Consider the following 224564-nt stretch of genomic DNA (forward strand, 5'->3'; position numbering starts at 1 on the left):
GCTCGAAATCCTCCAAACTGACCCGCCCGCGCGTGGCCAGCTTGATGCCCAGAAACACCGTAACGCCAAAGCCCAAAGCCTCGGCATTCAAGCGCAACCGCCGCCCGGCAATCGCGCCGCCCTCCTCCAGCCGTTTGATCCGCCGCCATGTCGCAGGCTGCGACAGGCCCAAACGGCGCCCCAAGGCACTGGCACTTTGATTGGCGTCCCGCGCCAGCGCCCGCAGCAAGGCACGGTCAATGTCATCAAGCTCGATCACAGCGGCAGCCCCTCCTGCGTCTTGATCCGCGCCACATGCATCAGCGCCTCGATCTCAGCGATATGCGGCAGGGTCAGGATGCGACTGCGGTAAATCTGCTGATAATGTCCCATGTCCCGCGCAATGATCGACAGCCGCAGATCGACCCGCCCCAAAAAGGTCTGCAACTCGATCACCTCAGGCACCTGTCGCGCCTCTGCCATGAAAACATCAAAAGCATTCGCCTGCGTCTTGTCCAAGGTCACCCGCAAGGACACCTCCAAAGCATAGCCAAGCGCCGCCCAATCAATCACCACCCCGCTGCCCTGCACGATCCCCTGATCTTGCAGCCGCGCAATCCGCCGCGCCGCCTTGCCGGAGGTGATATTGCACCGCTCCGCCAATTCCCCGGGGCTGAGACTCGGCTCCGCCTGCCAATAGCGCAGAATACGACGATCCAGATCATCAAGCATGATTTTTCCGTTTTAGAGCGATACCACGAATAACTATCTTCATCCTTTCACAAATACCTCTGCGATGACAATGGCTACTGGGCGCGACTTCGCTATGGTGAGACCCAGAACGAGACAAACCAAAGGACAAGATCATGCGCGTTTACTACGACCGCGACTGCGACGTGAACCTCATCAAGGACAAGAAGGTGGCGATCCTCGGCTACGGCTCCCAAGGCCACGCTCACGCGCTGAACCTGCGCGACTCGGGTGCCAAGAACCTCGTCGTCGCCCTGCGCGAAGGCTCCGCGTCCGCCGCCAAGGCAGAGGGCGAAGGCCTCAAGGTCATGGGCATCGCCGAAGCCGCCGCTTGGGCCGACCTGATCATGTTCACCATGCCCGATGAACTTCAGGCCGAAACTTACAAGAAATACGTGCATGACAACATTCGCGAGGGTGCTGCCATCGCCTTCGCCCACGGTCTGAACGTGCACTTCGGCCTGATCGAGCCGAAAGAAGGCGTCGACGTGATCATGATGGCCCCCAAGGGCCCCGGCCACACCGTGCGCGGCGAATACACCAAAGGCGGCGGCGTGCCCTGCCTCGTGGCCGTCGACAAAGACGCCTCCGGCAAGGCGCTTGAAATTGGCCTTAGCTATTGCTCCGCCATCGGTGGCGGCCGGTCGGGCATCATCGAGACCAACTTCCGCGAGGAATGCGAGACCGACCTCTTCGGCGAACAGGCCGTGCTCTGCGGTGGTCTGGTCGAACTGATCCGCATGGGCTTCGAGACACTGGTCGAGGCGGGCTACGCCCCCGAGATGGCCTATTTCGAATGCCTGCACGAGGTGAAGCTGATCGTGGACCTGATCTACGAAGGCGGCATCGCCAACATGAACTACTCGATCTCGAACACCGCGGAATACGGCGAATATGTCTCCGGCCCCCGCATTCTGCCCTACGACGAGACCAAGAAGCGCATGAAAGACGTGCTGACCGACATCCAGAACGGCAAATTCGTGCGTGACTTCATGCAGGAAAACGCTGTGGGCCAGCCTTCGTTCAAAGCGACCCGTCGCATCAACGACGAGCACCGCATCGAACAGGTCGGCGAGAAGCTGCGTGAGATGATGCCGTGGATTTCCGCAGGCAAGATGGTGGACAAGGCCAAGAACTGAGCCAAATCTCCCCAAAGATAAGACGACATCGACCCCGGCCTCGCGCCGGGGTCTTTGCCTTTACGCCGGAGCCCCGATGAACACCACGCCTCAAATCACGCTGACAAGCTGGCTGCTGATCGCCCTTTTGGGGTTTGTTTGGGGGGGCACCTTTCTTTTTACCGAAGTGGCGCTCACCGGGATCACGCCCTTCTGGCTCGCCGCCTCGCGGATCGGGTTGGCGGCGGTGGTGATGCTGGCGCTCTGGGCCCTGCGGGGGTTCGCGCTTTTCACCGCGCGCCCCTCGGCCTCCGACATCCTCGTGCTGGTGACGATCGGCATCATCAGCTCGGCCCTGCCCTTTTCGCTGCTGGCATGGGGGCAGCAATATGTGACCTCGGGCTTTGCCGGGGTGACCATGGCTTCTGTCGCACTGATCGTCCTACCCATGGCCCATTTCCTGCTGCCGGGAGAGCGCATGACCCCGTGCAAAGTCGGCGGCTTCGTCATCGGTTTTGTCGGTGTCGTCGTGTTGATCGGCGGGCAAGCCTTTGAAAGCACTGGCGCTGCGATGGAAACGGCGGGGCGGATGGCCTGCGTCGCCGCGGCCTCTTGCTATGCGGTCAGCTCGATCCTCATGCGCCGGCTGCCTTCTGTGGATCCGATTGGGCTGGGGACGGTGCTGATGCTGATCGGCGCCGCGGTGATGCTGCCCGCAGCCTTCCTCAGCGAGGGTCCGCCGCCCCTGCCCACGCCCAAGATACTGGCCGTGCTGGCCTTTCTCGGCCTCATCCCCACCGCAGGCGCGGCGTTTTTGCGGGTCTATGTGGTGCGCACCGCGGGGCCGGTCTTCATGTCACTGGTGAACTACCAAGTGCCGGTCTGGTCGGTCCTTCTGGGTGCGCTGGTCCTGTCAGAGCCGCTGCCAATGTCGCTGCTTTACGCGATGGCGCTGATCCTTGCGGGGGTCGGGCTCAGCCAATACGGCGCGCTGAAACGGTTGTTCCAGCGCGGGTAGAACAGCTTAGCTGCCCACCGCCGTATTCACCGCTTCGACCACGCTATCGACCGCACGCTCCATCAGTGCCGCGTCCTCATGTTCGGCCATGACGCGCACCAAGGGTTCCGTGCCCGATTTGCGGATCAACAGCCGCCCACCCTGCGCCAGATCGGCTTCGGCCTGCGCGATGGCGGCTTTGACCTGCGCGTCTTCCAGCGGGGTCTGCCCGGCGGAGAAGCGCACATTTTTCAGCAGCTGCGGCACCGGGTCGAATTGGTAAAGCAACTCCGAGGCAGGCTTGCCCGAGCGTACCATCTCGGCCAGAAACTGCATCCCAGCCATCAGCCCGTCGCCCGTGGTCGCATAGTCGGTCATCACGATATGGCCCGACTGCTCCCCCCCGAGGTTAAAGCCCCCTTCGCGCATCCGCTCCACCACATAGCGGTCGCCGACTCCGGTCCGCTCCAGCCGCACACCACGGTCGTTCAGGAAACGCTCCAGCCCCAGATTGCTCATCACCGTGGCGACAAGCGCCTTGCCCGCAAGACGCTCCTCCTCGGCCCAACGCGCGGCCATCAGCGCCATGAACTGATCGCCGTCGCCGATGCGGCCATTCTGATCAATTAGGATCACCCGGTCAGCGTCGCCGTCAAGGCAGATGCCCACGTCGGCGCCATTGGCCACCACAGCCTCAGCCGCCGATTGCGGCTGGGTGGAACCGCAGCCATCGTTGATGTTGAACCCGTTCGGGTCCACGCCCACGGGGATCACATTCGCGCCCAATTCCCACAGCGCCATCGGCGCCACATGGTAGGCCGCGCCATGGGCGCAGTCGATCACCACCTTGAGCCCATCGAGACGCATCTGCCGCGGGAAGGAGGATTTGACCCGTTCGATATAGCGAAATCGGCTGTCGTCGATCCGCTTGGCCCGGCCAATCTGATCCGGTGCCGATGGCTCGACCCCTTCGGCAACCAGCGCTTCGATTTCCTGCTCGACCTGATCGGAGAGTTTGAACCCATCCGGGCCGAAGAACTTGATGCCATTGTCGCTGGCCGGGTTGTGACTGGCCGAGATCATCACCCCCAGATCGGCCCGCATGGAGCGCGTCAAAAGCCCCACCGCCGGTGTCGGCACCGGCCCCAGCAGCAACACGTTCATGCCGGTGCTGGTGAGGCCCGCAGTCAGCGCGTTCTCGAACATATAGCCCGACAGCCGCGTGTCTTTGCCGATAACCACACGGTGCACGCCGCGTTTCTCACGCCGGAAATAGCGCCCGACGGCGGCACCGATGCGCAGCGCCATGTCGGCGGACATGGGGTGAATATTGGCGGTGCCGCGCACGCCGTCTGTACCAAAGAGCTTTGTCATATCTCTTTTCCTGCCAATGCCGAACGATAAAGTAAAATGGATTGAATGGTTTGCGCCACATCGTGGACGCGCAAGACTTGGACCCCGTGGTTCAGTGCCGCCAGGGCCACCGCGATAGAGCCGGGCGCGCGATCTTCCCCCGCCGCGCCGCCGCCGATCGTGCCGATGAAACGTTTACGCGACGCGCCGAGCAAGATCGGCACCCCGAGGCTGTGGAACAGGCTCAGCCGCGCAAGCAGCGCGAGGTTGTGTTCCAGCGTCTTGCCAAAGCCGATGCCCGGATCGGCGATGATATTTGCGCGCGGGATGCCCTGTGCCTCAAGCGCCGCGATGCGTTCGGCCAGATAGTCATAGACGTCGAGCAGCACGTCCTCATAGCGCGGGTCGCGCTGCATCGTGGCCGGGTCGCCTTGGGCGTGCATCACACAGACCGGCAGCCCCTGCGCCGCGCAGAAGGGCGCAAGCGCCGGGTCGAAGGTCAGCCCCGCCACGTCATTGACCAGATCCGCCCCCGCCGCCACGGCGGCATCGGCCACAGCAGCTTTGCGGGTGTCGATGCTGATCGCCCCCTCCCCGGCCGCCCGCAGCCCTTCGATCACCGGTCGAACACGCGCAATTTCTTCCTCCTCTGGCACCGTCTCCGCGCCCGGGCGGGTGGATTCCCCGCCGATGTCGAGCATATCGACCCCTGCCGCCCGCATCGCCACCCCCGCGGCGACCGCGACCTGCGGGTCGGCATGGCGGCCCCCGTCTGAGAAACTGTCAGGCGTGGCATTGAGGATGCCCATCACGCGGGGGCGGTCGAAACTCAACCCCGCGATGGCTGGGCGCGGCGCGGTGAGGGCATCGCGCGCGGCGGAGGGGAGCGCATCTGCCGGGATCACGCGCGGCGTCTGCCCCCGCGACAGGACTTCAACATGGGTGAACCAGCCCCAACCGCTCGCGAGGGTTAGCGCGCCTTCGGGCCGTGCGGGGCCGATCTGAACCAAGGGGCGATGGTACTCGGTCATCAAACGATCTCCGCGCTGTCGACGTCAATCAGGCGCATAGGCAGCGCCGTGCCCTCGGGCCGCTCCGCGCCAATCAGCACCAATTCGCAGGCCGATGAACTCTCGGCGAACCAAGCGGCCAAGGCGGGTGCCGCGCCTGGCGGGGCGGCGGGGCCGTCCACTGCGTCGAGCACGATCCGCGCAGGCGCCCAGATGCTGATCTGGCCGTTCTTCATCGCCCAATCCAACTCCGTCCGGCTGCCGACCACCGCGCCGCGCGGATCGCGGGTTGAAAGCATCCAAGCGTTCTGTTCGATCGACAAGAGGTCAATGTGGCGCTGCGCTTTCTCATCCACGGCCTGTGGCACGGCAATGTCCGGGGGGCCAACGCAGAGGATCACCGGCTCCGCCGCCGCTTCCAATTGATCCAGCCATTTTGGCAAACGCGTCGAGGTAATCGCCGCATTGGAGAGATAGACCACCCGCGGCTGCGGGGCCTCTTGGGCCGCATCCTGCGCTGCCGCCTCCTCCCGCGCGCGCACGATCTCGACCCCAAGCGCACCGGGGCCGCGGTCGAGCTTTTCGATCCGCACGAAAACCCGCATCGCTTGCGGCTCGATCAGGATACGGTCGGCCACCCGTTCGGCCAGCGTTTCCAAAAGGTTGAGCCGTTCGGCGGCAAGCTCGGCGGCGATGGCTTCGGTCACGCGGTCGTAAGACAGGATACGGTCGACATCGTCGTCCACCATACCCGTCAGGGGGGCCACCTCGACCACCACGTTGAAACAGACCCGCTGGGTCACGTCCCGCTCGGCCTGAAAGGCACCGATCTCAACCTCGACGATATGATCGCGCAGGGAGATACGATCACGCGGCTCGGGGCCGGCCATCGTCTCTGCCCGCTTGGAAGGGTGGGCAAAAGCAAGTCGAATTTCGTCGTCGGACATCGGCAGCGCCTATCGGATCAGGGTAATGGCCCCACCGGGGGCGCTTCGATGCACATTTAGCAGGCCCACCGGCGGCAGACCAGCACCCGAAGGCACATCCCGCCCCTCAGTTCGAGGCAGTCTTCCAAGTGTGGCGATAGAAGAGGTGCTGCCCGATCCGCGCGGTCTTGGTATAGACCCGCGCCCAATTGGGGTTCACGGCAGTGGTGTGATAGTGGGTCGCACCATTGGTGAGCTTCGGCGCGCTGCCGTCGATGATCGCACGCGCGACTTTCGAGACACGGGCAAAGGCACGCGGCTCATTGATGACCTCTTTGTGGCCGTCGCAGGTGTAGGTGAACTGGCACTGATACTTGCGCCCCGTCCCTTGATTGATCACGCCACAGAGCGTGCCGGGGAAACGGGCGGATTTCACCCGGTTCATGATCACTTCGGCCACGGCGAACTGGCCTTTGACCGTCTCACCGCGCGCCTCGAAGTAGAGCGCTTCGGCAAGGCACTGCAACTCAGCGTTGCCTTCGGCCTTGGGCTGGCTGTCGATCCAAGCCGTGGAGAATTTCACATCTGTCTCGCTGGCCGACACGGGCTGTGCGACCATCTCCTGAAGCCGCGCCGCACCGGCGGACTTCAGACCTTGAATTTCAATCTGCGCAAGATCGCTTGCGCTTTCAGAGCTGGCTTGAACCGCCAGAGGGCTGCTGCACAGCGCCACGGAAAGAGCAAAAGAGATCGACCGGATAAAACGCATTATGCGCCTCGCATCATTGTTAGGGCTGCGGGGCGGATAGCCAAAAGGTTCCCGGCGGTAAACCCAACCAGACGTTATGTGCAGAAACTCGCCGAATTATGGTATAAATTGGGCTGGAGCCCGCCGCCCCTACCCGATCTTGTGGGCAATGGCGAGCTGGGCTGCGGCCAAACGTGCAACTGGCACGCGAAATGGCGAACAGGAAACATAATCGAACCCCGATTCGCGGCAAAAGGCGATGGATTCGGGGTTGCCGCCATGCTCCCCACAAATGGAAAGGGTGATTCCGGGCTGCGCCTTGCGCCCTCTTTCCGCCCCGAGTTGCAACAATTCGCCGACCCCATCGGTGTCGAGCACATGGAAGGGATCCTCTGGATAGACCCCCTGTTGGACGTAGTTCGACATGAAGCGGCCCGCATCATCGCGCGAGAGTCCGTAGGTCATCTGCGTCAGGTCGTTGGTCCCGAAGCTGAGGAAGGCGCAATGCGGCGCGATATCATCGGCGCGCAGACAGGCGCGCGGGGTCTCCACCATGACCCCAAGGCGGTAGGTAAAGCTCGCGTCACGCTCACTGCGCACGGCGGCGGCCACGGCATCAACGCTGGCTTTGACCAGTTCCACCTCGCGCCGGGCGCTGACCAGCGGGATCATAATCTCGGGCACCACCGGCTCGCCATCGCGGCTGGCCTCGATCGTGGCCTCGAAAATGGCGCGGGCCTGCATCTCATAGATCTCGGGCACCGTGACCCCGAGCCGCACGCCGCGCAGGCCCAGCATCGGGTTATACTCCGTCATCGCCGCAACACGCCGCGTCACGTCGGACATCTGAAGGCCAAGCGCCTCGGCCAATTCGCGCTGCCCGGCTTTGTCGGAAGGCAGGAACTCATGCAGCGGCGGGTCGAACAGACGGATGCAGACCGGCTGGCCCTGCATGATACGGAAAAGCTGGGTAAAATCCTCGCGCTGCATGGGCAGCAGGCGTTCCAGCACCGCGCGGCGGTCCTCCCCGCTTTCGGCAAAGATCATCTCGCGCATCACGGTCAGGCGGCCCGGCTCGAAGAACATATGCTCGGTCCGGCACAGGCCGATGCCGTGGGCGTTGAAGTTGCGCGCGGTCTGCGCATCGGTCGGCGTGTCGGCATTGGCGCGAATGCCGATATCGGCCACATCCTCGGCCCAGCCCATCAGGCGGTTGAAGGTATCGTCAAGCGCGGCCTCCTGCATCTTGGCCGCCCCCGCCAGCACCTGCCCGGTTGAGCCATCGACGGTAACTTGATCGCCTTCGACAAAGACCCGCCCGTCGGGTGCGATGATCTGCCGTTGGGTCACCACAAAGCGCATGTTCGAGGCACCAACCACGCAAGGCAGCCCCATGCCGCGCCCGATCACCGCCGCGTGGCTGGTGATGCCGCCGCGTTCGGTCAGCACGGCGGCGGCGGCATGCATGCCCCGAATATCCTCGGGCGACGTCTCACGCCGGACGAGGATGCAAGGCTCCCCGCGCGCGGCGCTGGCCTGCGCGTCGCTGGCGGAAAAGACGATCCGCCCCGTGGCCGCGCCGGGGCTGGCGGCGATGCCGCGGCCGATCACATCGCGCTTGGCGCTTGGGTCGACTTGACGGTGGAGCAGTTCCGACAGCGTGCGCGGTTGCACCCGCATGAGTGCTTCCTCGCGGCTGATGATCCCCTCATCGGCCAGCGCCACGACGATCCGCACCGCCGCACGGGAGGACCGCGCGACCTTCACACCGTCCAAGATATGCAGCTTGCCCTGATCGATCACGAACTCGACCTGCATCTCGGCGCGCAGCCTCTTGCGCATCAGCGCCGCGTGGTCCTTCAATTCGGCAAAGGCTTCGGGCACCAATTCTTCAAGCGATGGCCCGCGCGGATCGCGGGTGAGATACATCGCCGCCGCATCGCCTTCGAGCGCATCGCGCCCTTGGCTCTGGCTCAGATAGCGCCCGGTGATCTGCGGCAGGCCGGTGTCGCTGTCGACCAGTTGCAACACGCCCGAGCCGCATTGCCCCTGCCCCACGCCAAAGGCCATCTCTTGCACCACCAGCCCCAGCCCCGCATCCGCAGGCGCGCCCTTGGCCTGCCGCAGCAGCCGCGCCGAGGTGCCGTTCCACGCCCGCGCCATGGAGCGCAGCACGGCGGCCAGTTGCGTTGCCGGGTCTTGGGGGAAACGCTCTTCGGTCTCGGCCTCATAGGCGCGGAGGGACTCCATCAGCGCCGCGCGGCCATCGCCGTTCACATCGTCGAACATATCCGGATCAAGACGCGCGACATTGACCGCGTAGGACTGCACGAAACGCGAATAAAGCGCCGCCGCTGGCCCTTCGCCAATGGTGCCCGCGTAGCTTTCGAAGAGTGCGTCGTTAATCCCGATGTTCAACACCGCCCCCGGCCCGCCCCAATCGGGGTCTTGGCTGGAGGGCCGCACGCAAAGCAGCGCACCCTTCGGGAACTGATCGACCACCGCCTGCACGTCGGGCATCTGCCCCCGCGCGATCTGCTGCACCGCGTCAAAGGACAGCGCGATGGTGCGCGGCACCGGCAGGTCGAGGCGCACGAGACGTTGCAAACATTTGGCCCGCCCGCCGTGGGTGGTATTGGCAATCGGCGCGGTGGGGGTCACCAGCGTGGTATGGGGATCGTTCTGCACTGCGGCACCTTAATCGTTCCGGTGCAGCATAGGGGTTGAGGCAGAAGGGGCAAGTAATCTCGCCCCCTCAGCGGTCAGCCGTCCAGTTTGGTCAAATCCGCCACGGCGCTACAGATCGTGCGGATGCGGCTCAGCAGATTAAGACGGTTCCGCCGCACCGTGGGGTTCTCGGCGTTGACCTGCACCGCCTCAAAGAAGGCATCGATCGGCCCGCGCAATTCGGACATGGCCGCCATCGCAGTCGAGAAATCATGCGCCGCCATTGCCGGGGTGATCTTGGCCTCGGCCTTGTCGAGTGCGGCGAAGAGGTCTTTCTCGGCCTCCGTCTCGGCAAACTTCGGATCGGCGCCAAAGGAGTATTCCACGCCGTCGGCCTCTTCGGCTTGGCTAAGGATGTTGTTGGCGCGTTTGAAGCCTTGGATCAGGTTTTCGCCATCGTCGGTTTTCAGCGTCTCTGACAGGGCGCGGGCGCGTTTGACCAAAAGGGTGAGGTCGTCGCTGCCGTCCATGGCGATGCAGGCGTCGATGACGTCGTGACGGATGCCTTGGTCGCGCAGGTAGACTTTCAGGCGGTCGTGGATGAAGCCCAGAATGTCGGCAGTGTCAGCCCGGCCCGCGTCACGGTCGCCGACGATCTCGGCGCTTTGGCCCAGTACGTCGTTCAGTGTCAGCGACACATCATTCTCAACCAAAATCCGAATAACGCCCAAGGCCGCACGGCGCAGCGCAAAGGGGTCCTTGCTGCCGGTCGGCTTCTCGTCGATGGCCCAGAAGCCGGTGAGCTTATCGATCTTCTCGGCCAGTGCCACGGCGATGGAGACAGGCGCCGTCGGCACGTCATCGGACGGCCCCAGCGGCGCATAGTGATCCTTCGCGGCGTCCGCGACGGCATCCGACATCCCCGCCTTGCGTGCGTAATAGCTGCCCATCAGGCCCTGCAACTCGGGGAATTCATAGACCATCTCGGAGCTGAGGTCGGCCTTAGCGACGCGGGCGGCCTTCTCGGCCTCATCGGCATCTGCTCCGACCAGCGGCGCCAATTCGCGCGAGAGGGTCGCCATGCGGTCGATCAACTCGGCCTGCGTGCCGAGCTTGTTGTGGAAGGTCACGTTTTCCAACGCCTTGACCCAAGTCTCCATGCCCGCGCCGGTGGTGACGCTGCGCAAGTCGTTGTCCCAGAAGAACTTGGCATCCGACAGCCGCGCGCCCAGCACCTTTTCGTTGCCCGCAAGGATCGTCGCGCCCTCGTCGGCGGTGGTGCGGTTGGCGACGGTGACGAACCGCTCGATCTGCCCCGACTTCGGATTGCGGACCGAGAAGAACTTCTGATGCTCTTTCATAGAGGTTTGCAGCACCTCCGGCGGCAGGCCGAGGAAATCCTCGCCGATGCGGCCCATCAGCACGACGGGGTATTCCACGAGGCCCGCGACTTCGGCCAGAAGCCCTGCGTCCTCAACCACTTCCAGCCCGGCGGCGAAGGCGAGATTGGTGGCGTCATGCCAGATCGTGTCGGCCCGCGCGGCGGGGTCGAGCACGACGAAGGCGCGGCTGAGCTTGTCCTGATAATCCTCGAAGCCCGCGACCTCGATCTCGTCGGGGGCGAGGAAACGGTGCCCGCGCGTGGTGTTCCCAGCGGTGATGCCGTCGATGGTCAGCGGCACCACCTCGGCCCCTGCCTCATCACTGATGACGCAGAGGATGGAATGGAGCGGGCGAACCCATTTCAGGCTTCCACTGCCCCACCGCATCGACTTGGGCCAAGGGAAGTTGCGGATGGTCTGCTCCAGCACCTCGGCCACGATCTCGGCGGCGGGGCGGCCCGGTTTCTCGATCTTGGCGAAGAACACCTTGCCCTTGGGCGTGTCGCGCTCCTCAAGCCGGTCGCGCGTCAGACCCGCGCCGCGCAAAAAGCCTTCGATGGCTTTCTCGGGCGCGTCCGCCTTGGGGCCCTTGCGCTCTTCAACCTGCCGGGGGCTGGCGGCAAGCATGTCGCCAAGTGCCAGCGTGAGGCGGCGCGGGGTGGTGAAGACGGCAGCGGAGCCATAGGTCAAACCGGCCTCGACCAGACCGTTGGTCACCAGCTTTTGCAGGTCTTCGCCCGCGCGTTTCTGCATCCGCGCGGGAATTTCTTCGGAAAAAAGTTCAATCAGCAGATCTGGCACGGGCGGCCCCCAATTCTTGCCGCGACGGCGGCGTCTCATCGGGGGCTTGGATAACGAGTGCTAGGCGGAGGGTCTAGCCCCCCGCCCCGCGTTTAATCCAACAAGGTGCGGATATCCGGGTCGGAGAATTTCGGCACCACGCGGTAGCCCGCTTCGACAAAGTTATAGACCGCGAAACCGATCAGCCCCAGCCCGGCCCCGCCCAGAAGGAAGCGCCCAAAGGCCATGCCGCGCAGGTCTTGCAACGCCTCGCCCAGACCGCCCGCCTGTTCGGGATTGGCCGTAAGCGCCGCATAGCCCAGCGAAAAGGCGACGAGCGCGAGAATGCCGCCATAGATGACAAGGCCGATTTTCACGATGGGGTCGATGCTTTCGGTGAAATGGGTGCGCGCCAGATGGCCCTTATACTTACCACTCAGCCCTTTGTAGGCGTAGTAAATCCCCGCGCCCAGCAGGATCAGCGCCCCCGCGGCCACAATATAGCGCCCGGCGGGCATGGCCATCAGCTTTTGCGTCCAGTCCTGCGCGGAACTGCCGCCGGAGTTCTTGCCGCTCAGCGCCAGAGCGAGAACCGAGACGCCGATACCGCCGTGGATCAGCCCGGTCGTGATCTGCCCCAGCCGCGCGATCAGCCCTTTGGCGTCGGTCCCGTGGTTTTCGACATCTTTCACGCCCGCGGCCACACGCCAGACCAGATAGGCAAGCAGCCCGATGCCGATGGCAAATAGCGCGGGGATGCCATAGGGCTCATCCCGCAGCGCCGCGAGGGCGTCTTTCGTACCCGAGGCTTGGGTGCGTTTCAGGGCGGCCAAAAGCGCCAGCCCCCCGATGATCGTATAGATCACCCCGCGCGCGCCGTAGCCTGCGCGCATCACCCATTTCAGCCCCTCATGTGTTTTCTCTGACATTTTCGCCCCCGTTCTATGTGGGGACAAGCGTTCGGCAGCGTCAAAAGGTTCCGCCGAAAGGGGCCGCGCGGGGCGATAAGATCAGTCGGCGGGGCGTTCCGGGCAGGCCTCGCCCACCACGGTGCCGTCATAGGACTTCTCACCACAGTCGTTCAGCTCATGCCAGATATAGCCACGGCCATCATCGGTCAGCGCCACGATCCGGTCGACGCCGTAGTGCACGTTTTTGCCGCCGAGGAAGGTCAGCGCGCTGCCCGCCTCGATCTCAGCCGCGATGGCGGGGGCGTCGAAACAATCGAACCAGCCCGGCGCGTTGCGCGGATCGGTATGGTCGGTCATCTCATAGGTCTCGGTCGCCATGGCGAGACTGATGTCATGCTCGAAACAGGCGCGAAACCGGATCGGGGAACTGTCGGCGTCGATGGCCTGTAGGTTCTTCGCCGCGATCTCCTCCGGCTCCTCCGTCGTCAGAGAGACGAGTTCAACCTTGGCCTCGGGCACATCGTGGTAAAAGCCGTAGATCTGAAGGTAATAGAGCGCCGCACCGGCGATCACTGCGGAGACGAGGATCACGATGCCAACAATCTTGCCGCTCATGCCGCGCTGTCCGCCTCGGGCGTCCAGCCGCCCGCACGGGTTTGCACGAAGGCATCCGCGCATTGCTTGGCCAGCGCCCGCACCCGCCCGATATAGGCCTGCCGCTCGGTGACCGAGATCACGCCGCGCGCATCCAGCAGGTTGAAGATATGGCTCGCCTTGATGCATTGGTCATAGGCCGGATGCGCCATGACGATGCGCTTGCCGGTCTTGGGGTCTTCGGCGGGCTGTTCGAGGATGAATTTGCAATGCGCCTCAGCCTCATTGAACTGATCGAGCAGCACCTCGGTGTTGGCCGTATCGAAGTTCCAGCGCGCGAACTCCTCTTCGGTCTGTTTGAACACATCGCCGTAGGTCAGCGGGATCGGCGCGTCGGGGCTGTTGAAGGGCATGTCCATGACGTGGTCGACACCCAGCACATACATCGCCAGACGCTCCAGCCCGTAGGTCAGCTCGCCCGAGACGGGGTGGCAGTCATGGCCGCCGACCTGCTGGAAATAGGTGAACTGCGAGACTTCCATGCCGTCGCACCAAACCTCCCAACCCAGCCCCCAAGCGCCGAGCGTCGGGCTTTCCCAATCGTCCTCAACAAAGCGGATGTCGTGCAGCGCCATGTCGATGCCGATGGCTTCGAGCGAGCCGAGGTACAGCTCCTGCAGATTGGGGGGGCTGGGTTTGATCAGCACCTGATACTGGTAGTAATGCTGCAAACGGTTCGGGTTCTCACCATAGCGCCCATCGGTCGGGCGGCGCGAGGGCTGAACATAGGCCGCGGCCCATGGTTGCGTGCCAAGGCTGCGCAGCGTGGTGGCCGGGTGAAAGGTGCCCGCGCCCACTTCCATGTCATAGGGTTGCAGCACCGCGCAGCCCTGCCGCGCCCAATAGCTCTGCAAAGCAAGGATGATCTCTTGGAAAGAGCGTGGTTTCTGCGCTGCGTCAGACATGGTGATTGCCCCTTAATGATGCGCGCCTTTCCTACGTCTGCAAACCATGGGGGTCAATCACAGCTTTATCAGAATTTCGCCCCCTTTGGCATGGCATTCGCGCTGCTTTCCGGCGTAATCTGGCTCGGATTTGGTTTTGCGAGAGTTGAGTGACGATGAAGCGAATTCTACGTGCCCCCGTGGCGATCTTCTTGGCCCTGAGCCTGACCTGGGCTGGCCTTGCGCGGGCGCAATCGGCAGAGGATGTCGTTTGGGTTCAGATCGAGGCGCAGCCGTCCTTGGCCGAAGCCACGGACCGGGCGCGCGCCTATGAGACCCTGTTGGATGACGTGAATGGCTTTGCCTTGGGCGGCGGTTGGTACGGTATCGCCGTGGGCCCCTACCGGCGCGAGGATGCGGAACTGGTGCTGCGCAGCTATGTGCGCGACGGTCTGGTGCCGCGCGACAGCTTCATCCAGCAATCCAGCCGGTTCCAGCAGCAGTTCTGGCCCGTGGGTGACAACGTTCTGGAAACCGGCGTGATCGACGCCCCCGTGGGCGTGGATGGCATTGCGCCAGAGGAAGCCGCCGCAGGCAGCACCACCCCCGATGTCACGACAACCCCGCTTGATCCCGCAGGGACGGAGGGTGAAACCGAAGCCGCAGAGGCCGAGACCGCCCCGGCCCCCACGCCGCCGGAACCGGATGAAACCCCAGCAGAGGCGCGCCGCTCGGAACGCGCCCTTTCGGCGCAGGAGCGCAAAGACCTGCAAATCGCCCTGCAATGGGCGGGTTTTTACGATGCCGCGATTGACGGTGCCTTTGGCCGTGGCACCCGTGCCTCCATGCGCGCGTGGCAAGGCGCCAACAGCTATGAGCAGACCGGTGTGCTGACCACGCGCCAGCGCGCCGCGCTGATGGCGCAGTATAACGCCGTGCTCGACGGGCTGGGGCTGCAACTGGTGCGCGACGAAAAGGCCGGGATCGAGATCATGATGCCCACCGCCGAGGTCGACTTCGCCCGCTACGAGCCGCCCTTTGCCCATTACGACAGCAGTGGCAACATCGGCGCGCGGGTCTTGTTGATCAGCCAGCCGGGCAATCAAGATACGCTCTATGGCCTTTATGACATCATGCAAACGCTTGAGATCGTCCCCTTGGATGGCCCGCGCGAGCGCAAGCGCAATTCCTTTGAACTGATCGGCGAGAACGGCAGCATCATCAGCCAGACGCAGGTCTCGCTGGAGAACGGTCAGATCAAGGGCTTCACGCTAATCTGGCCCGCCGGGGACGAAGACCGCCGCCGCCGCGTGGTGGCCGAGATGTCGAAAAGCCTCACGCGCCTGCCCGGCGTGCTCGACGCCGGCGCAGGCAACAGCGACGCGCAGGCGATTGATCTGGTCGCCGGTCTGCAAATCCGCCAGCCCAAGATCGCCCGCAGCGGCTTTTTCATCGATGGCAATGGCGCAGTGGTCACCACCAGCGAAGTCGTGGCCTCTTGCGGGCGGGTGACGCTGGACGCCGATACCGATGCCACGGTGGTCGCCACCGATGAGGCGCGCGGCCTTGCCCTGCTCAAGCCCGAAAGCCGCCTCGCCCCGCTGGCGGTGGCCGAGTTCAGCAACGCGGCCCCGCGCCTGCAATCGGAAATCTCCGTCGCGGGCTACTCCTACGAGGGCGTGCTGAGTGCCGCGACACTGACCTTTGGCGCGCTGTCGGACCTCAAGGGGCTGAACGGGGATGAGACCCTCAAGCGCCTCTCGGTCAAAGCCCAGCCCGGCGATGCCGGGGGTCCGGTATTCGACGAGAATGGCCATGTTGTGGGCATGTTGCTGCCCCAGACGGAAGCGGACCGCAAACTGCCCGAAGACGTTAGCTTTGCCCTTGATGGCGATGTGATCCTAAAGGCAGCGCAGGATGCCGGGTTGGGCAGCAAACAGGCGCAGGGGGCCACAGGCCCGATCGCGCCGCGCGACCTGACGCTGCGCGCGCAGGGCATGACCGTCTTGGTCAGCTGCTGGGAATAACGCGGGGGGCTCAGCCCCTAGCGACAAAGACAAAGGGCGGTGCCATCAGCGCCGCCCTTTTACGTTTCAAGCGCGCCAGAACTTGGCGGTGAACATGACGTAGACCGCCATCAGCTCCAGCCGCCCGATCCACATGGCGATGATCAAAATCCACTTCGCCGTGTCGTTGAGGCTGCTGAAGTTCCCCGCCGGGCCGATGATCTCTCCCAAGCCCGGGCCGATGTTCGCCAGCGCCGCCGCCGCCCCCGAAACCGAGGTGACGAAATCCAACCCCGTCAGGCTCAGCGCGACCGAGATCAGGCCAAGCGATACGACGAAGAACATAAAAAAGGACATCACCGAGCTTAGCACGTCCGCCCCCACCGGGCGGCCATCGTAGCGCGGGGTAAAGACACCGTGGGGTGAACGGATCCGCCGCAGCTGCGCGCGGATCGACGCAAAGAGCAGTTGATAGCGGAAGATTTTGATCGAACAGGTGGTCGAGCCCGCGCAGCCGCCGATCAGACCGATGAAAAAGAACAGCGCCACGGCAAAGCTGCCCCATTGCATATAGTCCGCCGAGGCATAGCCGGTGCCCGAAATGATCGAGGTGATGTTGAACAGCGCTTCGCGCAAGACCCGCTCGGATTCATAGGTCGTGCCGCTGCGCAGAACGAAAAAGACGATCACCACCAGAAAGGTCATCGTCATGAAAAAGCCGCGCACCTGCGGGTCGCGGTGCAGGGCCACGGGGTTGCCGTTGATCAGCTGCACATAGCGTACGAAGGGCAGCGCGGAGAGGATCATGAAAATCACGGCGACATATTCGGCGGGGCCGGAAAAGGTGCTGAAGGAGGCGTCGTAGTTAGAAAACCCACCTGTTGAGACCGTGGTCAGCGCATGCACGGTCGCGTCAAAGGTAGACATCCCAAGGGCCAGATAGCTCAGCATGCAGGCCAGCGTGAGCCAGAGGTAGATCACCGAAATCTGCGTCGCGATCTGCCCCGCGCGGGGTAGGATTTTCCCGAAAGTGTCGAAGGATTCGGATTTGAAGATCTGCATACCACCGACCCGCAGCTCGGGCAGAAAGACCATGGCGACAACGACGATACCGATGCCGCCCAGCCATTGCAGGATCCCACGCCAGATCAGCAGACCTTTGGGCAGGTCTTCCAACCCGGTCAGCACCGTGGCCCCGGTGGTCGTCAGCCCCGACATCGCCTCGAACATCGCGTCGGTCACGCTGGCCTCGGTCGCGCCCAGCACGAAAGGCAAAGCCCCGAAGAGCGGCAGCATCAGCCAGACGCCGGTGGTCAGCATGAATGTCTGTTGAATGGTGAGCCCTTCACGGACTCCATTGGCGCTGGCGAGGGCGATCATACCGCCACCCAGCGTCGTGATCAGCGCGCTTTCGACGAAGACCCACCACTGGCCCCGGCCTTCGGCCAAATCGACCAGGATCGGGATGATCATGGCAAGGCCAAGCACGGCCACCAAAAGGCCCACGACATATCCGACAGGTCGTATATCCAACATGCGCGCAGCGTTGGCTTGGCCGCTCGTCGCTGTCAAGCCGAGACGGGACCGGGGCGCGATTTGGCCCCGGTCCGTGTCGTCTTAGATGTAGTAGAGGTCTTTGAAAACGTGGTGAACGATGTCGTCACGTTTGATGCCCATGGCGGCCAGTTCTTCGTCGCTTTTCGCTTGCAGGCCTTGGACCTGCTCAAAACGGCGTTGGGCGGTGGAGCCCATCATGATGCCATGGCCGATCCCCGCGAAAAAGCGGCGCAGACCGGCGCCGGCGCGCCGCAGCCCTTCGAGGGGAGAGACGGAGTGGGCGGGGTGAGCAGTGCTCTGGTAGGTCATCTGATTGCCTTTGCAATTTCCAGTATTTCGATGACCGTTAGATAGGCAATGCTGCGCCGCAGCAGAACCGACGTTTTCGCATAGCCGATGGTCGGGACTTGCAGGGCTGACAGGGCGACATTCGCCTTTTCCGCGCTAAGACGGGCGGAATGCCCCGCAAAGGGGCGCGGCGCGGGCTGCGAACAACCAATGCGCGATTGCCGCGCCGTGCGGGGTCAGCCGACGTGGAAGAGGGTGTTGAAAAGCTTAGGGTCGATGCTCTGCGCGGCAAAGGTCTCACCTTGGGTCAGCACGCTGATCGCATCGTGGCTGTGCAGGCTTTCTTGATGGCTGGCGACGATGCGGAAATCGCCCACCCGGCCATCGGCCAAAAGCTGTTCACAAAACAGCCGCGCGGCATCTTCGACAAAGATCGGATTGGCGGCGTTAAGTTCGGCAAAAGCCTGTTCGTCTTCGCGTTTGACCATGACTTGCGTCTCGGTCGGCACGGCGCGGCGGCAAATCTCGATCAGGTCTTCGAACCACAGGCAATCGCCCTCGTCCCGCGTCTCGACCGATATCCGCGCGACGGAGCGTTGCGAATGCGGCGTCGCCAATTGCCCGCGGGTCTGGCGCGCGTGTTCGCTCAATTCCAGCGAACAGGGGCAGGTGCTGGAATAGACATAGTCGAGATGCACGATCTTCTTGCGCTCGCCGTTCTGTTCAACCAACTCCAGCGCGATGTCGTAATACTGATAGCCGGTGAGGCCCGAGCGCAGGCTGCCGATCTTCATTGGGAAGGAAAAGCGCATCTGAATTCGCGCATCCAAGCTCTCCAGATCGGCCTTGTAATCGTCCAGCGCCGCTTCGATCACCTCGAAGCTAAAGGTCGCCTCGGCATGGCGGTAGAAACTGCGCATGATGCGGGACATGTTGATGCCCTTCTTCTCCGCATCGAGCGAGACCGTGCCGGTGACCGAGGTCTCAAGCCGCAGATCCCCGCCCTCGCGGCTGCGATAGCGGATCGGCAGGCGAAAGTTCGAGATACCGACATGCTGGATCAACTGCTGTGCGCCGCGGATCAGGCTGGAGGGGCCGTTTTGCAGATCCGGCAGGCTGGCGCGGTAATTGTCGCCCGCGGTGAAATCTTCGGGATAGGCGCGGCTAAGGGCGGGATATTCGGCGGGGGCCAGCATCCGGGCCATGGCCGGGTCCAGCGCCGCAATCTCGGCCGGGGTGGCCGTTTCGGCCCAAGCGCGCAGCGTGGCGAGCGCGGATTGCGCCGCCTCCCGGTCCGGTGTCTCGGACATTTCAGTCACGATGTTCATTGCGCGGCCCTCCAGTCTGTCGCTCTCAATGTATGATGCGCGGGGCCAAAATGCCACCGCGCCCGCGACACATCAGGTCAGGCTTGCGCCGCCGTATCCAAGGCTTGCAGCAGATCGGCCTTGAGATCGCCGCTATATTCCAGCCCCACGCTGATCCGCACCAGCCCCGGCGTGATGCCCAAGAGGTCTTTGGTGTCCTGCGGCAGACGCTGGTGAGTGGTGGTGGCCGGATGGGTGACGATGGTCTTGGCGTCGCCAAGGTTGTTTGAGATCACCCCCACCTGCAACGCATTCAGGAAAGCGAAAGCCGCCGCCTTGCCGCCCTTGAGGTCAATGGACAGCACCGTGCCCCCTGCCCCCATCTGGCGCATCGCCAGTGCGTTCTGCGCATGGCCCCCAAGGCCCGGGTAAAGCACCCGCGCCAATGCCGCGTGACCGTCCAACGCCTCGGCCAATTCCAGTGCGCTGGCCGCCTGCGCCCGCACCCGCAGGTCGATGGTTTCCAACCCTTTGAGCATGATCCATGCGGTGAAGGGGCTCATCGAGCCGCCGGTATGTTTCATGTAAGGCTCAAGCGTGCCGCGGATGAACTCGCGGCTGCCCAGCACCACACCGCCAAGCGCACGGCCCTGCCCATCGATATGTTTGGTCGCGGAATAGACGACCACATCCGCGCCCTGCGAGATCGCGCGCGAAAAGACCGGCGTGGCAAAGACATTGTCGACCACCACCAGCGCGCCCTTGGCATGGGCCAGCCGGGCGACGGATTCGATGTCGATCACCTCAAGCGTGGGGTTGGCGACGGATTCGAAGAAGACCGCGCGGGTGTCCTCGCGGATCGCGGCCTCCCAAGCAGAGAGGTCGCTGCCGTCGACGAAAGTGACCTCTACCCCGTAGCGGCCAAGGATCTCTTCCAGCACATAGATACAAGACCCAAATAGCGCCCGGGCCGAGACGACATGATCGCCCGCCTTCAGCATCGAGATCAGCGCGCCCGAGACCGCCGCCATGCCGCTGGCGGTGGCAAAGGCATCTTCGGCCCCTTCCAAAGTGGCGATGCGGTCCTCGAACATGGCGACCGTGGGGTTGCCATAGCGGGCATAGATGAACTCATCCGGGCCGATCTCTTCGAAACGCGCCTCGGCCTGTTCGGCGCTGTCATAGACGAAACCTTGGGTCAGGTAGATCGCTTCGCTCACCTCGCCATATTGGCTGCGGCGGGTGCCTGCGTGGATCGCTTGGGTGCGCGCGTGACGGTCGTTGCTCATCTATCTCATCCTTCCGGCCCGACCTCGCGGGCATAAAAAAACCCCAGACGCGGCCAAGCGAAAGGGGTCTTTCATCCTGACCTTTTAGCGGCATGTTTAACGTGGCCCACAATCCGGTAACAAATCGCCACGCGGGGTGGATTACGCCGCGCGACGCTACAGGTCAACAGTTTCGCGCGGGACCTTCGTTAAATTTGGCCGGATCAGCCTTGGTCTTTCTTTTCGCCGTAGGCTTCGAACAGCTTGCCCTGCGCCATGAAGAAAACGAAAATCGCCGCCGTCAGGCCGAAGGTTTTAAAGTAAACCCAAGTGTCAGTCGAAAAGAACCGCCAGATCACCTCATTCGCCAGCGCCAGCCCAAAGAAGAAATACATCAGCCGTTTGGTCAGCAGCATCCAGCCCTCATCGCGCAGGGGCATCATCTCTTCCATGACGTATTTCAGATAGGACTGCCCGCGCAGCAGGCCGACGGCCAAAAGGCCGCCGAAGAGCACATAGATCAACGTCGGCTTCATCTTGAAGAAGCGGTCATCGTTCAGCCAGACCGACAACCCGCCAAAGATCACCACCAGCACCACGGTGGCGACCTGCATCCGGCTAAGCTTGCCCGTCAGCGCCCAAAGCGCGCCGGTCGAGAGTACCAGCAGCGGCACGAACATCGCGGTGACGACGATAAAGCCGTCATACTCCGTCCCGCCGAAAGTGTAGGTGTTATCCTTGAGCCATAGATAGGCCACGAGGAAGGCCAAGACCGGCCCGTATTCCAAGCCTGCCCGCAGCATTGGGTTGATCTCTCTTGGTTCTGACATGCCTGTTCCTTCAGCCGCCCATTTCAACAATCACCGCCCCGGCTGCGATCAGCGCCATCAGCGCGATGCGGCGCGGGCCGACGGTTTCTTTCAGCACCAGCACCCCGATCAGCGCGGCAAAGACGGTCGAGGTCTCGCGCAGCACTGCCGCCTCGCCCACCTTGTCGAGCCGCGTGGCCAGCATGACCGACCCAAAGCTCGCAAAAGCGATGATCCCGCCGATAAAGCCGCGCAGCATCAGCGGCGCCACCTCGGGTGGGTTCTCCATCGCGTGCCAGCGCCGCCATGCGATCACCGGCATCACCAACCCGTCGATCATGAAAAACCATGCGAGGAAGGTGAAAGGATCCGCCGTGGCGCGGATGCCGTATGCGTCATATGTGGTGTAAAGCGCCACGAACAAGCCCGTCAGCACCGCCAGCCCGAGCGCCGCGTGCAGCGTATCGCGCGCGGCGACCAAATTGCGCAGGTTATAAAGGGCAAGGCCGAAGATACCGCTGAGCAGCACCGCCACGCCAAGCCATTGCACCGCGTTAAACCGCTCCCCAAAGATCAGATAGGCGCCGACCACGGCAAAGAGCGGCCCCGTGCCGCGCACCACCGGGTAGACCACCGTATAGGCGCCCTTGGTATAGGCCCATGCCTGCAACAGCTTGTAGATCACATGGATCACGAAAGCGCCGAGGAAGATCACCCACATATGCGGTTCGGGCCAAGGCACGACGAACAGCGCAAAGGGCGCGGCCATCACGCCATAGGAGACATCAATCGCCCCGCGCGTGAGCCAAGGATCATGTCGCCCCTTTTGCAGGGCGCCGAAAACCGCGTGCAGGAAGGCTGCGGAAAGCGCCAGCCACAGGGCCGCGGTATGGCCCGCGGGGGTGCCTTCGATCGACAGGATCCAATCGGTCATCCCGGAACCACCACCGCGGCGAGAGGTTTATACCTCAAAGCCTTTATCACCAACGGAATTTCCATGTTTGAAAGCCTGATCGCGGATCTCACCAACAGTTTTTCGAAAGTGCCGGTTACCGTGGCCGCGGCGCGGCTGCTCATGGCGGCCTTTCTCGCGGGTATCGTCGGGTATGAACGCGAGCGGCGCGACAAGCCTGCGGGGCTGCGAACCCATATCATGGTGGCCATCGCCGCCTGTCTCTTCATTATCATCGGGCAAGAGCTTGGCAGTCTGGAGTTTGGCGATGGCGACCAAATGCGTTTCGATCCGTTGCGCCTCATCGAGGCGGTGACCGCAGGTGTCGCCTTCCTCGCGGCGGGGATCATTTTCACCTCGAACGGCGAGGTGCGCAATATTACCACCGGCGCGTCGATGTGGCTGGCCGGGGCCATCGGCCTGTCCTGCGGCGCGGGGCAAATCCTGCTGGCCTGTCTGACCGCAGGGGTCGTGGTGCTGGTTCTGACCGTTCTGCGCTGGATCGAGCGGAAGCTTGGCACCCATGACTGAACAGGGCCGCCACTTTCGGCGGCCAGTGTACCCTCAGCCATCCGTGCCCACCAAAGCGGCGGCGAATTCATCCGGGTCAAAGGGCGACAGATCGTCAATCTGCTCACCCACGCCCACGGCATGAATGGGCAGGCCAAAGCGATCCGCCAGCGCCACCAGCACGCCACCCTTGGCGGTGCCGTCAAGCTTGGTCATCACCAGACCGCTGACGTCGGAGATCTCTTGAAAGACTTTCACCTGATTGACCGCGTTCTGCCCTGTCGTCGCATCCAGCACCAATAGGGTGTTATGCGGCGCGGTCTCGTCCTTCTTGCGGATGACGCGGACGATCTTGGCCAATTCCTCCATCAGGTCGCCACGGTTTTGCAAACGGCCTGCGGTGTCGATCAACAGCAGGTCGGCCCCCTCTTCCTGCGCACGGCTCATGGCGTCAAAGGCAAGGCTCGCCGGGTCGCTGCCCTCGGGCGCGGTCAGCACGGGCACGTCGGCGCGTTCGCCCCAGACCTGCAATTGCTCGACCGCGGCGGCGCGGAACGTGTCACCGGCGGCGATCACGACCTTCTTGCCCGCCGCACGGAATTGCGAAGCCAATTTGCCAATGGTCGTCGTCTTGCCCGAGCCGTTCACGCCGACCACCAGCACCACTTGCGGGGTCTTGGCATAGAGCGGCAGGGGCCGAGCCACGGGCTCCATGATCCGGCTGACTTCGCTGGCGAGCAGTTGTTTGATCTCTGCCACCGAGAGTTTTTTGCCAAAGCGCCCTTCGGCCATGTTGGCGGTGACCCGCAGCGCCGTGTCGACGCCCATGTCGGCGCTGATCAGCAGCTCTTCGAGCTGTTCGAGCATCTCGTCATCCAGCGTCCGGCGCACCACGGGCTGTGCGGCGCCGCGCCCCATGAGACGGCCCAAAAGGCCCGGTTTGGCGGGGGCGGCCTCGGCTGGGGTTTCGTCCAGCGCCGGGGCGACGGGTGTCATCGCTTGGCGCAGGTCGGTCGCCGCGGGAACTTCCTCCGTGGCCGGGGCGGGCTCAGGATCAGCGACGGGTGGTTCCTGCGCGGGTGTGGGGTCCGGCTGGGGCTCAGTCGGTTCGGGCTGCGGTTCAGGCGCAGGCTGCGGCTCGGGCTCTGGGAGCGTCTCGGGTTCCGGGGCGGGTTCAGGCGCGGGGGTCGGCTCTTCCGCCTCCCGCTCTGCCGCCAACATTGGGCCGCTGTCCTCCTGCCTATCGGGCATCACATCAGAGGCCGCGCCGGGCTGGTCCATCACCGCATCCACGGGGCCCGCTTCGGCCTCCGCCTCCCCGCCATCGCTGACGATTGCCTCCAACCCCTCGTCGAGTTTGGACGAGGATTTGAACAAGCGGTCCTTGAGCTTCGTGAAGAAGGCCATCGGCGTCTCCCATGCAGTTTCGTCTTGATCTATAGGCTTGCCCGCGCAGATGGAAGGGCGCCCGGGCAGATCAAGCCCGCCGGGAGGGGGCGGGGTCAGATTTCATCGGGGAAATGCTGCATCACCAGCCGGATCGGGTTCGGCGCCGCCTGCCCCAGCCCGCAAATCGAAGCATCGACCATGGCGGTCGACAACTCTTCCAGCAGAGCTTGGTCCCATCGGTCCTCCTGCATCAGCTTCACCGCCTTTTCACAGCCAACCCGGCAGGGCGTGCATTGGCCACAGCTTTCATCCTCAAAAAACCGCAGCATGTTGATGGCGGCGGCCCGCGCGCTGTCGTGTTCCGACAGGACAACCACCGCCGCCGAGCCGATGAAAGACCCATGTGGTTGCAACGTGTCAAAGTCCAACGGCAGTTCCGCCATCGACGCGGGCAACAGGCCCGAGGACGGGCCACCCGGCTGATAGGCTTTGAACAGATGGCCCTCTGCCATGCCCCCCGCCGCGACGATGATATCGGTGATGGTCGAGCCTGCGGGCAGCAGATACATCCCCGGGCGCGCCACACGGCCCGAAACGGAATAGCTCCGCAGCCCCTTGCGGCCATTCTTTTCGACCCCGTTCAACACCTGCGGCCCCTCGCGGCAAATGCGGGCGATCCAATGCAGGGTCTCGACATTATGCACCAAGGTCGGGCGGCCAAGGACACCCACTTGCGCCACATAGGGCGGGCGGTGGCGCGGCAAGCCACGCTTGCCTTCGATGCTTTCGATCATGGCGCTTTCCTCGCCGCAGATATAGGCGCCCGCCCCACGCCGCAGATCGACATAGCCGGGCGCGATGAGGCCCGCGCCTTCCAGAGCGGCGATCTCACGGCGCAGGATCTCCAGCACCGCCGGGTATTCGTCGCGCATGTAGAGAAAGACCTTCTCCGCCTCCACCGCCCAAGCGGCGATCAACATGCCTTCGAGGAAGAGATGCGGCCTGCGTTCGAGATACCAGCGGTCCTTGAAGGTGCCCGGCTCGCCCTCATCGCCATTCACCGCCAGATAGCGCGGGCCGGGGTTGCCGCGCACGAAGCCCCATTTCTTGCCCGAGGGGAAACCCGCCCCGCCAAGACCGCGCAGCCCAGCCTGCAACAATTTCTCCTGCACCGCTTCCCAATCGCCCCCCTGACGCAGGTTCAACAGCGCGTCGTAACCCCCTGATGCCGCGTAGGTTTCGTAAGCCTCATAGTCAGGCAGCTGGGCATGGGTATCTCCGGCGCCAATTGCCGCGAGCACTTTCTCGGGCGTCGCGTGGTCGATATGGTTATGCCCCAGTTCCAGCACCGGCGCCGTGTCGCAGCGCCCCATGCAGGGCGCGCGCAGGACGCGCACTTCGGTCGGGTCCAGCCCCTCCTCCAACGCGGTTTTCAAGGCCTGCGCCCCGGCCAGCTCGCAAGACAGAGAATCGCAAACACGAATGGTCAGTGCGGGCGGCGGGGTCTCGCCTTCTTTCACCACGTCGAAATGGGCGTAGAAACTGGCGACCTCATAGACCTCGGCCATCGACAGGCGCATCTCTTCGGCCAAGGCGCGCAGATGCGCGGCCGACAGGTGGCCAAAGCGGTCTTGGATCAGATGCAGAAACTCGATCAGCAGATCGCGGGCGCGCGGGCGGTCGCCCAACAGCGCGCGGACCTCCTCCCACGCCGTATCCTGCAACTGCCGCCCCTTGGGGTGATGCCGCCCCTTGCCCTTGCCGGATTTCCAAACGCCCTTTCGCGGCTCCCCCGCCGCTGCCTTGCCGTGATCGTCCAGCGCCATGTCTCTCCCCCGCCTTGCTTTCCGCCTTGGTAACAAATCCAAAGCCCTAGGCGCGATCAAAAAGCGACAATCGCGCGGGTGTTTGCGTTGTGCGCGGCCCCTGCGGCGGGCAGAATACGGGGGCCGAGCCGGTTGGCCCGTGGTCGCAGGGGAAAACGCATGCTGTGGTATGTGATCGCAAGTCTGACACCGGCGGTGCTGATCGCCGCCGCCGCCGTCTGGGGCGGGGTCTGGGCCGTGCTGGCGCTGTTGTCGATCACAGTGCATGTGGCCTTTATGGACCGGTTGGGCCGCGCGCTGCACCTTTCCGATAGCTCAGGCCGCGCCCTGACGCTGACCTTGGCCGCCGCGCATTTCCTGCTGCTGCCGCTCGGGGTCTGGGCTATTGGCGCAGCCCCGCATCTTGAGGCGTTGGACCGCGCCCTGATCTTTGCCGCCCTTGGCCTGTTTCTGGGCCAGATCAGCAATTCCAACGCCCATGAGTTGATCCACGCCAGCCGCCGCCTGCCCCGGCGGATCGGCACGGCGATCTATATCTCGCTGCTGCACGGGCATCACGTCTCGGCCCATCTGCGGGTGCATCATCCCGCCGCCGCCACCCCGGCTGACCCCAACTCCGCACCCAGGGGCATGGGGTTCTGGCGGTTTCTGCTGAGCGCAAGCTGGGGGGAGTTTCGCGCCGGGTGGCAAGCCGACAGCGCGCAGCGGGCGCGCAAGAGGGGGGCGCAGGGGCTGCACCCTTACACGCTCTACCTCGGGGGTGCGGCGCTGGCGCTGCTCACGGCGCTGCTGCTGGGCGGCGTCGCCGGGTTGCTCGCCTATATCGAACTGGCGGCCTATGCGCAGATGCAACTGCTGCTGTCGGACTATGTGCAGCACTATGGGCTCCGGCGAGAGCAGCGCCCCGATGGCCGGTTTGAGCCGATGGGCCCGCAGCACAGTTGGAACGCGCCCAAATGGTACTCCGCCGCGATGATGCTGAACGCCCCGCGCCATTCGGACCACCACATGCGCCCCGCCCGCGCCTTCCCGGCGCTGGAAGTGACGCCAGAGATGCCGAAACTGCCCTATTCCCTGCCTGTGATGGCGGTGATCGCCCTTGTCCCCCCGCTTTGGCGGCGCGTGATGGACCGCCGCGTGGCCCGGTGGGGTCGCGGCTGATCCCACTGGCGCGGGGCGCGGGCTTCTGGCAGGCTCGTGGCATGAGACATGCCCTCGCCCTAATCTGCGCCTTCCTTCCGCTGCCTGCCTTGGCCGAGATGTCGGCGGCGGAGTTCGAAGCCTATACGGAAGGAAAAACGCTCTATTTCGGCCAGTCCGGCGCGCCCTATGGGGCGGAAATCTATCACGAGGACCGGCGCGTGCAGTGGTCCTTTCTCGACGGCCATTGCAAAGAGGGGCGCTGGTATGAGGCCGATGGGCTGATCTGCTTTGTCTATGAAGACGACCCCGCCCCGCAATGCTGGAGCTTTACCGAAAGCCCAACCGGGCTAGTCGCGCGGTTCGAGAATGACCCGACCGAAACCGCGCTTTATGAGGCGCTGGAAATGACCGAGCCGCTGCTGTGCCTTGGGCCGGAGGTCGGGGTCTAGGCCAGTTCAGCCCTCGCCTTTGACCGGCAGCCGACCATCGGCGAATTCGATCTCCAGATGCGCCGACTTCTTGGCGGCCTCCGCACTGGTCACCACGTCACCGTCGCCCCGCACCACGGCGAAACCACGGGCCAGCGTTTCGCGGTAGCCGAGCGTGCCGAGCGTGCGGCCCATCGCGTCGATCTGGCGGCGGCGGCGGTCCTGATCGGCGCGGCCTGCGCGCGCCAGCCGGGCCAGCACCTCTTTCAACCGTTGGTCTTGGCGCGACAGGTCACGGCGCAAAACCTCGGGGCGGAAGGTTTGCGTGCGGTCCATAAGCCGCTCCCGGCGGCGGAGGATCTGACGGTGCAGCACCTCGGGGTGGAACCGGTCAATCCGCGCGGCCAGCCGCTCGCGCTGTCCGGCCAGATTGCGTTGCCACGCCGGGTCGAGCCGCGCCGAGAGCCGCGCCAGACGTTGCCGATCCGCCTCCAACTGGCGGCGCAGGGTGCCGGGGCGCAGAGCGCCAGACATATCAGCCAGCTTGACGCGGCGGCCTTGGACGCCCGCAATCAGCGCGGGCCCTAGTTTTTCGCTTGCGCGGTCGAACCGCTGCCACGCACCTTCAGTCAAAGTCTCTGCCCGGGGCAAGGCCCGCGCCAGATCCCGCATCCGCTGGCTGCGACGGGTCAACCCTTGGCTCAGCGCCTGACGCATCCTTGCGCCCTGCCCCTCCAGCCATGCCGCCAGCTCATGCCGCACAGGCACGGCAAGCTCCGCCGCCGCCGTAGGCGTGGGCGCGCGCTTGTCCGAGACGAAGTCGATCAGCGTCGTGTCCGTCTCATGCCCCACGGCAGAGATCAGCGGAATGTCCGAAGCCGCCGCCGCGCGCGCGACGCTTTCCTCGTTAAAGCCCCAGAGGTCTTCGACCGAGCCACCGCCACGGGCCACGATGATCAACTCGGGCCGGGGCAACGCGCCACCGGGGGTGAGCCGGTTGAACCCTTGGATGGCGCGCACCACCTCGGGCGCGCATTTCGCGCCCTGAACGGCGACCGGCCAGACCAACACCTTGCGCGGGAAACGATCCCGCAGCCGGTGCAGAATGTCACGGATCACCGCCCCCGAGGGCGAGGTCACAACGCCGATGATCTCAGGCAGATAGGGCAGCGGGCGTTTGCGTTCGGGGGCGAACAGCCCCTCCGCCGCCAGCGCCGCCTTTCGTTTCTCCAACAGCGCCATCAGCGCGCCCATGCCCGCCGGTTTAATGTCCTCAATGACGATCTGATATTTCGACTGACCGCCAAATGTTGTGATGCGCCCGGTGGCGATGACCTCCATCCCCTCTTCGGGCTGAGTCTCAAGCCGCGCGGTCACGCCTTTCCAGATCACGCCCGAGATGACCGAGCGGTCATCCTTGAGGTCGAGATAGACATGCCCCGAGCGCGGGCGGCTGACGCGGCCCACTTCACCGCGAATCCGCACATGGCCGAACTCCCCCTCGATCACCCGTTTAATCGCGCCCGAAAGCTCGGTCACCGTGAATTCGGGGCTGTTGCCACCGGGGGCGGGGTCGTCGAACAGATCCATCTGGGCACCTTGTGTCTGTGGGCCCCCCAGCTTAGAACGCGGAGCAACGAAGTCCAAGGGAGTGCGCGGCATGAATATCCTGATCCTCGGCAGCGGTGGCCGCGAACATTCACTTGCTTGGGCGGTCATGCAGAACCCCAAATGCGACAAGCTGATCGTGGCACCGGGCAATGCGGGGATCGCGGCCATCGCGCAATGCGCCAAGCTCGACATCATGGATGGCGCGGCGGTTGTGGCCTTTTGCGAGGGCAATAACATCGATTTCGTCATCATCGGCCCCGAAGCGCCCCTTGCCGCGGGTGTGGGCGACGATCTGCGCGCGGCGGGTTTCGATGTCTTTGGCCCCTCCAAAGCAGCGGCGGCACTGGAGGCTTCCAAAGCCTTCACCAAGGAAATCTGCGACGCCTGCAATGCACCCACGGCGGGCTATGGCCATTTCACCGATGCCGCCAGCGCCCGCGCCTATGTCGAAAAGCAAGGCGCGCCGATTGTGATCAAGGCCGACGGTCTGGCGGCGGGCAAGGGTGTCATCATCGCCATGAGTGACGCCGAAGCGCTGGCCGCCGTGGATGAGATGTTCGACGGTGCCTTTGGCGAGGCAGGCGCGGAAGTGGTGATCGAAGAGTTCATGGAGGGCGAAGAGGCGTCCTTCTTCGTGCTCTGCGACGGGGAGACGGTGCTGCCTATCGGCACGGCCCAAGACCATAAGCGCGTCGGCGACGGCGACAGCGGCCCCAACACCGGCGGCATGGGCGCCTACTCCCCCGCCCCAGTGCTGAGCGACAAGATCGCCAAACGCGCGCTAGATCAGATCATCCGCCCCTGTATGGCCGAGATGGCCAAGCGCGGAATGCCCTATCAGGGCGTGCTCTATGCCGGTTTGATGATCAAAGACGGCCAGCCGCGTCTGGTGGAATACAATGTCCGTTTCGGTGATCCGGAATGCCAAGTGCTGATGATGCGCCTCGGCGCGCAAGCGTTCGACCTGATGCAGGCCACGGCCAAGGGGGCGCTTGCCGATATGCAGGTGAACTGGGCCGAAGATCACGCGCTGACCGTGGTGATGGCCGCCAAAGGCTACCCCGGTGACTATGAAAAGGGCAGTGAGATCAAGGGCCTCTCCGCCCTCCCGGAGGACAGCGCGAATATGGTGTTCCACGCAGGCACCAAGGCGCAGGACGGGGCGATCTTGGCCAATGGCGGGCGCGTGCTGAACGTCACCGCGCGCGGGGCCACGCTGGCCGAGGCGCAGGAACGTGCCTATGCGATGGTCGATGGGATCGATTGGCCCGAAGGGTTCTGCCGCCGCGACATCGGCTGGCGCGCGCTGAGCTGACGGGTGGCGGCTCTACCAGAGCCGCAGCCGCCCCTCATTCACAGGCCAGCGCCTTGGCAAAGCTCTCGGCCCACGCGAAGGGGCCGATATCGCGCCTCGTCAGCTGTCCGCCTGTCAGGCGCACCCCCACCACACGTTCCCAATCGGCATCCGCCAGCACCATCTCCGGCCCTGCCCCACAATCGCGCAGACCGCCTGAGATATGCCGCTCTCCGATGCGATGATTGGTCAGCCCCGTCATTTGCGCGACTTCGCTGAGATGCCCATCGGCAAAGCGCCAGACCCGCAGCACCCGCGCCAGATGCGGCCGGTCGACATAGGCGATCTCAATCGCGCCATCGCCATCCAGATCAGCGGCACCTATGGGGGCGAGCCACCGGTTGCTTTGGCCGATATGCGGGGTCTCGGTGATCTTGCCCTCGGGGCCGTAGATCGCCAGCGCCGCGCCACGATTCACGTCCGTCTCGACCACCAGAACCTCGGGCGCGCCATCGCCGGTCACATCTACAAGCCGGGGGGCGATATCCTCGAAAACATGGTCGCGCGGCAGATGGAAGCGCCGCGCACCGCCATTTGCCAGAGAGACCTGCAAGCCGCCCCATTCCAGCGCGTCGCCAAGAATGCCGTGGGCGTAGCGCCCCGTGGGCGCGATGTAATGCGCGGCGGTGATCGTCTCCGCCGCCGCGCCCGTTGCGATCAGCGCCAGCAGTGCCGCGCCGACCGCTCGCATCAGATTTGCTTTTCCGGCATCTGCACGCGCAGACCGTCCAGCGCATCGGTGACCTTGATCTGGCAGGTCAGACGCGAGCGCGCGGGATCGGGCTCAAAGGCGAAGTCGAGCATGTCTTCTTCCATGTCGTCCATCGGCGGCAGTTTTTCGGCCCAAGCCGGATCGACATAGACATGGCAGGTGGAGCAGGCGCAGGCCCCGCCACAGTCGGCTTCGATGCCGGGAATGTTATTGTCCCGCGCGCCTTCCATGACGGTGAGACCATTGGCCACCTCGACCACATGTTCGGTGCCGGAGTGTTCGACATAGGTGATTTTGGCCATGATGATGCCCTTTCGTCCTAAAAGTTCGGCCTTGTTTAACGGGCTATTGCAGCCGGTTCCAGCCCCCTTTTCGCAAGGTCACGGCGCGCCCGACATTGCGGTGGGCAAGGCCTGCGCATCCGGCTAGTCTGCCCGCGAACAACAGGCGAGCCCGAGAGACCGGCATGACACAGCCCCTCCCCCCCAGAACCGCGCGGCGCTGCGCCGCTTTGCTGCTGACCGTCGCGGCCTTGACGGGTTGCGAGACAGCGGCACCGGCTACGCCCCGCCCCGAGCCGGGGGTGCTAGAGGCCACCCGCAACGGCCCCGCAGGCGCGCCGGAGGGAAGCTGCTGGGGCCGCACGGTCAGCCCTGCAGTGATCGAGACGTTGACCGAACAGGTCGAAGTGACCCCGGCCAAGATGAACCCCGATGGCAGCATCGCCAAACCGCCCGTCTATAAGACAGAAACCCGGCAAGAGATTGTGCGCGCGCGGGTCGACAATTGGTTCGAAACCCCCTGCCCCGATGTGCTGACGCCCGAGTTCAACAGCAGCCTGCAACGGGCGCTAGAGGCGCGCGGGTTCTACGCGGGGCCGATCACGGGTGAAATGGACGCGGCCACGCGGCAAGCGGTGCGGCGCTATCAGGCGCGGCAAGGGCCGAACAGCGAGGTGCTGTCGCTCAACACCGCCCGCGCGCTTGGGCTTGTGACGGTGCCGCGACAGGGCGGCTGACCTCAGAAACGAAAAAGGGCGCCCCGCAGGCGCCCTTCCCCAAACCTTGATGCTAGGTCACTCTGCCAGTGAGAGTGCCACAAAACGCGGATCGCCTCCGCGGCGGACCAACAGCAGCAGAGACCGGCGGCCCGCCTCTTTTGCCGCCTCGATCCGGGCTTCGAGGTCGGCGATGCTCGACACCTGCTCCTGCCCCGCTTCGGTGATGATGTCGCCCATGCGCAGGCCCTTCTCGAAGGCCTCCGATGTTTGATCCACATCCGTCACGGCAAGGCCGGTCATATCGTCATCGGCCCCAAGCTCCGCGCGCAGCTCGTCTGTCAGCGGCATCAGGGTCAGGCCCATCAGCATGGTCGACTGCGGCTCGGCCTCGGCCCCCTCATCGGCGTTGTCATCCATACCGGCAGGGACCGCGCCATCGGCCTCTTCGCGGCGGCCAAGTACGACCTTGATGGTCTGGGTCTTGCCGTCACGCAGCACGGTCACGCGGACCGTCGCGCCGACGGGGCTGTTGCCCACCTGACGCACGAGGCCACGGGTATCGACCACTTCGACACCGTCGAAGGATTTGATCACGTCACCGGTCTTGAGCCCCGCCTCACGCGCAGGCCCCTCGGGCACATCGGTGATCAGGGCGCCGACGGCTTTCTTGAGGCCCATGGCATCGGCCACGTCATCGGTCACGTCCTGAATGCGCACGCCCAGCCAGCCGCGGCGGGTCTCGCCGTATTCCTGCAGTTGGTCAATCACGCGGGTGACGACATTCGACGCCATCGAAAAACCGATGCCGATGGAGCCGCCGTTGGGCGACAGGATCGCGGTGTTCACGCCGATCACCTCGCCATCCATGTTGAACAGCGGCCCGCCGGAGTTGCCGCGGTTGATCGCGGCGTCGGTCTGAATGTAATCATCATAGGTCCCCGACAGCGCCCGGTTGCGGGCCGACACGATGCCAGCTGAGACCGAGAAGCCCTGTCCGAGCGGGTTGCCCATGGCAATCACCCAGTCACCCACCCGCGCGGCGTTGCTGTCGCCGAAAGAGACGAAGGGCAGCGGCGCCTCCGCTTCGACCTTCAAAAGCGCGATGTCAGTCTTGGGGTCGGTGCCGATGACCTCGGCGACCAATTCCTCGCCTGAGAAGAATTCGATGGTGATCTCATCTGCGCTTTCGATGACGTGGTTATTGGTCACCACATAGCCGTCTTCGGAAATCACGAAACCCGAGCCAAGGGCCGAGGAACGGCGGGGCCGGTTGCCCTCACCATTGTTGCGGTCCTGAAATTCGCGAAAGAAGTCTTCGAAGGGCGAGCCTTCGGGCACGATGCCCTGCGGCCCGGTGCGGCCCTCAACCGTGGTGGAGGTGGTGATATTGACCACCGAAGGGCTAATTTTCTCGGCCAGCGGGGCGAGGCTTTCGGGTTTGGCCAGCGCCATGCTGGCTTGCAGGATCAGGAGGGTCAGCGCCATCACCCCCATTGCCATCGCTCGCATCCATTGGGTGTGTTGTGCTGTTGTGGACAGGGAAACCGCCTTGGCCTGCATTCATCGTCTCCTGATTGTTCCTGTTGTTGCCAACGTGGGCAGAGTGCATTCCGAAAGGACGCGCTGCAACAGCAAAGATGGGGCCGATCACGGGCATTTCAACGGGTGGGCGTGTGACGATTTGCGACCCCGCCCTGCGAGGTCGTGGGCAAAACGGACGCCGTTTCACCCCGCCCGCGCGGCGTCAAAACCCCAGTTGAAAGGCGAGCCAAACCAAGATCAACCCGGCCACCACCGCCAGCGCGCCAAGCTGGCGCAGCGCGGCCTCTGGGATGCGGCGGAGCATTTCGAGCATCTGTTCCAAAAACGAAGGGGCCAGTGCGTACACCAGCCCCTCGAAAATCAGAACCGACCCTAGAGCCAGTAGAACCAGCGTCATTCTTCCAGCGCCGCTGGCAGATCTGTGTCAGCCTCCGGTGCGGCGGGGGCTGGCGTGGCGGGGGCCGCGGGGGCGGCCTCCTCCTGCGTATCCTCTGCCGCGGCGGCGTTATCTGCCTCCGGCGCTGGCTCAGCCGCGGGCGCATCGGCGGCAGGGCTCTGCGGCGGTGCAATCGCATCGACCGAGGTCGTGGCGCTGCGGTCCGACCGCAGGTAGTTAAAGAACTCACTATCCGGCGACATCACCATGGTGGAGTTCTGCCCCTGCAAAGCCTGCTCATAGGCACTGAGCGAGCGGTAGAATTCAAAGAATTCCTGATCCTTGCCATAGGCCTGCGCGAAGATGTTGTTCCGCTGAGCGTCCGCCTCACCTTCGATGATCCGCGCGTCACGACGGGCCTCCGAGAGGATCTCTTCGTAGGTACGATCGGCAAGGGCGATGACACGCTGCGCGGCTTCGCGGCCACGGGCGCGTTCGTCGGTCGCTTCACGCTCACGCTCGGCGATCATCCGTTGCAGGGTCGCGTCAAAGTTCTGCTCGGGCAGGTTTGTCTGACGCAGACGCACGTCCACCACCTTGAGGCCAAGCGCCTGCGCGCGGGCATCGGCACGGACACGGATCTGCTCCATCAGGTCGGCCCGTTCGGGCGACAGGATGGTGTTGGATGTCACGCCCTGCGAGCCGAGCACGGCACGGATTTGGCTTTCCATGATGCCGCCCATCTCGCTTTCGGCCTGACGTTCGCCGCCCGCACCCAAAGCTTGCCGGTACTGCACCATATCGTCGATGCGGTAGAGCACGAAGGCGTCGATCTCAAGGCGCCGGTCATCGGCGGGGGTGACTTCGATCACCGGGGTTTCCAGCGACAGGATGCGGTCTTCGTAGCGCACGACCTCATCCAAAAGCGGAACTTTGAACCCGATGCCCGGCTCGTTGCGGACCTGTTTGATCTGGCCGAAACGCAGCACCAGCGCCTTCTCGCGCTCGTCCACCACAAAGACAGCCGACAGGATGCCCACGATGGCGATCACCACGATGGGGATGATAAGACTTGTTTTCCGCATCAGTTCGACCCTCCGCCGCGCCGCAATTCATTAAGTGGCAGATAGGGAACGACGCCCTGCCCACCTTGGCCGCTGCCGTTTTCGAGGATGACCTTATCCACGTCGCCCAGCACCTTTTCCATGGTCTCAAGATACAGACGTTTGCGCGTCACATCGGGGGCGTTGCGGTATTCTTCCAACACGGCTTCAAAGCGGCTGGCCTCACCCACCGCGTCGTTCACGACGCGGGCGCGGTAACCTTCGGCGGCTTCCAGAAGCTGCGCGGATTCACCGCGCGCCTCGGCAGTGCGCCGGTTGGCATAGGCGTCGGCCTGACGCTCCACCCGGTCACGCTCCTGCTCGGCGGCTTGCACGTCGCGAAAAGCATCGACGACCGACTGCGTGGTGGTGTTGCCATTGGCATCGGTGACCTGCACGGTCTGACTGGGCGGGTCGACCTTGTTCACGTTGACACGCAGCACGTTGATGCCGGTGTTGCGGTTGTCGAGGGTGTTTTGGATCAACTCCTTCACCCGATCCGCCACCGCGCCACGATCCCGGTTGAGGATCGGCGCCAGTTCGGATTGCGCGATGACTTCACGCATGGCGGATTCCGAGATCGCCCGGACCGAGGCTTCGGGATCGCGTAGCGAGAATTTGAAGTCGCGCGCGTTCTTGATGTTCCAGACCACTTGGAAGTCGATGTCGACGATGTTCTCGTCCGTGGTCAGCATCAAGCCTTCGTTGCCGCCGCCGCCGCGCCGCACGCCCAACTCCTCGGTGCGGTTGGTGGTGACGTCGAAAACCTCTGCCGTGACCAGCGGCCATGGGGCAAAGTTCAGACCCTCGGTGCCGATGCCGGAAAATTCACCCAAGAACAGTTCGATCGACTGCTGTTCAGGCCGCACGGTGTAGAAGCTGGCAAAGCCCCAAAGCGCCACACCGGCCAAAAGCGCGATGCCAAGGGTCGAACGTGTCACGCCCGGCCCGCCAGAGCCGCGACCGCCGCCGCCGGTGCCGTTGCCCCGGTCGCCGCCACGGCCCCCCATCAGAACGCGCAGCTGCTCTTGGCCCTTGCGCACCAGATCGTCGATCTCGGGCATCTGGGGGCGGTCACCGCCCTGCCCGCGTGGACCCTGCGGCCCGTCGTTGCGCCCCCCGTTGCCCCGGTCTCCGCCGTTGCCCCGGTTGCCGCCTCCGCCGCCCCCCCAGGGGCCTTGCGAATTTCCTGCCATTGATATGTTCCCCTCTGGGCCGCCCATGCGGCCTATCGTTCCAAAAATTGTACGCTTTCGCGTGATATTCAAGCCGTGCGGGTCGGATTACGCATGGTCACCAGTTCTTCGGACATGGTCGGGTGCACCGCGCAGGTGGCGTCGAACTGCTCTTTCGTGGCGCCCATCTTGACCGCGATGCCGACCATCTGGATCAATTCGCCCGCGTTGGGTGCGACGATATGACAGCCCAGCACCACCCGCGTGTCGGCGCAGACAATGAGTTTCATCAGCACCCGGTCGGCCTTGCCCGCAAAAGCGCCCTGCATCGGTTTGAAAGAGGTCGCATAGACCTCAATCGGCCCCGCCTCCCGCGCGGCCTCCTCGCTCAGCCCCACGGTGCCCATCTCGGGTTGGGTGAAGATCGCCGAAGGCACCAGATCATGATCCACCGGCGTCGGGTTGCCGCCAAAGACGGTCTCGACAAAGGCCATGCCCTCGCGGATCGCCACCGGGGTGAGGTTGATGCGGTTGGTCACGTCGCCGATGGCATAGACGGAAGGCACCGCCGTCTGGCTGTATTCATCCACTTCGATCTCACCGCTGCGGCCCAGCTTCACCCCCAGTTCTTCCAGCCCCATGTCATCGCTGTTGGGGCGGCGGCCTGTGGCAAAGAGCACCTGGTCGAACATCTTCTCGGTGCCGTTAGTGGGTTTAACCTTCATCGGGCCGCTGCCGTCTTCGTGGCTCGGCGTCATCTCCAGAATGTTGGTGCCCAGATGCAGGTCGATCCCTTTTTCCTGCATCATCTCGGCCACCATGCCGCGGGCTTCGTCGTCAAAGCCGCGCAGGATCTGCGCGCCGCGGTAGTATTGCGTCACCTCGACGCCCAAACCGTTGAGAATACAGGCGAATTCACAGGCGATATAGCCGCCGCCGATGATCAGGATAGACTTGGGCAGTTTTTCTAGATGGAACAGATCGTCAGAGACCAGCCCCAGTTCCGCATTCTCGATCTCGGGGCGCACGGGGCGGCCGCCGCTGGCAATGAGGATGTGCTTGGCGGTCTTCTCGGTCCCGTCGGAGAGGGCCACGGTATGGGCGTCCTTGATCCGCGCGCGGGCGTCGAATGTGTCAACGCCGGAGTTCTTCAGAAGCTTGCGATAGACACCTTCGAGGCGGTCCAACTCAGTGTTCAGACGGCCTTTGAAGTCATTCCAGTCAAACGGCCCGGCCTTGAGATCCCAGCCAAAGCATTTCGCCTCATCCACCACATCGGCATAGCCCGAGGCGAAGACCATCAGCTTTTTCGGCACGCAGCCCCGGATCACGCAGGTGCCGCCATAGCGGTCTTCCTCGGCCAGACCGACCTTGGCGTCATGTTCGCCCGCCGCCACACGCGCCGCGCGCACACCGCCCGAGCCGCCACCGATGACAAACAGGTCGTAGTCGAATTCATTCTTGGCCATTTGGCGCCTCTCTTAGTCGTTTTGGGTCTTGCGCGGGATCGCGCATATTTCGGTCTTGCGCGGGGTCGCGCGTGTCTCGCCTTGTCGGCATTAATCGCTCAGGTCGGAAAACAGGTTGTCGGTCTCGACGAATTCCAAACGGTCGGTCGCCACGGTGCCTTCATTTATGTCGCGCACCTCTACCCTGCCATCCCCGTAGCCGATCACAACCGCGTCACAGATATCTATGAACAGGCCGTTTTCCACCACGCCGGGCATCTGGTTCAGCACCAGCGCCAATTGCCGTGCGTTGCCGATGCGCCCCAGCCGCAGGTCTAGGATATAGTTCCCCTCGTCGGTGATAAAAGGCACCTCGCCATTCATCCGCAGGGTCGAGCTTTGGCCAAGCACATCCATCGAGATCAGCGTCTCTTCGACCAGCGCCTGCGTGGTCTGCCAGCCAAAGGGAATCACCTCAATCGGCAGGGGGAATGCACCCAGATGATGCACCTCTTTGCCGATATCGGCGATCACCACCATCTGGTCGCTGGCCGTCGCCACGATCTTTTCTTGCAGCAAGGCCCCGCCGCCGCCCTTGATGAGGTTCAGGTCGCCGTCAAATTCATCTGCCCCGTCAATCGTCAGATCGAGCCATTTCGCCTCATCGAGAGAGATCACCTCGATCCCCACATCCCGCGCCAGTTGCGCGGTGCGCGAGGAGGTCGGCACGCCTTTGATCCGCAGCCCATCGTCGCGCACCATCTCGCCCAGACAGCGCACCAGCCACGCCGCCGTCGATCCGGTGCCAAGCCCCACGCGCATCCCGTCTTCCACGAATTCGCACGCCCGTTTCGCGGCCACGAATTTGGCCTTGTCGATCGGTGATAGGTCTCCGGACATCGGGTGCTCCCTTGCAGGCGTTTGCCGCGTTATAGGGCGAATTGGCATAGGGTGCGAGGGGCAAGTCGGCGGTTTTTGGCGGTGCCGCACGCCGACAGGACGGGCAGAGCGCACGGCCTGTCGCTTTCGGCGCGCCGCGGGGCGGCGGGAAATGGTTGGATCGGGCCCAGGCCGCTTGCAATGCGCCAAAGGTCTGGGCGATACCCGTCCCACCGCGCCCGCCACCCGCAACCATAAAAGGGTCCGCCACCTGATGTTTCTTTCGGTTTTCGACATGTTCAAAGTGGGCATCGGCCCTTCGTCTTCGCATACCATGGGGCCGATGGTGGCGGCGGGGCGTTTCCTTGACCAGATGCGCGCATCGCCCTTCCAATTCGCCGGGCTGCGCGCCTCGCTGCACGGCAGCCTCGCCTTTACCGGCGTCGGCCATGCGACCGACCGCGCCACGATCCTCGGCCTCGCCGGGTTCACGCCCGAGGACTATGACGCCGATGCCGCCGAAAAGGTGTTGGAAGAGATCAAACAGACCCGCCGCATCAGCGTCGACGGCCTGCCCGAACTGCGCTTTGACCCTCAGCGCGACATGATCTTTGACTACGACACCAAGCTTGCGGGCCATGCCAACGGCATGATGCTGATGGCCACCGATGCCCAAGGCGACGTGACACTGCGCGAGACCTATTATTCCATCGGCGGCGGCTTCGTGATGACCGAAAAGGAACTCGCCGCAGGCAAGGACACGGATGAGGGCGCGCCGGTGCCCTTCCCCTTCAAGTCCGCCGCGGAAATGCTTGAGATGTCGGCCAAATCCGGCAAAACCATCGCGGGCATGAAACGCGCCAATGAAGAGGCGCGTGGCGGGGCCGAGAACCTGCGCGCCGGGTCGAAACGGCTGTGGCAGGTCATGCGCGACTGCATCGACCGGGGCCTAACCTCCGAGGGCACTCTGCCCGGCGGGTTGCAGGTGAAACGCCGCGCCAAGGGCATCTACGACGCGCTGATGGCGGAGCGCGGACAGAACCAATCCGCCCCGCATACGATCAACGATTGGATGAGCGTCTATGCCATGGCCGTCAACGAGGAGAACGCCGCGGGCGGGCAGGTCGTCACCGCGCCGACCAACGGCGCCGCAGGTGTGATGCCGGCGACCTTGCGCTATTACCTCGACCATGTCCCCGGCGCGTCTGAGGCGCATATCGAAGACTTCCTGCTCACCGCCGCCGCGATTGGCGGGCTGGTGAAATACAACGCCTCAATCTCGGGGGCCGAGGCGGGCTGTCAGGCCGAAGTCGGCAGCGCCGCCGCCATGTCCGCCGCCGGGCTATGCGCCGTAATGGGCGGCACCCCGCAGCAGATCGAAAACGCCGCCGAGATCGCGCTGGAGCATCACCTCGGCATGACCTGCGACCCCGTCAAAGGGCTGGTGCAGGTGCCTTGTATCGAGCGCAACGGCCTGGGCGCGATCAAGGCGGTCTCGGCGGCATCTCTGGCGCTGCGCGGCGACGGCACGCATCTTGTGCCGCTCGATGCCTGTATTGAGACCATGCGCCAGACCGGCGCGGACATGAGCGAGAAATACAAGGAAACCTCCCTCGGCGGGTTGGCGGTGAATGTGCCGAACTGCTGAAGCTGCGCAAATTTGCACAGGCCCCGTTCGCCGGGGCCAATTGCTGAGGTGACCGCCGCCCCCTATCTTCTGAGCAACTGCAAAGGAGAGCATCATGTCCCTCAGACCCACATTGGAAACCCGCCGCGCCACGCCTACGATGGAAGGCGCCGGGGTGAAACTGCATCGCGCTTTCGGCTTCCACGACCCGTCGGAGCTTGACCCCTTTCTGCTGTTCGACGACTTCCGCAACGAGCATCCGCGCGACTTCGAGAAAGGCTTCCCTTGGCACCCGCACCGCGGGATCGAGACGATTACCTATGTGCTCGAAGGCACCGTGGCCCATGCGGATTCGCTCGGCAATACCGGCGATCTGAACGCGGGCGACGTGCAGTGGATGACCGCCGGATCGGGCATCCTGCACCAAGAAATGCCGCGCGGGAACGACAAGGGGCAGATGCACGGCTTCCAGCTTTGGGGCAACCTGCCCTCGGCCCAGAAGATGACCGCGCCACGCTATCAGGATATGAAATCCGCCGAGATCCCGGTGGTGACCGATGATGACGGTACAAGGGTCAAGATCATCACGGGCGAGTTCTGGGGCAAACGCGGCCCCGTCGATGGCATCGCCGCCGATCCGCAGTATCTGGACATCTTCGTGCCTGCGGGCGTGAAAAAGACCTTTCGGATCGACACCTACCGCCGGGCCTTTGCCTATGTCTTTCAAGGTGCGGGCGCTTTCGCCGATGCCTCCGCCCCTTCGGGCGTGCTGCTGGAGAAAGAAGTCGGCGGCGAGGAGGTGAACATCCGCGATATGTCGGGCGACCGCACGCTCATCCGCTTTGGCACCGGCGATGAGGTGACGGTTCAGGCCGGGCCGGAAGGTGTGCGCTTCCTGCTGATCTCGGGCGCGCCGATTGAAGAGCCGGTGGCGTGGCACGGGCCGATCGTGATGAACACCCGCGCCGAGATACAGCAGGCGATGCGGGATCTGAACAACGGGACCTTCATCCGCCCCGCCCATTGACCCAAAGGCCCGTGGCCGCTCAGGCGGTCACGGCCTTGCGCACCATATCCCAATATTGCGCCACGACCTCGTCCAGCGACAGCCGTCCGCCCGCGCGGTACCAAGTGTTCACCCCGGTCAGCATGGCGATGATCGCCAGCGTCACGATCTTGGTGTCGGCGACGGCGAAATCGCCGCTCGCCACCCCGGCGCGCAGGATCGTCTCCAACCGGTCCTCATAGTCGCGGCGCAGCCGCTCGATCACGGCGAAATTCTCCTCCGTCAGATTGCGCAACTCCATATAGGCGATGAAAACCTCATCGGGCCGATCCGCGTGAAAACGGATATGGAAGGCCACGAAATCCTGCAACTGCTGCATTGCGGGGCGGCTCGGATTATGGGGTGTTTCGGCCAGCAGGTCGGTCATATGCGCCTGCATCAGGTCGAACAGCAGGCTCTGCTTGTCGGGCGTGTAGTTATAGAGCGCCCCGGCCTGCACACCGACTTCGGCGGCGATGGCGCGCATGGACACGGCGGCATAGCCGCCCCGCGCGAAAAGCCGCAGCGCGGCTGCGCGGACACGCGGGCCGGTGATATCGGAGTGGGAGCCTGTGGTTCTTGCCATGGCGGCAATTTAATGAACAAGCGTTCAAAAGCAAACCCCGCTTGCGCGAAGATCACGGCTGAGGCAGAACGAGGCATGACCCAAGCGCGCCCGCCCCGCCCCCTCTCGACCATCGCCCTGTTTCTGGGCGTCTCGCTGCTGGCGGGCTGCACGCAGTTTCCCGAACTCGACCGCACAATCACGCCTGAACTGGAGGCCGCCCCCTACCCCGATCTGGTCCCGATCGACCCGCTCTTGGCCAAGGCCACCGCCGGGCGGATCGACCCGGCGCGGACCGAAGCGGCGCTCACGGGGCGTGCGGCCAATCTTGAAGCCCGCGCGGCGCGCGTCAGCCGCACAAGCGCCCAAGCCGCCACTGCTGCCCGGGTGGCGCGGCTCAGGGCGCGCGCTGCCGAACTCCGGCGCGCCCGCCAAGCCGCCGAGGACAGCGAAAGCGCTGAATAAACGGGCATCCCCGTAATGCGTATGCGCGTTGCACGCAGGCGCCGAACCCGCTACATCGCGGCTATGCCCGGCCCCGTCTGCCGGGCCTTTCGGATCAGACCAGAAGGACCACCGCCATGTCTAAGCCGCTTCGCCTCGGGATTGCCGGATTGGGAACCGTGGGCGTGGGTGTGCTGCGCATTCTGCGCCAGCAGGCCGCCCTGTTAGAGGCCCGCACCGGCTGCGCGATGACGGTCTCGGCGGTTTCTGCCCGCACCCGGAACAAGGACCGCGGGCTGTCGCTCTCTTCCTATGATTGGGAGGATGACCCCGTCAAATTGGCCACCCGCGATGACGTGGATGTTTTCGTCGAACTCATGGGCGGCGCGGACGGCCCCGCCAAAGCCGCGACCGAAGCCGCGCTGGCGGCGGGCAAACATGTGGTTACCGCCAACAAGGCGATGCTGGCGATACATGGCCAAGCGCTGGCCGAACAGGCCGAGGGCGCGGGCGTGGCCCTGCGCTATGAGGCGGCTGTGGCGGGCGGCATCCCGGTCATCAAGACGCTGATGGAGGGGCTTGCCGGGAATGAGATCACCCGGATCATGGGGGTGATGAACGGCTCGTGCAATTACATCCTCACGCGGATGGAGGACTCGGGCAAAACCTATCAAGAGATCTTTGCCGAGGCCGATGGGCTGGGCTATCTCGAAGCCGATCCGCAATTGGATGTGGGCGGCATCGACGCGGCGCATAAGCTGGCGATCCTGTCCTCCATCGCCTTTGGCACCAAGATCGACTTTGATGGCATCCAGCTTGAGGGGATCGAGCGGGTCGCCATCGAAGACATCCGCGCTGCCGCCGACATGGGTTATAAGATCAAACTGCTGGGCGTGACCCAGAAAACCGGCCGCGGGCTGGAGCAGCGGATGATGCCCTGCCTCGTGCCGCAGACCTCGCCTTTGGGCCAGCTTGACGGCGGCACCAATATGGTGGTCATCGAAGGCGATGCCGTGGGCCAGATCGTGCTGCGCGGTGCCGGTGCGGGCGAAGGGCCAACGGCAAGCGCCGTGATGGCCGATGTCTGCGACATCGCGCGCGGGTTGCGCGGGCCGGTCTTTGGCCAGCCTGCCGGAACGCTTGAGCAAACCACCCCCGCCAGCAGTCAGCGCCCTGCCCCCTACTACCTGCGCATGGCGCTGGTCGACAAACCCGGCGCTTTGGCGAAAATCGCCACGGTGCTGGGCGAAGCGGGTGTGAGCATCTACCGGATGCGCCAGTATGAGCATTCCGACACTTCTGCCCCGGTTTTGATCGTGACGCATAAGACCAGCCGCAATGCGCTGCTGGAGGCACTGGCGAATATGGACAAGACGGGCGTGCTGGCCGGTGAACCGGTGGCGCTGCGGATCGAAGAGGTCTGAGGCTGAGGGCCATCTCCTGCCCGCGGGTCGGCGATGAGACGGTGCTTCGTGCCACGTTATGGCTTAACCATGGTGTGCGCCCGCGGGGGCGCACCCAGCCCCACCAAATCGCCTACCCGGTCGCACCAAAGGTGCACCTAGATAGACCGGCACGCCTTCGGCGTGACGAGGCGGGCAGCCGATGGCCCGGCGCCTACGGCTTGATTCCGGGCCGGGGTGGCAGTTTCGGCCGAAGGGGCAGCCGCTCCCCCAACCCAAAACTTGCCCCGAGGCCCGCGCGAGGGTACAGGACAGGAAACACATTGCACCCAAGGATACTCCATGACCGCTTCCGCCGAATTCCAAGACCGCATGCTCTCTCTGGGCCTCGCCCGCGTATCCGAAGCCGCCGCGCTGGCCTCGGCCAAGCTGATCGGCAAGGGTGACGAGAAAGCCGCCGACCAAGCCGCCGTGAACGCCATGCGCGAGCAGCTTAACATGCTCGATATCGCGGGCGTCGTGGTCATCGGCGAAGGTGAGCGGGACGAGGCCCCGATGCTCTATATCGGCGAAGAGGTCGGCACCGGCAACGGCCCCGGCGTGGACATCGCGCTCGACCCGCTGGAAGGCACCACGCTGACCGCCAAGGACATGCCCAACGCGCTGACCGTGATCGCCATGGGCCCGCGCGGCTCCATGCTGCACGCGCCCGACACCTATATGGACAAGCTGGCCATCGGCCCAGGCTTCGAGACCGATGTCGTCACCCTCGACATGAGCCCCGGTGAGCGTGTCGAAGCGCTGGCCCGCGCCAAGGGCTGCGCGGCGTCCGACATCACCGTTTGCATCCTCGAACGCCCCCGCCATGCCGACATGATCGCCGAGGTCCGCGCCACCGGTGCGGCTATCCGTCTGATCACCGATGGAGACGTGGCGGGCGTGATGCATTGCGCCGATCCCGAAACCGGCATCGACATGTATATGGGCCAAGGCGGCGCGCCCGAAGGCGTGCTGGCTGCTGCCGCGCTGAAATGCATGGGCGGGCAGATGTATGGCCGTCTGTTGTTCCGCAACGAAGATGAAAAGGGCCGTGCCGCCAAAGCCGGGATTACCGAATTCGACCGCGTCTATTCGCGCGACGAGATGGTCACCCAAGACGTGATCTTTGCCGCGACAGGCGTCACCGGGGGCAACATCCTGCCGGGCGTGAAACGCGAGCCGGGCTGGCTGACCACCGAGACGCTGATCATGCGCTCGCGCACCGGCTCGGTCCGTCGCATCAACTACCGCACCCCGGCGGAGTGAGGGCCAGACTGGCCCTCCCCACCCCCTTCCATAACGGCCAAATGAGGTCCGCATGAGCTTTCTCGGTGTCGAAACATCTCTGACCGGGCGGCGCTGGATCGGTCCTGACGTGGAACTGACCCGCGCGGCAGAACTGCTGGTGCAGCGCGCGGGCCTGCCCGATCCGGTGTGCCAAGTGCTGGCGCGCCGCGGCGTGGTCGACACCCAAGCGGCGGGCTTTCTGGCCCCCGCCCTGCGCGACCTGCTGCCCGATCCCCGATCCCTGCGCGATATGGAGGCGGCAGCGACGCGGTTTCTTTCGGCCCTGCAAAACCGCGAACGCATCGCGGTTTTCGCGGACTATGACGTCGACGGCGGCTCTTCCGCCGCGCTGCTGCTGGTCTGGCTGCGCGACATGGGCCACCGCGCGACCCTCTATATCCCCGACCGTATCGACGAGGGCTATGGCCCGAATGACGAGGCGATGTCGGCCCTCGCCGCCGATCACGACCTGATCGTCTGCGTCGATTGCGGCACGCTCTCCCACGGACCGATCGCCGCCGCCAAGGATGCGGATGTCATCGTGCTCGACCACCACTTGGGCGGCGAAACGCTGCCCGACGCGCTGGCCGTGGTGAACCCCAACAGGCAGGACGAAGACGGCACGCTGGCGCATCTCTGCGCCGCTGCGGTCGTGTTCCTGATGCTGGTCGAAGTGGGCCGTCAGCTGCGTGAGGCGGGCCGCAAAGGACCGGACCTGATGGCGATGCTGGACCTCGTAGCGCTGGCCACCGTCGCCGATGTGGCCCCGCTCACCGGCGTCAACCGCGCCTTCGTGCGTCAGGGGCTCAAAGTCATGGCCCGGCGCGCGCGGCCCGGTCTTGCCGCCCTGTCGGATGTAGCGCGGATGGACACCGCCCCCACGGCCTATCACTTGGGCTTTCTGCTTGGCCCCCGCATCAACGCGGGCGGGCGCATTGGCCAAGCCGACCTTGGCGCCCGGCTTTTGGCCACCGCCGACCCGCATGAGGCCGCGGCCCTCGCCGAACGGCTGGACCAGCTCAATACCGACCGCCGCGAGGTTGAGGCCGCCGTGCGCGCCAGCGCCATGGCACAGGCCGAAGAACGCGGCTTTGACGGGCCGCTGGCATGGGCCGCTGGCCCCGGCTGGCATCCCGGCGTGGTGGGCATCGTCGCCTCCCGCCTGAAGGAAGCCGCCAACCGCCCCTCTATCGTGATCGGCGTCGAAGACGGCATCGGCAAAGGCTCGGGCCGCTCAATCAGCGGCATCGACCTCGGCGCCCCGATCCAGCGTCTGGCCGCCGAAGGGCTGCTGATCAAGGGCGGCGGGCACAAGATGGCCGCGGGCCTGACCGTGGCGGAAGACAAGATCGACGCGGCGATGGCGCGCTTGGGCGAATTGCTCACCAAACAGGGCGCGCATTTGGCAGGACCTGCCGACCTCAACCTCTGCGGCATGATGATGCCCGGCGCGGCGACCGTGGAACTGGCCGAGATGGTCGACCAAGCCGGCCCCTTTGGCGCCGGCGCCCCCGCCCCGCGCTATGCCTTTGCTGACATGCAAATCCGCTTTGCCAAACGCGTGGGCGAGAACCATCTGAAAGTGAGCTTTGGCGACGGCCTCGGCGCGAATCTCGAGGCGATTTCCTTTGGCGCTTACGACGGCCCCCTCGGCCCCGCGCTGGAAAACCACGGCGGCGCGCGTTTCCACCTCGCAGGCCGTCTCGACATTAACAATTTTCGCGGTCGGCGCACCGTTCAACTGCGCTTGGAGGACGCCGCGCGGGCCTGAAAACTTTTTCTGAAGAAACTTCATTTTTCCGCTTGCAGCCCCCCGCAGTATTACTTAAACGTCCGCTCACAGACAGAGCAGCACACACTAAACGCTGCACTGACCTGACAAAGAGTGGCCCGTTCGTCTATCGGTTAGGACGCCAGGTTTTCAACCTGGAAAGAGGGGTTCGATTCCCCTACGGGCTGCCACTTTTCTTCTCCAGAATTCAAAGACAAGCATCCAGAGGCACTAAAGAATCCCCCCGGAATCGCGCAGCCGATCCGCGGTTTTTGGCGTTCGCCCACCTGCGCCCTGCGCCCAACTGTCGCCCATTTATCGCCCTGACATTATTGTGAGAACTGCGCGATGGCTGGTGCCCTGCGCCTCGGCACGCTCGCTATCCGAAGGCGTACAGGCTTGGCGGCCGACACCTAAGTCAGATGATCATCCGGAACCCCAGAACCCCACAAGACTGTTATTTATCAACAGCTTGATACCAAATCTACGCCTGCGCATGCCCTCCCCTCCACCATCGAACGCCACACATCTGCCCCCCCGGCCACCCATAACGTCCTCAACTCACTCCTAAATCTCCACCTGCCCGCCGCCCCGCGAAACAGTCTGTTTCTAAGAAAAAGGATCGAATAAGGCGAAAAGGTGGTAACAAATGATACATATCCTACCTGAACGTATAGGCCGGATAGGTCGTTGAGACGGAGCGGTGCGAAGGCGCCGTGGGCCGAAACGGTCCGAATGAATGCGATTGAACCCTTGGGGGGTTTGGAATGAAGTACTTTGACGCACACAGCCATGCCTATGGCTCGATGGAAGTGATCGCCGGTCCGGTGCTGGGCCGTGCGCAGCCTGCCATGGCGGGGACTGCGGTGCTGCCCGCGCCGCGCGCGCTGGCGGCCCTTCGTCTGCGTCCGACCGGCCTTTATGGCCGCTACGCGAAACCGCTTCTCGACCGGCTGCTGATCCTCGCGTCCCTGCCCATCGCCCTGCCGATCATCGCGCTTTGCGCGCTGGCGCTGTGGATCGAAAGCGGTCAGCCCTTCTATACGCAAAAGCGCCTTGGCCGGGGCGGCAAAGGATTCTCCATCCTGAAGCTGCGCACCATGGTGCGCGATGCCGACGCGGTGCTGGAGAGCTACCTTGCTGCGAACCCCGCGATGCGGGCCGAATGGGACGAAATGCAAAAGCTGAAGGACGATCCGCGCATCACGCGGGTGGGCGCCTTCCTGCGCGCCACCTCGCTGGATGAGCTGCCGCAGCTTTGGAACGTGTTCAAAGGTGACATGAGCCTGATCGGCCCGCGCCCCATGATGCCAGACCAGCTTGAGATGTATGGCGATGCGAAAGCCTATTTCGCGCTGCGCCCCGGCATCACCGGGCTGTGGCAGGTCTCGGCCCGCAACAACAGCCGTTTCACCTACCGCAATGAGGTCGACGCCGCCTATCGCCGCAACCTGTCGCTGCCGATGGACCTGACCATTCTGCTGAAAACCGTCGGCGTCGTCTTGCGCCGGACCGGGTGCTGAGCAATGCTTGCCGCGCCCGGCAATAACGAGAAATCCAGCGCCTCATGTTCAAGAAATCGAAAGGGAAGACGATGAGAGACCTCTACGCATCCGATGCCCTCGGCGCGGATAACAGCGATGTGACGGCGCAGTTCGGCGGCCCGGGGATGCGCCACAGCATCCGCCCGCGCCGCACCGTGATCGACCATGAGGATGAGTTCGACGGCGATTTCTCCGAAGGCGACCTGACCTTTGAAGACAGCCTGCCCGCCGCCCCTGCCGTTTCCCGCTACATCGGTGACGACCGCGCGCCGCGCTGGCAAGATCTGCCCATCGCCACCCCCGGCCCCGGCGGCGACATGCCGCTGGTTGACGATCATCGCAACAGCGCCGCCGCGCGGGCCTTTGACCTGCTGCGTACGCGCCTGCGTCAAACCACGTTAGAGCATCGCTGGGTCAATATCGCCGTCACCGCCCCCACTTCGGGCTGCGGCAACAGCTTTTCGGCCACCAATCTGGCGCTGAGCCTGTCGCGTGTGCCGGGATCGCGCACCGTGCTAATGGACATGAACATGCGCAGCCCCGGTCTGGCCCGTGCGTTCGACATGCAGGCCCCCGGCGCGATGAGCGATTTGCTGAGCGGTCGTGCCGACCTCGGCAAGGGGATGCTGCGGGTAAGCGATACGCTTGCCCTTGGGCTGAACGACCGGGCCGAAGTGAACGCCGCCGAAATCCTGCAAGACAGCACTACGGCCGAAACCCTGCTGCGTCTGCGGGCCTCGCTCCAGCCTGAAATCGTCCTTTACGACATGCCGCCGATGCTGGAGCATGACGATCTCTCGGCCTTCTTGCCGCAATTGGACGGGGTCTTGCTCATCTCAGACGGCAGCCAAACCATGGCGCGTCACCTGCGCGAATGCGAACGGATGCTCGAAGGTCAGGTGCCGCTCTTGGGCATCGTGCTGAACCGGGCGCGGGCCTCTAGCCTGCCGAAATATGCCTGACACCCCCTGTCGCCGTCCTTGCTTGCGCCCTATTATCGCCCAAGTCATCTGATCTAGGCAGGGAAACTCCGCCGGGCAACGGTCGGGGGCTTTGGGCAGGTTGGAAAGAGGCACATGGGACCGATCTATACATTCGATGACTTCATCGACATGATCCGCCGCCGGGCGGGTGTGATCATTTTGATCACGCTTCTGGGCTGTATCGCCTCGGTCTATTGGGCGCTTGCGACGCCGCATGTCTACCAATCCTCCGAAGTCATCCAGATTGAGCAGCCCAAGATCGCCAATGATCTGGCCCCCTCTACGGTCGAAGGGTCTTCGGCGCGGCGTTTGCAATTGATCGAACAGCAGTTGATGGCGCGCGGCACCTTGGTCGATATCATTCAACGTTTTGATCTTTATAACGATCTGACCGCGTTGCGCATGTCGGAAAAGGTTGATCTGCTGCGCCGTTCGGTCACCATCACCGGCGTCGCCGCCCCGCGCGAAGGCTATGCGGATGACGGCACCATCTCGGTCATGACCTTTACCGCCGAGATGGACAACCCCGCCGATGCGCAGGCCGTGGCCCGCGAATTCGCCGACCGCACGCGCCAGATGTCTGCCGCCCGACGCCAGAGCCAGACCCAAGAAACCTTGGAGTTTTTCCAGCGCCAAGAGCAGAACCTGATCCGCGACATTTCGGAGCTTGAGGCCGAACTGGCCGATTACCGGGCCGAAAACGACCTGTCGCTCGAAGGCAGTCTTGAGTTTCGCCGCGGCGAGATCAGCAGCCTCAATGACGCCATTCTTGAACTTGACCGTGAAATCATCGCCACGCGGCTGGCGCGCGATCGGGTCAACCCCGATGCCCGCGCCGCCACCATCGCCCGCGAACAGGCCGAGTTGGATGCCACGCTCGAAAGCCTGACCACGCAGCGCGACCTGCTGCAAGAACAGCGCGAAACCCTGACCGCCAGCCTGCAAACCTCGCCCGAGGTTGAGCGGGAGCTGGCCCGGTTCGAACGCCGTCTGACCCAGTTGCAAGACCAGTTGGAGGTGATCACCGCCCGCCGGAATGAGGCGGAGGTGGGCTTTTCGCTCGAATCCGATCAGCGGGGCGAAAAGCTGATCACGTTGGAGCAGGCCGAACTGCCCGAATACCCCGTATCGCTCAGCCGCAAGAAACGCGCGGCGGTGGGCGGGATGGCCAGCTTAGCGCTGGCGCTGATCGTGGCCTTTCTGCTGGAACTGCGCCGCCCGGTGATCCGCTCAGCCCGGCAGATGACGCGCGAGACGGGGTTGATCCCTGTCGTCTCGATCCCCGACCTCAGCCCGCGCGAAAAGCGCCGGACCTTGGGCAAGGTATGGCAGGAACGCTTGAAGGCCGGCAAAGAGGGCCGCGCCGCGCGCATGGCCCGTAAACAAAAGGGCTGAACCGCTTAGACTGTGGCGCTGAGCCCCAGCACCCGGTCCCAATGCAGCCAAAGCGCCAGCGCGCCAAGCGCCAGCCCCAAGAGGGCGAAGGTCAGATCATGCCGCGCGTCCCAGACGCCATGCGCCCTTGCGAGCCAGATCAGCACCAGATGCGACAGCACCATCGCGGCCCCCAACCCGATCAGCGCCCCCGGCAAACCGGCAGTGATCACCCCCGCCAGCAGTAGCCCCACTTGCAGGCTGGCCCTTGAGGCCGAAGAGATGAAGAACCGCCGCGAATCCCCCGCCGCAAGGGCCGCCTGATCATAGGTCATCCCGATCACCTGCGGCATCAGCGCCAGCGCCAGCATCACCAGAATCGCGCCGCTTTGCAGATAGCGCGGGTCATAGAGGACCGAGACCAACCACGGCCCCGCCAGTGCCATGACCACCAAGAGCGCCAGCAGCCCGCCGCTCAACCCATAGCGCATCCGCTTGAGCTTGGGATGATCGCCGCCCCCCGCCTCTCGGTAGATCGGGATCATCACTCGCCCGGTGACATTCTGCCCCAGCAACAGCGGAAAGCTCGCCAGAAAATAACCGATATTGTAGATGCCCAACCCTTCGAGCGAGAGGAACTTGCCCAAAATCGCCTTGTCACCCTGACTGGCAAAGAACCAGAACATGGTCGACAGGAAGATCCATTTGCCGAAATGCACCAATTCGCGCACCGCCGGGCGCTCCCAACGAAAGCGGTTGCCCGGCCCCGGCAGGAAGGCATGGGTCAGCGCCAGTTTCGCCAAGGCGCCCACGACGCCGCCGACCACCAGCGCCGCCACCGATTGATACAGAGCCGCGCCCAGAACCATCACCACGATGCCGATCACCTGCGATGTCAGGTCCAGCAGTGTCAGCCGCCCCATTTGCAGATGCCGATGCGCCGTTTCGATCCGCGTCGGGTTGAACCCGGCGACCACGAGGCTCAGCGCAGCGATGGGCAGGTAGCTCATCAACGATGGCTCGTCGTAAAACACCGCCACCGGCCAAGCCAGCGCGGAGGCCACAAGCCACAGGCACGCCCCCCGGATCGCTTGGATTGTCCAAGCGGTGTTCAGGAAGTCCGGATCATCGCCACGCTTGCTCTGCGCGATGGAGGGGGCGATGCCCACGTCCGAGAATAGCGTCAGCCCGACGATCACCACCTGTATCAGCGCCATCAGGCCAAAGGCTTCGGGGAACAGCAGCCGCGTCAGGATCAGGTTCGACGCCAGCCGGATCGCCTGCGACCCGCCGTAGCCCAAGATGATCCACGAGGTCGAGCGCAGCGCCCGTGCCATCAGGCGATTGCCCGTTACCGCTTGGGAAAGCTTGGAAAACACCCGTTGCTGCGCCTCTGCCAGTTCTTTGCGAAAGCCTAAAGCCTTGCCCGCCCTTGTGCCAGTGGCAAGCGGGCGGGTAACAAGGTTTATCAGCCCCAAGCCAAGGCCGCACCGCCCGTGAAGATCGCCTATATCCTCAACACCTATCCGCAGCCCTCGCATTCCTTCATCCGGCGCGAGATCGCGGCGCTAGAGGCGGCGGGCCATGAGGTGGACCGTTTCGCCATGCGCGGCCCCGATGTGCCGCTGGTCGATCCACAAGACAAGGCCGAGGCGGCAGCGACCCAGTATGTGCTGGCCACCGGTGGCAGCGCCCTCGCCCGTGCCAGTCTGCGCATGATACTGCGCGCGCCGCGGCGGTTCGGCCAAGCGCTGCGCGACGTCTGGCAGGCCGCCCGCCGGGCCGAGACGGGGCTGGCCCGCCATCTGATCTATCTGGCCGAGGCCTGTTATCTGCGCGCCCGGCTTGAGGGCAGCGACATCCAACATCTGCACGCCCATTTCGGCACCAACGCCGCGATGGTCGCGATGCTTTGCCACAGGTTGGGCGGGCCGCGCTATAGTTTCACCACCCACGGGCCCGAAGAATTTGACAGCCCGCGTGCCCTCTCGCTCGGCGCGAAAATCCACCACGCGGCCTTTGCCGTGGCGATCAGCCAGTTCGGGCGCAGCCAGCTGTGCCGTTGGGCCGACCCGGCGGATTGGCCGCGCATCAAGGTCGTGCATTGCGGCATTGAGCCCGCCAAATTTGCCGCCCCCGCCCCCCTCTCCGATGGCCCGCGCCGCCTTGTCTCCATCGGGCGTTTCGTTGAGCAGAAGGGCCAGCTCGCCCTGATCGACGCCATGGCCCGGCTGCGCGGCAGCCACCCGGATTTGCACCTCACCCTGATCGGCGACGGCCCCCTGCGCGGCGTGATCGAAGCCGAGATCGCCCGCAACGGCCTGCAAGAACGCGTCACCCTGACCGGCTGGGTTGATGAGGCCCGCGTGACAGCAGAACTCGGCGCCGCCCATGCGCTGGTGATGCCCAGTTTCGCCGAAGGCCTGCCCATGGTGGTGATGGAGGCGATGGCCGCCGCCCGCCCCGTGATCGCCACCTATATCGCAGGCACGCCGGAATTGGTGCAGCCGGGCGAGACCGGATGGCTGGTGCCCGCAGGCGATGTGGCGGCCTTGGCCGAGGCGATGGCCGCCCTGCACGACGCCCCCCTCACCGCGTTAGAGGAAATGGGCACGAAAGCCCGCACGCGGGTCTTTGCACGCCATGATGTCGCCCGTGAGGCGGCGAAACTCGCCCAGCACATGCAAGAGGCCGCCCGCTAGCGCCCCCGCACCCAACGGTTGGCGCTACGCAAAACCGGCGCATGGATCGTCAGCCGCACGGCCACAAAGACCAGCGCGCCCAAGGGATCGGCCAGCGCCCGCCGCCAAAAGGGGTGCAGTCGGTCATGGGGATCGTCATTGCGCATCAATTCGGGGAACAGCTGCGCCACCTCGGCCACGCCTGCATCCTGCCGCCGGCGCACCCGCACCAACGGCGCGAAACCTTCGATCATCGGCCAGTCATAGCGGGCGGGCACGGCGATACGCTCCTCGGGGCGAAAGTTCAGCCGCGCGAAAGTGTCGTCCGAGATGATATCGGGCCACGCCCCCCACCGCGCCCGCCCGGCGCGATTCATCGCAAAGACGCCAAAGCCCGGCACGCCATGGGTCATGAAACCGGTCGTCCGCCAGAACCGTGTGTAATGGCGCGTCACCCAATCGCCAGAGGTCGTCACCCGCGGCACCCCGCTGCCATAGCGCGGTGCGTCCCCCGCCAGCGCCTCTTGCAACTGGCTCAGCAAGGGCGGTGAGACCAGCACATCGGCGTCGAGATAGACCAACACGCCCCCCCGCGCCGCCGCCTCGCCTGCGTTCCACGCGCCCAGCTTGCTGCCTTGGGCCAGTTCCAGCACCCGCAAGACCCAGCCCCGCGCCTCGAATGAGGGGATCGCTGCACGGGCGCGTTCGGCGGTGTTGTCCGAGCAGCCATTGGCCACGACGATCACCTCAACCGGCCCCGCCAGCGGCGCGGAGGCGCAGAGCGCGTCGAGGCAGGCGGGCAGCCAGCCGGCTTCATCATGGGCGGGGATCAACACGCTCACCCCTTGGAACGCGCCGTTGTTCATTTCCATGCGGTCAAAGCATCCCACCGCGGATTGTCATCCGCCAGATAGCGCAGTGCCCCCCAAGAGCCCCATTTCGTCGGCGCATAGACATCGGAGTAATGGGTGAAAAGCTGCCCGCCCACGGCCAACCAGCCCGCCATCAGATCGGTATAGAGCGCGCCCATCTCGGGGGCGTAGTTCAGATGGTGAAAGAACGCGGTCAGTCCTTCGTCATTCACCTGCGCCCCAAGGCCAACCACATGGCTGCCGCCTTCGTACATCACCAGATCGAGGTCATGCGCCCGCGCCACGGCGGCGTGATGGGGCCAAACCCGGCCAATGAGATCGGCCAGCGTGTCGGTCTCCAAGCCGCTGGTGCCCCCGTTGCGCAGGTCCTGCGCCGCAAGGGCCGCGGCCGCATCAAAGCGGTGGGCCGCGATATAATCGGCCAAAGCCGCGCCGCTCAGCCCCTGCGCCTCCCCCTCGGCGCGGGCCTTGGCAAGGCTATCGGCCAGCCAGCCGCTGACCAATTCGGCATTCTCCTCCAACCCCAGCACGCCGCCGAAATACCCGGTGATCGCATAGGCATCGAAGGCCGTGGCGGGGGCGCTGTTGCCCGCCTGCTCGGCCACGTAAAGCGGCGCGTCCAAGGCTTCACGCTCAAGCCCTAACCACCCGGTTTGGCTCGCGATCACATTGCGCAACCGCGCCTCGGCCTCACCGCCGAAAACATCCGCCCAGATGCGTGCCACTTCGGCGGCCCGTAGACCGTAGAACTGCATCCCCTTCTCGGCCTCATCCCAGCGGGCCTGCGCCATCTCATCGGCCCATTGGGTCTGGGCGAATTGCCAGTTCCACACCTCGTTCGAGAATTCCACATAGGCTTTGCGCTCGCCCGCCAACGCCTCTTCAACATAGGTCGCAAAGGCGGTCACATAGCCATCGTCCGCCAGATGCGGCATGTTGAACCACGGGTCGATCCCCAGCTCATTGGCCAATGCGACCATCACCTCTACCGGGACGCCGCGCAGGGCATAGGTCACATCCTCGGGGCGCGGACGGTCCTCCCAAGTGGCGATGGGGCTGTCGTTGGTGGCCATCCAATCCATGAAGCGCAGCACCTTCATCCCCGTCAGATGCCGCGTCCAATCAGGGTTGAAACGCGCCCCGGCGTCGTAATCGGCGACGCGGTCTTCGCGGACCACGGTGATCTCACGCGGCGGGTCGCCGCGGTGCATGCGTTGAATGCGAATGTCGACACTGCCCGGCCCCGGCGCATAGTCGAACCGCACCTCGTTCTTGCCATAGCGCACATTCTCGGCCCGGCCCGTGACCTCGATCACGCCCTGCCCTTTGAAGCGGAGCAGATAGCGGCCTTTCAGCGTCGTCGCCTGCGCCGGCATGTCGGTTAGGATCAGCGTGCCAATGCTGCCAAGTTCGCGCGGCATCTTCACCGGCCAGCCCTCGGCATCGAGATAGCCGCCTTCGACCAACTGCGCATATTCCATCCCGCCAAAACGCCCGGCCACATGGCCAAGCCACGGGCGGGCCGTTTTCATCAGGTCAAGAAAGGGGGTCTGCACGCTCCAATCCGCGATGGCGGCAAGGCCGATGCCCATGTCACGGGTGCCGGCGACGGCCTCCTCGGGGGCGGTATTCTTAAATGGGGCTGGCGGATCGAGAGGTTTCGCCGCCTCGGGCGCATCGCTGTCCGGGCTGGGCGCAGGCGGGCCGGTCGGGGCTATCGGCGCGGTCTGGGCGTTGTCCTCGGCCACGGGCCGCGTCGCGGGGGGCGCCGGTGTCACTGCACCGCCCTGATAGTCCTGCACCGCCTCCCAGGCCACCCGCTGCAGGGCGCGGGCAAGATCAGGCTGGGGCGTGTCGAAAGCCTTGCCCCAGCGATCGTTAAAATCCGTCGGCAGTCCCAGCGGGTCTTTGCCCGTCAGCGTGGCATATTGCACCATGGCGACGAAATAGTGGCCGAGGTCGTTCAGATGGATGTCATCCGCGAAGAGCGCGTCGATCCCGGTCAGCCCGGAAAGGTTTTCGGCGGCGATTTCGTCATAAAGATGGGCCATCGCTTGCCCGGCTGGGATCACCTTGATCGTCGCGTTCTCCGAACTGCGCCCCGCGCCCACCGCCGATGCGATCCCCTCCCACGCGGGCAGATCGCTGTCCAACCTTTCGCGCCACGGGATATGGGCGTGATCGTCATAGGCCACCGCCTCCCCGCTGCCGCTTTTCAGCGAATGCCATGTCTCTTGCAGATAGACTTTCACTTCCGGATTGGCCGCCGCCGCAAGATCAAAGAAGGCCTGCGCATAGACTTCGGTGTCCGACCAGCGGGTGTGATTGGCCAGCGGGATCGCCTCGGTCAGGATGAGATGGGTGATGTCCCCCTCGGGCAGCAGCGCACGGGCATCGACCCCCTCGGCCCGATCCGATTCATCCCAATTGTAGCGAAGAGGCGCGCCGTTGATGATCTGCGCGCGCACCTCGCCCTGCCCCACCCCGGCCCGCAGCGCCTCTTGCAGCATATCCGGCCCGTCCGCACCGAAAAGACTGTGGCCCACCATCAAGACCGAAAAGAGCCCGCCCAGACCGCTCATGCCGCGACCCCGCTGTCGGGATGGGCGCGGACCACGTCCCAGACCACCCGCTGCATCAACCGCGCGGCCTCCGCACTTGGGGCCTGCGCCGGGGTGCCGTCGGCGCGCAGCAGTTCGTGCGGCAGCCCTGCCGGGTCGCGGTGATAGAGGGTCGCGTAATGGGTCAGCGCCACGAGGTAAGCCCCCTGATCGTTAAAGTGGATCGTATCGGGGTGGCCATTCTCACCGCGCGAAAAGAGGTCATGCAGGCTGATGATACCGCCCACCCCACCGGCGGCATCGACCGCGCGGACAAAGGCCGCCATGACCTGCCCTGCGGGGATCAGATGAATGGGCACCTCCGATTGCTGCAAGGCGGGGTAGATCACCTGCCGCCGCCAGTATTTCTCCAAGTCCCGGTCGATGCGGTTCAGCCAGCCGTGGCCGTCATCCGTATGGTGCCACGTCTCATAGAGGTAGACGCGGGTGTCGGGCCGGGCAGCATGGGCCAGCCGCGCCCAATGGGCAAGGTAATCGGGGCTGTCGTGATAGCGGATGGCATCGGCAATCTCGACCATTTCGGTCAGCACCACCGCGTCGTAATCGCCCGAGCCGATGGCCGCCCGGGCGGGCCGGTGCTGCGCGTGATCGTTGGACCGCTCGAACCCGTTCACAGGCACATCCGGCTCCCAATGGTCGCGCAGCGAACTGCCCCAGCCGGTCTGGCTGTGATAGCTATGCCCCGTCCCCGACAACTGCGCCAACATCGCGGGCATGTCGCGGCCCACCAGTGAATGCCCCAGATGATAGACCTGCATCGGCCCCGAAGGCGCGCTCAGCGGCGTGGCATAGAGTTCCTCCGCCCGGTCCTGCAACTGCGCCCGGCGAAAGACCCAAGACCCGCCGCCGAGGCTGGCAAGCGCGGCGCCCCCCAGAAAGAGACGGCGTGAGAGTGCGACCATGAGATCAAGCTCCTTTGCGATCAATCTGCCCAATCGCCACCCCGCTGACAAGATGGCCCGCCACCGACGCGATCCGCCCCGGCAGCTTATCGCCGCGGCTAAAGCGCTCAGTATCTTGGGTAAATCGCGCGTCGAAGGTGATATTGTCGCCAGATAGGGTGACCTCAAGCCGATCAAAGCCAAAAAGCGCCTTGGTCGCTGGGTACTGCGCCTTATAGGCCGCCTCCTTGGCGCAAAAGATGCGTTTCGCAGCCGCTAGGTCCGCGCCGCCGAGGCGGGTGATTTCCGCCGGAAGGCAGATTTCGGTGAGCAGGTCTGCGGGCAGTGGGCTGTCGTCTTCGATGTCGACGCCGAGGGTCTCCACCTCTGCCCTGCGCGCCAGAACCGCGATGCACCAGTCGTCACAGTGGCTGATGGACCCGGTCAGCCCGGGTGGCCAAATCGGCGCGCGGTCGGCACTGGCCAGCACCGGCGCGGGCGGATGGCCAAGCGCCTGCATCGCCTCCCGCGCCGCGTGGCGTCCGGCGGTGAATTCGGCGACCCGTTTGGGCTGTGCCCGTGCGATGAAGGCGGCTTCGCCCGCCAGCAAGGGCGGGTATGCTCTGCCGGGGCGGGTCACGGCGACGGCGACCGGCAGATCGAACAGAGCCTGAACGGCATCTTTGATCTCACCCTCCGCCGTCACCTCAACCCCGCCCGCGGCCACGCGCGGCCCGCATGAGGCGACGTTTCGACATGGTCTCGGACCGCGCGGGGGGCTCGGCGGCAGAAGGCGTCTTGGCCGGTGCGGCGGTCTTGCCCCCCAGCCCGTCGATATGTGCCGCCAGTCCGGCAAGACTCGGGAAACGGAAGATATCGGTGATTGACAAAGCGCTGACGCCCAAGGCCGCCTTGATGTCGCGATGCGCCTGTACCGCCAGCAGCGAGTGGCCGCCGAGGGCAAAGAAATTATCCTCGCCGCGAATGTCCCCTATCCCCAAGAGCGCGCTCCAGACCTGCGCGATCGCCGTTTGGCTGCCGACCGCGGGCGTTTCGGCCTGCGGCGCAGCATGGGTCGGCGCGCTTTGTCGGGTCGGGGCGGGCAGCGCCTTGCGGTCGATTTTCTTATTCGGCGTCAGTGGCATGGCAGTGAGGGTGACGATGGCCTGCGGCACCATGATATCAGGGAGATGCGCGGCCAATTGCCGCCGCGCGGCGTCGCTATCCACCGTCTTTTCCGCGACCACATAGCCGATCAACTGCGCGCCACCCTGCCCGGCATCCTCGCGCAGCACCGCCACGGCTTGGCGCACCCCCGGCAATTCGGCAAGACGCGCCTCAACCTCACCCAGCTCAATCCGATGGCCACGTATCTTAACCTGCGCATCCGCGCGCCCCTCGAAATGCAGCACGCCCTCGGCATCCATCCGCACCAGATCGCCCGTGCCGTAAAGGTGGCCCCTGCCGGTGAAAGGATCGTCGATGAAACGCGCCGCTGTCATCTCGGCCCGTTGCCAATAGCCCTGCGTGACGCCATCGCCCCCGATCCAAAGCTCCCCCGAAGCACCGATGGGCAGCGGCTGCCGCGCGGGGTCGAGGATATGGACCTGCGTATTGGCGATTGGCCTGCCGATGGGCGCGGTGGTGGCCTCGGCACTGTCGAGCATATGGGTCGTGGACCAGATCGTCGTCTCAGTCGGGCCATACATGTTCTGGATCTGCGCCGGGGTCGCCGCGCGCAGCCCGCGCAGCAGGGTGCCGGGCAGCGCTTCTCCCCCGATCATCAGCGACTTGATCCGCGCCAAAGCGCCGCGCGCCTCGTCGTTCATCACCATCATCTGCGCCATCGAAGGCGTGCATTGCAGATGGGTCACCCCGTGGCGGATGATCTGCGCGACGATGGAGTGGTCATCCGCCGCCGGTTGCCCGCCCGCATTGGCGCGGTGCAACACCTCGGCCAAGGGGGCAAGCCCCGCCATTACCTTGTCGGTCGGAATGCCATAGTCGATCAGACAGGCAATCTCATCCACGCCGATCCGCTTGAGCTGCTCGGCCCGCGCCAGACCATCGGCCACGGTGCCGAACATGCCGCTGTCGTTGAAATAGCGTTGAAAGGCGAACTCAAGGATCGCGTCCATTTCCTCAGGCGAGAGACCTTCGAGGTCGATCTCAAACGGATTCGTCGTGCCCGCCGGTTTTTTGAAGGCCGGGAAGGCCCAAGCGTATTGTTTGATCAGCCCCGCTGCCGAGCGCAGGTAGTCCTTCATCGGCCCGCGCGCAGTCTCTTCGGCCTCGGCGCGGGTCTCGGCGAGATAGCTGTGCAGCATGACGGTGATCTTGTGGTCCGCCGGATCATGGCCTGCAGCGCGCAGGGCGTCGTGGTAAATCTTGATCTTATCGGCAACCTCTTCCACGGTCTGGCCCAGCAAGTGGGTCAGCACATTGGCCCCGATCTCCCCTGCTTCTTTCCAAGTCTGCGGATTGCCCGCCGTGGTCACCCAGATCGGCAACCTGCCCGAGACGGGGCGCGGCTGGGTCACCACCGCATGGGGCGTGCCATCGGCGCGGGGGAACTCTACCGGCTCCCCGGCCCAGAGCCTGCGCAGCTGGTCGATGGCGTCATACATCGCGGGCTTGTTTTCAGGCGGCGTGTTCTCGGGGCGCAGCACGAAATCGTCGGGCTGCCAGCCGCTGGCGATGGCCAGGCCGACGCGCCCATTGGTCAGATTGTCGATCACCGCCCATTCCTCGGCAATTCGTGCGGGATGGTGCAGCGGCGCCACGCAAGACCCTGCCCGCACATCAAGGTTCTGCGTCACCGCCGCCACCGCCGCGCCGGTGACGGAGGGGTTGGGGTAAGGGCCGCCAAAGGCATGGAAGTGCCGCTCGGGCGTCCAGACCGCGTTGAACCCGTGGGCGTCGGCGAATTTCGCCCCTTCAAGAAGCAACTCGTATTTCTTGGGGCCGACGCCATCGTCATTGCCCCAATAGAACAGGTTAAAGTCGATCCTGCGGTCGCTCGTGGCAATTGGGCCGTTCGACATGAGCGCCCGGCTGTCATCGCCCGCCAGCACCAGTTTGAACCCCCGCGCGAGGGTCCAAAACAGTTCCAACACCGAAATGTCGAAGCTGAGGCTTGTCACGGCAAGCCAGACCGCCCCCGCCTCATGGTCGATCCGGTCGTCCATCCCGGCAAAGAAATTCGCCACATTGCCATGGCTGACCATCACCCCCTTGGGCGTCCCGGTCGAGCCGGAGGTGTAGATCAGATAGGCGAGGTCATCCGGCCCGGCGCTGGCGGCGGGGTTCGCCCTCGGTGCCGTGGCAAGGCGCGGGTCGCGGTCGATCTCAACCACCTGCGCGCCATGCGCGGGCAGGCTGGCGGTGAGGGCCGATTGCGTGACCACAATAGATGCGCCGCTGTCTGAGAGGTAGTGCGCCAGACGGTCTGCCGGATAGGCCGGATCAAGCGGCACATAGGCGGCCCCGGCTTTCAAAATGCCAAGCGTGCCGACCAGCAGGTCCACCCCCCGTGCGACGCAAAGCGCGACCGGCATCCCCGGCCCCGCCCCCTTACCGCGCAGCAGATGCGCCAATTGGTTGGCGCGGGTGTTCAATGCGGCGTAGCTCAGCGTCTCACCTTCAAAGACCAGCGCGGGCGCGTCGGGGGTGCGCTCCACCTGCGCCTCGAAAGCGGCGTGGATGGTGTGGGGGTCATAGGCGCGCGTCGTCGCGTTGACGCGGGCCAAGGTCTGCGCCTCAGTCTCTGGGAGCGCCCAGACGGTGCCGCAGTCCGAGGCCTCGATGATCTTGGCAAAGGCCGCCTCAAGGCGTGCGGCGAGGAGGTCGACCGCGGCGTCGGACAGCCGCGCACCGTCGGCAAGAAGCCGCGCGCCCTGTAGTGTGAGGCAGAGTGTCAGCGCCGACCCCGCAAGCGGTTCATCGCTAAAGGAGATCGCGAACTCCGGGGTGGCAGCCACATCAATCGCCGGGTCGCGCAGGGGCAGGTCGCGGGCGAAACCCGCGGCCCCCTTCCCGCGGGTGAGTTGCGGGTCTAGCTGAGCCAGCAGTTCCGCCGCCGGTGTCTCCGCCTCTGCCGTGATGGTGATCGGCAGCCAATCGGCGATGAGCGGCGCGGGCGCGCCTTCACGCCGCAAAGCGATGCCGCCTTCGGTGGCCCCGGCGCTGCGCAGCGCGACGAGGGCTGCGGCGGCGACTTGGTACAACGGGTCGCTTCCCTGCGGCAAGGTGATCTCCCGCGCCCCCCATGCCTCCGGCGTTTCGGTTGCGGTAACCAAGGGGACCGGCAGCGCGTCGAAGCTGGTGAGAGCGCGCCGCCAATATGCCTCATCAGCCGGAGCCGGAACCGGGCCTGCCGTCTGGGGCAACATATCCCCGGGGGCGAAAAACTGCGCAGGTGCAACGCTTTCGCCCGCCATATCGCGCAGATCATGGAGGGCGATATGCCCGTCCTGCGCCGCCACGATTACCCGCGCCTCGTCGACCTCGACAACCTCGCCGGGCGTGCCGCCCTGCCCCGCCGCGCGTTCCACGCGGGGCACGGAGAGCACCGCGCCACCCGTGCCCAGAATTTTCGCCGTGGTCAGCGGGTTCCAATAGCTGCCGAAATCAAGGCCACGGACCAGCGCGCCGATCTCCTCCGCCGTTTTGGTAAAATCGATCAGCCCGCCGTTCTCGGGACGTTTGTCCTTCGCGAAATAGCTGCGCTGACTCAGGTCTTGGGCGGTGCCTTGCAGGCTGCCGCTTTCCAACTGGGCCAGAACCTCGCCAAAGCTTTCCATCCCGGCGGCGTAGCATTTGGAATTGAGGCTGAAGGCCGTCTCATCGGCTGCGATATCAACCTTGCGCTGCGCCAGTAGGTCGCCGGTATCGACGCCGGTCTCGATCAGATGCCAACTGACCCCATGCCGCGCCTCGCCATTGATGATCGCCCAAGCGGGTGTGTTGAGCCCGGCATAGCGCGGCAGCGGACCATCGTGAAAGTTGACCGCCCCGCGTTTGGGCAGCGCCAGAACCGTGTCGGGGATCAGCCGCAGGTTGGCGATGCTTAACAGCCAGTCGGCGGACAGCCCCATCGGCAAGAGTTCCTCGGTATCGCGGCAGAGCGCCAGCCCCTGCCCCTCGGCCCAAGCGCGCACCGCGTCGTCGCGGGTGATCACGGCAGTGATTCGGTGCCCGCCCACCAGCAGCATGTCGCCGCAGGCGATGGTGAGGGATTCGTCGCCCATCAGGAAGGCGGTGAACGGGTCTGTCTTGAAGCTGACGGTCATCAACGGTCCTCCGTGGCGGGGCTACGGCTTGGGTCTTGAACGGCGGGGGCCGCGCGCCGCGCGGTGAGCGCATGGGCCGCAAGGTCGCGGTAGAAACCCGGCGCATCTTCCGGGCGGCGCCCGGTGAGCAGGCAGCGCAGATGGTGCAACCCGCCCCCGGCAAGCCGCGCGAGCGTGGCCAGTGCGGCATAGGCGCGGCCATGGTTCTTGGCGAAATAGCGGTGGCGGCTGTCGAACCAATAGCGCGGCATGCGCCGCCATTCCTTCATCCCGGTGGAGACCGAGCCGACATGCACGCAGCGCGCCTGCGGGACATACCAGCAGTCCCAACCCGCCCGCGCGGCCCGAAGGCAAAGGTCGGTTTCTTCGTAATAGAGGAAATAGGCTTCGTCGAAGAGGCCGATCTCGGCCAGCATGTCCCACCGCATCATGACGCTGGCACCGGCCACCCAATCGACCTGCGCCGCCTTTTCAGGCAGGGGCGGCGCCACGACCGAGGCAGAGAGCAGCCGCGTCAGCGGGCCAAAGCGCGCAGCGGCCTCCAACTCTCCGGCGGCTGAGGGGAAACGAAAGGCAGTCGCATGAGGCACATCATCCTCCCCGCGCACATGGCTTCCGGCCAATCCGGCGCGGGGGTGGTTTTGCAGGTGGTCCAAGAGCGCCCCGATACAGCCGCGATCGAGGAAGGCATCCGAGTTCACCACATGCACGAAATCCGGCGCGGACCCGTCCGACATTCCCGCCCGCATGGCCAAGTTGTTGCCCGCGCCAAAGCCGCCGTTGCGGGGCGATGCGATCAGCCGCACCCGGTTGCCCGCGCCCCAGCCCCGCGCGGCGATCTCCTGCGCCAATAGCGCGGCAGAGCCATCGCCGCTGTCATTGTCGACGATCACCAATTCGGCACCCGCATCGGGCATATCGGCCAAAGCGGCCTCAGCTGCGCGCAGGGTCATCTCTGCGGTGCGGTAATTGAGGATGACGACCAGCAGGCGGGGCGGTTGCTGCATCATTCCGCCGCCGTGGCTTGGGTGTGGTCTTGGCCTGCGCCTTCGGGCAGGGCTGCCGCGATCACCTCGGCCAGTTCTTGCGCCAGCACGGTCACATTCGGGGCCAGCACCATGCTGACGTGATCGCCCGGCACTTCGATCACCTGCAAGCGCGGCGCGTATTGCCGCCACTGGTTGTCCTCATAGACATATTCCTTTTCCGCCGTGACATACTGCCCGGCAGAGACCGCCCAATGCCGATCCAGCGGCGGGCGGAACAGGGTCATCGGCCCGTCCCACTTCGGGGTTTCATACCGTCCCACCGCGCGGAGGAACGCCGCCTGAATGCGCAGACTGTTAAAGGAAACCCCCTCGCCCTCGCCGCTCGTCTCTTGCGGCGCCCGACGCCGCTCACGCTCCCACGCCCAGCGGTTGCGCGCCCATTCCAGCAGATAGGCCGGGCCTTTGCGCTTCAGTTCGGCCAGTTTGATATGCGCCTTGTCGATCTTGTTGAGCGACGGGCGCACGGGCAACGGCGTGTCGAGCATCGCAAGAACGGCCACCTCCTGCCCCGCGGCCTTCAACTGCTGCGCCATCTCATAGGCCGTGATCCCGCCGCCGGAGTATCCGGCCAGCAAATAAGGCCCTTGGGGCTGCAAGGCGCGGATTTCGGCGATGTAATCCGCCGCGGCGGTTTGCACCTTTTCATGGGGGGCCGCGTCCCCGATCAGCCCACGGGCCTGCACCCCATAGACCGGGCGCTCCTTGCTAAACGGCAGGGCAAGATGGCGCAGGTTCAGCACATTGCCGAACATCCCCGCGACCACGAACAGCGGCATTGCGTTCTGCGAGGACTGGTTGAGCGGCACGAGGTAGTCAAAGCGCTGTTGCGAGCCCGCCGCCTCTGTCTCGACCGCCTCCGCCTGCGCCAGATCCCCGCGTTCCGCCGCGATCAGGGCTGCGCATTTGGCGATGGTCGGCGCTTCGAAGAGGACGGAGATCGGGAACTCCACCTTGAACTCACGTTTGACCGCCGCGAAGAGGCGCACCGCGATCAGGGAATGGCCACCGAGGTCAAAGAAACTGTCCTCGACCCCCACGGGGCTGACGCCCAAAAGGTTCGACCAAATCTCGGCCAACCTCTCTTCGATCCCATTGCGCGGGGCCACGAAGGAGCCGTCGAGATCGGGCCGCTCAAAGCTCTGCCCTTGAGCGGCGGCATCGGTCAGCGGCGCATCGGCCTGCGCGATTAACCCTTGCAAGGGCAGCGAAGAGACCATGACCTGCGGCGCCTCCAGCGCCAGCGCGCGGCGCAGCGCCTCTGGCCCCTCCTGCGCGCGGATGCCTTGGCGCACCAGACGGGCCAGACGCTCTTCGGCGGGGCTGAGGCTATCACCGCTGTCGGCATCCTCAAAGGTCACGTCGCGGGCGTCGGGCGGGGGCACATCGGCAAAGGCCCCTTCAAGCCGCTTCATCGCGAAATCGCGGACCTCGACCAGAACCATGCCCTGCGGATCGGTGATCGTGACGTCGAAACGGGCCAAACCCTCGGCCCCCGTGCCCTCGGCCAGCCGGACATGCGAGCGGACCTCGGCTGGCAGCGGGGCGTGAAGCGTGATCTCCCCATAAGACAGCGGCACCCAGAGGTGGCGCGCGGCATAGCCGGGGATCAGCGCCATGGCCCAACCGGTGGCGATATCCATCAGACCGGGGTGCATCAGGTAGCCATCGGTCAGATCACCCTGTGCTGCCTCGGGCAGGTGCAACGTGGCGATGCCCTCACCCTGCCCGAGGGCAGTGCATTGCAGCACATGCCAGCGCGGGCCGAACTTCAAATGCGCTTCTTGAACCGCGGGCAGATGGCGCCCGGGGGCGGCCTCGGCCACGTCCTCGCAACGGGCGGCGATGGCCGCGAGGTCAAGCGGTTCGGCACTGCCGTCTGCCGGAGACAGCCGCGCTTGGACATGCAACTGCCACGCAGGCTTGCCGTTGACCACACAGGCGCTGTGCAACTCGGCGGCGAAACCTTTGCCCTCCGGGGTCAGGGTGATCTTGATCCGGCGCTGCGCCCCATCGGCCAACGGCAGGGGGCGCAGGAAATAGAGGTCTTGCAGAGTGAAGCCGTCTAGCCCTTGGGCCGCCGCCGCTTCTGCCAAAAGCTCAATGTAGCCCGTGCCGGGCATGATCGCGCGGCCATCCAAGGTGCGGTGTTGGTCAAGCAGCCAATGGGAGGCTGCAACCTCGGTCGTGAATTCGGGCGCGCCGCTCTCACCCGAACCGGCGGTTTCCAGCAGCGCCGCCTTGATCAGGCGGGCCGGCAGCGCCACGGCACCGCCGCCGCCAAGGCTTTCTGCCGCCATGCCGACATCGCCCCAAACGCCCCAGTTCACCGCCACCACGCGGGTCTGCGCCGCGCGCCGCGATTGCGCAAAGGCGTTGAGCCAGGCATTGGCCGCCACATAATCCACCTGCCCCGCCGCGCGGGTCGCGGTGGAGGTCGAGGAAAAGAGCACCATGAGGTCGAGCGTGCCATCGGGCAGCAGTTGATCCAAGACCCGCAGCCCCTGCACCTTGGGCGCAAGCACCGCGTCGATATTCGCATCCGTTTTGGCCAAAAGCGGCGCGTCATCCAGCACCCCCGCGGCATGGATCACCCCCGTCAGCCCGCCGTGGCGCGCGGCCAGGTCGTCGATCACCCGGCGCATCTGCGCAAGGTTGGCGACATCCGCGCGGGCCACTTCGACCGCGCCGCCCGATTGCGCCGCCTTGGCCTCAAGCCGCAGGACAGCCCGCAGGCGGCGCGCTGTGGCATCAGCCGGGCCGTGGCTGGCAAGGTAGCTTTCCCATTCATGGCGCATCGGGAGGGCCGCGCGGCTCAGCAGGATCACGCGGGTGCCGGGCGTGTCAAGAATATCCGCCGCGAGGGTCATGCCGATGCCCCCGAAACCGCCGGTGATGAGGTAGCTTCCCTGTGACTTCCAGCCCGGCAGATCAGCCTCGGGCAGCGCGGCGGCGCGGTAGCCCAACTCATAGCGGCGGCCAGCACGATGGGCGACTTGGGGGTTGGCCGGGGTCGCCAAAAGCTCTTCGATTAGGTCCGAGGGGTCAATCACCGGCGCGGGCGTCACCGGCTTCGCGAACCACCCGGAAAGCGCGACAGGGGCGGCCTCGGGCAGGTCAATCTGCGCCGCCGTCAGCCCCGGCACCTCGCGCGCCATGACCCCGACGGGGCCGGAAATGAGCGTTTTTTCGGGGTAGGCCAGCCCCTCCTCTGCCACCTGCGCGGCACCGGTTGTGAAGACGCTGAGGTGCATCGGCGCGGGGTTCTCGGCCTCGGCCAAGGACTGGGCGAGCCACGTCAGGCTCCAGAACCCCTGTTCGACGTTGCGGTCAAACCGGCTGGAGCCGGGGCGCGGGGCGGCCTGATCATCGGTCAGCCAGAAATGCGCGATCCGGTCGGGCCTCCGCCCATCGGCCTCAAGCGCTGCGATCAACTGGTCATAGCCTGACCGCCCCTGTTCGGCGGCAAGCGTGAAATGATCGGCGCTGACGCGGTCAAAGGCATCCCCCGCCGTGACCTCTGCCACCCGGTGCCCTTCGGCCCGCAACCGTGCCGCCGCCTCGGCCCCCAGCCCCGCCGTATCGGCAAAGACAAGCCAGTTCAGCGGGCCGGACAGGTCCAAATCCCGTTCGGCATAGCGCGGTTGCCAATGCGGCAGCGCGCCCCAGTCGCCGATATCCTCCAGCCGTTGCAGCGGTTGCTCGGCAGGGCGCGCCGCCGCCTCACCCGGCGCGATGAAATAGCGCGCGCGTTGGAATTGATAGGTCGGCAGCACCACGCGGTTGCGCCGTGCCTCGCCCCAAATCTGCGCCCAATCAGCCTCGACCCCGCAGGCCCAGAGCCGCCCGATCACCCCGAGGAAATAGGCATCATCCGCGATCTCTTGCTCGGGGTGGCGCAGCGAAGACATCACCAGCCCCGGGGCCACATCCGCGTGCATCTGCGCCAAGGCGGAAAGCGCCTTGCCCGGCCCGACCTCAAGGAAAACCCGCGGCGCATCGCGGCTCAGAGTGTTGATGCAATTCGCGAAATTCACCGTGTGACGGAGCTGTTCGACCCAATAATCGGGGTCCGTCGCCATCTGCGCCGTGATCACCTCGCCGCTGCGGTTCGACAGGAAGGGCATCTGCGGCGCGCGCAGGTCAAGCGTGGCGAGGAAGGCGCGGTATCGGTCAAGGATTGGGTCCAACATCCGCGAGTGCGCGGCGATGTCGATGGCGATGCGCTGATGGTCAAGACCGGCGGCGTCTAGCCGCTCTTGCAGCGCCTTTAGCGCGTCTTCGGGGCCGGAAACGGCGATCAGTTCCGGGCCGTTCACGCTGGCGATATCAAGGGCCTCGCCCAGAAGCGGCGTGATCCGGTCCAGCGGCGCGGCAATGCTGATCATCCCGCCCGACGGCACCTCGTCAAACAACTGCCCGCGCAGCAGCACAAGGTCGATACAGTCCTCAAAGCGCATCACCCCGGTAAGGCAGGCGGCGACATTCTCGCCCATGGAATGCCCGACCATTGCGGCGGGTTTCACGCCCCAAGACAGCCAAAGCTGCGCCAGCGCATATTCAACGATCATGATCAGCGGCAGTTGCACCGAGGGGCGTTTCAGCTTGGCCTCGGCTGCTGCGCGGCCCTCAGCCTCCGGCAGCCAGATCGCGCGAATGTCGTAGTCGAGTTGCGGGGCCAGATGGTCCAGCCCCCGGTCCATCCATTCGGCAAAGACCGGCTCGGTCTCGTAAAGATCGCGGGCCATATCGGCATATTGCGCGCCGCCGCCGGGGAACATGAAAACGACTTCGGGATCAGGGCCGAGGTGGTCATGGGTAAAGACACGGCGGCTGTCGCCCGCCTCCAGCAGGGCCGCGGCTTCCTCATGGCTTTCGGCCACCAAGACGCGGCGTTTGTCAAAACCGCGACGGCCCTCTTTCAGGGTGAAAGCCACATCGGCCAAAGGCTGTTCGGGATGGGCGCGCAGATGTGCCGCGAGCGCGGCGCTATTGGCGTCCAAGGCCGCTTTGCTGCGCCCCGAAAGGCAGAGCACATGGAAAGGGAAATCGCTGTCTTCCGAGGCCGCGCGGGCGGGGGCCTCTTCCAAGATCATATGCGCATTGGTGCCGCCCACGCCAAGCGCATTGACCGCGGCGCGGCGCGGGGTGCTCTGGCCGGGCCAGACATAGAGCCGGTCATTGACGCGGAAGGGCGAACCTTCAAAAGGGATCGCCGGGTTCGGCGCTTCATAGCCCAACGAAGGCGGGATCTGCTGGTGGTGCAGCGACAGCGCCGCCTTGGCCAGCCCCGCCACGCCCGCCGCGGTGTCGAGATGGCCGATGTTTGTCTTGACCGATCCGATGCGGCAGAAATCTTCGGCCTGCGTCTCGGCGCGGTAGGCTTGGGTCAGCGCGGCCACCTCAATCGGGTCGCCCAGATAGGTGCCGGTGCCGTGGCATTCGACCATGCCGATGCTCTGCGCCGCCACGCCTGCATCATCGAGCGCGCGGGCGATGGCGGCTGTCTGCCCGTCCACCGAAGGTGCCAGGTAGCCCGCCTTTGCCGCCCCGTCGTTGTTCACCGCCGAGCCTTTGATGACCGCCCAGATGTGGTCACCATCCGCGACAGCATCCTCCAACCGCCGCAGCGCCACGGCGCCTGCGCCAGAGCCAAAGACGGTGCCCTGCGCGCGGTGGTCGAAGGCATGGCATTCGCCATCAGGCGAGAGGATCTCGTTTTCCTTGAACTCATAGCCGCGCCCCTGCGGCAGTTCGATCGTCACCCCGCCCGCGAGCGCCATGTCGATCTCACCCGCACGCAGCGCTTGAGCCGCGTAATGGATTGCCACCAGCGAGGTCGAACAGGCGGTTTGCAGGTTGATCGACGGGCCTTTGAGGTCAAGCACATGGCTCACCCGGGTCGAGAGGAAATCCTTGTCGTTCCCGGTATGGCGCAGCAGGAACATGCCCACATCGTCGACGAGGTCCGGGTTCGAGCAGATGTTGAAATAGAAATAGCTTCCCATGCCGCAGCCGGCATAGACACCCACCGGGCCGGAAAGGCTTTCGGGCATATGCCCCGCCTGCTCCATCGCCTCCCATGCGATCTCAAGAAACTTGCGGTGCTGCGGGTCAAGGATGGCGGCGTCTTTTGGCGAGAAGCCAAAGAACTCCGCATCGAACATCTCATAGCCGGGCATATCGGCGGTGACGGGCACATAGTTTGGCCGGGCCATCCGCTCGGCGCTCTCTCCGGCGGCGCGCAGCTCTGCCGCTTCGCGGCGCTTGAGCGCGCTTACCCCATCGCGCAGGTTCGCCCAATAGGCGTCAATCCCTTCGGCGCCCGGCACCGTCACCGACATGCCGACGATCGCGATGTCACCGCGCGAAAGAGTGTTGTCCGTGCTATTCATTGCGACACATGTCCCACCGCCCGCTTGGCCAGAGTGCGGCACCCTTGAGGTTCAATTTAAGCTTCGGGTGAAGCATACAACAGGCAAATCTGGCGAAAATGAGCCGATAACGTGCCCTAGGGTCACTTTCGGCCAAAATCACTTCACAGCGCCGTGAATGGGTCGCGGTTTAGAAAACCGTCCGCTTTGCGTTCAACGCGGGGGCGTCGATCCTGTTCCACCCTTTGCGCGCCGCCGCCAACCCTTCGGCATGGCCAAGGATCGCCCCAGCCGTGAGCCAAGTGAGCGGGGTCAGCGTGGCATTAAGCAACATGTCCATCATGGTAATGCCAAGGATCAATAGCAGCGGTGCGAGCCATGGGGATAGGCTCGCATCGCCCATCCGGTAGAGGTGCAGCCCCACGAGGATGATCGGCAGCGCCAGAAGGCCCATCTCGCATAGGTAGCCCAGCCAGCCGAAAGTGCCGAAAACGATGATCCAGCGGCCATCGGGGATCGACAGGATATTGCCGTTCGTCGCATCGCGGATCAGGTTGCGCCCCCATCCGCCCCAGCCGAACCACGGTTTCTCGGCGGCCCGTGCCAACAGTTGCTCTTCGTTCATAAAGCGGTAGCCAAGCGATTGCGCCCGGTCCGCGCTGATCGCCTCGGCCTGTGCAAGGATCGCATCGAGCGGCACCAGACCGGCATTGCGCAGCATCGGATAGATCACCGCCACGATGGCAAAGACCACCGCCAGACGGATCTGCCACCGCGCCGGGGTCAGCAGCACCATCGGCACCAAAAGCAGCGCATAGGCCAGCGAGGCAAGGCTTTTGCACAGCAGCAGAACCACGGCGAGATAGGCCGCCAGCAAGAGCATCTTCCAGCGGTCGATCACCGGGGTCTGCCGCGCCAGCGCCACCGCCGACAGCAGCGCGATACACATAAACAGCGCCAGCCACAGCGCATGGGGCAGAAACACGATGGGGCGAAAGCCCCCATTGCGCATCATCTGTTCAAAGGAGTGCTGGAAGAACCCGTAGATCCATGTGTTGAGCTGCGGTGAAAAACGGATCTCGAACAGCGAAGGCACGGAGTAGATCACCCCGCCTACCATGAAGGCCAAGAGCAATTCCCGCAGCCCCTTTTCATCCGCAAGGAACTGCCGCGCCAGCAGGAAGGGCACCAGCATCAGCACCTGCCCGATCAACACCGACCCGATGTCACGGATCGAAAGCCCCGGCAGCGTGTCGACGGGGAAAAGGATCGGCTCAAAGCCGCGGATCGACTGAAACAGGATCGGATCGCCATTGGTCAGCACCGTGGGCACCGCCGAAAAGACCAGCCCCAGCACCAAAAGCCCCGCCACACGGGAGGCGGGCCAAAGCTGCAATTTCTCCTGCCTGCCCAGCCAGATGATCAGCAAAACGCTCAGGTTCGGGATCGACACTTTGTCGAGCCCCGGCACCAGCGGCAGGTTGAACTCCGCCAGCGGGGGCAGGAACAGATAGCCGCCGAGGATCGACCAGATCAGCGCCCGCTGGAGCGGCAGGTTCCGAAATAGGGCCAGACAGACGAAGGGCCAGATCAGCAACATCAGATAGGCGACGGGATTTGGCATGACGTCCTTCGCGAAAGCCGCGTCGGGGTGCGGCAGGATGGGGCCGGGCAAAAATACCATCTGGTCCCAGCCCTGTCATCCCGCTAGTTTTGCCGCAGGTTCACTTTGGTGCGGGCGTGGCTGACAGATGGCACATGAAATCAATGGGATAGATCGCGCAGTTTATGCTCATTCGCCTGCCCGTGGTGGTGCGACAGCGGAAGGCGCGGCATGAAGTATGGCACGGGCACTGCCGCCGTGGAGGTCAATGTGGCGACGCGGGCCGCATTGTTTCAGGCCCTGCGCGCCCGCTTTGCCACGGGTCAGGGATTCGCCCTTGCCACGCTTAACCTCGACCATCTGACCAAATTGCCCCGCGATGCGGGCTTCGCCGCCGCCTATCGCGCGCAGGATTTCATCGTGGCCGATGGCCGCCCCGTGGTCTGGCTTTCGCAACTCGCCAACCAGCCGGTCGAGCTGATGCCCGGCTCCGATCTGATCCTGCCGCTTTGCGAATTGGCCGCCGCACACTCGCTGCCTGTCGCCTTTTTCGGCAGCGATGAGGGCGCGCTGCAAGGGGCCGCAGCGGCCCTGCGGACCCGTCTGCCGGGGTTGGAGATATGCCATATCGCCGCCCCGCCCATGGGCTTTGACCCCGAAAGTGCCGAGGCGGATACCGCCCTGCGGGAGATCGCCCAAAGCGGCGCACGCCTTTGTTTTCTGGCCCTCGGCGCGCCTAAGCAAGAGATCCTTGCCGCACGCGGGCGCGACATAGCGCCGGGGGTCGGCTTTGCCTCGATCGGGGCGGGGTTGGACTTCCTCGCCGGGCGGCAGCGCCGCGCGCCGAAATGGATGCGGATGCTGGCTTTGGAGTGGCTTTGGCGGGCTATGCAAAGCCCGGCGCGGATGGTGCCGCGCTATGCCCGTTGTTTCGCGATCCTGCCGCGATTGACGCTTGCGGCATGGCGCGCGCGCTAGGCTCAGCGGTATTCGATGATCCGCCCGTCGCGGCGCATGTGGTATTTGAGCACGCCCAAGGCTTCGGGGAATTTGCCCAGCAGGGTGAAGAAGCCCCAAGCCACCCCGCCCCGCCGCATCAACCGCAACAGTTGCAGCGGATAAAGCAATGCCAGCCCAAGCCCGGCCCAAGGGAGCACCAGCGCCAAGAGCAGGATCACGGCGGGCAGAAGCGCCCCCCAGAGTAGTGCGCGGCGCGTTTCGGCCACCCAATGCCCATCCGGCCCGCGGCCATGCAGCGCGGCCCCTTCGGCAAAGGCATGGCCCGCACGCAGGCTGCGCCGCCACCACTGGCCCACCTTTGTGATCTGCGCGTCATGCCATGTCATCTCGGCGTCGAGCCGCCATATCTGCCAGCCCGCGCGGCGCAGCCTTTGGCAAAGCTCCGGCTCTTCCCCGGCGATCATCTCGGCCCGGTAGCCGCCCACGGCGCGCAGCGCGTCCAAGCGCATCAGCGCGTCACCGCCACAGGCGCGCGCCTCGCCCACGGGCGTATCCCACTCGCGGTCGATCAGCCTGTTGTAGACAGAGGCCTCGGGGTTTTCCTCACGCCGTCTGCCGCAGACCACGGCGACATGCGGATGGGCGCTCAGATGGGCCTCCGCCACCGCCAGCCAACCGTCTCGCAGGATGCAATCCCCGTCAATGAACTGCACCAGCGTGATCCCCTCGCCCAATGCCGCCATGCCCGCATTCCGCGCCCGCGCGGCGGTGAAGGGCTGCTGCATGTCAAGCTCGACCACCTCGGCCCCCAGCCACCGCGCCATGGCGACGGAGCCATCGGTCGAGCCGCTGTCGACATAGACGATCTGCGCCACCTGCCCTGCCAGTCCTTGCAAGGACCGCTCCAACCGCGCGCCCTCATTCCGGCCGATGACGACGGCACCGATGCTCATGCGGCATGCTCTTCACGCCAAGCGACGACATGGGCGCTATAGGCCTCCGACGGCACCAGAAAGCCCGCACGATAGAGAAGTTCGACCCGGTTCCAGCGTCGCGCATCCAGTGAGAAGAGCGAGACATCGGGGTTCTGCCCGATCACCGCCATGCGCCGCGCGTCTTCGCCATGAGACAGGTTGCCCGCGCCCAACGTCTCGGCATCCCGCGCGGCGGCGTCATTGGCGAATTTATAGTGTTTGATCACCGCCGTCATATCCGCCACCCGCAACCCCGAAGAGAGATGCGGATGCGGCGCGAGCGTAACCTCGGACCCATTGAAGATCAGCGGATGTTTCGTCAGGCAGCAATCCTCGCCAAAGACCTTGCCACGCACGCCGCCGAAAGCGAATTTCACCGCCTTGTTAGAAAGCGCATTGTCGGCCAGCAGGGCGGAGAACGGAATCTCCGGGCTGTGGTAATCGATTTTGCGCACCGCGCTGATGTCGTAATAGAGGAAGGATTGCAGCGCCTGTTTGTACGGCATCCCCGCCGCCGCCGCGAGGCTGGTTTTGGGAAACATCTCAAGCATCTGTGCCGCCAAGGCGGTATAGCCCTGCCGGTCGAGATAGGCTGTCAGCCCCTTGATGCCGATCTGGCTGCGCCCTTCGAAATCGAAAATCTCGTCCATATCGACATAGAGACACCAGCGGTCCTTGCCATAGGTCTGCGCGGGGTATTGGCGGATCAGGTCTTCGTATTCGGCCAACGGCAGGGTGCAACGGTCGATCACCGTGCCCTTTTGGGCTTTGATCCGGGCGATGGTGTCATCGCGTGAGCCGTTGTCGATAAAGACGAAATGCTGCACGCCCATCGCGCGGTAATGGCGAAAGAAAGCGTCGAGGTAATAGCTGCCGTCGCGCACCAAGGCGATCAGCACCACCTCGCCCGGGGCGGTGTCAAGTTTGCTCGGCCCATGCAGATGCTGCAAGGAGGCGGCAAAACGCGCGCGGCGGCGGGCGTTGTGCAGGCGTTGGCGCAGGCGGCGGAACAGATGCAGGGGCGATTTCATGCCCTTGTGATACGCCAGCCGATCTGCGCGGTCCACTGTCCCCGTGCCCTTGCGCCCTGCCCCGCAGCGCCCCCGAGCGATTAGCCGCCGCCCTTTTCGACAGGTGCGGCGACCATCCCGCCCCCCGCGCGCAGGGCGGGGTCAAAGAAGGTATGCCGCGCCCGGCCTGCGTGTTTCGAGGCATAGAGCGCGGCATCGGCATTGGCCAAGACCACGTCGCGCGATCGCCGGTCCCCCCGCTGAATCCAGACCGTGCCGATGCTGGCAGAGACTTTGCAGACCTCGCCCTTAAAGTGAATGGGCTCTTCGAGCCGGTCGATGATCCGCTGGCCGATCCCGCGCAGGATGCCCTCGCTGCGCACATCGGGCAGAACCACGGTGAACTCATCCCCGCCCAAACGCACCACCATGTCAGAGCTGCGCGTCTCTTGCTGCATGATCCGGGCGACGACTTGCAGCACATGATCGCCCGCCGCATGGCCCAAACTGTCGTTCACCGCTTTGAAATAGTCGAGATCGACATGCATCACGGCAAACCCCTCACCGGCAGAGATCAACCGTTCCAGCACCGCGTTCAATGCGCGCCGGTTTTTCAGCCCCGTCAGCGTATCGGTAAAGGCCTGTTCCTCCGCCGCGATCCGCGCCTCTTGCAGGCGTAGGTTCAAACGGCGCGAGGCTTCCATCGCGGCGGATTTCGCCTCCATCAGGTACAACATCTCGATCGCCAGATCGGTGGCGGCGAAATCCGCATTGGTCAGCGCATAGTCCTGCACCCCGTCGAAAATCGAAATCCCGAAAGAGAGGTTCACGATCAACCGCCGCCCCCCCAGCGGCACCAGGAGGCCCTTCAACTCGGTCCGGGGGGCATCACGAAAGGCGAGGTGCAGCTTGACCCCGGCGGCCCGGCGCAGGTCTTCCATTCCCGCTATGCCACGGGGCCGTTTGACGGTGACCGTATCCAGAAACCGCCGCCCTGCCAGCGGCGCCTGCGGGCGCAGTTTCTGGATCGTGGGCCCAGCGTGGCGGATCCTGCCGCTGGCTGAGAGCAGCAGATGCATCGGGCAGAGCTTGTCCAGAACCGCCGGATCGTGGCCTGCGCCACTCATGCCCGCGCCCCAAGCTCAAACCGGCGCCCTTCCGAGAATTCGGCCTCGACCAGAATGATCTTCAATGCCTCGACGCCTTCGGATCGCCCGCAATGCTCCAACAGCACCAGCGCGCCATAATCGTCGGCCATGGCCCGCAGAACCCCCATCATCAGATAGCCGTAGCCCACGATCGGCGCCTCACAGATCAGGGAATACTGGCCATCGGGGTCTTCGCGCAGTTCGACCGGGGGCAGATGCAGTTCCGACAGGGCAAGGCGGGTCCGGTCCGGCAGATCGTCGAGCGATTGCAGGAAATCGCTGAAGCTGACCCCGCCGAACCGCAGCAAGCGCCGCACGGCTTCATAGCCCGGCTGCGCCACGAGGAAAGTGCCGACATCCTCCATCACCTCGGCCCGGGGCCTGTCCAGCACGGCACAGACCGCTTCGAGCACCGCCGGGGTGACGTGATCCGGATATGTCAGCATCGCCTCGAATTCGGTGAAATCCAACCCGGCCCGCGCGGCCACATCGGCCCAGAGCCTCTGCCCGTAATTGGCGCAAAAGTAGTTTTGGATGCTGCGGTTGATAAGCCCGTGCATGATTGCCTCATTCCCATTTTCCCAACCCCAGATTGCGGGGGCAGTGGTTAAGATTGACCTGATGAATACAGTTGTCGGGAAATTGCCTTGGGCGCGCGCCCTGCTGCAGGCGGAACCGCCGCCATATGCCGCGCGTTTGACAGAGGAAGATGAGGCGATGCCCCGCCTCTCCCCAGCCCGAGGAGATGTACCATGAGCGAAGATCCCAAACACCCCAAGGACGAGAATAAGACACCGCCCCAGAAATCTCAGGAAGACCTGCATCGGCCCGAGGCCACATTGGACGAAGCTCCCGCAGGCAGCCCCAACGCCGAAGAACGCTCGCGCCTTTCGGATTGATAACTTTGGGTCCGACCACGGGGTCGGACCTTTGACCGACTAAGGCGGCCAAGAAGGGTTACGCAACATGAACAATGACGTCACAGCACCCCGGCAGCACAGCGCGCCGGGGTTTATGGTCTGTCTGGGCTGGGTGGCCATTCTTGGCTGTGTGATATTCGCCGTATCGATTCTGATCGCGGATTTCGTCGTGCCGGATCACGATTGGATCGCCGATACGATCAGCGATCTTGGCGCGGGACGGTATGAGTTCATTGTCGACATCGGCATCTATGCCTTCTCCGCCGCGCTCATCGCCTGCGCCCTGCTTTGCGCCCATGTGCATTTCGGCGACCGCTGGTGGAGCATCGCCACCATCGGGCTCGCCCTGCTGGGGCTCATCGTCTTTCTAGTGGGCGCGCGCAACGAATACGGAGACCGCGATTCCGATGGTGTGGTGATCCATATCTATCTGGTTTACGCGCTCGGCCTGATCATGCTCGCCGTGCCTTGGCTGCTGTCGAGAGGCTTCGCCGATATATCAAGCTTTCTTGCCAAATCGCTCAAGGTGATCTCGCTCCTCTGGCTGGTCTCGGCCCCGCCGTTCTTTTTTCTGCCCACCGGGATCGATGGCGTCTATGAGCGCTATCTGGGCCTGATCGCCATGGCGATGGTGGTGCTGCTGGGGCGGTTCTTTATCCAACGTGGCCGGGCATTGAATGGGGGGCATGGCTGATGTTCTTTGATCACGTCCCGCTGGATATCCTCGCCCGGGCGCTGCTGCTTTCGGCCATTGCGCTGACTTGGGTGATCATCGTGGTCCGGGTCATCGGGCTGCGCACCTTTTCAAAGATGACCGCTTTTGACTTTGTCGCCACGGTCGCCACCGGCTCGCTGCTCGCGGGCGCCTGTCAGGCCACCACATGGCCGGAGTTCGCCCAGCCGACCTTGGCCATCTCCGCCCTGCTCGGCGCGCAATTCGTCATCGCGAAAATACGGCAGGCTTCCGACAGCTTTGAGCAGGCCGTGCAGAACGAACCCGTGATCCTGATGCGGGAGGGTGAGATTTTCGATGCCGCCCTCAGCGAGACCCGCGTCGCGCGCGCCGATCTGATCGCCAAGTTGCGAGAGGCCAATGCGCTGCGCTTCTCTGATGTGCGCGCCGTGGTGTTGGAGACCACGGGCGATATCTCGGTCCTGCATGGCGATACCCTTGAAGAGGGGCTGCTCGAAGGCGCGCGCATGGTCGAAAAATAAAGCGCCCTCAGGCCAAGCGCTGCGCCAAATGGCCGATATCCGGCAAGACCAGATCGGCGTATGGGGCGAGGTCTTCCGCCGTGGCGGGGCCGGTCAGCACCGCGACCCGCAGCATCCCCGCCACCCGCGCGGCCTCCAGATCGTGAACACTGTCCCCAATCATCGCGACAGAGGCGGCCGGAAGGTTCACATGGGCGGCAAAGGCGTGCAACTGCCCCGGCGAAGGTTTGCCCCCATGGCCGCTGTCAAATCCTGCGATAAAGTCGAACATATCGACCACCCCCGCCGCCAGCAGATGGGCCCGCGCGGGGTGTTCGGCATCGTTCGTCGCCACGCCAAAGCGCAGACCCCGGTCGCGGAGCCCTTGCAAAAACGGTCTTAGCGGCACCGCCTCGCGCTGTGGCGCGGCGCTGGCTTCGGCGTTGATGATGTCTAACAGATCCGCTGGCAACCGGTCCGGGAAATGCGGGACCAAGGCATCGACCACCTCCTGCGGCGTGCCGGCGATGGCGATGCTGTCCGGGGCGAAACGGCGCGTGGCGAGGTCAAAGCCAATGCCCGCGCCCACCCGTGCGGCCAGCCCGCGATCCCCCTCGCAGACCCGCAGCAAGAAGGCCTCGGCCCAAGGCTCCCACGTCGCGGCAAAGTCGAAAAGCGTGCCATCCTTGTCGAACAGCAGCGCTTTAACATTTCTTAAGTCCAATGCACCTGCTCCCCCCCGGGCAGCGCCGCGCGAGCTTGCATGATCCGCTCATAGGGGATTGCCAGATGGTCGCAAAACCCGATCACCCACGCGTCGTCCATCATCAGGAAGTCCAGCACAGCGCCCAGAAAAATAGGGTCACTGGCCTGTGTTTTGAGGTCCGCCTCGGAGGCACCGGTGCTGCCCAGAAACACCGGCAACAGATCATCATTCGCCGCCAGCCAGCCCAGCGCCTGAAGCGCCAAAGTCTCAGCGGTGTCTTGGGTATAGGACATTGGAAAACCGTCTTTTGCTGAAGGTTGGAAACCCTTTGTTAACCATTAGGGGGCAAAGACTTTCGCATCAAACTGATTTGTACGGTGAAGGAGTTGTCGTGCAAGGGACCATCCTTATTGCAGATGCGATCGCGACCAATCGCATCGCCCTCAAGGTCAAGCTTTGTGCGGCATACTATCACGTCGTTCAGGCCGAAGACATGGAAGAGGCTTTGGCCTGCCTGCGGGAAAACCCGCCGGATCTGGTGATCTGCGCGCTGACATTGCCGGGTGGCGGGGCGGCGGACCTTTGTCGCGCGCTCAAAGCCACTTCCGATACCGCACAGCTCCCGGTTTTGGCCATCGGTAATAGCGATCAGGCCGTCGACCGTTTTACAGCACTCGAAGCGGGGGCGAGCGATGTACTGCTGAAACCGCTCGATTGCACGTTGCTGTTGGGCCGGACCCGCAGCCTCATCCGCGCCCGCAACGCGGCGGACGAATGGGAAATGCGCGAGGATACGACCCGCGCGCTAGGGCTGGCGGAGCCTGCGGCGGAATTCACCGCCCGCAGCCACTGTGTGATCATCCATTCCGACAGCGCGGTAAGCGTGAATTGGGCGAAACAACTCCGCCCTCAATTGCGCGCGCGCCTCACCCTCGCCAATCCGGAGGAGGCCATTCGCGCCGCCGCCGCCAATGGACCGCCCGACGCTTTCGTTTTGGTTCTGCCAAAAGACCCCGTGCCCGCCACGGCAGCCTTGCGTCTGATCTCGACGCTCCGGGCCAACGCCCAGACCCGCCATACCGGGCTGCTGGTGGTGCAACTGGCCCCGGATGCGGCGCTTGCCGCCACCGCCCTTGATCTGGGAGCGGATGATTTGATGACCGAAGGTTTCAACCCGGCGGAAATGGCGCTGCGCCTGCATGCGATCTTGCGCCGCAAGCGAATGACGGACCAACTGCGCGACACGGTGCGCACGGGGCTGAAGGCCGCCGTTTTCGACCCGCTGACAGGGCTGCACAACCGCCGCTATGCCCTGCCCCATCTGGACCATATCGCGGAACATGCCGTTGCGACCGCCCGCCCCTTTTCGGTGATGGTCGCCGATCTGGATCACTTCAAAGGCATCAATGACCGTTGCGGCCATGCCGCGGGGGATTCCGTTCTGGTGCAAACGGCGGAACGGCTGCGCAACAACCTGCGCGGCATGGACCTTGTGGCCCGGATCGGGGGGGAAGAATTCTTGATCGTCATGCCCGGCACCGGTCTTGCGGATGCAGAGAAGACGGCGGCGGCCATCTGTGCCGATATCGGCAATCGCGGCTTTGTCGTTCCCGGCACGCCCCAGCCGATCCATGTGACCATCAGCATCGGTCTTTCCGTCGGCCCAGTGGAAGAGGAAGGCCACCCGCTGTCAGCCGAAGCCTTGATGGCGCGAGCGGATCGGGCGCTTTACACGGCGAAAACCCATGGCCGGAATCGGGTGAACCTGAGCCGCCCCGCGGCCTGAGATTCGGATAGGCGGGGCGCGTTGCCGCTAGAAGGTGCACAGCGTTGACTGCCTTCAAGAGCGGGTGCTGATCGGACCTTTGCCTCTGCCTCTGCCTCTGCCTCTGCCTCTGCCTCTGCCTCTGCCTCTGCCTCTGCCTCTGCCTCTGCCTCTGCCTCTGCGAACAAGCACGAGACAACAGCAACCAAACTTCAACCAAAGATTGCATTTGCAACAAAGCTTCCTTAGCGTAACGCAATGCAACAGGATCGACCCCTCATTGGAATAGCCCTCATGATGGGCTTCTGCATCGTCGCCCCCGTGGGCGATGCGGTGGCCAAATTACTGGGCGCTTCGGTCCCCTTGGGGCAGGTGGTGCTGCTCCGCTTTGCCATTCAGGCGCTGATCCTGATCCCCATCGTCTGGTACTCCGGGCGCATCTGGCGGATGCGGGGCCGGGTGTTACGGCTGACCTTTCTACGAACCCTTTTGCATATGGCGGGCATCGCGGCGATGTTCACCGCGCTGAAATACCTGCCCCTCGCCGATGCGGTCGCCATCGCATTTGTCATGCCTTTCTTCATGCTGCTGCTCGGCAAATTCATCCTGAACGAAGAGGTCGGCCCCAGACGTTTGGGCGCGAGCATCGTGGGCTTTCTCGGCACGCTTTTGATCGTGCAGCCGAGCTTTGCCAATGTCGGCTGGCCCGCGCTGCTGCCCGTCGTCGTGGCGGTCGTCTTTTCTTTCTTCATGCTGGTGACGCGCCAAATCGCGAAAGAGACCGATCCGATCAGCCTGCAGGCCGTCAGCGGGGTCATGGCGGTGGTGATGATCCTGCCGCTCCTCGCGCTTGGCACCATGACGCAGATCGCGCCGCTTCGGCTCATCCAACCCGATGCGCTCGACTGGACCCTCCTGCTCGGGATCGGGGTGCTGGGCACGGTGGCGCATCTTTTGATGACCTGGTCGCTGCGTTTTGCCCCCTCGGCCACATTGGCGCCGATGCAATATCTTGAAATTCCCTTTGCCACGCTGCTTGGGCTGCTGATCTTTTCCGACCTGCCCAACCCACTGGCAGGGCTGGGCATTCTGATCACCGTCGGTGCGGGGCTCTACATCGTCATGCGCGAGCGGGCCACGGCGCGTGCTCTGGCCGCAGCAGTTGCGCCGCCAGTGGCGCCATAAGACGACGCGGCAGAATCAGCAGCATATCAGGGCCATCGATCTCAAGCGTGACCGGCCCCAAGGCGTGGTTCGACGTGCCGATCCGGCCACCCGGCGCGAAATCCAGCCCGTCGATTGGCCATTCCAACCCTTGGCTGCGCCCCGTCACCGGGGCCAGAGGCATGAGTGAGACGACATCGCCCGCCGCCGTCGGCAGCGCGATCCGCGGCGGGGCAAGCAGCACGATCTCATGCGCGCCCAACAAGATGCAGGAGCGATGCGGATGGGTCGCGAGCGTGTTGAAAGCCGCAAGCTGATGATCCAACCGCGCCCCGGTAAAGCCGACCCCGAGCACCAGCGGCGCGTCGATCCGCGTCAGCGCCTTGTCGAAATCGGTGCTCTCTTGCTCGGTGATGCGGTGGCGCCGCGCGGCCGGGATTTGGGCCAAGACCTCTGCCGGGGCGGAATCCAGATCACCGATGACCGCGGCCAGTTCCACCCTCGCCGCCACGCCCACCGCAGCCCCGCTGTCTGCCGCCACGCAGGTCGGGGCCAGCGCCAGCGCCGCTTCAATGTCCCCCGCAAAGACCACTCCGCCGCCGAGCAGCGTGACTGGCCCCTCCTCCCTTACGATATGCTCTGAAGTGGTCAATTAATGCCCCTTTTGGAAATCTGCCTTAATCTTGCCTTGAAATCATACGTTGAATGGCACAGATTCGAGCCGCTTTGGTCTTGGACATCGTGGTAAACGATACCTGCAACACCGCAGAGGACGAGCATCCGATGATGAACAGCAACAAAATCTTGACGGTCTCCTATGGCACTTTTTCGTGCACGCTGGAAGGCTTCGACGATTCCTTCGGCACGATGAAGGCCATTGCCGAGTATTTCCGCGATCTGGCCTCGGATGACCGCTACTTCGGTGCCGAACCACCGCAACCCGATGCCGAGATGCTCGCCCGGATCGCGCAGCGCGAAGTTTCCCGCCGGGTGCAAGCCCGCGAGCAAGAAGGCAAGATCGTACTGAGCGCGCTGGAGAACCAAAGCGCCGAAGCTCCGGCCCAAGCGCCTCCAGCGGCGGCCCCCGCCGCCGCGCCGGCTAAAGCTGAGGCCGCAGCGCCGCAAGCCCCCGTCGCAGCACAGCCTGCACCGGTAGAGGAAGAGGCCCCCGCCCCCCTCAAGGCCGAGATCGCCGACACCGCCGCCGTGGAAGCGCCCGCCACACCGGAACCCCAGATCGCAGAGACCGCTGAAGAGCCCGCGCCTGCCGTAGAGCCCGCGCCTGCCGTAGAGCCCGCGCCTGCCCTAGAGCCTGCACCGGCTGCCGAAGCCGAGGACACCAACGAAGCCGAAGCCTTCTTTGCCGCCAGCCCGCAGCCGCAGACTCATTTTGAGGACGAAGCGCAGGAGGCCAGCGTCGAAGAGCTGCCCGCCGCAAGCGCCGCCCCTGCCGACAGCATCGCTGCGAAGCTGCAGCGCATCCGCGCCGTCGTCGCCCAGCAGGACGAAGACGAAGCGGCTGGCTATGACGAGGAAGAAGCCACGCCCGTCGCCCGCGCCACCGCCGAAACGCAAGCAGCGCCGGAAGAGAGCCAAGCCGCCATCGCCGCCGCCCGCCGTGACATCGTAGACGCGCTGGAGGCCGATGAAGCGACCGAAATGACGCAGGAGGCTGCGGAGGATGAGGACGACGATCTCGCCGATATCCTCAACCGGCTTGAGGCCGAAGAGGAGTATGAGGCGGAAAGCGCCGAGACCGACGAGAGCCTGTTCGACGCCGAGGCCGATGAACAGCCTGAGGCCGAAGCCCAAGCCGAAGCCGCACCGGAAATCGACGCCGCCGACCTGCCGCGCAAAGGGCGCGTGATCAAGGTCAAGCGCGCGCATCTCGAAGCCGCCGTGGCGCGGGGCGATCTTGAAGAGGTCTCGGACCCGGCACCGCAAAAGGCGCCTGCCGCGAAGACAGAGGAAAAACGCAGCTCTTCCCTGTCGCCCGAGGATGAAGACGAGCTGGCCCGCGAATTGGCCGCTTTGGAAGCCGAACTCGGTGGCGCCGACCCGCAAGAGGCCGAAGAGACGCCTGCGCCTGCGGTTGAGATGGCCGAGCCGGAAGCGGCGCCTGCTCAGGAAGAGCCCGAAGAGGTCGAAGCCGCAGCGGAGCCGGTCAAAGAGCAGCCCGAGCCAGCCCAAGCGGCCCGTCACAGCCTGCCCACCATCGACGATGAGACCGGCCCCGACATGTCGCGCCTGATGGCGGAAACCGACAGCAAGATGGACGAAGCCGAAAGCACCACGCGCCGCGATGCCTTTGCCCATCTGCGCGCCGCCGTGGCTGCCAAGAAAGCCGACGAAGCAATGGGTGGCCGCGCCACCACCGCGACCTCGGATGACGCCTACCGCGAAGACTTGGCCGATGTGGTCCGCCCGCGCCGCCCCGTCACCCGCCCGGCCCGGACCGAGCGGCCCAAGGCCGATGCCCGTTCCGCCCCGCTGAAACTGGTGGCCGAACAGCGCATCGATGTCGACAAGCTGCGCAGCGCGGGCCCCGTGCGTCCGCGCCGGGTGGCCGCCGTGGTCGAGCCGGTCAAAACCAACCCCGATGCCGAAAGCTTTGCCGATTTCGCCGCCGACATGGGTGCCACCAAACTGCCCGAACTGCTTGAGGCAGCGGCATCTTACATGTCTTTCGTCGAGGGGCGTGACCAATTCTCCCGCCCGCAGTTGATGGGCAAGGTCCGCTCGATCGGCCTGCCGGATTTCACCCGCGAAGACGGGCTGCGCTCCTTCGGTCAACTGCTGCGCGCAGGGAAGATCGAAAAGATCAAAGGCGGGCGTTTCACCGTCTCGGATGAGATCGGTTATCGCCCCGATCACCGCGCCGTGGGTTAAACCACGGCCCACCGCTGATTACGAAAAAGCGCCCCGCGGGGCGCTTTTTTATTGGGTTTTAACGATCGTCTTCCGCATCGGGATCGGCCTGTCCGATGCCCCGAAAGACAAATTTGAACGGCAGCGCCCAAACGATGCCAAGGGCGACGTAAATGCCAAGCTCAAGCAGCACCGGCGGGCGGTCGAACTGGGCCACCGTCCAGACCGCCACGGCGATATAGCTCGGCAGCCCGATCAGCAGGATCACCAACGCCCAACGGCGGCGCGCCTTGTAGCTCAGCGCCATCAGATCAGTCCGCGAAAGGGTCGGTCACCAGAATGGTGTCCTCCCGCTCCGGCGAGGTCGAGACGAGGGCCACGGGGCATTGGATCAACTCTTCGACCCGGCGCACGTATTTGATCGCATTGGCCGGAAGATCGGCCCAGCTGCGCGCGCCTTCGGTCGATTCGGACCAGCCTGGCAGCTCTTCGTAGATCGGCGTGCAGCGGGCCTGCTGCTCGGCGGCGGTGGGCAGATAGTCCAGCCGTTCGCCGTCCAACTCATAGCCCACGCAGACCTTCAGCGTCTCGAAGCCGTCAAGCACGTCGAGCTTGGTCAGACAGATGCCAGTGATGCCGGAAGTCGCGCAGGTCTGGCGCAGCAGCGCCGCGTCGAACCAGCCACAGCGGCGCTTGCGCCCGGTGGTGGTGCCGAACTCATGGCCGCGCTCACCTAGACGTTGGCCATCCGCATCTTCAAGCTCGGTCGGGAAAGGGCCTTCGCCGACGCGGGTGGTGTAAGCCTTCACGATGCCCAACACATAGTCGATGGCGGTGGGGCCAAGGCCCACGCCGGTCGCCGCCTGCCCCGAGATCACGTTCGACGACGTGACAAAGGGATAGGTGCCAAAGTCGATGTCGAGAAGCGCGCCCTGCGCCCCTTCGAAAAGGATGCGTTTGCCCGCTTTGCGCTTCTCGGCCAGCACCTTCCAAACGGGGGCGGCGAACCGCAGGATTTTCGGAGCGATTTCTTGCAGTTGCGCGATCAGCGCGTCGCGGTCGATGGCCTCGACCCCCAGCCCCTTGCGCAGCGGGTCGTGGTGCTGCAGCGCGCGGTCGACGCGGGCCTCCAATGTCGCGGCGTCGGCCAGATCGGCCACGCGGATGGCGCGGCGGCCAACTTTGTCCTCATAGCACGGCCCGATGCCGCGCCCGGTGGTGCCGATCTTGGTGCCCTTGCTCGCCGCCTCTTCGCGGGCGCGGTCAAGTTCGCCGTGGAACGGCAGGATCAGCGGCGTGTTCTCCGCGATCATCAGGTTCTCGGGGTTGATCTCAACGCCCTGCCCTTCGATCGTCTCGATTTCTTTCAGCAGGTGCCACGGGTCCAGCACCACGCCGTTGCCGATGACCGACAGCTTGCCACCGCGCACCACGCCCGAAGGCAGCGCATGCAGCTTGTAGACCTTGCCGTCGATGACCAGAGTGTGGCCCGCGTTATGCCCGCCTTGGAAGCGTGCGATCACATCGGCGCGTTCGCTGAGCCAGTCAACGATCTTGCCTTTTCCCTCGTCACCCCATTGGGCGCCGACAACGACGACATTGGCCATGATATATTCCTTTGCGATGTCCCGCGCCCGTATAGCGACAGTGGCAGGCGTGTGAAACTCGAAAAAACGCGGGAGCGGATTTAGACGCTTTGCCCTGCCTTCAGATGCACCGGGTCGCCATGCGGGGTGCTGAGATAGGCGGCCTCCCACCCATCGCGCAGGGCGCGCAGGTCACCGGGGCGGGCATGGCCCGCGTCGATCAACAGGGTTTCGAGGGTTTCGAGCCAAGCGTTGAAATAGTCCTCCCCGCCGTTCAACGCGCGCGCCAGCCCGTGGCGCGCCAAAGTCGCGCCAAAGCGGTCGGCCCAGAAGGGCCAGTCGAAAAGGCCGCTCTCGTTCAGATGCACCGTCAGCGCGAAAAGCTGCGCGTGCCATGGCGCCTCGAACACGGGTTCCGGGGCGCTCATGGGGCCGCCAGATAGCTTTGCCAGAGGTCGAGCACGACCTCATCGCGGGGATGTTCGGGATGCGCCCAAAGTTCAGAGGCCGGGAAGGCCACCGCGTAAAGCGGCTCCGGCGCTTCGCCCAGATCATGGGCGTTGCTATCAGGCAGAACATGCGCGCCATGCAACCGCAGCACCCGCCCTGAAGCGCCCGCGGCATAGGCGGGCAGCCGGGTGTGCCCGCCCGGAACGATGGTGTTTTCCGGCTGCTTGCGGGTGACGACCCTGTCGCCCGGCGCAAAGAGCGGCGTGACGTCCGAGGGGCGATCCGCCGGACCACCACGGGCCAGCACCCCGGCCACCTGCGGCGCCTTCAGCGCCTTTTCCGCCAGCGGGCTGGGCGTGGGCGCGGCTTCGCCCGAGAGTTCCTCACGGCTGACCACCCCGCGCGCGACCAGCATATCGGCCACCCCGGCGATCCATTTCTCGTAATAGCTGAACCGCATGTAATCGGTCGGGGCCAGACATTCGCGGGCATGGCGCGACACGTCGATGTTCCATTTGCCCAACGTCCCCGTGGCCAAGGTCAGCGCCAGCGCGCGGCGGTGCCAATCGGCGTGAAAGACCACGTCTTCGCCCTCAGGCGTCACCGCGCCATCACCGAAACGCCCGCCCATGTCATGCACGCGGGTCATGGCGCTTTGGCCAATCCGGTGCCGATCATACTGTCGCGGGTGACAAGATCGGCCAGCGCCGCGACATCCATGCCGTCGCTCCCCGCTGGGCGTTGCGGGATCACCAGATAACGCACCTCAGCCGTCGAATCCCAAACGCGCACGGCGGTCTCTTCGGGCAGGTCGACGCCGAATTCAGCCAGCACTTTGCGCGGCTCGCGCACCACGCGGGCACGGTAGGCATCGGATTTATACCAGCCCGGCGGGATGCCCAAAAGCGGCCAAGGGTAGCAAGAGCACAGGGTGCAAACGACGATATTATGCACCTCATCCGTATTCTCGACCGCGACCATATGTTCGCCCTGCCGCCCGAAGAACCCCATCTCGGCCACCACGGCGGTCGCATCCTCAAGCAGCGCCGCGCGAAAGTCAGGATCGCTCCAGGCGCGGGCGACGACCTCGGCCCCGTTGCGCGGGCCGATGCGGTTTTCATAGGTGTCGATGATCTCATCCAAGGCGGCGGGGTCGATAAGCCCCTTGGCCGTCAGCAGCGTCTCCAACGCCTTGACCCTGAGCGCAGGCTCGGGCGGCAGCAGGGCATGGGGGTGGTCGTGGTCCGAATGATCATGTGGCATGGCGGCAGACTGCCCCAGCGGCACTCGGCTGTCCATCGCCGATCACGGGCAATCCCTTCATTTCTCTGCAAAGAATATGGGCGAATTTGCCCGCATTTCATGCTATGATGAGGGTACGAAGCGAGTCTGCACCACCTTAATTCCAGGATAGCCCTCTTACATATTGTGGTTGAGTACTGCTTCAAAAGACCGTCGCCCCCATGCGGCGGTCTTTGCTCGTGCCTTTGATCCCTTAGGCCTCCCCCTCCTGATCCGATCATCACCCGGCGGCAATCCACCCTTGCCCCCATGGGCAAAGACGAATAGATACCCGCCAACCAAAACCGAAAGCTGTCGTACCCATGGAAAATGTCGTTCTGATCATTCACCTGATTCTGGCTCTTGGCCTGATCGCCGTGGTACTTCTGCAACGGTCCGAGGGCGGCGGCCTTGGCATGGGCGGTGGTGGCGGCGGTGCCGTTTCGGGCCGCGCGGCGGCCACGGCACTGGGCAAGGTGACATGGGCGCTCGCCGCCGGTTTCATCGCCACGTCGATCACGCTGACCATCATCGCAGCGGAAAAATCCGCAGGCTCGTCGGTCATCGACCGGCTGAGCGCGACACCGCCCGCCCAGAGCCAAGATGGCAGCCCGGCTCTGCCCGCGGGCGACGATCTGCTGCCGCCTTCCGCGGATGGCAACACACCGCTGGTCCCTGCGGCCGATTAAGCTAACGAACACAAAACCTTGAGGCACGGCCCGGTTCCGCAACTGTATGTTGCGGCGGGCCTTGCCTCAAACGCACGAATCCTGTAAGGCTTAAATCCCGTGGTGTTGCGGTTTTCCGCAGCGCGTTTGGCTGGTTTTTGCCTGCAACAAACTTTGAATTCACGGGGGGTCTCCGATCACATGGCACGCTATATCTTCATCACAGGCGGTGTGGTCTCGTCGCTGGGCAAGGGTCTGGCCTCGGCGGCTTTGGGTGCCTTGCTTCAGGCACGCGGTTTTTCGGTGCGTCTGCGCAAGCTGGACCCCTATCTGAACGTCGATCCCGGCACGATGTCGCCTTTCGAGCATGGCGAGGTCTTCGTCACCGATGATGGCGCAGAAACCGACCTCGACCTTGGGCATTACGAACGTTTCACCGGTGTTGCTGCGCGCAAGACCGACAGCATCAGCTCGGGCCGGGTTTACTCCACCGTGCTAGAGAAAGAGCGCCGCGGCGATTATCTGGGCAAGACCATTCAGGTGATCCCCCACGTTACCAACGAAATCAAAGACTTCATCGACATCGGCGACGATGAGGTCGACTTCATGCTTTGCGAAATCGGTGGCACCGTGGGCGATATCGAGGGGCTGCCCTTCTTCGAGGCGATCCGCCAGTTCAGCCAAGACAAGCCGCGCGGCCAGTGTATCTTCATGCACCTCACGCTGCTGCCCTACGTCAAGGCCAGCGGCGAATTGAAGACCAAGCCGACGCAGCACTCGGTCAAAGAACTCCGCTCCATCGGCATCGCGCCCGACATTCTGGTTTGCCGCTCCGAAGGGCCGATCCCCGCCAAGGAGCGTGAGAAGCTGGCGCTCTTCTGCAACGTACGCCCGGATTCGGTGATCGCCGCGCAGGATTTGAAATCGATCTACGAAGCTCCGCTCGCCTATCACCGCGAGGGGCTGGATCAGGCGGTTCTGGATGCCTTCCAGATCACCCCCGCGCCCAAGCCGAACCTGTCGCGTTGGGAAGATGTGGCCGACCGCATTTACAACCCCGAGGGCGAAGTCAAAGTCGCCATCGTCGGCAAATACACCCAGCTTGAAGACGCCTATAAATCCATCGCCGAGGCACTAACCCATGGCGGCATGGCGAACCGGGTGAAGGTCAAGGTCGAATGGGTCGACGCCGAGATTTTCGACAGCGAAGACCCCGGTCCGCATCTTGAAGGGTTCCACGCGATCCTCGTCCCCGGCGGCTTTGGGGAGCGCGGGACCGAGGGCAAGATCAAGGCCGCGCAATACGCCCGCGAGCACAAGGTGCCCTATCTGGGCATCTGTCTTGGCATGCAGATGGCCGTGATCGAAGCGGCGCGCAACGTGGCGGGCCTGAAGACGGCGGGTTCGGAAGAGTTCGACCATGAAGCAGGGAAAAAGCGTTTCGAGCCGGTGGTTTATCACCTCAAGGAATGGGTTCAGGGCAACCACAAAGTGGCGCGGAAAGTCGATGACGACAAGGGCGGCACCATGCGCCTGGGCGCCTATGACGCGACGCTGGTTGAAGGGTCGCGCGTGGCCGAAGCCTATGGCACCACCACCATCGACGAGCGTCACCGCCACCGCTACGAGGTCGACATCGCCTATAAGGACCAGCTTGAGAAGGCCGGGCTGAAGTTCTCGGGCATGTCGCCGGACGGCAAGCTGCCTGAGATCGTGGAATGGTCGGATCACCCGTGGTTCATCGGCGTTCAGTTCCACCCTGAGCTGAAGTCCAAGCCCTTTGACCCGCACCCCCTGTTCAAGGATTTCGTGCGCGCCGCCAAGGATGTCTCGCGGTTGGTATAAGCTTTTGAGGCCCGTGCGTTTTGCGCCGGGCCTTTTTTCTGCCGGGCAACCACTAAAAGGCCCGGAATCAAGCCGCAGGCGCCGGGCCATCGCCTGCCCGCCCGCCACGCCGTAGGCGTGCCATCATTCATTCGGCGCACCTGCGGTGCGTCGGGTAGGCGATTTCGCGACGGGCGCGTACTTCTGCGAGAACACATCACGGTAGCACCATAAAGTGGCATGGATCGCGGTTTGGTTCGCCCACCCGCGGACAGGCGCTGGCCCTCCCCCCTCTTTCACGTTGCACCCGCCAACCACTCCGCTACAGCTAGGCCATGCTGAGCTATCAACACATCTACCACGCCGGAAACCTTGCAGACGTGCAGAAACATGCGCTTTTGGCGTGGATGCTGTCCTATCTTACCCGCAAGGACAAACCGCTCACCTATCTGGAAACCCATGCAGGCCGGGCGCTCTATGACCTGTCGGATGCGGCGGCGGAAAAGACCGGCGAGGCGCGGCAGGGCATCGACAAGGTGCGCGATTGGTTCGCCCCCGATCACCCCTACAGACAGGTTCTGGAAGCGCTGCGCGAGGCCCACGGCCCCCGCGCCTACCCCGGCTCTCCCCTGCTGGCCGCCAAACTGCTGCGCCCCGATGACCGCATCCATCTGGCCGAGTTGCACCCGCAAGAGCACAGCGCCCTTGATCTGGCAATGTCGCCCTATCCGGCGAAATGCCACCTCAGCGACGGGTTCGAGATGGCCTTTGCCCTGACCCCGCCCACACCGCGCCGGGGGATGCTGCTGATCGACCCCTCTTACGAGATCAAAACCGATTACGAGACCATTCCCCGCCAGATCGCCAAACTCAACCGCGCTTGGAACGTGGGCATCATCGCCCTGTGGTATCCAATCCTGACAAACCGCGCGCATCTTCCGATGCTCGACAAGCTCACCGCCAACCACCCCGATGCGCTGCGCCACGAAGTGCGCTTTCCGCCCGCGCGGCCCGGGCATGGCATGGTCGGCTCGGGCATGTTCGTGATCAATCCCCCCTACGGGCTCGACAATGAGGCACAGAACCTCACCGCCCGTTTCACCACCTTGACCCAACAGGAGAGATAACAAATGCCAAAGGGCTATTGGATCGCCACCATGGATATCCACGACACTGCGATTTACGACAAATACCGTGCTGCCAATGCCAAACCCTTTGCGGATTACGGCGCGCGCTTCCTTGTCCGCGGCGGCACCCAGCAGATCCGCGAAGGGCAGATGCGCGCCCGCACCGTTGTTTTGGAATTCGACAGCTACGCCGATGCGGTCGCTTGTTACGAAAGCCCCGGCTACCAGCGGGCGAAAGACATTCGCCTGAACGTGGCGGACGGGTCTTTGGTCATCGTCGAGGGCTATGACGGCTAAGCCCATGTGGCCCCTTGCAGGAACCTGCGCCCCCGATGCGCAGTTTCCTCTATGGCGACCCTGTTTCCTGCGATAAGTGAGCCCCATGCTGAACCGACTGTTCCCCCGCCGCAAGGCACAGCCGAAACCCTTGCCGCAGCCCAATGCCCAACTGGCACTGGGCGCGCTTTTGGTGCGTGTGGCCTTTGCCGATCGCAACTACCGCGCCTCCGAGATCGGCCAGATCGACCGCATTCTGGCGCAGACCTTTGGCCTCAAACCCATCGAGGCGGCGAAACTGCGCGCCACTTGCGAAGCGCTAGAGCGCGACGCCCCCGGCACGCCGGAGTTCACCCGCATCCTGCGCGAAGAGGTCGACTATGCCGACCGCAAGGCATTGGGCGAGGCGATGTGGCAGGTGGCCCTTTCTGACGGGGCGCGCAACGATGACGAGGAGATCCAGCTTGTCGCCATCGAAACCGCCCTTGGCCTGTCGGATGAGGATATGGCCGCAGCCCGAGCTAACGCTTTGAACACGCTATGACATTCCCTTTTCCCGCAGCAGGATGATGACGCATATATGTTTGGTGACTTTCTCAAACGGCTGACCCAGCCCGAACCCGATCCATTGGCCGATAATGACGCCCGCCTTGCGCTGACCGCGCTTTTGGTGCGCATCGCCCGGTCTGACAATGACTACGCGATGAGCGAGCGGCGCCTGATCGACCGGATCGCCGCCGAGCGCTACGGCCTGAACGAGGCCGACGCCACCGCCCTGCGTAAAGAGGCCGAGGCGCTGGAGGCCCAAGCCCCCGACACCGTGCGCTTTACCCGCGCGATCAAAGATGCGGTGCCCTATGAGCACCGGCTGGAGGTCATCGAGGCGCTTTGGCAGGTGGTTCTGGCCGACGGCAGCCGCTCCGACGAAGAAGACGCGCTGCTGCGGCTGGTGTCGAACCTATTGGGCGTCACCGATACCGACAGCGCCATGGCGCGCCAGCGTGTTGCCAAAGAGAGCTGACCTAGCGTCAGCACCGGGACTGTGATGCAACGCGGGGCAAACTCTGCGTTGCAATTTCCGTCGATTCGTCGCTTTATAGCGCACTGAAATGACAGATTGGCGACAGTTTCCGTGACCACAGACACCCCGGTTATCCAGATCAAGAACCTCCACAAGGCCTATGGCGCGCTGGAGGTTCTCAAAGGGGTCGATCTGACCGCCCCGCGTGGCCATGTGATCTCGCTCATCGGGTCGTCCGGCTCGGGCAAATCGACGCTTCTGCGCTGCTGCAACTTGTTGGAAGACAGCCAACAGGGCGAGGTGATCTTTAAGGGCGAACCGGTGCGGTGGAAGGGCGACGGCCACCAGCGCTGCCCGGCGGACGCCAAACAGGTGCTGCGCATCCGCACCAACCTGTCCATGGTCTTCCAGCAGTTCAATCTCTGGGCGCATATGTCGATCCTGCAAAACGTGATGGAAGCGCCGCTGACCGTGCTGGGCCGCGACCGGGCGGAGGTAGAGCGCGCCGCGCGTGGCTATCTGGAAAAGGTCGGCATCGGCGACAAATGCGATGTCTACCCCGCTCAGCTCTCCGGCGGCCAGCAACAGCGCGCCGCCATTGCCCGCGCGCTCTGCATGGAGCCCGAGGCGCTGCTCTTTGATGAGCCCACCAGCGCGCTCGACCCCGAGTTGGAGCAGGAAGTCGTCAAGGTTATCAAGGATCTGGCCGCAGAGGGGCGCACGATGGTGATCGTGACCCACGACATGAAACTGGCCGCCGATGTCAGCGATCATGTCGTCTTTTTGCACCAAGGTCTGATCGAAGAACAAGGGACGCCCGAAGAGGTCTTCGGCGCGCCCAAATCGGAACGTCTGCGTGGGTTCCTTTCGGCAACCCAGCCTGCGTAAACAAGAACCAAAGGGAGTTACCAAATGAAAAAGATCCTACTGGCAAGCGTCGCGCTCAGCATGACCGCGGGCTTCGCGATGGCCGAAGCCCATGGCAAAACCATCCGCATGGGCACCGAGGGCGCCTACCCCCCCTACAACTTCATCAACGACGCCGGCGAAGTCGACGGGTTCGAGCGTGAACTGGGCGACGAGCTGTGCGAGCGCGCCGAACTGACCTGCGAATGGGTCAAGAACGATTGGGACAGCATCATCCCCAACCTCGTGTCGGGCAACTACGACACCATCATGGCGGGCATGAGCATCACCGACGAGCGTAAGGAAGTCATCGCCTTCACGCAGAACTACTATCCGCCCACCGCCTCGGCCTATGTCGCGGCCTCTGAGGACGCGGACCTCGAAGGCGGCGTTGTCGCCGGTCAGACCGCAACCATCCAGGCGGGCTATGTCGCCGAAAGCGGCGCCACGCTGATCGAATTCGCAACCCCGGAAGAGACCGTCGCCGCCGTGCGCAACGGTGAGGCCGACGCGGTCTTCGCCGACAAGGATTACCTCGTGCCGATCGTCGAGGAATCCGGCGGTGAACTGATGTTCGTGGGCGACGATGTGCCGCTCGGCGGTGGCATCGGCATGGGCCTGCGCCAGTCCGACACCGAACTGCGCGACACCTTTGACGCCGTCATCACTGAGATGAAGGAAGACGGTACGCTCAACGAGATGCTCAAGAAGTGGTTCGGCGAAGACACCACCACCTACGAGTGATTCCATCTCAGGCGCGCCCGTCGCGGCGCGCCTGACCATGCCTGCGCGGGCCCCGCGCGCAGATCAGCCCACGGGGGCCCATGTTCTCTTTCTGCACCGATCCGTCGACCCTGAATGACTGGCTCTGGACCGCCTGTTACCTGACCACCGGCGTCCATATGTCCTTCTACCTGTCCTTCCTGAAGGTCCTGCTGCTTTTGGCGGTTACCGCCCCCGTGGCACTGGCCTTCGGCTTTGGCGGGGCCATGATGGCACGCGCGCGTTTCGCGCCGCTCAGTTGGGTCGGCAAGGGCTATATCGCGCTGGTGCGCGGTGTGCCGGATATCGCCTTCTTCCTGTTTTTCGTGATCGCGCTCGATCAGGGCATCGAGTATCTGCGCCACAAGGTGCTCTGCCCCGATTGGGATATGCCGATCCGCCAAGGCAGCGACTTCGTCGTCTGCCAAGAGGCCAAGATGCCCTTGGGCAATGCCGCCCAATGGGTGCATGAGACCTATGGCTTCGGCCTCGCCGTCTTTACCTTCGCCATCGTTTTCGGGGCTTTCGCGGCCAATGTGCTTTTCGGGGCCATGCGGGCCGTGCCGAATGCGCAGCTTGAAACGGCCGAGGCTTACGGCATGACCCACCGCCAGACCTTTTGGCGGGTGCTGGTGCCGCAGATGTGGGTCTATGCCCTGCCCGGCCTCAGCAACCTGTGGATGGTGTTGATCAAGGCCACGCCGCTGCTGTTCCTGCTGGGGGTCGAAGATATCGTCTATTGGGCGCGTGAACTGGGCGGCACCAAGACGCCGCGCTTTACCGATTACCCGCACCCTGACTGGCGCATGTGGTACTTCCTCGCGCTGCTGGTGTTCTACCTGCTCTTCACCCGCATTTCCGAGATCACGTTGGACCGTCTGATGAAACGACTGACACGCGGCCAAGCCACAACCGGCGGCGAAGCCCAGCGGAGGGCCGGCGCATGAGCTGTCTGCAAACGATTCAAGACTATGGCCTGCGGTCCTTGGGCTATGGCGAGCGGCTGCTGCCGCGCGACAGTTTCACGCTCTGCGAGCAGTTCACGCTGATTGGCTCGGGCATGATCTGGAACGTATATTTTGGCGTCGTCGCTTTGGTGACCGGCTTTTTCTTTGCCACGGCGCTTGGCGTCGGCAAGGCCAGCGCCAACCCGTGGTTCCGCAAACCGGCGGAGTGGTTCATCTTCATCTTCCGTGGCTCGCCACTCTTCATCCAGTTCTTCTTTGGCTACTTCCTGTTTCTGTCGCTGAAATCGGAATACGCCTTCTTCGCCCCCTTCACGGCGGCGTGGCTGGGCGCGTTGATCGTGCTCTTTCTTAACACTGCCGCATATTCGGGCGAAATTTTTTACGGCGCGCTGCAATCCATCCCCAAGGGCGATGTGGAGGCCGCGGATGCCTATGGTCTGTCCGGTTGGTCGCGCTTTCGCCGGGTGATCTGGCCCACCTCGCTGCGGCTCGCTTGGCCCGCCTATACGAATGAGGCGATTTTCCTGTTTCACGCCACAACGCTCGTGTTTTTCAGCGGTTTCCCGGCATGGCAGCAGCGCGGTGACGCGCTCTATTACGCCAGCTATTTCGCGGATAAGACCTTCAACCCCTTCGTCCCCTATCCCATTCTTGCCGGTTATTTCATCCTTCTAACACTCTGCATCATCGGCGTCTTCGGTTTGATCAATTCCCGCCTCAACCGCCACCTGCCCCAGGCGCAACGCCGTAAAATTCGCTTGCGTCCTAATTTGATCCGGTAGTATCCATTATTTGATCAAATTACGCGGCGCGTGGGCGCCAACCGCTTTTGCCCCCGGGCGAACCGCTTTGTGACATGCCCACCGCCCTTTCAGGTGATGTATGAACAACTGGCTTCGCAAAAACCCTCAGGTCCGCACCATTCGTGTGGCCGCCGCTGACCTCAATGGCCAAGCCCGGGGCAAGCGCATCCCCTCGCGCTTTGCTGACAAGGTCACGACCGAAGGCACCCGCTTTCCCGTCTCAGTGTTGAACCTCGACATCTGGGGCGAGGATATCGACGACAGTCCGCTGGTGTTCGAAACGGGCGATGCGGATGGCGTACTGAAACCGACCGAACGGGGCTTCATGCCGATGCCATGGCTAGATGCGCCCTCGGCCCTGCTGCCCATCTGGATGTTCCGCGAAGATGGCCGCCCCTACCCCGGCGATCCACGCCATGCGCTGCGCGCGGTGCTCGACCGCTACAAGGCGCGCGGGCTGACGCCGGTCTGCGCCGTTGAGCTGGAATTCTTCCTGATCGACGATTCGGGCCGCAACCTTCAGGTGCCTGTGTCGCCCCGGTCGGGCAAGCGGCGCAAGGCGGCCGAGACCATGTCGATCCGCGCGCTTGACCAGTTCGATCTGTTCTTCACCGATCTTTATGACGCCTGCGAAGAGATGGACATCCCCGCCGACACCGCCATTTCCGAGGCGGGTCTGGGCCAGTTCGAGATTAACCTCATGCATTGCGACGACGCGCTGCGCGCCGCCGATGACGCATGGCTGTTCAAGATGCTGGTTAAGGGTCTGGCACGGCGGCACGGCTTTGCCGCAAGCTTTATGGCGAAACCTTACGAGGATTACTCCGGCTCCGGCCTGCACACGCATTTCTCGGTATTGGATGAGAAGGGCGACAACATCTTCGACGATGGCGGGCCGAAGGGGACAGACACGCTGCGCCACGCTGTGGCGGGCTGCATGAACGCGATGCAGGGCTCGGCGCTGGTCTTTTGCCCGCATGCCAATAGCTTTGACCGGATGGTGCCGGAATCCCATGCGCCCACCGGGGTTTGCTGGGCCTATGAGAACCGCACCGCCGCGATCCGCATCCCTTCGGGCAGCCACAAGGCGCGGCGCATCGAACACCGCGTATCGGGCGGGGATGTGAACCCCTATCTGATGCTCGCCGCCGTGCTGGGTGCAGCGCTCAACGGAATCGAAGACGCGCTTGAGCCGCCCGCCCCGATCACCGGCAACGCCTATGCCGCCGAATTGCCGCGCATGCCGAGCGATTGGAAAACCGCCATCGACCTTTTTGAAAGCTGCCCCCATGTCGCGCGGATTTTCGCGCCCGAGATGATCCGCAACTTCGTGCTGACGAAGCGTCAGGAATTGCATTACATGCAGGAATTGACCCCAGAGGAACAGGTCGAGATCTATCTCGACACTGTGTAACAGGTGACACATGAAAATCGGCATTCTGCAAACCGGCCATTCCCCCGACGACTTTCGCGAACAGCTGGGCGACTACGGCGAGATGTTCACCAAACTGCTGGACGGCCACGGGTTTGACTTTCAAATCTGGTCGGTCGTCGATGGTGTCTTGCCCGACAGCGTGACAGAGGCCGACGGCTGGCTTATTACCGGATCGAAACACGGCGCCTATGAAGATCACGACTGGATCCCCCCGCTGGAGGAGTTCATCCGCCAGACCTATGCCGATGGCCGCCCCCTGATCGGCGTTTGTTTCGGGCATCAGATCATCGCCCAAGCGCTTGGCGGCAAGGTCGAGAAATTCACCAACGGCTGGTCCATTGGCCGCACCGAATACGACATGGACGGTGAGAAACTGGCGCTGAACGCATGGCATCAGGATCAGATCGTGGAACTGCCCGAAGGGGCGCGCGTCGTCGCCTCTTCGGATTTTTGCGCCTATGCAGCGCTGGCCTATGACGACCGCATCTGGACGGTGCAGCCGCATCCCGAATTCGGCCATGACTTCATCGACGGCTTGATCAAAACCCGTGGCAAGGGCGTAGTGCCCGAGCATCTGCTGGAACAGGCGACAGCCGCCTTAGGCGGCCCCATCGACAACCAAAAAATCGCGGAGCAAATGGCCGCATTCTTTAAAGACAACAGGAAAGAGAGGGCCTGATGGCCGAGGATTGGACAGAAGCACTACCCGAAGCGGCGCGCGCCTATCTTGAGGGCCGGCGTCTGGACGAAGTGGAATGTATCATCCCCGACCTGCCCGGCATCGCCCGGGGCAAGGCCGTCCCGGCGTCGAAATTCGCGCGGCAAGAGTATTTCCACCTGCCCGACAGCATCTTTTACCAGACCATCACCGGCGAATGGGGCGAAGCGGCGGGCGATGACGGTTTCATCGAAAAAGACATGATCCTGCGCCCGGATATGGACACGGCCACCGCCGCACCTTGGACCGGGGACTGGACGCTTCAGGTCATCCACGACGCCTATGACCGCAACGACAAGCCGGTGGCCTATTCGCCGCGCAATGTGCTCAAACGCGTGGTGCAGCTTTACCGCGACAAGGGCTGGGAGCCGGTCGTGGCCCCCGAGATGGAATTTTTCCTTGTGGCCCGCAACATCGACCCGGCCAAGGAAATCCTGCCAATGATGGGCCGCTCGGGCCGCCCGGCGGCGGCGCGGCAGGCCTATTCGATGACCGCCGTGGATGAATTCGGCCCCGTGATCGACGACATCTACGACTTTGCCGAGGCGCAGGGTTTCGAGATCGACGGCATCACCCAAGAAGGCGGCGCAGGCCAGCTTGAGATCAACCTGCAACATGGCGATCCGGTGCGGCTGGCCGATGAGGTGTTCTATTTCAAACGCCTGATCCGCGAAGCGGCAATGCGGCATGAGTGCTACGCCACCTTCATGGCCAAACCCATCGCCGATGAGCCGGGCAGCGCCATGCATATCCACCATTCGGTGCTGGATGTGAAAACCGGCGAGAATATTTTTGTCGATGCTGAAGGGGAAGAGACCGCCCCCTTCCGCCATTTCATCGCCGGTTTGCAAAACCACATGCCAAGCGCGCTCGCCGTGATCGCGCCCTACGTCAATTCCTACCGCCGCTACGTCAAGGATCACGCCGCGCCGATCAACCTTGAATGGGGCCGCGACAACCGCACCACGGGCATTCGCGTGCCGCTCTCGGGGCCAAAGTCGCGTCGGGTGGAAAACCGTCTCGCCGGGATGGATTGCAACCCCTACCTCGGCATCGCGGCCAGCCTTGCCTGCGGCTATCTAGGGCTGATCCAGCAGAAAGACCCGCTGCCCGAGTTTAAGGGCGACGCCTATGTCGGCGAAGGGGATATCCCGCAGGTTCTGGGCCAAGCGCTTGATCTCTTTGAGGAGGCAACGGAATTGCACGAGGCGTTGGGCCCCGATTTTGCCCGCGTCTACTCCATCGTCAAACGCGCGGAATATGAGGAGTTCCTACAGGTCATCTCGCCTTGGGAACGTGAACATCTGCTGATGAACGTCTAACGCCCGGAGGCCCGATGAACCTGCTCTACGCCAATGACACGCCCGGCCAGTACCCCACCAGCTGGTACGCCGCCACCGCCACGAAACACGCGGCCTACCCGCCGCTTCAGGGCGATACGAAGGCCGATGTCTGTGTCGTTGGCGGCGGCTACACCGGGCTTTCCGCCGCGCTGCATCTCAGCGAGGCGGGCTATGACGTGGTGCTTTTGGACGCGCAGCGCGTCGGCTTCGGCGCCTCGGGCCGCAATGGCGGACAGTTAGGCTCGGGCCAACGGGTCGAGCAGGACGGGCTCGAAAAGATGCTGGGCGAAGACCATGCCGCCAAGCTGTGGCAGATGGGCGAAGAGGCCAAGGAACTGGTCAAATCCCTCATCGCGAAACATGAGATCGACTGCCACCTGAAGCCCGGCGTGGCTTGGACCGGCTCCACCACATCTGACGTGCGGCATCTGCACGATTATGCAGAGCATCTGCAAAAGCGCTATGGCTATGATGAGATCGAAGTGTTGGATCATGCCGCGCTGCAATCGGTCTGCCCCTCGCCCGACTACAAGGGTGGCGTGCTCGACATGGGGGCCGCGCATTTGCACCCCTTGAACTACGCCCTCGGCCTTGCCCGCGCCGCTGCCACCGCAGGCGTGCGCATTCATGAGACAAGTCCCGCCGAGAACATCGTGGAGGGCAGCAAGGCGCTGGTGCAAACCGCCACCGGCAGCGTCAGCGCCGATCATGTAGTGCTGGCTTGCAATGGCTATCTGGGCAAACTGAACGGTGACGTGGCCGCCAGGGTCATGCCGATCAACAATTTCATCGCCGCGACCGAACCTTTGGGCGACCGCGTGAACGATGTGCTGCCCCGCGACGTGGCCGTGGCCGACAGCCGCTTTGTGGTGAACTATTTCCGACTGTCGCACGACGGACGGCTGCTGTTTGGCGGCGGCGAGAGCTATGGCTATCGCTTCCCGCAGGACATCGCCGCCAAGGTGCGCAAACCGATGTCGCAGGTCTTTCCGCAGTTGAAGGACGTTAAGATCGACTACGCTTGGGGCGGCACTCTTGGCATCACGATGAAGCGCCTGCCCTATGTGGCCCGGCTCGCGCCGAACATCCTCTCGGCCTCGGGCTATTCCGGTCACGGGGTTGGGACCGCGACCCATGCGGGCTATCTGATGGCCAAGGCGATCGAAGGCGATGCCGCGGGTTTCGACACGATGGCCGCGATCCCGACGCAGGCTTTCCCCGGCGGGGCCTCTCTGCGGAGCGCGCTTTTGGTGCTTGCGATGCTTTGGTATGCGACGCGGGATCGGTTGGGGCTGTGATTTTGGTTTGAGCGGTGTTGCGGGTTGGCTGATTGGTGGAGTGCGGGGGCGCTGCCCCCATCGCGCCTTTGGCGCGATTCCCCCGAGGGTATTTGAGAAAGGATGGAGGGGAAGAGGGGGTGGCCTGTTGTGGGGGCATCCCCCCTTGGTTTGCGCGGGCGTTTGTTTTACTATTCTGGAAATCATTATTCAGGATTTTGAAATATGGCTTTGCCCGACATGCACCGTGCCGAACCGATCCCTGCCGAAGCGGAGGCCGCCATTGCGGAGCTTTTGCAAAGTGGCGATCTTTTTCGCTATACTGCGGCCAAGGACGCGCCTGTTTCCCTGTTGGAGGTCGAATTTGCGCAGATGATGGGCAGTGAATATGCGCTGGCCGTGTCCTCCTGCTCGGCCGCGCTGTTTCTGTCCTTGCTTGCTTTGGACTTGCCGGTTGGGGCGCCGGTGTTGATCCCGGGTTTCACCTTTGCTGCCGTGCCTTCTGCAGTGATCCACGCAGGCTGCAAGCCGGTGCTTTGTGAGGTGGGCGAGAATTACCGTGTGGATTTGGAGGATTTCGCCGCCAAACTGCCGGGCGTTCGGGCGGTGATCATCAGCCATATGCGGGGGCATACTTCGGATATGGATGCGATCATGGGGCTTTGCGAGGCCGCTGGCGTGCCGGTGATCGAAGACGCGGCCCATTCGCTGGGCACGCTTTGGCGGGGGCGGAAAATCGGGACGATTGGCAAGATCGGCTGTTTTTCCTTCCAGTCCTACAAGATGATTAACGCGGGCGAAGGCGGTATCCTGATCACCGATGACGCCGATCTGGTGGCGCGGGCGATCATCATGTCGGGCGCTTATGAGCATAATTGGAAGAAACACGCGGCCCTGCAAGACAGTTTTGCCAAATGGCAGAACCGGCTGCCGCTGTACAATCTGCGCATGTCCAACCTTTCGGCTGCGATCATCCGGCCGCAATTGCCGCATTTGCCGCGCCGGGTGGCCGATGGGCTGCGCAATCACGATCACATGGCGGCGCGGCTGGCGGCCTCCCCCTTGATCGAGGTGCCGAGCCCCCTGCCCGGTGAGACCCGGGCGCCGGATTCGATCCAGTTCAATCTGGTGGGCCTCTCTGATGCCAGCATCTGCGCTTTCGCGGCAGCGGCGGAGGCGGTGGGGGTGAAGGTGCAGGTCTTTGGCCAAAGCACCGACAACGCCCGCGCTTTTTGGAACTGGCAATTCATCGAAGACCTGCCCGAGCTGCCGCGCACCCGCGCCATGCTGATGCGGGCCTGCGACGTGCGGCTGCCGGTGCAGTTGACGCTGGAGGAAATCGACGCCGTGGCGGATGTGATTTTGGGCGCGCTGGCGGATGTGGCCGAGGCGCAGGCGGCCTGAGGCGGGCGCCCGACGCCCGCTTCTTGCAGGGTTAGTTCAGCTTTGACAGTTTATCCTGCAACTCTGCCAACTGCTTTTTGATCGCGTCCAGATCGTCGCCCTGTTCGGCCTGCTGTTTGGGCGGCTCTGGCGTGGTCGATTTGGCCCAGCCGCCGGTCATCGCCTTCATGAAGGCTTCTTGCTGCGCCTGCATCGCTTCCATGCCGGGCATCTTGGCCATCGGGTTCATCGCGCTCATGTTTTCGATCGCCTTGGACTGGCCATCACGCAGCATGTCGAAGGAGGCCTGCAAGAACTGCGGCACCACCGAGACATTGCCCGACATATAGCTGCGCACCAGATCGGTCAGCACATCGACCGGCAAGACGGCTTCGCCCCGGCTTTCGTGTTCGGCGATGATTTGCAACAGATATTGCCGTGTCAGGTCATCGCCGGATTTCAGATCGACGATCTGAACCTCGCGCCCGTCGCGAATGAAACCGGCGATATCTTCCAGCGTGACGTAATCGCTTGTTTCGGTGTTGTAGAGCCTGCGGCTGGCATAGCGTTTTATCAGCAAGGGCTTCGGTTTGTCCGCCATGATATTACTCCCGACCAATGGTGCTGCATCGCAGCTTAGGACAGCGATCGGCAAATAGAAAGAGCGCATGACAAAAGGGCAGGCCCGTCTGGACCTGCCCTTTCTTTAAGCATTCCTTGCCGCTGGAAAGCCCAGCGTCAGATTTACTTCACAGTCGCTTTTTTGGCGGCAGCCTGTGCGGTGGCCACGCCTTCGGTGGTGGCGGCTTTGGCGTCGCTTTGCAGGTCTTTACCAGCCGACATCATCAGCTCGACGGTGTCCATCTGAACCTTTTTCGCGATCTCGGCGAAGGCGGCCATATGCTCGGCCGCGGATTCGGCGGAGGCGGAGGCGAAATCGGTCATCGCTTTGGCATAGTCCGTGGGCTCGGCTTTGACCTTGGTCATGTCGGTCAGGCGGGCCAGCGTCTCTTTGGTCCAGGCGGTGGAGATGTCGGCGGATTTTTCAGCCGCGTCGAAGGCAACGCCGGAGAGTTTCTCGTTCAGGGTGGCGGTGTTTTTGAATGCGTCTTGCATGGCGGCGTTATCCACCGGGAAAGCGCCCAGAACGTCTTTGAACATCGCGGTCATGTCAGGTGTCTTGGTCATGTCTCAATCCTTTTAATGCTACTGTGGCAAGGGAGCGGGGAGACCCGTCCGTTTCGCGTCTGACCACAACATAGATGCCGCAGCGCAGCATTTCAAGGTTTTTTCTGCATTGCAGCATGAGCCCGAAGGGTGTCTGGATTACCTAAGGTAATCAGTCGTTTGCCTTGCGGGTCACATAGCTGCCCGGGGCATCGGCGAGAATTTCGCGCCCATCGTCGCCGGGAAACCGTGCGGGAATCATTGCCCCTGCCCGTTTGGTAAGCCACTTGCCCCACCGCGGCCACCAAGACCCTTCGTGAAAGGCGGCGGCCTCGCGCCATGCGGCGTAGTCCTGCGTGAGATCGCCGTTCACATAGTGGCCGTATTTCTTCCGATTGGGTGGATTGACGATGCCCGCGATATGGCCCGATTGCGCCATGATGAAGGTCTTGTCCTTCGAGCCCATCTGCTGCACCCCGCGGTAGCAGTCTTTCCACGGCGCGATGTGATCCGTCTCACAGGCCACGGCGCAGAGCGGCACCTCGATATCATCCAGCGTCAGCCGCTCTCCGAGCAGTTTGAAACCGCCCTCGGCCAATTCGTTTCGTTGGCACAGGCCGCGCAGGTATTGCATTGCCATCTGCCCCGGCAGATTGGCCCCGTCGCCGTTCCAATAGAGCAGGTCAAAGGCCGGGGGCGTCTCGCCCATCATGTAGCTGCGCACGGCAGGGCCATAGACCAGATCGTTGGACCGCAGGAATGAAAAGGTGCGCGCCATGACGACCGAGGGCAGAATGCCCTTATCCGCCGTCTCGGCCTCGATCCCGTCGATGAAGTCATTGGTGAGGAAGGGCTGAAACTCTCCTTGATCCGAGAAATCGGTGAGCGCGGTGAAGAAGGTGGCGGATTTGATCGAGCTATCGCCACGTTTTTTCAACAGCGACAGGGTCAGCGCCAGCGTGGTGCCGGCGATGCAATAGCCCACCACGTTGAGGCGCTTTTCCTGAGTGATCGCCTTCACCTCTTCAATCGCGGCGAGGTAGCCCTCTTCGACGTAATCCTCCATGCCGATTTGGGCATAGCTGGCATCGGGGTTCACCCATGAGACGATGAACAGCGTGTGCCCCTGATCGACCAGCCATTTGACGAGGCTGTTCTGCGCCTTGAGGTCGAGAATGTAGAACTTGTTGATCCACGGCGGGAAGATCAACAGCGGGGTTCTATGGACCTCTTCGGTGCTGGGGGTGTATTGGATCAACTCGAACATGCGGTTGCGAAACACCACCTTGCCCGGCGTGGTGGCGATGTTGCGGCCCAGCTCAAAGGCGCTGTCATCCGCCAATTTCACGACCAACTCGCCATTGTTGGCCTCCAGATCCGCGATCAGGTTTTCTAGACCCTTCACAAGGCTCTCGCCCTCGGTCTCAACCGCGCGTTCCAGCACGTCGGGATTGGTGGCGAGGAAATTGGTCGGCGACATCATCGCGATGATCTGCTGGCTGAAATAGACCAGCCGCTTTTTCTCGGCCGGGTCCATGTCTTGGGCATCTTCGACCGCTTGGCGCAGCGCTTCGGCGTTGATCAGATACTGCTGTTTGATGAAGTTGAAATAGGGATGCGTTTGCCACAGCGGGTTGGCGAAACGTTTGTCGGTCGGCGCGTCCTCTTCAACCGGGGCCAAACCGCCCTTGGCCAGCGCCTGCTGCGCCTCGACGAAATGCGCGACCGATTTGGTCCAATAGCCCATCTGATGCTCCATCAAACGGGCCGGATTGGTCATCGCCTCGGCCCAGTAAGACTGTGCCGCCTTGGCGAAAAGCTGTTGGTTCGGACCATCGAGCGCGGGCTGATGGCCCTCGCGTTGCGCCATCACACGGGTCAGGCGCTGGCTTAATTCTTCAACCTTTTTCAAGTTTTGCGCCATACGAGACAGGGCTTGAGGCTCGGCAATCTCGGGATTCTCGGATTCTGTTGTCATCTTAACCCTTACCTCCTATCTTCGCAGGTGCAGCATAAAGGAGCCCCCACATGCGCTATATGGCCACCTACGACATGATGGAGTCCATCCGGAACACCAATCAATGGCTCGGCGCTTCTGCGCTTGCTATGGCATCCTACCCGGCTTTCTCTCTGTTTCCAAACCCTGCGATGGAATGGCTCGCCGCTTGGGGTGAGGTGACGGAACGGACCTTTGCCCGCATGGTCGTGAAACCCGATTGGGACATCCCCCCGGTGGTCGGCCCCAAGGGGCAGGACTGTCTGGTGAGCATCGAGCCGGTGATGGAACGGCCCTTTGGCGATTTGCTGAAATTCTCGGTCCAAGGCCGCGAAGAGACGGGCCGCAAGGTTCTTTTGGTCGCGCCGATGTCGGGTCATTACGCCACGCTGCTCCGTTCCACTGTGATCTCCCTGCTGCCTGATTGCGATGTCTATGTGACGGACTGGCACAATGCGCGTGATATTCCAGTTAGTGCGGGCAAGTTCGACATCGAGGATTATACGCTCTACCTCGTTGATTTCATGCATTACCTTGGCCCCGACACCCATGTGATCGCGGTCTGCCAGCCTGCGCCGCTGACGCTGGCCGCCACCGCCTATCTGGCCGAGGAAGCGCCCGAAGCGCAGCCGCGCACGCTGACGCTGATCGGCGGGCCGATCGATCCCGATGCCGCGCCCACGGATGTGACCGATTTCGGGCATAGCGTGACCATGGGCCAGCTTGAGCAGATGATGATCCAGCAGGTCGGCTTCAAATACGCGGGCGTGGGGCGCAAGGTCTATCCGGGGCTGTTGCAGCTTACTTCTTTCATTTCGATGAATAATGACACCCACCGCGATGCCTTTGCCAATCAGATCACCCGCGTGGCACAAAAGACGGCGCATGAGCATGACAAGCACAACAAGTTCTACGACGAATACCTTGCCGTGATGGACATGCCGGCGGAGCTCTACCTCTCGACCGTGCAGCGGATTTTCAAAGAGCGCGAGATCGCGCGGAATGTCTTTGCCGTGGCGGGCCGTCAGGTCGACATCGGCAAGATCACCACCGTCGCCGTCAAAACGGTCGAGGGCAGCAAGGATGACATTTCGGCCCCCGGCCAGTGCATCGCCGCTCTTGATCTGCTGACCGGGCTGCCAGATGCCAAGAAGGCCAGCCATCTTGAGCAGGGCGCGGGCCATTACGGGATCTTCGCGGGCAAAAGCTGGCGCAACAACATCCGGCCCTTGGTGCTCGACTTTATCGACGCGAACAACGGCACGCCTGAGCCGCAGAACCCTGCGCCACAAACGCCCGGGACGCAAAAGCCCGCTTCTCAGAAAACCGAGGCCAAGAAGAGCGATAAACCGGCAGCGGCCTAAGCCACTGCCCTATTGCAGCACCAGAGGTTGATGCAGCCAGTCGCGCAGCGCGGCGGTGGTCGCCTCTGGCTGCTCTAGGCTGGGCAGATGGCCCGCGTCTTCGAGCACCGTCAGCTTGGCATAGGGGATCATCTCGGCCATGAAGGCATGGCGTTTGACCGGGCAGAGCGCGTCATGTTCCCCGCAGAGCACCAGCGCGGGCACCTTGCATTTGCGCAGCACCGCCTGTTGATCGCGCCGCCGTTGCAACGCGCGGGATTGGCGGACGAAGACATCGCCGCCCAGCGTCTCGGCCATCTCCATCGCGCGGGTCAGTACCTCGCCCCGCCCCTTGCCGGGGGCAAGGAAACCATTGGCCATCCGCGCCTGCATCGCCTCCCCCAGCTTGCCCGATTGCGCCATGATGATCTGCGGTTCACGGTCCGCGGCAATGGCGGGCAGTTCGGCCAGCACATGGGTGGCCAGCAGGGCGATGCGGCTGATCCGGTCGGGCGCGCGGCGCAGCAGTTCCAGCGCCACCACACCGCCCATGCCCTGCCCCACCAGCGCGAAACGCGGCGGCAGTTGATCCAACAGGCCCGAGGCGATCTCTTCGATCCGTTCGCCTTGGGTGATCGGGGCCAGCACCACGGTCCCGCGCGGGGACAGCGCTTGGATCTGCGGCGTGAAGACACGCGCGTCGCACATCATGCCGGGCAGCAGAACGATCGGCTCAGCCATTGGACAGGCTCCGGTGCGATATGCGGTTGAAATAACGTGGTTTCATGCCGTCCCCCTTGGGTTTGGCGGTCTCTTAGCATGGGTGGTTTCGGGGGACAGCGGCGCGCGGGCGCGTCGGCGGTTCCATGCCCGCGCCCTTGGTCAGCCCTTGGTCACCCCGCGTCGCCGGAGACCGCGTTGATCGCCTCGACGATCATCGCCAGACAGCGCGCGTCCGAGAAACGGTGATCGGCATCCTTGACCAGCGTCAGTTGCATGTCGGGGCTTTGCGCATGCTCCAGCAGCCGTACCGCCGTGGCCGTGCTGACGGCGGCGTCCGCCGTGCCCTGCAACAGCCGCACCGGGAACGGCAGGTTCAGCGGATCGCGCAGTACCAACCGCTGGCGCCCCTCCTCGATCATCCGGCGGGTGATGACATAGGGCTCCATATAGTCCGACGGCAATTCGACCTGCCCGACCTCTTCCAAGGTCTGTTTTTGCGCCTCGGTGAAATTCGCCCAATAGCCATCTTCGGTGAAATCGGGGGCCGCGGCGATGCCGACCAGCCCGGCGACCCGCTCAGGCAGATGCCGCGCCAAGAGCAGCGCCTGCCAGCCGCCCATGGAGGAGCCGACGACGATCAGCGGCCCCTCGGTCAGCGCCTCGACCGCGGCCAGCGTGTCTTCGTGCCAATCGCCGATGCACCCTTCGGTGAATAGGCCCGACGATTCCCCATGGCCGGAATAGTCGAAGCGCAGAAAGGCGCGCCCCTCGGCCCGCGCCCAGTCTTCGAGATAGACCGCCTTGGTCCCCATCATGTCGGACTTCAGCCCGCCCAAAAACACCACGCAGGGCCCCGCCCCTTCGGTCTTGTGATAGGCGATGCGCCGCCCCTGCGGCGTGTCGATGAATTTGCTGTCTGCCATGCTGCCTCCGTCTTTTGTCCAATCATGAGCATCGCGGCGGATGAGGGCAAGTCAGTCCTCGGATAGATGCTCAACCTCCGGCAGCCAATGGGCCAACACGGCGGCGGCCAGCGCCATGACGGTAAATAGGATCAGCGTCGCCTGCGCCCCGATCAGCGCGGCCCCGCCGCCCAGCACGCCCGCCAGCAGCAAGAGCAGACCGATCACCGTATTGCTGACGGCAGCATAGGCCGCGCGCTGGTCTTTCGGGGCCATGTCGACCAGATAGGTCGACCGCCCCTGCCGCACGCCGTGATAGGCGATCATCAGGATGAAGAGCACGGCGGGCATCGCCCAGACCGCCTGCGCCAGACCAAGGAACCACAGCCCGACCGCCAGCGCCATCGCCACTGCGCCAACGACGCCGGTCAGCATCAGCACACGGCGGCTCGACATATCCGACAGCCGCCCCCAGACGTAGGAGCTGACCAAAGACGCCAGCGCGGAGGCCAGCACCAAGGCGCCCAATTGCCCCAACTGCCCGCTCTCCGACGATCCGGCCAGCACCACGAGATAGGGCGGCGCGAGCGCGGTCGAGACCAAGAGCCCGCGCACCAGAATAAACAGCCACAGGTCGCGGTTGCCGCGCAGCAGTTTGAAATCCACGCCATCGGCCTTCTCGGTCTCGCTCGGCGTTTCCATGACCGTTGAGAACAACAGTGCCGCCGCGATCCAAAGCCCCGCCGCCAGCGCGATGGCCGCCACCACGACGCCCCGGCTTTGAAACAGCCCCGACATCAGCAGCCCCGCAAAGATCACCACCCCGACCGAGGAGACAGACCCCGCCAAGCCGGTCACCGATCCGCGCCGGGTCTTACCCACCGTCTTGCCCAGAATCTCCTTGAACGACACCGAACAGGCCGCGCGGCAAACGGCGAGCAGCGCCAGCGCGGCGCAGACCGCATAGCCCGCCGTGGCCCCCTCGAGGCTGAGCGCAGCAAGGGCGATCAGCCCCGCCGCGACCCCCTGCCCGACCGATCCCCAGACCCAAGCCCATTTCCGCCGCGCCATGCGCTGCACCACGCCCGCCAACGCGATCTGCGGCAAAAGCGACCCGGCCTCGCGGATCGGCACCAAGGCGCCCGCGAAAACCGCAGGCGCGCCGAGGGCGCTCAACAGCCAAGCCAAGACCAGTTTCGGGTCGATCAGACCATCGGCCACTTTGGTCATCGACAGCGACACGATATGGCGCAGGCCGTTGCGGGCCTCGGCCTGCTGCGCCTTGTCGTCCAACCCCGGTGCCGGGTCGTCCGCCCCCGAAATCGTCTCGAATGCGCGCTGCGCCGTGTCGTCTTGCATCTGACCGATCCTCATTGTTGCCCGCCTGACATAGCGCGCCATCGCCCTGCCGCAACTTTCCCCAAGTGGCTCCGCTTGCATTGACAAGCCGCGCCCGCCCCGCCACATAGGCCCGACACATAACCCGCAACCGGGCGTCTCGTAGGCGCCAAACCGACGAGGAGTGCCCAAGATGGCCCAAATCTCCCTCACCCTTCCCGATGGCAACAGCCGGCAGTACGACGCCGGGATCACCGCTGGTGAAGTGGCTGCCGATATCTCTAAATCGCTCGGCAAGAAGGCCATCAGTGCCACCGTGAACGGCGCGCATTACGATCTGGCTTGGCCGATCGAAACCGACGCCAGCATCGCAATCCACACCATGGCCGACGAGGAACAGGCCAACGAGCTGGTGCGCCACGACCTTGCCCACATCATGGCCCGCGCCGTGCAGGAAATCTGGCCCGACACCAAGGTCACCATCGGCCCGGTGATCAAGGATGGCTGGTATTACGACTTCGACCGCGAAGAGCCCTTCACCCCCGAAGACCTCGGCGCGATCGAAAAGAAGATGAAAGAGATCATCAACAAACGCGATCCCGTCCGCACCGAGGTTTGGGACCGTGCCCGCGCGATCAAACATTACGAAGACCTGAACGAGCCCTATAAGGTGGAGCTGATCAACGCGATCCCCGGGGATGAGCCGCTGCGGATGTATTGGCACGGCGATTGGCAAGACCTCTGCCGTGGTCCGCACCTGCAACACACTGGCCAAGTGCCGGGCGATGCCTTCAAGCTGATGTCCATCGCCGGTGCCTATTGGCGCGGCGACAGCAGCCGCGCCATGTTGCAGCGCATCTACGGCGTGGCCTTCACCGGCAAGGAGAAACTGCGCGCCCATCTCAACATGCTGGAGGAGGCCGCCAAGCGCGACCACCGCAAGCTGGGCAAGGAAATGGGCCTGTTCCACATGCAGGAAGAGGCGCCCGGTCAGGTCTTCTGGCACCCCAACGGCTGGCGCATCTACACCACACTGCAGGATTACATGCGTCGCATGCAGGACCGCGACGGCTATGTCGAGGTGAACACCCCGCAGGTCGTGGACCGCAAGCTGTGGGAAAAATCCGGCCACTGGGACAAGTACCAGGAGAATATGTTCATCGTCGAAGTCGACGAGGACCATGCCCGCGAAAAGGCGGTGAATGCGCTGAAGCCGATGAACTGCCCTTGCCACGTACAGGTCTTCAATCAGGGTCTCAAATCCTACCGCGACCTGCCGCTCCGGATGGCCGAGTTCGGCTCCTGCGCGCGTTATGAGCCGTCGGGCGCGTTGCACGGCATCATGCGGGTGCGCGGCTTTACTCAGGACGACGGCCATATCTTCTGCGCCGAGGATCAGATCACCTCGGAAACCGCGAAATTCATTGCCTTCCTGTCCAAAGTCTATGCCGACCTCGGCTTCCATAACTGGACCATCAAGCTTTCCACCCGCCCGGAAAAGCGTATCGGCTCGGACGAGACATGGGACCATATGGAACAGGCGCTCGGCGATGCCTGCAAGGCCGCAGGCTATGACTTCGAGGTGCTGGAGGGCGAAGGCGCCTTCTACGGCCCGAAGCTGGAGTTCACCCTGACCGACGCCATCGGGCGCAACTGGCAATGCGGCACCCTGCAAGTCGACGCGAACCTGCCCGAACGGCTGGAGGCGAGCTTCATCGGGCAGGACGGCAACAAGCATCGCCCCGTGATGCTGCACCGCGCCACCCTGGGCAGTTTCGAGCGGTTCATCGGTATCCTGATCGAGGAACACGCCGGCAAGCTGCCCTTCTGGATCGCGCCGCGTCAGGTCGTCGTCGCCTCCATCACTTCGGAGGCCGATGATTACGTGGCCGAAGTCGTCGAAACCCTGAAAGCCGCCGGTGTCCGCGCCGAGGCCGACATGCGCAACGAGAAGATCAACTACAAGGTCCGCGAGCATTCGCTGGGCAAGGTGCCGGTGATCCTCGCCGTGGGCGCGCGCGAAGTCGAAGAGCGCACGGTCTCAGTCCGGCGTCTGGGGCAAAAGCAGACATCCGTACAGCCGCTCGACGCACTCACCGCCGAACTGGCACAGGACGCGACCCCGCCTGACCTGCGCTAACGCGCTGTAACAAACATGCGCTCCGGCGGGTTTGCGGGCAATATGCCCCCTACCTGTCGGAGCGTTTTTGTAACAATCCCTCCCTTCCTGCGCGGGATAGTTACAACTTTCGCCGGTTTTTCGCGTATATTCTGACGGGACTGTGACACACTCGCTCGTGACTGGCTTGTGAGCGAACGGGCTGCTCTAGTAAGCCTGTCAACACCATCAGGAAGGAAACGACAATGTCCAACACACTCAAGACCGCCGCCATCGCAGGGGCCGTCGCCGCCGCTCTCGGCAGCCACGCCACCACCGCCTCCGCCGCCTCGCAAGAGAAATGCTACGGCGTGTCGCTGGCTGGTGAGAACGACTGCGCCGCTGGCCCCGGCACGACCTGCGCCGGCACATCCGTGACCGATTACCAAGGCAACGCATGGACCCTCGTCGACGAAGGCACCTGCGCCGAGATCGACCTGCCCGCCATGGCCGATGGGACCGAGCGGACCGGCTCTCTTGAGCCGCTTGACCGCGACCTGCCCGCTTGATCAAAGCGGTCCGGGCGGCACTCGCCCGGACCCTGCCCCGCCCCATGCCGGAGGCCAATATGCGCGACGATACCCCCCCTCTCACCACGCTGCCCAATGCCCCCGGGGTCGGATATAAATCCCGGCATTTCGATGGTTTGATGGCCGATCCCGGCCCGGTTCGTTGGATCGAAGTGCATGCCGAGAACTACATGGGCGACGGTGGCCGCCCCCATGCGCAGCTGCGCGCCTTGCAGGAACGTTTCGCCCTGTCGGTTCATGGCGTCGGCCTGTCGATCGGCGGCGAAGGCCCCCTCGACACAGACCACTTCGCGCGGCTCAAGGCCCTCTGTGACCGAACCCAGCCTGCGTCCTTCTCCGAACATCTGGCGTGGTCGACCCATGGGATGGAATATCTCAACGACCTCCTCCCCCTGCCCTATACCGAAGAAACGCTGACCCGCGTCGCCGCGCATATCAATCAGGTGCAAGACGTCTTAGGGCGGCAAATGCTGCTCGAAAACCCCTCCAGCTACCTCGCATTCGAAGAATCTGACTTGTCCGAAACTGACTTTTTGGCAGAGGTCATCGCGCGAACCTCCTGCGGGCTCTTGCTGGATGTCAACAATGTCTTCATTTCGGCCACCAACCTCGGCCTATCGCCGCAGGGCTACATCGACGCCTTCCCGACAGACCATGTGGGGGAGATCCATGTGGGCGGCCATGACGACGACACCGACGATCACGGCGCGCCGCTGTTGATCGACAGCCATGGCAAAGAGGTCGTCGATCCGGTCTGGGACTTGCTCAGCTACACGCTGGCCCAAACCGGTCCAAAGCCGGTACTGGTCGAGTGGGACAATGACGTGCCCGACTGGCCCGTCCTGCGGGCCGAAGCCAATCGCGCCGCCGAGGTTCTGGCGTGACCGACCAGCACAGTTTTCGCACGGCGTTGCTTGACCCTACGCGGCCCGCCCCCGCGGGGCTGCGCGATGGCAAGGGGCAACCGGCGGGCGCGCGCTATCGCGTCTATCGCAACAATGTCACCCATTCCCTGATCGCGGCTCTCGAAGTGGCCTTTCCGCTGGTGCGCAAGCTGATCGGTGCCCGCAATTTTGCCGAACTCGCGCCGCTCTATGTCCGGGCGCATCCGCCGAAATCGCCGATGATGATGCACTATGGCGCGGATTTTCCGGGGTTTATCGCAGGTTTCGCGGCACTGGCGAAAATCGGCTATCTCGCCGATGCCGCAAGGCTCGACCTCGCGCTGCGGTCTTCCTACCACGCCGCCGATGCGGCACCGCTGGATCCGCAGACCTTCGAGGCGATCCCTCCCGATGCGCTGATGGGGGCCAAGCTGACCCTCGCCCCCGCGACCCGCCTTTTGCGATCAGATTGGCCGCTTTTCGACATCTGGCGCTATAATTTCACCGATAACGCGCCCAAACCGCGCAACGTGGCGCAGGACGTGGTGATCACCCGCCCCGCTTATGATCCCGCCCCGCATCTGGCGCCGCCCGGCGCGGCGCAATGGTTCGGTCACCTTGCCGAGGGGCGGACCTTCGGGGCGGCCCATGAAGCCACAGTCGGTGCCGCACCTGAGTTCGACCTCGCCGCCGCCCTAGGCTTTGCCCTGAGCCACGGCGTCTTCAGCGCGATTTCCGTGGAGGAAAGCCAATGACCCGATTTCTGCCCCTTTACCGCACCACCGCCGACCGACTGGAGCGTGCCGACTGGCTGCTTCCGACCCTTGCCCGCTTCCTCTTTGCCGCGGTGTTGCTGGTCTACTTCCTGAACGCCGGTCTAACCAAACTCGGCCCCGGCCCTTTGGGCATCTTCACCCCTTCCACCGGTGCCTATGCCCAGATCTTCCCCCGCGTTTTCGAGGCGGTCGGCTATGACAGCGACGCGCTTGGGCTGTTTCACTGGCTTGTCGTCGTCGCCGGAACAGTGGCGGAGTTCATCCTGCCTCTGCTCATCGTCATCGGGCTGCTGACCCGACTGGCCGCGCTGGCGATGGTGGGCTTTGTCGTGGTGCAATCGCTGACCGATCTCTACGGCCACGGCAGCGCCCTCGGCGCGTGGTTCGACCGTTTCCCCGACGCCCATATTCTCGACCAGCGGGCGCTCTGGATCTTCTTGCTTTTGGTGCTCGTCATCAAAGGGGCCGGCCCCCTGTCACTGGACCGGCTTTTGGCGAGCCGCGGTTAAAGCATCGCTTGAACGTCGGCTTCTATCTCTTTGTTCCACCCCAGAAATAGCCGATCTCCCACCGCAATCAGGGGCCGCTTCATCAGGGCCGGATGGTCTTGGATCAGGGCCAGCGGCTCTTCCTTGCGGGCCGCGTCATCCAGCCCCCGCCACGTGGTCGAACGGGTGTTGAGCAAGGCCGCACCGAACTGCGCATGGGCCTTTTCTAAAACCGCTGTGGGCACGCCCTCCTCCCGCACGTCGACCAATTGCGCCTCTGGCAGCGCCTTTTTCGCCTTGCGACAGCTGTCACAGTTTTTCAGCCCATAAATTAGCACATCCGTCTCCCTCAGCCCCGCGATCCCGCGCCCATTTGCGGATCTCGCAGCTGATCGCTTGATTTTTTTCCAGTCCGCGCGATCTTTCTATTATGGCGGGTCGCAATTCAATCGCTTTCGCCATTCTGCTGGACGCAGAGACGCAAAGACAAAGGAGGCGCGGAGATTATGCCAACTGGCACCGTGAAATGGTTTAACACCACCAAAGGCTACGGGTTCATCGCCCCCGAAAGCGGCGGTAACGATGTATTTGTTCATATTTCGGCGGTCGAACGGTCTGGCCTGACCGGCTTGGCGGACGATCAAAAGGTCAGCTATGAATTGACCGAAGGCCGCGACGGACGGCAGATGGCCACCGACCTCGCGCTGCTCTAGCCACGATATTGCAAGAAAACACCCGGCGTCCCGCGCCGGGCGTTGCTTGAAAAATCAGTTATACGAACAGCCCTTGGTCCCAACCGGGCAAGGCACGCGGGCTGAACGGCGCGGTGTGACCACGCGGTGACGGCGCTGCACGGGGTGCGCCTTGACCTCAGCATAGGTCATGGTCTGGTTCGGCGTGCCACAACAGATCGCCCCGCCAAGGGTCACCGGTTGCAGCCCCGCCGGGCAGTAATTTGCGGAACTGGGATAGGCGTAGACCTTGGGCTCTGCCGAGACCTGACTGGCCAGCCCGGCTGAAAGCAGCCCTGCCGCCACTGCAATAGCTGTCATTACACGCATGATAACCCTCGTAATTATGTATAATATTAACGAAGATTGCCGGGGCGATTTCCTTTAGTCCAGTCTTTTATGGCAGGTCCGTTTTAGTTCAGCCGCGCCGGGAGCGTCGCATAGCCGTGAAAGCGGATGCGCCCGCCTCCTTGGCGGGCCGCGCTAATTTCATAATCCGGGTAGCGGTTCAGGAAGCGTTGAAGCGCGATCTTCCCTTCCATCCGCGCCAAGGTCAGCCCCACGCAGACATGCGGGCCACCGGCAAAGGCCAGATGCCGATTGGGCTTGCGCCCGATATCGAATTTTGTCGGCTCCTCAAAGACTTCCGGGTCTCGGTTCGCAGCCCCGATACAAAGGTGCAGGTTGCTGCCCGCGGCGATCTCGACCCCGCCGATGGTGACCGGGGCCGTGGTTTCCCGGTTGCCGAATTGATTGGGCGAGCGGAAGCGCAGCACCTCTTCGATACAAGGCCCGATCAGAGCAGCCTCGGCCAGCAGCCGGGCCTTTTGGTCGGGATGGTCATGCAGCAGCGCAAGGGCGCTGCCGATCAGATTGGTCGTCGTCTCATGGCCCGCGTTCAGGATGAAAATACAGTTTTGGATCAACTCGATCTCGGTCAACTGCCCCCCGTCATCCCCGGCGATCAACCGGGTCAACACATCGGTTTCAAGATCCCCCGGCGCGGCCCGGCGCCGCGCGATAAGGTCTTGCAGATAGGCTTTGAACTCCCGCACCGCCGCATGGCCTGCCTCGAGCTCTGCATCGCTCAAGGTTGGCTCCAGCGCGCCGAGGATCGCCAGCGACCAATCGCGAAGCGGTCCGCGCTCCTCCATCGGCACGTCCAGCAGGTTGCCGATGATCTGCACCGGGATGCAACTGGCATAGTCCTCGATCAGGTCCGGCGTGGGGCTCAGCCCCTCAAGCAGCCGGTCGACCGTATCAATCAACCCCGGCTCCATCCGCGCCAGCGCCTTGGGCGTGAGGGCCGAGGTCATGATCCGCCGCACGCGGGTATGCAAAGGCGGGTCATTGAAAACGAGGCTGGTGGTGTGATGTTCGAACAGGGGGCTGCCGGGGCCGAATTTCGGCGCAAATGCCAGTTTCTTGTCCGAGATATAGAGCGTAGTGTCGCGGTATATCGCGTTCAGATCCGCATGGCGGCAGATCAGGACCGAGCCATCAGGCTGGCGCAGCACCGGGGCCTCGCGCAGCAGGCGGTCGTAATGGGGGAACGGGTTCTCGACAAACCCTTCGGGCGGTGCGGATAGATCAAACATGACCCGCAGTGATGCTCGCCGCGCGGCCTATGTCAATGGCCGGTCAGCAGCGGCGCAGCCACTCCCGCGCGATGGCACGCGGACCGGATGTGCGCAGGCAAAGGTTGCCCAATTCGATCCATTCGTCTGGGTCGAACGCGGGAAAGAACGCATCGGCGCCGTCGATTTCCACATCCACTTCGGTGACCAAAAGCCGATCCGCCAAGGGCAAGAGCGCGCGGTAGATACCTTCCCCGCCGATACCGTAGACCCGGCGATAGCCCTCTGCCGCGCAATAGCCCAAAGCGGCTTGCGGGTCGCGCGCCACATGGACGCCCTCGACCTCGCTGCTGGAAACGACGCAATTCAACCGGTTTTTCAGTGGCTTGAAGGGCAGGCTCTCCCACGTGCGGCGCCCCATGATGATGGCCCCGCCGGTTGTTTCACGCTGAAAAAATTTCAAGTCTTCGGGCAGCGACCAAGGGATATCCCCGTCCTTGCCAATGGCGCCGTTGCGGGCGCGGGCGACAATCAGGCTCAGCATCAGACGGCCACCGGCGCTTTGATCGCGGGGTCCGGATCATAGCCCTCAAAGGTGAAATCCTCATAGCGGAAATCAAAGACCGAGCTGACCTCGCGGTTGATCCGCAGTTTCGGCAGCGGCTTGGGCGTCCGCGCAAGCTGGGTTTTCACCTGCTCCAGATGGTTGGAATAGATATGCGCGTCACCCATGGAATGCACGAAATCGCCGGGGGCGTAGCCGGTCACATGGGCCAGCATTTCCAAGAGCAGCGCGTAGGAGGCGATATTGAAGGGCACGCCAAGGAACATATCCGCCGAGCGCTGGTAAAGCTGCAAATGCAGCTTGCCGCCCGCGATGCGTACCTGCCAGAGCGTATGGCAGGGCGGCAGCGCCATCTGGTCCACCTCGCCCGGATTCCACGCCGAAACGATCAGGCGGCGGCTGTCGGGGGTCTTGCGGATCGCCTCGACCAGTTTGGCGATCTGATCGACCTGCCCGGCCTGATGCAGCGCCGTGCCATCGGGCTGGGGCACCGGTTCGCCCACCATCGGGAAACGCCGCCACTGGTGGCCGTAAACCGGGCCGAGATCGCCGTTCTCATCGGCCCATTCGTCCCAGATGCGAACGCCGTTTTCCTTGAGATAGGCAATGTTCGTATCCCCGGCGAGGAACCACAAAAGCTCATGCACGATGGATTTCAGATGCAGCTTTTTCGTGGTGACCAACGGGAAGCCATCGGCCATCCGGTAACGCTGCTGCATCCCGAAATGAGAGATTGTCCCCGTTCCCGTGCGGTCGGTCGAGGTCACCCCCTGCTCCAGCACTTCGCGCAGCGCATCATGGTACTGTTTCACGCGGGCTTCCTCATCATTCGTGGCGGTTGCTTCTGCATAGCCTTCCGGGCCCTCGGCCTCAAGCCGATCAACAGACATCGGCTCCCACTTTGACACCGCCGGTTTCGCCCCTATCCTCCACCGCGAAGCGCGAAGGGTTGATTTGCCCCCGCCCGCTTTGAACGACATTCAAGCTTGGAAGGGGCGCCGCCCCGTTCAGGCCAGCCAACCAAAGGAAAACCGATGCCCATCAAATACCTGCACACCATGGTGCGCGTGAAAGATCTCGACGCCTCCATCGCATTTTACAAACTTCTGGGCCTTGTCGAGCGCCGCCGCATCGACAACGAAGGGGGCCGCTTCACGCTGGTTTTCCTCTGCCCCCCGGGCATGGATGATGGCCACGCAGATGTTGAGCTGACCTACAATTGGGACGGCGACGATGCGCTGCCCAGCGACAGTCGCCATTTCGGCCACCTCGCCTATACGGTCGAGAACATTTATGAGACCTGCCAGCACCTGCAAGACAACGGCGTGACCATCAACCGCCCGCCGCGCGACGGGCGCATGGCCTTTGTCCGCTCGCCCGACAATATTTCCGTCGAACTGCTGCAAGAGGGTGACGCCCTGCCCGCGCAGGAGCCATGGGCCAGCATGGAAAACACCGGCCATTGGTAAGGGGTAGCCCCCGCGCCGCCCCGGCGCTGATGAGTGTAGCGCGGGGGGCCTTTCCGCCTCCCGCGCTCGGCCCGCGCTTTTCTGATGCCCTGCCGAAAGCAGAGAGATGATCCGCGCCGCCCTCGCCCTTTTTCTCACCCTATTAGGCACGCAATGGGCCGAGGCCGCCTGTCGGCAGGCACTGGCCCTAGGGCTGGACGTTTCCGGTTCTGTCGATGCGCGGGAGTATCGCTTGCAGATGGGCGGTTTGGCCGAGGCGTTGGACGATCCGCGCCTGCGGGATGCCCTGCTGGCGCGGCCCGGGCATCACGTCGATCTGATGGTCTACGAGTGGAGCGGGTCCAGCGATCAGCGGGTGATCCTACCTTGGACGCCTTTGCGCGATGCGGCTACGCTTGACGATGCCATCACCCTTTTGCCCAGCACCAAGCGGCGCGCGGCGTCGCCCGGCACGGCCTTGGGCGATGCGATGCAATTCGGCGCGCGGCAGTTGGCGGCACGGTCGGACTGCCGGAAGCACACGCTGGATATCTCCGGCGATGGCATTTCGAACTTCGGGCCGCGGCCCCGGGATATACGCGATAGTCTGCAAAACCAGCCCCGCACGCCGCAGAGGCTGACCATCAATGGCTTGGTGATCGGAACAGAAGACGCAGCCCTTGGCGACAGCGGACAGGCCGAGGTCGGCGCGCTGGCGTCATACTACCGGGACGAGGTCATCCTCGGCCCCGGAGCATTCGTTGAGACGGCAGAGGGGTTCGAAGACTACGCTCGCGCCATGACGCGAAAACTCCTGCGCGAATTGGACGGGCGGGCCTATGCCCAGCTCCCCCCTGCCCGCGATCAGTAAATATAGCGGATCTGATCCGTCCAATACCGCTCCATCCGTTTGAGCGAGCGGGTGATATCCTCGATCCCTGCATCCCCCAAGACGCCCTTGCTTTCCATCCCATCCGCATGGCGCGAGAATAGATCGGCCACCACATCGCGGATATAGCGCCCCTTTTCGGTCAGCCGCACGCGCACGGAACGGCGGTCAATCTCGCAGCGCTGGTGGTGCATATAGCCCATTTCGACCAGTTTCTTGAGGTTGTAGCTGACGTTGCTGCCCTGATAGTAGCCGCGGCTTTTAAGCTCCCCCGCGGTGACCTCATTATCGCCGATGTTGAACAAAAGCAGCGCTTGCACGGCGTTGATCTCCAACACGCCGACGCGTTCGAATTCGTCCTTGATCACGTCCAGCAGCAAGCGGTGCAGCCGCTCGACCAGCGACAGGGACTCAAGATAGCCTGCCATGAAACCCTTTATGGCCATCGGCTGCGTGGCGGGGTCTTGAATGCTCATGCGAAATCTCCGGTTCACTTTGTTTGAACCGGAAACTCGCTAAAAAATCAGAATAATTCGTTAAACCCTTTCGGGTTTTCTGAATTAGCCCCGCGCTTCGGCCAATTGCCCGCGGATATCCGCGATCAATCCCGCATATTCGGCAGGTGCCTCGGCCTGTCCGCTGACCCAAAGATAGAGGTCGTGGTCATTCTCGTTCAGCATTTGGTCGTAAAGTGTGAGGCCCGCGTCATCCATCTGCGGCAACCGCGCCTCGGCATAGGCCGAGAGGATCAGGTCCATCTCCTTGATGCCCCGGCGCATAGAGCGCATTTGCAGGCGTTTGATCCGGTGTTCGGGGGCTTCAGCCATCTGCGGGCTCCATCATGAGGCGCCGAATGCGCTTTTCCAATTTGCCGACAGTCTCGGCCTTTTTGAGCAGGTCGCCGCGCAGGGCGCGCATGTCGGCCAGCACTTCTTCGAGGTCCACACGGCGCGCGGTCTCGCCCGCTTCGGGGGCGTCGACGCCCTCGCCTTCGCCATTGATCAGCCACATCATCGAAACGTTGAGCAGCCCCGCCAGCATCGACAGCCGGTTGGCGCGCGGCTCCGACAGGTCGTCTTCCCAACCGCGCAGGGTGGACAGGCGCACGCCCAGCCGTTTGGCCAGCATCGCCTGTGTCATGCCGGTCTGTTCGCGGGCCGCCGCGACCCGGTCGCCAAAGGTGGCGGCCTCGGGGCCGTACCAGTCGATCTCGTCGGTCATGTCTGCTCTCCTGACTACACCCTTGCCGGGTGCGGGGGCGCCCCCTATGAACGTGAAGATATCAATAAGCAACCCGAGGCCGAAATGGAACTGCTGTCCGCGACCCTTAACCGTGTCAAACCGTCGCCCACCATCGCCGTGACCACCAAGGCGGCGGAGTTGAAGGCCGCGGGCCGCGACATCATCGCCCTTGGCGCGGGCGAGCCGGACTTCGACACGCCGCAGAACATCAAGGACGCAGGCATTGCCGCCATTGCCGCGGGCAAGACGAAATACACCGCCGTCGACGGCATCCCGGAGTTGAAACAGGCGATCTGCGCCAAGTTTAAACGCGACAACGGGCTCGACTACACGCCCGCGCAGGTCAGCGTCGGCACCGGGGGCAAGCAGATCCTCTACAACGCGCTGATGGCCACAATGAACCCCGGCGAAGAGGTCGTGATCCCGGCGCCCTATTGGGTCAGCTATCCCGACATGGTGCTTCTCGCGGGTGGCACGCCGGTGATCGCCCCCGCGACGCTTGAGAACAATTTTAAACTCACGCCCGAGGCGCTGGAAGAGGCGATCACCCCCAAGACCAAGTGGTTCATCTTCAACTCGCCTTCGAACCCCACCGGCGCGGGCTACAGCCGCGAAGAGTTGAAGGCGCTGACCGATGTGCTGATGCGCCACCCGCATGTCTGGGTGATGACCGACGACATGTACGAGCACCTCGCCTACGACGGCTTCGAGTTCTGCACCCCCGCGCAGGTGGAACCCGCGCTCTACGACCGGACGTTGACCACCAATGGCGTGTCGAAAGCCTATGCCATGACCGGCTGGCGCATCGGCTATGCCGCGGGGCCGGAAAAGCTGATCGCCGCGATGCGCAAGATCCAGTCGCAAAGCACCTCGAACCCCTGCACCATCAGCCAATGGGCCGCCGTAGAGGCGCTGAACGGTACGCAGGATTACATCGCCGAAAACAACGAGACCTTCGTGCGCCGCCGCAATCTGGTGGTCGAGATGCTCTCGGCCATCGAGGGCATCACCTGCCCCACGCCCGAGGGGGCGTTTTACGTCTATCCCTCCATCGCCGGGCTGATCGGCAAGTCCTCGGCGGCGGGCACCAAGATCACGGATGACGAGGCTTTCGCCACCGCTTTGCTTGAGGAGACCGGCGTTGCGGTCGTCTTTGGCGCGGCCTTCGGGCTTTCGCCGAATTTCCGGGTCAGCTACGCTACCTCGGATGAGGCGCTGAAAGAGGCGTGCAGCCGCATCCAGAGCTTCTGCGCCGGGCTGACGTAAGGGACAACACCATGGCGGGCGATCTTCCCGACTATTACTTCAGGGTCCGCGAGAATGGCGCGGCGGTGTTTCGGCTGGATGCCGCGAACCGCCAGCGCCGGATCGAGATGGAGCAGATCGCCGTCGTCAACATCCGAAACGGAGAGGTAAAGCCCCATGGGCAGCACCGTTTGACCGAGGCCGATCAGGCCGAGATTGCCCGCTGGACCAAGGCTCGCCGCGTGACCCTTGCGGCGCGCGAGATCGATGACATCCACCGCGCGGTGGAGCATTTGAACCTGACCACCCAATGGGCGCAGTCCCGCGCCACGGATGCCGAGCTTGAGGCGGTGACGGATGAGTTGCTGCTGGCGATGCACGACCTGCGCAGCACGCTGGTACGCAAAAAGGCGGATCGGATGGACCGGGGCTGAGGCCTAAACCGCCAGCCGCTTGACGATCACGCCCCAGAAACGCGCATTCAGCAGCAACCCGGCCACCGCGAGCCCTGCCACCAGCCCGGCCCAGATGCCCATGGCCCCGAAGCCCAGCACAAAGCCCAGCAGGTAGGAGCAGGGCATGCCGACGATCCAATAGCTGACCGCGGCCATTACCATCGGCACTTTGGTATCCTGCACCCCGCGCAACAGCCCAAGGGCTACCACCTGCGCCCCATCGACCAGTTGGAACAGCGCCGCCATCACCAGAAGCCCGGTGCCGATGGCGAGGATTTCAGCCCGCGCGGGCTCATCCTCTTGCATGAAGACCGAGATCAGCGGCTCGGGCCAGCCGACAAAGCCAACCATGGTGAGCATCGCAAAGACCAGCGACAGCACGGTCACGATCACCGCGCCGCGTTTCATATGCGGCACGTCGCGGCGGCCATAGGCATTGCCTGCGCGGATCGTGGCGACATTGCTCAGCCCCAGATGTACCATGAAGGTCAGCGAGGCGAGTTGAATCGCGATGCCATGTGCGGCCAGCGGGATCGTCCCCAGCCAGCCCATCATCAGCGAGGAGGCCGCGAAAAGGCCGACCTCGCTCAGCGTGGTCAGGCCAATCGGCAGGCCCAGCGTGAACACCCGCAGCAACATCTGACCGTCCACCCGCCAAAGCCGCACGAACAGGCTGTGCTGCGGCAGGGCGATCAGCACATAGATCACCACCCCGATCAGCGAGACGCATTGCGTCGTGACCGATGCCACAGCCGCCCCCATCACGCCAAGCTCCGGCGCGCCCCAGTTGCCGAAGATCAGCGCGTAATTTGCCAGCGCATTGACCCCGGCGGCCAGCAGGGTGATCCACAGCACCACCTGCGTGCGCTCCAACGCGGCGAGGTAGGATTTCAACACCATCACCAAAAGCGCAGGGAGAATGCCCCAGCCTGCCACTTTGAGGTAATCGCCCGCCCGGTCGGCAAGGTTCGGCCCCTGCCCCAAAAGGTCCAGCACCGCGGGCGACCAGATCATCGCGGGCAGCGCTATCATGGCGAACCCCACCGAGAGCCACAGCCCCATGCGCGTGGCGCGGCGCAGGCCGATCTCGTCATCCTCGGCGTCATAGGCGGCCACCAAGGGCATCACCGCCATGGCAAAGCCCGACCCAAAGATGAACAGGACGAAGAAATAGGTGCTGCCCAAGACCACCGCCGCCAGCGCCTCGACCGAATACCAGCCGAGCATGACGGTATCGGTCACGCCGATGGCCATCTGTGCCAGATGCCCGCCGATCAGCGGCAGGCCGAGTGTCAGGATCGCCCGGACGTGATTGCGGTTGGTCATAGTCTTGCTCATGACACGAGCCTTACGCCGGGTCGCTGCAAAGGGGAAGTGCGGTTTTTACGCTCTGCCATGGGTTTGCGCGGTGTCGATGCCACTGTGTTGCCATGAAATCCTTGCGTCCGCGGCCCTTAACGGCAAAGCTGGTGGCAGGAGGGCTCGCGATGGAACCGACACGGACCGAAACCCGCCGATTGAACGGTCAGGAGATTTTCATTCGCCACTGGGGCGATGAGAGCCTGCCGCCGTTGTTGATGCTCCACGGTTTTCCCGAATACGGCGGCGCGTGGCGTGATCTGGCACCGCTGCTGTGCCAAGACTTCCATTGCATCGCGCCCGACCAGCGCGGCTATGGCCAAAGCAGCGCGCCCGAGGGGATCGAACCCTATGCGATGGCGCATCTCATGGCCGATATGGCCGCTTTGATCGGCGACAGGCCGGTGACCGTCTTGGCACATGACTGGGGGGCCTCCGTGGGCTACGCTTTGGCGATGTTCCGGCCTGAGCTGGTGGCCCGGCTGATCGTGCTCAACGGCGTGCATCCGGTGCCGTTTCAGCGCGCCATGGCCGCAGGCGGGGCGCAGTCGCGCGCCTCGCAATATATTAACGCCCTGCGCGCCGAAGGCAGCGCGGTGCGGCTGGCAAGGGACGATTTCACGGGGCTGCTCGACCTCTTATCCGCCAATATGGACCTCAGCTGGCTGACGCCCGCGCGGCTTGAGGACTACCGCGCGGAATGGGGGCGGCCGGGGCGGCTCAGGGCGATGATCAACTGGTATCGCGCCTCCCCCCTGCAAGTCGCCGCGCCCGGCAAGCCCCTGCGCGACCTGCCAGAATTCCCGGTCGACCGTTTGCGCGTCCCCTGCCCGCATCTGCTGATCTGGGGAACGGAAGACACCGCCCTTCTGCCCGAAGCCACCGCCGGGTTGGAGGCTTTCGCGCCGGACCTCACCCGGGTCGAGATCGAAGGGGCGGATCATTGGCTGCACCACCAAAAACCGTCGGAGGTGGCGGCGGTGCTCGGCTGGTGTGGGCAGCGGCCCTTGTAAAATGGGCGAAACAATGTATATTTAGATATGCATTCAGGAGCCGCGCCATGACCCGCATTCACACCAACCACATCGCCACCATGACCGAAATGCGCGAACCGCATAAGGTGTTAGAACGCTCGGGCGGCAAGCCCGTGGCGGTGATGAAGAACTCGCGCTGCGTGGGCTATTTCGTGCCCGCCGAGGCGACTTTGCAAGAAGAGCCGCGCGTGGCCACGCTGGATGAGGTGATGGAGAGCATTGCCGCCACCCGTGAGCAAACCCAGCCCGTGCTCGACTACCTCAAAGACAAATGACCTATGTTTTGCTTAACGCCGAGCTTGTCGAAACGATTCACGATGCCGTCTTGAACCCCGGCGAACTCGCGGGTCGGGCGCTGGATAAATCTCTCGATGGTGCACTGGGCCGCGTGGACAACAGGCTGGTTTACGGGATGATCGCGGATACCTTCGATCTTGCCGCCGCCTATTGCGTCGCCGTGGCCACCGGTCATGTCTTCAATGATGCGAACAAGCGCACCGCCTATAAGACCATGATCGTCTGCCTCCACCTCAGTGGCATCCGGATCGACCACGACACCATTGAGGCTGGCGATCTGATCCGCGAAGTGGCTCAAGGCCGCATCGATGAAGAGACCCTTGCCGACTGGCTGCGCGCCAAAGCTGGCTAACCGGGGCAAAACAGCAGCCCAAGACAAACCCGCGATTGCCCCCGCCGCGCGGGGCTGTCAAAATGGCCCCCACCCACAAACAAAGAGCAGGCCCGCATGACCGACCTTCTTTCCGGCCAGGAACCCACCGAATACGATGCCTCCTCCATCGAAGTGCTGGAGGGGCTGGAGCCCGTCCGCAAGCGCCCCGGCATGTATATCGGCGGCACGGATGAGCGCGCGCTGCACCACATGGTGGCCGAGGTGCTCGACAACTCGATGGACGAGGCCGTGGCGGGCCATGCCAACCGCATCGAGGTGGAGCTGAACGCCGATTGCTCCGTCACCATCCGCGACAACGGCCGCGGAATCCCGATCGACCCGCACCCGAAGTTCTCGGACAAATCCGCGCTTGAGGTGATCCTCTGCACCCTGCACGCGGGGGGCAAATTCTCCGGCAAGGCCTATCAGACCTCGGGCGGTCTGCACGGCGTGGGCGCCTCGGTCGTGAACGCGCTGTCGGACTCCATGGTGGTGCAGGTCGCGCGCAACCGCGAGCTTTTCGAGCAGCGTTTCTCGCGCGGCATCCCGCAAGGCCCGGTGGAGAAGATCGGCGCGGCACCTAACCGCCGCGGCACCACCGTCACTTTCCACGCTGATGAGCAGATTTTCGGCGCGCACCGCTTCAAACCCGCGCGTCTGCTCAAGATGGTCCGCTCCAAGGCCTATCTCTTCTCGGGCGTCGAGATCCGCTGGAAGTCCGAGATCGAGGACGGCGACACCCCGATGGAGGCGACCTTCCACTTCCCCGGCGGCCTCGCCGACTACCTGCGCGAGACACTGGGCAAGGCCACGACCTATGCCGAGAACCCCTTTGCCGGCACCGTCGAGTTCCAAGAACGCTTCGGCGTGCCGGGCAAGGTCGAATGGGCGATCAACTGGACGCCCGCGCGCGACGGTTTCATCCAGTCCTACTGTAACACCGTCCCCACGCCCGAGGGCGGCACCCATGAAAGCGGCTTCTGGGCCGCGATCCTCAAGGGCATCCGGGCCTATGGCGAGTTGGCCAATAACCGCAAGGCCAAGGACATCACCCGCGACGACCTGATCACCGGGGGCTGCGCGCTGGTCTCCTGCTTCATCCGCGAGCCGGAGTTCGTGGGCCAGACCAAAGACCGCCTCGCCACCACCGAGGCGCAGCGGCTGGTCGAAAACGCGGTGCGCGACCATTTCGACAACTGGCTGGCGGCAGACACGAAATCTGCGGGCGCGATCCTCGACTTTTTGGTGCTGCGCGCCGAAGAGCGGATGCGCCGGAAGCAGGAGAAGGAAACGGCCCGGAAGAGCGCCACCAAGAAACTGCGCCTCCCCGGCAAGCTGACCGATTGCACCAGCAAATCGCGCGAGGGCACGGAGCTGTTCATCGTCGAGGGCGACTCGGCGGGTGGCTCCGGCAAGGGCGCGCGCAACCGCAACACCCAAGCGCTGCTGCCGCTTAAGGGCAAGATCCTCAACGTGTTGGGCGCTGCCTCCAGCAAGCTGACGACCAATGCCGAGATCAACGACCTTTGCGAAGCGCTTGGCGTTGGCATGGGCACGAAGTTCAACCTCGACGATCTGCGCTATGACAAGATCATCATCATGACCGACGCCGACGTCGACGGCGCGCATATTGCCTCGCTGCTGATGACCTTCTTCTTCACCCAGATGCGCCCGCTCATTGACGCGGGCCACCTCTACCTCGCCTGCCCGCCTCTGTTCCGCCTGACCCAAGGCGCCAAGCGGGTCTATTGCCTTGATGAGGCCGAAAAGAACATGTGGCTGGAGAAGGGCCTCGGCGGGAAAGGCAAGATCGACGTCAGCCGCTTCAAGGGTCTGGGCGAGATGGACGCGAAGGACCTCAAGGAGACCACGATGGACCCCGAGACCCGCAAGCTCATCCGCGTGACGGTGGACGAGGACGTGCCGGGCGAAACCGGGGATCTGGTCGAGCGGCTGATGGGGAAGAAGCCGGAGATGCGGTTCGCGTATATTCAGCAGAACGCGCAGTTTGTGGAGGAGTTGGATGTTTGAGGGGAAGAAAAGTTTTTCGGACTATACGGGTAAGATTCCAAGTCTGTTTGAAGCACTGACGAATATGCCAATAGAGAAGTTTAGGGCCAGCGTTAAAGATAAGGGTAAGTCAGGGATATACATACTCTATGAGAACGAGGACCCTGTGTATGTAGGCCGCACCCGAAATTTGGAGGGCCGGTTCCGAGCTCATACAACAAGGTCTCACAATTCCGCATCTTTCGCGTTAAAGCGAACAAGGGCAAAACACCCAGAGATTGCTAAGGCTACTTACTCTTCAGTAAATAGCAGACAAGCAATTGTTGAACATCCGGAGTATGGTCAGACATTTCGCGATGAAATTGATGCGATTAGATCAATGAGTTTTCGATTCTTGGAAGTGCCTGATCCGATCGAGCAATATCTGTTAGAGTTGTATGCAACGATTGAACTGGATCTTGAATTGACGGGTTTCGACTCTCACTAAGAAATAGCGTTACTAGCCAGCCACATCTGTCCGTATCCCCTGCGCCTTTGGCGCATAGCCCCTTCCCCCGATGGGGAAGGGGCTTCCACACAACGATAGGTCGGGACCGCGACAGCAGTTACCTGTACCGTCCGCGATCACCCCAAACTTCCCCCTTGATCCACAGCCTGCCCCGCGCCTAACTCATCCCATGATCCGCGCGCTTCTCCTCTGCCTCATCCTCACCGCCTGCGGCCGGCCGCTGACGGAGAACGAACGCGCCTATCTCGCCACCCTCCACGGCCCCATGCTCGACTACGACCGCGTGCGTCTGCATGATGGCGCGCCCACCCGCGCCGTTACCTTCACGCGCAAGCCACGCCCGCGCACGACTTGTCGCGAGCGTATCTTGCCGCCGCAGGTGGGCGAGACCGTGACCAGCAAACCCGCTGCCGTCGCGCTCTTTAACCATGTGCTGTTCGACAAGGATTGGTATCTCGACGACTACCTGCCCGATCACCCCGACCGCATCGGGCTGATCGCCGCGATGCTGCTGGCGCATGAGGTCACCCATGTCTGGCAATGGCAGAACCGCGACCTCACCGGCTACACGCCCCTGCTCGCGGCCTCCGAGCAGTTCACCAGCCCGGACCCCTACCTCTTCGACGTGGATACCAAGCCGCGGTTCCTCGATTTCGGCTATGAGCAGCAAGGCTCGATCGTGGAGGAATTCGTCTGTTGCCGCGCGCTCGACCCGCAGGCGCCGCGCACCAAGCGGCTGCATGCGATGCTGTCGGAGGTCATGCCCGTGGCCCCCCTGCCCCAGAGCCGCCCCTATGACGTGGGCCTGCCCTGGGACGGGGTCGAGTTAGAAAACATCTGCGGCTGAGTCAGACTGGCACCAACTGCCCCGCGTCGAGCCGGATTTGCCGGTCCATCCGGGCCGCCAGTTCAAGGTTATGCGTGGCGATCACCGCCGAAAGCCCGGTGCCGCGCACCAGCGCCATCAACGCGGCAAAGACCTGATCCGAGGTCGAAGGGTCGAGGTTGCCCGTGGGCTCATCCGCCAGCAGAAGCCGCGGCGCGTTGGCCAGCGCACGGCAAAAGGCCACCCGCTGCTGCTCACCGCCCGACATAGCAGCGGGGCGATGATCGGCGCGCTCGGCAATGCCGACCTGCATCAGAAGCTCCTGCGCCCGCGCCTCGGCCGTCTTGCGCGCCACGCCATTTGCCAGCTGCGGCAACACGATGTTCTCCAGCGCCGTGAACTCGGGCAGCAGGTGGTGGAACTGGTAGATGAAGCCCACATCGGCGCGGCGCACGGCCGTGCGGCGGCGGTCGCTCTGGCCCGTCAGGTCATCGCCCCCGATCTCCACCGTGCCGCTGTCGGCGGTGTCCAAAAGCCCCGCGATATGCAGCAGCGTCGACTTGCCCGCCCCAGAGGGTGCGACCAGCGCGACCACCTCGCCGGGGGCCACCTCAAGGTCGATGCCGCGCAGCACCTGCACCTCGTTCGGCTTGCCGGGATTGTAGGCCTTGGAAATGCCGCTCAGACGCAGGACGGGATCATTCATAGCGCAGGGCCTCCACCGGGTTCATCCGCGCCGCGCGGCGGGCGGGAAAGATCGTGACGACGAAGGACAGGCCAAGCGACAGCGCCACGGCCGAGAGCACGTCGCCCAGTTGCAGTTTCGCGGGCAGGAAATAGATGCCCCGGATCGAGGCATCCCAGGCATTGCCGCCGCTGAGGTAGTTCACGAAGCCGAAGATCTGGTCGACGTAAGTGGCAAACAGCACCCCTAGCACCACGCCCGCCGCGGTGCCGATGATGCCCGTGAAGGCCCCGCAGATGAAGAACACCCGCAGCACCGAACCCTCACTGAGCCCCATGGTGCGCAGGATGCCGATGTCGCGGCCCTTGTTCTTGACCAGCATGATCAGCCCCGAAACGATGTTCATCGCCGCGATCAGCACCAGAACGCTGAGGATCACGAACATCACCCGGTCCTCGATGTCGAGCGCCGAGAGGAAGGAGCTTGAGGCGTCGCGCCACGTCCAGACCTGCGCACGTTCACCCGCCGCCTGCATCAGCGCGGGCGCCATGGCATCCACGCCTTCCGGGTCTTCGACCATGACCTCCAGCTCATCCGCCACGCCCTCGCGATTAAAAAAGCTCTGCGCCTCGGTGATCGGCAGGTAAACCCGTGTTTTATCAATGTCGTAGCGCCCGGCAGAGAAGATATAGACCACCTCATAGGCATTGACCCGCGGGCTAGTGCCAAAGGCGGTCTTTACCCCGTTGGGCGAGATCAGCTTGACGCTATCGCCCACCTGCACGCCCAAGGACTGCGCCACGCCGCTGCCGATGGCCATGCCCTCTTCAAAACGCGTGATGTCACCGAAAGAACGCTCCGAAGGCTGGATGCCGGGGATGGTCATCAAATCGTCCGAAGCGATGCCGAAAACCTCAACCCCTGCGTTCGACTGGCGGCGATTGGCCATGACCTGTTGCCGCACCAGCGGGGCCACACGGGTCACGCCTTCGACGGCTGCCACCCGCTCGGCCATGGCCTCGTAATCGTCGATGGTGCGGTCGATCTGGCCGTTGGGCAGCACCTCCCCCATCGTGTAGACGGTGACATGGGCATTGGCCCCGAGGATCGTGTCGACGAACTCAGCGCGGAACCCTGAGCGGACCGAAAGCGTGGCGATCAGCGCAAAGACCGCCAGCGTGATGCCGATGAGGCTGATCCACGTCATGACGCTGACGCCCCCTTCGGCGCGGCGGGCGCGCAGGTAGCGCCAAGCGATCATCCATTCAAAGGCCGCGAATGGGGCGGTACGTGTGGGTTTGCTGGCCATGTGGGAAGGCTCCGGTCTGAGGTGCGCGCAACCTGAGGCTTTGCCCCAGCAGGGTCAAGAACGCAATGCCCGGCGGCGGCGGAAGCGCGCGGGCCATGTGGGCAGCCATAGCAGCAGGCGGGTGAGACTGGCCCCCGTGATGAACCCCAAACCGGCGAAAAGCCATTCGGCACGGCTGCGCGGGGCGGTGGGGGCAAAGCCGCGCAGGGCGGCGCGCAAAGCTTCGGCATCCGGGTTACGCCATAGCAGATAGCAGCGCAGGAACGGGCCCGCTGACTGAAGCTGCGGCAATGCGGCCTCAAGCCACCCTTGCCGTTCGATGTTGCGGCGCAGGCCCAAGCCCCGGCGTTCCAGCAGCGCCGATCCGCGCAGCCGCGCCACGGCGCCTTCCCGGTTCAGCCCTGCGGCCTGCGCGGCGGCATCGAAATCCGCCACGACTTTGGCGAGGCGCTGTTCCGCCGCCTCTAGCTGAAACAGGTAGGCCCGGGAAACCCCCGGGCCTTGTGCGGCAATGCCTGCGCTTACGATCCCACCGGCCAATGTCAGCGCCCGCAGGATCATCGCGGCCCTCAGACGATACCGGCGTAGATCTTGGCGATCTTCTCAACCGCCTGTTCGGGCGGCAGCTCTTCGCTTTCGCCCGTGCGGCGGCTGGTCAATTCAACCACGCCGTTCTTCAACCCGCGTGGGCCGACGGTGATGCGCCATGGCAGACCGATGAGGTCCATCGTGGCGAACTTCATCCCCGCCCCGCCCTTGCGGTCGTCATAAAGCGGATCGAGGCCCAGCGCCTTGAGGCTGTTGTAAAGTGCGTCGCAGGCCGCGTCGGCCTCCGCATCGCCCTGTTTGAGGTTCACGATCCCCGCATGGAAAGGCGTCACCCCCTCGGGCCAGATGATGCCCTTGTCATCATGGCTCGCCTCGATGATCGCGCCCAGCAGGCGGCTGACGCCGATGCCGTGGCTGCCCATATGCACCGGCACCTGTTTGCCGTCGGGGCCCTGCACCTTGGCGTTCATCGCGTCGGAATATTTGGTGCCGAAATAGAAGATTTGCCCCACTTCGATGCCGCGCGCGCTGCGCTGGCGTTCTTCCGGTACCTGCGCGAAAACCTCCGGATCGTGGGTCTCATCCGTGCGGGCGTAGCGCGAGGTGAATTCCTCCAGCACCGCGCGGCAGGCGTCGTGATCATTGGGGTCGATCTCGCGGTCACCAAAGGTCAGATCGGTGATCTCGCTGTCATAGAAAACCTCCGATTCACCCGTTTCGGCCAGCACGAGGAACTCATGCGTGTCGTCGCCGCCGATGGGGCCAGAGTCGGCGCGCATCGGGATCGCTTGCAGGCCCATCCGCTCATAGGTGCGCAGGTAGCTGACCAGATGGCGGTTATAGGCGTGTAGCGCGTCCTCTTTGGTGAGGTCGAAGTTGTAGCCGTCCTTCATCAGGAACTCACGACCCCGCATCACGCCGAAACGCGGGCGGATTTCGTCGCGGAATTTCCACTGGATGTGGTAAAGCGTCAGCGGCAGGTCCTTATAAGAGCCGACATGGCTGCGGAAGATGTCGGTGATCATCTCTTCGTTGGTGGGACCATAGAGCATGTCGCGGTCCTGCCGGTCGCGGATGCGCAGCATCTCGGGGCCGTAGGCGTCATAGCGGCCCGATTCCTTCCACAGGTCCGCCGATTGCAGCGTCGGCATCAGCATCGGGATATGGCCCACGCGCTGCTGCTCTTGGTGCACGATCTCTTCGACCTTGCGCAGCACCTTGTAGCCCAGCGGCAGCCAGGAATAGATCCCCGCGCTGGATTGCTTGATCATCCCCGCCCGCAGCATCAACCGGTGGCTGACGATCTGCGCCTCGGCAGGGTTTTCCTTCAGCACGGGTAGAAAATATTGGGACAGACGCATGGTGTTTCCTCATTGACGCATTGCCCCCTGACTAGTGCATGTCAAAGGGCGAGACAATCACATCGCTGAGGTCTGGCGGCCCGCTGGGCCAGTTCCACCACTTGCCCGTTCCGCGCCTCTGACGCGCGCGCCACCCGCAGCCAAGGCTTGAAACGAAACGCCACATGGGCGATGTGATGGCATTCCCTGCCGGAGAGCGCCATGGCCCTGCCAATCAGAGACCAATTGAAGTACTGGGGCATCGCGGCTGCGGTGTTCATGGTGGCGCTGTGGTTCATCGGCGATGTGATGCTGCCCTTCCTGCTGGGCGGGGCGATTGCCTATTTCCTTGACCCCGTGGCCGACCGGTTGGAGCGTTTGGGGCTCAGCCGCACCATGGCCACCGCCGTCATCACCGTGGTGGCGCTTTTGGTCTTCGTGCTGATGGCGCTTTTGGTGATCCCGACGCTGGTCAATCAGACCGTGAACTTGATCGAGACCGCGCCCCAGCTGACCCGTAATTTCACCGACTTCATCACCGATCGCTTCCCGTCGATTCTGGACGACGATTCGACCCTGCGCACCTCGCTCACGACACTGGGGACCACAATTCAGGAACGCGGCGGGCAATTGCTGCAAACCGCGCTCGCCTCCTTTGCCTCGCTGATCAACGTCCTGCTCTTGTTCGTCATCGTCCCCGTGGTCGCGGTTTACCTGCTGCTCGATTGGGACCGTATGGTCGCCGCCATCGACCGGCTGCTGCCGCGCGACCATGCCCCGACGATTCGCCAATTGGCACGCGAGATTGATGAGACGTTGGCCTCTTTCGTGCGCGGCATGGGCACGGTCTGCTTGATCCTTGGCACCTATTACGCCGTGGCGCTGATGCTGGTGGGGCTGCAATTCGGCCTCGTCGTCGGCTTTGTCGCGGGGCTGGTCACCTTCATCCCCTACCTTGGCGCGTTGATCGGCGGGGCGCTGGCGATCGGTCTGGCGCTGTTCCAATTCTGGGGGGATTGGCTTTCCATCGGTCTCGTCGCCGGCATCTTCGTGCTGGGCCAAGTGGTCGAGGGCAACCTGCTGACACCAAAGCTCGTCGGCAATTCGGTCGGCCTGCACCCGGTCTGGCTGCTGCTGGCGCTGTCGGTCTTCGGCACGCTCTTCGGCTTCGTGGGTCTGCTGGTCGCGGTGCCCGTGGCCGCCGCCATCGGGGTGATCGCGCGTTTCGCCACGGCCCGCTACCGCGAAAGCGTGCTCTACAAAGGCCGAGAGCCTGAAACGACCGTCGACGAGGACATCCGCTAACATGGCCCACCAACTCGGGTTGAACCTGCCCAGCCGAACGGCTCTGGGCCGCGACGCTTTCTTTGTCGCCCCCTCCAACGCCATGGCCATGGCGATGATCGACGGCTGGCGCGGTTGGGCGGGCGGAAAGCTGGCGCTGACCGGGCCGCAAGGCTCGGGCAAGACGCATCTGACGCATGTTTGGGCAGACCTTTCGGGCGCGCGGATCATCAGTGCGGCGGACCTGCTGGAGGCCGACATTCCCGCCCTCGCCCGTGGTCCCGTGGCGGTGGAGGATGTGCATCTGATCGCCGGAGACGCGGCGGCGCAAACGGCGCTGTTCCATCTGCACAACCTCGTGCTGGCCGAAGGTCAGGCGCTGCTGCTCACCGGCACCGGGCCGGTGGCGCATTGGGGCCTTACGCTGCCCGATCTGGTCAGCCGGATGCGCGGCGCCACGATGGTTGAGATGGAGGCGCCCGACGATGCGCTGCTCTCGGCCCTGTTGGTCAAACTGCTGGCCGACCGGCAGTTGACGCCCAAGCCGGAACTGATCAACTACCTAATGACGCGGATGGACCGATCCTTTGCCGCCGCCATCGCGCTGGTCGACCGGCTGGATGCCGCCAGCCTTGCACAGAAGCGCCCCCTGACCCGCGCACTGGCCGCGCAGGTGCTGGACATCGCCCCGCCTCGCGCGTGATACTGGAATAATTAACGCAAGCCTTCGCAAACCCGTTACATTCCAATGTCATGAGGCCCGCATGACCCAAGCCGATTTCCTGCAAGCGCCCTTTCCGCCCGCCACCGATCTGCCCGACCTCGACACCGCCGGGCCGGGCCGGTTCTTCAACCGTGAGCTAAGCTGGCTCGACTTCAACTGGCGCGTACTGGAAGAGGCCGAGAACCCGCGCGTGCCGCTGCTGGAACGGCTGCGCTTTCTGTCGATTTCGGCCACCAATCTGGATGAGTTCTATACCGTGCGCGTGGCGGGCCTGCGCGAGCTTGCGCAGGCGGGCAACACCACCGCCGCCGCCGATGGGCTGAGCCCCGGCGAGCAACTGGTCTTGATCAACGAAGACGCGCGCAACCTGATGATGTCCCAGCAACGCGTGCTGGTCGACCTCATGGCCGAGATGGACGCGCAGAACATCATGCTGGAGCGCACCGCCGACCTGACCGAGGCGGATTACAAACATCTCGAAGGGGTCTTCCTCAACCAAGTCTTCGCCGTGCTCTCGCCGCTGGCGATCGACCCCGCGCACCCCTTCCCCTTCATTCCCAACACCGGCTACGCGCTGGCGCTGCAACTAGAGCGCACCCGCGATAAACGCCCGCTACAGGCGCTGCTGCCGATCCCGGCGCAGATCGACCGTTTCGTGCCCCTGCCCGCCCCCGATGGCAGCCTGCGCTATCTGCCGCTTGAAGATCTGCTGATCATCAATATTCCCAACCTCTTTCCGGGCTACAAACTCAAGGCGCATTTCGAATTCCGTGTGCTGCGCGACAGCGATCTTGAGGTAGAGGACGAGGCCGAAGACCTCGTGCGGGAATTCGAAGTCGCGCTGAAACGCCGCCGCCGGGGCGAAGTCGTGCGCCTGACCCATTCCGCCGGCGCGCCCGAAAAACTGAAATCCGTCGTCATGCGCGAGCTTTGTGTGCGCCCCCAAGACGTGATCGAGATCGACGGCATGTTGGGCATTGCCGACCTGTCGAAACTGGTGACCGACGCGCGGCCAGACCTGCTGTGGCCCCAGTTCACCCCGCGCGTGCCCGAGCGGGTCAGCGACCATGACGGCGATATGTTCGCGGCGATCCGGCAGAAAGACATGTTGCTGCACCACCCTTACGAGACCTTCGACATGGTGGTGCGTTTCCTTGCCCAAGCGGCGCGCGACCCGGATGTGGTGGCGATCAAGCAGACGCTCTACCGCACCTCGCGCGACAGCCCGATCGTCAGCGCGCTTTGCGAAGCGGCGGAGGATGGCAAATCGGTCACCGCGCTGGTCGAGCTGAAGGCCCGCTTTGATGAGGCCGCCAACATCCGCCAATCGCGCCGCTTGGAACGGGCGGGCGCGCATGTGGTCTACGGTTTTCTAGACCTCAAGACCCACGCCAAGATCTCGACCGTGGTGCGCCGCGAGGGTGACCAACTGGTGACCTATACCCACTACGGCACCGGCAACTACCACCCGATCACCGCGCGGATTTATACGGACCTGTCGCTCTTTACCTGCGACTCGAGCCTTGGGCGTGATGCAACGAAAGTGTTTAACTTCCTGTCTGGCTACGCCCCGCCGGAGCAGTTGGAAAACCTCGCCATCTCCCCCACGACGCTGAAGCCGCGCCTGCTTGAGATGATCCGGGCCGAGGCCGAACATGCCCGCGCCGGACGCCCCGCTGTGATCTGGGCCAAGATGAACGCGCTCATTGACGCCGAGGTGATCGACGCGCTGTATGACGCCAGCCAAGCGGGGGTGGAAATCAGCCTCGTCATTCGCGGCATCTGCGGGCTACGCCCTGGGGTGAAGGGGCTGTCGGACAACATCCGCGTCAAATCCATTATCGGGCGTTTTTTGGAACACAGCCGCATCGTCTGTTTCGGCAACGGTCACGGGCTGCCGCATAAAAAGGCACGGGTCTTCATGTCTTCTGCCGATTGGATGGGCCGAAACCTCAACCGCCGGGTCGAGACGTTGGTCGAGATCGAAAACCCCACCGTCAAGGCGCAGATCACCAGCCAAATCATGGCGGCCAATCTGGCTGACGTGGCGCAAAGCTGGGTCATGGGGCCAGATGGTAAATTCACCCGCCCGGCGATCCCCGAAGGCACTTTCGCCTTCAACTGCCACCGCTTTTTCATGGAAAACCCCTCGCTCTCGGGCCGGGGCAGCGCCGGGGCCTCGGATGTGCCCAAGCTGACCCATACCGAGGATTGACAGGCAAGCCCCCTTTGGCAATTGACCTCACCGCCCCCCTGCGCCAATTATCCAGTGAAACGGATGGCCCGCAGGAGCATTGATGGCAGACCAGACCGACCCTTCCCGAGCCGCCCCCGTCCCTGAGACGGGTGTGGCGGAACTGGGCCTTTTCGGAAAACCCTTGTTTCAGGATCCGGGCGCGCGGGCGCTGGCCCGCGTCGGCGTGGTGGATGTGGGGTCGAACTCCGTCCGGCTGGTGGTCTTTGACGGCGCGGCGCGCTCACCGGCCTATTTCTACAACGAAAAGATCATGTGCGCCCTGGGCGCGGGCATGGCCGAGACCGGGCATCTGTCCCCCGAAGGGCGCGCCCGCGCGCTCTCGGCCCTGCGGCGGTTCAGCAAATTGGCCGATGGCATGGGCCTGTCGGAGCTTACCGTCGTCGCCACGGCGGCGGTGCGCGATGCCAGTGACGGGCGCGCCTTCTGCGCCGATGTGCTGCGCGAGACCGGGTTGCGCATCTGGGTGATCGACGGCGAGGAAGAGGCGCGGCTCTCGGCGCAAGGGGTGCTTTTGGGCTGGCCCGGCGCTTACGGCCTTGTCTGCGACATCGGCGGCTCTTCGATGGAGCTTGCCGAAATCTCGGGCGGGCGCGTCGGGCGGCGGGTCACCTCCCAGCTTGGCCCCCTTAAGCTGCGCGACCTCAAGGGCGGGGCCAAGGGGCGGCACGCGCATATCAAAGAGGTCATCACCGGGCTTCAGGAAAAGATGGGCAGCCAGCGTGACCGGCTGTTCCTTGTGGGCGGCTCATGGCGGGCGATCGCGCGGATCGACATGTACCGCCGGGGCTATCCACTGCATGTGCTACACGAATACCGCATGACCGTAACCTCGGTTCGCGAGACGGTGAAATTTATCCAAACCTCCGATCTTGAGGAATTGCGCAGCGCTTGCGGTGTCTCCTCCAGCCGGATGTCGCTGGTGCCCTATGCCGCGGAGGTGCTGAGCCGGCTGGTCAAGACTTTCCGGCCCAAGGACATCGCCATTTCCAGCTACGGCATCCGCGAAGGTATGCTTTACGAACAGATGCCGCAGCGCCTGCGCGACCGTGATCCGCTGATCGAAGCCTGCTATTTCGCGGAGGCCAAGGACGCGCGGATGCCCGGTTTCGGCAAGGTGCTCTATAACTTCATCCTGCCGCTCTACCGCTCTGCCCCCCACGCCCGCAGGCGTTTGGTCAAAGCAGCCTGCCTGTTGCACGACGTAAGCTGGCGCGCGCATCCCGACTACCGGGCTGAGACCTGTTTCGACAATGCCACCCGCGCCAATCTCGGCGGCCTGAAACACGCCGAACGCATCTACCTCGGGCTGGCCCTGCTGCACCGCTATTCCAACAAGCGTGAAAACACGCGTTTCGAAGACCTCTATGAAATGGTCGATGAAAAGACCCGGTTGGAGGCCGAAATCCTAGGCAAAGCCATGCGCTTTGGTGCGATGCTCTGGATGGACAAGGGCGAACAGCGCGGCGAATTGCGCTGGTTCCCCAAGAAGAAGCAATTGGAACTCTGGCTCACCCCCGACATGGTGCCGCTTTTCGGCGAGGTCGCAGAGGCGCGGCTGAACTCACTCGCCAAATCGCTTGAGGCAGAGGTGCATGTCCGGACCGGCAAACGCGCCGCGCGTTAAAGCTCGATCTGCGGCGCGGGTTCGGTTGGTGTCTCTGGCGGGACCATCGGGTGATCGGGCTTGCGGCGGATGATGATATCGCCGTTTGGCTGTATCTCGGGCGCTTGATAGGCGCTCCAATCCTCGACCTCGTCCAAGAGCTCCGTAAGCTTCGGCCCCATCTCCCGCGCAAAATCGCGCAGCGCGGGGCGCATGGCCTCGGTGAACCCTTCAAACCCCTCCATGACCGGGCCCATTTCATCCATGATCCCGTCCATGAACATCTGCGCGCCGCGCTCGATCAGGCCGAGACCGCGTTCTTCGGATTCTTCCTGCGCATGGGCTGCGAGGGGCAGTACCGCACAAAGGGCGATAAGGGGCATAAAGCGTGTCATAGGATTGAAGTAGGCGGCGCCGCGCGCATGTCCAGTCTTACGCCACGCCGCTGGCAGCCCCCCGCCTAAAGATCGACATCCAGCGTGACTGGGAAGTGATCCGAGGCGGCCAGCAGCGCGTCACGCAGGGCGACGTCTTGCCAGCAGGCCGGGTCATCCATCGGGTGCCAAATCCGCCAGCGGGCCGCACGGGCGGCGATCTGCGGGCTGACCATGATGTAGTCAAGCAGCGCCTGAAGATAGCGTTCCTCCGGCGCGATCCAGAAACGCGCGCTGGTCGGCGCGGCCCCCAAACGGCGGCTGAGCGCCTGTTTGGCATGAGGATCGAACAGCGCCGCCGCCCCCTGCCCCAGCACGATCTCGACCGAAGAGCGACCAAACAGGCTTTCGAATTCATCCAGCCCCGGCCCGTCGTTCAGATCGCCCAAGACCATTATGGGCCGTTCCGCCGCCAAATGCATGTCGATCCGCCGCCTCAGCCAGATCGCCTGTGCCAATTGCTTGCGCCGGTTGGCAATGGCGATGCGCAGCACATCGGCCTCGGACTTGGCCCCATGGGGCGCTTTGGATTTGAGATGCGCGCCGATCATCTGGAAGGTGAAACCGGCCTGCGTGGTCACCTCCAACTCCAAGGGCGGTTTGGAAAAGACCACCGCGTCTTCGGTGGCATCCACATCAAGGTCGATCCGCAGCGTCTGGTCAAAGCGCGGGGCATTGGTGGCACCCTGAGGTACATGGCGGGCGCTGAGCTTGTCGGGATCATAGAGCAGCGCGATCTCATGCTCAGTGTCGTTGGAAAACCCCATGACAGCGGCCCGCGTGCGCAGGGAAAACCGCGCGGCGAAACGCTCAAGCGCCGCCACGGTGGATTGCCGCCGCCCGTGGTTCGGCGCTTCGATCACCATGACCGCATCGGCATCCAGCGCCCTGAACACGTGGCCCAAAGCTGCCGTCTGCTGCGCACGGGTCACCCCGTGCCGCCCGGCCCAAGCGTCATCGTCGTAAAGCCGGTTGTCATCGTCAAAAAGGCTCGCGAACCACTCAACATTGTAGGTCGCGATGCGCATCAAGCGTGTTTGCCCGAGAGCGTTTCCCATGCGCGGTTGATGTCGATCATGCGTTTCTCGGCCATCTTAATCGCCTCTTGCGGCAGGCCGCGCGCCACCAGCGCGTCGGGATGGTTCTCGCGCACCAGCCGCCGCCACGCGCGGCGGGCCTCTTCCAACGTCGCATTGGGGCCGATGCCCAGAACCGTGCGCGGCAGGGGCGAGCTATCGGGCACGAAACGCGCTTTGAGCGAGGCGAAAGCCTCTTCATCCATGCCGAAAATCGCGGCCACATCCTCAAGAAAGGCGTTTTCGTTGGGGTGGTAGATGCCATCGGCCATCGCGATGTGAAACAGCCCCTCCATTAGGTCATGCAGGGTCTGGGGCTGGTCGCTGAACATCCGCGCGATGCGGCGGGCGTAATCCTCGAAACCGGTCACGTCTTGGCGGGCAAGGTTAAAGACCCGCGCCGCCCCCTCCTGATCCGCTTCGGCGATCTGGAACACTTCGCGAAAGGCGGTCACCTCATCGCGGGTCACCAGCCCATCGGCCTTGGCCATTTTGGCGCCAAGCGCGATCACCGCGATGGTAAAGGCGACCGAGCGCTCAGGCGGGCTGCGCAGCCGGTCAAAGACAGCCGACAGCCCCTCGCCCGCGGTGAGGGCTGACAGAGCTTCGGAGATGCGCGTCCAGATCGACATGGGCTGACCCTTTGGTATTCGGCCCCCAGCTTAACCGCTGGCATCGGGGAAGTCAGGATGCTGTCAGCGTTTTTTGCATTAAGATGAGATCGAGCCATCGCCCATGTTTACGCCCCACCTCGGGCATCCGCCCGACCTGCGCAAAGCCCAGTCTTTCATGGAACGTCACTGCGCCGGGATTGGCGCTGCTGATCGCGGCGACCATGGTGTGACGGCCCTGCGCCGCTGCCGCCTCTATGGCCTGTGTCATCAGGTCGCGGCCCAGCCCCCGCCCCTGCGCCGCCTCGGACAGAACGATGCTATGCTCCACCGTCGCGGCATAGCCCGGCCCGCCCCGAAAGCTGCCATAGGTGACAAAGCCCAGCACCGCGCCCTCCCCTTCGGCCACCCAAAAGGCACCGGCGCGGGCAGCGATCAGCGCCGCGATCTCCACCGGTGTCTTTTCGTCGGTGGTGAAGGTCGACAGGCTGTCGCGGATCATGCCGTTCCACAGCGCCGCCACGGCGGCGGCATCCTGCGGCACGGCGGGGCGGATCACGCCGCCCTTCAGGGCGGCGCCTCCTTCCCCTTGCATCACTTCCGCGTCTCGCGGATCAGCTTTAGGATGTCCTGCGCGGCGGTTGGGATATTGGTGCCGGGTCCAAAGATCGCCTTCACGCCCGCGTCTTGCAGGAACTTATAGTCCTGCTGCGGAATCACCCCGCCGCAGATCACGAGGATATCCTCCGCCCCCGCATCCTTCAGCGCCTGAATGAGCTGAGGCGCCAAAGTCTTGTGCCCCGCCGCTTGGCTCGAGATGCCGATGACATGCACGTCGTTGTCCACGGCGTCCTGCGCGGCCTCCGCGGGCGTCTGGAACAGCGGGCCCACGTCCACGTCAAAGCCGATGTCGGCAAAGGCTGTGGCGATCACCTTGGCACCGCGGTCGTGGCCGTCCTGCCCCATCTTGACCACCAACATGCGCGGGCGGCGGCCCTCGGCCTCGGCGAATTCATCCACCGATTTCTGGATGTCGGCAAAGCCCGCGTCGCCCTCATAGGCCGCGCCGTAAACGCCCGAGAGCGTCTTGACCTCGGCCCGGTGCCGTCCGAATTCCTTTTCCATCGCCATGCTGATTTCCCCCACTGTGGCGCGTGCGCGCGCGGCCTCGACCGCGGCGTCGAGCAGGTTGCCGCCCTCGGCCGCCCGCCGTGTCAGTTCCGCCAAGGCGGCGGTGCAGGCCGCGTCATCCCGTTCGGCGCGGATGCGCTCCAGACGCGCCACCTGTCCTGCGCGCACCTTGACGTTGTCGACGTCGAGAATGTCGATCGGCTCTTCCTTGTCGCGGCGGTACTTGTTGACGCCCACGATCACTTCGGTGCCGCGGTCGATGCCCGCCTGTCGCTGCGCCGCGGCTTCCTCGATCCTGAGCTTGGGCATGCCCGAGGCCACCGCCTTGGTCATGCCGCCCATCTCCTCGACTTCCTCAATGAGCTTCCACGCCGCTTCGGCCAGATCGGCGGTCAGTTTCTCGACGTAGTAGGAGCCTGCCAGCGGGTCGACGACATTGGTGATGCCGGTCTCTTCTTGCAGGATCAGCTGGGTGTTGCGGGCAATGCGCGCGGAATGGTCGGTCGGCAGGCCGATGGCCTCGTCGAGCGAGTTGGTGTGCAGCGACTGGGTGCCGCCCAGCACCGCCGAGAGCGCCTCGTAAGCGGTGCGCACGACGTTGTTGTAGGGGTCCTGTTCGGCCAAGCTGACGCCGGAGGTCTGGCAGTGGGTACGCAGCATCGAGGACTTGGGGTTCTTAGGCTCGAACTCCTCCATCACCCGCGACCACAAGAGACGCGCGGCGCGCAGCTTGGCGGCCTCCATGAAGAAGTTCATGCCAATGGCGAAGAAAAACGACAGCCGCGGCGCGAAGCGGTCCACGTCCATACCCGCCGCAATCGCCGTGCGCACATATTCGCGCCCGTCGGCGATGGTGAAGGCCAGCTCCTGCACGAGGTTCGCACCCGCCTCCTGCATGTGATAGCCCGAGATCGAGATCGAGTTGAACTTGGGCATGTGGTCCGAGGTATATTCGATGATGTCCCCGATGATCCGCATCGACGGCTCCGGCGGGTAGACATAGGTGTTGCGCACCATGAATTCCTTGAGGATGTCGTTCTGGATCGTGCCCGAGAGTTTGGCCCGATCATGGCCCTGCTCTTCGCCCGCGACGATGAAATTGGCGAGGATCGGGATCACCGCGCCGTTCATCGTCATGGAGACCGAGACCTGATCGAGCGGGATGCCGTCGAAGAGGATTTTCATGTCCTCGACGCTGTCGATGGCCACGCCCGCCTTGCCGACATCGCCCTCCACGCGCGGGTGGTCACTGTCATAGCCGCGGTGCGTCGCCAGATCAAAAGCAACGGAGACGCCCTGCTGGCCTGCGGCCAAGGCACGGCGGTAGAAGGCGTTGGATTCCTCGGCGGTGGAGAAACCCGCATATTGCCGGATCGTCCAAGGGCGGCCCGCGTACATCGTCGCCTTCACGCCCCGCGTAAACGGCGCTTCGCCGGGGATGCTGCCCAGATGCTCCAGCCCGTCCACGTCGTCGGCGGTATAGAGCGGTTGTACGTCGATCCCCTCCAACGTCTTCCACGTCAGATCATCAAGGCTGCGTCCGCGCAATTCGCCTGTGGCCAGATCACGCCAACGCGCCTTCGCGTCCTTTTGGTCGGATGTCATATGCTTGTCCTTCTCCCTTAGCGCCCGGCGGCAGGCATCGGCCTGCGCAACTGTGGCGGCTGAATTGTCAAAGGCCGCGCCCCTAGGGGGATAAATACCCCCTGCGGCGCTTTGCCCTTCGCAAACTGGCACAGGCCCCCTATATTTGAGGGGACAGGAGCCTTGATGAAACGTTTGATCTCACTAGTTTTTGCAGGATTGATGACCACGGCGCCCATGGCCCAAGGGGCGGATGCCCCGGTGGAGGATCCGTTGTTCCTGCCTGCCGATATGGCCGATCTCAGCACCTTCCAATGGACCAAACGGCCCGTGCTGGTCTTTGCCAATTCCGAGAATGATCCCGCCTTTGTCGCGCAAATGGAATACCTCCGCGAGCGTGAGGATGAGTTGCGCCTGCGCGATGTCGTCGTGCTGACCGATACCGACCCCGCCGCGCAGAGCCCGCTGCGGCTGCGGATGCGCCCGCGTGGTTTCATGCTGGTGCTGGTCGACAAGGAAGGCCAGATCGAGCTGCGCAAACCCTTCCCTTGGGACGTGCGCGAGATCACCCGCAGCATCGACAAGATGCCGCTCAGGCAGCGGGAGATCAGAGAGGCGAAGGAGCGCGGCGTCAACCACTGATGCCCCGCGCCCTGCCCGCCCTGATCGCCCGCGCGTCGCACCCTATTCGAACTCCATGATCACATCGTCCACCGCAAGGCTGTCGCCCGCACCGGCGTTGACCTTGCTGACGACGCCCTTCTTCTCAGCGCGCAGGATGTTTTCCATCTTCATCGCCTCGATGGTGCAGAGCGCTTGACCCTCTTGAACCTCGTCGCCGACTTCGACGTCGAGCTTCACCACCAGACCCGGCATCGGGCAGAGCAGCATCTTCGACGTGTCAGGCGGCAGCTTTTCGGGCATCAGGGCCGCCAGTTCCGCCTGACGCGGCGTGCGGACATGGACCTTCAGATCCGCGCCGCGGGTGCGGATGCGGAAGCCGCCGGAGATTTTGCCGACTTTCAGCACCAGAGGCGCGCCATCGACGGTCATCTCGGCCAGCTGGTCGCCCGGGGTCCAATCACCGCTGACCCGCATTTCGCTGCCGTCAGAGAAAGCCACCGTCGCCCCTTCGGGATCGGCCTTGGTGACCACATCAAAGTTCTCACCCTGAAGCTTCACGTTCCAGTCGCTGCCGACTTTGCGCTCGTGGTTGTCCATCCGGCCCGAAACGCGGGCGCGGCGGATTTCGCCAACGCGGTGCATGGCGGCACAGGCGGCGGCGATGCGGCGCAGCTCGCTCTCCGGCAGGGACACGCCTTCGAAACCATCGGGATATTCCTCGGCGATGAAGGCGGTGGTCATCTCGCCCGAGACGAACTTGGGGTGATCCATCACCGCGCTGAGGAACGGCAGGTTGTGGCCGATGCCCTCGACCTCGAAACTGTCGAGCGCCACGCGCATCTTCTCGATCGCCTCGGCGCGCGTCGGCGCCCATGTGCAGAGCTTGGCGATCATCGGGTCGTAATACATCGAGATCTCGCCGCCCTCGTAGACGCCGGTGTCGTTGCGCACGGCCATGTCGCCCGCGGGCGCGTCGCCCTGCCATGTGCCCTGCTCCAGAAGCGGCCCCGCGGCCACCTCCTGCGGCGGGCGGTAGCGGGTCAGACGGCCGATGGAGGGCAGGAAGCCGCGGTAGGGGTCTTCGGCGTAAAGCCGGTTCTCAATGGCCCAGCCGGTCAGGGTCACGTCGTCTTGGGTGATCGACAGCTTTTCGCCGTTGGCCACGCGGATCATCTGCTCAACCAGATCGACGCCCGTGATCAGCTCGGTCACCGGGTGTTCCACCTGCAGGCGGGTGTTCATTTCGAGGAAGTAGAAATTCTTGTCGCCGTCGACGATGAATTCCACGGTGCCCGCGCTGGTGTAGCCCACGGCCTGCGCCAATGCGACGGCCTGTTCGCCCATGGCCCGGCGGGTCTCTTCGTCAAGGAAGGGGCTCGGCGCCTCTTCGACCACCTTTTGGTTGCGGCGCTGGATCGAGCATTCGCGCTCGCCCAGATAGATGCCGTTGCCGTGACTGTCGCAAAGGACCTGAATCTCAATGTGGCGCGGCTGCGTCACGAATTTCTCAATGAAGATACGGTCATCGCCGAAGGAATTCGCGGCCTCGTTCTTGGACGATTGGAAACCCTCGCGTGCTTCCTCGTCGTTCCAAGCGATCCGCATGCCCTTGCCACCACCGCCAGCGGAGGCTTTGAGCATCACCGGGTAGCCGATCTCATTGGAGATCTTCACCGCTTCCTCGGCGTCTTCGATCAGCCCCATGTAGCCCGGCACGGTCGAAACCCCGGCCTCTTTGGCGATCTTCTTGGAGGTGATCTTGTCGCCCATCTTCTCGATGGCCCCTTTCGGCGGGCCGACGAAGGCCACGCCAGCGGCCTCCAACGCTTCGGCGAACTTGCTGTTTTCGCTCAAGAAACCATAGCCGGGATGCACCGCCTGCGCGCCCGATTGCTTGATCGCCTCCATCACCTTGTCGATGACGATATAGGACTGGTTCGCCGGGGGCGGGCCGATGTGAATGGCCTCATCCGCCATTTCCACATGCAGCGCCTGCGCGTCTGCATCGGAATAGATCGCCACGGTGGTCAGGCCCATTTTCTTCGCGGTCTTGATCACGCGGCAGGCGATTTCGCCCCGGTTGGCAATGAGGATCTTGTCAAACATCAGCAGTTCCTTTGACGGTGACAGGCCACGCAAAATGCCGCGTCAGCCGGGGCTGCGCGGGTGCCTGTAGGGGTAAAGATGAAAGGGAGGCCGCCCTGCCCGCGCGGATGGCGGGCAAAGCGGCTATTGTAGCTGGATCAGTTACATTTTCCGGGATTGAGCTGGCAATAACCGACGTTGGCTGCAGCGCCGATTGCTGCGCCCTGCGCCAGCGACCCGCCTGTGACGGCTGCCGCACCTGCGCCGACGGCTGCGCCGCCCAGACCCTGCTCGCCGATGTTGTCACCGCATGCGGCCAGACCGGCTGTCGCGCCAAGCGCGAGAATGATGTTACGAATGGACATGTGCCTGTTCCTTCACTGCTATCTACTATCCGACCAACGCCCTGCCGTTTGACAAGTTCCCGGTCGGTTTTTCGGTCTGCTGCCCTGGGGCGCGAAAACCACCCTTTCGAAAAGTCGGGCAGCCCCGCGCAAGCGCGCGACTGCCCGATAGGGGAAGGGGTATGATCTTCATGTCCGGCGGCACGAAGGACAAATGATGTGCTGCCAGCCATGGCAAGTCTGGCCCAAGCCCGCAGCGGCGCCAAGCCTGCGCCAGTCCCGAACGGAACTTCGGCAAAGCCATGCTGATCTGTGAACAGGCGCGGCGACATCATGCCGATCAATCCTCGAAAGCTTCGGGAAAGGCGGCGCGGGCGGCGGCCACGTCGAGCACCAACAGCGCTTCGTAATCGGCAGGATCGAAAGGATCGGTCGCAGGCAGAACCTCACGGCCAAAGAGCCATGACAGACGGCCCGCATCCAGATTGCCCCGCTCGAAAGGATGTTCGCCAAAGGCTTCCCAAAGGGCTTTGACAAAGGCGGTATCGGCGCGGCGGTCCGGAGCGCGGCGGTCGGGGCGACGCTCACGCCGGGTGATGGGCGTGACCCCTTTCGGGTTCGGGCGGCGAATTGTGAATTGGAAATCGGTGCCGGGCAGACGCCCGGGGAACCCGCGGTGTTTCAACATATAGGCGGGCATCAGACACCCCTCCCGGTTGCAGGGGTGGCTGGGATCAGGGCAGGCGCAAACGCCTGCCCTGCAACGGCATTACTTGTACTTGCCGGTGTAGACGGGCTCAACCGAGATGGGCTCGGGCTCGACCACAACGTACTCTTCTTCTTGCTGCGCGCAGGCCGAAACCGCTGCGACGAAACCGATAGCTGCCAGCAACTTGATGCTCTTGGACATGTATATCTCCTATTAATGTTAAATGAACCTGACACGACAACACGCCGGCCAAGCCCGGGTTCTGAGGTAAGGGATACGTGGGTATTCCTTGACCGCATCATATGCGATTCACATGGCAATGGATACGGTTGCAAGTGCAATCGGTCACGTTGTGACTCCAAAGCATCATTCCAATCCGAGGATCGGCGGATTCTTGCAAGATATTGCCTGCGCATCACAAACCCTCCCAAATGCAGGTGTCATCCTGCGCCCGGAAAGCTTCGAAATACTGGGTCGCCTCGGGGTCGGCCGCGCCGAATTCCACCGGACGGTCAGCGAGGGAGACGACGATCACCTGCCCCGCCAGCGCATGTTCAGTCATGTAAGTAAGGGCGACGACCGCGCAGAGATGCTCCATATCCGACGCGGCGCGGTCATAGGCGATGGCACCCGGCCCTTTGGCAATCTGCGGCGCGATAAAGCGGAAGCGAAGCCAAGTTTCACCGCCGAGCTCCTCGACCAAGACCTCTTGCAGGTCAACAACTTGCCCAGAGGGGAGATCTATGGCCCGCGCGGGGCCTGCAAGCCCGACCGCCAGCAGGACTGGCAGCCAAGCCCGGCGCAGAAGAGCGCCTAGTGGTTGCGCAGCGCGTCGATCAGCGCGTCCTTGTCCATGTCCGAGCGCCCTTCGATCCCGAGCTCCTGCGCCCGGTCGTAGAGATCGTCCTTGGTCCAATCCTCGTAGGGCGGCTGTTTGCCCCCCTTCTTGCCGGGGTGCTGGCTGTCGTTGGCCTGCGCATTGGCGATCCGGGCGGCTTTCTCCTTGCTCGCCCCATCTTCGCGCAGGGACTTGTAGGTCTCTTCGTCCTTGATGGATGAATTCGGCATGATCCGGTCCTCCTTTGCAAGGAAAACCACCCAGCCCGCCGAGGGTTCCGCGCGCGGCCCTCGTGGGATCGGTATTTGAGAAAGGATGAAGCTGCATGATGGCGCTCAGAGCGGGATGTTGTCGTGTTTCTTCCACGGGGTCTGCACTTTCTTGTTGCGCAGAGAGGCGAAGGCGCGGGCGACCCGTTTGCGGGTGCTGCGCGGCTGGATCACCTCGTCGATGAAGCCACGTTCGGCGGCGACGAAGGGATTGGCGAAACGATCCTCGTAATCCTTGGTATGTTTGGCGATCTTTTCGGGGTCGTTCAGATCCTTGCGGTGAATGATCTCGGTTGCGCCTTTGGCGCCCATCACGGCGACTTCGGCGGTGGGCCAAGCGTAGTTGAAATCCGAGCGCAGGTGTTTCGAGGCCATCACGTCATAGGCGCCGCCATAGGCTTTGCGCGTGATGACGGTGACCATCGGCACCGTCGCCTCGCCATAGGCGAAGAGCAGTTTCGCGCCGTGTTTGATGACACCGCCGAATTCCTGACCGGTGCCGGGCAGGAAGCCGGGGACGTCCACCAACGTGAGGATCGGGATCTCGAAGGCATCGCAGAAGCGCACGAAACGCGCCGCTTTGCGCGAACTGTCGATGTCGAGGCAGCCGGCCAGCACCATCGGCTGGTTGGCCACCACGCCAACGGTACGCCCCTCAAGACGGATGAAACCGGTGATGATGTTCTTGGCGAATTCCTCTTGGATTTCGTAAAAGTCGCCCTCATCCGCCAGTTTGAGGATCAATTCCTTCATGTCATAGGGGGTGTTGGCGTTCGACGGTACCAGCGTGTCGAGCGAGGGCTCAATCCGATTGGGATCATCGAAGAAGGGGCGGACCGGCGGTTTTTCGCGGTTGTTGGCGGGCAGCAGATCGACGAGGCGGCGCACCTCGGCCAATGCCTCGACATCGTTCTCGAAGGCCGCGTCGGCGACGGAGGATTTGCGCGTGTGGGTCGTGGCGCCGCCCAGCTCTTCGGCGGTGACGACTTCGTTGGTGACGGTTTTCACCACATCCGGGCCGGTGACGAACATATAGGAGCTGTCTTTGACCATGAAGATGAAGTCGGTCATCGCGGGCGAATAGACTGCCCCGCCCGCGCAGGGGCCCATGATGACGCTGATCTGGGGGATCACGCCGGAGGCTTCGATGTTGCGCTGGAAGACCTCGGCGTAGCCTGCGAGGCTCGCCACGCCTTCTTGGATCCGCGCGCCGCCGGAATCGTTGATGCCGATCACCGGGGCGCCGTTTTGCACTGCCATGTCCATGATTTTGCAGATTTTCTGGGCATGGGTTTCCGAGAGCGAGCCGCCGAAGACGGTGAAATCCTGACTAAAGACATAGACGAGGCGGCCGTTGATCGTGCCCCAACCGGTGACCACGCCATCGCCTGCGGGCTTTTGATCTTGCATACCGAAATCGGTGCAGCGGTGGGTGACGAACATGTCGAATTCCTCGAAGGAGCCTTCGTCAAGCAGCAGATCGACCCGCTCCCGCGCGGTGAGCTTGCCGCGGCCGTGCTGCGCATCGATCCGTGCCTGACCGCCGCCCAAACGCGCATCTTCGCGACGCCGCTCCAGTTGTTCGAGAATGTCTTTCATGACGCACCCCTATTGTGATTTCGACCAGTCTACCGGACGAGCGCAACTGACCAAAGCGCAATTTTGCAAATTTGCAAAATCAATACAGGCGTGATGAAGCAAAATGAAAAGTTGCAAAACAATCTAGTTAACATGGACATTTCCCATACCCGCGACTACTTGCATTTGCATGAGCGATATCCCCCGGGTCCGGTATTTAGACCGGACGACTCCGCCCCATATTTCAACGCTGATCCTGCTGGCCGGGCTTTCGGCCATGGTCATGAACATCTTCCTGCCCAGCCTGCCGAAGATGGCAGAGCATTTCGGCACGGATTATGCGGTGATCCAGCTTTCTGTGCCGCTCTACCTGTTTTTCAGTGGGATACTGCAGATTTTCATCGGGCCAATTTCGGACAACCTCGGGCGGCGGCGGGTGATGCTTTGGGGCTTGGGCATCTTCTTCGTGGCCACGGTCGGCTGTCTGCTGGCGCCGAACATCGCCGTGTTTCTGGTATTTCGTATGGCGCAGGCCGTGATCGCCACGGGCATGGTGCTGAGCCGCGCGGTGATCCGCGACCTTTATACCCAAGACGAATCCGCCTCCATGATCGGCTATGTCACCATGGGCATGGCGCTGGTGCCGATGATCAGCCCCGCCTTGGGCGGTTTGCTGGAGCAGGGTTTCGGCTGGCAGGCATCCTTCTGGGCGATGCTGATCCTTGGCGGGCTGGTCTTTTGGGTGGCTTGGGCGGATTTGGGCGAGACCGCCCGGGCCAGCGGCAAATCGCTGCGCCAGCAGTTCGGCGAATACCCCGAGTTGCTCCGCTCGCCGCGGTTTTGGGGCTATGCTCTGGCCACGGGTTTTTGCTCGGGCGCCTTCTTTGCCTATCTCGGCGGCGCGCCCTTCGTGGGCACCGTGGTCTTCGGGATGGAGCCTGCGGTGCTGGGCCTCTATTTCGGCGCGCCCGCGATTGGCTATTTCATCGGCAACTTCGTCACCGCGCGGACCGCGACCCGTTTCGGCGTCAATACGCTGGTGCTTTGGGGCTGCATCTCCAATGCCGTGGGTGGTACGGTGTCGCTGCTGATCTTCCTTGCGGGCTACGGCTCTCCACTCAGCTTTTTCGGGCTGATGACGCTGGTGGGGCTGGGCAACGGGCTCTGCATTCCCAATGCCACCGCCGGGATGCTGTCGGTGCGCCCGCATCTGGCGGGCACGGCCTCCGGGCTGGGCGGGGCAATCATGATTGTCGGCGGCGCGGCTTTGAGCGCGCTGGCGGGCGCCCTGCTCACCCCTGAAACCGGAGCCTATCCGCTGTTGTGGCTCATGCTGCTGACGGCCATCGCCTCGGTCGCCTCCATCTGGGTGGTGATCCGGCGTGAGAAGGCTTTGGGCCTCTAGGCCTACGCTCCCCGCACTTGTGACCCCGGCTTTGCAAAGCTAGGCTGCACCTAACTGCAAAGTTGCAAAGGTGCGCGGATGGCGATCCAGAAACTCTATGCCGGTGTGAAACTGCGTGAGACCCGCACCCGCGCGGGGCTGACGCAAAAAGACTTCGCCGCCCGGCTGGGCGTCTCCTTGCCCTATCTCAACCAGATGGAGAACAACAACCGGCCCGTCAGCACCAATGTGGTGCTCGCCTTGGCGTCGGAATTCAGGCTGGATGTGACCGAGCTTTCCAGCGGCGATGGGGAGCGGTTGGTGAGCGATCTGCGCGAGGCGCTGGCCGATCCGATTTTCGCCGGAAAGGCACCCCCGGTGGCCGATCTGCGCCTTACCGCCTCCAACGCGCCGGGGCTGGCACATGCCTTCCTCGCGCTGCATCAAAGCTACCGACAGGTGCATGAACGGCTGGCCTCGCTGGACGAAGCCCTGGGCCGTGAGGATGCCCGCGCGATGCCCTCCCCTTGGGAAGAGGTGCGGGACTTCTTTCACTATTGCGACAATTACATCGATGCTGTCGACCGTGCATCAGAGCATTTCGCGACCCGCGAAGGCAGTGGCAGTGATACGCGGGCGACCGCGGCGCGTGCGCTTGAAAGCGCCGGGGTGCGCGTGGTTTTTGAGGATGACGACCGGCTGCGCGCCTATGATCCCGCGCGCAGGGTGCTGCATCTATCGGCCCGTGCAGCGCCTGAGACGCAGACCTTTCAGATGTTGTTGCAGGTGGCGCTGACCCAGCAGGATGCGCTGCTGGAGGCGACGCTGGACCTTGCCCGCTTCCACAGCGCCGCGGCGCGGGATATCGCAAAGATTGGGCTGGCCAATTATTTCGCCGGGGCGGCCCTGTTGCCCTATGGGCGGTTTTTGCAAAAGGCGCAGGACTGCCGCCATGATCTGGAGGTGCTGGCCGGGCATTTCGGTGCCTCGATCGAGCAGGTGGCGCATCGGCTGTCGACGATGCAGCGCCCCGGCGCGAAGGGGGTGCCCTTCTTCTTCGTCCGGGTCGATCAGGCAGGCACGATCACCAAACGCCATTCCGCGACCCGACTGCAATTCGCGCGTTTCGGCGGCGCCTGCCCGCTTTGGAACGTCCACCGCGCCTTTGAGACGCCGGGGCGGTTCCTGCGGCAGCTGGCCGAGACGCCGGATGGGGTGCGCTATATCAGTTTGGCGCGGGACATCTCGAAACCGGCGGGGCGGTTTGGCGCGCCGGTGCGGCGCTACGCGATCTCACTCGGCTGCGAGGTGCGCCATGCGCCCGCGCTGGTCTATGCCGATGGGATGGATGTCACCCGCAGCGATGCCTTTGAACCGATAGGCATTTCCTGCCGGATTTGCGAGCGCCGGGACTGCCATCAACGCTCCGTCCCGCCGCTAGAGCGGCAGTTGGTGGTCGACCCGCATCTGCGCGACACCCTGCCCTACCAGGTGGAGTGATCAGCGCCGCGCGCGCCGCCACCCCGCGCCGCGCGCCTCGGCTTCGGAGCAGAACCAACGCTCGCCCTTGCGGGCGCTGATGCGGGTGCGGCTGTAAAATTCCTGCCCCGGCATATGGTAAATCTTGACACCCTTGGCGCTGATATTGCCTTTGATCTGGCAGCTCCCCTCGGGCCGGGCAGGCTCGGACCCGCTGCGGCGGGTCACGCGGTAGCGGGCGGGGGAAACCGTCTTGAACCCGTGAATCCCACGGCCTGCGACAAAGGCGGCTTTCTCATCCAGATCATAGTCCATCGAATATTTCCGATAGGCAAAGGCCAGCCCGTCACGCACCAGCGCCTGCCCCACGTCAACGTTGCCCACATGGCAGCGGGCGACGATGCGATCATAGCGGTCGCGGTCTAGTGCCTCACAATGCGCGTTGGCCCCTTGGTATCTGTCGCGCACCTCCCTCGTTGTCCAATCTCCGCAGGCCCAAGCCTGCCCGCCCTCGGTCTCGCAGGTCTGGCTGGATTCGAGCGCATCGATGCCGTGTAAGCGGATGCGCGTACCGCCGAGATCGAAAGTATCCCCGTCGATCACGCGAACCACGCCCGAGACGGTCTGCGCCCCCGCCGATCCAGTTGCGAGGCTCAGTGTCAGACTGAGGGCGAAAAGTGAACAAATCCTTAACATGAGGCAGGTATGACGCCCCGCCCCGCGGCCTTCAAGACAGGATGTTAAGGCAGGTTAACGATCAACGCTGCGCCACCTGCCAGTTCGGATGCACCCAAGGTTCGTCATTCGCGCGCGGCAGCGGATCGCGGCCCAAAAGCAGGTCTGAGACCTTTTCACCGACCATGATTGAGGGCGCGTTGAGGTTGCCGTTGGTGATCCGCGGGAAGATCGAACTGTCGGCCACGCGCAGCCCCTCGACCCCGATCACCCGTGCTTGCGGATCGACAACGGCGTTCGGATCGTCCGCCGCCCCCATACGGCAGGTGCCGCAGGGGTGATAGGCGCTCTCGGCGTGTTCGGCGATGAAGGCGTCAAGCTCTGCATCCGATTGCAACGCTTCTCCGGGCTGGATCTCGTGTTTGACGAAGGGCTTGAAGGCATCCTGCGCGAAGATCTCCCGCGTGAGGCGGATACAGGTGCGGAACTCCTCCCAATCGTCGGGATGGGACATGTAGTTGAAGCGGATGCGCGGTGCCTCGGCAGGGTCGGCGGAGCGCAGGGTGATCTCGCCCCGCGACTTCGAGCGCATCGGCCCCGTGTGCGCCTGAAAGCCATGCCCCTCGGCCGCCGCCTGCCCGTCGTAGCGCACGGCAATGGGCAGGAAATGATATTGAATATCAGGGTATTCCACGCCGGGCTTCGAGCGGATGAAGGCCGCAGATTCGAACTGGTTCGAGGCGCCCATGCCGGTCTTGGTAAAGAGCCATTGCGCGCCGATGACGGCCTTCGACAAGAGGTTCCAGTGCTTGTAGAGCGTGATCGGCTGCCGCGAGGCCATCTGGATGTAAAGCTCCAGATGGTCCTGCAGGTTCTGCCCAACGCCGGGGCGGTTAGCCAGCACCTCGATCCCGTGTTCGGCCAGATGCGCGGCGGGGCCGATCCCCGAAAGCATCAGCAGTTTGGGCGAGTTGATCGACGAGGCCGCCAGCACCACCTCGCGGCTGGCGCGAATCACCTCCGTCGCGCGGCCACGCTTGACCTCGACACCCACAGCACGGCCCTCTTCGATCACCACGCGCTGCGCCAACGCGCGGATCAGGGTGACGTTGCCGGTCTTCTGCGCCGGGCGCAGATAGGCATTGGCCGCCGACCAGCGCCGCCCGTTCCAGACGGTCTGCTCCATCGGGCCGAAACCCTCTTGCTGCTCGCCGTTGTAGTCATGGGTTACCGGGTAGCCGGCCTGCGCCCCGGCCTGCACGAAGGCGTCGAATAGCGGGTTCTCGCGCGGGCCGCGGCTGACGTGCAGCGGGCCGTCCTTGCCGCGCCATGCCGCATCGCCGCCATGGCCGTTTTCGTGCCATGTCTCCATGCGCTTGTAGTAGGGCAGCACATCCGAGTAGGACCAGCCCCGCGCGCCGGACTCTTCCCAATGGTCGAAGTCCTTGGCGTGGCCGCGCACATAGACCATACCGTTGATCGACGACGAGCCGCCGATCACCTTGCCGCGCGGGCAGACCAATTCGCGGTTGTTCAAATGCGGCTCGGGCTCGGATTTATAGCCCCAGTCGTAGCGCGGCATGTTCATCGGGTAGCTGAGCGCCGCGGGCATCTGGATGAAAGGCCCCGCATCGCTGCCGCCGTGTTCGATCACGATGACCTTCCGGCCCGCCTCGGCCAGACGGTAAGCCATGGCGCAGCCCGCGGAGCCCGCGCCGACGATGACAAATTCAGCTTCCATAGCTCTTCCTTTCGTGATTCCCCGCCGGGTCAAGGATGCGCAGCACCGCGCGCAGGCGCGGCTTGTCCTTGAGGCGGTGGGGAATCGCTCCCCAGAATTGACGAGGTGACTTGAGGATCAGGCTGATCCCTCAAGCACCTCTCAGCAAATTTACCCCCTTAGAAGGGCGCCTCGACATCGCCCATGCGCACGTAAACCGACTTCACTTGGCTGTAGTGCTCGATCGCCGCCTTGGCGTTCTCGCGGCCGACACCGGAGTTCTTCATGCCGCCAAAGGGCGCTTCGACCGGCGCGTCGTTGTAGCTGTTGATGTAGCAGGTCCCGGCCTCGAACCCCGCCGCCACGCGGTGCGCGCGGGCAAGGTCGCGGGTGAAGACACCGGCGGCGAGGCCGAACTCGGTGGCGTTGGCGCGGGCCATGACCTCAGCCTCATCCTCGAAGTCGAGCACCGCCATGACGGGGCCGAAGATCTCTTCGCGGGCGATGATCATGTCGTCGGTCACATCGGCAAAGACGGTCGGCTGCATGTAGAAGCCCTCACGCTCGATCCGCGCGCCGCCATAGACCAGCCGCGCGCCCTCGGCCCTGCCCTTCTCGACGTAGTCCAGCGCGATCTGCATCTGCCGCTCGCTGACCATCGGGCCGAAGCTGGTGTCGGGGTCCATCGGGTCACCGATCACGGCGTTGCCCAACCGCTCAGACAGCCGCGCAAGAAACGCCTCTTTGATGTCGCGGTGCACAAAGACCCGCGTGCCGTTCGAGCAGATCTGGCCGGAGCTGTAGAAGTTGCCCAGGATCGCGCCGCCGACAGCATTGTCGATATCCGCATCCTCGAAGACGATCAGGGGCGACTTGCCGCCCAGTTCCATCGTCACATGTTTGATGCCCTCGGCAGCCGCGGCATAGACTTTGCGCCCCGTGGGCACCGAGCCGGTGAGCGAGACCTTGTCGACGCGGGCATCGGTGACCAGCGACTGGCCGACCTCTCCCATGCCCTGCACCACGTTGAAGAGCCCCGCGGGCAGCCCGGCCTCGATCAGAATCTCGGCGACCTTCAGGGCGCAGAGCGGCGTGGTCTCGGACGGTTTGAAGATCATCGCATTGCCGCAGGCCAGCGCGGGCGCGGCCTTCCAGCAGGCGATCTGGGTGGGGTAGTTCCATGCGCCGATGCCGACGCAGACGCCCAAAGGTTCGCGCCGGGTATAGACCCAGTCCTCGCCAAGCTGGATATGCTCGCCGGTCAGGCTGCCAGCGAGGCCGCCGAAATACTCCAGCGCGTCCGCGCCGCTGGTGGCATCGGCGACGGAGGTCTCCTGATAGGGTTTGCCGGTGTCTTGGGTTTCCAGCACCGACAGGTCGTGGTTGCGGTCGCGGATCATGTCGGCGGCGCGGCGCAGGATGCGGCCCCGCTCCGTGCCGCTCATCGCGCCCCATGCGGCCTGCGCGCGGCGGGCCGAGGCGATGGCCTGCTCCACGATCTGAGGCGTGGCGGCATAGACCGTGGCGATCTTTTCGCCCGTTGCCGGGTAGATCACCGGGATCGGCGTGCCATTGGTGTCTTCGACATAGGCGCCGTCGATAAAGTGGCTGGCGGTGGGTTGGGGATCATAGGACATCAAAGGGACTTTCTTGCCTGAGGCGAGGAGTGTTCAGAGAGGCGGAGCGCGGCGGTGCCGCCCGTCTCCGCGGTGTTCAACGGCCCGCTTTAAGCAGCAGGTCGAGTGTATAGAGCGCGCGGGTCATGGCCTCTGCCGCGCTGACGCCATCCGACAGCGCCGCGCGCAGGTAGAGCCCGTCGATCAGCGCCGCCAAGGTTTCAGCGTCGCCCTCGGGCTGGGGGCTGATCGGGCGCAGCGCATGTGTGAGGTTGGACCGCAACCGGCTTTGGTAAGCCGTCAGCAAGCGCCGGGTTTCGGGGTTGGTGCGGGCATGGGCGTAGAGTGTCATCCACGCGCTGATCGTGCCGGGGTGAAAGCCGGTATCATCGAAACTGGCCACGATGATCGCCGCCGCGCGGTCATGCGGCGTGCGGGCCGTGGCCAAACGTTCGCGCACCCCGGCGGCATATTCCGACAGGATATGCCGCATCGCCGCCAGAAAAATCTGGTTCTTGCCGCCGAAGTAATGATGCGCCAGCGCGCTCGACATGCCTGCCCGCTTGGCGATCTGGCTCACCGTCACATCCAGCGACTGGGCCTCGCCGATCTCGGCGATGGTGGCTTTGACCAGCGCAGAGCGGCGAATGGGTTCCATTCCGACTTTGGGCATTGGATTCGGATCCTTGGGGCAGTGTTGACCACCTCAGGATAGGGGAATCTTTATTGACTCGTCAATCAAGTACCGACCGACGGGGCGGAAGGTCAGAATTTCGTCGCATGCGAGGGGGGCGTGACCTGCCGTTTCAGCATCGCTTCGCGCCATGTAATAAAGGTGACCGAGCCTAGGATCACAGCGCCGCCCAGCACGACCCAAACGTCGACCGGCTCGGCGAAAACCACCACGCCGAGGATCGTGGCCCAGACCAATTGCAGGAACGTGACCGGCTGCGTCACCGTCACGGGCGCGGCGGCAAAGGCCAGTGTCATGGTAAAATGCCCCGCCGTGGCGAAAAAGGCGACCCCGGCGAGGATCAGCAGTTCCTGCGGTGTTGGCGTGATCCAGACGGCAAAGGCGAAGGGCGCCAGCCCGATGGTCACGAAGATCGACAGCATGGTCACGATCATCACCGGGCGCGCCTCATCCGCCAGCACCTTGGCCAAGAGGTAGGACCCGGCAAAGACCACCGCCGCCAGCAACATCGCCAAATGCCCGGTAGAGACTTCGCGAAAACCGGGCCGCAGGATGATCGCCGCCCCCGCGAGCCCCAGACAGACCGCCACGATGCGCCGCGCCGCCAGCTTCTCTCCCAGAAAGATCGCGGCACCCACGGTGACATAGATCGGCGCGAGGTAGTTCATCGCCGTCACCTCGGCGATGGGCAGGCGGGTCATGGCGTAGAACCACAGGATCACCCCGCCTGCGTGGCACAGGCCCCGCATGCCGAACAGCCCCCATTGCCGCCGGCTCACCGGTGTGGCCAGCAGCGACCGCAGGACCGGCAGAACAAAGACCAACCCCATGGCGTAGCGCAGGAAAGCGGCCTCGGCCGAAGGCAGCCGCGGCCCCATGTATTTCACCAGCGCGGTCACGCCTATGAAACAGGCCCCCGTCACCAACATCCAAAAGACCCCGACAAGCGGGCGGTTGGGCGGAGCGGGGATGTCGGGGGTGGTGGCGGGAGAGTGTGTCATGCCGCGACCCTTTCCCAAAGCGCTGCCAAGGGCAAGATGGGCGCGGCATTTTTATTCACATCGCAAGCAATTTGATGGCAATCGCCCACATGGTCACGGCGATGATGGCGTCCAAGACCTGCCAACTGCGTGGTCTGGCAAAGAGCGGCGCCAGAAGCCGCGCGCCATAGCCCAGTGAGAAGAAGAAGACGAAGCTTGCCAGCACCGCCCCGATGCCAAAGCTGAGCCGGTCGGGATATTGCGCCGAGATCGAGCCGAGCAGCACCAAGGTGTCGAGGTAGACATGCGGGTTCAGCCACGTCAGCGCCAGCAGCGTCAGGATCGCCTTGCGCAGGCTGCGGGTGGATTGCCCCTCGGCCTCCAGCGCCTCCCCGCCCTGCCATGCGGAAACCGCGTTGCGCCAGCCGTACCACAGCAGGAAGGCCGCGCCGCCATAGCGCATCAGCGGGCCGAACCACGGGGCCGCCTCGGCCAGCGCGCCAAAGCCTGCGACCCCCGACATGATCAACACCGCGTCCGAGGCAGCGCAGACCAGCACCACCGGCAGCACATGTTCGCGGCGCAGCCCTTGGCGCAAGACAAAGGCGTTCTGCGCCCCGATGGCCATGATGAGGGTGAGGCTGAGGGCGAAGCCGGGAAGGAGTGAGGTGAACATCAAAAGCGTCCTATAACATGGATTGCCTTTGCCTAGCCCGGCGGTTCAGATTACTCAAATTCAATAGTCTACGTTAGGATTAGCAAATCTTATGCAGCTCGACAGCGCGCAGCTAACCGCATTGGCCCATATCCTGCGGCTCGGCAGTTTTGATGCCGCGGCGGCGGTGCTGGGGGTGACCCCCTCGGCAATCTCGCAACGGGTGAAAGCGCTGGAGGATCGTGTGGGGGCCACCCTCGTTCTGCGCGGCCAGCCCTGCACCGGCACCCCCATGGGCCAGCGTCTTGCCAAACATGCGGAGGATGTGGCCCTGCTCGAAGCGCAGGCGCTTGGCGCGGGCGATGCCACCGCCCCGCCACGGCTGCGCCTTGCGGTGCCTGCGGATGTCTTGGCCACATGGCTGATCCCGGCGCTGGCGCAGGCGCCCGACATGCTTTTCGATCTGATGATCGACGACCAAGACACCTCTGCCGATTGGCTGCGTCGGGGGGAGGTCAGCGCGGCGGTGACGGCGCAAGCCCGCGCGGCACCGGGCTGCGACGTGCTGCCCTTGGGGGCGCTGCGCTATCATGCCACCGCCAGCCCCGCCTATCGCGAGACCTGGTTTGCCGAGGGCGTCACGACCGATGCACTGGCCCGCGCGCCGATGCTCACCTTCGATCATAAGGATCAACTGCAAGGGCGATGGCTGATGCGAAAGACCGGGCAGCGACTGACCCCGCCAAGCCACCATCTGCCCTCAAGCCACGGCTTTGTCGCGGCGGCGCGGCAAGGGCTGGGCTGGGGGATGAACCCCGCGCCGCTGGTGGCCGAGGATATGGCGGCGGGGCGGCTCGTGTCACTTGACGACGCGCTGCCGCTGGATGTGCCGCTTTTCTGGCAGGTGGCGCGGATCATGGCGCCCGCGCTGGCCCCGCTCACCGCCGCCATAAGGGCCGCGGCGCGCGAGGCGCTGGTGCAAATGCCGCGTTAAAGCTGCGACATAACCTCGTCTGAGGCCTCAAAGTTGGTGGTGACGCGCTGCACGTCGTCATCTTCCTCAAGCGCATCGATCAGCTTCATCAGCTTTTCCATGTTCTCAAGATCCATCTCGGTGGTGGTGGTCGGACGCCAGATCAGCTTGGTCGATTCCGACTCGCCCAGTTCGGCCTCCAGCGCGGTCGACACGTCGTTGAGATCGGTGTCGGCGCAATAGATCACATGGCCTTCTTCAGAGCTTTCCACGTCTTCGGCACCGGCTTCGATCGCGGCCATCATCACGGTGTCGGCGTCGCCGACGGAAGCGGGATAGATCACCTCGCCCTTGCGCTCGAACATGAAGCCGACCGAACCGGTCTCGCCCAGATTGCCGCCGTTCTTGGTGAAGGTCGAGCGCACGGTCGAAGCGGTGCGGTTGCGGTTGTCGGTCATCGCCTCAACGATCACCGCCACGCCATTGGGGCCATAGCCCTCATAGCGGATTTCCTCGTAATCCTCGCCCTCACCGCCAACGGCCTTCTTGATGGCGCGTTCGATGTTGTCCTTGGGCATGGACTGGCTCTTGGCCTCTTTCACGGCAAGGCGCAGGCGCGGGTTCTTGTCCGGGTCCGGGTCGCCCATCTTGGCCGCGATGGTGATTTCCTTGGAGAGTTTGGAAAACACCTTGGCGCGCAGCTTGTCCTGACGGCCCTTGCGATGCTGGATGTTTGCCCATTTGGAGTGACCGGCCATGAATACCTCGTTCTGGCAATGCGTTTGCGCCACTCTATATGCCAGCATCACCGCTGGAACAAGCCACCCGGCCTGTGCTTAGCTTTCCGCCAATGGGGCAACCACGTTAGACCGGATATATGACCACTGATCAGATCATCCTTTTCACCCTCTTCGGCGCGGTCTTTGGTCTGCTGCTTTGGGGGCGGTTTCGCTATGACATCGTGGCCTTCGGGGCGCTAATGCTCGGCGTGGTGCTGGGGGTGGTGCCCACGGAAAACGCCTTTGACGGTTTCGGCCATCCGGCCACGCTGATCGTGGCGCTGGTCTTGGTGGTTTCGGCTGGGTTGGTCCGCTCCGGCGCAGTGATGCTGATCACCCGTACATTGGTCGACAGTTCGCGCAGCTTGGGCGCGCATATCACCATGATGGGTGCCGTGGGCGGGGTGCTGTCGGCCTTTATGAACAACGTCGCCGCCTTGGCCCTGCTGATGCCGGTCGATATCCAGACCGCACGCAAAGCGGGCCGCGCGCCGGGGCTGAGCCTGATGCCACTCAGTTTCGCCACCATCCTTGGCGGCATGGCCACGCTGATCGGCACGCCGCCCAATATCATCATCGCTTCCATCCGGCAGGAATCCTTGGGCGCGCCTTTCAAGATGTTCGACTTCGCCCCCGTCGGTGGGCTGGCCGCCATCGCGGGGCTGATCTTTGTCGCGCTGATCGGCTGGCGGCTGATCCCCGCCCGCGAAGACGCGATGATCGAGGCTGAGGACATCGCCCAATATATCGCTGAGCTAACCGTACCCGAGGGCAACAAACAGATCGGCAAACGGCTGGCCGAGTTGCAAGAAGAGGCGCATCGCGCCGATGTGGCGATCTTGGGCCTGATGCGCGACGGCAAGCGGCGCTATGGCACGGCGCGCAACGTGGCGCTGCAAGCCGGAGACGCGATCGTGCTCGAGGCCACGCCCGACGCGCTGGACGAGTTCCGCAGCACGCTGAACCTCGCGCTGGCTGACCGGGACCGCGAAGACCTGCTGCTGGCCGATGGCGACGGGGTCGAGATTGTCGAGGTCGTAGTGACCGATGGCTCGCGGCTCAACGGGCGCACGGCGCAGGCGGTGGGCCTGTCGTGGCGGCAGCGCACGGTGCTGCTGGGCCTGTCGCGACAGGGCCGCAAGATCACCTCGCAACTGCGCACGACCGAGCTGAAACCCGGGGACATCCTGTTGCTGCTGGTCCCGCGCGACACGGTGGCCCATGTCACCGACTGGCTGGGCGTGCTGCCGCTGGCCGACCGGGGGCTCGCGGTGACGCAAGACAGCAAGACATGGCTCGCCATCGCGATGTTCGCGGGGGCCGTGGCGGCGGCCTCCTTCGGGCTGATCTACCTGCCCATCGCGCTTGGAATCGTCGTGGTCGGCTATGTGCTGGCCAAGATCGTGCCGCTGTCGGAACTCTATACCCATATCGAATGGCCGGTCATCGTTCTGTTAGGCTCCATGATCCCGCTTGGTGCTGCGCTCGAGACTTCGGGCGGGACCGAATTGATCGCGGGCGCGCTGGTGGGGCTGACCGAGGGGCTGCCCGCTTGGGTGGTCCTCACGGTGCTGATGGTGGTGACCATGTCGCTGTCGGATGTGCTCAACAACACCGCGACGACCATCGTCGCGGCCCCTGTGGGCATCCAGATGGCCCAATCGCTCGGCGTCTCCCCTGACCCGTTTCTGATGGCGGTCGCGGTGGCGGCCTCTTCGGCTTTCCTGACGCCGATTGGGCATAAGAACAACACGCTGATCCTCGGCCCCGGCGGCTATTCCTTTGGCGACTATTGGCGCATGGGGCTGCCGCTGGAGATCATCGTCGTCGCCGTGTCGATCCCCGCGATCCTGTTCTTCTGGCCGCTTTAATCGCCACCCCCGCGCGTCGGACTTGCCAGAGCATATTTGCCGCCCCTAGGCTGAGTGTCAGCTTTGGGGGGACAAATGGACATTCTGATCAACGTCGTACTGCCGCTGTCATTGGCGATCATCATGCTGTCGCTGGGCGTGGGCCTCACGGTCCCAGACTTCACCCGCGTGGCGAAATACCCGCGCGCTTTTGCCTTGGGCGCGCTTTGCCAAGTGGTGCTGGTGCCCGCTGCCGCATGGGCGGTGGCCATGGCCTTTGGCCTGCGCGGAGAGCTGGCCGTGGGGCTGATGATCCTCTCCTTCTGCCCGGGCGGCGTGACCTCGAATATGATCAGCAAATTCGCGCGGGGCGATGTGGCGCTGTCGGTGACTTTGACGGCAGTGGTCTCGCTTCTGAGCATCCTGACCGTGCCAGTCTTCACCGCCATCGCCGTGCGGCACTTCATGGGCGATGCCGCGCCGGATGTTTCGGTCGCCGCACTGGCGGTGGCGATGTTCGTGATCACCACCCTGCCCGTGGCGCTTGGGCTTGCCCTGCGCCACCTCGCCCCCGGCTTTGCCGCGCGGATCGAACCGGGCCTCTCCGCCCTCGCCGCGCTGCTCTTCGTGCTGATTGTCCTCGCCGCATTGGCCGGAAATTGGAGCGTTTTCACCGAGAACCTCGCCCGGCTTGGTCCCGCGCTCATTAGCATGAACGCGGCGCTGATGTTGCTGGGGCTGGGCATTGCCGCAGCGGCCGGGCTGGCGTGGCAGACGCGCAAGACGATCTCCATCGAAGTTGGCATCCAGAACGCGACGCTTGGCATCACCCTCGCCGGGTTGATCTCGGGCCAAGCGTCGGGGTTCAGCGCCTATGCCCTGCCCTCGGCGGTCTATGGCATCACGATGTATCTGGTGGCCCTGCCCTTCGTCCTTTGGATGCGCGGACGCTGAGAGGGCGACGCCCGCCAAGCAAAAGGCGCGCCCCGAGGGACGCGCCTTTCGTTTTTAGACTGACGGCCCCTCAGGCCATGTCGAAAGCGTCATCCTCGCAGGTGTCGCCCCCTTCGTCTTCCTCCTCCGGCACGGAAGTGAGGGTCAGCGCGTCCATGAGGGCGCTCGCGGGGTCGGAGGTATCGGCCTCGGAGCCCTCCATGTCAGGATCGACCATACCGGACACCTCAAGCACCTCGCCGCCGCTCTCATCCGAGTCCACCACAACCCGCATGCCGCTCAGATCGATATCTTCGAAAGACAGCGAGCCGGGATAGGTCCATAGGGTGAAGTTCGTACTTGGGACTTCACCATCGGAACTGTCAGCGGTCGTGCCGAATTGCAGACCCACATCGAAACTGCCCCCCGCTTGGGGACCATCGTCGAAACCGTCGACACCGTCATCCACGGCCTTCACATCCGTCAGGTGATAGCCTTCGGCGTTCACATCAGGGAAGAAGTTCAGTTCTTCGATTGCGCTGCCATCAGTCACATTGAAGAAAAGCCCGTTGATGTCAGCGTGGGATTCCGCTTCGGGATCAGTGGGCGAGAGGTTGAAGTGCAACTGCCCCTCCGGCGTTTCCGTGACGGCGATTGTGATCTCCCCACTCTCTCCCATCAGGAAATTAAGAACGGACTTATCGTCGCCACCGGTATGACCCCCTTGCGTACCACCCGAACCGGACCCCTTAGTGCCGCAAGAGCCGGAACCTTTGGTGCCGCCAGAGCCGGAGCCTTTAGTCCCGCCGGAGCCGGAGCCTTTCGTACCGCCAGAACCGGAACCCTTGGTGCCACCAGAACCGGAGCCCTTGGTGCCACCAGAACCGGAGCCCTTCGTGCCGCCAGAACCGGAGCCCTTCGTGCCGCCAGAACCGGAGCCCTTGGTGCCACCAGAACCGGAGCCTTTCGTACCGCCGGAACCGGAACCCTTGGTGCCACCGGAACCGGAGCCCTTCGTGCCACCAGAACCGGAACCCTTAGTGCCACCCGAGCCGGAGCCCTTCGTACCGCCAGAACCGGAGCCCTTGGTGCCACCGGAGCCGGAACCCTTGGTGCCACCCGAGCCGGAACCCTTCGTACCGCCAGAACCGGAGCCTTTCGTACCGCCAGAACCGGAACCCTTGGTGCCACCGGAGCCAGAGCCTTTCGTACCGCCAGAACCGGAACCCTTAGTGCCACCCGAGCCGGAGCCCTTGGTGCCACCAGAGCCGGAGCCCTTCGTACCGCCAGAGCCCGAACCTTTCGTGCCACCAGAACCGGAACCCTTGGTTCCGCCCGAGCCAGACCCCTTCGTGCCACCCGAACCGGAACCCTTTGTACCACCCGAGCCGGAACCTTTCGTGCCGCCAGAACCGGACCCCTTGGTCCCACCCGAACCAAAGCCTTTGCCGTCATCGTTCCCGTCGAACTTCTCGGCCAAGTGCTTGTCATACCACTTCGCGAAGGAGGAGCCCTCTACCCCGCCGTTGTGATAGGACTTCGTTCCGCTGGCATCGCAACCGCTTTCCGCTTCACCGCCAGTGGACCAGCTATTGTCCTTGCTGTTCCAACCCTTTGAGAATCTGTAACCCATGACGCCAATCCCTCATATGCATTTGCAGCCGCGGCCGCTTTGCAGCGCCGCATCCCCCACTGGCCTTTAAACCTAGCAGCGGCGCCTATTTCCGCCAAATTCTTTCCATTTTTTGGGTAAATTGGGCCGACAAAGCGTGATAAATCGAAACAGTGAGACACCCTGAGAGGGCATTGTTCTTTCGTATAGGTCAAATGCGCTGATGGGGTGCGAATCACTCCCGTCGGGATAGGTGGAAATTGCCTTTGTTTTGCCCAAAACCCGCCGTACCCTCGTCAGCCAGCCGACCTAGACAGGCGAAAACACCAGCGGAGGCCCCATGGCACGACCCAAGGAACAAAGCGCTCAGGCCCAGATCGCCGCGGCGGCGCGCAAGCATTTCGGGCAAGATGTGGCGCGGGTATCGGCCCCGGGCGGCGAAAACCGGTCGAGCTTTCGGCTGCATCTGACCGACAGCACGGTGATCGCCACCCTGCGCCCGAACTTCCGCCGCACCCATCTCGAAGCCCATGTGCTGACCGAGCTTGGCCGCCACTGCAGCGACCTTCCCGAATGTCTGGGCGTGGTGGGCGAGATCATGTTCCAATCCGACGTCGGCAAACGCCGCCTCAACGTTGAGGTCGCGCGGGTGGAACGCGCCGAACAGCTTGACCTCGCAGCCGAAGCCGTCTCGGCCATCTTCCGCATCCACGGCGCCGCGCGCCAGACCGAGTTGAACGCGATCATGCCGCATCTGGGCAACAACCGCGACTGGGTGCTGAACTTCGTCGATGCGGTGGATTTTCTAAAAGACCTCGGCGGCGGCATCTCGGACCAGTTCGACCGCACCGCCGCCTATGAGCGCATCAACGCCCCGGCGCGGCAATTCGTCAAATGGGACTGCCGTTCAGGCAATGCCGCGATTGGCGCGGATGACAAGCTGCGCTGGTTCGACTTTGAATATGCCGGTCTGCGCCACGGGGCCGAAGACATCGCTTGGCTGATCGGGGATGAGGCATGGCCCATCGCCCCGCCGGATATGGTGGATGTGGTGATCGACGCCTTCGATCCGACCTGCGGCATCGCCCTGCCCGACTACCTCGATTACCTTTCGGTCTACCTAACCTTCCACGCGGTGCAGCGGCTTAAACTGATCAGCAAAGAGGCCAAGAAGCGCGGCTGGCTGAGCAAGGACCGCATCCGACGCTATGACGACGCCGGGGTGCATCCTGAATTCGCGGCGCATATCTGTCGGGTCGGGGCCTATTTCTCGGACCAATCCGAACTCACCGCCCCGCTGACCCGCAACTTCCTTGAGGCACAAGCGGGCTTTGACGCAATCGTCGCCCAGTCCGACGTGCCGCGCAGCGCCTAAGCTACCAGATGAGCGGGATCACCGCGCTGACCAGCACCGACATGCTCAGGTTCAGCGGGATCCCGATGCGCATGAAATCGGTGAAGCGATAGCCCCCCGGCCCATAAACCAGCGTGTTGGTCTGATAGCCAATGGGCGTGGCAAAGGCGCAGGAGGCCGCGATCATCACCGCCACCACCAGCGGGCGCGGGTCCATGCCAAGCGCGGTGCTGAGGCTGATGGCAATCGGCGTCATAATCACCGCCACGGCATTGTTGCTAACGATCTCGGTCAGGATGGTGGTCAGCAGGAACACCGCCCAGATGATGAAAAACGGCGGCAATTGCGCCAGCCCCGGCGCGATATTGTCGACGATCAGCGTGATCGCGCCGGAGTTCTGCAAGGCCGCGCCAACCGCCAACATGGCAAAGATCAGCGCCAGCAGACGCCCCTCGACGAAAGAGAAAGCCTCCTCCGCGTCGATACAGCCCGTCACCAGCACCACGGCCACGGCGATCACGGCCAGCAGGAGGATCGGCGCCACGTTGAAGGCCGCCAGCGCCACGATCCCCACGAGGGCGGCAATGGCGATCGGCGCATGACCCCGGCGGAACGCCCGGGCCGAGGGTTGAGTCACATCGACGAGGTTCATCTCGCTTGCCAGCCGCTGGATGTCTTCGGCAGCCCCTTCCAGCAGCAGCGTATCGCCGACCTTGACGATCAACTGGTCAAGCTGCTGGCCGATGTTCTGGTTCCGCCGATGCACCGCCAGCGGATAGACCCCATAGCGCCGCCGCAGCCGCATTGAGCCCAAGCTGCGCCCCACCATCCGGCAACCCGGCGTGATGAGCACCTCGACGGTCGTGGTCTCCACTGCCGAAAGCTGGTCGACCCGGCGGAGTTCCTTGTTGTTTTGCAGACTGAGAAGCTCGGTCATCTGGGTGCGCAGCACGACACGGTCGCCGACCTGAAGCGCGACTCCTTTAAGGTTGCGGCGCAATGAATCGTCGCCCCGCACCACGTCGATCAGCCGCACGCCCTCGCGTTTGAAAAGCTGCACGTCCAGCACTTCGCGGCCAATCAGGTTGCTTTCGGGGGGGATCACCGCCTCGGTAAAGAATTTCATCTTGGATCGGTCAGAGAGCATATTCGCCATGCTGTCGCGCGCGGGCAGCAGCCGGTCAGCGAAGAGCAGCATGTAAAGCACGCCCCAGGCGCAGACGACGAGGCCTACGGGCAGGATCTCGAAAATGCCGAAAGGGGCCATGCCCTGCGACCGCGCCACACCATCGACCAAGAGGTTGGTAGAGGTGCCGATCAGCGTCAGAGAGCCACCCATGATCGCGGCATAGCTGAGAGGGATCAACAGCTTGGAGGCTTTGGTGTTCAGCGTGCGGGTTAGCTGCACCACCACCGGGATCATCACCACCACGACGGGCGTGTTGTTCATGATCGCACTGGCCGCCATGACCGACAGGATCACCCCCGCCACCGCCGCCTTGGGGTGGGTCTTGGCCGAGCGTTCGGCCAGCCGCGTCAAAACATCCAGCGCGCCGGTGCGGACCAAGGCCCCCATGATGATGAACATCGCCGCGATGGTCCAAGGCGCGGGGTTTGAAAGCACCTCAAGCGCGTCGTCATAGGGCAGCACGCCAAGGGCCAGCAGCAAGGCCGCCCCGGCGATGGCGACGACTTCGGTCGGAAAGGCTTCGCGCAGGAAAAGCACGAACATCATGCCGACGACCACGAGGGTCAGCACCGCCGTCTCCATCGGAGAGAAGCTGAAAAATTCCATCAAGAACCTGTCATTCGGGCAAAAGGCCGTTGTCCAGTTACGCCGATTGCCGCCCTCGGTGCAAGCGCGACGCACGGGCCGCGCCTTGCTGATCTTAAGGGGTGCTGGCCTGAAGGGCACCGCCCTCACGCACCGGGACGATCCGCGTGGCCCGACCCGTGCGGTCATCGGTTTCGATATAGACGCCCGAAAGGGTCGCCTCGCCATTGGCGGGGGTGAAACGTTCGCGCGGCATCCCGGTGATGAAACGGCGCAGCGGCTCGGCCTTGTCCATGCCGATCACCGAATGATAATCGCCGCACATGCCAGCATCGCTCAGGTAGCCCGTCCCGCCCGGCAGGATCATCGCATCGGCGGTGGGAACATGTGTATGGGTGCCGACCACAAGGCTCGCCCGCCCGTCGCACCAATGGCCCATGGCCATCTTCTCACTCGTGGCTTCGCAGTGCATATCGACAATGATCGCCTGCGCCATGCCGCCCAAAGGATGGGTTTTCAGCACCGGCTCCAGCGCCGAGAAAGGGTCATCGAAGGGCCGCTTCATAAAGACCTGCCCAAGCGCTTGGGTCACCAGAACCTTCTTGCCGTTCTGCGCTGTGAAGAGTTTAGCCCCTTTGCCCGGCGCGGATTTGGAGAAGTTCAGCGGGCGGATTACCCGCGGCTCCTGCTCGATAAAGCTGAGCATGTCTTTCTGGTCGAAAGCGTGATCGCCAAGGGTCAGACAATCGGCCCCGGCATCGAGGAGCGTCTTGGCATGTGCGCCCGAAAGCCCCATGCCGCCGGTCGCATTCTCGCCGTTGACCACAATGAAATCGAGCTTCCAGTCGCGCCGCAGCCGCGCCAGATTTTCGGTGATCGCCCGCCGTCCGGCCCGGCCCATCACATCGCCAAGAAACAAAATCTTCATGCCCATGGACTAGGACGCGCGCGGCTTGGCGGCAACCCTTATTCCGCGTGGGACGGAGGTTGGCCCGGCGTCACCTCGATCACCCCGGCTTCGGTCACGATCAGATCGAGCGGCGCGTCGGTGTCTTCCAGCGGAATGTCGTCCCACTCCTGCCCCGCGAAGGCAAAGCCGATGGCCAGCGTGGCCCGCCGCCTGCGCAGCATCGCCAGCGTACGGTCATAAAAGCCGCCGCCATAGCCCAGTCGCCCGCCCGCGCGGTTGAAGGCCAAAAGCGGCACGATCACGATCTCGGGCTCGAAGAAATCGGGCTCAGCGGGGATCATCGCGCCAAAGGTGCCCGGCACCATCGCTGTCTCGGGGGTCCAACGGGCAAAGGACAGCGGGTGGTTCGGCTTTTCGATCACCGGCACGCCGACGGGACCATGGGCGCAGGCTTCGGCCATGGCGGGGCGCGGATCAATCTCCGTTCGGATCGGCATGAAACCCGACAGCGGGACGCCACGGTAGCCTGCCAAAACCTCGGAAAGATAGCCTGCCTGCGCTGCATTCGCCTGCTCAAACAAGGGCTTACGGCGGGCAAAGGCCGCCTTGCGCGCCTCGGCCTTCCGGGCGGCGCAATCGCTCACAACAGCACCATGGCGGCAAGGCCGAGGAAGGCAAAAAAGCCCACCACATCCGTCACCGTCGTCACAAACGCGCCTGAGGCGAGCGCCGGGTCCACCCCGAACCGCTCCAGCAAGATCGGGATGCCGGTGCCCGCAAGCCCCGCCACCACGAGGTTGATCACCATGGCCGTGGCGATGACATAGCCCAGCCCCGGCGAGCCGAACCAGAGCACGCCGACAATGCCCATGATCACCGCGAATATCAGCCCGTTGACCAACCCCACCAAGACCTCGCGCCGGATCACCCGCCAAACGTTGGAGCCGGTGAGGTCTTTGGTCGCGATGGCGCGCACCGCCACCGTCAAGCTCTGCGTGCCTGCGTTGCCGCCCATGGAGGCCACGATCGGCATCAACACGGCCAGCGCCACGATCTGCGCAATCGCCGCTTCGAATTGCGAGATCACCACCGAAGCCGCAATCGCCGTCACAAGGTTCACCGCAAGCCACGGCAGCCGCTGCTTCGTCGTCTCCGTCACCCGGTCAGAAAGCGACCCCTCGCCCACGCCCGCGAGACGCAGGATGTCTTCTTCGTGTTCTTCGTCGAGCACGGCCATGGCGTCGTCGATGGTGATGACCCCGATAAGCCGCCCCTCCTCGTCGACCACGGGGGCCGAAATCAGGTGGTACTGGTTGAAGGCATAGGCCACATCGCCCTCATCGCGCATGGCAGGGATGATCTGAAAGGTCTCTTCCAGAATATCCGCCAGCCGTGTGTCGCGGCGCGAGCGCATGAGTTTGCCCAGGGTCACATTGCCCACCGGATGCAGGCGCGGGTCGACCATGACGATGTGATAAAACTGATCCGGCAGGTCTTCTTCCTTGGTGGCGCGCAGGTGGTCGATGGCTTGGCCCACCGTCCAATGCTCTGGCGCCATGACAACCTCGCGCTGCATCAGACGACCGGCGGAATATTCGGGCCAGTTCAGCGCCTGTTCCACCGCGACGCGGTCGGTCTCTTCCAGCGCGTCGAGAATGGTTTCCTGCTGCGCGTCTTCCAGATCTTCGATCAGGTCGACCACATCGTCGCTGTCCAACTCGCGCACCGCTTGGGTCAGAACCTGCGGCGTCAGGATGCTGATGACTGCCTCACGGACCGACTCGTCGAGTTCCGACAGGATTTCCCCGTCGAACTCTTGCCCGTAAAGCCGGATCAAGGCGGCGCGGTCGTCCTCGTCGATCTGCTCAAGAAGGTCGGCGATATCCGCCGCGTGCAGCGGTTCCATCAGTTGGGTCAGATGGGCCTGATCATTGGCCTCCACCGTCTCAAGGATCGCGGCCACGGCTTTCCGGTCGAGCACATAGGCCTCGGCACGCTCTTCAGGGGAGGCCGCCGGATCCAGCTCTTCGATCTGCTCTGACATCCGCTGCTCTCCGTCTCTGCGCCTTTGTTGAGAACGATAGTATGCGAGCGCCCAAGCCGGTACAACGGCACCAGCGACGCTTCGGTATTGTTCCCCGTCCCGCCCTCACCTAAACCACTGGCATGACAAATCAACGACTCCTTTTGGGCGCGACGCTCACCTATTCCGGCAACCCGATGCAAAGCGCTTGGGAGGATGCCGTGAAGATCGACACCGAGGGCGGTGTGCTGATCGAAAATGGCTGGATCGCCGCCGTCGGCAAAGGGGACGCGCTGCGCGCCGCGCATCCGCAGGCCGAGGTGACGCGCTACGCCGATGCGCTGATTTGCCCGGGTTTTGTCGATGCCCATGTGCACTACCCGCAGACCGCGATCATCGCCTCATGGGGCAAGCGGCTGATCGACTGGCTGAACACCTATACTTTTCCAGAAGAGATGCGCCTGTCGGATCCCGCCTACGCGGGCGAGATTGCCGCGCGCTATCTGGACCTGACGCTGTCCCATGGCACCACCACGGTCGCGTCTTATTGCACCATCCACCCCCATAGCGCCGACGCGCTGTTTCAGGCGGCGGAAGAACGCGGCCAGCGGATCGTCGCGGGCAAGACCTGCATGGACCGCAACGCACCCGAGGGGCTGCGCGACACGGTGCAATCGGCCTATGACGACAGCAAAGCGCTGATCGAGCGTTGGCATGGCAAGGGCCGCGCCACCTATGCGATCACGCCACGTTTCTCGCCCACCTCGACGCCCGAGCAGCTTTCCACCCTCGGCGCGCTTTGGGCAGAGCATCCGACCTGCCTGATGCAGACCCACCTCAGCGAGCAAACGGATGAGATCGAATGGGTCCGTGACCTGTTCCCGGAGGCGCGCGACTACCTTGATACCTATGAGGCCCATGGCCTGCTGGGCGAACGCGGCCTCTACGGCCATGCGATCCATCTGGAACCGCGCGAGATTGACCGGCTGGCGGAGGTCGGCGGCGCGCTGGTGCATTGCCCAACCTCAAACACCTTCATCGGCTCGGGGCTGTTCGACATGACCGGCCTTGCCGCGCGGGGCATCCCGCTGGCGCTGGCAACGGATACCGGCGGCGGCTCATCCTTTTCGATGCTGCGCACCATGGCGGCGGCCTATGAGGTCGGCCAATTGCGCGGCACGCCGCTGCATGCGGCACAGCTCATTTGGCTGGCCACCGCAGGCTCGGCCCGCAGCCTGCATTTACAAGATCATGTGGGTTCACTGGCCGAAGGGATGGAGGCCGACATCACCGTGCTGTCGCTCGACTCCACCCCCGCCATCGCGCAGCGCCACGCCGCGGCCAAGGACATTTGGGAAAGCCTTTTCGCCACGATCATGATGGGCGATGACCGCGCGATTGCGGATGTTTGGGTGGCGGGCGCGCAGCGGGGCGGCAGGGCGTAACGCGCCTCCCGCCGAGGGCTGGGATCAGCAGGGCGCGCCCAGCACCATGACCCAGACCGCGTCATCGGCACGCACCAGCCCCATCTCCTCGGCCCGGGCGTCGACCATATTGCGGTAATGCCCCCGCGAGTTGGTCCAGCCGGTCATGACCTCATCAAGCGATTGCTGCCCCTTGGCGATATTCTCGGCCACGAAACACCATTCATAGCCCGCCACCGCCGCGCGGCGGCCAACATCGGTGCCATCGCGGCCTTGGTGGCTGAAATAGTCATGCGTGGCCATGTCGCGGGCGTGGTCCTTTGCCGCCTGTTCCAAACGGCTGTCATAGCTCAGGGGCTGCAACCCCTTCACATCGCGCAGGGCGTTCACCCTGTCCAACCCCATCGGATCGGCCAAGGCGGGCATCCCCGCCAGCATCAGTATCGAGAGTAAAACCGGCTTCATCCAGCCAAGCCTTTCGCCAAATGATTCTGCCGCGCCACCTGAGCGGCCAAGTCGATGGTGGTAATCTGACCATCGCGCACCACCTGTCGGCCTTCAACGAAAAGGTCGCGCACCGCCGTGGGACCGGCAAGAAGCAGCGCAGCCGGGTCCCAACTGCCCGCGCTTTGCACGCCCGAAACATCCCAAATCGCCACATCGGCCCGTTTGCCGGGCATTAGCCGCCCGCAGTCGGACCGCCCAAGCACATCCGCCCCGCCCCGCGTGGCCAGTTCGAGCGCCGCGCGCGGGCTCATCGCGTCGGCCCCGCGGGCCACCCGCTGCAACAGCATCGCCTGCCGCGCCTCGGCAGCCAGATTGCCGCTGTCGTTGCTGGCGGAGCCATCGACGCCCAGCCCCAGCGGCACGCCTGCATCCAGCATAGCCCGCACCGGCGCGATGCCCGAGCCGAGGCGACAGTTCGAGCAGGGACAATGCGCAACCCCCGTGCGGGACCGGGCGAAAAGGTCGATCTCGGCCCCATCCAACTGCACGCAGTGGGCGTGCCAAACGTCGTCGCCGAGCCAGCCGAGGCTTTCGGCATATTCCCCCGGGCGGCAGCCAAATTTCTCCTGCGAATAGGCCACATCCTCGGCATTCTCGGCCAAATGGGTGTGCAGCATCACGCCCTTGTCGCGCGCCAACAGCGCCGTGTCGCGCATCAATTCGCGGCTGACCGAAAAAGGCGAACAGGGTGCCAATCCGACGCGGCACATCGCCCCTTCGGCGGGGTCGTGAAAGGCGTCGACCACGCGAATGCAGTCTTCCAAAATGGCCGCCTCACGCTCCACCAGCGCATCGGGCGGCAGGCCGCCATCGCTTTCGCCGATGCTCATCGAGCCGCGGGTGGGGTGAAAGCGCAGCCCAAGTTCGGCGGCGGCGTGGATCGTATCCTCCAGCCGCACGCCGTTGGGGTAGAGATAAAGGTGGTCCGAACTCAGGCTACAGCCCGAGAGCGCCAGTTCCGCCAGCCCGATCTGGGCCGAGACGAACATATGCTCCGGCCCCATACGCGCCCAGATCGGGTAGAGCCGTTGCAGCCAGCCAAAGAGCAACGCATCCTGCGCCCCCGGCACGGCGCGGGTCATGCTTTGGTAAAGATGGTGATGGGTGTTCACGAGGCCCGGCGTTACGACGCAGCCCTTCGCCTCGACAATCTCACCCTCTGTCCGAAGGCCCTGCCCGATGTCGGCAATCACGCCGTCGCGCAGCAACAGGTCCGCGCCCGCAAGCTCCCGCCGGGTGTCGTCCATCGTGATAAGGTAATCCGCGCCGCGGATGAGGGTCTCTGCCATAGGTCACACTTTCGCTATGCCCGTCTCATGCAAAGCGTGTGTGATCGGTGGAAAACGGGCGAGAGAACCGACCTTCTGCGGGATTTATCGCATCCCGCCGGGGCCGGTCAATCCGGGCTTTCCCGACAATTGGATCAATAGGCGGAAAGGATCGCAAGCGCTTGGGCGTGGATGTCGCGGTTGGCCGCGGCCAGCGCCCTGCCCCCTTCATGCACCGGGTTGCCCTGCCAATCGGTGACGATGCCCCCGGCGGCTTGGATCACTGCGATGGGCGCTTGAATGTCGTAGGCGTTCAGCCCCGCTTCGATCACCAGATCGACCTGCCCCGCCGCGACCAGCGCATAGGCATAGCAATCCATGCCATAGCGGGTCAGCAACGCCTGCGAGGCGACGGCGCGAAAGGCGCTGGCCTCCTCACTGCTGCCGACCTCGGGGAATGTGGTGAACACGATGGCCTGCCGCAGGTCTCGCGCCGCACGGGTCTGCAAAGGGTGGCTGCCGTGGGGCCCGGTCAACAGCGCGCCATCCGGCGCGCCCTCGAACCGCTCCCCGATATAGGGCTGATCAATGATGCCATAGAACGGCCCCGAGGCGTCGGAGACCGCGATCAGCACGCCCCAAGTCGGCGTGCCGCTGAGAAAGCCGCGCGTCCCGTCGATGGGGTCGAGCACCCAAGTCAGCCCCGATGTGCCGGGCTGCGCGCCATATTCCTCACCCAGAATACCATCCGCGGGCCGCTCCGCCGCCAAGATATCGCGCATCGCCCGTTCGGCGGCGCGGTCGGCCTCGGTCACCGGATCGAAACCCGTGCCGAGCTTGTTGTCGGCCTGCAAATCGAGCCTGCGGAAATAGGGCAGGATCACCTGCCGCGCCGCATCCGCCATCAGATGGGCAACGCGGCGGATATCGGGATCGAAGTCACTGGTGTTCATCATGGCGAAGACCTGACAGTTTGCGCCCCTTTGCGCAAGCCTGTCAGTGCGTTAGAGCCGAGCCTTGCAGCGGATGTGGGGCAGGCTCAGGCCACGTCACTCAGCACGCGGGCCAGTTCAAACAACCGGCGGCGCTGGTTCTCGGGGATGGCGTAGTAAGAGCGCACCAGTTCCATCGCCTCCTTGTCAGCCATCAGATCAGCAGGCAGCCCGTCCATCGGCGCGCCTTCGGCGACCTCCTCATCCTTCAACCCTTCGAAAAAGAAGGACACAGGCACCCCAAGCGCATCGGCGATATCCCACAGCCGGGAGGCGCTGACGCGGTTCGCGCCGGTTTCGTATTTCTGTATCTGCTGGAATTTGATCCCAACCAGTTCCGCCAGTTTCTGCTGGGTCATCCCCGTCAGCCAGCGGCGCTGCCGGATACGTTTGCCTACATGTACATCTACCACATGCACCATATTCTCTAATCCTTATAGGGCACATGTGACCGTGCCAATCTCAATTCCAAACAAGGACGAAGTGTGCCGTTGCCTCGCACGATACCGCAGGGGTTGCGCGAAAGTTCTGCCTCCTATCATAGCGGTTGCGTTGAATTCGGCCAAGAATTTTCACGGGATGGTAAAAATCTGCCCTGTATCGACTGCAACCTCAGGCGGTGCACTGCCCCTCTCTCTCTGCGACCGGCGGGTGTGAAATCCCCAAGTTTCCTTGGGCCTGTCGGTTTCCCGCTCGGCAACCACTGGATGAACGCGAAGAATATCAATCGGTTCCCGTCGGAATGCGTCAAATGCCATCTTTCCGTGTTTGGCGCGGTGGGAATGGCTGCTGCCCACGCGTGCGCCGCTTGAAACGCATCGGTGCTTTTCCGCCGATCGGCCGGTCGCGGCAGCCCCGTCCAAGGTACGCGCAGGGCAAGCCGACGCCCCGCGCATGCCCCGAACATCCCCACCCGTAAAACCCGCGATTATTGCCGTGTTATCAGCCCGCAAGACACTTGAAATTCGCCCCCTCAGGCCCGATATTCAGACCCAAGAACGTGTCGGCCGGGTTTCGACACGCAACTTTGCCAATGGGAGTCACTAAATGGCTGACGTCAATTCAATTCGCTCTGCTGCCGGGTCGCGCGTTTCCGCGATCGACGAGGGTCTGCGCGCTCATATGAACAAGGTGTATGGCACCATGTCGATCGGCATGCTCATCACCTTCGCCGCGGCCTGGGCCATCTCGGGCCTGTCGGTCACCACCGACCCCTCCGCCGCCGTGGCGCAGCTCAGCCAGGATAAATACCTGACGCAATTGGGTTATGCGCTCTACGCCTCGCCGCTGAAATGGGTCGTGATGTTCGCACCCCTGGCCTTTGTTTTTGGCTTTGGCGCCATGATCAACCGCATGTCCGCCGCCACGGCGCAGGTCGTGTTCTACGCCTTCGCCGCCGTCATGGGCATCTCGATCAGCTCGATCTTTCTGGTCTTCACCGGCTACTCCATCGCGCAGGTCTTCCTGATCACCTCCATCGCCTTCGCGGGCCTGTCGCTCTGGGGCTACACCACCAAGAAGGACATCTCCGGCTGGGGCAGCTTCCTGATCATGGGTGTGATTGGTCTGGTCGTCGCGTCGATCGTCAACATCTTCCTCGCCTCCTCGGCGTTGATGTTCGCGATCTCGGCGATCGGTGTTCTGATCTTCGCGGGTCTGACCGCCTATGACACCCAGAAGATCAAGACCGAGTATCTGGCCCACGCCCATCACGGCGACACCGAGTGGCTGGGCAAGGCCGCGATCATGGGCGCGCTGAGCCTCTATCTGGACTTCATCAACATGTTCATGATGTTGCTGTCGCTCTTCGGCAACCGCGAGTAATCGCTCTGCCATCTAATGCGAAAGGCCGGCTCCGAAAGGGGCCGGCCTTTTTCTTTGGCACCGCTTATCCAATCGCGCCGAACAGATGCCCGACCCCGGCCGTCACGGCCATTGCCAGACCGCCCCAAACCACGACGCGCCAGATGGCGGGCCGCTTTGGCGCACCGCCCAGTTGCGCGCCGCCGGCGCCGAGCAGTATCAGCGCCAACAGCGCCACCAAGGCGATGGTCACGCCGCGCAGCCCCGCAGGCGCCAGAACCGCCGCAAACAGCGGCAGCCCGCCCCCCAAGGCAAAGGCCAATGCCGAAGCGCCCGCCGCCTGTAGCGGATCGGCCTGACCGGCGAGGCCGAACATGCCCAACTCTTCGCGCGCATGAGCGCCGAGGGCGTCATGGTCCGTCATCTGGGTGGCGACCTCTAGGGCGAGGTCGCTTTGCACGCCCCGGTTCTCCAGCCCTTCGGCCAGTTCGCTGAGTTCATAGTCCGGGTCTTCGATCAGGGCGACGCGCTCGCGCTCCAGATCGGCCTTCTCCACATCCGCCTGCGCCGAGACCGAGACATATTCCCCCGCCGCCATCGACAGCGCCCCGGCGGTAAGCCCCGCAAGCCCCGTCAGCAGGACATTGCCCTGCGTCATGCCCGCCGCGCTCACCCCGACCAGCAGGCTGGCAGAGGAGACGATACCATCGTTGGCCCCCAGAACGGCGGCGCGCAGCCAGTTGCTGCGGTTGATGAAGTGGCCTTCTTTGGGCATCTGACCCGCCTTGCGTCTACTGCGGCTGATACACCAACAGATGCGCCGGGAAGATGACCGGCTTGTCACCGCCCACCCCGGTAAAGCCGACACTGCCTGTGGGTTCCGCCCGGCTCAACGGTGCGCAGGCCCCCAGTGTCAGCAGCAAGATCACGGCAGTCGATTTGGCAAACATGGCATTCCCCCGGCAGTTCCTTCAGGTATCCCCCGTTCCGCCCCGCCGCGCAAGGCGCCGGGGCGGAGGAGGATCAGACGGTGATCGGCTGCATCACCTGCGGTTCCAGCACATCGACGCCCGGAAGCCCGTCAATCAGCGTCTGCGCCGATTGCTCCAACGCGTCGAAGGTGCGGTAGTGGCAGGGGATGACCGTCTTGAAATCGAAATAGCGTTTGGCGGCATAGGCGGCCTGCGCCATGTCCATCGTGAAATGCCCGCCCGCTGAGAGGATACCGATATCAGGTTTGTGATAGTCGCCCATCCAATCCATATCCGCCATGATCGCCGTATCACCGGAGTGATAGATCGTATGCCCCTCGCCCGAGATCATGAAGCCGGTCTCCATCCCGGTGTAGATCGGCCCGTTCTCGCCCTCTACCGATGAGGAATGCGAGGCCGGTACCATCGTGATCGCCACCTCGCCCGCGCGGATCGCCCCGCCTTTGTTGAAGCCCGTGGTCTGCTGCACGCCTTTGCTTTCCAGCCAGCCCATCAGCTCGACCATCCCCGCGACCGGGGCATTGGTGCGGCTGGCGATGTCAGCGATGTCTGCCGTGTGGTCGAAATGGCCATGGGTCACAAGGATCTGCGTAGCGCCCTTGATTGCATCGGCATGGTGCGCCTCGTCCAGCATGGGGTTTTCTTTGAGCCAAGGGTCGATCAGCAGCACTTGGTCTTCGATCTCGATGCGGAATGAGCCATGGCCGAGCCAGATGATGTTCATGGGGGTCCTCCTGATTGCGGTGGGTCTAACATCAGATTTGACCCTATGCTGCGCGGAATCAAGTAACCCCCGAACATGCCACCCTAGCCCGGAATCAAGGGCGCATGCCCGCCGGGCTGGCGCTTCTGCTACCCGGACGCCATCCCGACATCACCGAATACCGCCGTAGCCATAAATTGCCCAACTGCCTCCGAGCAAGCACCATCCCCCGGCCTAGCGCCGCCCGGCTCCGTTACGGGCCTCTCAAACCCTTGCGAGGCCCGCCCCCAAACGGTAGAGGAGCCTCAAAGAGATGGAGATGTTCATGTCGATCGACGAAAACACCGCCGCACGCGTGGCGAAACTGGCCCGGATCAAGGTTGAACCCGACGCGCTGCCGGCGCTGGCGGAAGAGTTCAACACCATCCTTGGCTTTATCGAACAGCTGTCCGAGGTGGATGTCGACGGCGTCGAGCCGATGACCTCCGTGACCCCGCAGCGCCTGAAACGGCGCGAAGACGTGGTCACCGATGGCGACCAGCAGGACCGCGTGCTGGCCAATGCCCCCGATGCCCGTGAAGGGTTCTTTGCCGTGCCGAAGGTGGTGGAATAATGACCGATCTGAACAAACTGAGCCTGGCCGAGGCCCGCGACGCCCTGCGCAAGGGTGAGACCACCTCGAAAGACCTGACCGAGGCCTGCATCCAAGCCATCGACGGCGCAGGCGCGCTTAATGCCTTCGTGCACCGCACGCCAGAGATCGCGATGGAACAGGCCGCCGAGGCCGACGCGCGGATCAAACAGGGCGACGCGCCGGCCATGTGCGGCCTACCCATCGGCATCAAGGATCTCTTTTGCACCAAGGGCGTGCCGAGCCAAGCGGGTAGCCGCATCCTCGAAGGGTTCCTGCCCGAGTATGAAAGCACCGTCAGCCAGAAGCTGCGCGACAGCGGCGCGGTGATGCTGGGCAAGCTCAACATGGACGAGTTTGCCATGGGCTCGTCGAACGAAACGTCCGTGTATGGCAACGCGGTGAACCCGTGGCGGCGCGAAGGCGACACGGCGGAACTGACGCCGGGCGGTTCCTCGGGCGGCTCTGCCGCCGCCGTGGCAGCCGACCTCTGCCTTGCCGCCACCGGCACCGACACCGGCGGCTCGATCCGCCAGCCCGCCGCCTTCACCGGCACCGTGGGGATCAAGCCGACCTATGGCCGCTGCTCGCGTTGGGGCATCGTGGCCTTCGCCTCCTCGCTCGATCAGGCCGGGCCGATGACCAAGACAGTGCGCGACGCGGCCATCATGTTGGAAGCTATGTGCGGCCATGACGCCAAGGACAGCACCAGCGCCGATCTGGCCGTGCCGGACTTCGAGGCGGCGCTCACCGGCGACATCCGTGGCAAGAAGATCGGCATTCCGCGCGAATATCGCATGGATGGCATGCCCGAGGAAATCGAGAAGCTCTGGGAAGACGGCATCGCCATGATGAAAGACGCGGGCGCCGAGATCGTCGACATCTCGTTGCCGCATACGAAATACGCACTGCCCGCCTATTACGTCATCGCCCCTGCCGAGGCGTCGTCGAACCTTGCGCGCTATGACGGCGTGCGCTTTGGCCACCGCGCCAAGCTCGACCACGGCGATGGCATCACCGAGATGTACGAGAAAACGCGCGCCGAGGGCTTCGGCCACGAGGTCCAGCGCCGCGTGATGGTCGGCACCTATGTGCTCTCCGCCGGTTTCTACGACGCCTATTACAACCGCGCCCGCAAGGTCCGCACGCTGATCAAGAAGGACTTCGAAGACGTCTTCGTCCAAGGCATCGACAGCATCTTGACCCCGGCGACCCCCTCCGCCGCCTTCGGTCTGGGCGAGATGAAGGACGCCGATCCGGTGGCGATGTATCTCAACGATGTCTTCACCGTGACGGTGAACCTCGCCGGCCTGCCCGGCGTGGCACTGCCCACGGGGCAAAGCAGCACGGGTCTGCCGCTGGGTCTGCAACTGATCGGGCGCCCGTGGGAAGAGGCAGACCTGCTGTCCTCCGCCTATGCGCTGGAGAAGGCCGCCGGTTTTGTGGCCAAGCCCGAGAAATGGTGGTAAGCCGCAGAGCGGTGAACAAGAGGCGAGAGCGGGTCAGATGATCACACGGACACTTCTAGCGATGACGGCAGGCGGTCTTTTGGCAGCCTGCCAACCGGCGATCCCCGATTCTGGGAACATCAACACCGGGCGCGGTGTCGGCTTTGGCGACGGCAGTTTCGAGGCCGAGCAGCGCGCGCGCGATGCCGCGCTGGCGGGCGACGGCAGCTACATGCCCGCCGTCTCGGAGGTGACCGCCCAGCCTTTGGATGACGGTTCTCCCGAAGCGACGGCGGCGGAAACCGCCCGCGTGCTCGCCGCGACCCGTCCGGGCGGGGCCAGCAACGGTCTGAGCAATGACGCGGCCACCAACTCGGGCGTGGCCCCGGTGAACGCCAGCCCGTCGAACCCGCCCCCCGCCGCAGTCAACGCCGTGGGCATCTCGAACGAGAACAACTTTGACGCCGTGTCGGGCCAGCGCAGCATTCAAGACGACGCCGCCCGCGTGGCCGCGAACCGCGCGCAATATCAGGTCGTCCAACCCGAGGCCCTGCCCGAGCGCCGCAATGTCGGCCCGAATATCGTTGCCTACGCGCTGCAAACCAATCAGTCGGTCGGTCAGCAGATTTATAGCCGCATCGGTTTCAACAAAGCCCGCAAGTTCGAACGCGCCTGCGCGCAATACGGCCACGCCGACCAAGCACAGATCGCCTTCCTTGAGGCCGGTGGCCCCGAGAAAGACCGCCTTGGCATGGACCCCGATGGCGATGGTTTCGCCTGCGACTGGGACCCCACCCCCTTCCGCCGGGCTGCACAGGGCTGACAGATGTCTGCCGCGCCTGATGTGACGGCGCATCCCTCGCCCAATTGCGGCCCGCGGCGCGACGGGCTGCGCCCCCGGCTGATCGTCTTGCACTACACCGCCATGACCAGCGCCCAAGCGGCGCTGGAACGGCTGTGCGACCCCTCTGCCGAAGTCTCAGCCCATTACCTGATTTCAGGGTGCGGAGAGGTCATTCAGATGGTCGAGGAAGACCAACGCGCGTGGCATGCAGGCGCGGGCGAATGGGCGGGGTTGGAGGACATCAACTCACGCTCCATCGGGATCGAGTTGGACAACCGCGGCGATCACCCGTTTTCCGAGCCACAGATGCAGGCGCTGGAGACCCTCTTGCCCGGCATCTTGGCCCGCCACGGCATCCCGCCCGAAGGGGTGATCGGCCATTCCTGCATGGCACCGGGCCGCAAGATCGACCCCGGCCCCCGATTCGATTGGGCCCGGCTCGCACGGCGCGGGCTGGCGCTGCCTGCGGGCGATGGCCCCCTTCCTGACAGGGTAACCACAGAAACTTTCCGCGCCGCTGCGCAGGCCGCAGGCTTCACTGCGCCCTGCGACGATGACACGCTGCTAGACACCGTGCGGTTGCGTTTCAGGCCATGGGGGCGCGGCCCTCTCACCCCCGCAGACCTTGCCGCCCTGCCCGCCCCCATTGACGCGCCGCGCGGCGGCGTCTAGGGCGGGGCTGCGCGGAAGGCTGGATGGCCGCTGCGTCGACTCGCGTCGCATGACCGACGTCCGCTCTCGTCACACGCATGTGTGACATCCGCGGCGTCGCTTTTGCGGGGCAAAAGCGACGTAGAGGAAAGTCCGGACTCCAAGAAGAAACGGTGCCGGGTAACGCCCGGGCGGGGCAACCCGACGGAAAGCGCCACAGAAATGAAACCGCCCTTCGGTCCGGCCCTGCCGGATCAGCCGAGGGGTAAGGGTGAAACGGTGGGGTAAGAGCCCACCGCGGGGCTGGCAACAGCCCCGGCATGGCAAGCCCCACCGGGAGCAATGCCAAATAGGGACCGCGCGCCGATGATCTTCGGGTCAAAGGCGGGGCTCTTCTGCCCCAGCAGGTCCGGGTTGGCAGCTATAGCCGCATCGGCAACGGTGCGGTCAGAGGAATGGTCATCGCCTGTTTTCGGACAGGTACAAAATCCGGCTTATAGGCCTTCCGCGCATATTCCTGCTCTTTCGAGGCTGAAAGGCAGGTTTTTCGACGAAACCGGCGTCTTTCGGCACCGGGCGGGCAAATAGCGGTTGACTCGGGCGCGGGTCTGACTAGAACCCGAAATTCAGAATTCACGCAGGCCTGCGCGGCGCTGCAGCAGGAGAAGACACATGGCGAAGCCAACCACGATCAAGATCCGCCTGAACTCGTCCGCGGGCACAGGCCATTTCTACGTGACCAAGAAAAACGCACGCACCATGACCGAAAAGATGGTCATCAAAAAGTACGACCCCGTTGCGCGCAAGCACGTCGAATACAAAGAAGGCAAAATCAAGTAAGATCGCCTGACTTTTGAGTTTCAAAAGGCCACGCGGTTTCGCGTGGCCTTTTGCATTGTGCAGGGCTGGATCGCGCCCGCCCTGGGGGCGGGTCGGGCGCGATCCGGACGCGGGGCGTCCGGATAATCGTTGAGACGCCTGAATGCCATCCCCGGTCCGGCGCTGCCCGGCTAGCGGTCTCTCTTCTCGCGGAAAAACCTCACGAGCATCTCTTCCGCCTCTCCCGCCGCAATTCCGTCGAACACCTCGGGCACATGGTGGCATTGGGGATGCGAGAATACCCGCGCGCCCTGCGCCACGCCGCCTGATTTTGGGTCCGCCGCGCCGTAGTAGAGCCGCTCCACCCGGGCGGCGGCGATGGCACCGGCGCACATGGCGCAGGGCTCCAGCGTGACGTAAAGCGCGTGACCGATCAGCCGTTCCGAGCCGACGGCGGCGCAGGCGGCGCGCAGGGCCAGCATCTCGGCATGGGCAGTTGGGTCATTGCGGGCGCGGGTCTCATTGCCTGCGGCGGAAACGATCTGCCCTGTCGGAGAGACGACGACTGCCCCCACTGGCACCTCGCCGCACGCGGCGGCGGCGCGGGCCTCGGCCAAGGCCTGTCTCATATACGAGCGAAACTCCATCCCGTCACATGGCCGCAAACGCCACCCTTTCGCAAGCCCGTGAAACAGGGTAAGCGCAGTGTATGAACGCAAAAACGCCCCCCCCCGGCTCCGGCCCGCAAAACACTGACACCGATGCAAGTGCAGGCACCCCCACCGGCGACCGCATCGCCAAGGTACTGTCGCGCGCGGGCATCGCCTCGCGCCGCGAGGCCGAGCGCATGATCGAAGCGGGCCGCGTGCGCGTGAACGGGGAGCAGATCACCTCGCCCGCGCTGAACGTCACGCCCGAGGATAAGATCACCGTTGACAACACCCCCGTCGGCGCGCCCGAACCGCCGCGCATGTGGCTGTACCACAAGCCCGCCGGACTGGTGACCACCGCCCGCGATGAAAAGGGCCGCGAGACGATCTTTGACGCCCTGCCCGAGGATATGCCCCGCGTGATGACCGTGGGTCGGCTCGACCTCAACTCCGAAGGGCTGTTGCTGCTGACCAATGACGGCGGGGTGAAGCGCAAGCTGGAACTGCCCAGCACCGGATGGCTGCGCCGCTACCGCGCGCGGGTGAATGGCCGCCCCACCGATGAGATGCTGGAGCCGCTGCGCAAAGGCATCACCGTGGAAGGCGAGAACTTTCAGCCGATGGACGTGACACTCGACCGCCAACAAGGGGCCAACGCTTGGCTGACCGTCGGCCTGCGCGAAGGCCGCAACCGCGAGATTCGCCGCGCGATGGAGGCCGTGGGCCTGACCGTGAACCGGCTGATCCGCATCTCCTACGGCCCGTTCCAACTGGGCGAATTGAAGATCGGCGAGGTGGAAGAGCTGCGCCGCAAGGTCGTGCGCGATCAACTGGGGCTCGAGTTGGAAGACCCCAGCGGCACCGCCACCAAGAAACCCACCGGTCTGCGCCGCCCGCCGCGCCGCAAGCCCGGCGGTTTCGGCGGCGCGGGCCAACCGGGCCTGCCCGTGCAACGGAGCGAAGACGACGAACCGCCGCCCCGCCGTGGCGGCGGCAAGGCAAAGAACGCACCGCGTGGCAAGGCCGCGATGGGCAAGACGGCTGGCAAAGCAGGCGGCAAGGCAAGCGGCAAACCGGGGGCGCGCCCGACGGGGCGGCCGAATGGCAAACCGGGGCCGAAACCCACAGGCCGGGGGCCAAAACCCCGCCGCTGAACGACCCTGCCCCGAGCTGCCCCTGCGCGTTTCCGGAACGCGGCCGACCTGCATGCGTTGAATAGAGAACGGCAGGCAAGATCAGCGCGAAACCGCTGTCAGAAAAGGGCAATATGGCGCGAATAGTGATGTTTTTGGTGGCCTTGGCCGCGCTCGTGGTTATCATCCTCGGCGCAGCCTCGCTTGTGGGGCGTGCGGCTGACAGTGCCGGCACGGCGTTGCGCCCGATCTGGGGCAGCAAAAGGGGAAACATGATGGCGCCAACTACCTTTCAGAAAATCGCCTTTGGCGCGTTGCTGGTGCTGCTGCTTGGGCTCACCAGCGGTTTTCTCGGGGGGCTTTGACCTATGGCGCAGCGCTTTGGCGGCAAATATAGCCCCGACCCCGACGCCACCCCCGGCAGCGCCCCGCGCAAAACCGCGCGCCTGCGCGTCGATCCGGCGGGCGGTCGGGTGAACCTGATGTTCCTGCCGCCGGTGCTCTTGGCGGCGACCTCGCTCATAGGGGGGGCGGGCACGCTGGTGCTTGGCCTTGGTGGCGCGTTCCTGCTGGCTTCGGGCGTCTGGTTGCTGCGCGATGGCCTTTTGGCCGAGGCGGAATACCACGAGCGCAAAGTCGCCCGCCGCCCTGTCCTGCCGCGCAAGATCCTCGCGGCCCTCTTGGCCGGTGCGGGCGCGGCCCTCGCCGCTTATAGCAACGACCCCAGTCTCGCCGCGGCCCTGCTCTATGGCATCGCCGCCACGGCACTGCACCTCGCCGCCTTCGGCATCGACCCGCTACAGAACAAGGGCATGGAGGGCATCGAAACCTTCCAGCAAGACCGCGTCGCCCGGGTGGTGGATGAGGCCGAAAAACTGCTCTCGGGCATGAGCCAAGCGATTCTGCGCGCGGGCGACCGCCGCGCCGAAGCGCGGCTGGCCGAGTTCCAAGAAACCGCCCGCCATTTGATCCGCACGGTCGAAGAAGATCCCCGCGATCTGACCGCCGCCCGTAAATACCTTGTCGTCTATCTGCGCGGGGCGCATGATGCGACGGTGAAATTCGCCGACCTCTATGCCCGCAACCAGGACGCCCAAGCACGCGATGACTACCTCGCCTTGCTGGACGATCTGGATCAGAACTTTGCCGCGCGCACGGCCAAATCGCTGCTGGACGACCGCAGCGATCTGAACGTGGAAATCGACGTGCTGCGGGCGCGCCTCTCTCGTGCGGGGGTCCGACTGGAACAACCCACCCCTGCAAATACTAAGGAAGATCAGTGATGACCGATGCCCTCCGTGACAAAGCTGCCCAATCGCAAGGGTTGGTGGAAGAAGTGAACGCAACCATCTTGCCCGAACCGGCAGATGCCAATGCCATCGTGCCGCTGAACAAAGCCGATCCCGAACAGAGCGCGGAAATCCAAAAGCGCATGGCCGAGATCGACGTGACCGATACCCAGTCCATCGTCAGCTTCGGCTCTGCCGCACAGGCCGAGTTGCAAGAGATCAGCCAATCCATGCTGGCGGATGTGCGCAACAAGGATGTCGGCCCCGCGGGCGACAGCCTGCGCACCATGGTCAGCGCGATCCGCGGCTTCTCGGTCTCGGAATTGGACGTGCGGCGCAAGCAAAGCTGGTGGGAGAAACTGCTGGGCCGTGCCACGCCCTTTGCCAAGTTCACCGCCCGTTTCGAAGAGGTGCAGGGCCAGATCGACCGGATCACCGACAACCTGCTGGCGCATGAGCATACGCTGTTGAAAGACATCAAATCGCTCGACCTGCTTTATGAAAAGACGCTGCAATTCTACGACGAACTGGCGCTTTATATCTCTGCCGGTGAGGCCAAGATCGAAGAGTTGGATCACAAGACCATCCCCGCCAAACAGACCGCGCTGGATAAGGCGAGCGAGGACGATCAGGTGATGCGCGCGCAGGAGCTGCGCGATCTGCGTGCCGCCCGCGATGATCTGGAGCGTCGGGTGCACGATCTGAAACTGACGCGGCAGGTCACCATGCAATCGCTGCCCTCGATCCGTCTGGTGCAGGAGAATGACAAAAGCCTTGTGACCAAGATTAACTCGACCTTGGTCAACACCGTGCCACTGTGGGAGACGCAACTGGCGCAGGCTGTCACCATCCAGCGCAGCGGCGAGGCGGCAAATGCAGTGCGCGAGGCCAATGACCTCACCAACGAACTGCTCACCTCCAACGCCAAGAACCTGCGCGACAGCAACAAGGTGATCCGTCAGGAGATGGAGCGCGGGATCTTCGACATCGAGGCGGTGAAACAGGCCAATGAAGACCTGATCGGCACCATTGAGGAATCCCTGCAAATCGCGGATGAGGGCAAGGCGAAACGCGCCAATGCCGAGAAAGAGTTGCAGGAAATGGAAGGCCGCCTGCGCGACACGCTCGCCGCTGCCAAGGCCCGCGAAACGGGGTTGGGTGATACCACCGGCGGCGCGGTGCCAAGCTAAAACCGACGTGAGGGAACAGGCCATGCAAGGACGTCTGCGCAGAAATCTGCGCGCCGCAGGGGCGCTGGCGCTGAGCACGCTGCTCTTGGCCTGCGCCGAGCCTGCGCCCGTCTTGCAAAAGGTCGCCAAACCGCAGGCCCGCCCTGCCGCCGCCACCCCTTCCCCGGCGGCAGTGGCGAAACCGACCTCGCAAAAAAGCGCCATGCTGCGCAGCTATTTGCATCAGGTCGAAAAGGCGCAGTTGGGCCAAGATCTGCTGCGCCAAGACGGGGGCGGAGAGGACACACCCTTTACCAGCGAAATGCTGGCGCGCAACTTTGAGCAGATCGCGCTATATAACGAATATGACGGCAATTTTTCAGGCCAAGGCGGTGCCAGCCCGCTGCGCCGTTGGGATGCGCCGGTGCGGATGCAGATCATCTTTGGCGACAGCGTACCGCCCTCGCAGCGCCGATCCGACACCGCTAAGATCAACGCCTTCGCCCGCCGTTTGGCGCGGGTGACCGGGCATTCGGTCTCAATCGGCGACAGGCCGAATTTCATGGTGGTCGTGGCCTCGGAAGATGACCGCGTCGATGCGCTGGCCCAAGCGGCGGAAGAGGTCGCGGGCGTGAGCAAATCCTCCCTGCGGGCCATGCGCAACATGCGGCGCGACACCTATTGCGCCGTGGCCGCCTATGCTGCGGGCGACAACCCCAACGTCTATACCGCCGCTGTGGCCGTGATCCGCTCGGAAAATCCTGAACTGCTGCGGCTCTCCTGCATCCATGAGGAATTGGCGCAGGGTCTGGGACTTGCCAATGATAGCCCCGCCGCGCGCCCGTCGATCTTTAACGACGACGACGAATTCGCGCTGCTTACCAAACACGACGAACTCCTGCTCAAGATGCTCTACGACCGGCGCCTGCGCCCCGGCATGACGGCAGAGCAGGTCAACCCGATCACCCGGATCATCGCGCGCGAGTTGACGGACGGGCCGGTGTAACGCAGCATTACGACGAAAGAATAAGGACCATCCCCATGGGTATTTTCGATTTCCTCTCTGGCCAGTTCATCGACGTCATCCATTGGACCGACGACACCCGCGATACGATGGTTTGGCGGTTCGAGCGTGAGGGTCATGAGATCAAATACGGCGCCAAGCTGACGGTGCGTGAGGGGCAAGCGGCGGTTTTTGTGCATGAGGGGCAGTTGGCGGATGTCTTCACCCCCGGTCTCTATATGCTTGAGACCAACAACATGCCGATCATGACGACCCTGCAACACTGGGATCACGGCTTTCGCAGCCCGTTCAAATCCGAGATCTATTTCGTCAATACGACCCGCTTCAACGACCTGAAATGGGGCACCAAGAACCCGATCATCGCCCGCGACCCTGAGTTTGGCCCGGTGCGCCTGCGCGCCTATGGCACCTATTCCGTGCGGGTGAGCGACCCCGCGAAGTTCCTGACCGAGATTGTCGGCACCGATGGTGAGTTCACCATGGACGAAATCTCGTTCCAGATCCGCAACATCATTGTTCAGGCTTTCTCGCGCACGCTCGCCTCCTCTGGCATCCCGGTGCTCGACATGGCCGCCAACACGCGCGAGTTGGGGCAGCTGGTGGGCAAGGATATCGCCGCACAGATTGCAGAATACGGGCTGGCGATGCCCGAGCTTTATATCGAGAATATCTCCCTGCCGCCCGCGGTCGAGGCGGTGATGGACAAACGCACTTCGATGGGCGTGGTCGGCAACCTCAACGAGTACATGCAATTCCAAGCGGCTGAGGCGCTTGGCCGCGAAGGTGCGGGCGGGGCCGCGATGCAAACGGGCCTCGGCGCGGGGCTGGGGATGAGCATGGCCCAAGCCGCCACCGCGCAGGCCGGCCCTTGGGGCGCGCGCCCTGCCCCCACCGCCGCCGCACCGGTGCCGCCACCCCCGCCGCCGGTCGAAAAGGTCTGGCATATCGCCAAGGACGGCGCGACCTCAGGCCCGTTTTCCAAGGCGGCCATGGGCCGCAAGGCGAGTGAGGGCAGCCTTACCCGCGATTCTCTGGTTTGGACGCCGGGCCAAGATGGCTGGCAGCGGGCCGAGGATGTGGCCGAATTGGCGCAGCTTTTCACCGTGATGCCCCCGCCACCGCCGCCGCCCCCGGCTTGATCCGCAGGCGCGTGGGCAAAAGGCCTTCGCGCGTCCCGCCCGTGGCCCCTCAGGTCCACGGGCCACCCCCATCCGCTCCGCCGCGATTGACCTTGCAAAGCACCCCTTATGTCCGCCACCGATCTGCCCCCCGCCGCCCCGCTTGAAGAGCACCGTTTCCCCTGCGACACCTGCGGGTCGGACATGCGCTTTGACCCGGCGCAGGCGCTGCTGATCTGCGATCACTGCGGCAATGTGGAGCCGATCGACGGCAACGGGCGCCACGCCCATGCCATCGCCGAACAGGACTTTCGCGCTGGATTGCAGGCCGCCCTGCCCGCCGCTGAGATGGAAGAGACCCGCGTCACCACCTGCCCCAACTGCGCAGCGCAGGTGGAATTCGAGCCCGGCAAACACGCCGCCGAATGCCCTTTCTGCGCGACGCCCGTGGTGATCGACACCGGCACCAACCGCCATATCAAACCGCGCGCCGTGCTGCCCTTCGCCCTGCCCGAAGAACGCGCCCGCGACGCGATGAAAGACTGGCTCGGCAGCCTTTGGTTCGCCCCCAACGGGCTGCAACAATATGCCCGCAAGGGCCGCCGGATGCAGGGCATCTATGTGCCCTTCTGGACCTATGATGCACAGACCGCCTCTAGTTATCGCGGGGAGCGTGGAACCGTCTATTACGTCACCCGCACCGTCATGCGCGATGGCAAGCGGGTGCAGCAGCAAGTGCCGAAAATCCGCTGGCGGGCCGCTTCGGGGCGGGTGGCACGCTTCTTTGACGACGTACTGGTGCTGGCCTCCCGGTCGCTGCCCAAGAAACACACCGACGCGCTGCACCCTTGGGACCTCTCGGCGCTGGAGCCCTATGCGCCTGAGTACCTCGCCGGTTTCCGGGCCGAGGCTTACGGCATCACGCTGGAGGAAGGCTTTGTTCAGGCCCGCGCCCATATGGACCGGGTGATCGAGCGGGACGTGAAGTTCGACATCGGCGGCGACCGCCAGCGGGTGCATGACATCAACACCCAAGTCAGCGATGTGACCTTCAAGCATATCCTGCTACCGGTCTGGCTCGCTGCCTATAAATACCGCGGCAAGACCTACCGTTTCGTGGTCAACGGCCATTCGGGCAAGGTTCAGGGCGAACGCCCCTATTCCGCCGTCAAAATCACCTTTGCCGTGGTGCTGGGGCTGATCGCCGCCGCCATCGTCGGCTATTTCATGGCCCAGCAATGACCCAGACCTACGACCAGTTCGCCGACCTCTTGCAGGCGCGCTATTCCTGCCGCGCCTTTCGGCCCGATCCCGTCCCCAAAGACAGCATCACCCAGATCGTCGGCGCCGCGCGCCATGTGCCCTCGTGGTGCAATGCGCAGCCATGGCAGGTGACCATTACGCGCGGCGCGGGCACCGATGCCTTTCGCGCAGCCCTCCTTGAAGCCGCCAGCGCCGACACCCCGGTCGCGCCAGACCTGCCATGGCCCACGGGTTACTCCGGCGCCTATGCCGAACGCCGCCGCACCTGCGGCTTCCAGCTTTATGATGCGGTGGGCATCGCCAAATCCGACCGCGCCGCGCGTCGGGCGCAGATGCTGCGCAACTATGCGCTTTTCGACGCGCCGCATGTGGCCATCGTGACCGCCCCGGCCGAGCTTGGCCCCTATGGCGCGATGGACTGCGGCGGCTTCGTCACCGCCTTCACCCTCGCCGCGACGGCGCTTGGCGTGGCCAGCATCCCGCAAGCCGCCATCGCCGCCTATGCGCCCTTGGTACGCGAGACGCTGGCGTTGCCCGAAGACCGGCTGGTGCTCTGCGCGATCTCCTTCGGCTATGCCGATAAGACACATCCCGCGAACGCCTTTCGCACCGAGCGGGCTGCCCCCTCTGACATTATCGATTGGAAAAACTGACATGCGCGCATTGCTGCAACGGGTGACCGAGGCTTCGGTCACGGTCGAGGGCGAGGTTATCGGAGAGATCGGCCCCGGCCTGCTGATCCTCGTCTGCGCCATGCCCGAGGACACCGAAGAGACCGCCGAGAAACTGGCCCTAAAGATCTCCAAACTGCGGCTGTTCAAGGATGAGGGTGGCAAGATGAACCTGAGCCTTGCCCAGACCGGCGGCAGCGCTTTGGTGGTGAGCCAATTCACCCTCGCCGCCGATACCGCGCGCGGCAACCGCCCCGGCTTTTCCGGCGCAGCGAAGCCCGAGAAGGCCGAGGCGCTCTATTCCCATTTCGCCCGCAGCCTCGCCGGGCTCGACATCCCCGTGCAGACCGGACGGTTCGGCGCGGATATGGCCGTGGCGCTGGTCAACGATGGGCCGGTGACTCTCTGGCTCGACAGCGCTGCGCCCCGATAATTCGGTGGAAAGCATGGGCCGGCAAGCTTGGGAGGAGGTAAGCTTGCCGGCCGGTATAACGGGTCCGGGAGGAGGAGGACCGTTAATATGCGGTGTCAGATCAACCCAGGAAGGAGCGGGGTCCGGCACCTGACAATGCAGCGCGTAAGGCGCGACATTGATGGCTGAGGGTCTAAAAGCGCAGTGTCTTAGAGACCGTCGTATTCTTCGGTCACCAGCGCTTGGGCGTGCTGTGGAATTTGGTTGCGGTCGATGCCCGCACGCTCAAGCTGCGCGTCGCTCATGCTGTTGAGGACGGCCTGCATGCGCGAGATCTGCATCTGGGTGACGCCGCGTGCCAGCAGGGAACCGACTTTGCCCGCAGCGGTACCAAAGGCACCGAAAACCGGAGCGGTCGCATCACGCAGGGAGAAACCGTGGGGGGCGGATAGGGTGTTGTCATACTTCATAGGTCTGTTCCTTTGAAAGTTCTTCCGACGCCACACGCCGGATCTCGCACCGTGCGATGCCGATATCGGACAGTTCGCGATCGCTCAGTACGTTGAGTTCTGTGCAAGTTCGGTTGTAAGCTGCGCGCCGGGCTTTGATCTGGGCCACGCGACGGCGCATGCCGTCAACGCTGTGATGAAGCCCATCGAGCGCGGAGCTCAAGGTAGTGCCACGTGAGATTGCCATCGTCATAAGCGCAACTCCTTTCAAAATGCTGCAAGTGCATTATCAATGCTGCAATGCAGAAGTAGTACGCTCCGACCCTATTTTGAACCCGCAGAATTTGCATAGGCGCTATGCCCGAAACGAAAGGCCGGGGGCTAACTACAGGAAAATAGCCTAAAATTTTTGCGCCGATACACAGGAAATGTGCATCGGCGCAACGCAGCGGGGCTGCAATCTGGGGATTTGGGGACGGGCGGCGGCGTGCCGCCCTTTCTTGCGTGAGTCGTTTAGCTGACCGGTTCCCAAGGGCGTGTGTAGACGCTGAGCACCTTTAACACCTCGTCATGGGTCGCGTCGTTCATCGTGACCTGCGCGACCAACCCACGCTTCTTGTCGTCCACCACCTCGGTTACCCGCGCGGCACAGCCCGCCTTTTCAAGGCTGCCGTTATAGACCCGCGTGATCGCATCCTTGCGCAGATCGGGTTTGAAGATCTTGCCGACAGCCGTCTTGGGCAGCTCATCCATGATCTTAAGGTGCTTGGGCTGCGCTGCGCGTTCGGCAACATGTTCGCGCGCATAGGCCAACAGTTCCTCTTCGGTGACATTGGCACCCTCGACGAGTTCGACAAAGGCGCAGGGCACCTCGCCCGCGTGGGGGTCGGGCTGGCCGATGGCACCCGCAAAGGCGACGGCCTCATGGCCCAGCAGCGCCTCTTCGATCTCGGCGGGGTCAATGTTGTGGCCGCCGCGAATGATCAGGTCTTTGGCGCGGCCCGTAATCCAGATATAACCATCGCTGTCGATCCGGCCCAGATCGCCGGTCCGCAGGTATTTGCCGTGGTAGAAGAGGTCTTTGTTCTTGTCTTCCTCGACATAGGTATGGCCCGAGAAGACGCCGGGGTTCGACACGCAGATCTCGCCAATCTCATCCGTCTCCGCGTCGATCGGACCATCCACGGTGCCCTTGATGATCCGCACGTCCGAATAGGGGAAGGCGATACCGATGGAGCCGACCTTCTTGATGCCGTCCGTCGGGTTGCAAGAGACAAGGCAGGTCGCCTCAGTCAGCCCATAGCCTTCGACCAGCGTGACGCCAGTGGCCTTCTCAAACCGGCGGAAGAGTTCCAGCGGCAGCGGGGCGGAGCCGGAGAAGGCGGTTTTCACCGTGCTGACATCCGCATCGATCGGGCGCTGCATCTTGGCCGAGATCGCCGTAGGCACGGTGATGATAAAGGTGATCTTCCAGCGCTCCACCAGCTTCCAGAAGTTGTCAAAGACACCATCCCCGCGATAGCCCTGCGGCGTGGGGAAGACCACATGCGCGCCGGACGAGACGGCGGCCATCAGGATCACATGGCAGGCAAAGACGTGGAATAGCGGCAGCGGACACATGATATTGTCCTGCTCGCTGAACAACAGCCGATGCCCCAGCCAACCGTTATAGATCAGGCCCGAATACTTGTGCTGCGCCACTTTGGGCATCCCAGTGGTGCCGCCAGTATGGAAATAGCAGGCAACGCGATCCTCTTGCACATCCTCGAAATTGAGCGAGGTGTTCTGCTTGGCGATCTCCGCGTTGAAGTTGAGGTATTTGGCTTGGTTGTTCGCCATCCCCTTGGGCCGCACCAGCGGGACGATCCAGCTTTTCGGCGGGGTGAGATAGCGCACCAGATCGACCTCGAGCACCGTGTGCACCTTGGGCGCTAGCCGCACTGCTTCGGCGGTCTTTTGGGCCACATCGGTTTTGGGGAAAGGCCGCAGGGTGACGACAACGGAAGCGCCGACTTCGCGCAGGATGGCCCCGATCTGTTCGGCGTCCAGCAGCGGATTGATCGGGTTCACGATCCCGGCCACGGCACCGCCCAACAGGGTGATCGTCGTCTCGTTACAGTTGGGCAGCACATAGGCCACCACGTCCTTCTCGCCCACGCCGAGGCTGCGGAAGAGGTTCGCCGCCTGCGTCACGCGGCCATGCAACTCTTTCCAAGACAGCGTTTCCGCCTTGTCCTTTGGGCCCGAGAAAATCTGATAGCTAACGGCATTGTGGTTGGGGAATTTCGCGGCCGTATTGCTTAGCATTCCGTAAAGCGTCTTGGCCACGTCGCGGTCTTCCCACGGCATTTCCGCCGCGATGGCATTGCGGTCTTCGATCCCGGCGAATGTCATGGTGTCTCCTCCCCTGTGCCGGTGTTCCGGCTTATTCTCCTCGCGCCAGATTGCGGCGAAACGCGCCGTTTCGCAAGCAATCGGCGGCAACAAACGCAACGTCACACTAGGGTGACGTAACGCCGGGGTTGCACTGTTCAAGGGCGGCTCAGGCCGCGGCGGCGGCCCCATCGGTGAACTGAAGCCGCGCCAGACGTGCATAAAGCCCGTCACTGGCGACCAATTCGTCATGGGTGCCGATGGCCGCGATGCGCCCGGCCTCCATCACCACGATGCGGTCGGCCTTTTTCACGGTGGCCAGACGGTGGGCCACGATCAGCGTCGTGCGATCCGCGCTCAGCCGGTCGACGGCGGCCTGCACCAGCCCCTCACTCTCGGAATCCAACGCCGAGGTCGCCTCGTCCAACAGCAGCACCGGCGCGTCGCGCAGGATGGCGCGGGCGATGGCGATGCGTTGCTTCTGCCCGCCCGACAGCATCACGCCGCGTTCGCCCAGATAGCTGTCATAGCCATCGGGCAGCGCGGTGATGAAGTCATGCGCGGCGGCGGCGCGGGCGGCTTCCTCGACCTCGGCGTCACTGGCATCCGGGCGTCCGAAACGGATGTTCTCAGCCGCCGTGGCGGCAAAGATCACCGGGTCTTGCGGCACCAGCGCGACCGAACGGCGGAAGTGATCCCGCGCCACATCCCGCAGGTCGACCCCATCCAAGGTGATCCGCCCCGACTGCGGGTCATAAAAGCGCAGGATCATCTGGATGATCGTCGTTTTCCCCGCGCCCGAGGGGCCGACAAAGGCCACCGTCTCACCGGGGTTGATCTCAAGGTCGACACCATCCAACGCCGCGACATCCGGGCGCGCCGGATAGGTGAACTGCACGTTCTCAAATGCGATCCGGCCCGCGACAGGCTGCGGCAGGCTGCTCTGGCTTGCGGGCGCCGGGTCTTGCACCGTATCCTGACTTTGCAACAGGTCGATCAGCCGCTCCGTGGCGCCCGCGGCGCGCTGCAACTCGCCCCAGATTTCTGACAGGGCGGCGACCGCGCCCGCGACCATGACCGCGTAGATCACGAATTGCACCAGCGCGCCCGCGCTCATCACATCCGCCCGCACGTCGCGCGCGCCGATCCACAGCACGCCGACCACACCCGCGAAGACCAGAAAGATCACGATCATCGTCATCACGGCGCGGGTCTTGATCCGGCGCTGCGCGGCATCGAAAGAGGCTTCGGTCATCTGCGCGAATTGACCCCGGCTCGCCGCTTCATGCGTAAACGCCTGCACCGTCTGCACCGCGCCCAGCGTCTCAGAAGCGTTGCCGGAGCTCGCCGCGATCCAGTCTTGGTTCTCGCGGCTGAGCACCCGCAGGCGGCGGCCCAGCGTCAGGATGGGGATCACCACGGCGGGCACGATCAGCAGCACCAGCCCGGTCAATTTGGCCGAGGTCAACAGCATCAGGCCCAGCCCGCCCACAAAGATCAGCAGGTTGCGCAGCGCGATCGAAACCGAGGAGCCGATCACCGAGAGGATCAGCGTGGTGTCGGTGGTGATCCGGCTGAGCACTTCGCCGGTCATGGTACGCTCATAAAAGGCGGGGCTCATGCCCACGACACGGTCGAACACCGCGCGCCGGATATCGGCCACCACCCGTTCGCCCAGTCGTGTCACCAGCGCATAGCGCAGCCCGGTGCCAAGGGCGAGCAGCCCCGCGATCAACAAAGCGGCGATGAAATAGAGATCGAGCAATTCGCTCTCCCCCGTGCCGAAATTGTCGATCACCCGCCGGACCGCCAAGGGCAAGGTGAGCGAGATCATCGCGGTCAGCACCAGTGCCGCCCCGGCGGCGGCCATCAGCCAGCGATAGGGCGCCATGAAGGGCATCAGCGCCGCCAAAGCCCCGATCCGCCGCGACTTTTCGCGTTCGTCTTTGGCGCTTGGTGCGGGGGCTGGGGTGCGTGCCATGGGCTTTCCTTTGTCTTTCCACATCGGTCATGGCGCGGGGGCTGGGCGGGGTCAAGCAAGACCGCCCCGATAAGGACAATCTGCCGCCCCCGACAGACAGCGGCGGGCGCATCTATCCCGCGCGGCGGCGGTCATGAAAGCTTCGGGGAAAGAGTGGAGCGGGCGACGGGAATCGAACCCGTATCATCAGCTTGGAAGGCTGAGGTCTTACCATTACACAACGCCCGCGCTACGGCTCCTCTCCTATTTTATCGCTCCCTGAGCGTCAAGTGGAGCGATGCCCCTTTGGCAAGATCAATCACATGAGCCTGCTCTTGCCACTGGCCCGTCATCAAGGTGGCAGCCCGGCCCAAGGGGCACTAGCTTAGCCTCACGGGATGAAAACGAGGCATTGGAATGGACGCCAGACCAGCCCAAGACCAAAAGCGCGAGGTCGTCATGACCCACGGTGTTCTCAGCGAGGACCCCGAGGATCTGTTTCACGGCACCGGGCTGCGGGTGGTGCGGGCCGTCCTGCACGAGGCGGTGCTGCGGCTGTGGAGCGATGATGCTTTCGGGATGGCCGGAAATGTGGCCTTTCGCGCGCTGCTGGCGATTTTTCCGTTTCTGATCTTCACCAGTTCGCTCACTGCCTTTGTCGGCGACCGGTCGATGGCCGACGACCTGATCCATTTCCTGATCGCCATCGTCCCCCCTGCCCTGATCGAGCCGATCGTGTCGGAGGTGGAAAAGGTCATGACCGTGCCGCGCGGCGATCTGCTGAGCGTGGGTATCCTGCTGACCGTTTGGTTCGCCGTGGGCGGGGTCGATGGGGTGCGCGTGGGGTTGAACCGCGCCTATGGGCTACGCGAGACGCGGTCGGTCTTTACGATCTACGCGGTGCAGGTGGCCATGGTGCTGCTGGCGAGCCTGATCCTCGTGATCGTGGGCTATCTGTTGGTGCTCGCCCCCCGGGCCGGGTCTTGGCTGCATATGTTGATGCCGGGTTTCGATCCGCGCTCGGTTACCGTGGGGCTGGTCCGCTTTCCCGCCTCGGCCACGATCCTGCTGGTCGCGCTTTTTGCGGCCCATGTGATCCTGCCCGCACGGCGGACGCGGTTTAACAACATCTGGCCCGGGGTTGTCGCCACCGCCGCTGCTTGGACGGTGCTGGCGGTGCTGTTCTCATCCTACCTGCGCAGCTTTGGCACCTATGCCAGCTATTACGCGGGCATGGCGGGGATCATTGCGGCACTTTACTTCATGTATCTTGCCGCACTGGTGCTGATTTTTGGCGGTGAGTTGAACCGCGCGTTGCGCATCCGCAGATTGGCCCGCGCGATGAGCGATCAGCCCTGATCCCCTGCGCAGGGCGCGCCCGCAGCGCCCCAGACCGTCACATCATGCACCAGCGCATCGAGCGTCCCTTTGGGCACCGACCGTCCCGCACCGGGGGCGAAACCCCAGTTCACGAAGGCCGAGTTTTGCAGGTGATCGACCAATGAGGCGATGTCATGCCCATCGTTGGTTTCGGGGTCGCGCAACTGGATGCAGACCTCGGCTGAGGACTTGCCGAGCCACGCCAATTCCACTGGCGGCAGCCGCCAGGCATCGTCGATATGCGGTGGCGCATGGGGCACGGTGTTCGCGGCGGCAGAGGTGACGTGGCAGGCGTCGCAAGGGATGCTCTCGGCCCCGATCCGGCTCTCGCCCGCGCGCACATTCATGCCGTGCTCCGCCTCCGGCCCATAGCCCAAGCCCTGCCACATCGGCTGACCCTCTTCGCCGACATGGCAATTGGTGCAACGCGGATGCGCGGTGACGGTGAAAATCCGATCCCAAGCGGCCAGCCCCTCGGCGCGATCGGGCGCCTCCTGCGCAAAGGCGGGGACGGCCAGCATGAGGGCTGCGCAGGTCGATAGATATCTCATGCGAAATCCACGGATTTGGAGAGGGGAAGTTCACGGACCCGCTGGCCCGTGGCGGCAAAGATTGCATTGGCCAGCGCAGGCGCGGCGGGCGGCACGCCCGGCTCGCCAATGCCGCGCAGCTTGCCGCCATTCTCCAGCCCGCGCACCTCGATCTTCGGCGTCTGATACAGCCGCAACCCTTCGTAGAGGTGATAATTGTCCTGCTGCGGCACCCCGTCGCGATAGGTCAGTTCGCAGTTCATCGCATGGCCCAAGCCCCAGATCACCGCGCCGGAGAGTTGCGCCTCGAAGTTCACCGGGTCCATCACGCGGCCCACTTCGGCGGCAACTAAAACGCGGTCGATCTTGAGGCCCGCGTCGGTCTGGCTGACCTCGACCACCTCGGCCACCGGCACGCCGAAGGACAGGCAGAACGCCAGCCCCCGGCCCCGCCCCGGCCCAAGGTCTGCGCCCCAATCCGACATCTCGCCCACGGCCTCCAACACCCCACGCGAGGGCGCATGGGTGCAGAGCCGCAACCGTTCCTCCAACGGATCGACGCCTGCGGCATGGCACATCTCATCCATGAAGCTTTCGTGCAGAAACCCATTGCCCGACGCCCCGACCGAGCGCCACGAACTGACCGGCACCATCGCCGGCACCCGGTGGCCGGTGACGCGGTAATCGGGGATCGCGAAGGGCTGATCCCACGCGCCCGCCACGATGGCGATGTCGGGGCCGAAAACCGGCTGGTTCAACCGCGCCATCTGCGATTCCGCTGTCGAAGGTGCCGCGATGGCCAGATCATAGGCCGCGATCTGCCCCTCCGAGACTTTGCCCCGCGCCCGCGCCATGGCCAGCGGGCGGGGGAAGTCATGGGTGAAATCCTCCTCCCGCGACCAGACCATCTTGATCGGCGTGCCGGGCAGTTGCATCGCCACTTCGATGGCGCGCAGGGTATAGTCATCCTCAAGCCGCCGCCCGAAACTGCCGCCTGACATCAGCACATGGATATGCACATTCTCAGCGTCGATCCCGGTCAGCGCGGCGACATTGGCCTGCATGAAACGCGGGATCTGCGTGCCGGTCCAGATATCGACGCGGGCCTTCTCCAGCTTCACCACCACGCTCATCGGCTCCAGCGGGGCATGAGCCAGATAGGGGATGCGGTACTCGGCCTCCAACACCTCCCCATCGGCCAGTGCTGCGGTGACATCGCCGTCATCGCGAAACCGGCTGTCCTGCCGGTCATCGGTGAAGGAGGCCGCCACGGCTTTAAATTGATCCGCCGTGTCGCCGATATAGGGCGACGGGCCCCAATCACATTTCACCGCCTGCACGGCTTGAAAGGCCCGCCAAGTGTTGTCGGCCACCACCGCGACGCCGCCGGTAATCGGCAAGACCGCCTTCACGCCGCGCATCTTCTCGGCGCGGCCCGCGTCAAAGCCCATGATCTCGCCACCCTGCGCCGGATTGGTGCGGGTCGTGGCGTGAAGCATCCCCTCCATCACCATATCGATGCCATAGGTCTGGGTGCCAGTGGATTTGGCCATAATATCGGTGCGCATCTGCGGCTTGCCAAGGTGCCGCCACGCGCCGGGGTCGCGCAGCGTGACCTCGGTCACCGGGTCAATCTCCGCCGCGGCGGCGGCGAGGTCTTGATAGGCCAGCCGCATCCCATCAGGCAGCACCACAGCGCCCGCTTCGGTCTTGAACTGTTCGCGCTCCAACCCGGTCTGCGCCACGGCAGCGGCCAACAGGGTTTCGCGCGCCACGGCCCCGGCCATGCGCAGCCGGTCGTACATATCCGGCACGGTCGAACTGCCGCCGGTCAATTGCAGGCCAAGCAGCTTTCCCGCCACATCCGAGGCGCCGCGCCCGGTCCGCGCCAGCAGCGTTTCCGAGGTCGCGGCGATCGGCATCGCCTCAACTCCGACTACGCCGTTGTAATAGACCGGTGAGGGCGGCCCGGGCGTGATCTGCACCCTGTCGAGGTCGACATCCAATTCCTCGGCGATCATATGGGCTTGGATCGAATAGGCCCCCTGCCCCACATCGGCGCGCGGGGTGATCAGGGTGACGCCGCTCGCGTCGATCTTGACGTAAGGCGTGATCGCCGCCGCGCCGGGTGGCAGACCAGCGAGCAACGGGTTCTTCAGGTCGCGTTTGTACAGGTAGGTGCCAAAGGCCACGCCCCCGGCAATGGCGGCGGAGCCGACGATGAAACTGCGGCGGGTGATGGTGCGCAGGCGCGACATCTCAGGCCCCCCGCAGCCGCGCGGCGGCGCTGTGAACAGCGGCGCGAATGCGCGGATAGGTGCCGCAGCGGCAGAGGTTCCCGCTCATCGCGGCGTCGATCTGATCGTCGGTCGGCTCGGGGTTCAGATCCAGAAATGAGGCCGCCTGCATGATCTGCCCCGATTGGCAGTAACCGCATTGCGCGACCTGATGCTCCACCCATGCCGCCTGCACCACATGCAGCGCTTCGGGCGTGCCCAAGCCTTCGATGGTGGTGACATCGCCGTTCACATCCGCCGCCCGCAATTGGCAAGACCGCACGGCCAGCCCATCAACATGCACCGTGCAGGCACCGCATTGCGCGATGCCGCAGCCGTATTTCGGCCCGGTGATTCCCAACTCGTCGCGCAAAACCCAGAGCAGCGGCATGTCGTCTTCCACGTCCACCTCGTGGACCGTGCCGTTAACCGTCAATTCCATCGGTGATCCTTCCGCGCTGGTGCCCCCAATGTAGCGGGCAGCGCCTATCGCGCAAGACCGCGCGAAGCGGGTCGCGCAGCGTCATCTTGGCGGGGCGGGCATGGCGGCGGGTGCCGCCGTTTCGCTTATTCGAGGTCTTGCGCCGTCAGCGCGCGGTGGATCTCGCGGCGGACCAACTTGCGCACATTGCGGGTGATCCGCTCGCCCAAGGCCCCCTGAAGCTCGGCGCGGACGATCTCGGTCACCATGTCGCGCAGTGCTTCCTCGTCGAGGAACTGATCCTCGCCCGCGCTGCCCGCCTCCTGCGCGGGGGCGGCATAGTCGAATTCCGGCGCGGTGGCGGCGGGATCGGCCACACGCGGGCCACTGTCAGCAAAACGGCGCACCTGCTCTTCGAGCTGCGGTGTCGCGGGCTGCGGACGGCTTGGCGCTGGCGTCTCAGCCTCTACCGCCGCCGTATCGGCAATCGGGGCCTCTGGCGCGTCAAGCTCCGCATCGTCTTTCCACTCCATCGCCGGAGGTTCGGTGCCGGAATAGTCATTATCGCCGGGCGTGTCCGGATCCCAATCGTCAGAGATCTTGCCAATGGCCGTCTCGAGCGCCGCCAGCTTGTCGCTGCGGCTGGCCCCGGTCGCCTTGGCCACGGCGTCTGAGACGGCGCGGGCCCGGGCATCATCCGCGGTCTCGGACGCGGGGGTGCGATAGTCTTCGGCATGCAAATCGCTCGGATCGTCATGCAGCATGTCATAGTCCAAGGGCGAGACCTTCGCCGGATCAACGGCAGCGGCCTTTGGGCGATCCTCGCCATCCGACGTGGCGACTCTAAGCGCGGGGGTCAGCACCAACCGGTCACTCGACGCCGCGGGAGCCTTCTCCGCAGGCGGGGTCGCGGGGTGACGGGCCGAGACGAATGGACGCTCTGCCTCATCGACACTGTCTTCCGCTTCGGTCTGCATGGCTTGGGTCAGGCTCAGCGGCTGCGGCGTGGCTTTGGATGTTTCACCGACGCCCTCGTCAGAAGCGGGACGCGTCGTGCCGCCCGAAGCTGTGCGCAGCGACAGGTGCGGGGTGAAATCCTCGGACGTGACGCTATCCGATGTCGGCTCGTCCAATGCGGCGCCTCGCATGCTCTTGAACGCGGCCCCGGTGTCATCTGCAGAATCGGCAGCCTCCAGCTTAGAAACCGGCGTAGGGTTGGACGTTTGCAGGGGACGCTTGTCTTCGGACACCAATCGGCGAATCGACGACAGGACGTCTTCCACCTCCGCGTTTGTGACGGGTTCGGACATATTTCTCTACCACTCTTGCCTCGCGGATAGCTTAACCGCGTGGGAGGATTCTCACAATGGGGCGGTGCAAAATGCCAAACGACCGCGCAAACCGTCAGTCTTTTTGCAGCGCGCGCAGCACCCGATCCAGCGCTTGGCCCTCTTTCGAGTATTTAGCAGGGGCGTCCTTAACAAGGTTGTAATAGGCCCCCGCGTCATAGATCTGCACCGGCAGCTTCAGATCCTGCGCGGTCAGACGGCCCGTGGCCGCCAGCACGGAATAAGCCGCCACATAGAGGTTGGCGCGGGCCGACACGCGGGTCGATTCCGCATCCAGCAGCGATTGCTCTGCATCCAGCACGTCCAAGGTGGTGCGCGCGCCGAGGGTCGCTTCTTCACGGACACCGCGGAAGGCGATACGCGCCGCCCGGATCTGGCGGTCAGAGGCTTCCAACTGCGCCCGTGCCGAGGCCAGCGCGGCATAGGCGTTGCCCACTTCCTGCTCGACGTTTTGGCGCACCACATGCAGGTTCGCGCGCTGCGCGTCCCGCTGCGCCATCGCGCTGCGCACGGCCGAGGACAGCGCCCCGCCCTGATAGATGGTCTGACCGACCTCGACCCCAACGCTGCCGCTGCGGGTATAGGCTTCGCTGTCGAAAGTCTCGTTCAGCCCATATTGCCCGTTCAGCGTGATCCGCGGGGCCATGGCGGCCTCATTGGCTTCGACGCTCAGATCGGCCGCCGCCACCTGATGCTGTGCGGCGATGATCGACGGGTGAGTGCGCACGGCCAAAGCCTTGGCCGAGGCGAGGTTGCCGCCGACATTCGGCAGGCTCGGCGGTTGGCTAAGGTTGCCCGGGGCATGGCCCACGGCATTGCGATACTCCTCGACCGCGCGCAGCAGCACGCCTTCGGCGCCCGCCAGCCCGCTGCGGGCATTGGCAAGCTGCGCTTCGGCCAAAGCCACATCGGTGCGGGTAACTTCGCCCACGTCGAAACGATCCCGCGCGGCGCGCAGCTCTTGGGTCAGCAGCCGCAGGTTGTTGTTGCGCAGCTCAACCGTTTCCGAGGCTTCGATCACGCCCATATAGGCCGCAACCGCGCGCAGCAGCACCTGCTGCTCTAGGTTGACCAAGGTCTGGCGGGTGGCCAGCACGGCCTCTTTCGCCGCCTCCACCCGATAGGCGCTCGCGCCGAAATCATAGAGCAAAAGCTCGCCAATCAGGCTGATCGACGCCTTGAGGCTTTCCGTCGACTGGGCTGGCAAAAGGGAGGAGCTGCGCGTGGTGCCAAAGCTTTGCGTCAGCCCGGCGGCCCACCGCAACACGGGTTTCAGCGCTGATTTCGCCGCGGCCACATCCTCATCGGCGGCCCGCAAAAGCGCGCGGTTCTGCTCCAGCAGACCGGAATGCTCATAGGCCCCCACCAGCGCATCGGCCAATGTTTCAGCAGCAGCCACACGCGGCAGGGCAGCGCCGCTGGCGAGGACAAGGCTCACCGGCACGGCGATGGCAAAACGTTTGAGGGATTTCGTGAAACTGTTCGCGCTCATGGCTCAATGCCCCTGAATGGCTTTTTTAGACCTTTAACCGGCCCGTAGGCCGATCGGGGCGGGTGCCCCTCCTCTGAAGGCGAAGTGGCGCGCGGTATAATCGGCGCGCCATCCTGTCGCTACAGCTGGAATTCTGCCTGACGTTCAAAGCCACGCAGCACCGGCGCACCGGCGTTGAATTCGGGCCGCCAAGACACCTGACCGCCGCGTTTATAGCCCACGCGCACCTCGCCCAGACCCCGATCCATAAAGAGACAAGCGATCCGCCCGCCCTCTTTCACCTGCTCCACCAGCGCTGCGGGCAGCTCACCCACCGCACCTTGGACGATGACCACATCATAGGGCCCATGCTGCGGCGCGCCTTCGGTCAGCGGGGCGACATGGACGATCACATTGTCCGCGCCCGCCTGCGCCAGCGCCTCTTGCGCCTCGGCGGCCATGGCTTCGTCTTCCTCAACGGCGACGACGGCCTCTGCCATATGCGCGATCACGGCACTGGAATAGCCCATGGCGCAGCCGATATCGAGCACGAGTTCCTCATTGGTGATGTCGAGGTGATCGAGCATCTTGGCCAATGTTCGCGGGTCGAGGAGCACCCGATCCTGCCCCAGATCGAGGTTTTCACCCAGATAGGCAGCCTCGCGCTGTGCCGCCGGCACGAAGTCTTCGCGCTGCACGGTCAGCATCGCGTCGATGATTGGAAACTTGGTCACATCCGAAGGACGAACCTGCGTATCTACCATGGTTACGCGGCGGGCGGCGAAATCACTCATCAGCTAAACTCATTCGTTCAGGGTGTCTGAAGAGTGATGTGCCACATTGCCGGGCCAGCGGCAACGCCCTGACCGCATTTTCGCGCGCATATGGGACTTGCGGCCCCCTTCGTGATCCGTTAGCAGTGCGCCAACCACCGGTCGGCGAGTTGGCGGAGTGGTTACGCAGCGGATTGCAAATCCGTGTACACCGGTTCGATTCCGGTACTCGCCTCCAATCCCCGACATAAGCGGCTACGCGATACCGCCCACCGGCGAAACCACTATTCGCGCGCCCTCCCCTTAAGAGCCACCCAGGCCCCCTCGTCATCAACGGCGCGGCCATGCCTCACCCCCCACCACCTTTCCCCGCCGCCGCCAAAACCTCGCGCAACTCATCCTCATTCCGGTAGCCGATCAGAATACCCGCCGTCGCCTCGCCCATCGTGGCATCGCTGGCTGCGATCTTGGCGTCGGAGATGGTGGTGCGCTGAGCGGTGCGGCGCGTCCAGCGGAACAACAGTTGCTCCAGCCGGGCGCGCTCAGGCGCATGGGCGGGGTCGGCCCCCAGATCGTCCAACTCATCGGGATCGCTCTCAAGGTCGAACAGCATCGGGCGGAACCCTTCGGCAAAAACGTATTTCCACCGCCCGTCGAAGAGCATCGTCAGCTTGGCGTCCTTCACCTCGACCCCCAAGCGTTTGCGCACGTCGCGCTGCGCGTAGTCGTATTCCGAGACCACGAAATCGCGCAACCGCTCGGCCTTGCCATGTAACAGCGGCAAGAGGGATCGGCCCTCGATGATATGCGGCACGGCGGCGCCGCCGAAATAATCAAGGATGGTGGGCACCACGTCGATCGCCTCGACCAGTGCCGAGGATTTTGCGCCGCGGGTCGCATCGGCCTCGGGGCGGGGATCAACGACGATCATCGGGATGCGCGCGGAGGGGTCGTGAAAAAGCTCCTTCTCCCCCATCCAGTGGTCGCCAAGGTAATCGCCGTGATCCGAGGTGAAGACGATCATCGTGTCATCCGCGACCCCCTCTTCGGTCATGAACGCCATCAGCCGACCGATCTGGTCGTCGAGCTGTTTGATCAGCCCCATATAGGCAGTCAGAACCCGGCCTCGGGTCGCGTCATCGGAAAAGGCTTGAGAGACGCGCTCTTGCATGAATGCGCGATAGACGGGATGCGGATCGCGCTTTTCCGCCGCGCTGCGCACCGGGTCCAGATGGCTCTCGGACCCATAGAGATCATGGTAGGGCGCGGGGACGATATAGGGCCAATGCGGTTTGATATAGCTCAGGTGCAGACACCACGGCTGATCGCCGGCATCGCGGATGAAATCCATGGCGCGGCCCGTGATATAGGGCGTCTCGCTCTCCTCATCCGCGGCGCGGGCCGGTTTGTCGGCATGGTCCAGAAACCAACCGCTCAGGATATTGCCCTCTGCATCTTCGGCGCTGTTGGCGACGGAATGCCAGGGGTTCTCATCCTGCCACCCGCGGTCCTTCATATGCGCCTCATAGGCGGGGTTAGGGGCGTAGGGCCCGCCGTCGGGGTGCAGCCCGTCGTCCCGCTCATACGGTTCGAACCCGCATTCCGAGATCAGCGCGCCAATCTCGCTGTCGGGCGACAGGCCAAGGCGGCGCAGCCCTTCGCTATCGGCGGCCATATGGGTCTTGCCGCAAAGCGCTGTGCGCACGCCCAAGGGGCGCAGATGGTCACCCAGCGTCATCTCCCCCACTTTCAGCGGGATGCCATTCCAAGTCGACCCATGCGAGCTGACATAGCGGCCCGTGTAGAACGACATGCGCGAGGGGCCGCAAATCGGCGATTGCACATAGGCGCGGTCAAAAAGCACCCCGCGCGCGGCCAACGCATCGATATGCGGCGTGTGCAGATGCGGATGGCCGGTGCAGGAGAGGTAATCCCAGCGAAGCTGGTCGCACATGATGAAAAGAACGTTCTTGGGCATGGGCCGCTTTCCCTGTGATGCTCCTTCGCGCGCCCTGCCCGCGAAGCGTTGCGTCGTGCTGCGACTTGATTTTGGCCCGCCTGACAATGCTTTGCAGTTTCCGGCCCAAATTTAACCAAATTTTTAGCATTCACGGCCCAACCTTCACCAGGACGATGGGAAAGGCAACTCAAGCCGCGCAAAGCGAGGATGCCAGAATGGACAGCACGCAAAGGATACTTGTCACCGGCACGGGCGGTTTCATCGGCTTTCACCTTGCCCGGCTATTGCTGGCCGAAGGCGCACGGGTGCAGGGCTATGATGGGATGACCGATTACTACGATGTCGCCCTGAAACAACGCCGCCACGCGATGCTGCTTCAGCATGAGCATTTCACCACCAAAGAAGCGCTGCTGGAAGACCGCGAGACCTTCGACGCGCTGGTTGATGACTTTGCCCCCGACATGATCGTGCACCTTGCCGCACAGGCGGGCGTGCGCCACAGCATAGACCACCCCCGCGCCTTTCTGGAGGCGAATATCACCGGCACCTTCAACGTGATGGAGGCTGCGCGGCGGTTGGAGGTGAAACACCTGCTCATGGCCTCCTCCTCGTCAATCTACGGGGCCAATACCGACATGCCTTTCGCCGAGACAGGGGCCACCGACCGGCCCCTGTCGATCTACGCCGCCACGAAAAAAGCGAATGAGGGGATGGCCCATGCCTATGCCCACCTATGGGGTCTGCCGACGACGATGTTTCGATTTTTCACCGTCTACGGGCCTTGGGGGCGGCCCGACCTTGCCTTGAGTAAATTCGTCGACGCGATCCTCGATGGCCGCCCGATCGATATTTACAACCACGGCGAGATGTACCGCGATTTCACCTGCGTCGACGATCTGGTGCGCGCCATTCGGCTGCTGATGGATTGCGTTCCGCCGCAACCGGGCACGGCGCCACCGCCGCCGGACTGGGATTCACTCTCCCCCGCGGCCCCCTACCGTGTGGTGAATATCGGCAATTCCGAGAAGGTGCGCCTGCTCGATTTCGTCGAGGCGATCGAAGCCGCGCTCGGCAAGCGGGCGGTCCGCAATTACATGGGGATGCAGATGGGTGACGCCCCCGCCACATGGGCCGATGCGACCCTGCTACATAGGCTTACCGGCTACCGCCCACAGACCGACATTCACGAAGGCATCGCGCGTTTCGTCGCTTGGTTTCGGGACTATCACGGCAGATAGCCGCAGCGCTTAGTGCTGGTGCTGCTGGCGGACGTAGTCCATCACCGCGCCCCTGACCGACATCTCGCCCTGCTCTCGTGCGGCATGGATGACCGCGCGCACGTCATCGAGATTGCAGCGCCGCAGCAGGCTTTTGACCGGCCCGATCGATGCCGGGCGCATCGACAGGGTCTTGAGCCCGATGGCCGCGAAACACAGCGCCTCGACCGGGCGGCCCGCATCCTCCCCGCAGAAAGACAGCGCAGTATTGGTTTCGGCGCAACGTTCCACGATGCCCTCAAGGAAGGTCAGGAAAGAGACGTTCAGCGTGTCATAGCGCCGCCGCACCCGCTCGTTCTCACGGTCGGCGGCGAAAAAGAACTGCTTAAGGTCATTGCCCCCGATCGACAGGAACTCGACCTCTTCAAAGAATTTCTTTGGGGCAAAGGCGAGGCTGGGGGTCTCCAGCATGGCGCCGACCTCCAGCTTTTCGGGCAGGACATGGCCCAGAATACGCTCACGCTCCATCGCCTTGTCGACCTCGGCGCGCGCGGCGCGGAATTCTTCGAACTGGGCGATAAAGGGAAACATTACCGCCAGCGGGCGGCCTGCGGCGGCGCGGATCAGGGCCTGCAACTGCATCCGCATGACACCGGGCTTGTCCAATCCCACCCGGATCGCGCGCCAGCCCAAGGCCGGGTTCGGCTCATCATGGGGCTTCATATAGGGCAGCACCTTGTCCGACCCGATGTCGAGCGTACGAAAGACCACGCGGCGGCCATGGGCGGCATCGAGCACGCGCGCGTAAAGCGCGGCAAGCTCGGTCCGGCGGGGCATCTGGTTGCGCACCAGAAACTGCAACTCGGTGCGGAAGAGCCCGACCCCTTCGGCCCCCGACCCTTCGAGAGAGGGTAAATCGGCCATCAGACCTGCGTTCATCTGTAGGCTGATGATCCGCCCGCATTTCGTCTCAGCCGGTTTGTCGCGGATAGAGGCATAGCGTTCCTGCGCCGCCGCTTGCATCGCGATCTTGTCGCGAAAGGCCGTGGCCACGGTATCGTCGGGGCGCAGATGCACCACGCCCTGCTCACCATCGACCATGATGTGATCGCCGTTCAGCGCGTCATTGGTCACGCGGCTGGCATGGACGATCAGCGGAATCGCCAGCGCCCGCGCGACGACAGCGGCGTGCGAGCCGACCGAGCCGCCCTCTAACACGATGCCGCGCAACGACCGCCCGTAATCCAGCAGTTCCGCCGGGCCGATGTTGCGCGCCACGAGGATCGGATCGACCGGCATCTCGGCCCCGGTATCGCTGCCCTGCCCCGTCAAATTGCGCAGCAAGCGGTTCGACAGATCATCCAGATCCGACAACCGCTCGCGCAGGTAGGCATCATTGACCTGCCCCAGACGGGCGCGGGCCATGGATTGCTCTTTCTCGACCGCGGCCTCAGCACTCAGCCCGCTTTGAATATCCTCCACCATGCGCCGCATCCAGCCTTTGGAATTGGCGAACATACGGTAGGCTTCGAGCACCTTCTGCTGCTCTTTGTCGGCGGTAAGGCTTAACAATTGGTCAACGCTGAGCCGCAATTGCTCGACCGCTTCGGTCAGCCGCTCCGTCTCACGTTCAGGGTCGTCGGCAATGGGGTTGGAGACCACCACCCGCGGCTCATGCAGCCAGACGTGCCCCTCGGCCACGCCCTCCTGCCCCACGGTGCCGCGCAGCAGCACCGGCTGGCTATGCCGGGCCGACATCGCAGCCCCCTCGCCGACAAATGCGCCAAGCTCGGCCATTTCGGCCAGCACCATCGCGACGACCTCAAGCGCATAGACCTCATCAGCGGAGAACTCCCGTGCGACTTTGGACTGCACCACCAGCACGCCCAGCGTCTCACCCAGACGTTGCACCGGCACCCCAAGGAAGGAGGAATAAATCTCCTCCCCCGTCTCGGGCATGAAGCGGAAACCAGCGGCTTGGGGCGCATCGGGCGTGTTGATGACCGTGCGCCTTTTGGCGACCCGACCGACCAGACCTTCGCCCAGTTTCATGCGCGTTTCATGCACCGCCGCTTCGTTCAGCCCTTCGGTGGCACAAAGCTCAAGCGTGTCTTCGTCGCGGAACAGATAGATCGAGCAGACTTCGCAGCCCATGGAGTTGGCGATCAACTGGGTGATCTTATCCAGCCGCGCTTGGCCCGCCACATCGCTGGCCATCGCATCACGCAGCCGCCCCAGCAGCTTGCGGCTTTCTGTCTCAACCCGTTCGGCCATATGCTCCGGTCCCTGTCCCTCTGGAGCAGGGTTTAGCGCACTCGCGCAAGGATAGAAATGCTATTCGCGCCATACCCTACATCCTCGACCAGCATATCGGCGGGATGCTGCAGATTTACGCAAGGGGTCACCTTGCGTAAAACCCGTGTCATCGCAGGTGTTTAGGCCGCTTTATCAAGCTCGAAAGCGTCGTGGAGCGCCTGCACGGCCAATTCCATATACTTGCGGTCGATCAACACGCTGATCTTGATCTCGGAGGTAGTGATCACCTTGATGTTGATCCCCTCGTCCGAGAGCACCTTGAACATCTTGGCGGCCACGCCGGTGTGGCTGCGCATGCCGATCCCCACCACGGAAACCTTGGCCACAGCCTTGTCGGCGATCAACTCCTGATAGTTGATGATCCCCTCTTCATGGGCCTTTTCCATCGCCTTTTCAGCGCGGATCACCTGATCGACGGGGCAGGACCACGTCATATCGGTGCGCCCCTCTTCCGAGATGTTCTGAACGATCATATCGACGTTCACGCCGCCCTCGCTGAGCGCGGTAAAGATCGTCGCGGCGATGCCGGGGCGGTCCGCCACGGACACCAAGGTCATCTTTGCCTCATCACGGGAAAACGCGACCCCGGCCACCACATTGCTTTCCATGATTTCCTCCTCATCGCAGACGAGCGTCCCGGCGTCGTCAGATTGTTCTTCGAAACTGCTCAGCACCCGCAGTTTAACCTTGTAGCGCATCGCCAGTTCGACCGAACGGGTCTGCAAAACCTTCGCCCCGAGAGAAGCCAGTTCTAGCATCTCTTCAAAGGAGATCTTGTCAAGTTTGCGGGCCTTGGATTCGACCCGCGGGTCGGTGGTGTAGACACCATCGACGTCGGTATAGATATCGCAGCGCTCCGCGCCAAAGGCGGCGGCAAAGGCGACGGCGGTCGTGTCAGACCCGCCCCGGCCCAGCGTGGTGATCCGGCCCTGCGGGCTGATGCCCTGAAAACCTGCGACCACGGCCACCTTCATGCCTTCGCCGAATTTGGCGGTGATGTTGTCTGTGGGGATCTCTTCGATCCGGGCGGCGGAATGGGCATCGGTGGTGCGCACCGGCACCTGCCAGCCCTGCCACGAGCGTGCGGGCACGTCCATTTCCTGCAAAGTGAGCGCCATCAGGCCGGCGGTAACATTCTCCCCGCTCGACACGATGGCGTCATATTCGCGCGCATCATAGAGCGGCGAAGTCTCATTGACGAAGCCCACCAGCTTGTTCGTCTCACCCGACATGGCGGATACGATGACGATCACGTCATAGCCCTTGGCCACCTCGACGCCGACGCGCTTTGCCGCGCGGCGGATACGGTCCAAAGTGGCAACCGAGGTCCCACCGAATTTCATAACCAGAACAGGCATATTGTCCCCCGCGCAACAGTCCAGCGCGGTCTAAGCCCACGGCACGGCAAGGGCAAGCCTATTTAACATGACGTTATGTAGCGCCGCCTAGAACGGATGCGCGCGGCCATCCCAAGTCTCGAAACAGCCCGTCTGTCCAAGGTCCAGCGCGGCGATCCGCCCGGCGAGGCCCTGCGCCGAGTCCTCAACGCTGATCTCGCCCTGATCGCCGCCCATATCGGTGCGCACCCAGCCGGGGTGGTAAATGCCCACCGCGATGCCCTCGGGCTTTAGGTCCACCGCCAGATTGCGCCCCAGATTGATCGCCGCCGCTTTGGAAGCGCGGTAGATATAGCTGCCCCCCGGCGCCCGCGTTTGCGACCCCATCTGCGAGGCGATGATCGCGATTTTCGCCCCCTGCGCCGCACGCAGGTTGGGCAGCAGGGATTGCACGGTGAGGAAAACCCCGGTCACATTGGTCGCAAAGCTCTGCGCCCAGAGGTCGGGGCCAAAGCCGGTATCCAAGTCATCGCCCTTGTCGAGATACACACCCGCATTGCAGATCAGCAGGTCCAGCGGGCGGTCTTGCAGGCTTGCGGCGAAGGACGCGTGGCTTGCCGGGTCGGTCACGTCCAGCACGGCCTGCGCGCCTGCGCCGCGTGCGGTGCCGATCACCTCTTCGCCCGCGTCTTTATACTGGCGGGCCAGCGCCGCGCCGATGCCGCGGCTGGCGCCTGTGATAACGATGGTCATGGGCGATCCTTTATGAAAATGGGCCTTTAGGAAAGTTGGCGTTTGGGTTTGAACGGGAGCGGCATCAGGGGCACGCCCTCGGCCACCAATTCCCGCGCCTGATCCAGCCGCGCCTCGCCATAGATCGGGCGCTCGGGGCTGCGCCCTGCGTGCATGTCCCGCGCCTCGCGCACGAAATTCTTGCCAACGTAATCGGAGGTGGATTCGACCTTTTCGCGCAGGGCGTTCACCGCTTTTTCCACATCACTTGTCGGATTGGACAGGGCCGGGGCGGGTGTCTCGGCGGGTTGCGGTTTTTCTGCCGCTTCCGGCGCAGCCGGAGCGCTGCCGCCCGAGGTGACCCGCGGGGCCATCAGCGATTTGCTCACCTCCGTCGACCCGCAGACCGCACAGCTCAGATGGCCCGCGCGGGCGAGGCTGTCAAAGGCTGCCGCAGATTGAAACCAACTTTCGAAACCATGCCCGGCCTCGCATTTCAGTGCATAACGGATCATTCGCCCGGTCCTCAAACTCTCTGCTTTAAATGGGCTGCGGCGCGAAAGAGGTCAAGACAAGCGCGGGCGCGGCGCGGATCGCAACGCGGCGCGGTCAGCCCGCCAAGCCACCGCTGCGCGGATCGAAATCACGGATCAGCCGCGCCAGATCGGGGGCCTCCACCAGCCGGGCGGCCTTGCGGCGCGAACACCACATCCGCTTGCGCTGTCCCTTCTCGGGGAAGTGTTTGGCCAGCGCCTTGACCTTTACCGGGTAGAGCATCGCCAGACAGGGCAAGGTCCCATCCGCGCCGGTTTTGGCATAGCTATAAACGCCCAGACATTGCCCCCGCGCCTGCCCCACGACGCCGCCTTCCTCCCAAGCCTCGACCAAGGCCGAGGCGGCGGGGGTCTTGCCTTCCATCGGCCAGCCCTTGGGAATGATCCAACGCTTGCTCCCGCGCGAGGTGATCAGCAGGATCTGCAACTTGCCCCGTTTGCGACGCCAGCAAAGCGCCGCGAATTGAATGCGCAGCTCATCCTTCTGGCCGCCGTTCAAGGATATCGGAGCCTGTTTCACCATCCGTTGCAGCCGCACCCCTTGGCAGGTTGTTTCCCTTTGACCCTAGCGCGGCGATCCCAGTCTGGCCATATGCACTTGCCCCCTTTCATCGCATCAAAGATACTATCAAAATGATAAGATTTTCCGCTCTTCTGACAGTGCTCTGCAGCCTTGCCCTGCCCCTTCGGGCCGAGGCACCCGTGACGGTCTTTGCCGCCGCCAGCCTGCGCGGCGCGTTGGAGGAGGTCACGGCGGATTTCCCCGCGCCGGTGGTGCTGTCTTATGGCGGCTCAGGCACGATGGCGCGGCAGGTCGCCTCCGGGGCGCCCGCCGATGTGGTCTTGCTTGCCAATAGCGACTGGATGACATGGCTCGCGGACGAAGGCGTTGAGGGGGCCGGGAATGCGCAGATCATCGCCCGCAACCGCCTCGTGCTGATTGCCCCCGCTGGCAGCGTACCGCTTGCCGATCCCGCCGAGCTGCCCGCCCGGCTCGGCGCCGAAGGGCGGCTTGCCATGGGGCAACGCGACGCCGTTCCCGCAGGCAGCTATGCCCGCGCATGGCTCACCCATGCGGGGCTTTGGCAGCAGCTGCAAAGCCGTTTGGCCGAGACCGACAATGTCCGCGCCGCACTGGCGCTGGTCGCGCGGGGCGATGCGCCACTTGGCGTGGTCTATGCCAGCGATGCGCAGGCCGAGCCGGAGGTGCAGACCATCTACGAGGTCCCTGCCGAGGCCCATGCCCCGATTACCTATCCTGCCGCGGCGCTGACGGCCAAGGGCAAGGCACTGGTCGATTTTCTGACCACCGACGCGGCTCAGGCGATCCTTGTGGACCACGGGTTCCTTCGGGCCGATCATGGATCTTGACGCCGCCGCTTGGGCCGCGCTCTTGCTGTCGCTGCGGGTGGCGAGCGTGGCGATGCTTTGTTCGCTGCCGCTGGCGCTTTGGGTGGCGTGGGTCCTCGCCCGGAAGGAGTTTCGCGGCAAAGGCGTGGTAAGCGCGCTGGTCCATCTGCCACTGGTGCTGCCGCCAGTGGTGACGGGCTATCTGTTGCTGCTCAGCTTTGGCCGCAACGCCCCTTTGGGCCGCCTGTTAGAGAGCCTCGGCATCGGTCTTGCCTTTCATTGGACGGGCGCGGTGCTGGCCGCGCTGATCATGGGGTTCCCGCTGATGGTTCGCGCGATGCGGCTGGCGATCGAGGCGGTCGACCCCCGGATCGAAGACGCCGCCGCCACCCTCGGCGCGCCGCGCCTCAGCGTATTTTGCCGCGTCACCCTGCCGCTGATCTTTCCCGGCATCCTTGCGGGGGCGGTGATGGGCTTTGCCAAGGCGATGGGTGAATTCGGCGCCACGATCACCTTTGTCGCCAATATCCCCGGCCAGACCCAAACCCTGCCGAGCGCGATCTGGACGGCCCTGCAGGTGCCGGGCGGTGAGAATCGTGCGCTGGCCATGGCCGGGCTGGCCGGGCTGGTGGCACTGGCCGCCGTGTTGCTGTCCGAAGCCTTGGCACGGCGGGTCGCGAAACGCATTTCGGGGGCGCGCTGATGCTTGAAGTCACGCTGCGCCATGGGTTCGACGGCTTCGATCTGGACCTGTCTTTCACGACCCAAGGCGGGATTACCGCGCTCTTTGGCCGCTCCGGCGCGGGCAAGACGACGGTTATCAATGCACTCGCCGGATTGCTGCGCCCCAGTGTCGGGCGCGTGGTGCTGGACGGTGAGGTTCTTTTGGATACGCAGCGCGGCATCTGGGTGCCGCCGCATCGCCGCAGGCTGGGCTATGTCTTTCAAGACGCGCGGCTTTTTCCCCATTTGGACGTGCGCGGCAACCTAACCTTTGGCGCGCGCTATGCCCCGCGCGGCAGCCAAGGCGCGGGTTTTGCCGATGTCGTGGCGCTTCTGGGGCTTGAGCCTCTGCTCGACCGCGCTCCGGCGACGCTCTCGGGCGGGGAGAAACAGCGCGTCGCCCTTGGCCGGGCGCTGCTGTGCCATCCGCGCATGTTGTTGATGGATGAGCCGTTGGCGAGCCTCGATGGTCCGCGCAAGCAGGAGATCCTGCCTTACCTCGAACGGCTGCGCGACGGGGGGTTGGGCCTGCCGATCCTCTACGTCAGCCATGCGGTGGACGAGATCGCCCGCCTCGCCGATCGCTTGGTGCTGCTGCAAAGCGGGCGGCTGAAGGCGCAAGGCGCCCTGTTTGACGTGATGGCCGACCCCGCCGCCGTGCCGCTGCTGGGCGTGCGCGAAGCGGGCGCGGTGCTGGAGGCCGATGTCATCGCCCATGCCGAAGATGGGCTTTCGACCCTCGCCGTGCGGGCGGGGCAGTTGGAGCTTCCCGGCGTGCAAGCCCCGGTGGGCGCGCGGGTGCGGCTGCGGGTCTTGGCGCAGGATGTGATCCTGTCGCGCGCGCGGCCCGAGGGGCTGTCTTCGGTCAACATCCTGCCCGTCCGGGTCGAGGCTGTGCATCCCGGCGACGGACCGGGTGCGGCCATCGCACTCGACGCAGGCGGAGACCGCCTTTTGGCGCGGGTGACGGCGCGGGCGGTCCGCGACCTTGATCTGCGCGCGGGCATGGGCTGCTATGCCATCCTCAAGGCCACCACCGTGGCCCCGGGCAGCATAGGGCGCTGATCACAGTTTGGGCGGCGTCCTGCCCATTTTCTTGCGTAGGCGGGCGACCAGTTCCTCTTGCGGGATATCCGCCTCTATCGCCAGTTTGCGCAGGCCGAAATGCACATGGGCCATGTCTTGGTAATAGCTGGTATAGGCATAGTTCGTCGCAGCCCCAGCCACAGCGCCCAACACGGGCACCGCCTGCGCGGCGAGCTTTTGCCCCAGCACCAGCGCCAGACGCGGCGCCACGCGGGCGATCACCGCATTCATCGCGCGGCCCGTGAGCGCCATGCGCACGGTAAGAAACCCCAGATCAGCGCTATCGTCATCCGCCAGCGGCCCGGCGGCGGTAAAGACATGCACGCAGTCGAATTGCACATTCTCCGCCGAGGGATCGAACCCATGTTCCGCCGCCACCCCTTGGATGACCCGCAACAGAAGCGTGGTGGTCACCGGCAGTTCGGCCAAGGCGGTCGGCAGCCCCCCGGCCCCGCCTGCGGCGCCCATCGCGGTCGAGACCGCTTGGTTCAGCCAACCCTGCTGGTCTTTCACATAGCTGCGGCTGGAATGGGCGGCCTGCATGGCATGGCCAAGCGCCTTCATCGTCGCCCCTTCAAGGTTGCGGCGCACCGCCCCCGGCAAACGGTCGATCAACCCATCCGCGCTGCCACCGATAAGGTTGAGCACATGGATGCCCACGCCACCCGCCTGTTTGTAACGGCGGGCGATCTCATCCAGCCGGGCATCGACATCAATGGTGCTGGGCAGGTTGCTTTCGATCTGCATGGGCGTCCCTTTTTGAGCTTAGGCTCAATGTGGGTCGCGGGCGGGGTAAAATCAATCGTGCCAGCGGCGAACCTTGCCTGTCACCCCGGCCCAAGCGCCCTCGGCCAAGGCGCGGCCCAAGATGCGCGCGGGGTTCGTGGGTGGCGGCATCTCGACCCCTTGCAACAGGGCAAAGCCGAAGCGGTTGTAATAGGGCGCGTCGCCCACCAGCATCACCCGTTCCCACCCCAGCGGGGCCGCCTGCGCCAGCGAGGTCTCGATCAGCCCCGCGCCCAGCCCTTCGCCCTGCCTTGTGGGGTGCACCGCCACCGGCCCCAGCAAAAGCGCCTTCGCCGCGCCGATGCGCACGGGCCAATAGCGGATCGCCCCGGCCAGAATCCCACCGCTATCGCGGGCCACATGGTTCAGCCCCGCCACCGGCGACACGCCATCGCGCAGACGGTAAGACGACAACGCCTCGCGCCCCGGCGCGAAACAGGTGTCATAGAGCGCTTCAACCTCCCAATGGTCGGCGGGCACCTCCGGGGTCATCTTGTAGGGCGTCTGATGCAAGGCCGGAGGCTTTCGGGAGCAATTGCGGGTGGCGCTGGACGTAGCATGAGGCTAGCCATGGGTGCAAACCATCAAGGAGTGTACATGTTCTATCGTCCCGAAGACGGCCATGGTCTGCCGCATAACCCGTTCAACGCCATCATCAGCCCCCGCCCGATCGGCTGGATCTCCACCCGTGATGGCGCGGGTCGAGACAACCTCGCCCCCTATTCCTTTTTCAATGCCGTCGCCTATGTGCCGCCGCAGGTGATGTTCGCCTCGACCAGCGCCAAGGAAGACGTGGACGGCACCAAGGATTCCGTGGCCAATATTCGGGAAACCGGGGTGTTCTGCGTGAACGTGGTGGAATATGCGGCGCGCGACGTGATGAACGTGAGTTCCGCCATGCTGCCTCATGGCGAGGATGAATTCGCCCGCGCCGGGATCGACAAGGCCGAGTGCGAACAGATCGCCTGTGCGCGGGTGGCGAATGCGCCCGCGAGCCTCGAGTGCAAGCTGACCCAGATCGTGCAACTGCCGGGCGAGGCGAATTTCGCGGTTTTCGGTGAGGTCGTGGGCGTGCATATGCGCGACGATTGCGTGGTCGACGGGCGGTTCGACGTGACCCGGTTCCAGCCGCTGTCGCGTCTGGGGTACCGCGATTACACGGTGGTGCGGGATGTGTTCGAGTTGAAGCGTCCGGATGATTGATGGCTGAGGGCCGCAGTTAAGATGCGAGGGCCATCGCCTGTCCGCGGGTCGGCGATCTAACGGCGCTGCGTGCCACTTTATGGCTCAACCATGATGTGCGGCCCGCAGGCTCGCGCCCAGCCTCTCTTAATCGCCTACCCGGTCGCACCGGAGGTGCGCTCAGAATAATACGGCACGCCTTTGGCGTGACGGGCGGGCAGGCGATGGCCCGGCGCCTGCGGCTTGATTCCGGGCCGGTGGCAAACTCGACCAGAAACAAAAAACCCGGCACCTTTCGGCGCCGGGTTTTCCATTCAATGCCCGCCCAGAACCCCGGTGCGCACATCGTAATCAACAGCCAATTCGTAATCGGGGTCGTCATCGCTATCGACCATCAAATGCCCCGCCTTATTCAGCAGACGGTGACAATCCCGGCTGAGGTGACGCAGTTGCAAACGCTTGCCCGCAGCCTCGTATTTTGCGGCCATCGCCTCGATCGCCTGTAGTGCGGATTGGTCCACCACCCGGCTGTCGGCGAAGTCGACGATCACCACCTCGGGGTCGTTCTCCACATCGAAAAGCTCGGCAAAGCCGTCGGACGAGCCGAAGAACAGCGGCCCGTGAATCTCATAGACCTTGGCGCCCTTTTCGGTCACCGATTCCCGCGTGGTCGCGTGGATGCGGCGGGCGTTGTTCCACGCATAGGCCAGCGCCGAGACGATCACGCCGACGACAACCGCCACGGCGAGGTCTTCCATCACGGTCACCACGGTCACCAGAATGATGACGAAAGCATCCATCAGCGGCACTTTGCGCAGGATGGTGAGCGAGTTCCAAGCGAAGGTGCCGATCACCACCATGAACATCACACCGACAAGAGCGGCCAGCGGGATAAGCTCGATCACCGAGGAGCCGACGAGGATGAAGAGCAGCAAGAACACCGCCGCGGCGATCCCGGCGACACGGGTGCGACCGCCGGATTTCACGTTGATCATCGACTGGCCGATCATCGCGCAGCCGCCCATGCCGCCGAAGAAACCGGTGACCGTATTGGCCACACCTTGGGCGATACATTCTTGGCTCGCGCCGCCGCGCTTGCCAGTGAGATCCCCGACGAGGTTCAGGGTCAGCAGGCTTTCGATCAGACCGATGGCGGCGAGGATGACGGCGTAAGGCAGGATGATCTCAAAGGTCTCCCAAGTCAGCGGCACCATGGGGATGTGCAAGCTCGGCAAACCACCTTGGATCGACGCCAAGTCACCCACCCGCGGCACGTCGAGGCCGAAACCGATCACCACGGCGGCAATCACGCCGATGCCCGCTAGCGGCGCGGGGATCACCTTGGTGATCCGCGGGGTGATCCAGATGATCGCCATGGTCGCCGCCACCAGCGCCAGCATGAGGTAGAGCGGCTGACCCGAAAGCCATTCACCACCGCCCACGCCATGACCGGTGTCGACCATGGTGCCAGGCACTTTGAACTGGCTCATCTGGGCGAGGAAAATCACGATGGCAAGGCCATTGACAAAGCCCAGCATCACCGGATGCGGCACCAGCCGGATGAACTTGCCCCATTGCATGACGCCCGCGAAAATCTGCAACAGGCCCATCAACACGACGGTGGCAAAGAGGTATTCGACCCCGTGCTGCGCCACCAAGGCCACCATGACCACCGCAAGCGCCCCGGTCGCGCCCGAGATCATCCCGGGCCGCCCACCGATCAGCGCGGTGATGAGACCCACGAGAAAGGCGGCATAGAGCCCGACCAGCGGGTGCACCCCGGCGACGAAGGCAAAGGCCACCGCCTCGGGCACCAGCGCCAGCGCCACGGTCAGCCCCGACAGCAGTTCGATGCGCAGCCGCCCGATGGAGAAACCGTCATCCGGCATCCAACGCAGATCGGTCACATCGAGGTTCTTGGCGAAATTGTGCAGCGTGGCGCGCATGGGGGCGTCCTTTGACTTTCGGAAAACGGGTATAGCGCCCTGACCGCGGATGCGGGGCGCTTTTGGCTGCACCTAGAGGAATTTCGCCGCAAAGAAAAGCGTCTTGGCGACGGGGCCACGGAAGTTGCTGCAATGCAGAAACACTTTCGCCCCCTCCCCTGACGCAGTCGTGTCTTGCCTCTCGGCAAAAACACTTGATCCCCGTGGCATTCTATGAGGTTCTTTGACCCTTACCCGCAACCATCCTAGGCACAGGCTTACCCCTCATGACAGATACGAAAATCGCCGTGATCGGCGGCTCCGGCATTTACGACATCGACGGGCTTCAGGATGCCGATTGGGTCACCGTGGAGACCCCATGGGGCGCGCCCTCGGATCAAGTGCTGACCGGCACGCTGGATGGGGTCGCCATGGTCTTTCTGCCGCGCCACGGCCGCGGGCATGTGCATACGCCGACCTCCGTCCCCTACCGCGCGAATATCGACGCGCTGAAACGGCTGGGCTGCACGGATGTGATCAGCGTCTCAGCCTGCGGGTCGTTCCGCGAGGAGATGGCCCCGGGCGACTTCGTGATCGTCGACCAATTCATCGACCGCACCATGGCGCGCGAGAAGAGCTTCTTCGGCCCCGGCTGCGTGGCCCATGTCTCGGTCGCCCATCCGACCTGTCCGCGCTTAGGGGACGCCTGCGAGACCGCAGCACGAGACGCGGGCATTAACGTGCACCGGGGCGGCACCTATCTGGCGATGGAGGGGCCGCAATTCTCGACGCTCGCGGAATCCAAGATGTACCGCGACAGCTGGGGGGCGGATGTGATCGGCATGACCAATATGCCCGAGGCGAAACTCGCCCGCGAGGCGGAGCTTTGCTATGCCAGTGTCGCGATGATCACCGATTACGACAGCTGGCACCCGGACCACGGCGAGGTGGATGTGACGCAGATCATCGCCACGCTGATGGGCAACGCCGACAAGGGCCGCGCCATGGTCTCGCGCCTGCCCGCGCTTCTGGGGGCCGAGCGCGCGCCCTGCCCGCACGGCTGTGACCGGGCGCTGGAATTTGCGATCCTGACCCAGCCGGATGCGCGGGATCCGGAATTGCTGGCCAAGTTGGATGCGGTGGCGGGGCGGATGCTTTGACCGCAGGCGGCGGCTTTGCTTGGCTGCGTGCGGAAGGTATTTAAGAAAGGATGAAGGGAGGGGGGTGGCGCCCCTTTTTAGATGTTGTGCGGTGCGCGCAGATCGGGGGTTCGCCCGGGCGGCGCGTTGCGCTAAGACGGGTCCGGTCAAACACGCGGAAGGGCGGCATGAAACAGGTTCAGGACTATATTCGCACGATCGTAGATTTCCCCCATGAGGGGATCATGTTTCGTGACGTGACAACGCTTTTTGCCGATCCGCGCGGGTTTCGCATGGCGATCGACCAGATGCTGCACCCCTATGCGGGAATTGCGATTGATAAGGTCGTGGGGCTGGAGGCGCGCGGCTTCATTCTTGGCGGGGCGATTGCGCATCAGCTGAGCGTGGGTTTCGTGCCGATCCGCAAAAAGGGCAAGCTGCCCGGCACGGTGATCAGTCAGGACTATCAGCTTGAATATGGCGAGGCCATTGTCGAGCTGCATGATGATGCGATCAAACCGGGCGAGAAGGTTCTGGTTGTGGATGATCTTTTGGCCACCGGCGGCACGGCGGAGGCCGGGATCAAACTGATTGAGCGTTTGGGCGGCGAGATCGTTTCCTGCGCCTTTATCATTGATCTGCCCGAGTTGGGCGGGCGCAAGCGGTTGGAAGCGCTTGGCAAAGAGGTGCATGCGCTCTGCGCTTTCGACGGGCTTTAAGCCCTTAGGACGGCGCCGGGGTTCATGATGCCTTGAGGGTCGAGCGCCGTTTTGATGGCGCGCATGGCGGTGAGTTTGGCGGGGTCGCCGTAGCGTTCGAGGTCGTCGACCTTGATGCGGCCCACGCCATGTTCCGCGCTGAATGAGCCGCCAAGGTCGTGGACGAGGTCGTGCACCAGGCGTTTCACGACGTCGCGCTTATCTTCGTAATCGGCGCGGCTTTTGCCCTTTGCGGGGAAGACGTTGTAGTGCAGGTTGCCGTCCCCGACATGGCCGAAACAGTTGATGCGAAAGTCGCCGAGGGCCGAGAGCGCATCGGTCGCGCGGGTGATGAATTCGGGGATCGCGCCGAGGGGCACTGAGATGTCGTGGCTGGAGACCGAGCCGATTAGGCGGTTGGCCTCGGGGATGGTTTCGCGGACGGTCCAGAAGTCTTGGGCCTGTTGGGCGTTCTGGGCGATGAGGCCATCGGAGACGTGGCCCGCGTCGAGGGCTGCAGCGAAGAGGGCCTCTAGGGCGGCGTCGGTATCGATCTCTCCGGGGGTGCCGATGTCGATCAGGACGCACCATTGCGGGGTTTCGGCGAAGGGTTGGCGGATGTTGGGCAGGGTTTCGTTAAGGAAATCGAAACCTCTTCGGTGCATCAATTCGAAAGCGCTGATCATTTCGCCCAAGTGATCGCGCGCGAGGGAGAGGAGCGCCAATGCGGCACCGGGGCTCTCGACCACCATGAGCGCGGTGCCGCTGCGGGCGGGGCGGGCGTAGAGCTTGAGGGCCGCGGCGGTGATTACGCCGAGGGTGCCTTCGGCGCCGATCAGCAGGTTGCGCAGATCGTAGCCAGTGTTGTTTTTGCGCAGGCGGGTCAGCCCGTGCCAGATTTGGCCGTCAGGCAGGACGGCTTCGAGGCCAAGGCAGAGGTCGCGGGCACTGCCGTAGCGCAGCACGCCGGTGCCGCCTGCGTTGGTCGAAAGCGTGCCGCCGATGCGCGCGGTTCCTTCGGCGGCGAGGGACAGGGGGAAGAGGCGGTTTGCCTCTTCGGCGGCGGTTTGGACATCGGCGAGGATTGTGCCTGCTTCGGCGACCAGCACATTCTCTTCGGGCAGGACGGCCCGGATGCGGCTCATGCGTTCGAGGGAGAGGATCAGGGGTGCCGGGCCATCGCTGCTGATCTGGCCCCCGACAAGGCCGGTGCCGCCGCCATAGGGCACGACCGGCACGCGGGCGGCATGGGCAGCGCGGATCAGGGTGGCCACCTCTTCGGTGCTGCGCGGCAGGGCCAAGACGCCGCCCTGCCCCGCGTAGCGGCCGCGGGGTTCTTCGAGGTAGCGCTGCTCGGGGTCGCGCAGCACATCATCGGGGAGTTGTGCGCGCAGGGTATTGATGAAGGCGGTGTCGGCGGGGTTCAATGTCATGGGCCTTTGATCCTGCGCGGGGCGCGCGGATGCAAGGGCAAAGCGCCGGAACGGCTGGGAGAATGCGGGGCGTGAGGCGGGGCGATCATGCCCCGGCGATGCTTATGTTATCAGCGGATGTTTTTGTTGTCAGCGAAAGGTTTCGGGCTGCGGCTTAGCCTACGCCCGTGCGGCCGCGCCGGTCTTTGCGCAGG

General features: G+C 64.0%; 214 protein-coding genes, 3 tRNA genes, 1 other RNA gene and 1 riboswitch (2 of these 219 only partly in view). Of the genes, 95 read left to right on the top strand and 123 right to left on the bottom strand.

What is annotated here, in order from left to right; all coding sequences use genetic code 11:
• Both ACGYKA_RS00810 and ACGYKA_RS00815 read right to left on the bottom strand, forming a co-directional pair.
• Positions 1 to 259 carry the 5' portion of an Lrp/AsnC family transcriptional regulator gene (locus ACGYKA_RS00810; protein WP_067262685.1) on the bottom strand. 197 nt of this gene lie to the left of the window's left edge, so the window shows 259 of its 456 coding nt (coding positions 1-259); the start codon lies at positions 257 to 259; the stop codon falls past the left edge of the window.
• Positions 256 to 711 carry an Lrp/AsnC family transcriptional regulator gene (locus ACGYKA_RS00815; protein WP_168611969.1) on the bottom strand — a complete coding sequence of 152 codons (456 nt, stop codon included), beginning with the start codon at positions 709 to 711 and terminating at the stop codon, positions 256 to 258. Before ACGYKA_RS00815 ends, ACGYKA_RS00810 begins: the two co-directional genes overlap by 4 nt.
• Positions 712 to 845: 134 nt before the next feature.
• Here ACGYKA_RS00815 and ilvC point away from each other — a divergent pair, with 134 nt between their 5' ends.
• Both ilvC and ACGYKA_RS00825 read left to right on the top strand, forming a co-directional pair.
• Positions 846 to 1868 (top strand): ketol-acid reductoisomerase, encoded by a 1023-nt coding sequence (ilvC, locus tag ACGYKA_RS00820; protein ID WP_168611968.1) that lies wholly within the window; start codon positions 846 to 848, stop codon positions 1866 to 1868.
• 76 nt (positions 1869 to 1944) lie between these two features.
• Entirely contained in the window at positions 1945 to 2865 is a 921-nt protein-coding gene (locus ACGYKA_RS00825) for a DMT family transporter (protein WP_271687766.1), read from the top strand.
• Positions 2866 to 2871: 6 nt separating this feature from the next.
• On the opposite strand, the gene glmM is transcribed toward ACGYKA_RS00825, so the two are convergent.
• The 9 genes from glmM to ACGYKA_RS00870 all read right to left on the bottom strand — a co-directional run bounded on the left by glmM (position 2872) and on the right by ACGYKA_RS00870 (position 14180).
• A complete protein-coding gene (glmM, locus tag ACGYKA_RS00830; protein WP_271687767.1) occupies positions 2872 to 4218 on the bottom strand; it encodes a phosphoglucosamine mutase in 1347 nt (448 codons plus the stop codon).
• Entirely contained in the window at positions 4215 to 5228 is a 1014-nt protein-coding gene (gene folP / locus ACGYKA_RS00835) for a dihydropteroate synthase (protein WP_394417260.1), read from the bottom strand. The genes glmM and folP overlap by 4 nt, the downstream gene beginning before the upstream one ends.
• A complete protein-coding gene (locus tag ACGYKA_RS00840; RefSeq protein WP_394410131.1) occupies positions 5228 to 6154 on the bottom strand; it encodes a dihydroneopterin aldolase in 927 nt (308 codons plus the stop codon). The genes folP and ACGYKA_RS00840 overlap by 1 nt, the downstream gene beginning before the upstream one ends.
• Positions 6155 to 6260: 106 nt before the next feature.
• Complete coding sequence (locus ACGYKA_RS00845) at positions 6261 to 6902, bottom strand: cell wall hydrolase (protein ID WP_271687770.1); 642 nt, start codon at positions 6900 to 6902, stop codon at positions 6261 to 6263.
• 129 nt (positions 6903 to 7031) lie between these two features.
• Positions 7032 to 9569, bottom strand: coding sequence for a putative PEP-binding protein (locus ACGYKA_RS00850; protein ID WP_394410128.1), 2538 nt, complete (start codon positions 9567 to 9569; stop codon positions 7032 to 7034).
• A gap of 74 nt (positions 9570 to 9643) precedes the next feature.
• Positions 9644 to 11731 (bottom strand): glycine--tRNA ligase subunit beta, encoded by a 2088-nt coding sequence (gene glyS, locus ACGYKA_RS00855; RefSeq protein WP_394410125.1) that lies wholly within the window; start codon positions 11729 to 11731, stop codon positions 9644 to 9646.
• 92 nt (positions 11732 to 11823) lie between these two features.
• Entirely contained in the window at positions 11824 to 12639 is an 816-nt protein-coding gene (locus tag ACGYKA_RS00860; protein WP_394410122.1) for a DUF1206 domain-containing protein, read from the bottom strand.
• An 81-nt stretch (positions 12640 to 12720) separates the two neighbouring features.
• A complete protein-coding gene (locus tag ACGYKA_RS00865; RefSeq protein WP_394410119.1) occupies positions 12721 to 13236 on the bottom strand; it encodes a DUF6446 family protein in 516 nt (171 codons plus the stop codon).
• Positions 13233 to 14180, bottom strand: coding sequence for a glycine--tRNA ligase subunit alpha (locus ACGYKA_RS00870; protein ID WP_209217886.1), 948 nt, complete (start codon positions 14178 to 14180; stop codon positions 13233 to 13235). The genes ACGYKA_RS00865 and ACGYKA_RS00870 overlap by 4 nt, the downstream gene beginning before the upstream one ends.
• A 155-nt stretch (positions 14181 to 14335) precedes the next feature.
• Here ACGYKA_RS00870 and ACGYKA_RS00875 point away from each other — a divergent pair, with 155 nt between their 5' ends.
• A complete protein-coding gene (locus tag ACGYKA_RS00875) occupies positions 14336 to 16186 on the top strand; it encodes a serine protease (RefSeq protein ID WP_394410115.1) in 1851 nt (616 codons plus the stop codon).
• Positions 16187 to 16252: 66 nt separating this feature from the next.
• On the opposite strand, the gene ACGYKA_RS00880 is transcribed toward ACGYKA_RS00875, so the two are convergent.
• From ACGYKA_RS00880 to ACGYKA_RS00905, 6 genes are all read right to left on the bottom strand, one after another.
• Entirely contained in the window at positions 16253 to 17701 is a 1449-nt protein-coding gene (locus tag ACGYKA_RS00880; RefSeq protein ID WP_271687777.1) for a TrkH family potassium uptake protein, read from the bottom strand.
• Between the two features lie 81 nt (positions 17702 to 17782).
• A complete protein-coding gene (locus tag ACGYKA_RS00885) occupies positions 17783 to 18031 on the bottom strand; it encodes a hypothetical protein (protein ID WP_067262845.1) in 249 nt (82 codons plus the stop codon).
• Positions 18032 to 18246: 215 nt separating this feature from the next.
• Positions 18247 to 19338, bottom strand: a complete 1092-nt coding sequence (folE2, locus tag ACGYKA_RS00890) for a GTP cyclohydrolase FolE2 (RefSeq protein WP_271693344.1) — start codon at positions 19336 to 19338, stop codon at positions 18247 to 18249.
• Positions 19339 to 19415: 77 nt separating this feature from the next.
• Positions 19416 to 20606, bottom strand: coding sequence for an O-succinylhomoserine sulfhydrylase (metZ, locus tag ACGYKA_RS00895; protein ID WP_394410113.1), 1191 nt, complete (start codon positions 20604 to 20606; stop codon positions 19416 to 19418).
• Positions 20607 to 20670: 64 nt separating this feature from the next.
• Positions 20671 to 20747: riboswitch (SAM riboswitch) on the bottom strand.
• Positions 20748 to 20809: 62 nt separating this feature from the next.
• Entirely contained in the window at positions 20810 to 21415 is a 606-nt protein-coding gene (locus ACGYKA_RS00900; protein ID WP_209217881.1) for an inner membrane-spanning protein YciB, read from the bottom strand.
• A gap of 10 nt (positions 21416 to 21425) precedes the next feature.
• Entirely contained in the window at positions 21426 to 22328 is a 903-nt protein-coding gene (locus tag ACGYKA_RS00905) for a DMT family transporter (RefSeq protein ID WP_271693343.1), read from the bottom strand.
• A 63-nt stretch (positions 22329 to 22391) separates the two neighbouring features.
• Here ACGYKA_RS00905 and ACGYKA_RS00910 point away from each other — a divergent pair, with 63 nt between their 5' ends.
• Positions 22392 to 22877 (top strand): MgtC/SapB family protein, encoded by a 486-nt coding sequence (locus ACGYKA_RS00910; protein ID WP_271693342.1) that lies wholly within the window; start codon positions 22392 to 22394, stop codon positions 22875 to 22877.
• 33 nt (positions 22878 to 22910) lie between these two features.
• Here the strand turns inward: ACGYKA_RS00910 and ftsY are convergent, their stop codons facing one another.
• Both ftsY and ACGYKA_RS00920 read right to left on the bottom strand, forming a co-directional pair.
• Positions 22911 to 24263 carry a signal recognition particle-docking protein FtsY gene (gene ftsY / locus ACGYKA_RS00915; protein ID WP_394410110.1) on the bottom strand — a complete coding sequence of 451 codons (1353 nt, stop codon included), beginning with the start codon at positions 24261 to 24263 and terminating at the stop codon, positions 22911 to 22913.
• Between the two features lie 95 nt (positions 24264 to 24358).
• Entirely contained in the window at positions 24359 to 26071 is a 1713-nt protein-coding gene (locus ACGYKA_RS00920; RefSeq protein WP_394410107.1) for an NAD(P)H-dependent oxidoreductase subunit E, read from the bottom strand.
• 159 nt (positions 26072 to 26230) lie between these two features.
• On the opposite strand from ACGYKA_RS00920, the gene ACGYKA_RS00925 reads away from it, so the two are divergent.
• Positions 26231 to 27232: an alkane 1-monooxygenase gene (locus tag ACGYKA_RS00925; protein WP_394410105.1), complete on the top strand. Its 1002-nt coding sequence runs from the start codon at positions 26231 to 26233 to the stop codon at positions 27230 to 27232.
• A gap of 41 nt (positions 27233 to 27273) precedes the next feature.
• Positions 27274 to 27663, top strand: a complete 390-nt coding sequence (locus ACGYKA_RS00930) for a hypothetical protein (RefSeq protein ID WP_394410102.1) — start codon at positions 27274 to 27276, stop codon at positions 27661 to 27663.
• A 6-nt stretch (positions 27664 to 27669) separates the two neighbouring features.
• Here the strand turns inward: ACGYKA_RS00930 and xseA are convergent, their stop codons facing one another.
• Entirely contained in the window at positions 27670 to 29232 is a 1563-nt protein-coding gene (xseA, locus tag ACGYKA_RS00935) for an exodeoxyribonuclease VII large subunit (RefSeq protein ID WP_394410099.1), read from the bottom strand.
• Between the two features lie 70 nt (positions 29233 to 29302).
• Here xseA and purD point away from each other — a divergent pair, with 70 nt between their 5' ends.
• Positions 29303 to 30568 carry a phosphoribosylamine--glycine ligase gene (gene purD / locus ACGYKA_RS00940; RefSeq protein WP_271687790.1) on the top strand — a complete coding sequence of 422 codons (1266 nt, stop codon included), beginning with the start codon at positions 29303 to 29305 and terminating at the stop codon, positions 30566 to 30568.
• A 34-nt stretch (positions 30569 to 30602) separates the two neighbouring features.
• Here the strand turns inward: purD and ACGYKA_RS00945 are convergent, their stop codons facing one another.
• A complete protein-coding gene (locus tag ACGYKA_RS00945) occupies positions 30603 to 31298 on the bottom strand; it encodes a VCBS repeat-containing protein (RefSeq protein WP_271687791.1) in 696 nt (231 codons plus the stop codon).
• Positions 31298 to 31621 (bottom strand): 2Fe-2S iron-sulfur cluster-binding protein, encoded by a 324-nt coding sequence (locus tag ACGYKA_RS00950; protein WP_067266186.1) that lies wholly within the window; start codon positions 31619 to 31621, stop codon positions 31298 to 31300. Before ACGYKA_RS00950 ends, ACGYKA_RS00945 begins: the two co-directional genes overlap by 1 nt.
• Positions 31622 to 31785: 164 nt before the next feature.
• On the opposite strand from ACGYKA_RS00950, the gene ACGYKA_RS00955 reads away from it, so the two are divergent.
• Positions 31786 to 32337 carry a peptidoglycan-binding domain-containing protein gene (locus ACGYKA_RS00955; protein ID WP_394410096.1) on the top strand — a complete coding sequence of 184 codons (552 nt, stop codon included), beginning with the start codon at positions 31786 to 31788 and terminating at the stop codon, positions 32335 to 32337.
• Between the two features lie 57 nt (positions 32338 to 32394).
• On the opposite strand, the gene ACGYKA_RS00960 is transcribed toward ACGYKA_RS00955, so the two are convergent.
• The 6 genes from ACGYKA_RS00960 to rpiA form a co-directional block, all read right to left on the bottom strand.
• Positions 32395 to 33819 (bottom strand): Do family serine endopeptidase, encoded by a 1425-nt coding sequence (locus ACGYKA_RS00960; protein WP_394410456.1) that lies wholly within the window; start codon positions 33817 to 33819, stop codon positions 32395 to 32397.
• 244 nt (positions 33820 to 34063) lie between these two features.
• Positions 34064 to 34258: a DUF2065 domain-containing protein gene (locus ACGYKA_RS00965; protein ID WP_271693332.1), complete on the bottom strand. Its 195-nt coding sequence runs from the start codon at positions 34256 to 34258 to the stop codon at positions 34064 to 34066.
• Positions 34255 to 35322: a protease modulator HflC gene (hflC, locus tag ACGYKA_RS00970; RefSeq protein WP_394410093.1), complete on the bottom strand. Its 1068-nt coding sequence runs from the start codon at positions 35320 to 35322 to the stop codon at positions 34255 to 34257. Before hflC ends, ACGYKA_RS00965 begins: the two co-directional genes overlap by 4 nt.
• On the bottom strand, positions 35322 to 36536 hold the full coding sequence (gene hflK / locus ACGYKA_RS00975) for an FtsH protease activity modulator HflK (RefSeq protein ID WP_394410090.1): 1215 nt from the start codon (positions 36534 to 36536) through the stop codon (positions 35322 to 35324). Before hflK ends, hflC begins: the two co-directional genes overlap by 1 nt.
• Positions 36537 to 36604: 68 nt before the next feature.
• Positions 36605 to 37984, bottom strand: a complete 1380-nt coding sequence (gene gorA, locus ACGYKA_RS00980) for a glutathione-disulfide reductase (protein WP_394410087.1) — start codon at positions 37982 to 37984, stop codon at positions 36605 to 36607.
• Positions 37985 to 38074: 90 nt separating this feature from the next.
• Positions 38075 to 38863: a ribose-5-phosphate isomerase RpiA gene (rpiA, locus tag ACGYKA_RS00985; RefSeq protein WP_067266197.1), complete on the bottom strand. Its 789-nt coding sequence runs from the start codon at positions 38861 to 38863 to the stop codon at positions 38075 to 38077.
• 253 nt (positions 38864 to 39116) lie between these two features.
• On the opposite strand from rpiA, the gene ACGYKA_RS00990 reads away from it, so the two are divergent.
• Together ACGYKA_RS00990 and ACGYKA_RS00995 are read left to right on the top strand one after the other, a co-directional pair.
• Entirely contained in the window at positions 39117 to 40490 is a 1374-nt protein-coding gene (locus tag ACGYKA_RS00990; protein WP_276154295.1) for an L-serine ammonia-lyase, read from the top strand.
• A 94-nt stretch (positions 40491 to 40584) separates the two neighbouring features.
• Positions 40585 to 41496 (top strand): pirin family protein, encoded by a 912-nt coding sequence (locus tag ACGYKA_RS00995; protein ID WP_394410084.1) that lies wholly within the window; start codon positions 40585 to 40587, stop codon positions 41494 to 41496.
• A 19-nt stretch (positions 41497 to 41515) separates the two neighbouring features.
• On the opposite strand, the gene ACGYKA_RS01000 is transcribed toward ACGYKA_RS00995, so the two are convergent.
• On the bottom strand, positions 41516 to 42100 hold the full coding sequence (locus ACGYKA_RS01000; RefSeq protein WP_394410081.1) for a TetR/AcrR family transcriptional regulator: 585 nt from the start codon (positions 42098 to 42100) through the stop codon (positions 41516 to 41518).
• A gap of 75 nt (positions 42101 to 42175) precedes the next feature.
• Here ACGYKA_RS01000 and ACGYKA_RS01005 point away from each other — a divergent pair, with 75 nt between their 5' ends.
• The 8 genes from ACGYKA_RS01005 (at position 42176) to ACGYKA_RS01040 (ending at position 50945) form a co-directional block, all read left to right on the top strand.
• A complete protein-coding gene (locus tag ACGYKA_RS01005) occupies positions 42176 to 42544 on the top strand; it encodes a hypothetical protein (protein WP_394410078.1) in 369 nt (122 codons plus the stop codon).
• Between the two features lie 116 nt (positions 42545 to 42660).
• A complete protein-coding gene (locus ACGYKA_RS01010; RefSeq protein WP_394410075.1) occupies positions 42661 to 43947 on the top strand; it encodes a homoserine dehydrogenase in 1287 nt (428 codons plus the stop codon).
• Positions 43948 to 44268: 321 nt separating this feature from the next.
• Positions 44269 to 45231 (top strand): class II fructose-bisphosphatase, encoded by a 963-nt coding sequence (gene glpX / locus ACGYKA_RS01015; RefSeq protein ID WP_394410072.1) that lies wholly within the window; start codon positions 44269 to 44271, stop codon positions 45229 to 45231.
• A 52-nt stretch (positions 45232 to 45283) separates the two neighbouring features.
• Positions 45284 to 47023, top strand: coding sequence for a single-stranded-DNA-specific exonuclease RecJ (gene recJ / locus ACGYKA_RS01020; protein WP_394410069.1), 1740 nt, complete (start codon positions 45284 to 45286; stop codon positions 47021 to 47023).
• 116 nt (positions 47024 to 47139) lie between these two features.
• Positions 47140 to 47214 (top strand) — tRNA-Glu (locus ACGYKA_RS01025).
• Positions 47215 to 47829: 615 nt separating this feature from the next.
• Complete coding sequence (locus ACGYKA_RS01030; protein WP_394410453.1) at positions 47830 to 48546, top strand: sugar transferase; 717 nt, start codon at positions 47830 to 47832, stop codon at positions 48544 to 48546.
• A 71-nt stretch (positions 48547 to 48617) separates the two neighbouring features.
• Positions 48618 to 49529, top strand: a complete 912-nt coding sequence (locus tag ACGYKA_RS01035) for a CpsD/CapB family tyrosine-protein kinase (RefSeq protein WP_394410067.1) — start codon at positions 48618 to 48620, stop codon at positions 49527 to 49529.
• Positions 49530 to 49643: 114 nt separating this feature from the next.
• Positions 49644 to 50945: a GumC family protein gene (locus ACGYKA_RS01040; RefSeq protein WP_394410064.1), complete on the top strand. Its 1302-nt coding sequence runs from the start codon at positions 49644 to 49646 to the stop codon at positions 50943 to 50945.
• 5 nt (positions 50946 to 50950) lie between these two features.
• Here ACGYKA_RS01040 and ACGYKA_RS01045 read toward each other — a convergent pair whose 3' ends face one another.
• Positions 50951 to 52261, bottom strand: a complete 1311-nt coding sequence (locus ACGYKA_RS01045; RefSeq protein ID WP_394410451.1) for an oligosaccharide flippase family protein — start codon at positions 52259 to 52261, stop codon at positions 50951 to 50953.
• 159 nt (positions 52262 to 52420) lie between these two features.
• Here ACGYKA_RS01045 and ACGYKA_RS01050 point away from each other — a divergent pair, with 159 nt between their 5' ends.
• The gene (locus ACGYKA_RS01050) at positions 52421 to 53626 is read left to right on the top strand and encodes a glycosyltransferase (protein ID WP_394410061.1); all 1206 of its coding nucleotides are present in this window, start codon (positions 52421 to 52423) and stop codon (positions 53624 to 53626) included.
• Here the strand turns inward: ACGYKA_RS01050 and ACGYKA_RS01055 are convergent.
• The 8 genes from ACGYKA_RS01055 to ACGYKA_RS01090 all read right to left on the bottom strand — a co-directional run bounded on the left by ACGYKA_RS01055 (position 53623) and on the right by ACGYKA_RS01090 (position 72374).
• Entirely contained in the window at positions 53623 to 54477 is an 855-nt protein-coding gene (locus ACGYKA_RS01055) for a glycosyltransferase family 2 protein (protein WP_394417251.1), read from the bottom strand. The two genes, ACGYKA_RS01050 and ACGYKA_RS01055, sit on opposite strands and share 4 nt — an antisense overlap.
• A complete protein-coding gene (locus tag ACGYKA_RS01060; RefSeq protein WP_394410056.1) occupies positions 54468 to 57059 on the bottom strand; it encodes a hypothetical protein in 2592 nt (863 codons plus the stop codon). The genes ACGYKA_RS01055 and ACGYKA_RS01060 overlap by 10 nt, the downstream gene beginning before the upstream one ends.
• A complete protein-coding gene (locus ACGYKA_RS01065; protein ID WP_394410053.1) occupies positions 57056 to 58000 on the bottom strand; it encodes a hypothetical protein in 945 nt (314 codons plus the stop codon). Before ACGYKA_RS01065 ends, ACGYKA_RS01060 begins: the two co-directional genes overlap by 4 nt.
• Before the next feature lie 4 nt (positions 58001 to 58004).
• On the bottom strand, positions 58005 to 58706 hold the full coding sequence (locus ACGYKA_RS01070) for a 4'-phosphopantetheinyl transferase (protein ID WP_394410050.1): 702 nt from the start codon (positions 58704 to 58706) through the stop codon (positions 58005 to 58007).
• Positions 58687 to 63270, bottom strand: coding sequence for a MupA/Atu3671 family FMN-dependent luciferase-like monooxygenase (locus ACGYKA_RS01075; protein ID WP_394417248.1), 4584 nt, complete (start codon positions 63268 to 63270; stop codon positions 58687 to 58689). Before ACGYKA_RS01075 ends, ACGYKA_RS01070 begins: the two co-directional genes overlap by 20 nt.
• Positions 63270 to 64277 carry a glycosyltransferase family 2 protein gene (locus tag ACGYKA_RS01080; RefSeq protein WP_394410044.1) on the bottom strand — a complete coding sequence of 336 codons (1008 nt, stop codon included), beginning with the start codon at positions 64275 to 64277 and terminating at the stop codon, positions 63270 to 63272. Before ACGYKA_RS01080 ends, ACGYKA_RS01075 begins: the two co-directional genes overlap by 1 nt.
• A complete protein-coding gene (locus ACGYKA_RS01085) occupies positions 64277 to 70711 on the bottom strand; it encodes a type I polyketide synthase (RefSeq protein ID WP_394410041.1) in 6435 nt (2144 codons plus the stop codon). The genes ACGYKA_RS01080 and ACGYKA_RS01085 overlap by 1 nt, the downstream gene beginning before the upstream one ends.
• A gap of 169 nt (positions 70712 to 70880) precedes the next feature.
• On the bottom strand, positions 70881 to 72374 hold the full coding sequence (locus tag ACGYKA_RS01090) for a hypothetical protein (RefSeq protein ID WP_394410038.1): 1494 nt from the start codon (positions 72372 to 72374) through the stop codon (positions 70881 to 70883).
• A 150-nt stretch (positions 72375 to 72524) separates the two neighbouring features.
• Here ACGYKA_RS01090 and ACGYKA_RS01095 point away from each other — a divergent pair, with 150 nt between their 5' ends.
• Complete coding sequence (locus ACGYKA_RS01095; protein ID WP_394410035.1) at positions 72525 to 73271, top strand: WecB/TagA/CpsF family glycosyltransferase; 747 nt, start codon at positions 72525 to 72527, stop codon at positions 73269 to 73271.
• Between the two features lie 2 nt (positions 73272 to 73273).
• On the opposite strand, the gene ACGYKA_RS01100 is transcribed toward ACGYKA_RS01095, so the two are convergent.
• Genes ACGYKA_RS01100 through ACGYKA_RS01115 form a run of 4 tightly spaced genes read right to left on the bottom strand, consistent with a single transcriptional unit; the run spans position 73274 to position 76945 of the window.
• Positions 73274 to 74206 carry a glycosyltransferase family 2 protein gene (locus tag ACGYKA_RS01100; RefSeq protein ID WP_394410032.1) on the bottom strand — a complete coding sequence of 311 codons (933 nt, stop codon included), beginning with the start codon at positions 74204 to 74206 and terminating at the stop codon, positions 73274 to 73276.
• Positions 74203 to 75294, bottom strand: coding sequence for a glycosyltransferase family 2 protein (locus ACGYKA_RS01105; protein ID WP_394410029.1), 1092 nt, complete (start codon positions 75292 to 75294; stop codon positions 74203 to 74205). Before ACGYKA_RS01105 ends, ACGYKA_RS01100 begins: the two co-directional genes overlap by 4 nt.
• 44 nt (positions 75295 to 75338) lie before the next feature.
• Positions 75339 to 76364: a diguanylate cyclase domain-containing protein gene (locus ACGYKA_RS01110; RefSeq protein ID WP_394410026.1), complete on the bottom strand. Its 1026-nt coding sequence runs from the start codon at positions 76362 to 76364 to the stop codon at positions 75339 to 75341.
• Complete coding sequence (locus ACGYKA_RS01115; protein ID WP_209218981.1) at positions 76361 to 76945, bottom strand: heme NO-binding domain-containing protein; 585 nt, start codon at positions 76943 to 76945, stop codon at positions 76361 to 76363. Before ACGYKA_RS01115 ends, ACGYKA_RS01110 begins: the two co-directional genes overlap by 4 nt.
• A gap of 192 nt (positions 76946 to 77137) precedes the next feature.
• Between ACGYKA_RS01115 and ACGYKA_RS01120 the strand changes: the two genes are divergently transcribed.
• The 3 genes from ACGYKA_RS01120 (at position 77138) to ACGYKA_RS01130 (ending at position 78520) form a co-directional block, all read left to right on the top strand.
• On the top strand, positions 77138 to 77284 hold the full coding sequence (locus ACGYKA_RS01120; RefSeq protein WP_394410022.1) for a hypothetical protein: 147 nt from the start codon (positions 77138 to 77140) through the stop codon (positions 77282 to 77284).
• Between the two features lie 67 nt (positions 77285 to 77351).
• Entirely contained in the window at positions 77352 to 77999 is a 648-nt protein-coding gene (locus ACGYKA_RS01125) for a DUF998 domain-containing protein (protein WP_394410020.1), read from the top strand.
• Positions 77999 to 78520 (top strand): DUF421 domain-containing protein, encoded by a 522-nt coding sequence (locus ACGYKA_RS01130; RefSeq protein WP_271687850.1) that lies wholly within the window; start codon positions 77999 to 78001, stop codon positions 78518 to 78520. The genes ACGYKA_RS01125 and ACGYKA_RS01130 overlap by 1 nt, the downstream gene beginning before the upstream one ends.
• Before the next feature lie 7 nt (positions 78521 to 78527).
• Here the strand turns inward: ACGYKA_RS01130 and ACGYKA_RS01135 are convergent, their stop codons facing one another.
• Together ACGYKA_RS01135 and ACGYKA_RS01140 are read right to left on the bottom strand one after the other, a co-directional pair.
• Positions 78528 to 79223 (bottom strand): HAD family hydrolase, encoded by a 696-nt coding sequence (locus tag ACGYKA_RS01135; RefSeq protein WP_394410018.1) that lies wholly within the window; start codon positions 79221 to 79223, stop codon positions 78528 to 78530.
• Positions 79214 to 79498, bottom strand: coding sequence for a DUF3572 domain-containing protein (locus ACGYKA_RS01140; protein WP_271687853.1), 285 nt, complete (start codon positions 79496 to 79498; stop codon positions 79214 to 79216). The genes ACGYKA_RS01135 and ACGYKA_RS01140 overlap by 10 nt, the downstream gene beginning before the upstream one ends.
• Positions 79499 to 79596: 98 nt before the next feature.
• On the opposite strand from ACGYKA_RS01140, the gene ACGYKA_RS01145 reads away from it, so the two are divergent.
• Positions 79597 to 80991, top strand: a complete 1395-nt coding sequence (locus ACGYKA_RS01145) for a diguanylate cyclase (RefSeq protein ID WP_394410016.1) — start codon at positions 79597 to 79599, stop codon at positions 80989 to 80991.
• Between the two features lie 237 nt (positions 80992 to 81228).
• Positions 81229 to 82155, top strand: coding sequence for a DMT family transporter (locus ACGYKA_RS01150; RefSeq protein ID WP_271687855.1), 927 nt, complete (start codon positions 81229 to 81231; stop codon positions 82153 to 82155).
• Here the strand turns inward: ACGYKA_RS01150 and ACGYKA_RS01155 are convergent.
• Entirely contained in the window at positions 82091 to 82786 is a 696-nt protein-coding gene (locus ACGYKA_RS01155) for a thiamine pyrophosphokinase (protein ID WP_394410014.1), read from the bottom strand. The two genes, ACGYKA_RS01150 and ACGYKA_RS01155, sit on opposite strands and share 65 nt — an antisense overlap.
• A gap of 53 nt (positions 82787 to 82839) precedes the next feature.
• On the opposite strand from ACGYKA_RS01155, the gene ACGYKA_RS01160 reads away from it, so the two are divergent.
• On the top strand, positions 82840 to 85023 hold the full coding sequence (locus ACGYKA_RS01160; RefSeq protein WP_394437720.1) for a hypothetical protein: 2184 nt from the start codon (positions 82840 to 82842) through the stop codon (positions 85021 to 85023).
• 58 nt (positions 85024 to 85081) lie between these two features.
• On the opposite strand, the gene ACGYKA_RS01165 is transcribed toward ACGYKA_RS01160, so the two are convergent.
• The 5 genes from ACGYKA_RS01165 to nthA all read right to left on the bottom strand — a co-directional run bounded on the left by ACGYKA_RS01165 (position 85082) and on the right by nthA (position 88301).
• The gene (locus ACGYKA_RS01165; RefSeq protein WP_067262328.1) at positions 85082 to 85309 is read right to left on the bottom strand and encodes a DUF2842 domain-containing protein; all 228 of its coding nucleotides are present in this window, start codon (positions 85307 to 85309) and stop codon (positions 85082 to 85084) included.
• 4 nt (positions 85310 to 85313) lie between these two features.
• Positions 85314 to 86609: an adenylosuccinate synthase gene (locus ACGYKA_RS01170; RefSeq protein WP_394410010.1), complete on the bottom strand. Its 1296-nt coding sequence runs from the start codon at positions 86607 to 86609 to the stop codon at positions 85314 to 85316.
• Positions 86610 to 86689: 80 nt separating this feature from the next.
• Positions 86690 to 87016, bottom strand: a complete 327-nt coding sequence (locus ACGYKA_RS01175; protein ID WP_394410007.1) for a nitrile hydratase accessory protein — start codon at positions 87014 to 87016, stop codon at positions 86690 to 86692.
• Positions 87013 to 87687, bottom strand: a complete 675-nt coding sequence (nthB, locus tag ACGYKA_RS01180; protein ID WP_394410004.1) for a nitrile hydratase subunit beta — start codon at positions 87685 to 87687, stop codon at positions 87013 to 87015. The genes ACGYKA_RS01175 and nthB overlap by 4 nt, the downstream gene beginning before the upstream one ends.
• Positions 87684 to 88301, bottom strand: coding sequence for a nitrile hydratase subunit alpha (gene nthA / locus ACGYKA_RS01185; protein WP_394410001.1), 618 nt, complete (start codon positions 88299 to 88301; stop codon positions 87684 to 87686). The genes nthB and nthA overlap by 4 nt, the downstream gene beginning before the upstream one ends.
• A 341-nt stretch (positions 88302 to 88642) precedes the next feature.
• Between nthA and secG the strand changes: the two genes are divergently transcribed.
• The 15 genes from secG (at position 88643) to ACGYKA_RS01260 (ending at position 102851) form a co-directional block, all read left to right on the top strand.
• Entirely contained in the window at positions 88643 to 89008 is a 366-nt protein-coding gene (secG, locus tag ACGYKA_RS01190; protein WP_067262351.1) for a preprotein translocase subunit SecG, read from the top strand.
• 180 nt (positions 89009 to 89188) lie between these two features.
• Positions 89189 to 90832 carry a CTP synthase gene (locus ACGYKA_RS01195; RefSeq protein ID WP_067262354.1) on the top strand — a complete coding sequence of 548 codons (1644 nt, stop codon included), beginning with the start codon at positions 89189 to 89191 and terminating at the stop codon, positions 90830 to 90832.
• Between the two features lie 314 nt (positions 90833 to 91146).
• The gene (locus tag ACGYKA_RS01200) at positions 91147 to 91938 is read left to right on the top strand and encodes a 23S rRNA (adenine(2030)-N(6))-methyltransferase RlmJ (RefSeq protein WP_394409998.1); all 792 of its coding nucleotides are present in this window, start codon (positions 91147 to 91149) and stop codon (positions 91936 to 91938) included.
• Between the two features lie 3 nt (positions 91939 to 91941).
• Complete coding sequence (locus ACGYKA_RS01205) at positions 91942 to 92235, top strand: DUF1330 domain-containing protein (protein ID WP_067261008.1); 294 nt, start codon at positions 91942 to 91944, stop codon at positions 92233 to 92235.
• 85 nt (positions 92236 to 92320) lie between these two features.
• Positions 92321 to 92758: a TerB family tellurite resistance protein gene (locus tag ACGYKA_RS01210; protein WP_209219000.1), complete on the top strand. Its 438-nt coding sequence runs from the start codon at positions 92321 to 92323 to the stop codon at positions 92756 to 92758.
• A gap of 36 nt (positions 92759 to 92794) precedes the next feature.
• Positions 92795 to 93235 carry a TerB family tellurite resistance protein gene (locus tag ACGYKA_RS01215; protein WP_394409995.1) on the top strand — a complete coding sequence of 147 codons (441 nt, stop codon included), beginning with the start codon at positions 92795 to 92797 and terminating at the stop codon, positions 93233 to 93235.
• 111 nt (positions 93236 to 93346) lie between these two features.
• Positions 93347 to 94123, top strand: coding sequence for an ABC transporter ATP-binding protein (locus ACGYKA_RS01220; protein WP_209219002.1), 777 nt, complete (start codon positions 93347 to 93349; stop codon positions 94121 to 94123).
• Between the two features lie 24 nt (positions 94124 to 94147).
• A complete protein-coding gene (locus ACGYKA_RS01225) occupies positions 94148 to 94885 on the top strand; it encodes a transporter substrate-binding domain-containing protein (protein ID WP_271687868.1) in 738 nt (245 codons plus the stop codon).
• Between the two features lie 80 nt (positions 94886 to 94965).
• Positions 94966 to 95850, top strand: a complete 885-nt coding sequence (locus ACGYKA_RS01230) for an ABC transporter permease (protein WP_394409992.1) — start codon at positions 94966 to 94968, stop codon at positions 95848 to 95850.
• Positions 95847 to 96653: an ABC transporter permease gene (locus ACGYKA_RS01235; RefSeq protein WP_394409989.1), complete on the top strand. Its 807-nt coding sequence runs from the start codon at positions 95847 to 95849 to the stop codon at positions 96651 to 96653. The genes ACGYKA_RS01230 and ACGYKA_RS01235 overlap by 4 nt, the downstream gene beginning before the upstream one ends.
• Positions 96654 to 96753: 100 nt before the next feature.
• Positions 96754 to 98088 carry a glutamine synthetase family protein gene (locus ACGYKA_RS01240; protein WP_067260995.1) on the top strand — a complete coding sequence of 445 codons (1335 nt, stop codon included), beginning with the start codon at positions 96754 to 96756 and terminating at the stop codon, positions 98086 to 98088.
• Positions 98089 to 98098: 10 nt separating this feature from the next.
• Positions 98099 to 98788 (top strand): type 1 glutamine amidotransferase, encoded by a 690-nt coding sequence (locus tag ACGYKA_RS01245; RefSeq protein WP_394409986.1) that lies wholly within the window; start codon positions 98099 to 98101, stop codon positions 98786 to 98788.
• The gene (locus ACGYKA_RS01250; RefSeq protein ID WP_067260991.1) at positions 98788 to 100149 is read left to right on the top strand and encodes a glutamine synthetase family protein; all 1362 of its coding nucleotides are present in this window, start codon (positions 98788 to 98790) and stop codon (positions 100147 to 100149) included. Before ACGYKA_RS01245 ends, ACGYKA_RS01250 begins: the two co-directional genes overlap by 1 nt.
• A gap of 14 nt (positions 100150 to 100163) precedes the next feature.
• Positions 100164 to 101468 (top strand): NAD(P)/FAD-dependent oxidoreductase, encoded by a 1305-nt coding sequence (locus ACGYKA_RS01255; RefSeq protein ID WP_394409983.1) that lies wholly within the window; start codon positions 100164 to 100166, stop codon positions 101466 to 101468.
• A gap of 204 nt (positions 101469 to 101672) precedes the next feature.
• Complete coding sequence (locus ACGYKA_RS01260) at positions 101673 to 102851, top strand: DegT/DnrJ/EryC1/StrS family aminotransferase (RefSeq protein ID WP_394409980.1); 1179 nt, start codon at positions 101673 to 101675, stop codon at positions 102849 to 102851.
• Positions 102852 to 102882: 31 nt separating this feature from the next.
• On the opposite strand, the gene phaR is transcribed toward ACGYKA_RS01260, so the two are convergent.
• The 3 genes from phaR to ACGYKA_RS01275 all read right to left on the bottom strand — a co-directional run bounded on the left by phaR (position 102883) and on the right by ACGYKA_RS01275 (position 105975).
• Positions 102883 to 103431, bottom strand: a complete 549-nt coding sequence (gene phaR / locus ACGYKA_RS01265) for a polyhydroxyalkanoate synthesis repressor PhaR (RefSeq protein ID WP_271687875.1) — start codon at positions 103429 to 103431, stop codon at positions 102883 to 102885.
• Between the two features lie 143 nt (positions 103432 to 103574).
• On the bottom strand, positions 103575 to 104018 hold the full coding sequence (locus tag ACGYKA_RS01270) for a phasin family protein (RefSeq protein WP_394409977.1): 444 nt from the start codon (positions 104016 to 104018) through the stop codon (positions 103575 to 103577).
• Positions 104019 to 104169: 151 nt separating this feature from the next.
• The gene (locus ACGYKA_RS01275; protein ID WP_394409974.1) at positions 104170 to 105975 is read right to left on the bottom strand and encodes a PHA/PHB synthase family protein; all 1806 of its coding nucleotides are present in this window, start codon (positions 105973 to 105975) and stop codon (positions 104170 to 104172) included.
• 50 nt (positions 105976 to 106025) lie between these two features.
• Between ACGYKA_RS01275 and phaZ the strand changes: the two genes are divergently transcribed.
• Positions 106026 to 107357 carry a polyhydroxyalkanoate depolymerase gene (gene phaZ / locus ACGYKA_RS01280; RefSeq protein WP_394409971.1) on the top strand — a complete coding sequence of 444 codons (1332 nt, stop codon included), beginning with the start codon at positions 106026 to 106028 and terminating at the stop codon, positions 107355 to 107357.
• A gap of 9 nt (positions 107358 to 107366) precedes the next feature.
• Here the strand turns inward: phaZ and ACGYKA_RS01285 are convergent, their stop codons facing one another.
• The 3 genes from ACGYKA_RS01285 to ACGYKA_RS01295 all read right to left on the bottom strand — a co-directional run bounded on the left by ACGYKA_RS01285 (position 107367) and on the right by ACGYKA_RS01295 (position 110320).
• The gene (locus tag ACGYKA_RS01285; RefSeq protein WP_067260980.1) at positions 107367 to 108077 is read right to left on the bottom strand and encodes an alpha/beta fold hydrolase; all 711 of its coding nucleotides are present in this window, start codon (positions 108075 to 108077) and stop codon (positions 107367 to 107369) included.
• Positions 108078 to 108229: 152 nt separating this feature from the next.
• Positions 108230 to 108982, bottom strand: a complete 753-nt coding sequence (locus ACGYKA_RS01290; protein WP_394409968.1) for an alpha/beta fold hydrolase — start codon at positions 108980 to 108982, stop codon at positions 108230 to 108232.
• Between the two features lie 51 nt (positions 108983 to 109033).
• Complete coding sequence (locus ACGYKA_RS01295) at positions 109034 to 110320, bottom strand: MFS transporter (RefSeq protein ID WP_394409965.1); 1287 nt, start codon at positions 110318 to 110320, stop codon at positions 109034 to 109036.
• A gap of 172 nt (positions 110321 to 110492) precedes the next feature.
• Between ACGYKA_RS01295 and thrS the strand changes: the two genes are divergently transcribed.
• From thrS to ACGYKA_RS01320, 5 genes are all read left to right on the top strand, one after another.
• A complete protein-coding gene (gene thrS, locus ACGYKA_RS01300; protein ID WP_394409962.1) occupies positions 110493 to 112439 on the top strand; it encodes a threonine--tRNA ligase in 1947 nt (648 codons plus the stop codon).
• 224 nt (positions 112440 to 112663) lie between these two features.
• Complete coding sequence (locus tag ACGYKA_RS01305; protein ID WP_067260973.1) at positions 112664 to 112966, top strand: DUF2282 domain-containing protein; 303 nt, start codon at positions 112664 to 112666, stop codon at positions 112964 to 112966.
• 59 nt (positions 112967 to 113025) lie between these two features.
• Positions 113026 to 113871 (top strand): DUF692 family multinuclear iron-containing protein, encoded by an 846-nt coding sequence (locus ACGYKA_RS01310; RefSeq protein ID WP_394410448.1) that lies wholly within the window; start codon positions 113026 to 113028, stop codon positions 113869 to 113871.
• Complete coding sequence (locus ACGYKA_RS01315; protein WP_394409959.1) at positions 113868 to 114626, top strand: putative DNA-binding domain-containing protein; 759 nt, start codon at positions 113868 to 113870, stop codon at positions 114624 to 114626. The genes ACGYKA_RS01310 and ACGYKA_RS01315 overlap by 4 nt, the downstream gene beginning before the upstream one ends.
• The gene (locus ACGYKA_RS01320) at positions 114623 to 115156 is read left to right on the top strand and encodes a DoxX family protein (protein WP_394409956.1); all 534 of its coding nucleotides are present in this window, start codon (positions 114623 to 114625) and stop codon (positions 115154 to 115156) included. The genes ACGYKA_RS01315 and ACGYKA_RS01320 overlap by 4 nt, the downstream gene beginning before the upstream one ends.
• Here the strand turns inward: ACGYKA_RS01320 and ACGYKA_RS01325 are convergent.
• On the bottom strand, positions 115153 to 115473 hold the full coding sequence (locus ACGYKA_RS01325; RefSeq protein ID WP_394409953.1) for an ArsC/Spx/MgsR family protein: 321 nt from the start codon (positions 115471 to 115473) through the stop codon (positions 115153 to 115155). The two genes, ACGYKA_RS01320 and ACGYKA_RS01325, sit on opposite strands and share 4 nt — an antisense overlap.
• A gap of 168 nt (positions 115474 to 115641) precedes the next feature.
• On the opposite strand from ACGYKA_RS01325, the gene ACGYKA_RS01330 reads away from it, so the two are divergent.
• A complete protein-coding gene (locus tag ACGYKA_RS01330; RefSeq protein ID WP_067262111.1) occupies positions 115642 to 115848 on the top strand; it encodes a cold-shock protein in 207 nt (68 codons plus the stop codon).
• Between the two features lie 54 nt (positions 115849 to 115902).
• Here ACGYKA_RS01330 and ACGYKA_RS01335 read toward each other — a convergent pair whose 3' ends face one another.
• The 4 genes from ACGYKA_RS01335 to ACGYKA_RS01350 form a co-directional block, all read right to left on the bottom strand.
• Positions 115903 to 116187: a hypothetical protein gene (locus tag ACGYKA_RS01335; RefSeq protein WP_394409950.1), complete on the bottom strand. Its 285-nt coding sequence runs from the start codon at positions 116185 to 116187 to the stop codon at positions 115903 to 115905.
• A gap of 92 nt (positions 116188 to 116279) precedes the next feature.
• Positions 116280 to 117464 (bottom strand): cytochrome P450, encoded by a 1185-nt coding sequence (locus ACGYKA_RS01340; protein WP_394409947.1) that lies wholly within the window; start codon positions 117462 to 117464, stop codon positions 116280 to 116282.
• A gap of 43 nt (positions 117465 to 117507) precedes the next feature.
• Positions 117508 to 117987, bottom strand: a complete 480-nt coding sequence (locus ACGYKA_RS01345; RefSeq protein WP_394409945.1) for a dihydrofolate reductase — start codon at positions 117985 to 117987, stop codon at positions 117508 to 117510.
• Positions 117987 to 118820: a thymidylate synthase gene (locus tag ACGYKA_RS01350; RefSeq protein ID WP_394410445.1), complete on the bottom strand. Its 834-nt coding sequence runs from the start codon at positions 118818 to 118820 to the stop codon at positions 117987 to 117989. The genes ACGYKA_RS01345 and ACGYKA_RS01350 overlap by 1 nt, the downstream gene beginning before the upstream one ends.
• Before the next feature lie 222 nt (positions 118821 to 119042).
• Here ACGYKA_RS01350 and ACGYKA_RS01355 point away from each other — a divergent pair, with 222 nt between their 5' ends.
• Complete coding sequence (locus ACGYKA_RS01355) at positions 119043 to 119477, top strand: VOC family protein (protein WP_067262125.1); 435 nt, start codon at positions 119043 to 119045, stop codon at positions 119475 to 119477.
• A gap of 106 nt (positions 119478 to 119583) precedes the next feature.
• A complete protein-coding gene (locus ACGYKA_RS01360) occupies positions 119584 to 120327 on the top strand; it encodes a DUF1194 domain-containing protein (protein ID WP_394409942.1) in 744 nt (247 codons plus the stop codon).
• Here the strand turns inward: ACGYKA_RS01360 and ACGYKA_RS01365 are convergent.
• The 3 genes from ACGYKA_RS01365 to ACGYKA_RS01375 all read right to left on the bottom strand — a co-directional run bounded on the left by ACGYKA_RS01365 (position 120321) and on the right by ACGYKA_RS01375 (position 121566).
• Positions 120321 to 120821: a MarR family winged helix-turn-helix transcriptional regulator gene (locus ACGYKA_RS01365; protein WP_067262129.1), complete on the bottom strand. Its 501-nt coding sequence runs from the start codon at positions 120819 to 120821 to the stop codon at positions 120321 to 120323. The genes ACGYKA_RS01360 and ACGYKA_RS01365 overlap by 7 nt on opposite strands.
• Before the next feature lie 84 nt (positions 120822 to 120905).
• The gene (locus tag ACGYKA_RS01370) at positions 120906 to 121172 is read right to left on the bottom strand and encodes a succinate dehydrogenase assembly factor 2 (protein ID WP_209219028.1); all 267 of its coding nucleotides are present in this window, start codon (positions 121170 to 121172) and stop codon (positions 120906 to 120908) included.
• A complete protein-coding gene (locus tag ACGYKA_RS01375; protein ID WP_394409939.1) occupies positions 121165 to 121566 on the bottom strand; it encodes a multiprotein-bridging factor 1 family protein in 402 nt (133 codons plus the stop codon). The genes ACGYKA_RS01370 and ACGYKA_RS01375 overlap by 8 nt, the downstream gene beginning before the upstream one ends.
• Positions 121567 to 121650: 84 nt before the next feature.
• Between ACGYKA_RS01375 and ACGYKA_RS01380 the strand changes: the two genes are divergently transcribed.
• Together ACGYKA_RS01380 and ACGYKA_RS01385 are read left to right on the top strand one after the other, a co-directional pair.
• Entirely contained in the window at positions 121651 to 122853 is a 1203-nt protein-coding gene (locus ACGYKA_RS01380) for a pyridoxal phosphate-dependent aminotransferase (RefSeq protein WP_394409936.1), read from the top strand.
• 11 nt (positions 122854 to 122864) lie between these two features.
• The gene (locus ACGYKA_RS01385; protein ID WP_394409933.1) at positions 122865 to 123266 is read left to right on the top strand and encodes a hypothetical protein; all 402 of its coding nucleotides are present in this window, start codon (positions 122865 to 122867) and stop codon (positions 123264 to 123266) included.
• Positions 123267 to 123269: 3 nt separating this feature from the next.
• Here ACGYKA_RS01385 and ACGYKA_RS01390 read toward each other — a convergent pair whose 3' ends face one another.
• Complete coding sequence (locus ACGYKA_RS01390) at positions 123270 to 124625, bottom strand: MATE family efflux transporter (protein ID WP_394417233.1); 1356 nt, start codon at positions 124623 to 124625, stop codon at positions 123270 to 123272.
• 149 nt (positions 124626 to 124774) lie between these two features.
• Here ACGYKA_RS01390 and ACGYKA_RS01395 point away from each other — a divergent pair, with 149 nt between their 5' ends.
• The 6 genes from ACGYKA_RS01395 (at position 124775) to ACGYKA_RS01420 (ending at position 129715) form a co-directional block, all read left to right on the top strand.
• Positions 124775 to 125659 (top strand): alpha/beta fold hydrolase, encoded by an 885-nt coding sequence (locus ACGYKA_RS01395; RefSeq protein WP_394437741.1) that lies wholly within the window; start codon positions 124775 to 124777, stop codon positions 125657 to 125659.
• 47 nt (positions 125660 to 125706) lie between these two features.
• Complete coding sequence (locus ACGYKA_RS01400; protein ID WP_067263649.1) at positions 125707 to 125955, top strand: hypothetical protein; 249 nt, start codon at positions 125707 to 125709, stop codon at positions 125953 to 125955.
• A complete protein-coding gene (locus ACGYKA_RS01405) occupies positions 125952 to 126329 on the top strand; it encodes a type II toxin-antitoxin system death-on-curing family toxin (RefSeq protein WP_394417226.1) in 378 nt (125 codons plus the stop codon). The genes ACGYKA_RS01400 and ACGYKA_RS01405 overlap by 4 nt, the downstream gene beginning before the upstream one ends.
• 96 nt (positions 126330 to 126425) lie before the next feature.
• Positions 126426 to 128381: a DNA topoisomerase IV subunit B gene (gene parE / locus ACGYKA_RS01410; protein ID WP_394417223.1), complete on the top strand. Its 1956-nt coding sequence runs from the start codon at positions 126426 to 126428 to the stop codon at positions 128379 to 128381.
• Positions 128374 to 128847 carry a GIY-YIG nuclease family protein gene (locus ACGYKA_RS01415; RefSeq protein WP_394409924.1) on the top strand — a complete coding sequence of 158 codons (474 nt, stop codon included), beginning with the start codon at positions 128374 to 128376 and terminating at the stop codon, positions 128845 to 128847. Before parE ends, ACGYKA_RS01415 begins: the two co-directional genes overlap by 8 nt.
• Before the next feature lie 190 nt (positions 128848 to 129037).
• Entirely contained in the window at positions 129038 to 129715 is a 678-nt protein-coding gene (locus ACGYKA_RS01420; protein ID WP_394409921.1) for a hypothetical protein, read from the top strand.
• A 1-nt stretch (position 129716) separates the two neighbouring features.
• Here the strand turns inward: ACGYKA_RS01420 and ACGYKA_RS01425 are convergent, their stop codons facing one another.
• Genes ACGYKA_RS01425 through proS form a run of 4 tightly spaced genes read right to left on the bottom strand, consistent with a single transcriptional unit; the run spans position 129717 to position 133598 of the window.
• Positions 129717 to 130400 (bottom strand): ABC transporter ATP-binding protein, encoded by a 684-nt coding sequence (locus ACGYKA_RS01425; protein WP_394409918.1) that lies wholly within the window; start codon positions 130398 to 130400, stop codon positions 129717 to 129719.
• Positions 130393 to 131688, bottom strand: a complete 1296-nt coding sequence (locus tag ACGYKA_RS01430) for a lipoprotein-releasing ABC transporter permease subunit (protein WP_394409915.1) — start codon at positions 131686 to 131688, stop codon at positions 130393 to 130395. The genes ACGYKA_RS01425 and ACGYKA_RS01430 overlap by 8 nt, the downstream gene beginning before the upstream one ends.
• Before the next feature lie 54 nt (positions 131689 to 131742).
• The gene (locus ACGYKA_RS01435; protein WP_394409912.1) at positions 131743 to 132249 is read right to left on the bottom strand and encodes a DUF2937 family protein; all 507 of its coding nucleotides are present in this window, start codon (positions 132247 to 132249) and stop codon (positions 131743 to 131745) included.
• A gap of 8 nt (positions 132250 to 132257) precedes the next feature.
• On the bottom strand, positions 132258 to 133598 hold the full coding sequence (gene proS, locus ACGYKA_RS01440) for a proline--tRNA ligase (protein WP_394409909.1): 1341 nt from the start codon (positions 133596 to 133598) through the stop codon (positions 132258 to 132260).
• A 201-nt stretch (positions 133599 to 133799) separates the two neighbouring features.
• Here proS and ACGYKA_RS01445 point away from each other — a divergent pair, with 201 nt between their 5' ends.
• From ACGYKA_RS01445 to ACGYKA_RS01460, 4 genes are all read left to right on the top strand, one after another.
• Positions 133800 to 134882, top strand: coding sequence for an AI-2E family transporter (locus ACGYKA_RS01445; RefSeq protein WP_394409906.1), 1083 nt, complete (start codon positions 133800 to 133802; stop codon positions 134880 to 134882).
• 1 nt (position 134883) lies between these two features.
• A complete protein-coding gene (locus tag ACGYKA_RS01450) occupies positions 134884 to 135564 on the top strand; it encodes a DnaA ATPase domain-containing protein (protein WP_271693247.1) in 681 nt (226 codons plus the stop codon).
• 61 nt (positions 135565 to 135625) lie between these two features.
• Positions 135626 to 137800 carry an RNA degradosome polyphosphate kinase gene (locus tag ACGYKA_RS01455; RefSeq protein ID WP_394409903.1) on the top strand — a complete coding sequence of 725 codons (2175 nt, stop codon included), beginning with the start codon at positions 135626 to 135628 and terminating at the stop codon, positions 137798 to 137800.
• 82 nt (positions 137801 to 137882) lie between these two features.
• Positions 137883 to 139466, top strand: coding sequence for a Ppx/GppA family phosphatase (locus ACGYKA_RS01460; RefSeq protein WP_394409900.1), 1584 nt, complete (start codon positions 137883 to 137885; stop codon positions 139464 to 139466).
• Here the strand turns inward: ACGYKA_RS01460 and ACGYKA_RS01465 are convergent.
• The 5 genes from ACGYKA_RS01465 to scpA form a co-directional block, all read right to left on the bottom strand.
• The gene (locus tag ACGYKA_RS01465) at positions 139463 to 139828 is read right to left on the bottom strand and encodes a hypothetical protein (protein WP_394409897.1); all 366 of its coding nucleotides are present in this window, start codon (positions 139826 to 139828) and stop codon (positions 139463 to 139465) included. The two genes, ACGYKA_RS01460 and ACGYKA_RS01465, sit on opposite strands and share 4 nt — an antisense overlap.
• A gap of 77 nt (positions 139829 to 139905) precedes the next feature.
• Positions 139906 to 140907 (bottom strand): endonuclease/exonuclease/phosphatase family protein, encoded by a 1002-nt coding sequence (locus tag ACGYKA_RS01470; protein WP_394410442.1) that lies wholly within the window; start codon positions 140905 to 140907, stop codon positions 139906 to 139908.
• Complete coding sequence (locus ACGYKA_RS01475) at positions 140907 to 141587, bottom strand: molecular chaperone DjiA (protein ID WP_067261634.1); 681 nt, start codon at positions 141585 to 141587, stop codon at positions 140907 to 140909. Before ACGYKA_RS01475 ends, ACGYKA_RS01470 begins: the two co-directional genes overlap by 1 nt.
• Positions 141588 to 141639: 52 nt before the next feature.
• Positions 141640 to 142161: a GNAT family N-acetyltransferase gene (locus ACGYKA_RS01480; protein ID WP_394409894.1), complete on the bottom strand. Its 522-nt coding sequence runs from the start codon at positions 142159 to 142161 to the stop codon at positions 141640 to 141642.
• Positions 142161 to 144302: a methylmalonyl-CoA mutase gene (scpA, locus tag ACGYKA_RS01485; protein WP_394409891.1), complete on the bottom strand. Its 2142-nt coding sequence runs from the start codon at positions 144300 to 144302 to the stop codon at positions 142161 to 142163. Before scpA ends, ACGYKA_RS01480 begins: the two co-directional genes overlap by 1 nt.
• Positions 144303 to 144467: 165 nt before the next feature.
• Here scpA and ACGYKA_RS01490 point away from each other — a divergent pair, with 165 nt between their 5' ends.
• On the top strand, positions 144468 to 144923 hold the full coding sequence (locus ACGYKA_RS01490) for a DUF4174 domain-containing protein (protein ID WP_394409888.1): 456 nt from the start codon (positions 144468 to 144470) through the stop codon (positions 144921 to 144923).
• A 42-nt stretch (positions 144924 to 144965) separates the two neighbouring features.
• On the opposite strand, the gene ACGYKA_RS01495 is transcribed toward ACGYKA_RS01490, so the two are convergent.
• The 7 genes from ACGYKA_RS01495 to ACGYKA_RS01525 form a co-directional block, all read right to left on the bottom strand.
• Positions 144966 to 147011, bottom strand: a complete 2046-nt coding sequence (locus ACGYKA_RS01495) for an acetyl-CoA carboxylase biotin carboxylase subunit (RefSeq protein ID WP_394409885.1) — start codon at positions 147009 to 147011, stop codon at positions 144966 to 144968.
• A gap of 137 nt (positions 147012 to 147148) precedes the next feature.
• Positions 147149 to 147355 (bottom strand): hypothetical protein, encoded by a 207-nt coding sequence (locus ACGYKA_RS01500; protein ID WP_067261646.1) that lies wholly within the window; start codon positions 147353 to 147355, stop codon positions 147149 to 147151.
• Between the two features lie 319 nt (positions 147356 to 147674).
• Positions 147675 to 148022, bottom strand: coding sequence for a hypothetical protein (locus tag ACGYKA_RS01505; protein ID WP_067261657.1), 348 nt, complete (start codon positions 148020 to 148022; stop codon positions 147675 to 147677).
• An 81-nt stretch (positions 148023 to 148103) separates the two neighbouring features.
• On the bottom strand, positions 148104 to 148244 hold the full coding sequence (locus tag ACGYKA_RS01510) for a hypothetical protein (RefSeq protein WP_168613065.1): 141 nt from the start codon (positions 148242 to 148244) through the stop codon (positions 148104 to 148106).
• Positions 148245 to 148458: 214 nt separating this feature from the next.
• Positions 148459 to 148959 carry a DUF6497 family protein gene (locus tag ACGYKA_RS01515; RefSeq protein WP_394409882.1) on the bottom strand — a complete coding sequence of 167 codons (501 nt, stop codon included), beginning with the start codon at positions 148957 to 148959 and terminating at the stop codon, positions 148459 to 148461.
• The gene (locus ACGYKA_RS01520; protein WP_067630224.1) at positions 148857 to 149111 is read right to left on the bottom strand and encodes a Rho termination factor; all 255 of its coding nucleotides are present in this window, start codon (positions 149109 to 149111) and stop codon (positions 148857 to 148859) included. Before ACGYKA_RS01520 ends, ACGYKA_RS01515 begins: the two co-directional genes overlap by 103 nt.
• A 105-nt stretch (positions 149112 to 149216) precedes the next feature.
• Entirely contained in the window at positions 149217 to 150749 is a 1533-nt protein-coding gene (locus tag ACGYKA_RS01525; RefSeq protein WP_168612268.1) for an acyl-CoA carboxylase subunit beta, read from the bottom strand.
• Between the two features lie 169 nt (positions 150750 to 150918).
• On the opposite strand from ACGYKA_RS01525, the gene ACGYKA_RS01530 reads away from it, so the two are divergent.
• Both ACGYKA_RS01530 and ACGYKA_RS01535 read left to right on the top strand, forming a co-directional pair.
• Positions 150919 to 152133 (top strand): multidrug effflux MFS transporter, encoded by a 1215-nt coding sequence (locus ACGYKA_RS01530; protein ID WP_067261651.1) that lies wholly within the window; start codon positions 150919 to 150921, stop codon positions 152131 to 152133.
• Positions 152134 to 152211: 78 nt separating this feature from the next.
• Positions 152212 to 153612, top strand: coding sequence for a short-chain fatty acyl-CoA regulator family protein (locus ACGYKA_RS01535; protein WP_271687936.1), 1401 nt, complete (start codon positions 152212 to 152214; stop codon positions 153610 to 153612).
• Here the strand turns inward: ACGYKA_RS01535 and ACGYKA_RS01540 are convergent, their stop codons facing one another.
• The 6 genes from ACGYKA_RS01540 to ACGYKA_RS01565 form a co-directional block, all read right to left on the bottom strand.
• Positions 153613 to 154287 (bottom strand): thermonuclease family protein, encoded by a 675-nt coding sequence (locus tag ACGYKA_RS01540; RefSeq protein WP_271687938.1) that lies wholly within the window; start codon positions 154285 to 154287, stop codon positions 153613 to 153615.
• A 61-nt stretch (positions 154288 to 154348) separates the two neighbouring features.
• Positions 154349 to 156007, bottom strand: a complete 1659-nt coding sequence (gene betA / locus ACGYKA_RS01545; protein ID WP_394409879.1) for a choline dehydrogenase — start codon at positions 156005 to 156007, stop codon at positions 154349 to 154351.
• A 158-nt stretch (positions 156008 to 156165) separates the two neighbouring features.
• A complete protein-coding gene (betB, locus tag ACGYKA_RS01550) occupies positions 156166 to 157623 on the bottom strand; it encodes a betaine-aldehyde dehydrogenase (protein ID WP_394409876.1) in 1458 nt (485 codons plus the stop codon).
• 76 nt (positions 157624 to 157699) lie between these two features.
• Complete coding sequence (gene betI, locus ACGYKA_RS01555) at positions 157700 to 158275, bottom strand: choline-responsive transcriptional repressor BetI (protein ID WP_209219056.1); 576 nt, start codon at positions 158273 to 158275, stop codon at positions 157700 to 157702.
• Between the two features lie 92 nt (positions 158276 to 158367).
• Complete coding sequence (locus ACGYKA_RS01560; RefSeq protein ID WP_394409873.1) at positions 158368 to 159297, bottom strand: DMT family transporter; 930 nt, start codon at positions 159295 to 159297, stop codon at positions 158368 to 158370.
• Between the two features lie 55 nt (positions 159298 to 159352).
• Positions 159353 to 159952, bottom strand: a complete 600-nt coding sequence (locus tag ACGYKA_RS01565; protein ID WP_209219057.1) for a LysE/ArgO family amino acid transporter — start codon at positions 159950 to 159952, stop codon at positions 159353 to 159355.
• Positions 159953 to 160043: 91 nt separating this feature from the next.
• Between ACGYKA_RS01565 and ACGYKA_RS01570 the strand changes: the two genes are divergently transcribed.
• Positions 160044 to 160925, top strand: a complete 882-nt coding sequence (locus ACGYKA_RS01570; RefSeq protein ID WP_394409870.1) for a LysR family transcriptional regulator ArgP — start codon at positions 160044 to 160046, stop codon at positions 160923 to 160925.
• Here the strand turns inward: ACGYKA_RS01570 and ACGYKA_RS01575 are convergent.
• Positions 160922 to 161662, bottom strand: a complete 741-nt coding sequence (locus ACGYKA_RS01575; RefSeq protein WP_394409867.1) for a YebC/PmpR family DNA-binding transcriptional regulator — start codon at positions 161660 to 161662, stop codon at positions 160922 to 160924. The genes ACGYKA_RS01570 and ACGYKA_RS01575 overlap by 4 nt on opposite strands.
• A gap of 119 nt (positions 161663 to 161781) precedes the next feature.
• On the opposite strand from ACGYKA_RS01575, the gene ACGYKA_RS01580 reads away from it, so the two are divergent.
• Positions 161782 to 163554 carry an SLC13 family permease gene (locus ACGYKA_RS01580; RefSeq protein WP_394409864.1) on the top strand — a complete coding sequence of 591 codons (1773 nt, stop codon included), beginning with the start codon at positions 161782 to 161784 and terminating at the stop codon, positions 163552 to 163554.
• A 75-nt stretch (positions 163555 to 163629) separates the two neighbouring features.
• Positions 163630 to 164487: a bile acid:sodium symporter family protein gene (locus ACGYKA_RS01585; protein WP_067263805.1), complete on the top strand. Its 858-nt coding sequence runs from the start codon at positions 163630 to 163632 to the stop codon at positions 164485 to 164487.
• 70 nt (positions 164488 to 164557) lie between these two features.
• Here ACGYKA_RS01585 and ACGYKA_RS01590 read toward each other — a convergent pair whose 3' ends face one another.
• Complete coding sequence (locus ACGYKA_RS01590; protein ID WP_394409858.1) at positions 164558 to 166099, bottom strand: hypothetical protein; 1542 nt, start codon at positions 166097 to 166099, stop codon at positions 164558 to 164560.
• 319 nt (positions 166100 to 166418) lie between these two features.
• Between ACGYKA_RS01590 and ACGYKA_RS01595 the strand changes: the two genes are divergently transcribed.
• Positions 166419 to 167453 carry a hypothetical protein gene (locus ACGYKA_RS01595; protein WP_394409855.1) on the top strand — a complete coding sequence of 345 codons (1035 nt, stop codon included), beginning with the start codon at positions 166419 to 166421 and terminating at the stop codon, positions 167451 to 167453.
• 1 nt (position 167454) lies between these two features.
• On the opposite strand, the gene ACGYKA_RS01600 is transcribed toward ACGYKA_RS01595, so the two are convergent.
• From ACGYKA_RS01600 to mgtE, 4 genes are all read right to left on the bottom strand, one after another.
• Complete coding sequence (locus ACGYKA_RS01600; protein WP_394409852.1) at positions 167455 to 169227, bottom strand: SLC13 family permease; 1773 nt, start codon at positions 169225 to 169227, stop codon at positions 167455 to 167457.
• Positions 169228 to 169321: 94 nt separating this feature from the next.
• A complete protein-coding gene (locus ACGYKA_RS01605; RefSeq protein ID WP_394409849.1) occupies positions 169322 to 170134 on the bottom strand; it encodes a TIGR00282 family metallophosphoesterase in 813 nt (270 codons plus the stop codon).
• A 38-nt stretch (positions 170135 to 170172) separates the two neighbouring features.
• Complete coding sequence (locus ACGYKA_RS01610; protein WP_394409846.1) at positions 170173 to 170760, bottom strand: 5-formyltetrahydrofolate cyclo-ligase; 588 nt, start codon at positions 170758 to 170760, stop codon at positions 170173 to 170175.
• Complete coding sequence (mgtE, locus tag ACGYKA_RS01615) at positions 170757 to 172160, bottom strand: magnesium transporter (protein ID WP_394409843.1); 1404 nt, start codon at positions 172158 to 172160, stop codon at positions 170757 to 170759. The genes ACGYKA_RS01610 and mgtE overlap by 4 nt, the downstream gene beginning before the upstream one ends.
• Positions 172161 to 172282: 122 nt before the next feature.
• On the opposite strand from mgtE, the gene guaD reads away from it, so the two are divergent.
• Positions 172283 to 173584: a guanine deaminase gene (gene guaD, locus ACGYKA_RS01620; protein WP_394409840.1), complete on the top strand. Its 1302-nt coding sequence runs from the start codon at positions 172283 to 172285 to the stop codon at positions 173582 to 173584.
• 24 nt (positions 173585 to 173608) lie between these two features.
• On the opposite strand, the gene ACGYKA_RS01625 is transcribed toward guaD, so the two are convergent.
• The 4 genes from ACGYKA_RS01625 to ACGYKA_RS01640 form a co-directional block, all read right to left on the bottom strand.
• Positions 173609 to 174028: a CAP domain-containing protein gene (locus ACGYKA_RS01625; protein WP_394409837.1), complete on the bottom strand. Its 420-nt coding sequence runs from the start codon at positions 174026 to 174028 to the stop codon at positions 173609 to 173611.
• Positions 174025 to 175359, bottom strand: a complete 1335-nt coding sequence (locus ACGYKA_RS01630) for an 8-oxoguanine deaminase (protein ID WP_394409834.1) — start codon at positions 175357 to 175359, stop codon at positions 174025 to 174027. The genes ACGYKA_RS01625 and ACGYKA_RS01630 overlap by 4 nt, the downstream gene beginning before the upstream one ends.
• A gap of 134 nt (positions 175360 to 175493) precedes the next feature.
• Positions 175494 to 176294: a histidinol-phosphatase gene (gene hisN / locus ACGYKA_RS01635; RefSeq protein WP_394409831.1), complete on the bottom strand. Its 801-nt coding sequence runs from the start codon at positions 176292 to 176294 to the stop codon at positions 175494 to 175496.
• An 83-nt stretch (positions 176295 to 176377) separates the two neighbouring features.
• Positions 176378 to 176752 (bottom strand): helix-turn-helix domain-containing protein, encoded by a 375-nt coding sequence (locus ACGYKA_RS01640; RefSeq protein ID WP_168612238.1) that lies wholly within the window; start codon positions 176750 to 176752, stop codon positions 176378 to 176380.
• Positions 176753 to 177377: 625 nt separating this feature from the next.
• Here ACGYKA_RS01640 and ACGYKA_RS01645 point away from each other — a divergent pair.
• Positions 177378 to 178154 carry a Bax inhibitor-1/YccA family protein gene (locus ACGYKA_RS01645; RefSeq protein WP_067267576.1) on the top strand — a complete coding sequence of 259 codons (777 nt, stop codon included), beginning with the start codon at positions 177378 to 177380 and terminating at the stop codon, positions 178152 to 178154.
• A 64-nt stretch (positions 178155 to 178218) separates the two neighbouring features.
• Here ACGYKA_RS01645 and ACGYKA_RS01650 read toward each other — a convergent pair whose 3' ends face one another.
• The 3 genes from ACGYKA_RS01650 to ACGYKA_RS01660 all read right to left on the bottom strand — a co-directional run bounded on the left by ACGYKA_RS01650 (position 178219) and on the right by ACGYKA_RS01660 (position 179849).
• Positions 178219 to 178908, bottom strand: a complete 690-nt coding sequence (locus ACGYKA_RS01650) for a VIT family protein (RefSeq protein ID WP_394409828.1) — start codon at positions 178906 to 178908, stop codon at positions 178219 to 178221.
• Positions 178909 to 178924: 16 nt separating this feature from the next.
• Complete coding sequence (locus ACGYKA_RS01655; RefSeq protein ID WP_394409825.1) at positions 178925 to 179083, bottom strand: hypothetical protein; 159 nt, start codon at positions 179081 to 179083, stop codon at positions 178925 to 178927.
• 73 nt (positions 179084 to 179156) lie between these two features.
• Entirely contained in the window at positions 179157 to 179849 is a 693-nt protein-coding gene (locus ACGYKA_RS01660) for a metal-dependent hydrolase (protein ID WP_394409822.1), read from the bottom strand.
• A 304-nt stretch (positions 179850 to 180153) separates the two neighbouring features.
• On the opposite strand from ACGYKA_RS01660, the gene gatC reads away from it, so the two are divergent.
• From gatC to rpmG, 6 genes are all read left to right on the top strand, one after another.
• Positions 180154 to 180441 carry an Asp-tRNA(Asn)/Glu-tRNA(Gln) amidotransferase subunit GatC gene (gene gatC / locus ACGYKA_RS01665; RefSeq protein ID WP_209219074.1) on the top strand — a complete coding sequence of 96 codons (288 nt, stop codon included), beginning with the start codon at positions 180154 to 180156 and terminating at the stop codon, positions 180439 to 180441.
• The gene (gene gatA / locus ACGYKA_RS01670; protein WP_394409819.1) at positions 180441 to 181928 is read left to right on the top strand and encodes an Asp-tRNA(Asn)/Glu-tRNA(Gln) amidotransferase subunit GatA; all 1488 of its coding nucleotides are present in this window, start codon (positions 180441 to 180443) and stop codon (positions 181926 to 181928) included. Before gatC ends, gatA begins: the two co-directional genes overlap by 1 nt.
• A 37-nt stretch (positions 181929 to 181965) precedes the next feature.
• Positions 181966 to 182730: a hypothetical protein gene (locus ACGYKA_RS01675; protein ID WP_394409816.1), complete on the top strand. Its 765-nt coding sequence runs from the start codon at positions 181966 to 181968 to the stop codon at positions 182728 to 182730.
• Between the two features lie 3 nt (positions 182731 to 182733).
• Positions 182734 to 183423 (top strand): N-acetylmuramoyl-L-alanine amidase, encoded by a 690-nt coding sequence (locus tag ACGYKA_RS01680; RefSeq protein WP_394409813.1) that lies wholly within the window; start codon positions 182734 to 182736, stop codon positions 183421 to 183423.
• An 11-nt stretch (positions 183424 to 183434) separates the two neighbouring features.
• Positions 183435 to 183915: RNase P RNA component class A (gene rnpB / locus ACGYKA_RS01685), an RNA gene on the top strand.
• 159 nt (positions 183916 to 184074) lie between these two features.
• Positions 184075 to 184242, top strand: a complete 168-nt coding sequence (rpmG, locus tag ACGYKA_RS01690; RefSeq protein ID WP_007119221.1) for a 50S ribosomal protein L33 — start codon at positions 184075 to 184077, stop codon at positions 184240 to 184242.
• A 170-nt stretch (positions 184243 to 184412) separates the two neighbouring features.
• Here the strand turns inward: rpmG and ACGYKA_RS01695 are convergent, their stop codons facing one another.
• Positions 184413 to 184868, bottom strand: a complete 456-nt coding sequence (locus ACGYKA_RS01695; protein WP_394409810.1) for a nucleoside deaminase — start codon at positions 184866 to 184868, stop codon at positions 184413 to 184415.
• A gap of 62 nt (positions 184869 to 184930) precedes the next feature.
• Here ACGYKA_RS01695 and ACGYKA_RS01700 point away from each other — a divergent pair, with 62 nt between their 5' ends.
• From ACGYKA_RS01700 to dtd, 9 genes are all read left to right on the top strand, one after another.
• Complete coding sequence (locus ACGYKA_RS01700; protein WP_394417211.1) at positions 184931 to 186025, top strand: pseudouridine synthase; 1095 nt, start codon at positions 184931 to 184933, stop codon at positions 186023 to 186025.
• 128 nt (positions 186026 to 186153) lie between these two features.
• Positions 186154 to 186369: a hypothetical protein gene (locus ACGYKA_RS01705; RefSeq protein ID WP_067267561.1), complete on the top strand. Its 216-nt coding sequence runs from the start codon at positions 186154 to 186156 to the stop codon at positions 186367 to 186369.
• 3 nt (positions 186370 to 186372) lie between these two features.
• Positions 186373 to 187287 (top strand): 5-bromo-4-chloroindolyl phosphate hydrolysis family protein, encoded by a 915-nt coding sequence (locus tag ACGYKA_RS01710; protein ID WP_394409805.1) that lies wholly within the window; start codon positions 186373 to 186375, stop codon positions 187285 to 187287.
• Positions 187287 to 188483: a toxic anion resistance protein gene (locus tag ACGYKA_RS01715; protein ID WP_394409802.1), complete on the top strand. Its 1197-nt coding sequence runs from the start codon at positions 187287 to 187289 to the stop codon at positions 188481 to 188483. The genes ACGYKA_RS01710 and ACGYKA_RS01715 overlap by 1 nt, the downstream gene beginning before the upstream one ends.
• 22 nt (positions 188484 to 188505) lie before the next feature.
• Positions 188506 to 189468, top strand: a complete 963-nt coding sequence (locus ACGYKA_RS01720) for a DUF2927 domain-containing protein (RefSeq protein ID WP_271687975.1) — start codon at positions 188506 to 188508, stop codon at positions 189466 to 189468.
• 35 nt (positions 189469 to 189503) lie between these two features.
• Positions 189504 to 190625, top strand: coding sequence for an SPFH domain-containing protein (locus tag ACGYKA_RS01725; RefSeq protein WP_209219081.1), 1122 nt, complete (start codon positions 189504 to 189506; stop codon positions 190623 to 190625).
• 108 nt (positions 190626 to 190733) lie between these two features.
• Positions 190734 to 191846 carry a primosomal protein N' (replication factor Y) - superfamily II helicase gene (locus ACGYKA_RS01730; RefSeq protein ID WP_394409799.1) on the top strand — a complete coding sequence of 371 codons (1113 nt, stop codon included), beginning with the start codon at positions 190734 to 190736 and terminating at the stop codon, positions 191844 to 191846.
• The gene (locus ACGYKA_RS01735; protein WP_394409796.1) at positions 191843 to 192520 is read left to right on the top strand and encodes a nitroreductase; all 678 of its coding nucleotides are present in this window, start codon (positions 191843 to 191845) and stop codon (positions 192518 to 192520) included. Before ACGYKA_RS01730 ends, ACGYKA_RS01735 begins: the two co-directional genes overlap by 4 nt.
• Position 192521: 1 nt before the next feature.
• Positions 192522 to 192971, top strand: coding sequence for a D-aminoacyl-tRNA deacylase (gene dtd, locus ACGYKA_RS01740; RefSeq protein ID WP_394409793.1), 450 nt, complete (start codon positions 192522 to 192524; stop codon positions 192969 to 192971).
• Between the two features lie 188 nt (positions 192972 to 193159).
• On the opposite strand, the gene ACGYKA_RS01745 is transcribed toward dtd, so the two are convergent.
• From ACGYKA_RS01745 to ACGYKA_RS01765, 5 genes are all read right to left on the bottom strand, one after another.
• Entirely contained in the window at positions 193160 to 193420 is a 261-nt protein-coding gene (locus tag ACGYKA_RS01745) for a hypothetical protein (RefSeq protein ID WP_394409790.1), read from the bottom strand.
• On the bottom strand, positions 193410 to 193652 hold the full coding sequence (locus ACGYKA_RS01750) for a DUF1127 domain-containing protein (RefSeq protein WP_394409787.1): 243 nt from the start codon (positions 193650 to 193652) through the stop codon (positions 193410 to 193412). The genes ACGYKA_RS01745 and ACGYKA_RS01750 overlap by 11 nt, the downstream gene beginning before the upstream one ends.
• Positions 193653 to 193912: 260 nt before the next feature.
• Positions 193913 to 195793 (bottom strand): acyl-CoA synthetase, encoded by a 1881-nt coding sequence (locus ACGYKA_RS01755; protein ID WP_394409785.1) that lies wholly within the window; start codon positions 195791 to 195793, stop codon positions 193913 to 193915.
• Between the two features lie 148 nt (positions 195794 to 195941).
• Positions 195942 to 197753: an ABC transporter transmembrane domain-containing protein gene (locus ACGYKA_RS01760; protein ID WP_394409782.1), complete on the bottom strand. Its 1812-nt coding sequence runs from the start codon at positions 197751 to 197753 to the stop codon at positions 195942 to 195944.
• 154 nt (positions 197754 to 197907) lie between these two features.
• Positions 197908 to 197981, bottom strand: a tRNA-Gly gene (locus ACGYKA_RS01765).
• Between the two features lie 168 nt (positions 197982 to 198149).
• Here ACGYKA_RS01765 and ACGYKA_RS01770 point away from each other — a divergent pair.
• Positions 198150 to 199091: a YihY/virulence factor BrkB family protein gene (locus ACGYKA_RS01770; RefSeq protein ID WP_067267703.1), complete on the top strand. Its 942-nt coding sequence runs from the start codon at positions 198150 to 198152 to the stop codon at positions 199089 to 199091.
• Here ACGYKA_RS01770 and ACGYKA_RS01775 read toward each other — a convergent pair.
• The 6 genes from ACGYKA_RS01775 to ACGYKA_RS01800 all read right to left on the bottom strand — a co-directional run bounded on the left by ACGYKA_RS01775 (position 199082) and on the right by ACGYKA_RS01800 (position 205953).
• Positions 199082 to 199663, bottom strand: a complete 582-nt coding sequence (locus ACGYKA_RS01775; protein WP_394409779.1) for a hypothetical protein — start codon at positions 199661 to 199663, stop codon at positions 199082 to 199084. The genes ACGYKA_RS01770 and ACGYKA_RS01775 overlap by 10 nt on opposite strands.
• Positions 199660 to 201900 carry a molybdopterin cofactor-binding domain-containing protein gene (locus ACGYKA_RS01780; RefSeq protein ID WP_394409776.1) on the bottom strand — a complete coding sequence of 747 codons (2241 nt, stop codon included), beginning with the start codon at positions 201898 to 201900 and terminating at the stop codon, positions 199660 to 199662. The genes ACGYKA_RS01775 and ACGYKA_RS01780 overlap by 4 nt, the downstream gene beginning before the upstream one ends.
• A 1-nt stretch (position 201901) precedes the next feature.
• Positions 201902 to 202360 (bottom strand): (2Fe-2S)-binding protein, encoded by a 459-nt coding sequence (locus ACGYKA_RS01785; protein WP_271693201.1) that lies wholly within the window; start codon positions 202358 to 202360, stop codon positions 201902 to 201904.
• 125 nt (positions 202361 to 202485) lie between these two features.
• Positions 202486 to 203649 carry a hypothetical protein gene (locus ACGYKA_RS01790; RefSeq protein ID WP_394409773.1) on the bottom strand — a complete coding sequence of 388 codons (1164 nt, stop codon included), beginning with the start codon at positions 203647 to 203649 and terminating at the stop codon, positions 202486 to 202488.
• A 94-nt stretch (positions 203650 to 203743) separates the two neighbouring features.
• The gene (locus ACGYKA_RS01795) at positions 203744 to 205180 is read right to left on the bottom strand and encodes a TolC family outer membrane protein (protein ID WP_394409770.1); all 1437 of its coding nucleotides are present in this window, start codon (positions 205178 to 205180) and stop codon (positions 203744 to 203746) included.
• A 119-nt stretch (positions 205181 to 205299) separates the two neighbouring features.
• Positions 205300 to 205953: a protein-L-isoaspartate O-methyltransferase gene (locus ACGYKA_RS01800; protein WP_271687992.1), complete on the bottom strand. Its 654-nt coding sequence runs from the start codon at positions 205951 to 205953 to the stop codon at positions 205300 to 205302.
• 143 nt (positions 205954 to 206096) lie between these two features.
• Here ACGYKA_RS01800 and ACGYKA_RS01805 point away from each other — a divergent pair.
• A tRNA-Cys gene (locus tag ACGYKA_RS01805) sits at positions 206097 to 206170 on the top strand.
• A gap of 111 nt (positions 206171 to 206281) precedes the next feature.
• Here ACGYKA_RS01805 and ACGYKA_RS01810 read toward each other — a convergent pair.
• Entirely contained in the window at positions 206282 to 207910 is a 1629-nt protein-coding gene (locus ACGYKA_RS01810) for an alkaline phosphatase family protein (protein WP_394411216.1), read from the bottom strand.
• Between the two features lie 197 nt (positions 207911 to 208107).
• Here ACGYKA_RS01810 and ACGYKA_RS01815 point away from each other — a divergent pair, with 197 nt between their 5' ends.
• Complete coding sequence (locus tag ACGYKA_RS01815; RefSeq protein ID WP_394411219.1) at positions 208108 to 209130, top strand: NAD-dependent epimerase/dehydratase family protein; 1023 nt, start codon at positions 208108 to 208110, stop codon at positions 209128 to 209130.
• A 9-nt stretch (positions 209131 to 209139) separates the two neighbouring features.
• On the opposite strand, the gene ptsP is transcribed toward ACGYKA_RS01815, so the two are convergent.
• The 5 genes from ptsP to ACGYKA_RS01840 form a co-directional block, all read right to left on the bottom strand.
• A complete protein-coding gene (ptsP, locus tag ACGYKA_RS01820; RefSeq protein ID WP_394411222.1) occupies positions 209140 to 211383 on the bottom strand; it encodes a phosphoenolpyruvate--protein phosphotransferase in 2244 nt (747 codons plus the stop codon).
• Between the two features lie 161 nt (positions 211384 to 211544).
• Positions 211545 to 212783 (bottom strand): aspartate kinase, encoded by a 1239-nt coding sequence (locus ACGYKA_RS01825; protein ID WP_209219097.1) that lies wholly within the window; start codon positions 212781 to 212783, stop codon positions 211545 to 211547.
• An 87-nt stretch (positions 212784 to 212870) separates the two neighbouring features.
• Positions 212871 to 213515, bottom strand: a complete 645-nt coding sequence (locus ACGYKA_RS01830; protein WP_394411225.1) for an SDR family oxidoreductase — start codon at positions 213513 to 213515, stop codon at positions 212871 to 212873.
• A gap of 26 nt (positions 213516 to 213541) precedes the next feature.
• Complete coding sequence (locus ACGYKA_RS01835; protein WP_394411228.1) at positions 213542 to 214009, bottom strand: DUF1178 family protein; 468 nt, start codon at positions 214007 to 214009, stop codon at positions 213542 to 213544.
• Between the two features lie 94 nt (positions 214010 to 214103).
• Positions 214104 to 214571 carry an NUDIX hydrolase gene (locus ACGYKA_RS01840; protein WP_067267814.1) on the bottom strand — a complete coding sequence of 156 codons (468 nt, stop codon included), beginning with the start codon at positions 214569 to 214571 and terminating at the stop codon, positions 214104 to 214106.
• Between the two features lie 110 nt (positions 214572 to 214681).
• Between ACGYKA_RS01840 and modA the strand changes: the two genes are divergently transcribed.
• From modA to modC, 3 genes are read left to right on the top strand one after another with little or no spacing between them, the layout of a single operon-like run.
• A complete protein-coding gene (modA, locus tag ACGYKA_RS01845; RefSeq protein WP_394411231.1) occupies positions 214682 to 215419 on the top strand; it encodes a molybdate ABC transporter substrate-binding protein in 738 nt (245 codons plus the stop codon).
• Positions 215409 to 216101: a molybdate ABC transporter permease subunit gene (modB, locus tag ACGYKA_RS01850; protein ID WP_394411234.1), complete on the top strand. Its 693-nt coding sequence runs from the start codon at positions 215409 to 215411 to the stop codon at positions 216099 to 216101. Before modA ends, modB begins: the two co-directional genes overlap by 11 nt.
• Complete coding sequence (modC, locus tag ACGYKA_RS01855) at positions 216101 to 217186, top strand: molybdenum ABC transporter ATP-binding protein (protein WP_394411237.1); 1086 nt, start codon at positions 216101 to 216103, stop codon at positions 217184 to 217186. The genes modB and modC overlap by 1 nt, the downstream gene beginning before the upstream one ends.
• Here modC and ACGYKA_RS01860 read toward each other — a convergent pair whose 3' ends face one another.
• Entirely contained in the window at positions 217187 to 217954 is a 768-nt protein-coding gene (locus ACGYKA_RS01860; RefSeq protein ID WP_271693191.1) for an EcsC family protein, read from the bottom strand.
• A gap of 51 nt (positions 217955 to 218005) precedes the next feature.
• A complete protein-coding gene (locus ACGYKA_RS01865) occupies positions 218006 to 218485 on the bottom strand; it encodes a GNAT family N-acetyltransferase (RefSeq protein WP_394411763.1) in 480 nt (159 codons plus the stop codon).
• 105 nt (positions 218486 to 218590) lie between these two features.
• Here ACGYKA_RS01865 and ACGYKA_RS01870 point away from each other — a divergent pair, with 105 nt between their 5' ends.
• Entirely contained in the window at positions 218591 to 219196 is a 606-nt protein-coding gene (locus tag ACGYKA_RS01870; protein ID WP_067267806.1) for a flavin reductase family protein, read from the top strand.
• A gap of 293 nt (positions 219197 to 219489) precedes the next feature.
• On the opposite strand, the gene ACGYKA_RS01875 is transcribed toward ACGYKA_RS01870, so the two are convergent.
• Positions 219490 to 221121: a SulP family inorganic anion transporter gene (locus ACGYKA_RS01875; protein ID WP_394411240.1), complete on the bottom strand. Its 1632-nt coding sequence runs from the start codon at positions 221119 to 221121 to the stop codon at positions 219490 to 219492.
• A 266-nt stretch (positions 221122 to 221387) separates the two neighbouring features.
• Here ACGYKA_RS01875 and ACGYKA_RS01880 point away from each other — a divergent pair, with 266 nt between their 5' ends.
• Together ACGYKA_RS01880 and ACGYKA_RS01885 are read left to right on the top strand one after the other, a co-directional pair.
• Positions 221388 to 222260 carry an S-methyl-5'-thioadenosine phosphorylase gene (locus ACGYKA_RS01880; RefSeq protein ID WP_271688012.1) on the top strand — a complete coding sequence of 291 codons (873 nt, stop codon included), beginning with the start codon at positions 221388 to 221390 and terminating at the stop codon, positions 222258 to 222260.
• 167 nt (positions 222261 to 222427) lie between these two features.
• Positions 222428 to 222958 carry an adenine phosphoribosyltransferase gene (locus ACGYKA_RS01885; protein WP_067267801.1) on the top strand — a complete coding sequence of 177 codons (531 nt, stop codon included), beginning with the start codon at positions 222428 to 222430 and terminating at the stop codon, positions 222956 to 222958.
• Here the strand turns inward: ACGYKA_RS01885 and ACGYKA_RS01890 are convergent.
• A complete protein-coding gene (locus ACGYKA_RS01890; protein WP_394411242.1) occupies positions 222955 to 224370 on the bottom strand; it encodes an FAD-binding oxidoreductase in 1416 nt (471 codons plus the stop codon). The two genes, ACGYKA_RS01885 and ACGYKA_RS01890, sit on opposite strands and share 4 nt — an antisense overlap.
• A 154-nt stretch (positions 224371 to 224524) precedes the next feature.
• Positions 224525 to 224564: the end of a GNAT family N-acetyltransferase gene (locus tag ACGYKA_RS01895; RefSeq protein ID WP_271689988.1), read on the bottom strand. It continues 545 nt past the right edge of the window; 40 of the gene's 585 nt are visible here — the last part of the coding sequence; its start codon lies beyond the right edge, outside the window; the stop codon is at positions 224525 to 224527.

Source organism: Sulfitobacter sp. 1A15106 (assembly GCF_043556995.1).
Classification (GTDB): Bacteria; Pseudomonadota; Alphaproteobacteria; order Rhodobacterales; family Rhodobacteraceae; genus Sulfitobacter; species Sulfitobacter faviae.

Bases quoted from the DNA above. Each gene is read 5' to 3' on its own strand.
- ACGYKA_RS00815 (WP_168611969.1), bottom strand. From the start codon at position 711: ATGCTTGATGATCTGGATCGTCGTATTCTGCGCTATTGGCAGGCGGAG.
- ilvC (WP_168611968.1), top strand. From the start codon at position 846: ATGCGCGTTTACTACGACCGCGACTGCGACGTGAACCTCATCAAGGAC.
- ACGYKA_RS00825 (WP_271687766.1), top strand. From the start codon at position 1,945: ATGAACACCACGCCTCAAATCACGCTGACAAGCTGGCTGCTGATCGCC.
- glmM (WP_271687767.1), bottom strand. From the start codon at position 4,218: ATGACAAAGCTCTTTGGTACAGACGGCGTGCGCGGCACCGCCAATATT.
- folP (WP_394417260.1), bottom strand. From the start codon at position 5,228: ATGACCGAGTACCATCGCCCCTTGGTTCAGATCGGCCCCGCACGGCCC.
- ACGYKA_RS00840 (WP_394410131.1), bottom strand. From the start codon at position 6,154: ATGTCCGACGACGAAATTCGACTTGCTTTTGCCCACCCTTCCAAGCGG.
- ACGYKA_RS00845 (WP_271687770.1), bottom strand. From the start codon at position 6,902: ATGCGTTTTATCCGGTCGATCTCTTTTGCTCTTTCCGTGGCGCTGTGC.
- ACGYKA_RS00860 (WP_394410122.1), bottom strand. From the start codon at position 12,639: ATGTCAGAGAAAACACATGAGGGGCTGAAATGGGTGATGCGCGCAGGC.
- ACGYKA_RS00865 (WP_394410119.1), bottom strand. From the start codon at position 13,236: ATGAGCGGCAAGATTGTTGGCATCGTGATCCTCGTCTCCGCAGTGATC.
- ACGYKA_RS00870 (WP_209217886.1), bottom strand. From the start codon at position 14,180: ATGTCTGACGCAGCGCAGAAACCACGCTCTTTCCAAGAGATCATCCTT.
- ACGYKA_RS00875 (WP_394410115.1), top strand. From the start codon at position 14,336: ATGAAGCGAATTCTACGTGCCCCCGTGGCGATCTTCTTGGCCCTGAGC.
- ACGYKA_RS00880 (WP_271687777.1), bottom strand. From the start codon at position 17,701: ATGTTGGATATACGACCTGTCGGATATGTCGTGGGCCTTTTGGTGGCC.
- ACGYKA_RS00885 (WP_067262845.1), bottom strand. From the start codon at position 18,031: ATGACCTACCAGAGCACTGCTCACCCCGCCCACTCCGTCTCTCCCCTC.
- folE2 (WP_271693344.1), bottom strand. From the start codon at position 19,338: ATGAACATCGTGACTGAAATGTCCGAGACACCGGACCGGGAGGCGGCG.
- metZ (WP_394410113.1), bottom strand. From the start codon at position 20,606: ATGAGCAACGACCGTCACGCGCGCACCCAAGCGATCCACGCAGGCACC.
- ACGYKA_RS00900 (WP_209217881.1), bottom strand. From the start codon at position 21,415: ATGTCAGAACCAAGAGAGATCAACCCAATGCTGCGGGCAGGCTTGGAA.
- ACGYKA_RS00905 (WP_271693343.1), bottom strand. From the start codon at position 22,328: ATGACCGATTGGATCCTGTCGATCGAAGGCACCCCCGCGGGCCATACC.
- ACGYKA_RS00910 (WP_271693342.1), top strand. From the start codon at position 22,392: ATGTTTGAAAGCCTGATCGCGGATCTCACCAACAGTTTTTCGAAAGTG.
- ftsY (WP_394410110.1), bottom strand. From the start codon at position 24,263: ATGGCCTTCTTCACGAAGCTCAAGGACCGCTTGTTCAAATCCTCGTCC.
- ACGYKA_RS00920 (WP_394410107.1), bottom strand. From the start codon at position 26,071: ATGGCGCTGGACGATCACGGCAAGGCAGCGGCGGGGGAGCCGCGAAAG.
- ACGYKA_RS00925 (WP_394410105.1), top strand. From the start codon at position 26,231: ATGCTGTGGTATGTGATCGCAAGTCTGACACCGGCGGTGCTGATCGCC.
- ACGYKA_RS00930 (WP_394410102.1), top strand. From the start codon at position 27,274: ATGAGACATGCCCTCGCCCTAATCTGCGCCTTCCTTCCGCTGCCTGCC.
- xseA (WP_394410099.1), bottom strand. From the start codon at position 29,232: ATGGATCTGTTCGACGACCCCGCCCCCGGTGGCAACAGCCCCGAATTC.
- purD (WP_271687790.1), top strand. From the start codon at position 29,303: ATGAATATCCTGATCCTCGGCAGCGGTGGCCGCGAACATTCACTTGCT.
- ACGYKA_RS00945 (WP_271687791.1), bottom strand. From the start codon at position 31,298: ATGCGAGCGGTCGGCGCGGCACTGCTGGCGCTGATCGCAACGGGCGCG.
- ACGYKA_RS00950 (WP_067266186.1), bottom strand. From the start codon at position 31,621: ATGGCCAAAATCACCTATGTCGAACACTCCGGCACCGAACATGTGGTC.
- ACGYKA_RS00955 (WP_394410096.1), top strand. From the start codon at position 31,786: ATGACACAGCCCCTCCCCCCCAGAACCGCGCGGCGCTGCGCCGCTTTG.
- ACGYKA_RS00960 (WP_394410456.1), bottom strand. From the start codon at position 33,819: ATGGCAATGGGGGTGATGGCGCTGACCCTCCTGATCCTGCAAGCCAGC.
- ACGYKA_RS00965 (WP_271693332.1), bottom strand. From the start codon at position 34,258: ATGACGCTGGTTCTACTGGCTCTAGGGTCGGTTCTGATTTTCGAGGGG.
- hflC (WP_394410093.1), bottom strand. From the start codon at position 35,322: ATGCGGAAAACAAGTCTTATCATCCCCATCGTGGTGATCGCCATCGTG.
- hflK (WP_394410090.1), bottom strand. From the start codon at position 36,536: ATGGCAGGAAATTCGCAAGGCCCCTGGGGGGGCGGCGGAGGCGGCAAC.
- gorA (WP_394410087.1), bottom strand. From the start codon at position 37,984: ATGGCCAAGAATGAATTCGACTACGACCTGTTTGTCATCGGTGGCGGC.
- rpiA (WP_067266197.1), bottom strand. From the start codon at position 38,863: ATGTCCGGAGACCTATCACCGATCGACAAGGCCAAATTCGTGGCCGCG.
- ACGYKA_RS00990 (WP_276154295.1), top strand. From the start codon at position 39,117: ATGTTTCTTTCGGTTTTCGACATGTTCAAAGTGGGCATCGGCCCTTCG.
- ACGYKA_RS00995 (WP_394410084.1), top strand. From the start codon at position 40,585: ATGTCCCTCAGACCCACATTGGAAACCCGCCGCGCCACGCCTACGATG.
- ACGYKA_RS01000 (WP_394410081.1), bottom strand. From the start codon at position 42,100: ATGGCAAGAACCACAGGCTCCCACTCCGATATCACCGGCCCGCGTGTC.
- ACGYKA_RS01005 (WP_394410078.1), top strand. From the start codon at position 42,176: ATGACCCAAGCGCGCCCGCCCCGCCCCCTCTCGACCATCGCCCTGTTT.
- ACGYKA_RS01010 (WP_394410075.1), top strand. From the start codon at position 42,661: ATGTCTAAGCCGCTTCGCCTCGGGATTGCCGGATTGGGAACCGTGGGC.
- glpX (WP_394410072.1), top strand. From the start codon at position 44,269: ATGACCGCTTCCGCCGAATTCCAAGACCGCATGCTCTCTCTGGGCCTC.
- recJ (WP_394410069.1), top strand. From the start codon at position 45,284: ATGAGCTTTCTCGGTGTCGAAACATCTCTGACCGGGCGGCGCTGGATC.
- ACGYKA_RS01030 (WP_394410453.1), top strand. From the start codon at position 47,830: ATGGAAGTGATCGCCGGTCCGGTGCTGGGCCGTGCGCAGCCTGCCATG.
- ACGYKA_RS01035 (WP_394410067.1), top strand. From the start codon at position 48,618: ATGAGAGACCTCTACGCATCCGATGCCCTCGGCGCGGATAACAGCGAT.
- ACGYKA_RS01040 (WP_394410064.1), top strand. From the start codon at position 49,644: ATGGGACCGATCTATACATTCGATGACTTCATCGACATGATCCGCCGC.
- ACGYKA_RS01045 (WP_394410451.1), bottom strand. From the start codon at position 52,261: ATGGCACGGGCGCTGCGCTCGACCTCGTGGATCATCTTGGGCTACGGC.
- ACGYKA_RS01055 (WP_394417251.1), bottom strand. From the start codon at position 54,477: ATGGAAATGAACAACGGCGCGTTCCAAGGGGTGAGCGTGTTGATCCCC.
- ACGYKA_RS01060 (WP_394410056.1), bottom strand. From the start codon at position 57,059: ATGAGCGGTCTGGGCGGGCTCTTTTCGGTCTTGATGGTGGGCCACAGT.
- ACGYKA_RS01065 (WP_394410053.1), bottom strand. From the start codon at position 58,000: ATGGTCGCACTCTCACGCCGTCTCTTTCTGGGGGGCGCCGCGCTTGCC.
- ACGYKA_RS01075 (WP_394417248.1), bottom strand. From the start codon at position 63,270: ATGACCGTCAGCTTCAAGACAGACCCGTTCACCGCCTTCCTGATGGGC.
- ACGYKA_RS01080 (WP_394410044.1), bottom strand. From the start codon at position 64,277: ATGCAGCAACCGCCCCGCCTGCTGGTCGTCATCCTCAATTACCGCACC.
- ACGYKA_RS01085 (WP_394410041.1), bottom strand. From the start codon at position 70,711: ATGAATAGCACGGACAACACTCTTTCGCGCGGTGACATCGCGATCGTC.
- ACGYKA_RS01090 (WP_394410038.1), bottom strand. From the start codon at position 72,374: ATGGTATTTTTGCCCGGCCCCATCCTGCCGCACCCCGACGCGGCTTTC.
- ACGYKA_RS01095 (WP_394410035.1), top strand. From the start codon at position 72,525: ATGAAGTATGGCACGGGCACTGCCGCCGTGGAGGTCAATGTGGCGACG.
- ACGYKA_RS01100 (WP_394410032.1), bottom strand. From the start codon at position 74,206: ATGAGCATCGGTGCCGTCGTCATCGGCCGGAATGAGGGCGCGCGGTTG.
- ACGYKA_RS01110 (WP_394410026.1), bottom strand. From the start codon at position 76,364: ATGAGTGGCGCAGGCCACGATCCGGCGGTTCTGGACAAGCTCTGCCCG.
- ACGYKA_RS01115 (WP_209218981.1), bottom strand. From the start codon at position 76,945: ATGCACGGGCTTATCAACCGCAGCATCCAAAACTACTTTTGCGCCAAT.
- ACGYKA_RS01120 (WP_394410022.1), top strand. From the start codon at position 77,138: ATGAGCGAAGATCCCAAACACCCCAAGGACGAGAATAAGACACCGCCC.
- ACGYKA_RS01125 (WP_394410020.1), top strand. From the start codon at position 77,352: ATGAACAATGACGTCACAGCACCCCGGCAGCACAGCGCGCCGGGGTTT.
- ACGYKA_RS01130 (WP_271687850.1), top strand. From the start codon at position 77,999: ATGTTCTTTGATCACGTCCCGCTGGATATCCTCGCCCGGGCGCTGCTG.
- ACGYKA_RS01140 (WP_271687853.1), bottom strand. From the start codon at position 79,498: ATGTCCTATACCCAAGACACCGCTGAGACTTTGGCGCTTCAGGCGCTG.
- ACGYKA_RS01150 (WP_271687855.1), top strand. From the start codon at position 81,229: ATGCAACAGGATCGACCCCTCATTGGAATAGCCCTCATGATGGGCTTC.
- ACGYKA_RS01160 (WP_394437720.1), top strand. From the start codon at position 82,840: ATGGCACAGATTCGAGCCGCTTTGGTCTTGGACATCGTGGTAAACGAT.
- ACGYKA_RS01165 (WP_067262328.1), bottom strand. From the start codon at position 85,309: ATGGCGCTGAGCTACAAGGCGCGCCGCCGTTGGGCGTTGGTGATCCTG.
- ACGYKA_RS01170 (WP_394410010.1), bottom strand. From the start codon at position 86,609: ATGGCCAATGTCGTCGTTGTCGGCGCCCAATGGGGTGACGAGGGAAAA.
- ACGYKA_RS01175 (WP_394410007.1), bottom strand. From the start codon at position 87,016: ATGAGCGCCCCGGAACCCGTGTTCGAGGCGCCATGGCACGCGCAGCTT.
- nthB (WP_394410004.1), bottom strand. From the start codon at position 87,687: ATGACCCGCGTGCATGACATGGGCGGGCGTTTCGGTGATGGCGCGGTG.
- nthA (WP_394410001.1), bottom strand. From the start codon at position 88,301: ATGCCACATGATCATTCGGACCACGACCACCCCCATGCCCTGCTGCCG.
- secG (WP_067262351.1), top strand. From the start codon at position 88,643: ATGGAAAATGTCGTTCTGATCATTCACCTGATTCTGGCTCTTGGCCTG.
- ACGYKA_RS01195 (WP_067262354.1), top strand. From the start codon at position 89,189: ATGGCACGCTATATCTTCATCACAGGCGGTGTGGTCTCGTCGCTGGGC.
- ACGYKA_RS01200 (WP_394409998.1), top strand. From the start codon at position 91,147: ATGCTGAGCTATCAACACATCTACCACGCCGGAAACCTTGCAGACGTG.
- ACGYKA_RS01205 (WP_067261008.1), top strand. From the start codon at position 91,942: ATGCCAAAGGGCTATTGGATCGCCACCATGGATATCCACGACACTGCG.
- ACGYKA_RS01210 (WP_209219000.1), top strand. From the start codon at position 92,321: ATGCTGAACCGACTGTTCCCCCGCCGCAAGGCACAGCCGAAACCCTTG.
- ACGYKA_RS01215 (WP_394409995.1), top strand. From the start codon at position 92,795: ATGTTTGGTGACTTTCTCAAACGGCTGACCCAGCCCGAACCCGATCCA.
- ACGYKA_RS01225 (WP_271687868.1), top strand. From the start codon at position 94,148: ATGAAAAAGATCCTACTGGCAAGCGTCGCGCTCAGCATGACCGCGGGC.
- ACGYKA_RS01230 (WP_394409992.1), top strand. From the start codon at position 94,966: ATGTTCTCTTTCTGCACCGATCCGTCGACCCTGAATGACTGGCTCTGG.
- ACGYKA_RS01235 (WP_394409989.1), top strand. From the start codon at position 95,847: ATGAGCTGTCTGCAAACGATTCAAGACTATGGCCTGCGGTCCTTGGGC.
- ACGYKA_RS01240 (WP_067260995.1), top strand. From the start codon at position 96,754: ATGAACAACTGGCTTCGCAAAAACCCTCAGGTCCGCACCATTCGTGTG.
- ACGYKA_RS01245 (WP_394409986.1), top strand. From the start codon at position 98,099: ATGAAAATCGGCATTCTGCAAACCGGCCATTCCCCCGACGACTTTCGC.
- ACGYKA_RS01250 (WP_067260991.1), top strand. From the start codon at position 98,788: ATGGCCGAGGATTGGACAGAAGCACTACCCGAAGCGGCGCGCGCCTAT.
- ACGYKA_RS01255 (WP_394409983.1), top strand. From the start codon at position 100,164: ATGAACCTGCTCTACGCCAATGACACGCCCGGCCAGTACCCCACCAGC.
- ACGYKA_RS01260 (WP_394409980.1), top strand. From the start codon at position 101,673: ATGGCTTTGCCCGACATGCACCGTGCCGAACCGATCCCTGCCGAAGCG.
- phaR (WP_271687875.1), bottom strand. From the start codon at position 103,431: ATGGCGGACAAACCGAAGCCCTTGCTGATAAAACGCTATGCCAGCCGC.
- ACGYKA_RS01270 (WP_394409977.1), bottom strand. From the start codon at position 104,018: ATGACCAAGACACCTGACATGACCGCGATGTTCAAAGACGTTCTGGGC.
- ACGYKA_RS01275 (WP_394409974.1), bottom strand. From the start codon at position 105,975: ATGACAACAGAATCCGAGAATCCCGAGATTGCCGAGCCTCAAGCCCTG.
- phaZ (WP_394409971.1), top strand. From the start codon at position 106,026: ATGCGCTATATGGCCACCTACGACATGATGGAGTCCATCCGGAACACC.
- ACGYKA_RS01285 (WP_067260980.1), bottom strand. From the start codon at position 108,077: ATGGCTGAGCCGATCGTTCTGCTGCCCGGCATGATGTGCGACGCGCGT.
- ACGYKA_RS01290 (WP_394409968.1), bottom strand. From the start codon at position 108,982: ATGGCAGACAGCAAATTCATCGACACGCCGCAGGGGCGGCGCATCGCC.
- ACGYKA_RS01295 (WP_394409965.1), bottom strand. From the start codon at position 110,320: ATGCAAGACGACACGGCGCAGCGCGCATTCGAGACGATTTCGGGGGCG.
- thrS (WP_394409962.1), top strand. From the start codon at position 110,493: ATGGCCCAAATCTCCCTCACCCTTCCCGATGGCAACAGCCGGCAGTAC.
- ACGYKA_RS01305 (WP_067260973.1), top strand. From the start codon at position 112,664: ATGTCCAACACACTCAAGACCGCCGCCATCGCAGGGGCCGTCGCCGCC.
- ACGYKA_RS01310 (WP_394410448.1), top strand. From the start codon at position 113,026: ATGCGCGACGATACCCCCCCTCTCACCACGCTGCCCAATGCCCCCGGG.
- ACGYKA_RS01320 (WP_394409956.1), top strand. From the start codon at position 114,623: ATGACCCGATTTCTGCCCCTTTACCGCACCACCGCCGACCGACTGGAG.
- ACGYKA_RS01330 (WP_067262111.1), top strand. From the start codon at position 115,642: ATGCCAACTGGCACCGTGAAATGGTTTAACACCACCAAAGGCTACGGG.
- ACGYKA_RS01335 (WP_394409950.1), bottom strand. From the start codon at position 116,187: ATGACAGCTATTGCAGTGGCGGCAGGGCTGCTTTCAGCCGGGCTGGCC.
- ACGYKA_RS01340 (WP_394409947.1), bottom strand. From the start codon at position 117,464: ATGTTTGATCTATCCGCACCGCCCGAAGGGTTTGTCGAGAACCCGTTC.
- ACGYKA_RS01345 (WP_394409945.1), bottom strand. From the start codon at position 117,987: ATGCTGAGCCTGATTGTCGCCCGCGCCCGCAACGGCGCCATTGGCAAG.
- ACGYKA_RS01355 (WP_067262125.1), top strand. From the start codon at position 119,043: ATGCCCATCAAATACCTGCACACCATGGTGCGCGTGAAAGATCTCGAC.
- ACGYKA_RS01360 (WP_394409942.1), top strand. From the start codon at position 119,584: ATGATCCGCGCCGCCCTCGCCCTTTTTCTCACCCTATTAGGCACGCAA.
- ACGYKA_RS01365 (WP_067262129.1), bottom strand. From the start codon at position 120,821: ATGAGCATTCAAGACCCCGCCACGCAGCCGATGGCCATAAAGGGTTTC.
- ACGYKA_RS01370 (WP_209219028.1), bottom strand. From the start codon at position 121,172: ATGGCTGAAGCCCCCGAACACCGGATCAAACGCCTGCAAATGCGCTCT.
- ACGYKA_RS01375 (WP_394409939.1), bottom strand. From the start codon at position 121,566: ATGACCGACGAGATCGACTGGTACGGCCCCGAGGCCGCCACCTTTGGC.
- ACGYKA_RS01380 (WP_394409936.1), top strand. From the start codon at position 121,651: ATGGAACTGCTGTCCGCGACCCTTAACCGTGTCAAACCGTCGCCCACC.
- ACGYKA_RS01385 (WP_394409933.1), top strand. From the start codon at position 122,865: ATGGCGGGCGATCTTCCCGACTATTACTTCAGGGTCCGCGAGAATGGC.
- ACGYKA_RS01390 (WP_394417233.1), bottom strand. From the start codon at position 124,625: ATGAGCAAGACTATGACCAACCGCAATCACGTCCGGGCGATCCTGACA.
- ACGYKA_RS01395 (WP_394437741.1), top strand. From the start codon at position 124,775: ATGGAACCGACACGGACCGAAACCCGCCGATTGAACGGTCAGGAGATT.
- ACGYKA_RS01400 (WP_067263649.1), top strand. From the start codon at position 125,707: ATGACCCGCATTCACACCAACCACATCGCCACCATGACCGAAATGCGC.
- ACGYKA_RS01405 (WP_394417226.1), top strand. From the start codon at position 125,952: ATGACCTATGTTTTGCTTAACGCCGAGCTTGTCGAAACGATTCACGAT.
- parE (WP_394417223.1), top strand. From the start codon at position 126,426: ATGACCGACCTTCTTTCCGGCCAGGAACCCACCGAATACGATGCCTCC.
- ACGYKA_RS01415 (WP_394409924.1), top strand. From the start codon at position 128,374: ATGTTTGAGGGGAAGAAAAGTTTTTCGGACTATACGGGTAAGATTCCA.
- ACGYKA_RS01420 (WP_394409921.1), top strand. From the start codon at position 129,038: ATGATCCGCGCGCTTCTCCTCTGCCTCATCCTCACCGCCTGCGGCCGG.
- ACGYKA_RS01425 (WP_394409918.1), bottom strand. From the start codon at position 130,400: ATGAATGATCCCGTCCTGCGTCTGAGCGGCATTTCCAAGGCCTACAAT.
- ACGYKA_RS01430 (WP_394409915.1), bottom strand. From the start codon at position 131,688: ATGGCCAGCAAACCCACACGTACCGCCCCATTCGCGGCCTTTGAATGG.
- ACGYKA_RS01435 (WP_394409912.1), bottom strand. From the start codon at position 132,249: ATGATCCTGCGGGCGCTGACATTGGCCGGTGGGATCGTAAGCGCAGGC.
- proS (WP_394409909.1), bottom strand. From the start codon at position 133,598: ATGCGTCTGTCCCAATATTTTCTACCCGTGCTGAAGGAAAACCCTGCC.
- ACGYKA_RS01445 (WP_394409906.1), top strand. From the start codon at position 133,800: ATGGCCCTGCCAATCAGAGACCAATTGAAGTACTGGGGCATCGCGGCT.
- ACGYKA_RS01450 (WP_271693247.1), top strand. From the start codon at position 134,884: ATGGCCCACCAACTCGGGTTGAACCTGCCCAGCCGAACGGCTCTGGGC.
- ACGYKA_RS01455 (WP_394409903.1), top strand. From the start codon at position 135,626: ATGACCCAAGCCGATTTCCTGCAAGCGCCCTTTCCGCCCGCCACCGAT.
- ACGYKA_RS01460 (WP_394409900.1), top strand. From the start codon at position 137,883: ATGGCAGACCAGACCGACCCTTCCCGAGCCGCCCCCGTCCCTGAGACG.
- ACGYKA_RS01465 (WP_394409897.1), bottom strand. From the start codon at position 139,828: ATGCCCCTTATCGCCCTTTGTGCGGTACTGCCCCTCGCAGCCCATGCG.
- ACGYKA_RS01470 (WP_394410442.1), bottom strand. From the start codon at position 140,907: ATGCGCATCGCGACCTACAATGTTGAGTGGTTCGCGAGCCTTTTTGAC.
- ACGYKA_RS01475 (WP_067261634.1), bottom strand. From the start codon at position 141,587: ATGTCGATCTGGACGCGCATCTCCGAAGCTCTGTCAGCCCTCACCGCG.
- ACGYKA_RS01480 (WP_394409894.1), bottom strand. From the start codon at position 142,161: ATGCAAGGGGAAGGAGGCGCCGCCCTGAAGGGCGGCGTGATCCGCCCC.
- scpA (WP_394409891.1), bottom strand. From the start codon at position 144,302: ATGACATCCGACCAAAAGGACGCGAAGGCGCGTTGGCGTGATCTGGCC.
- ACGYKA_RS01490 (WP_394409888.1), top strand. From the start codon at position 144,468: ATGAAACGTTTGATCTCACTAGTTTTTGCAGGATTGATGACCACGGCG.
- ACGYKA_RS01495 (WP_394409885.1), bottom strand. From the start codon at position 147,011: ATGTTTGACAAGATCCTCATTGCCAACCGGGGCGAAATCGCCTGCCGC.
- ACGYKA_RS01500 (WP_067261646.1), bottom strand. From the start codon at position 147,355: ATGTCCATTCGTAACATCATTCTCGCGCTTGGCGCGACAGCCGGTCTG.
- ACGYKA_RS01505 (WP_067261657.1), bottom strand. From the start codon at position 148,022: ATGTTGAAACACCGCGGGTTCCCCGGGCGTCTGCCCGGCACCGATTTC.
- ACGYKA_RS01510 (WP_168613065.1), bottom strand. From the start codon at position 148,244: ATGTCCAAGAGCATCAAGTTGCTGGCAGCTATCGGTTTCGTCGCAGCG.
- ACGYKA_RS01520 (WP_067630224.1), bottom strand. From the start codon at position 149,111: ATGCCGAATTCATCCATCAAGGACGAAGAGACCTACAAGTCCCTGCGC.
- ACGYKA_RS01525 (WP_168612268.1), bottom strand. From the start codon at position 150,749: ATGAAAGACATTCTCGAACAACTGGAGCGGCGTCGCGAAGATGCGCGT.
- ACGYKA_RS01530 (WP_067261651.1), top strand. From the start codon at position 150,919: ATGAGCGATATCCCCCGGGTCCGGTATTTAGACCGGACGACTCCGCCC.
- ACGYKA_RS01535 (WP_271687936.1), top strand. From the start codon at position 152,212: ATGGCGATCCAGAAACTCTATGCCGGTGTGAAACTGCGTGAGACCCGC.
- ACGYKA_RS01540 (WP_271687938.1), bottom strand. From the start codon at position 154,287: ATGTTAAGGATTTGTTCACTTTTCGCCCTCAGTCTGACACTGAGCCTC.
- betA (WP_394409879.1), bottom strand. From the start codon at position 156,007: ATGGAAGCTGAATTTGTCATCGTCGGCGCGGGCTCCGCGGGCTGCGCC.
- betB (WP_394409876.1), bottom strand. From the start codon at position 157,623: ATGTCCTATGATCCCCAACCCACCGCCAGCCACTTTATCGACGGCGCC.
- betI (WP_209219056.1), bottom strand. From the start codon at position 158,275: ATGCCCAAAGTCGGAATGGAACCCATTCGCCGCTCTGCGCTGGTCAAA.
- ACGYKA_RS01560 (WP_394409873.1), bottom strand. From the start codon at position 159,297: ATGACACACTCTCCCGCCACCACCCCCGACATCCCCGCTCCGCCCAAC.
- ACGYKA_RS01565 (WP_209219057.1), bottom strand. From the start codon at position 159,952: ATGTTCACCTCACTCCTTCCCGGCTTCGCCCTCAGCCTCACCCTCATC.
- ACGYKA_RS01570 (WP_394409870.1), top strand. From the start codon at position 160,044: ATGCAGCTCGACAGCGCGCAGCTAACCGCATTGGCCCATATCCTGCGG.
- ACGYKA_RS01575 (WP_394409867.1), bottom strand. From the start codon at position 161,662: ATGGCCGGTCACTCCAAATGGGCAAACATCCAGCATCGCAAGGGCCGT.
- ACGYKA_RS01580 (WP_394409864.1), top strand. From the start codon at position 161,782: ATGACCACTGATCAGATCATCCTTTTCACCCTCTTCGGCGCGGTCTTT.
- ACGYKA_RS01585 (WP_067263805.1), top strand. From the start codon at position 163,630: ATGGACATTCTGATCAACGTCGTACTGCCGCTGTCATTGGCGATCATC.
- ACGYKA_RS01590 (WP_394409858.1), bottom strand. From the start codon at position 166,099: ATGGGTTACAGATTCTCAAAGGGTTGGAACAGCAAGGACAATAGCTGG.
- ACGYKA_RS01595 (WP_394409855.1), top strand. From the start codon at position 166,419: ATGGCACGACCCAAGGAACAAAGCGCTCAGGCCCAGATCGCCGCGGCG.
- ACGYKA_RS01600 (WP_394409852.1), bottom strand. From the start codon at position 169,227: ATGGAATTTTTCAGCTTCTCTCCGATGGAGACGGCGGTGCTGACCCTC.
- ACGYKA_RS01605 (WP_394409849.1), bottom strand. From the start codon at position 170,134: ATGAAGATTTTGTTTCTTGGCGATGTGATGGGCCGGGCCGGACGGCGG.
- mgtE (WP_394409843.1), bottom strand. From the start codon at position 172,160: ATGTCAGAGCAGATCGAAGAGCTGGATCCGGCGGCCTCCCCTGAAGAG.
- guaD (WP_394409840.1), top strand. From the start codon at position 172,283: ATGACAAATCAACGACTCCTTTTGGGCGCGACGCTCACCTATTCCGGC.
- ACGYKA_RS01625 (WP_394409837.1), bottom strand. From the start codon at position 174,028: ATGAAGCCGGTTTTACTCTCGATACTGATGCTGGCGGGGATGCCCGCC.
- ACGYKA_RS01630 (WP_394409834.1), bottom strand. From the start codon at position 175,359: ATGGCAGAGACCCTCATCCGCGGCGCGGATTACCTTATCACGATGGAC.
- hisN (WP_394409831.1), bottom strand. From the start codon at position 176,294: ATGATGAACACCAGTGACTTCGATCCCGATATCCGCCGCGTTGCCCAT.
- ACGYKA_RS01640 (WP_168612238.1), bottom strand. From the start codon at position 176,752: ATGGTGCATGTGGTAGATGTACATGTAGGCAAACGTATCCGGCAGCGC.
- ACGYKA_RS01645 (WP_067267576.1), top strand. From the start codon at position 177,378: ATGGCTGACGTCAATTCAATTCGCTCTGCTGCCGGGTCGCGCGTTTCC.
- ACGYKA_RS01650 (WP_394409828.1), bottom strand. From the start codon at position 178,908: ATGCCCAAAGAAGGCCACTTCATCAACCGCAGCAACTGGCTGCGCGCC.
- ACGYKA_RS01655 (WP_394409825.1), bottom strand. From the start codon at position 179,083: ATGTTTGCCAAATCGACTGCCGTGATCTTGCTGCTGACACTGGGGGCC.
- ACGYKA_RS01660 (WP_394409822.1), bottom strand. From the start codon at position 179,849: ATGAACATCATCTGGCTCGGCCATGGCTCATTCCGCATCGAGATCGAA.
- gatC (WP_209219074.1), top strand. From the start codon at position 180,154: ATGTCGATCGACGAAAACACCGCCGCACGCGTGGCGAAACTGGCCCGG.
- gatA (WP_394409819.1), top strand. From the start codon at position 180,441: ATGACCGATCTGAACAAACTGAGCCTGGCCGAGGCCCGCGACGCCCTG.
- ACGYKA_RS01675 (WP_394409816.1), top strand. From the start codon at position 181,966: ATGATCACACGGACACTTCTAGCGATGACGGCAGGCGGTCTTTTGGCA.
- ACGYKA_RS01680 (WP_394409813.1), top strand. From the start codon at position 182,734: ATGTCTGCCGCGCCTGATGTGACGGCGCATCCCTCGCCCAATTGCGGC.
- rpmG (WP_007119221.1), top strand. From the start codon at position 184,075: ATGGCGAAGCCAACCACGATCAAGATCCGCCTGAACTCGTCCGCGGGC.
- ACGYKA_RS01695 (WP_394409810.1), bottom strand. From the start codon at position 184,868: ATGGAGTTTCGCTCGTATATGAGACAGGCCTTGGCCGAGGCCCGCGCC.
- ACGYKA_RS01700 (WP_394417211.1), top strand. From the start codon at position 184,931: ATGAACGCAAAAACGCCCCCCCCCGGCTCCGGCCCGCAAAACACTGAC.
- ACGYKA_RS01705 (WP_067267561.1), top strand. From the start codon at position 186,154: ATGTTTTTGGTGGCCTTGGCCGCGCTCGTGGTTATCATCCTCGGCGCA.
- ACGYKA_RS01710 (WP_394409805.1), top strand. From the start codon at position 186,373: ATGGCGCAGCGCTTTGGCGGCAAATATAGCCCCGACCCCGACGCCACC.
- ACGYKA_RS01715 (WP_394409802.1), top strand. From the start codon at position 187,287: ATGACCGATGCCCTCCGTGACAAAGCTGCCCAATCGCAAGGGTTGGTG.
- ACGYKA_RS01720 (WP_271687975.1), top strand. From the start codon at position 188,506: ATGCAAGGACGTCTGCGCAGAAATCTGCGCGCCGCAGGGGCGCTGGCG.
- ACGYKA_RS01725 (WP_209219081.1), top strand. From the start codon at position 189,504: ATGGGTATTTTCGATTTCCTCTCTGGCCAGTTCATCGACGTCATCCAT.
- ACGYKA_RS01730 (WP_394409799.1), top strand. From the start codon at position 190,734: ATGTCCGCCACCGATCTGCCCCCCGCCGCCCCGCTTGAAGAGCACCGT.
- ACGYKA_RS01735 (WP_394409796.1), top strand. From the start codon at position 191,843: ATGACCCAGACCTACGACCAGTTCGCCGACCTCTTGCAGGCGCGCTAT.
- dtd (WP_394409793.1), top strand. From the start codon at position 192,522: ATGCGCGCATTGCTGCAACGGGTGACCGAGGCTTCGGTCACGGTCGAG.
- ACGYKA_RS01745 (WP_394409790.1), bottom strand. From the start codon at position 193,420: ATGAAGTATGACAACACCCTATCCGCCCCCCACGGTTTCTCCCTGCGT.
- ACGYKA_RS01750 (WP_394409787.1), bottom strand. From the start codon at position 193,652: ATGACGATGGCAATCTCACGTGGCACTACCTTGAGCTCCGCGCTCGAT.
- ACGYKA_RS01755 (WP_394409785.1), bottom strand. From the start codon at position 195,793: ATGACATTCGCCGGGATCGAAGACCGCAATGCCATCGCGGCGGAAATG.
- ACGYKA_RS01760 (WP_394409782.1), bottom strand. From the start codon at position 197,753: ATGGCACGCACCCCAGCCCCCGCACCAAGCGCCAAAGACGAACGCGAA.
- ACGYKA_RS01770 (WP_067267703.1), top strand. From the start codon at position 198,150: ATGGACGCCAGACCAGCCCAAGACCAAAAGCGCGAGGTCGTCATGACC.
- ACGYKA_RS01775 (WP_394409779.1), bottom strand. From the start codon at position 199,663: ATGAGATATCTATCGACCTGCGCAGCCCTCATGCTGGCCGTCCCCGCC.
- ACGYKA_RS01780 (WP_394409776.1), bottom strand. From the start codon at position 201,900: ATGTCGCGCCTGCGCACCATCACCCGCCGCAGTTTCATCGTCGGCTCC.
- ACGYKA_RS01785 (WP_271693201.1), bottom strand. From the start codon at position 202,360: ATGGAATTGACGGTTAACGGCACGGTCCACGAGGTGGACGTGGAAGAC.
- ACGYKA_RS01790 (WP_394409773.1), bottom strand. From the start codon at position 203,649: ATGTCCGAACCCGTCACAAACGCGGAGGTGGAAGACGTCCTGTCGTCG.
- ACGYKA_RS01795 (WP_394409770.1), bottom strand. From the start codon at position 205,180: ATGAGCGCGAACAGTTTCACGAAATCCCTCAAACGTTTTGCCATCGCC.
- ACGYKA_RS01800 (WP_271687992.1), bottom strand. From the start codon at position 205,953: ATGAGTGATTTCGCCGCCCGCCGCGTAACCATGGTAGATACGCAGGTT.
- ACGYKA_RS01810 (WP_394411216.1), bottom strand. From the start codon at position 207,910: ATGCCCAAGAACGTTCTTTTCATCATGTGCGACCAGCTTCGCTGGGAT.
- ACGYKA_RS01815 (WP_394411219.1), top strand. From the start codon at position 208,108: ATGGACAGCACGCAAAGGATACTTGTCACCGGCACGGGCGGTTTCATC.
- ptsP (WP_394411222.1), bottom strand. From the start codon at position 211,383: ATGGCCGAACGGGTTGAGACAGAAAGCCGCAAGCTGCTGGGGCGGCTG.
- ACGYKA_RS01825 (WP_209219097.1), bottom strand. From the start codon at position 212,783: ATGCCTGTTCTGGTTATGAAATTCGGTGGGACCTCGGTTGCCACTTTG.
- ACGYKA_RS01830 (WP_394411225.1), bottom strand. From the start codon at position 213,515: ATGACCATCGTTATCACAGGCGCCAGCCGCGGCATCGGCGCGGCGCTG.
- ACGYKA_RS01835 (WP_394411228.1), bottom strand. From the start codon at position 214,009: ATGATCCGTTATGCACTGAAATGCGAGGCCGGGCATGGTTTCGAAAGT.
- ACGYKA_RS01840 (WP_067267814.1), bottom strand. From the start codon at position 214,571: ATGGTGAAACAGGCTCCGATATCCTTGAACGGCGGCCAGAAGGATGAG.
- modA (WP_394411231.1), top strand. From the start codon at position 214,682: ATGATAAGATTTTCCGCTCTTCTGACAGTGCTCTGCAGCCTTGCCCTG.
- modB (WP_394411234.1), top strand. From the start codon at position 215,409: ATGGATCTTGACGCCGCCGCTTGGGCCGCGCTCTTGCTGTCGCTGCGG.
- modC (WP_394411237.1), top strand. From the start codon at position 216,101: ATGCTTGAAGTCACGCTGCGCCATGGGTTCGACGGCTTCGATCTGGAC.
- ACGYKA_RS01860 (WP_271693191.1), bottom strand. From the start codon at position 217,954: ATGCAGATCGAAAGCAACCTGCCCAGCACCATTGATGTCGATGCCCGG.
- ACGYKA_RS01865 (WP_394411763.1), bottom strand. From the start codon at position 218,485: ATGACCCCGGAGGTGCCCGCCGACCATTGGGAGGTTGAAGCGCTCTAT.
- ACGYKA_RS01870 (WP_067267806.1), top strand. From the start codon at position 218,591: ATGTTCTATCGTCCCGAAGACGGCCATGGTCTGCCGCATAACCCGTTC.
- ACGYKA_RS01875 (WP_394411240.1), bottom strand. From the start codon at position 221,121: ATGCGCGCCACGCTGCACAATTTCGCCAAGAACCTCGATGTGACCGAT.
- ACGYKA_RS01880 (WP_271688012.1), top strand. From the start codon at position 221,388: ATGACAGATACGAAAATCGCCGTGATCGGCGGCTCCGGCATTTACGAC.
- ACGYKA_RS01885 (WP_067267801.1), top strand. From the start codon at position 222,428: ATGAAACAGGTTCAGGACTATATTCGCACGATCGTAGATTTCCCCCAT.
- ACGYKA_RS01890 (WP_394411242.1), bottom strand. From the start codon at position 224,370: ATGACATTGAACCCCGCCGACACCGCCTTCATCAATACCCTGCGCGCA.